The organism is Cellulomonas sp. zg-ZUI22 (assembly GCF_017353535.1).
GTDB lineage: Bacteria > Actinomycetota > Actinomycetes > Actinomycetales > Cellulomonadaceae > Cellulomonas > Cellulomonas wangleii.
In genome coordinates, this window is sequence record NZ_JAFMUZ010000008.1 from 57,672 (window position 1) to 253,977 (window position 196,306).

163 protein-coding genes, 1 tRNA gene and 2 pseudogenes (1 of these 166 running past the window's edge) are annotated in these 196,306 nt (G+C 75.0%); 62 read left to right on the forward strand and 104 right to left on the reverse strand.

Features of this window, described 5'->3' with window-relative positions:
- The 4 genes from adhE to J1G43_RS16360 form a co-directional block, all read left to right on the forward strand.
- Positions 1-2,693 carry the 3' portion of a bifunctional acetaldehyde-CoA/alcohol dehydrogenase gene (adhE, locus tag J1G43_RS16345; RefSeq protein WP_207341651.1) on the forward strand. It extends 67 nt beyond the left edge of the window, so only the last 2,693 of its 2,760 coding nucleotides appear in the window; its start codon lies beyond the left edge, outside the window; the stop codon is at positions 2,691-2,693.
- Positions 2,694-2,908: 215 nt separating this feature from the next.
- Positions 2,909-3,463, forward strand: coding sequence for a hypothetical protein (locus J1G43_RS16350; protein ID WP_207371273.1), 555 nt, complete (start codon positions 2,909-2,911; stop codon positions 3,461-3,463).
- A gap of 139 nt (positions 3,464-3,602) precedes the next feature.
- Positions 3,603-3,728, forward strand: coding sequence for a molybdopterin oxidoreductase (locus tag J1G43_RS16355; RefSeq protein ID WP_207341649.1), 126 nt, complete (start codon positions 3,603-3,605; stop codon positions 3,726-3,728).
- 67 nt (positions 3,729-3,795) lie between these two features.
- The gene (locus tag J1G43_RS16360) at positions 3,796-5,004 is read left to right on the forward strand and encodes a pyridoxal phosphate-dependent aminotransferase (RefSeq protein WP_207378846.1); all 1,209 of its coding nucleotides are present in this window, start codon (positions 3,796-3,798) and stop codon (positions 5,002-5,004) included.
- Between the two features lie 46 nt (positions 5,005-5,050).
- Here the strand turns inward: J1G43_RS16360 and J1G43_RS16365 are convergent, their stop codons facing one another.
- Positions 5,051-6,385: a multidrug effflux MFS transporter gene (locus J1G43_RS16365; protein WP_207341647.1), complete on the reverse strand. Its 1,335-nt coding sequence runs from the start codon at positions 6,383-6,385 to the stop codon at positions 5,051-5,053.
- A 102-nt stretch (positions 6,386-6,487) separates the two neighbouring features.
- Between J1G43_RS16365 and J1G43_RS16370 the strand changes: the two genes are divergently transcribed.
- Positions 6,488-7,237 (forward strand): SOS response-associated peptidase, encoded by a 750-nt coding sequence (locus tag J1G43_RS16370; protein WP_207341646.1) that lies wholly within the window; start codon positions 6,488-6,490, stop codon positions 7,235-7,237.
- An 8-nt stretch (positions 7,238-7,245) separates the two neighbouring features.
- Here the strand turns inward: J1G43_RS16370 and J1G43_RS16375 are convergent, their stop codons facing one another.
- Together J1G43_RS16375 and J1G43_RS16380 are read right to left on the reverse strand one after the other, a co-directional pair.
- Entirely contained in the window at positions 7,246-8,361 is a 1,116-nt protein-coding gene (locus tag J1G43_RS16375) for an adenylate/guanylate cyclase domain-containing protein (protein WP_207341645.1), read from the reverse strand.
- Positions 8,362-8,376: 15 nt separating this feature from the next.
- On the reverse strand, positions 8,377-9,246 hold the full coding sequence (locus J1G43_RS16380) for a biotin--[acetyl-CoA-carboxylase] ligase (RefSeq protein ID WP_207378847.1): 870 nt from the start codon (positions 9,244-9,246) through the stop codon (positions 8,377-8,379).
- Between the two features lie 171 nt (positions 9,247-9,417).
- On the opposite strand from J1G43_RS16380, the gene J1G43_RS16385 reads away from it, so the two are divergent.
- The 4 genes from J1G43_RS16385 to J1G43_RS16400 all read left to right on the forward strand — a co-directional run bounded on the left by J1G43_RS16385 (position 9,418) and on the right by J1G43_RS16400 (position 13,625).
- Positions 9,418-11,037 (forward strand): acyl-CoA carboxylase subunit beta, encoded by a 1,620-nt coding sequence (locus tag J1G43_RS16385; protein ID WP_207341716.1) that lies wholly within the window; start codon positions 9,418-9,420, stop codon positions 11,035-11,037.
- Positions 11,038-11,047: 10 nt separating this feature from the next.
- Positions 11,048-11,599, forward strand: a complete 552-nt coding sequence (locus J1G43_RS16390) for a hypothetical protein (RefSeq protein ID WP_207341643.1) — start codon at positions 11,048-11,050, stop codon at positions 11,597-11,599.
- The gene (locus tag J1G43_RS16395; RefSeq protein WP_207341642.1) at positions 11,596-11,853 is read left to right on the forward strand and encodes an acyl-CoA carboxylase epsilon subunit; all 258 of its coding nucleotides are present in this window, start codon (positions 11,596-11,598) and stop codon (positions 11,851-11,853) included. Before J1G43_RS16390 ends, J1G43_RS16395 begins: the two co-directional genes overlap by 4 nt.
- Positions 11,854-11,924: 71 nt before the next feature.
- Positions 11,925-13,625: a DUF885 domain-containing protein gene (locus J1G43_RS16400; RefSeq protein ID WP_207371271.1), complete on the forward strand. Its 1,701-nt coding sequence runs from the start codon at positions 11,925-11,927 to the stop codon at positions 13,623-13,625.
- 42 nt (positions 13,626-13,667) lie between these two features.
- On the opposite strand, the gene J1G43_RS16405 is transcribed toward J1G43_RS16400, so the two are convergent.
- The gene (locus tag J1G43_RS16405) at positions 13,668-14,378 is read right to left on the reverse strand and encodes a vitamin K epoxide reductase family protein (protein WP_207341640.1); all 711 of its coding nucleotides are present in this window, start codon (positions 14,376-14,378) and stop codon (positions 13,668-13,670) included.
- A 146-nt stretch (positions 14,379-14,524) separates the two neighbouring features.
- Between J1G43_RS16405 and J1G43_RS16410 the strand changes: the two genes are divergently transcribed.
- The 3 genes from J1G43_RS16410 (at position 14,525) to J1G43_RS16420 (ending at position 17,648) form a co-directional block, all read left to right on the forward strand.
- Positions 14,525-15,187: a nucleoside triphosphate pyrophosphatase gene (locus J1G43_RS16410; protein WP_207371270.1), complete on the forward strand. Its 663-nt coding sequence runs from the start codon at positions 14,525-14,527 to the stop codon at positions 15,185-15,187.
- Positions 15,188-15,342: 155 nt separating this feature from the next.
- A complete protein-coding gene (locus J1G43_RS16415; RefSeq protein ID WP_207341638.1) occupies positions 15,343-17,157 on the forward strand; it encodes a biotin carboxylase N-terminal domain-containing protein in 1,815 nt (604 codons plus the stop codon).
- Between the two features lie 47 nt (positions 17,158-17,204).
- The gene (locus tag J1G43_RS16420; protein WP_307859636.1) at positions 17,205-17,648 is read left to right on the forward strand and encodes an NUDIX hydrolase; all 444 of its coding nucleotides are present in this window, start codon (positions 17,205-17,207) and stop codon (positions 17,646-17,648) included.
- Between the two features lie 27 nt (positions 17,649-17,675).
- Here J1G43_RS16420 and J1G43_RS16425 read toward each other — a convergent pair whose 3' ends face one another.
- Positions 17,676-19,211 (reverse strand): NAD(P)H-quinone dehydrogenase, encoded by a 1,536-nt coding sequence (locus tag J1G43_RS16425; RefSeq protein WP_207371268.1) that lies wholly within the window; start codon positions 19,209-19,211, stop codon positions 17,676-17,678.
- Between the two features lie 33 nt (positions 19,212-19,244).
- Here J1G43_RS16425 and J1G43_RS16430 point away from each other — a divergent pair, with 33 nt between their 5' ends.
- Both J1G43_RS16430 and J1G43_RS16435 read left to right on the forward strand, forming a co-directional pair.
- The gene (locus J1G43_RS16430; protein WP_207371267.1) at positions 19,245-20,120 is read left to right on the forward strand and encodes a purine-nucleoside phosphorylase; all 876 of its coding nucleotides are present in this window, start codon (positions 19,245-19,247) and stop codon (positions 20,118-20,120) included.
- A gap of 136 nt (positions 20,121-20,256) precedes the next feature.
- Positions 20,257-22,107 (forward strand): phospho-sugar mutase, encoded by a 1,851-nt coding sequence (locus J1G43_RS16435; RefSeq protein ID WP_307859645.1) that lies wholly within the window; start codon positions 20,257-20,259, stop codon positions 22,105-22,107.
- A 46-nt stretch (positions 22,108-22,153) separates the two neighbouring features.
- Here the strand turns inward: J1G43_RS16435 and J1G43_RS16440 are convergent, their stop codons facing one another.
- From J1G43_RS16440 to J1G43_RS16495, 12 genes are all read right to left on the reverse strand, one after another.
- The gene (locus J1G43_RS16440; RefSeq protein ID WP_207378848.1) at positions 22,154-24,526 is read right to left on the reverse strand and encodes a DUF6055 domain-containing protein; all 2,373 of its coding nucleotides are present in this window, start codon (positions 24,524-24,526) and stop codon (positions 22,154-22,156) included.
- A 228-nt stretch (positions 24,527-24,754) separates the two neighbouring features.
- A complete protein-coding gene (gene deoC / locus J1G43_RS16445) occupies positions 24,755-25,474 on the reverse strand; it encodes a deoxyribose-phosphate aldolase (RefSeq protein ID WP_207378849.1) in 720 nt (239 codons plus the stop codon).
- A complete protein-coding gene (locus tag J1G43_RS16450; protein WP_207341633.1) occupies positions 25,471-26,589 on the reverse strand; it encodes an adenosine deaminase in 1,119 nt (372 codons plus the stop codon). The genes deoC and J1G43_RS16450 overlap by 4 nt, the downstream gene beginning before the upstream one ends.
- Positions 26,586-26,813, reverse strand: a complete 228-nt coding sequence (locus J1G43_RS16455) for a hypothetical protein (protein ID WP_207341632.1) — start codon at positions 26,811-26,813, stop codon at positions 26,586-26,588. The genes J1G43_RS16450 and J1G43_RS16455 overlap by 4 nt, the downstream gene beginning before the upstream one ends.
- An 84-nt stretch (positions 26,814-26,897) precedes the next feature.
- The gene (locus J1G43_RS16460) at positions 26,898-28,193 is read right to left on the reverse strand and encodes a thymidine phosphorylase (protein ID WP_207378850.1); all 1,296 of its coding nucleotides are present in this window, start codon (positions 28,191-28,193) and stop codon (positions 26,898-26,900) included.
- A complete protein-coding gene (locus tag J1G43_RS16465; protein ID WP_207378851.1) occupies positions 28,190-28,624 on the reverse strand; it encodes a cytidine deaminase in 435 nt (144 codons plus the stop codon). The genes J1G43_RS16460 and J1G43_RS16465 overlap by 4 nt, the downstream gene beginning before the upstream one ends.
- 14 nt (positions 28,625-28,638) lie before the next feature.
- Positions 28,639-29,934, reverse strand: a complete 1,296-nt coding sequence (locus J1G43_RS16470; RefSeq protein WP_207371266.1) for an ABC transporter permease — start codon at positions 29,932-29,934, stop codon at positions 28,639-28,641.
- Positions 29,931-31,256 (reverse strand): ABC transporter permease, encoded by a 1,326-nt coding sequence (locus J1G43_RS16475; protein ID WP_207378852.1) that lies wholly within the window; start codon positions 31,254-31,256, stop codon positions 29,931-29,933. Before J1G43_RS16475 ends, J1G43_RS16470 begins: the two co-directional genes overlap by 4 nt.
- Entirely contained in the window at positions 31,253-32,770 is a 1,518-nt protein-coding gene (locus tag J1G43_RS16480) for an ABC transporter ATP-binding protein (RefSeq protein WP_207341627.1), read from the reverse strand. The genes J1G43_RS16475 and J1G43_RS16480 overlap by 4 nt, the downstream gene beginning before the upstream one ends.
- Positions 32,771-32,915: 145 nt before the next feature.
- The gene (locus J1G43_RS16485; RefSeq protein ID WP_207378853.1) at positions 32,916-34,013 is read right to left on the reverse strand and encodes a BMP family protein; all 1,098 of its coding nucleotides are present in this window, start codon (positions 34,011-34,013) and stop codon (positions 32,916-32,918) included.
- A gap of 226 nt (positions 34,014-34,239) precedes the next feature.
- Complete coding sequence (locus J1G43_RS16490; protein ID WP_207378854.1) at positions 34,240-35,526, reverse strand: amidohydrolase; 1,287 nt, start codon at positions 35,524-35,526, stop codon at positions 34,240-34,242.
- A gap of 37 nt (positions 35,527-35,563) precedes the next feature.
- Positions 35,564-36,676 (reverse strand): mannose-1-phosphate guanylyltransferase, encoded by a 1,113-nt coding sequence (locus J1G43_RS16495; RefSeq protein ID WP_207371263.1) that lies wholly within the window; start codon positions 36,674-36,676, stop codon positions 35,564-35,566.
- Between the two features lie 246 nt (positions 36,677-36,922).
- Between J1G43_RS16495 and sdhC the strand changes: the two genes are divergently transcribed.
- The 5 genes from sdhC to J1G43_RS16520 all read left to right on the forward strand — a co-directional run bounded on the left by sdhC (position 36,923) and on the right by J1G43_RS16520 (position 41,406).
- On the forward strand, positions 36,923-37,321 hold the full coding sequence (sdhC, locus tag J1G43_RS16500) for a succinate dehydrogenase, cytochrome b556 subunit (RefSeq protein WP_207341623.1): 399 nt from the start codon (positions 36,923-36,925) through the stop codon (positions 37,319-37,321).
- Complete coding sequence (locus J1G43_RS16505) at positions 37,321-37,779, forward strand: succinate dehydrogenase hydrophobic membrane anchor subunit (protein WP_207371262.1); 459 nt, start codon at positions 37,321-37,323, stop codon at positions 37,777-37,779. The genes sdhC and J1G43_RS16505 overlap by 1 nt, the downstream gene beginning before the upstream one ends.
- Before the next feature lie 38 nt (positions 37,780-37,817).
- Positions 37,818-39,656, forward strand: a complete 1,839-nt coding sequence (sdhA, locus tag J1G43_RS16510; RefSeq protein WP_207371261.1) for a succinate dehydrogenase flavoprotein subunit — start codon at positions 37,818-37,820, stop codon at positions 39,654-39,656.
- Complete coding sequence (locus tag J1G43_RS16515; protein ID WP_207371260.1) at positions 39,656-40,441, forward strand: succinate dehydrogenase iron-sulfur subunit; 786 nt, start codon at positions 39,656-39,658, stop codon at positions 40,439-40,441. The genes sdhA and J1G43_RS16515 overlap by 1 nt, the downstream gene beginning before the upstream one ends.
- 74 nt (positions 40,442-40,515) lie before the next feature.
- Complete coding sequence (locus J1G43_RS16520) at positions 40,516-41,406, forward strand: phosphotransferase (protein ID WP_307859637.1); 891 nt, start codon at positions 40,516-40,518, stop codon at positions 41,404-41,406.
- Here J1G43_RS16520 and J1G43_RS16525 read toward each other — a convergent pair.
- The 7 genes from J1G43_RS16525 to sigE all read right to left on the reverse strand — a co-directional run bounded on the left by J1G43_RS16525 (position 41,352) and on the right by sigE (position 47,749).
- Complete coding sequence (locus J1G43_RS16525; protein WP_207378855.1) at positions 41,352-42,410, reverse strand: YihY/virulence factor BrkB family protein; 1,059 nt, start codon at positions 42,408-42,410, stop codon at positions 41,352-41,354. The two genes, J1G43_RS16520 and J1G43_RS16525, sit on opposite strands and share 55 nt — an antisense overlap.
- A gap of 10 nt (positions 42,411-42,420) precedes the next feature.
- Complete coding sequence (locus J1G43_RS16530; RefSeq protein WP_207371258.1) at positions 42,421-42,996, reverse strand: 2'-5' RNA ligase family protein; 576 nt, start codon at positions 42,994-42,996, stop codon at positions 42,421-42,423.
- A complete protein-coding gene (trpS, locus tag J1G43_RS16535) occupies positions 42,993-44,054 on the reverse strand; it encodes a tryptophan--tRNA ligase (RefSeq protein ID WP_207371257.1) in 1,062 nt (353 codons plus the stop codon). The genes J1G43_RS16530 and trpS overlap by 4 nt, the downstream gene beginning before the upstream one ends.
- Positions 44,055-44,143: 89 nt before the next feature.
- Positions 44,144-44,539: a Sec-independent protein translocase TatB gene (locus J1G43_RS16540; protein WP_207371256.1), complete on the reverse strand. Its 396-nt coding sequence runs from the start codon at positions 44,537-44,539 to the stop codon at positions 44,144-44,146.
- Positions 44,540-44,577: 38 nt separating this feature from the next.
- Positions 44,578-46,251, reverse strand: a complete 1,674-nt coding sequence (locus J1G43_RS16545; protein WP_307859638.1) for a trypsin-like peptidase domain-containing protein — start codon at positions 46,249-46,251, stop codon at positions 44,578-44,580.
- Positions 46,248-47,159 carry a zf-HC2 domain-containing protein gene (locus tag J1G43_RS16550; protein WP_242635928.1) on the reverse strand — a complete coding sequence of 304 codons (912 nt, stop codon included), beginning with the start codon at positions 47,157-47,159 and terminating at the stop codon, positions 46,248-46,250. The genes J1G43_RS16545 and J1G43_RS16550 overlap by 4 nt, the downstream gene beginning before the upstream one ends.
- Positions 47,159-47,749: an RNA polymerase sigma factor SigE gene (sigE, locus tag J1G43_RS16555; protein ID WP_207378857.1), complete on the reverse strand. Its 591-nt coding sequence runs from the start codon at positions 47,747-47,749 to the stop codon at positions 47,159-47,161. Before sigE ends, J1G43_RS16550 begins: the two co-directional genes overlap by 1 nt.
- 201 nt (positions 47,750-47,950) lie before the next feature.
- Between sigE and J1G43_RS16560 the strand changes: the two genes are divergently transcribed.
- Positions 47,951-48,583: an O-methyltransferase gene (locus J1G43_RS16560; RefSeq protein WP_207341711.1), complete on the forward strand. Its 633-nt coding sequence runs from the start codon at positions 47,951-47,953 to the stop codon at positions 48,581-48,583.
- Positions 48,584-48,658: 75 nt separating this feature from the next.
- Here the strand turns inward: J1G43_RS16560 and J1G43_RS16565 are convergent, their stop codons facing one another.
- The 6 genes from J1G43_RS16565 to dapE all read right to left on the reverse strand — a co-directional run bounded on the left by J1G43_RS16565 (position 48,659) and on the right by dapE (position 54,903).
- On the reverse strand, positions 48,659-50,263 hold the full coding sequence (locus J1G43_RS16565) for a M17 family metallopeptidase (protein ID WP_207378858.1): 1,605 nt from the start codon (positions 50,261-50,263) through the stop codon (positions 48,659-48,661).
- Between the two features lie 10 nt (positions 50,264-50,273).
- The gene (locus J1G43_RS16570) at positions 50,274-50,441 is read right to left on the reverse strand and encodes a DUF3117 domain-containing protein (protein ID WP_013116243.1); all 168 of its coding nucleotides are present in this window, start codon (positions 50,439-50,441) and stop codon (positions 50,274-50,276) included.
- Positions 50,442-50,583: 142 nt separating this feature from the next.
- Complete coding sequence (locus J1G43_RS16575) at positions 50,584-51,888, reverse strand: hypothetical protein (RefSeq protein ID WP_207378859.1); 1,305 nt, start codon at positions 51,886-51,888, stop codon at positions 50,584-50,586.
- Between the two features lie 23 nt (positions 51,889-51,911).
- Positions 51,912-52,838, reverse strand: coding sequence for a dihydropteroate synthase (folP, locus tag J1G43_RS16580; protein WP_207378860.1), 927 nt, complete (start codon positions 52,836-52,838; stop codon positions 51,912-51,914).
- A complete protein-coding gene (locus J1G43_RS16585) occupies positions 52,835-53,734 on the reverse strand; it encodes a TIGR00730 family Rossman fold protein (protein WP_207341610.1) in 900 nt (299 codons plus the stop codon). The genes folP and J1G43_RS16585 overlap by 4 nt, the downstream gene beginning before the upstream one ends.
- 53 nt (positions 53,735-53,787) lie before the next feature.
- Positions 53,788-54,903 (reverse strand): succinyl-diaminopimelate desuccinylase, encoded by a 1,116-nt coding sequence (gene dapE / locus J1G43_RS16590; protein ID WP_207341609.1) that lies wholly within the window; start codon positions 54,901-54,903, stop codon positions 53,788-53,790.
- 55 nt (positions 54,904-54,958) lie between these two features.
- Here dapE and dapD point away from each other — a divergent pair, with 55 nt between their 5' ends.
- Both dapD and J1G43_RS16600 read left to right on the forward strand, forming a co-directional pair.
- Positions 54,959-55,954 (forward strand): 2,3,4,5-tetrahydropyridine-2,6-dicarboxylate N-succinyltransferase, encoded by a 996-nt coding sequence (dapD, locus tag J1G43_RS16595; RefSeq protein ID WP_207378861.1) that lies wholly within the window; start codon positions 54,959-54,961, stop codon positions 55,952-55,954.
- Positions 55,955-55,958: 4 nt separating this feature from the next.
- Complete coding sequence (locus J1G43_RS16600; protein ID WP_307859639.1) at positions 55,959-56,852, forward strand: hypothetical protein; 894 nt, start codon at positions 55,959-55,961, stop codon at positions 56,850-56,852.
- A 52-nt stretch (positions 56,853-56,904) separates the two neighbouring features.
- Here J1G43_RS16600 and J1G43_RS16605 read toward each other — a convergent pair whose 3' ends face one another.
- The 3 genes from J1G43_RS16605 to fdxA all read right to left on the reverse strand — a co-directional run bounded on the left by J1G43_RS16605 (position 56,905) and on the right by fdxA (position 59,962).
- Positions 56,905-58,215 carry a citrate synthase gene (locus tag J1G43_RS16605; RefSeq protein WP_207378862.1) on the reverse strand — a complete coding sequence of 437 codons (1,311 nt, stop codon included), beginning with the start codon at positions 58,213-58,215 and terminating at the stop codon, positions 56,905-56,907.
- Between the two features lie 243 nt (positions 58,216-58,458).
- Positions 58,459-59,607 carry a succinyldiaminopimelate transaminase gene (gene dapC, locus J1G43_RS16610; protein ID WP_207378863.1) on the reverse strand — a complete coding sequence of 383 codons (1,149 nt, stop codon included), beginning with the start codon at positions 59,605-59,607 and terminating at the stop codon, positions 58,459-58,461.
- A gap of 28 nt (positions 59,608-59,635) precedes the next feature.
- Positions 59,636-59,962: a ferredoxin gene (gene fdxA / locus J1G43_RS16615; protein WP_089803176.1), complete on the reverse strand. Its 327-nt coding sequence runs from the start codon at positions 59,960-59,962 to the stop codon at positions 59,636-59,638.
- Positions 59,963-60,056: 94 nt separating this feature from the next.
- Between fdxA and J1G43_RS16620 the strand changes: the two genes are divergently transcribed.
- Positions 60,057-60,338, forward strand: a complete 282-nt coding sequence (locus J1G43_RS16620) for a hypothetical protein (RefSeq protein ID WP_207378864.1) — start codon at positions 60,057-60,059, stop codon at positions 60,336-60,338.
- A gap of 2 nt (positions 60,339-60,340) precedes the next feature.
- On the opposite strand, the gene J1G43_RS16625 is transcribed toward J1G43_RS16620, so the two are convergent.
- The gene (locus tag J1G43_RS16625) at positions 60,341-63,511 is read right to left on the reverse strand and encodes a VanW family protein (RefSeq protein ID WP_207378865.1); all 3,171 of its coding nucleotides are present in this window, start codon (positions 63,509-63,511) and stop codon (positions 60,341-60,343) included.
- A gap of 239 nt (positions 63,512-63,750) precedes the next feature.
- On the opposite strand from J1G43_RS16625, the gene J1G43_RS19195 reads away from it, so the two are divergent.
- Entirely contained in the window at positions 63,751-64,464 is a 714-nt protein-coding gene (locus J1G43_RS19195; RefSeq protein ID WP_207378866.1) for a GNAT family N-acetyltransferase, read from the forward strand.
- A 375-nt stretch (positions 64,465-64,839) separates the two neighbouring features.
- Here J1G43_RS19195 and J1G43_RS16635 read toward each other — a convergent pair whose 3' ends face one another.
- The 13 genes from J1G43_RS16635 to J1G43_RS16695 form a co-directional block, all read right to left on the reverse strand.
- Complete coding sequence (locus J1G43_RS16635) at positions 64,840-65,337, reverse strand: flavin reductase family protein (protein WP_207341602.1); 498 nt, start codon at positions 65,335-65,337, stop codon at positions 64,840-64,842.
- Entirely contained in the window at positions 65,334-65,705 is a 372-nt protein-coding gene (locus J1G43_RS16640; RefSeq protein ID WP_207378867.1) for a hypothetical protein, read from the reverse strand. Before J1G43_RS16640 ends, J1G43_RS16635 begins: the two co-directional genes overlap by 4 nt.
- A gap of 4 nt (positions 65,706-65,709) precedes the next feature.
- Entirely contained in the window at positions 65,710-66,666 is a 957-nt protein-coding gene (locus J1G43_RS16645) for a PIG-L family deacetylase (protein ID WP_207341600.1), read from the reverse strand.
- 21 nt (positions 66,667-66,687) lie between these two features.
- Complete coding sequence (gene typA, locus J1G43_RS16650) at positions 66,688-68,625, reverse strand: translational GTPase TypA (protein ID WP_207378868.1); 1,938 nt, start codon at positions 68,623-68,625, stop codon at positions 66,688-66,690.
- 58 nt (positions 68,626-68,683) lie between these two features.
- Positions 68,684-70,723 (reverse strand): ABC transporter substrate-binding protein, encoded by a 2,040-nt coding sequence (locus J1G43_RS16655; protein WP_207378869.1) that lies wholly within the window; start codon positions 70,721-70,723, stop codon positions 68,684-68,686.
- A gap of 373 nt (positions 70,724-71,096) precedes the next feature.
- Positions 71,097-72,869 (reverse strand): ABC transporter ATP-binding protein, encoded by a 1,773-nt coding sequence (locus J1G43_RS16660; protein WP_207341597.1) that lies wholly within the window; start codon positions 72,867-72,869, stop codon positions 71,097-71,099.
- On the reverse strand, positions 72,869-73,897 hold the full coding sequence (locus J1G43_RS16665) for an ABC transporter permease (RefSeq protein ID WP_242635914.1): 1,029 nt from the start codon (positions 73,895-73,897) through the stop codon (positions 72,869-72,871). Before J1G43_RS16665 ends, J1G43_RS16660 begins: the two co-directional genes overlap by 1 nt.
- A gap of 51 nt (positions 73,898-73,948) precedes the next feature.
- Positions 73,949-75,466, reverse strand: a complete 1,518-nt coding sequence (locus J1G43_RS16670) for an ABC transporter permease (protein WP_207341596.1) — start codon at positions 75,464-75,466, stop codon at positions 73,949-73,951.
- 201 nt (positions 75,467-75,667) lie between these two features.
- Positions 75,668-77,464 carry an ABC transporter family substrate-binding protein gene (locus J1G43_RS16675; RefSeq protein ID WP_249670812.1) on the reverse strand — a complete coding sequence of 599 codons (1,797 nt, stop codon included), beginning with the start codon at positions 77,462-77,464 and terminating at the stop codon, positions 75,668-75,670.
- 508 nt (positions 77,465-77,972) lie between these two features.
- Positions 77,973-78,359, reverse strand: a complete 387-nt coding sequence (locus tag J1G43_RS16680; protein WP_207378870.1) for a VOC family protein — start codon at positions 78,357-78,359, stop codon at positions 77,973-77,975.
- Positions 78,360-78,514: 155 nt separating this feature from the next.
- Positions 78,515-79,591 (reverse strand): redox-regulated ATPase YchF, encoded by a 1,077-nt coding sequence (gene ychF / locus J1G43_RS16685; RefSeq protein ID WP_207341593.1) that lies wholly within the window; start codon positions 79,589-79,591, stop codon positions 78,515-78,517.
- Positions 79,592-79,675: 84 nt separating this feature from the next.
- Positions 79,676-81,232 carry a hypothetical protein gene (locus tag J1G43_RS16690; RefSeq protein WP_207378871.1) on the reverse strand — a complete coding sequence of 519 codons (1,557 nt, stop codon included), beginning with the start codon at positions 81,230-81,232 and terminating at the stop codon, positions 79,676-79,678.
- Positions 81,208-82,083, reverse strand: coding sequence for an ABC transporter ATP-binding protein (locus tag J1G43_RS16695; RefSeq protein WP_207378872.1), 876 nt, complete (start codon positions 82,081-82,083; stop codon positions 81,208-81,210). Before J1G43_RS16695 ends, J1G43_RS16690 begins: the two co-directional genes overlap by 25 nt.
- 174 nt (positions 82,084-82,257) lie before the next feature.
- Between J1G43_RS16695 and J1G43_RS16700 the strand changes: the two genes are divergently transcribed.
- On the forward strand, positions 82,258-83,649 hold the full coding sequence (locus J1G43_RS16700; protein WP_207378873.1) for a DNA recombination protein RmuC: 1,392 nt from the start codon (positions 82,258-82,260) through the stop codon (positions 83,647-83,649).
- 141 nt (positions 83,650-83,790) lie between these two features.
- Here J1G43_RS16700 and J1G43_RS16705 read toward each other — a convergent pair whose 3' ends face one another.
- Positions 83,791-84,846: a 4-hydroxy-3-methylbut-2-enyl diphosphate reductase gene (locus tag J1G43_RS16705; protein WP_249670811.1), complete on the reverse strand. Its 1,056-nt coding sequence runs from the start codon at positions 84,844-84,846 to the stop codon at positions 83,791-83,793.
- Positions 84,847-85,096: 250 nt separating this feature from the next.
- Here J1G43_RS16705 and xseA point away from each other — a divergent pair, with 250 nt between their 5' ends.
- The 4 genes from xseA to J1G43_RS16725 all read left to right on the forward strand — a co-directional run bounded on the left by xseA (position 85,097) and on the right by J1G43_RS16725 (position 88,338).
- Entirely contained in the window at positions 85,097-86,359 is a 1,263-nt protein-coding gene (gene xseA, locus J1G43_RS16710) for an exodeoxyribonuclease VII large subunit (protein WP_207378874.1), read from the forward strand.
- Positions 86,360-86,447: 88 nt separating this feature from the next.
- Entirely contained in the window at positions 86,448-86,717 is a 270-nt protein-coding gene (locus J1G43_RS16715; RefSeq protein ID WP_207341588.1) for an exodeoxyribonuclease VII small subunit, read from the forward strand.
- Positions 86,714-87,673 (forward strand): carbohydrate kinase, encoded by a 960-nt coding sequence (locus J1G43_RS16720; RefSeq protein ID WP_207378875.1) that lies wholly within the window; start codon positions 86,714-86,716, stop codon positions 87,671-87,673. The genes J1G43_RS16715 and J1G43_RS16720 overlap by 4 nt, the downstream gene beginning before the upstream one ends.
- On the forward strand, positions 87,670-88,338 hold the full coding sequence (locus tag J1G43_RS16725) for a carbonic anhydrase (RefSeq protein ID WP_207341586.1): 669 nt from the start codon (positions 87,670-87,672) through the stop codon (positions 88,336-88,338). Before J1G43_RS16720 ends, J1G43_RS16725 begins: the two co-directional genes overlap by 4 nt.
- A 55-nt stretch (positions 88,339-88,393) precedes the next feature.
- On the opposite strand, the gene J1G43_RS16730 is transcribed toward J1G43_RS16725, so the two are convergent.
- The 4 genes from J1G43_RS16730 to J1G43_RS16745 are packed head-to-tail and all read right to left on the reverse strand — an operon-like array spanning position 88,394 to position 92,761.
- Positions 88,394-89,662 carry an ABC transporter ATP-binding protein gene (locus tag J1G43_RS16730; protein ID WP_207378876.1) on the reverse strand — a complete coding sequence of 423 codons (1,269 nt, stop codon included), beginning with the start codon at positions 89,660-89,662 and terminating at the stop codon, positions 88,394-88,396.
- Between the two features lie 26 nt (positions 89,663-89,688).
- Positions 89,689-90,522, reverse strand: coding sequence for a carbohydrate ABC transporter permease (locus J1G43_RS16735; protein WP_207378877.1), 834 nt, complete (start codon positions 90,520-90,522; stop codon positions 89,689-89,691).
- Positions 90,519-91,481, reverse strand: a complete 963-nt coding sequence (locus J1G43_RS16740) for a carbohydrate ABC transporter permease (RefSeq protein WP_207341583.1) — start codon at positions 91,479-91,481, stop codon at positions 90,519-90,521. Before J1G43_RS16740 ends, J1G43_RS16735 begins: the two co-directional genes overlap by 4 nt.
- The gene (locus J1G43_RS16745) at positions 91,478-92,761 is read right to left on the reverse strand and encodes an extracellular solute-binding protein (RefSeq protein ID WP_207378878.1); all 1,284 of its coding nucleotides are present in this window, start codon (positions 92,759-92,761) and stop codon (positions 91,478-91,480) included. Before J1G43_RS16745 ends, J1G43_RS16740 begins: the two co-directional genes overlap by 4 nt.
- 126 nt (positions 92,762-92,887) lie before the next feature.
- Here J1G43_RS16745 and J1G43_RS16750 point away from each other — a divergent pair, with 126 nt between their 5' ends.
- From J1G43_RS16750 to J1G43_RS16780, 7 genes are all read left to right on the forward strand, one after another.
- Positions 92,888-94,321 carry an aspartate ammonia-lyase gene (locus J1G43_RS16750; protein WP_207341581.1) on the forward strand — a complete coding sequence of 478 codons (1,434 nt, stop codon included), beginning with the start codon at positions 92,888-92,890 and terminating at the stop codon, positions 94,319-94,321.
- A 187-nt stretch (positions 94,322-94,508) separates the two neighbouring features.
- A complete protein-coding gene (locus J1G43_RS16755) occupies positions 94,509-97,853 on the forward strand; it encodes an FtsX-like permease family protein (protein WP_242635939.1) in 3,345 nt (1,114 codons plus the stop codon).
- Positions 97,850-100,645 (forward strand): FtsX-like permease family protein, encoded by a 2,796-nt coding sequence (locus tag J1G43_RS16760; RefSeq protein ID WP_207378880.1) that lies wholly within the window; start codon positions 97,850-97,852, stop codon positions 100,643-100,645. The genes J1G43_RS16755 and J1G43_RS16760 overlap by 4 nt, the downstream gene beginning before the upstream one ends.
- Positions 100,646-100,650: 5 nt before the next feature.
- Positions 100,651-101,706 carry an ABC transporter ATP-binding protein gene (locus J1G43_RS16765; protein ID WP_242635940.1) on the forward strand — a complete coding sequence of 352 codons (1,056 nt, stop codon included), beginning with the start codon at positions 100,651-100,653 and terminating at the stop codon, positions 101,704-101,706.
- Positions 101,703-102,425 (forward strand): ABC transporter ATP-binding protein, encoded by a 723-nt coding sequence (locus J1G43_RS16770; protein WP_207341578.1) that lies wholly within the window; start codon positions 101,703-101,705, stop codon positions 102,423-102,425. Before J1G43_RS16765 ends, J1G43_RS16770 begins: the two co-directional genes overlap by 4 nt.
- A 23-nt stretch (positions 102,426-102,448) precedes the next feature.
- Entirely contained in the window at positions 102,449-105,778 is a 3,330-nt protein-coding gene (locus J1G43_RS16775; protein ID WP_207378881.1) for an FtsX-like permease family protein, read from the forward strand.
- Positions 105,775-108,552 carry an ABC transporter permease gene (locus J1G43_RS16780; RefSeq protein ID WP_207378882.1) on the forward strand — a complete coding sequence of 926 codons (2,778 nt, stop codon included), beginning with the start codon at positions 105,775-105,777 and terminating at the stop codon, positions 108,550-108,552. The genes J1G43_RS16775 and J1G43_RS16780 overlap by 4 nt, the downstream gene beginning before the upstream one ends.
- A gap of 95 nt (positions 108,553-108,647) precedes the next feature.
- On the opposite strand, the gene J1G43_RS16785 is transcribed toward J1G43_RS16780, so the two are convergent.
- The 4 genes from J1G43_RS16785 to J1G43_RS16800 all read right to left on the reverse strand — a co-directional run bounded on the left by J1G43_RS16785 (position 108,648) and on the right by J1G43_RS16800 (position 113,627).
- Positions 108,648-110,282 (reverse strand): DHA2 family efflux MFS transporter permease subunit, encoded by a 1,635-nt coding sequence (locus J1G43_RS16785; RefSeq protein WP_207341575.1) that lies wholly within the window; start codon positions 110,280-110,282, stop codon positions 108,648-108,650.
- Between the two features lie 104 nt (positions 110,283-110,386).
- On the reverse strand, positions 110,387-111,016 hold the full coding sequence (locus J1G43_RS16790; protein WP_207341574.1) for a PadR family transcriptional regulator: 630 nt from the start codon (positions 111,014-111,016) through the stop codon (positions 110,387-110,389).
- A 183-nt stretch (positions 111,017-111,199) separates the two neighbouring features.
- On the reverse strand, positions 111,200-112,543 hold the full coding sequence (locus J1G43_RS16795; RefSeq protein ID WP_207341707.1) for a PhoH family protein: 1,344 nt from the start codon (positions 112,541-112,543) through the stop codon (positions 111,200-111,202).
- 322 nt (positions 112,544-112,865) lie between these two features.
- Entirely contained in the window at positions 112,866-113,627 is a 762-nt protein-coding gene (locus J1G43_RS16800) for an isoprenyl transferase (protein WP_207341573.1), read from the reverse strand.
- A gap of 148 nt (positions 113,628-113,775) precedes the next feature.
- Here J1G43_RS16800 and J1G43_RS16805 point away from each other — a divergent pair, with 148 nt between their 5' ends.
- Positions 113,776-114,555 carry a hemolysin III family protein gene (locus tag J1G43_RS16805; protein WP_207341572.1) on the forward strand — a complete coding sequence of 260 codons (780 nt, stop codon included), beginning with the start codon at positions 113,776-113,778 and terminating at the stop codon, positions 114,553-114,555.
- Positions 114,556-114,592: 37 nt separating this feature from the next.
- On the opposite strand, the gene J1G43_RS16810 is transcribed toward J1G43_RS16805, so the two are convergent.
- The 3 genes from J1G43_RS16810 to mca are packed head-to-tail and all read right to left on the reverse strand — an operon-like array spanning position 114,593 to position 116,690.
- Positions 114,593-115,438, reverse strand: a complete 846-nt coding sequence (locus tag J1G43_RS16810) for a nitrilase-related carbon-nitrogen hydrolase (protein WP_207378883.1) — start codon at positions 115,436-115,438, stop codon at positions 114,593-114,595.
- Positions 115,435-115,806 (reverse strand): hypothetical protein, encoded by a 372-nt coding sequence (locus J1G43_RS16815; RefSeq protein ID WP_207341570.1) that lies wholly within the window; start codon positions 115,804-115,806, stop codon positions 115,435-115,437. The genes J1G43_RS16810 and J1G43_RS16815 overlap by 4 nt, the downstream gene beginning before the upstream one ends.
- The gene (gene mca, locus J1G43_RS16820) at positions 115,803-116,690 is read right to left on the reverse strand and encodes a mycothiol conjugate amidase Mca (protein ID WP_207378884.1); all 888 of its coding nucleotides are present in this window, start codon (positions 116,688-116,690) and stop codon (positions 115,803-115,805) included. Before mca ends, J1G43_RS16815 begins: the two co-directional genes overlap by 4 nt.
- A gap of 123 nt (positions 116,691-116,813) precedes the next feature.
- On the opposite strand from mca, the gene J1G43_RS16825 reads away from it, so the two are divergent.
- On the forward strand, positions 116,814-117,218 hold the full coding sequence (locus tag J1G43_RS16825; protein WP_207378885.1) for a DUF4307 domain-containing protein: 405 nt from the start codon (positions 116,814-116,816) through the stop codon (positions 117,216-117,218).
- 259 nt (positions 117,219-117,477) lie between these two features.
- Positions 117,478-117,963, forward strand: coding sequence for a transcription elongation factor GreA (gene greA / locus J1G43_RS16830; RefSeq protein WP_089800908.1), 486 nt, complete (start codon positions 117,478-117,480; stop codon positions 117,961-117,963).
- 87 nt (positions 117,964-118,050) lie between these two features.
- Here the strand turns inward: greA and ilvA are convergent, their stop codons facing one another.
- The 3 genes from ilvA to J1G43_RS16845 are packed head-to-tail and all read right to left on the reverse strand — an operon-like array spanning position 118,051 to position 121,783.
- A complete protein-coding gene (gene ilvA / locus J1G43_RS16835) occupies positions 118,051-119,262 on the reverse strand; it encodes a threonine ammonia-lyase (RefSeq protein ID WP_207378886.1) in 1,212 nt (403 codons plus the stop codon).
- On the reverse strand, positions 119,259-120,551 hold the full coding sequence (locus J1G43_RS16840; RefSeq protein WP_374191814.1) for an AI-2E family transporter: 1,293 nt from the start codon (positions 120,549-120,551) through the stop codon (positions 119,259-119,261). Before J1G43_RS16840 ends, ilvA begins: the two co-directional genes overlap by 4 nt.
- A complete protein-coding gene (locus tag J1G43_RS16845) occupies positions 120,548-121,783 on the reverse strand; it encodes a cystathionine gamma-synthase (protein WP_207341567.1) in 1,236 nt (411 codons plus the stop codon). The genes J1G43_RS16840 and J1G43_RS16845 overlap by 4 nt, the downstream gene beginning before the upstream one ends.
- 138 nt (positions 121,784-121,921) lie before the next feature.
- Between J1G43_RS16845 and msrA the strand changes: the two genes are divergently transcribed.
- The 9 genes and pseudogenes from msrA (at position 121,922) to J1G43_RS16890 (ending at position 129,717) form a co-directional block, all read left to right on the forward strand.
- Positions 121,922-122,599, forward strand: a complete 678-nt coding sequence (msrA, locus tag J1G43_RS16850; protein ID WP_207341566.1) for a peptide-methionine (S)-S-oxide reductase MsrA — start codon at positions 121,922-121,924, stop codon at positions 122,597-122,599.
- Between the two features lie 133 nt (positions 122,600-122,732).
- Positions 122,733-124,295, forward strand: a complete 1,563-nt coding sequence (locus J1G43_RS16855) for an ATP-dependent DNA ligase (protein ID WP_207378887.1) — start codon at positions 122,733-122,735, stop codon at positions 124,293-124,295.
- 22 nt (positions 124,296-124,317) lie between these two features.
- On the forward strand, positions 124,318-124,617 hold the full coding sequence (locus J1G43_RS16860) for a hypothetical protein (RefSeq protein WP_207341564.1): 300 nt from the start codon (positions 124,318-124,320) through the stop codon (positions 124,615-124,617).
- Positions 124,618-124,643: 26 nt separating this feature from the next.
- A pseudogene (locus J1G43_RS16865) lies at positions 124,644-124,907 on the forward strand (ATP-dependent DNA ligase); the annotation flags it as partial.
- 100 nt (positions 124,908-125,007) lie between these two features.
- Entirely contained in the window at positions 125,008-125,556 is a 549-nt protein-coding gene (locus tag J1G43_RS16870) for a hypothetical protein (RefSeq protein ID WP_207341563.1), read from the forward strand.
- A 72-nt stretch (positions 125,557-125,628) separates the two neighbouring features.
- Positions 125,629-126,675, forward strand: a complete 1,047-nt coding sequence (locus tag J1G43_RS16875; protein WP_207341562.1) for a DUF2776 family protein — start codon at positions 125,629-125,631, stop codon at positions 126,673-126,675.
- A gap of 71 nt (positions 126,676-126,746) precedes the next feature.
- Positions 126,747-127,607: a type II CAAX prenyl endopeptidase Rce1 family protein gene (locus J1G43_RS16880; RefSeq protein ID WP_372434915.1), complete on the forward strand. Its 861-nt coding sequence runs from the start codon at positions 126,747-126,749 to the stop codon at positions 127,605-127,607.
- 21 nt (positions 127,608-127,628) lie between these two features.
- Positions 127,629-128,897 (forward strand): FAD-binding protein, encoded by a 1,269-nt coding sequence (locus J1G43_RS16885; protein WP_207378888.1) that lies wholly within the window; start codon positions 127,629-127,631, stop codon positions 128,895-128,897.
- Positions 128,898-129,000: 103 nt separating this feature from the next.
- Complete coding sequence (locus J1G43_RS16890) at positions 129,001-129,717, forward strand: aspartate/glutamate racemase family protein (RefSeq protein WP_207378889.1); 717 nt, start codon at positions 129,001-129,003, stop codon at positions 129,715-129,717.
- Positions 129,718-129,721: 4 nt separating this feature from the next.
- On the opposite strand, the gene J1G43_RS16895 is transcribed toward J1G43_RS16890, so the two are convergent.
- The 5 genes from J1G43_RS16895 to J1G43_RS16915 all read right to left on the reverse strand — a co-directional run bounded on the left by J1G43_RS16895 (position 129,722) and on the right by J1G43_RS16915 (position 134,685).
- Positions 129,722-130,654 carry a transglutaminase-like domain-containing protein gene (locus J1G43_RS16895; RefSeq protein WP_207378890.1) on the reverse strand — a complete coding sequence of 311 codons (933 nt, stop codon included), beginning with the start codon at positions 130,652-130,654 and terminating at the stop codon, positions 129,722-129,724.
- Positions 130,655-130,753: 99 nt separating this feature from the next.
- Positions 130,754-131,158, reverse strand: coding sequence for an FKBP-type peptidyl-prolyl cis-trans isomerase (locus J1G43_RS16900; protein ID WP_089800891.1), 405 nt, complete (start codon positions 131,156-131,158; stop codon positions 130,754-130,756).
- Positions 131,159-131,253: 95 nt separating this feature from the next.
- Entirely contained in the window at positions 131,254-132,252 is a 999-nt protein-coding gene (locus tag J1G43_RS16905) for an acetylxylan esterase (RefSeq protein WP_207341558.1), read from the reverse strand.
- A 99-nt stretch (positions 132,253-132,351) separates the two neighbouring features.
- Positions 132,352-133,761: a cystathionine beta-synthase gene (locus J1G43_RS16910; protein ID WP_207378891.1), complete on the reverse strand. Its 1,410-nt coding sequence runs from the start codon at positions 133,759-133,761 to the stop codon at positions 132,352-132,354.
- A 90-nt stretch (positions 133,762-133,851) separates the two neighbouring features.
- Positions 133,852-134,685: a Bax inhibitor-1/YccA family protein gene (locus J1G43_RS16915; RefSeq protein ID WP_207341556.1), complete on the reverse strand. Its 834-nt coding sequence runs from the start codon at positions 134,683-134,685 to the stop codon at positions 133,852-133,854.
- A 233-nt stretch (positions 134,686-134,918) separates the two neighbouring features.
- Here J1G43_RS16915 and J1G43_RS16920 point away from each other — a divergent pair, with 233 nt between their 5' ends.
- Both J1G43_RS16920 and J1G43_RS16925 read left to right on the forward strand, forming a co-directional pair.
- Positions 134,919-135,890 carry an ABC transporter ATP-binding protein gene (locus J1G43_RS16920; RefSeq protein WP_207378892.1) on the forward strand — a complete coding sequence of 324 codons (972 nt, stop codon included), beginning with the start codon at positions 134,919-134,921 and terminating at the stop codon, positions 135,888-135,890.
- Positions 135,887-136,750, forward strand: coding sequence for an ABC transporter permease (locus J1G43_RS16925; protein ID WP_207378893.1), 864 nt, complete (start codon positions 135,887-135,889; stop codon positions 136,748-136,750). The genes J1G43_RS16920 and J1G43_RS16925 overlap by 4 nt, the downstream gene beginning before the upstream one ends.
- An 81-nt stretch (positions 136,751-136,831) precedes the next feature.
- Here J1G43_RS16925 and J1G43_RS16930 read toward each other — a convergent pair whose 3' ends face one another.
- Entirely contained in the window at positions 136,832-139,981 is a 3,150-nt protein-coding gene (locus J1G43_RS16930; RefSeq protein ID WP_207378894.1) for an efflux RND transporter permease subunit, read from the reverse strand.
- A 209-nt stretch (positions 139,982-140,190) separates the two neighbouring features.
- On the opposite strand from J1G43_RS16930, the gene J1G43_RS16935 reads away from it, so the two are divergent.
- The 3 genes from J1G43_RS16935 (at position 140,191) to J1G43_RS16945 (ending at position 142,126) form a co-directional block, all read left to right on the forward strand.
- On the forward strand, positions 140,191-141,075 hold the full coding sequence (locus tag J1G43_RS16935) for a siderophore-interacting protein (protein WP_207341552.1): 885 nt from the start codon (positions 140,191-140,193) through the stop codon (positions 141,073-141,075).
- Positions 141,076-141,164: 89 nt separating this feature from the next.
- Positions 141,165-141,605, forward strand: coding sequence for a YciI family protein (locus J1G43_RS16940; RefSeq protein ID WP_207378895.1), 441 nt, complete (start codon positions 141,165-141,167; stop codon positions 141,603-141,605).
- Positions 141,606-141,730: 125 nt separating this feature from the next.
- Entirely contained in the window at positions 141,731-142,126 is a 396-nt protein-coding gene (locus tag J1G43_RS16945; protein ID WP_207341550.1) for a PLD nuclease N-terminal domain-containing protein, read from the forward strand.
- 66 nt (positions 142,127-142,192) lie between these two features.
- Here the strand turns inward: J1G43_RS16945 and J1G43_RS16950 are convergent, their stop codons facing one another.
- The 13 genes from J1G43_RS16950 to eno all read right to left on the reverse strand — a co-directional run bounded on the left by J1G43_RS16950 (position 142,193) and on the right by eno (position 153,756).
- Complete coding sequence (locus tag J1G43_RS16950; RefSeq protein ID WP_207341549.1) at positions 142,193-143,071, reverse strand: M23 family metallopeptidase; 879 nt, start codon at positions 143,069-143,071, stop codon at positions 142,193-142,195.
- Entirely contained in the window at positions 143,068-143,625 is a 558-nt protein-coding gene (locus J1G43_RS16955; protein WP_207378896.1) for a helix-turn-helix transcriptional regulator, read from the reverse strand. Before J1G43_RS16955 ends, J1G43_RS16950 begins: the two co-directional genes overlap by 4 nt.
- A 59-nt stretch (positions 143,626-143,684) precedes the next feature.
- Positions 143,685-143,758, reverse strand: a tRNA-Leu gene (locus J1G43_RS16960).
- A gap of 100 nt (positions 143,759-143,858) precedes the next feature.
- Positions 143,859-145,361 (reverse strand): FAD-dependent oxidoreductase, encoded by a 1,503-nt coding sequence (locus J1G43_RS16965; protein WP_207378897.1) that lies wholly within the window; start codon positions 145,359-145,361, stop codon positions 143,859-143,861.
- A gap of 93 nt (positions 145,362-145,454) precedes the next feature.
- Complete coding sequence (locus J1G43_RS16970) at positions 145,455-146,861, reverse strand: hemolysin family protein (RefSeq protein ID WP_207378898.1); 1,407 nt, start codon at positions 146,859-146,861, stop codon at positions 145,455-145,457.
- Positions 146,862-146,987: 126 nt separating this feature from the next.
- Positions 146,988-148,202 carry a hypothetical protein gene (locus tag J1G43_RS16975; protein ID WP_207378899.1) on the reverse strand — a complete coding sequence of 405 codons (1,215 nt, stop codon included), beginning with the start codon at positions 148,200-148,202 and terminating at the stop codon, positions 146,988-146,990.
- Positions 148,199-148,528, reverse strand: coding sequence for a PadR family transcriptional regulator (locus tag J1G43_RS16980; protein ID WP_207341545.1), 330 nt, complete (start codon positions 148,526-148,528; stop codon positions 148,199-148,201). The genes J1G43_RS16975 and J1G43_RS16980 overlap by 4 nt, the downstream gene beginning before the upstream one ends.
- A gap of 219 nt (positions 148,529-148,747) precedes the next feature.
- Positions 148,748-149,701 (reverse strand): Ppx/GppA phosphatase family protein, encoded by a 954-nt coding sequence (locus J1G43_RS16985; protein WP_307859640.1) that lies wholly within the window; start codon positions 149,699-149,701, stop codon positions 148,748-148,750.
- Between the two features lie 87 nt (positions 149,702-149,788).
- Entirely contained in the window at positions 149,789-150,310 is a 522-nt protein-coding gene (locus J1G43_RS16990; protein ID WP_242635953.1) for a DUF501 domain-containing protein, read from the reverse strand.
- 107 nt (positions 150,311-150,417) lie between these two features.
- A complete protein-coding gene (locus J1G43_RS16995) occupies positions 150,418-150,882 on the reverse strand; it encodes a septum formation initiator family protein (protein ID WP_207341702.1) in 465 nt (154 codons plus the stop codon).
- A gap of 441 nt (positions 150,883-151,323) precedes the next feature.
- The gene (locus J1G43_RS17000; protein ID WP_207341542.1) at positions 151,324-151,734 is read right to left on the reverse strand and encodes a hypothetical protein; all 411 of its coding nucleotides are present in this window, start codon (positions 151,732-151,734) and stop codon (positions 151,324-151,326) included.
- Positions 151,731-151,955: a hypothetical protein gene (locus tag J1G43_RS17005; RefSeq protein WP_207378900.1), complete on the reverse strand. Its 225-nt coding sequence runs from the start codon at positions 151,953-151,955 to the stop codon at positions 151,731-151,733. Before J1G43_RS17005 ends, J1G43_RS17000 begins: the two co-directional genes overlap by 4 nt.
- A 520-nt stretch (positions 151,956-152,475) precedes the next feature.
- Positions 152,476-153,756 (reverse strand): phosphopyruvate hydratase, encoded by a 1,281-nt coding sequence (eno, locus tag J1G43_RS17010; protein WP_207341540.1) that lies wholly within the window; start codon positions 153,754-153,756, stop codon positions 152,476-152,478.
- 161 nt (positions 153,757-153,917) lie between these two features.
- Between eno and J1G43_RS17015 the strand changes: the two genes are divergently transcribed.
- Complete coding sequence (locus J1G43_RS17015; protein WP_372437928.1) at positions 153,918-154,880, forward strand: putative protein N(5)-glutamine methyltransferase; 963 nt, start codon at positions 153,918-153,920, stop codon at positions 154,878-154,880.
- Between the two features lie 131 nt (positions 154,881-155,011).
- On the opposite strand, the gene J1G43_RS17020 is transcribed toward J1G43_RS17015, so the two are convergent.
- The 6 genes from J1G43_RS17020 to mfd all read right to left on the reverse strand — a co-directional run bounded on the left by J1G43_RS17020 (position 155,012) and on the right by mfd (position 165,768).
- Entirely contained in the window at positions 155,012-157,081 is a 2,070-nt protein-coding gene (locus J1G43_RS17020; RefSeq protein WP_207378901.1) for an endo-1,4-beta-xylanase, read from the reverse strand.
- A gap of 216 nt (positions 157,082-157,297) precedes the next feature.
- Positions 157,298-158,689 carry a Re/Si-specific NAD(P)(+) transhydrogenase subunit beta gene (pntB, locus tag J1G43_RS17025; RefSeq protein WP_207341538.1) on the reverse strand — a complete coding sequence of 464 codons (1,392 nt, stop codon included), beginning with the start codon at positions 158,687-158,689 and terminating at the stop codon, positions 157,298-157,300.
- Between the two features lie 5 nt (positions 158,690-158,694).
- A complete protein-coding gene (locus J1G43_RS17030) occupies positions 158,695-160,251 on the reverse strand; it encodes a Re/Si-specific NAD(P)(+) transhydrogenase subunit alpha (RefSeq protein WP_207341537.1) in 1,557 nt (518 codons plus the stop codon).
- A gap of 304 nt (positions 160,252-160,555) precedes the next feature.
- Positions 160,556-161,401: a MazG family protein gene (locus tag J1G43_RS17035; protein ID WP_207378902.1), complete on the reverse strand. Its 846-nt coding sequence runs from the start codon at positions 161,399-161,401 to the stop codon at positions 160,556-160,558.
- A gap of 20 nt (positions 161,402-161,421) precedes the next feature.
- Positions 161,422-162,018 (reverse strand): hypothetical protein, encoded by a 597-nt coding sequence (locus tag J1G43_RS17040; RefSeq protein WP_207378903.1) that lies wholly within the window; start codon positions 162,016-162,018, stop codon positions 161,422-161,424.
- 105 nt (positions 162,019-162,123) lie between these two features.
- Positions 162,124-165,768, reverse strand: coding sequence for a transcription-repair coupling factor (gene mfd, locus J1G43_RS17045; RefSeq protein ID WP_207378904.1), 3,645 nt, complete (start codon positions 165,766-165,768; stop codon positions 162,124-162,126).
- A gap of 205 nt (positions 165,769-165,973) precedes the next feature.
- Here mfd and J1G43_RS17050 point away from each other — a divergent pair, with 205 nt between their 5' ends.
- Genes J1G43_RS17050 through J1G43_RS17060 form a run of 3 tightly spaced genes read left to right on the forward strand, consistent with a single transcriptional unit; the run spans position 165,974 to position 169,247 of the window.
- On the forward strand, positions 165,974-167,077 hold the full coding sequence (locus J1G43_RS17050) for an acyltransferase (protein WP_207378905.1): 1,104 nt from the start codon (positions 165,974-165,976) through the stop codon (positions 167,075-167,077).
- Positions 167,074-168,321: a glycosyltransferase family 39 protein gene (locus J1G43_RS17055; protein ID WP_207378906.1), complete on the forward strand. Its 1,248-nt coding sequence runs from the start codon at positions 167,074-167,076 to the stop codon at positions 168,319-168,321. Before J1G43_RS17050 ends, J1G43_RS17055 begins: the two co-directional genes overlap by 4 nt.
- Positions 168,318-169,247 (forward strand): hypothetical protein, encoded by a 930-nt coding sequence (locus J1G43_RS17060; protein WP_207378907.1) that lies wholly within the window; start codon positions 168,318-168,320, stop codon positions 169,245-169,247. The genes J1G43_RS17055 and J1G43_RS17060 overlap by 4 nt, the downstream gene beginning before the upstream one ends.
- Before the next feature lie 16 nt (positions 169,248-169,263).
- On the opposite strand, the gene J1G43_RS17065 is transcribed toward J1G43_RS17060, so the two are convergent.
- From J1G43_RS17065 to gmd, 14 genes are all read right to left on the reverse strand, one after another.
- On the reverse strand, positions 169,264-170,607 hold the full coding sequence (locus J1G43_RS17065) for a polysaccharide biosynthesis protein (RefSeq protein WP_307859641.1): 1,344 nt from the start codon (positions 170,605-170,607) through the stop codon (positions 169,264-169,266).
- Complete coding sequence (locus J1G43_RS17070; protein WP_207378908.1) at positions 170,604-171,836, reverse strand: hypothetical protein; 1,233 nt, start codon at positions 171,834-171,836, stop codon at positions 170,604-170,606. Before J1G43_RS17070 ends, J1G43_RS17065 begins: the two co-directional genes overlap by 4 nt.
- Before the next feature lie 110 nt (positions 171,837-171,946).
- Positions 171,947-172,630, reverse strand: a complete 684-nt coding sequence (locus J1G43_RS17075) for a hypothetical protein (RefSeq protein WP_207378909.1) — start codon at positions 172,628-172,630, stop codon at positions 171,947-171,949.
- Positions 172,627-174,105: a polysaccharide biosynthesis tyrosine autokinase gene (locus tag J1G43_RS17080; protein WP_207378910.1), complete on the reverse strand. Its 1,479-nt coding sequence runs from the start codon at positions 174,103-174,105 to the stop codon at positions 172,627-172,629. The genes J1G43_RS17075 and J1G43_RS17080 overlap by 4 nt, the downstream gene beginning before the upstream one ends.
- A gap of 55 nt (positions 174,106-174,160) precedes the next feature.
- Positions 174,161-176,191 (reverse strand): fibronectin type III domain-containing protein, encoded by a 2,031-nt coding sequence (locus J1G43_RS17085; protein ID WP_207378911.1) that lies wholly within the window; start codon positions 176,189-176,191, stop codon positions 174,161-174,163.
- A gap of 158 nt (positions 176,192-176,349) precedes the next feature.
- Entirely contained in the window at positions 176,350-177,471 is a 1,122-nt protein-coding gene (locus J1G43_RS17090; protein WP_207341526.1) for a glycosyltransferase family 1 protein, read from the reverse strand.
- A complete protein-coding gene (locus tag J1G43_RS17095; RefSeq protein WP_207378912.1) occupies positions 177,468-178,484 on the reverse strand; it encodes a DUF6492 family protein in 1,017 nt (338 codons plus the stop codon). The genes J1G43_RS17090 and J1G43_RS17095 overlap by 4 nt, the downstream gene beginning before the upstream one ends.
- A complete protein-coding gene (locus J1G43_RS17100; protein WP_207341524.1) occupies positions 178,481-179,404 on the reverse strand; it encodes a glycosyltransferase family 2 protein in 924 nt (307 codons plus the stop codon). The genes J1G43_RS17095 and J1G43_RS17100 overlap by 4 nt, the downstream gene beginning before the upstream one ends.
- Before the next feature lie 17 nt (positions 179,405-179,421).
- Positions 179,422-181,356: a glycosyltransferase gene (locus J1G43_RS19200; RefSeq protein ID WP_307859642.1), complete on the reverse strand. Its 1,935-nt coding sequence runs from the start codon at positions 181,354-181,356 to the stop codon at positions 179,422-179,424.
- Between the two features lie 3 nt (positions 181,357-181,359).
- A complete protein-coding gene (locus J1G43_RS17115) occupies positions 181,360-182,139 on the reverse strand; it encodes a CDP-alcohol phosphatidyltransferase family protein (RefSeq protein WP_307859643.1) in 780 nt (259 codons plus the stop codon).
- Positions 182,136-183,329, reverse strand: a complete 1,194-nt coding sequence (locus J1G43_RS17120) for a DUF1972 domain-containing protein (protein ID WP_207378925.1) — start codon at positions 183,327-183,329, stop codon at positions 182,136-182,138. Before J1G43_RS17120 ends, J1G43_RS17115 begins: the two co-directional genes overlap by 4 nt.
- A gap of 347 nt (positions 183,330-183,676) precedes the next feature.
- On the reverse strand, positions 183,677-184,126 hold the full coding sequence (locus tag J1G43_RS17125) for an adenylyltransferase/cytidyltransferase family protein (protein WP_207341696.1): 450 nt from the start codon (positions 184,124-184,126) through the stop codon (positions 183,677-183,679).
- Positions 184,127-184,140: 14 nt separating this feature from the next.
- A complete protein-coding gene (locus tag J1G43_RS17130; protein ID WP_207341523.1) occupies positions 184,141-185,421 on the reverse strand; it encodes a glycosyltransferase family 4 protein in 1,281 nt (426 codons plus the stop codon).
- Position 185,422: 1 nt separating this feature from the next.
- Positions 185,423-186,406 carry a GDP-mannose 4,6-dehydratase gene (gene gmd, locus J1G43_RS17135; protein ID WP_207341522.1) on the reverse strand — a complete coding sequence of 328 codons (984 nt, stop codon included), beginning with the start codon at positions 186,404-186,406 and terminating at the stop codon, positions 185,423-185,425.
- A 148-nt stretch (positions 186,407-186,554) separates the two neighbouring features.
- On the opposite strand from gmd, the gene J1G43_RS17140 reads away from it, so the two are divergent.
- Genes J1G43_RS17140 through J1G43_RS19705 form a run of 3 tightly spaced genes read left to right on the forward strand, consistent with a single transcriptional unit; the run spans position 186,555 to position 189,217 of the window.
- Complete coding sequence (locus tag J1G43_RS17140) at positions 186,555-187,523, forward strand: GDP-L-fucose synthase (protein ID WP_207341521.1); 969 nt, start codon at positions 186,555-186,557, stop codon at positions 187,521-187,523.
- Positions 187,520-188,077, forward strand: coding sequence for a putative colanic acid biosynthesis acetyltransferase (locus J1G43_RS17145; RefSeq protein WP_249670805.1), 558 nt, complete (start codon positions 187,520-187,522; stop codon positions 188,075-188,077). Before J1G43_RS17140 ends, J1G43_RS17145 begins: the two co-directional genes overlap by 4 nt.
- Positions 188,078-188,080: 3 nt before the next feature.
- Positions 188,081-189,217 carry a glycosyltransferase gene (locus J1G43_RS19705; RefSeq protein ID WP_207341520.1) on the forward strand — a complete coding sequence of 379 codons (1,137 nt, stop codon included), beginning with the start codon at positions 188,081-188,083 and terminating at the stop codon, positions 189,215-189,217.
- Here J1G43_RS19705 and J1G43_RS17155 read toward each other — a convergent pair.
- Positions 189,172-190,761 (reverse strand): hypothetical protein, encoded by a 1,590-nt coding sequence (locus J1G43_RS17155; protein WP_207378913.1) that lies wholly within the window; start codon positions 190,759-190,761, stop codon positions 189,172-189,174. The genes J1G43_RS19705 and J1G43_RS17155 overlap by 46 nt on opposite strands.
- Positions 190,762-190,978: 217 nt before the next feature.
- On the opposite strand from J1G43_RS17155, the gene J1G43_RS17160 reads away from it, so the two are divergent.
- Positions 190,979-192,763, forward strand: a complete 1,785-nt coding sequence (locus J1G43_RS17160) for a polysaccharide biosynthesis tyrosine autokinase (RefSeq protein ID WP_207378914.1) — start codon at positions 190,979-190,981, stop codon at positions 192,761-192,763.
- 4 nt (positions 192,764-192,767) lie between these two features.
- Positions 192,768-194,945, forward strand: coding sequence for an acyltransferase family protein (locus tag J1G43_RS17165; protein WP_207341517.1), 2,178 nt, complete (start codon positions 192,768-192,770; stop codon positions 194,943-194,945).
- Between the two features lie 160 nt (positions 194,946-195,105).
- On the opposite strand, the gene J1G43_RS17170 is transcribed toward J1G43_RS17165, so the two are convergent.
- Positions 195,106-195,753, reverse strand: coding sequence for a hypothetical protein (locus J1G43_RS17170; protein WP_207378915.1), 648 nt, complete (start codon positions 195,751-195,753; stop codon positions 195,106-195,108).
- Positions 195,754-195,839: 86 nt separating this feature from the next.
- Positions 195,840-196,306 (reverse strand): annotated as a pseudogene (locus J1G43_RS17175) (hypothetical protein); the annotation flags it as partial.

Consider the following 196,306-nt stretch of genomic DNA (forward strand, 5'->3'; position numbering starts at 1 on the left):
CCACCGCCGCCCAGCCCGCAGGCAGCGCCCTCGGCGTCGCCGAGGTCGACGAGGTCGCGCAGGCCGTCGACCGGCTCGTCGCCAACGCCACCAAGGCGCTCGCCGAGTTCTCGTCGATGACCCAGGAGGACGTGGACCGCTTCGTCAAGAAGGGCGCGGTCGCGGCACTCGACCAGCACGGCAACCTCGCCAAGCTCGCCGTCGACGAGACCGGGCGCGGCGTCTTCGAGGACAAGGCCGTCAAGAACATCTTCGCGTGCGAGCACGTCACCAACTCGATGGCGAACCTCAAGACCGTCGGCGTCATCAACGTCGACGACCTCAACGGCATCACCGAGATCGCCGAGCCCGTCGGGGTCATCGCCGGGATCACCCCGGTGACCAACCCGACGTCCACCGCGATCTTCAAGTCGCTCATCTCGCTGAAGACCCGCAACCCGATCATCTTCGCGTTCCACCCCAACGCGCAGCGCTCCTCGCTCGAGGCCGCACGCGTCGTGCGTGACGCGGCCGTCGCCGCCGGTGCCCCCGAGCACTGCATCCAGTGGGTCGAGACCCCGTCGCTGGCCGCGACCGGTGCGCTCATGAACCACCCGGGCGTCGCCACGATCCTCGCGACCGGTGGCAACGCGATGGTCAAGGCCGCGTACTCGTGCGGCAAGCCGGCCCTCGGCGTCGGCGCCGGCAACGTCCCGGCGTACGTCGAGAAGTCCGCGAAGCTCGCCCGCGCGATCAACGACATCGTCCTGAGCAAGGCCTTCGACAACGGCGTCATCTGCGCCTCGGAGCAGGCCGCGATCCTCGACGACGAGATCTACGACGCCGCGATGGCCGAGTTCGCCAAGCTGCACGCCTACCGGGCCACCCCGGCGGAGAAGGCGAAGCTCGAGCGCTTCATCTTCGGCGTCGAGGCCGGCGGCGAGAACTGCGGCGGCGCCAAGCTCAACCCCGCGGTCGTCGGCAAGTCGCCGGTGTGGATCGCCGAGCAGGCCGGGTTCACGGTCCCGGCGGACACGTCGATCATCCTCGCCGAGGTCACCGGCGTCGGCCCGCACGAGCCCCTGACCCGCGAGAAGCTCTGCCCCGTGCTGGCCGTGCTGCGCGCGACCTCCACCGAGGAGGGCTTCGCACTGGCCGAGCAGATGGTGGAGTTCGACGGCCTGGGCCACTCCGCCGCGATCCACACGCGCGACGAGGCCCTGACGGTCGAGTTCGGCAAGCGCGTCAAGGCGATCCGCGTCATCTGCAACGCCCCGTCGTCCCTCGGCGGCATCGGCGACATCTACAACGCGTTCATCCCGTCGCTGACGCTGGGCTGCGGCTCCTACGGCCACAACTCGGTGTCGAACAACGTGTCGGCGGTGAACCTCATCAACGTCAAGCGCGTGGGCCGGAGGAACAACAACTTGCAGTGGTTCAAGGTCCCCGCCAAGACGTACTTCGAGCCGAACGCCATCCGCTACCTCGCGGACATGGCGGACGTCGAGCGCGTCACCATCGTCACCGACGCGACCATGACGACCCTCGGGTTCGTCGACAAGGTCCTCGACGTCCTGCGGCGCCGCGGCAACAACGTGGCCGTGCAGATCATCGACCAGGTCGAGCCGGAGCCGTCCGTCAAGACGGTCCAGGCGGGCGCGGCGCAGATGCGGCACTTCCGCCCCGACACGATCATCGCGCTCGGTGGTGGCTCGCCCATGGACGCGGCGAAGGTCATGTGGCTGCTGTACGAGCACCCGGAGATCGTCTTCTCCGACCTCAAGCAGAAGTTCTTCGACGTCCGCAAGCGCGCGTTCAAGTTCCCGGTCCTGGGCGACCTGGCCAAGCTCGTGTGCATCCCGACCACGTCGGGCACGGGCGCCGAGGTCACGCCGTTCGCGGTCATCTCCGACCCCGACGCCGGCAAGAAGTACCCGCTGGCGGACTACGCGCTGACCCCCACGGTCGCGATCATCGACCCGGTGCTGACCTCGAAGATGCCGCGCTCGCTGGCGGCGGACTCGGGCTTCGACGCCCTGACGCACGCCACCGAGGCGTTCGTGTCGGTCTACGCCAACGACTTCACCGACGGCATGGCGCTGCAGGCGATCCGCCTGATCTTCGACAACCTCGCGCAGTCGGTGAACGGCGACCCGGCCGACCCGGCCACGCAGGACGCCCGCGAGAAGATGCACAACGCGGGGACGATCGCCGGCATGGCCTTCGGCAACGCGTTCCTCGGGATCGTGCACGCGATGGCGCACGTGATCGGCTCGACGTACCACCTGGTGCACGGCCGCACGAACGCCACGCTGCTGCCGCACGTGATCCGCTACAACGGGACCGTCCCGACCAAGCTCACGAGCTGGCCGAAGTACGAGTCCTACGTGGCGCCCGAGCGGTTCCAGCAGATCGCCGCGATGCTCGGCCTGCCGGCCTCCACGCCCGAGGAGGGTGTCGAGTCCTACGCGCTGGCCGTCGAGGCGCTGCGCGCCAAGGTCGGCATCCCGTCGTCCTTCCAGGCGCAGGGCGTCGACGAGCAGGAGTTCATCAACCGCCTCGACGAGGTCGCCATGGGCGCCTACGAGGACCAGTGCGCTCCCGCGAACCCGCGCATGCCGATGATCGGCGACATGAAGGACATCATGACCGCGGCCTACTACGGCACGTCGCTGGAGGACGTCCGTGGACGCCGCGAGCGGACGGGGGCCTGACCGACCTCCCCGACGGTCCAGCGCCCCACCCCACGGGGCGGCGCCCCCGTCACCGCTCCGACGCCCCCGCCGGCACCGCCGGCGGGGGCGTCGTCGTCCCGGCACGTGGCCGGGACGGCACCCTCGCCGAGCGCGACGGACGATGTCGGGGCAAACTGGACGCCCGGTCGACTCGGCCGGTCCCCGACGAAGGAGGCGTCCCCGTGGCTGCGCCCATGACATCCGTCCGCCGTCAGCCGACCACCACCGCGGCCCCCGGCAGGTGCGCGCGCCTGCTCACGGCGCTCGCGACCGGCGGTGCACTGACGCTCGGGCTCGCCGCCTGCAGCGACGCCACCGTGCAGGAGGCGGGCGACGACATCGCGAGCGCCGCCCAGGGTGCCGCGGACGAGATCACGGCAGCCGGGGACAAGCTCGAGGAGGTCCTGGCGACCGCCCGGACCCACGCCGACGAGGCGCGGGCGGAGGTCGACCAGGCCCGCAGCTCGCTCAGCGGGCTCGACGACGAGGCGCGAGGCAAGGCCGACCAGGCCGTGACCAACGCGCAGGGCGCGGTCGACGAGGCCCAGGCCGCGCTGGACAAGGCGCAGGCCGAGGGCGCGCAGGCGTCCGCGCAGGCGCTCGCCGATGCCCGCGCCAAGGTCGACGCCGCACGCGCGGACCTCGACGCCGCGGCCGCGGGCGCCGGCGACGAGGCCGGTGGTGCGCTGCAGACGCTCGGCGCCCACCTCGACGCCCTCGGCCAGGACCTGAGGTCCGCGACCGAGTGACCCGGGCGACGGCCCGGCACTGCCGGGTCGTCGCTCCCCTGTCGTCGGTGGCCCACGGGTTGCCCCGGGGAGCGGGTGAAATCCACGACCCGCCCTCCGGGACGTCGTCCGAGGCCCCCCATCTGCCGATCGTGGAGACATGACCGTTCGCACGCACACCCGGGAGGTCCGCCGCCACCGTGCCGAGTGGTGGGTCGTGACCGCGTGGCTCTCGCTCGCGCTCCTCGTCGTGGTCGGCCTGCTCTCGGCCGCCGGCACGTTCTGAGCCGACCCGCCGACCCGGCCGGCCGGGCGGGCCGTCGGTCCCGCACGCGCACGCCTATGCTCGCGCCGTGACGACGCGGTGGCAGCAGGTGGCGGCGGCGGCGGGCCTGCTGGACCCCGACGGGACCGCGCGGGCGACGGTCTTCGCGGAGATGTCCGCGCTCGCCGACCGGACGGGTGCGCTCAACCTCGGGCAGGGGTTCCCCGACGTCGACGGCCCGCGGCCGGTCGCGCGGGTGGCCGCCGACGCGATCCTGGCCGGCGTCAACCAGTACCCGCCCGGCCCCGGCACCGCCCCGCTGCGCGCGGCCGTCGCCACGCACCAGCGCGTGCGCTACGGCCTGGAGGTCGATCCCGCGACGCAGGTCCTCGTCACCACCGGGGCGACGGAGGCGCTCGCCGCGGCGGTCCTGGCGCTGGCGTCCCCGGGTGACGAGGTGCTCACGCTGGAGCCGTACTACGACTCCTACGCCGCGGTCGTGGCCATGGCCGGCGCGACGCACACCACCGCACCCCTGCGCCCGACCGCCGACGGCTTCCGGCTGGACGTCGCGGCCCTGGAACGCGCGATCACGCCGCGCACGCGGCTGCTGCTGCTCAACTCCCCGCACAACCCGACCGGGGCCGTGCTGCGCGCCGACGAGCTGGCGGCGGTGGCGCGCCTCGCCGTGGCGCACGACCTGCTCGTGGTGACCGACGAGGTCTACGAGCACCTGGTGTTCGGCGTCCGGCACGTGCCCGTGGCCACGCTGCCGGGCATGGCGGAGCGCACCCTGACGGTCTCGTCGAGCGGCAAGACGTTCTCGTTCACGGGGTGGAAGATCGGCTGGGTGACCGGACCGGCCGCGCTCGTCGCGGCGGTCCGGACGGTCAAGCAGTTCCTCACGTACGTGTCCGGTGCGCCGTTCCAGCCCGCCGTGGCGCACGCGCTGACGGATCCGGCGGCCCTCGCGTGGGTCGAGGACCTGGTGGCGTCGCTCGCGGAGCGGCGTGACCTGCTCAGCGACGGGCTGCGCGACGCGGGCTTCGACGTGGTCCGGCCCGACGGCACCTACTTCGTGCTGGCCGACGCCGCCGGGCTGGGCGCCACGGACGGCGCGGCGTTCTGCCGCGCGCTGCCGGAGCGCGCCGGGGTGGTCGCCGTGCCCGTCAGCGCGTTCACCCGCGCCGGGTCACCGACGCACGACGCGCTGCGGACCTGGGTGCGCTTCACGTTCGTCAAGCGCCGGGACGTCCTGGAGGACGCCGTCGCCCGCCTGGGCCGCGCGTTCGGCTGACGACCGGGCCGGCGCCCGGCCGGGCCCGGCTCAGGTGAGCTGCTGCTCAGGTGAGCTGCTGCCAGGCACCGCCGCGGCGGAACGCCGGGGTGGCCAGCGCCAGCACCGCGAGCGCCACGGTGGCCGACGCCAGCATGACCACGGCCATCGCGACGGGTCCGCCGCCCAGCACGCCGGAGAGGTTGGCGACGACGCCACCGGTGCCCGCCTGCAGCGCGCCGATGAAGGCGGCCGCAGTGCCGGCCATCGTGCCGTGCCGGCCCAGGGCGATCGCCGTGGCGTTGGGCGGCGCGAAGTTGACCAGCGCGAGCACCAGCCACAGCACGACCACGAGCGACCACAGCCCACCGAACCCGGTGAGCGCGACCGCCAGCAGCGCCGCGGTGAGCAGCACGGTGAGCACGACCGCGACCCGCAGGATCCGGATGGGGGCCACGCGGCGCACCAGGGCGGCGTTGACCTGCGCCCCCAGCACCAGGCCGACGCCGTTGACGGCGAACAGCAGGGCGAACTGGTGCTCGGTGAGGCCGTACCCGACCCGCAGCACGAACGGCGACGCGACGACGTAGGTCATGAGCACGGCCATGGTCAGACCGGGCAGCACGGCCAGCGCGACGAAGTGCCGGTCCCGCAGCAGGTGCGCGTAGCCGGACAACGCGGCCCGCACGCCGCTGGGCCGGCGCCGTTCGACGGGCAGCGTCTCGGGCATGCGGCGCGCGACCACGAGCCACAGCCCCACACCGAGCACCGCCAGCACGACGAACACGGCCCGCCAGCCCCACTGCCCGGCGATGACCCCGCCCAGGGACGGTGCGAACAGCGGGGCGACGCCGATCACCAGCATGAGCCGGGACATCAGCCGCGACGCGTCCGACCCGACGAACCGGTCCCGGATGAGGGCCATGGCCACGACCGTCGCGGACGCGTTGAAGAACCCCTGCGCGACGCGCAGCGCGATGAGCGGGACGATCGCGGGCGCGACCGCGCAGAGCAGGGACACCACGACGTGCAGCGCGACGCCGACGAGCACGGGGGTGCGCCGCCCGAGGCGGTCGGACAGCGGACCGATGACGAGCTGGCCCACCGCGCCGCCGATCAGCATGCCCGTCATGGTCAGCTGCGCGGCGGCGGCCGAGGTGCCCAGGTCGCGCGCCACGTCCGGCAGGGAGGGCAGGTAGATGTCGGTGGAGATCGCGGGCAGCGCGCACATCGCGCCCAGGAGCAGGACGTGGCGCGCGTCGGGGCGCTGGTGGGGCGCGTCGTCCGTGGGCGTCGCGCCGGCGCCTCCCGGGGCGACGGGGACGGCGGCCGCGGGGTCGGCCGGTGCGGGGTTCACCGGTGCGTGGCCGGCGGGTGCGGTGCGGTGGTCTGACTGGTGCATCGCCCTCTATCGTCGCACCGACCGCGACAGTTCACGAATCGATTCGACACGCGGGTGCGCCTCGTGGTGCGGGTGTCGGTGGCCGGTGGCACGCTGACCGGCATGTGCGGCAGGTACGCGTCCTTCCGGGAGGACCAGGCGATCGCCGACGAGTTCGCGGTGGCGACCGTCGCGGACGACGCGCGGCTGCTGCCGCCCTCGTGGAACGTCGCGCCGACGGACGGCGTCCGGATGGTCGTCGAGCGCGCCGACCGGGCGACGGGTGAGATCACCCGGCAGCTGCGGGTGGCCCGGTGGGGCCTGGTGCCCTCCTGGGCCAAGGACCCGTCCGTCGGCAACCGCATGATCAACGCCCGCGTCGAGACGCTGGCGGACAAGCCCGCCTTCGCCAGGCCGTTCGCCGCCCGGCGGGCGCTGCTGCCGGCGGACGGCTACTACGAGTGGCAGGCCGGCCCGCAGCCGCCGGCCGGGGCACCGCGCCGCCGCGCGCCCAAGCAGCCGTTCTGGATCCACCCGGCCGACGGTGACGTCGCCGCGCTGGCCGGGCTGTACGAGTTCTGGCGGGACCCCGCCCGGGCGGACGACGACCCGGCGCGCTGGCTCGTGTCCGTGACCGTGGTGACCCGCCCGGCCACGCCGGCCCTGGCCGCGATCCACGACCGGCAGCCGCTGATCCTGCCGCCCGACGCGTGGTCCGCCTGGCTCGACCCCGCGGTCGGGGCCGACGACGCGCGCGCGCTGCTGACCGTCGACCCGCCCCCGCTGCGGGCGACCCCCGTGTCCACCCGTGTCAACGCGGTGGCCAACGACGGTCCCGACCTCCTCACCCCCGAGGGGCCCGACATCGGCTGAGCGCGCGGTCAGCGCCCGGCGGACTCCAGCCGGTACGGCACGACCTCGCCCACCCCCGGCAGCTCCCGGGCGGGCTGCTCGGTGAGACGGAACCGCGGGTCGCCGCCGAGCACCTGCGCCGTGACCGCGTCGACCAGCACCGAGCTGGGGTCCGCGACGTCCGTGAGGCGGGCCGCGAGGTTCACGCTGGGGCCGAAGACGTCACCGAACCGGGACAGCACACGGCCCCAGACCAGCCCGACGCGCACCGGGGTGACCCCCCGCGCACCCTCCGCCAGCCCACCGGCGCCGCGTGCGGCCTCGACGTCCAGCGACGTCCCGAAGGCGTCGGCGAGGCCCAGGGCGACCGCCGCCCCCACCCCGGGGGTGTCGGCGATGAAGAGCACCGCGTCCCCGATCGTCTTGACGACCCGCCCGCCGGCACCGACGACCACGTCGCGCGCGGCGGTCTCGAAGCGCTGGACGAAGTGCGACAGGTCCGTGGAGCCCAGGCCGGCGGTGCGGCGGGTGAACGAGACCATGTCCGCGAACCCGACCGCGCGGGCCAGCGGCAGCAGGTTGCCGTCGATCGCGACGTCCCGCAGGTGACCGAACTCGGCCGCGTAGCGGTCGGCCACGGCGGCGAGCTGGCGGCGGTAGGAGTGCAGCAGCTGCTGCTCGAGCAGCGGGGCGAGGTCCCGCAGCCGGTCGAGCACCAGCAGGCGCGCGGACGTGTCGTCCAGGCCGAAGCGCGACTCCATGTCCTCGACGAGCGCCTCGACCTGCCACAGCGCGAGCCGGTCGGAGGTGTGCCCCAACGAGCGGATCACCGTCACCACCGTGGCCGGCTCGAGCCCGTGCTCCTCGATGAGCGCCCGTGCGCGGGCCAGCGCCTGCGCGTCGCGCTCGGTGAACATGACCTCGTCGTCGCCGCTGCTCGGCAGCCCGAGGGTGCGCCAGAAGATCCGCACCGTCTCGAGCTCGACCCCGGTGCGACGTGCCAGGTCGCGCGCGCTCAGCGTGCGAGGACCGCCCAGGAGCAGCTCGTCGAGGGCGTCGGTGGTCCCGGTGGGCGGGGCAGGACGCGGCTCCTCACCGGGCGCACCGGCCCCGGGTCGCCCGCTGTCCCGCACACCTCCCGGCACGGGTCGCAGCCTAGTTCACGACCCTGTGTCCCCCGTCACCCGCACGTGCGCGACGTCCCCGGCGAGCACCCGCTGCTCGACGCCCTGCGCGTCGCGGACCAGCAGCGCGCCGTCGTCGGCCAGGCCGGTGGCGGTGCCGGTGAGCGCGACGCCGCCGGGCAGCTCCACCCGCACGGGCCGTCCCAGGGTGGAGCACACCGAGGCGACCTCGTCCACGAGGCCCGCCGCGACGGCGTCGCCGTCGTGCTCGACCCACCGGTGCGCGACCTGGTCCAGCGCCTCGACCAGCGCGACCAGCAGGCTCGCCCGGTCCACGGACCCGGCACCGGCCAGGACGAGGGACGTCGCCCACGGCACCGGCAGCTCGTCGCGGCGCTGGTCGACGTTGAGCCCGATCCCGACCGCGACGCCCGGCACCTGCGGCACCGCCTGGGCCAGCACCCCGGCGACCTTGCGGGCGGTGCCCCAGCCGTCGAGGGGCTCGACCTGCTCACCGAGCTCGACCAGCACGTCGTTGGGCCACTTGAGAACCGCCCGCACGCCGGCCGTCGCCCGCAGCGCCCGGACCGCACCGAGCCCGGCCAGCAGCGGCAGCCACGCGTAGGTCGCGGGGCCCGAGCGAGGGCGGGCGACGAAGGTGCAGGTCAGCGCGGCCCTCGCGGGGGACGTCCAGGTGCGTCCCGCGCGCCCGTGCCCGGCCACCTGGTGCTCGGTGACCAGCAGGCTCGCGTGCGGCCAGGCGTCGGGGTCGTCGCGCAGGCCGGCCACCACGTCGTCGTTGGTGGACCCCGTCTCGGGCACCACGTCCAGGCGGGCCAGCGGTCCGGCGGGGGCCAGCAGCAGCTCACGCAGCGCGGCGACCTGCAGGGGCGGGCGCTCGGTCATCGCGCCATCATCGCGCAGCCACGTGCCCGCGCGCCGCACGAGGCACCGGTGCGGCGCGCGCGCCCGTTGTCGGGTCCCCACAGCGGTCCGCCGGCAACACGGTCGGCGGGGTGCACGGTGCTGGTGGACGTCCACAACTAGCCTCGTCGGGTGACCCAGGACGACCTCACCGTGCGACCCGGCCCGACGGACCCGGCCCCGACGGACCCCGCCGCGCCGGCCCGCACCACCGCCGGGCTCCTCGACGACCTGCGCGCGCGCCGCGCGGCCGCCGTCGACGTCGCCGAGCAGAAGGCCGCGGCCAAGCAGCACGCCCGCGGACGCAAGACCGCCCGCGAGCGCGTCGAGGCGCTCCTGGACCCCGGCTCGTTCGTCGAGCTCGACGCGTTCGTCCGGCACCGCTCCACCAACTTCGGCCTGGGCGACCGCCGCGTCGCGGGCGACGGCGTCGTGGTCGGCCACGGCACGGTCGAGGGCCGGCCGGTCTGCGTGTACTCGCAGGACTTCACCGTCTTCGGCGGCTCGCTGGGCGAGGTGCACGGGCAGAAGATCACCAAGGTGATGGACCTCGCTCTGCGCACCGGGGTGCCGCTGGTGGGCATCAGCGACGGTGGCGGCGCACGCATCCAGGAGGGCGTCGCCGGCCTGACCCAGTTCGCCGAGATCTTCCGTCGCAACGTCGCGGCCTCGGGCGTGATCCCGCAGATCAGCCTCATCCTCGGACCGTCGGCCGGCGGCGCGGTGTACTCCCCCGCGCTGACCGACTTCATCGTCATGGCGGACGGCACCTCCAACATGTTCATCACCGGCCCGGACGTGATCCGCGCGGTCACGGGCGAGGACGTGGGCTTCGAGGAGCTGGGCGGCGCGACGACGCACTCGACCCGTTCCGGCGTCGCGCACTACATGGCCTCGGACGAGGACGACGCGATCGACTGGGTGCGCACGCTGCTGGCGTACCTGCCGACCAACAACCTGGCCGACCCGCCGGCCTACGCGCACGAGGCCGACCTGGAGCCGTCGGACGAGGACCTCGCGCTGGACACGCTCGTCCCGGACTCGGACAGCCGGCCGTACGACATGCACACGGTCATCGAGACCGTGCTCGACGACGACAGCTTCCTCGAGGTGCAGTCGCTGTACGCCCAGAACGTCGTGGTCGGGTTCGGCCACGTCGAGGGCCAGCCGGTGGGCGTCGTGGCGAACCAGCCGATGCACATGGCGGGCACGCTGGACATCAACGCGGCGGAGAAGGCCGCGCGGTTCGTGCGCACGTGCGACGCCTTCGGGATCCCCGTCCTGACGTTCGTCGACGTCCCCGGCTTCCTGCCCGGCACCGACCAGGAGTGGAACGGCATCATCCGGCGCGGCGCGAAGCTGATCTTCGCGTACGCGGAGGCGACGGTCCCGCTGGTCACGGTCATCACGCGCAAGGCCTACGGCGGCGCGTACATCGTCATGGGCTCCAAGCAGCTGGGCGCCGACGTGAACCTCGCCTGGCCGACCGCGCAGATCGCCGTCATGGGCGCCGGTGGTGCGGTCAACATCCTGCAGCGCGGCGCGCTGCAGACCGTGGCGCAGGCCGGCGGCGACGTCGAGGCGGAGCGGCGCCGGCTGACCGCCGCGTACGAGGACGCCATCGTCAACCCCTGGGACGCGGCCGACCGCGGCTACGTGGACGACGTCATCGAACCGTCGGCGACCCGCGCCCAGGTGGTGCGGTCCCTGCGGCTGCTGCGCACCAAGCGTGCGAGCCTGCCGCCCAAGAAGCACGGCAACATCCCGCTGTGAGGAGCCCGGCATGAGCGAGCACGAGCACGACCACCCCGACGAGCACGACCCGGCGTCGCACGGGCGCGAGCCGCTGGCGGGGGTGGACGCCCGCGAGCTGCACACCACGGTGGACGAGCTCGCCGAGGCGCTGCACGCGTACGTCGAGACGGCGGTGGGCGTCCGGGCCGAGTTCGGCGCGCGAGAGGCCGACGAGGACCCCCGCGTGCTGGCGCTCGAGGGGCGGGTGGGCACGCTCAACGCCCGGCTGTACGACCTGCTGCACGCACGGCTCGGGCTGCACGCCGACCTGACCGGCATGACCTGGGACGACGCCGACCCCGACGCGGACGCCCCGGTCGAGCCGGGCGACCACGACACGTTCCACCTGGGGTTCGTCGTCGAGCTGCCGTCGACCGTCAGCGACCTGACGCTCGACGCCGTCATCGACCTCGTCGACGACGGCGGTGCGCAGATCGCGCACACCCTCACCGAGCGCGGCTACGTCGTCGGCGAGTGGGGCGCCGGGCGCGGCGCCCCCGTGCTGCTGGACGACGAGGACGACGACGAGGACGACCTGTGACCACCGGGCAGGGGCGCGCCACGGCCGAGCCGGTGGACCCGCACGTGCAGGTGGTGCGCGGCACGCCCGACGACATGGAGCTGGCGGCCCTCGTGGCCGGCCTGGTCGCCGCGGGCGCGCACCACGACGCGGCGACGCCGGACACCGACGGTGCCGCACGGTCGGCCCGTGCGCGCTGGACCGCTCTCCGGCCGCGTGCCGGTGCGCTGCCGGGCCGCGGGCACGACGCGTGGCGCTGGAGCCTGCACCCCTGACGTCGCGGCGGGCACCACCCCGTCCACCGACCCCCTGGGAGCGTGTGGCGCCCCGCCGTAGGGTGGCCCGGGTGACGACACCAGCGCCCGCGCCCCGTCCCACCAGCCCCGTCGACGCCGTCGCCGACGCCTACGTGGCCGCGCTCGCCCGGCTCGACCCCATCAGCGCCACGCAGCTGGGCGTCCTGGGTCACGACCGCGAGCTCACCGACTTCTCGCCCGAGGCGTCCGCTGAGCGCGCCGACCGCGCCCGGTCGACGCTGCTCGCCCTCGAGGGCCTGTCCCCCGCGGACGCCGTCGACGAGGTCACGGTCGCGGCCATGCACTGGTCGCTGCGCACCGGCATCGACCTGCAGGACGCCGGCGAGAACGACCGCATGCTCAACAACCTGTCCTCGCCGTCGCAGCAGGTGGCCGAGGTGTTCGACCTCATGCCGACCGACAGCGAGCAGGCGTGGGACGACGTCGCCGCGCGGCTCGCCCGGGTCCCGGCCTCGCTGGGGTCGTACGTGACGGCCCTGCGGAGCGCGGCGGCACGGGGCGACGTCGCCGCCGTCCGTCAGGTCGAGGCCGTGATCGGTCAGGCCCGGGAGGCGGCGCACCCGGAGTCGTCGCCGTTCACGCGGCTGGTCCGGGGTGCGGACGCACGCCGCGTGCTGGGTGACGACCACCCGCTGCACGCCGACCTGGAGCGCGGGGCGGCCGCGGCCCGTGCGGCGTACGGGGACCTGGCGCAGGTGCTCGCGGACGAGCTGGCGCCCGTCGCCCCGGAGGCCGACGCCGTGGGTCGCGAGCGCTACGCGCTGTGGTCGCGCCACCACCTGGGTGCCGACGTCGACCTGGACGAGACGTACGCCTGGGGGCTGGAGGAGCTGGCCCGCGTGCAGGCCGAGCAGGCCGAGGTCGCGGCGCAGGTCGCCGGTCCCGGTGCGACCGTCGAGCAGGCCGCGGCGCTGCTCGACGCGGACCCCGAGCGGCAGCTCGCGGGCACCGACGCGCTGCGCGGCTGGATGCAGGCGACGTCCGACGCGGCGATCGAGGCCCTCGACGGCACCCACTTCGACATCCCCGCGCCGGTCCGCACGCTGGAGTGCCGCATCGCGCCCTCGAGCACGGGGGCGATCTACTACACGGGACCCAGCGACGACTTCGCCCGCCCGGGTCGGATGTGGTGGTCGGTGCCGCCGGACGTCACGTCGTTCTCGACGTGGCGCGAGCGCACCACCGTGTACCACGAGGGCGTTCCCGGGCACCACCTGCAGATCGCGCAGGCCGTGTTCGAGCGCGCCACGCTCAACTCGTGGCGCCGGCTCGTCGCCTGGACGTCGGGCCACGGGGAGGGGTGGGCGCTGTACGCCGAGCGCCTCATGGCCGACCTCGGGTTCCTCGACGACCCGGGCGACCGGCTCGGCATGCTCGACGGCCAGCGGCTGCGCGCGGCCCGCGTCGTGTTCGACCTGGGGATGCACCTGGGCCTGCCGGCCCCGGCCGAGGTGGGGACGTGGACCCCGCAGACCGGCTGGGACTTCCTGCTCGCGAACGTGCAGATGCCCGAGTCGTTCGTGCGGTTCGAGTACACCCGCTACCTGGGCTGGCCCGGCCAGGCGCCGTCGTACAAGGTCGGGCAGCGGCTGTGGGAGCAGTACCGCGACGCGGCGCGCGCCGACGCCGCCGCGCGCGGCCGGGTGTTCGACCTGCGGGACTTCCACGCCCGCGCGCTCGCGCTCGGGTCGGTGCCGCTGGCGGTCCTGCCGACCGCGCTCACGTCCTGAGGCCTGCGGTGGGGGCGGCCGCGCCGACCCCCACCGCACGGCTCAGAGCAGCGTCCAGCCGTACTTGGCGAAGACGACCGCGACGAACAGCACCAGCACGGCCACGGTGACGAACCAGTCGTTGCCGGACGCGACGAACCGCCGGCCCCACGGCCCGGCCCGGCCCGGCAGGTTCAGGTGCCCGTCGCGCACGTTGACGCGGGTGAGGCCCGCCCACACCAGCGTCGTGGTGGCGGTGATCAGCAGGCACCAGGGGCACAGGGCGCCGATGACGAAGAACGACTGCTGGAACAGCCACCACGCGAACACCAGACCGGCCGTGTAGACCGCCTGCGCGCTGAGCATGAACCACCGCGGGAAGACGACGCCGCCGATCATCGCCACCGCGACCGTGATGACGATCGCCTCGGCCGCGATGCCCAGGAACGCGTTGGGGAAGCCGAAGAGCTCCGCCTGCCAGCTGGCCCCGACCTTGCCGCACGAGATGACCGAGTTGAGGTCGCAGCTCAGCGTCGCCGTCGTGCTCGTGGCCTTCGCCACCGCGATGGGGATCGCCTCGTACGACAGCACGAACGACGTGTACAGGCCGATGAGCCCCGAGACGAGCATCTCGATCGCCGTCCGCCGCCGCCACGCGGGGGGCGCGGGCTCGAGCAGGTCCGGGTCCTCGGGCAGGCCGAGCTCGTCGTCGAGCACGTCGTCGTGCTCCGGGTCCACGACGTCGCCGTCGTGCACGCTCCTGGTGGCGTCCATCACCGTGGCCTCCTCGCCCTGCGGTCCGGTGCGCCATTCTGCCCTGCACACCTGGGTGCGACGCAGGCCCCACGTCCCGCGCACACCCCGGGCCGCCGGACGCGGGCGGCGCGGCCGGCGCCGGAGCGGGCCGTTAGGGTCGGGCCGTGACCCGCCTGCTGCTCGCCTCCGCCTCCCCCGCCCGCCGCGCGACCCTCGCCGCCGCCGGCCTGGCTCCGCTGGTCGCCGTGTCCGGCGTCGACGAGGACGCCGTCCTCGCCGCGGCCCGCGAGCGCTTCGGCGACCTGGAGCCGGCGGACGCGGTGCTCGTGCTCGCGCAGGCCAAGGCCGAGGACGTGGCGCGGCGCCTCGACGACCTCGACGTCGAGGGGTGGCAGGACGAGGACGTCGTCGTGCTGGGCTGCGACTCGATGCTCGAGATCGACGGCGAGGTGCTGGGCAAGCCGGTCGACGCGCAGGACGCGGTGGCCCGCTGGCAGACCATGCGCGGGCGCAGCGGCGTGCTGCACACGGGCCACTGGCTGGTGGACGAGCGCGACCCGGCCGACGGCGGCACGGGTGCGACGCTCGGCGCGACCGCCTCCACGGTGGTGCACTTCGCGGACCTCTCGGACGACGAGATCACGGCGTACGTCGCGACCCGTGAGCCGCTGACCGTGGCCGGCGCCTTCACGATCGACGGGCTGGGCGGACCGTTCGTGGAGCGCATCGAGGGCGACCACCACACCGTGGTCGGGGTGAGCCTGCCCCTGCTGCGGCACCTGCTGGCGGACATCGACCTCACCGTCCCCGCCCTCTGGCAGGCCTGACCGCACCGCACGCGGGCCACGTCCGCCCACCGCCCGCGGCGCGGCGTGGTGGGTTCCTACAAGGCGCCCGCGCGGGCCTTGGGGGTTGCCCCAGTCTTGCGACGCGGGCCCGCGACGCAGCCGGGACCTGCGTCTCTGGCGCGCTACCGTGAGCCGTGCCCCTCATCACCAAGGTCCTCGTCGCGAACCGCGGGGAGATCGCCGTCCGCATCGCCCGTGCCTGCCGCGACGCCGGTGTCGCCTCCGTCGCGGTCTACTCGGACACCGATCGTGACGCGCTGCACGTGCACGTCGCGGACGAGGCGTACGCCCTCGACGGCGCCCGCGCGGCCGAGACCTACCTCGACATCGCCAAGCTGCTCGACGTGGCCCGGCGCTCGGGCGCCGACGCGGTCCACCCCGGCTACGGCTTCCTGTCGGAGAACGCGCAGTTCGCGCAGGCCGTGACCGACGCCGGCCTGGTGTGGGTGGGCCCACCGCCCGCGGCGATCGAGGCGCTCGGCGACAAGGTCAGCGCGCGCCACATCGCCCACCGCGCAGGCGCACCGCTGGTCGCGGGCACGCCGGAGCCGGTGCGCGACGTCGCGGAGATCCACGCGTTCGCGGCGGAGCACGGGCTGCCCGTGGCCATCAAGGCCGCGTTCGGCGGCGGCGGCCGGGGCCTGAAGGTCGCGCGCGAGGCCGACGAGATCGACGAGATGTACGAGTCCGCGGTCCGGGAGGCCGTCGCGGCGTTCGGACGCGGTGAGTGCTTCGTGGAGCGCTACCTGGACCGGCCGCGGCACGTCGAGACGCAGTGCCTCGCCGACGCGCACGGCACGGTCGTCGTCGTCTCGACGCGTGACTGCTCGCTGCAGCGCCGCCACCAGAAGCTCGTGGAGGAGGCGCCCGCGCCGTTCCTCACCGACGAGCAGCACGCCACGCTCGTCGCCGCGTCGCAGGCGATCCTGCGGGAGGCCGGGTACGTGGGCGCCGGCACCTGCGAGTTCCTCGTGGGCGCCGACGGCACGGTGTCGTTCCTCGAGGTGAACACCCGCCTGCAGGTCGAGCACCCCGTCACCGAGGAGATCAGCGGCATCGACCTGGTGCGCGAGCAGCTGCGCATCGCCGCCGGCGAGCCGCTCGGCTACACCGAGGTCGTCACCCGCGGGCACTCGATCGAGTTCCGCATCAACGGCGAGGACCCGGCCGCCGGGTTCCTGCCGGCGCCCGGTCGCATCTCCCGGCTGCGCCTCCCCTCCGGCCCGGGGGTGCGCGTGGACTCCGGTGTCGTCGAGGGCGACACCGTGTCCGGCCTGTTCGACTCGATGATCGCCAAGCTGGTCGTCACGGGCGCGACGCGCCGCCAGGCCGTCGAGCGGGCGCGCCGCGCGCTCGCCGAGCTCGAGGTGGTCGGCATCCCGACCGTCGTGCCCTTCCACCGCGCGGTCCTTCAGTCGCAGGCGTTCGTCCCGGCGGACGACACCACCCCGTTCACCGTGCACACCCGGTGGATCGAGACCGAGTTCGCGCAGACCGTCGCAGGGCTGGGCCGCCCCGCCCCGGCGCCGGAGGAGGCGCAGCTGCCCGACGGCGCGCTGGAGCGCGTGGTCGTCGAGGTCGGCGGCAAGCGGCTCGAGGTCGTGCTGCCGGCCGCCCTGGGGCTCGGACGCACCTCCGGGACCGGTCCGGGTCGCGGCGGGGCCGGGACACGCCCCGGCGCCGGTCCGCGACGCACGTCACGCCCGCGGTCCGGGCGCAGCGGCGGGTCGAACGGCACGACGCTCGCCTCGCCCATGCAGGGCACGATCGTCAAGGTCGCGGTGGCCGAGGGCGCCCAGGTCGCGGAGGGCGACCTGGTGGTGGTCCTCGAGGCCATGAAGATGGAGCAGCCCCTGGTCGCCCACCGCGCCGGCACGGTCCAGTCGCTCGTCGCCGGCGTCGGCTCCAGCGTGAGCGCCGGCGGCGCGATCTGCGAGATCGTCGGCTGAGCGCGTCGCGCACGGGTCCGCACCCCCGTCGCCCCGGCGACGGGTGGGTGGAGTGCGCCTGCGGGCGGCGCCACTGGGGCCTGCACGGTGCCGCCGGGCTGCTGCTGGTGCGGCGTGACGGCACCGGACGCGCCACCGACGTCGTGCTGCAGCACCGCGCGCCCTGGAGCGACCAGGGCGGCACGTGGGGCCTGCCAGGGGGCGCACGCGAGCCCGACGAGACCGCGGCGCAGGCCGCGCTGCGCGAGGCGCAGGAGGAGGCGGGCGTCGACCCCGCGGCGGTGGCGGTGCGCGGCGAGCACGTGCTGCGTCACCCCGACTGGGCGTACACGACCGTGCTCGGCGACGCGCGCGGCCCGGTCGAGCCCGCCGTGACGGACGCCGAGAGCATCACGGTCGCCTGGGTCCCGGTCGACGAGGTCGTCGACCGGGACCTGCTGCCGGCGTTCGCCGACGCCTGGCCGCTGCTGCGGGCGCGCCTCGACGGCTGACGCCCGCCCCGCGGCCCGGGCGCCGCCTCAGTCGATCGCCCGCTGGTGGAGCATGCGCGCCACCTCGGCGATCGTCCCCGACATCGACGGGTACACCGTGGAGGCCTCCGCGACCTGGTCGGCCGTGAGCCGGTGCGTGACGGCCAGGGTGAGCGGGAAGATCGACTCGCTCGCCCGCGGGCCCACCACCACGGCGCCCAGGATCGTGCCGGTGCCCGCGTGGGCGAAGATCTTCACGAACCCGTCGCGCACGCCCAGCATCTTGGCGCGCGGGTTGCGCGACAGCGGGAGCGTGCTGGTGCGGTAGTGCGTCCCCGTCTCGCGCAGCCGTGCCTCCGAGAGCCCCACCGTCGCGATCTCGGGCGCCGTGAAGATGTTGGCCGAGATGCCCCGCAGCGACAGCGGTCGGACCGCGTCGCCCAGCGCGTGGGACATGGCGATGCGCCCCTGCGTGGCCGCGACGGACGCCAGCGGCAGCACGCCGGTGCAGTCGCCGGCCGCGTACACGCCGCGCACGTTGGTGCGCGAGACCTTGTCGACCTCGACGTGCCCGGACGGCGTCACGCGCACGCCGGCCTCCTCGAGCCCGAGCCCGCGCGTGGTGGGCACCGAGCCCACCGCGAAGAGCACGTGCGAGCCCTCCACCGTGCGGCCGTCCTCCAGGGTCACGACGACGCCGTCGGCCGTCCGGCGCGCGGCCGACGCGCGCGAGCGCGACATCACGGTCATGCCGCGCTGGGTGAAGATCCGCTCGATGAGCTCCGCGGCGTCGGCGTCCTCGCCCGGCAGCACCCGGTCGCGGCTCGACACCAGGACGACGTCCGCGCCGAGCGACGTGTACGCACCGGCGAACTCCGCCCCCGTCACACCGGACCCGACGACGACCAGCCGCTCCGGCAGCTCGTCGAGGTCGTACATCTGCGTCCACGTGAGGATCCGCTCGCCGTCCGGGCGCGCGTCGGGCAGCACCCGCGGCGTGGCACCGGTCGCCAGCAGCACCACGTCGGCCGCGAGCTCGTGCTCCCGGCCGTCCTCACCGGTCACGGCCACGCGTCCCGGGTCGAGCAGTCGACCGGTGCCGGTGACGACGTCGACGCCCTCGCGCGCCAGGCGCGCCCGGATGTCGTCGGACTGCGCGCTCGCCAGCGCCTTGACCCGGGCGTTGACCGCCCGCAGGTCGATGCTGTGGCGCAGCGCGGTCCCGGGGCCGGCGCCGGACGCACCGGCACCGACGGCCGCGAGCGCGTCCAGCCGGATGCCCAGCTCGGGTGCGCGGTCGGCGATCGTCATCCACTCGGCCGTCGCGATGAGCGTCTTGGACGGCACGACGTCGGTGAGGACGGCCGCGCCGCCGAGGCCCGCGCGCTCGACCACGGTCACGCGCGCGCCGAGGCGTCGAGCGACGAGCGCCGCCTCGTAGCCGCCCGGTCCGCCGCCCACGATCACGACGTGCCCGGAGGGCGGGTCGTCCGGTGCGTCGCGCACGGTCGAGGCGGCGGTGACGGCCGGCACCTGCGGCTGGTCGGGGGCTGCGGAGGTCTGCTCGCTGGTCACGGGCCCCATCCTGCCCGGCCGGCACGTGGTTAGCCTGTTCCCATGACCGACGTCTCCCCCGCCCGCGACCTCACCGGTGGCGCGCTGCCCAGCCTCGACGACCCGACGACCGACCCCTTCGACGTGGCACGACTCGCGGCGGAGGTGATCGCGCAGCGCACCGGCGTCGCGCGGCACGACGTCGCACTCGTGCTGGGCTCCGGGTGGGGCGGTGCGGCGGACCTGCTCGGCGAGACCGTCGCCGAGATCCCGAGCCACGAGGTCCCCGGGTTCACGCGGGCCGCGGTGGCGGGCCACGTCGGCATGCTGCGCTCGGTGCGGATCGCGGGTGACGGCACCCGGCCCGACCGGTACGCGCTGGTGCTGGGCTCGCGCACCCACCTGTACGAGGGGCGCGGCGTGCGTCGCGTCGTGCACGGCGTGCGGACCGCCGCGGCCACGGGTGCGTCGACGGTGGTGCTCACCAACGGCTGCGGCGGCCTGAACCTGGCGTGGGGGCCGGGCACGCCCGTGCTGATCCGCGACCACATCAACCTCACGGCGACGTCGCCGCTCGAGGGCGCGACCTTCGTGGACCTCACCGACCTGTACTCGTCCCGGCTGCGTGCCGTGGCGCGGGAGGTCGACGCGTCGCTCGACGAGGGCGTGTACGTGCAGTTCCCCGGCCCGCACTACGAGACGCCCGCGGAGGTCGCCATGGCCGGCCGCCTCGGGGGCGACCTCGTCGGCATGTCCACCACCCTGGAGGCCATCGCCGCCCGCCACGCGGGTCTCGAGGTGCTCGGCATCTCGCTGGTGACCAACCTGGCCGCGGGCATCAGCCCGGAGCCGCTCGACCACGCCGAGGTCCTCGAGGCCGGACGCGCCGCCGGGCCGCGCATCAGCGCGCTGCTCGCGGAGGTCGTGCGGCGGTTGTGAGGCGCACGCGGTGACGGTGCCGGGCCGTGGCCCCGCCAGTAGGTTGGTGTCCGTGAGCGCCACGGACAACGACGACGTGCTGCGCGGGGACGCCCCGGCGCCGGCCGCGACCGACCGGAACCCCGCCGCCGACCCGGTGGAGGACGACGCCTGGGACGACCTGGTGCGCCGGGTCGGGGCCTGGGTGGCCGACGACCCGGACCCGCGGACGGCCGACGAGCTGACGTCGCTGCTGCAGACCGCGCGGGACACGCCCGAGCCCGGTGGCGACGGACCGGTGGCCGACCTGGCACGCCAGGAGGCGCAGGCCGCCCGCGCCGACCTCGAGGACCGGTTCAGCGGGCTCCTGCAGTTCGGCACCGCGGGTCTGCGCGGTGAGCTGGGCGGCGGACCGCACCGCATGAACCGCGCCGTCGTGATCCGCGCCGCGGCGGGGCTGGCGGACTTCCTCACCGGTGAGCTCGAGGGTGCGACCCCGCCGCCCCGCGTGGTCGTCGGTTACGACGCGCGCCACAACTCGCACACGTTCGCGCTCGACACCGCGGCGGTCATGACGGCGGTCGGGATCGACGTGCTGCTGCTGCCGCGGCCGCTGCCGACCCCGGTGCTCGCCTCGGCCGTCCGGCGGTTCGGGGCCGACGCCGGCGTCATGGTGACCGCATCGCACAACCCGCCGCAGGACAACGGGTACAAGGTGTACCTCGGCGGGCGCGTCGTCACCGGCGCCGGGCAGGGCGCCCAGATCGTGCCGCCCGCGGACACCGCCATCGCGGCGGCGATCGCCCGCGTGCCGTCGGTCGCGTCCGTGCCGCGCGCCGCGTCCGGCTGGACCGTCCTCGGCGAGGACGTGGTCGAGGCGTACGCCGCCGACGCCGCCGCCGTCGCCCCGGGCGGCGACCCGGACCACCGCGCCCGGCTGAAGGTCGTCGTGACCCCGCTGCACGGCGTGGGCGGCGCCCTGACGCGCGACGTCCTGACGCGTGCGGGCTTCACCGACGTCACCCTGGTGCCCGAGCAGGCGGAGCCGGACCCCGACTTCCCCACGGTCGCCTTCCCCAACCCCGAGGAGCCGGGCGCGACCGACCTCGCGCTGGCGCTGGCCGCCGCGATGCGGGCCGACCTCGTCGTGGCGGTCGACCCCGACGCCGACCGGTGCGCCGTCGCCCTGATCGACCCCCGCGCGCACGTGCCCGCCCGCGGGCCGGAGACCCCGCAGGCCGACGGCTGGCGCATGCTCACCGGCGACGAGGTCGGTGCCCTGCTGGGCGCCGACGCGGCCGCCCGGGTGCGCGCGGACGACCGCCCCGACGGCGCGGCACCGACGCTCGCGTGCTCGATCGTGTCGTCGCGGCTGCTGGCGGCGATCGCCGCCGACGCCGGGCTGCGGTTCGCCTCGACGCTCACCGGCTTCAAGTGGATCTCCCGCGTCGACGGTCTGGTCTTCGGGTACGAGGAGGCGCTGGGGTACTGCGTCGACCCCGCGCACGTGCGTGACAAGGACGGCATGTCGGCCGCCGTGCGGGTGTGCGACCTGGCCGCCCGCCTGGCGGCGGAGGGCCGCACTCTCGTCGACGCGTTGGACGACCTGGCCCGCGCCCACGGCCTGCACGCGACCGGGCAGGTCAGCGCGCGGTTCGCCGACCTCAGCCGCATCGGCGCGACGATGTCCGCGCTGCGGGAGCGGCCGCCGGCGCAGCTGGCCGGCTCGCCCGTGGTCGAGGTCGTGGACCTGGCCGCCGGCACCGACGACGACCGCGGCGGGCTGCCCCCGACCGACGGGCTGCGGCTCCTCACGGCCGACGGCACGCGGGTGGTGGTGCGCCCGTCGGGCACCGAGCCCAAGGTCAAGGCCTACCTCGAGGTCGTCGTCCCCGTCGCCGCCGACGCGGACCGTGGCGCCCTCGACACCGCGCACCGCACGGCACGCGAGCGCCTGGACCACCTGGCGGCCGACGTGCGGACCGCGCTGGGCCTGGACGGGAGCTGACCGGTCGAGCGGCGGCGTCCGCCGCTCGAGCGGGTGCGTGGGGGCCTCAGCCGGTACGCGTGCAGCGCACCTGCGGGACGGACCGGGCGGTGTCGCTCGCGGCCGTGCCGTTGAAACCGAACGTCACGCTGCCCCCGTCCTCGATGATGCCGTTCCACGGCATGTTCTCCGCCGTCACCGTGCTCCCGCTGCGGGTGATCTCCGCGGCCCACTGCTCGGTGATCTCCAGCCCGTCGGGCTGCGTCCAGGTGAGCACCCAGCCGCGGACCCCCGACGTCGTGGCGGTCACGGTGACCTGGGCCTGCATGCCGCCCGGCCACGAGGTCACCACCTCGTAGGTGGCGGTGCAGGCGCCCGCGGGCACGGCCGCCGGCGGCGCCGCCACGCCCGGCTGCGCCCCGTCCGAGGGTGGTGCAGCGGCGGGCGGCGTCGCCGCCGCCGGACGCGACGGGGACGTGACGGACGGCTCCGGGCCGGCCTCGGGCGTCGGCCCGCTCGACGGCGTCACCGTGGGCAGTCCGTCGCTGAGGGTCGTCTCCCCCGGGGCGAAGGGCGGCACGACGGGGTTCACGTCGGTGTCCACCGCGGACGGGTCGCAGACCGCGCCCGGGCGGTAGGCGGTGTAGGCGCCGGCGTCGCACGTGAACCCGACGACGGCGTCACCTCCCAGCACGACCTCGCCCGACAGCCGCGCCGATCCCAGCACCCGTGCGACGTCGCGCACGACCACGTCGCCCGTGAGCTCGGCGCCGCCCTCCACCCACGCGCGCCCCTCGAGACGCACTCCCGGGCCGACGACGGCGTCGCCCCGCACCACGGCACCCGTCGCGACGTACGCGGCAGGGTCGACGCGCGCCGTGTCGTCGACCCAGCCGCCCCCGTGCGGGTGCCGGTGGCCGCCCTCGGCGGCGAGGGCGGCGACGGGGTCGGACACCGTCGCGCCCGCGACCCGGAACTCGTAGGGGTAGCGGGCGGTCCGGGGGAACGTCTCCAGCCCCGAGGCGACCACCTCGGTCGGCGTAGCCGCGACCACGAGGTACACCTCGTCCTCGCCGGCGCGCAGCGCGAGGCGCAGCTCACCGTCGGTGGCCTCCGTGACGGGGCTGTACCGCGGGCCGCCCGGCCCGACCGCGACGAGCCCGAAGCTCCAGCCGGGGTGCTCCCCCGCCCCGCTGCCGACGTGCCCGCGCACGCGCACCCGCACGTCGGTGCCGGACCCGTCGGGCACGAGCCGCACCACGGTGTAGCCGTACGCACCCGGCGCGAACGTACCGGTCACCCGGTGGTGCGAAGGGTCGTCCGCCACGGCCTCCACGGGCGTGGTGCGGTGCGCGACGAGGACGGGGTCCACGCCCTGGTGCAGCCCGCCCGGCGTGAGGTCGTCGACGGCCACGCGCATGGCGTACTGCGTCACCCGGCGGTTGAGCGCCGCGGCGTTGGAGGACGTGAGCCGAACGTACGCGCCGAGCAGGTGCTCGGTGTCGGAGGAGCCGGTCCACAGGTCGCCCACGAGCCGCGGCGACGAACGGTCGGCGAGGTGCTGCAGCAGCAGCCACCCCGCCGCACCCTGGCGTGCGCTGCCCCAGGCGAGGTGCGGGGCGAGCAGGTGGTCCGAGACGTCGGCATGGTCCCCTGGCACCGCGAGCGTCGCCAGGTACGCGGACGCCGCCGTGCGCAGGGTCGCCGCCGACTCGGGTGTGAGGCCGTGCCCGGGGTGCGCCGCCGCGGTGAGGTGCTGCAGGGCCTCCGCGACACCACGGGCGAGCTCCCACGGCGTACCGGCCGGCACCGGCACCCCCGCGGACCGCGCCGCACCGTCGGTCGGGGCGGGACCCGCGGCCGACGGCGTCGCGGCGGCGGAGGCCGACGCCGTCGCACCGGCGACGGCGGCCGCGGCGACCTCCGGCTCGAGGGAGGACGCCAGCACGGCGGGCTGCACCCGCAGGAGCGCGATCCCGTCGACGACCGCCCCCCGGGTCGGCGGCACCGGGTCGCCGGACGGCTCGTCGGCGGTCACGGGCGGGTCCACGGGCGTGGCGGCGCCCGGACCCTGCGCCCACGTCCCGTCGACCACGACGAGGAGCTTGTGCTCCGCCAGCGGCCCCTCGTCCGCACCCAGACCGGCCTCGTCGACGTCGAGCGCGTGCAGCGCCTCGAGCTGGGCGACGACGACGTCCGGGTCGAACCGCAGGGCGTCCGGCGCGGCGGTCGGGTCGGGCCCGGCGCGCCCGCCCCACGCGAGCGCCACCCGGTCGCCCTCGAGCACGTGCGCCTCCGACCACGCGGCACGCCACGGCTCGGGGACGGCGAGCCGGAGCCGCTCGGCCCCGTGGTCCCCGAGGGCGCTCGCCAGGGCCGCGCCCAGCACGAAGGCCGCGACGAGCGCCACGACGACCGTGCCGCGCCTGATCGGGCCCATGCCGCGTGCGTCTCCTCCCGGCGGTGCGCGCCGTCGGGGTCCGGGTGGACCGGGCGGACCTGCTCCTGACCTGCGTGGTCGGCGTCGAGCGAGCGCTATCCGGACGACCGTCCACCATGGTCTGCCCTCCGCGGACCAGTCAACGCCCGAATCGTCCGGATCAGCGGGTATTCACCCGACCGAGCGGCAGATTCTCACGCCTCTCTCATCGCGCCGGAGCCCGAGAGGTCAGTAGTCGCCGTCCGCCGTCAGGCCCGCGAGCACGGATGCGGTGCCCGACAGCCCCAGCCGGGTGGCCCCGGCCTCGATCATCGCGAGCGCGTCCGCCGCCGTCCGGATCCCGCCCGACGCCTTGACGCCCAGCCGGCCGCCGACCGTCCGCGACATCAGGCGCACGGCGTGCACCGTGGCGCCGCCCGCCGGGTGGAAGCCCGTCGACGTCTTGACGAAGTCCGCACCCGCGGCCTCCGCGGCCTCGCAGACGTGCACGATCTCGTCGTCCGTCAGCGCGGCGGACTCGATGATGACCTTCAGGACGGTCGGGGCGGGCACGGCCGCGCGCACGGCGGCGATGTCGCGGCCGACGTCGGCGAAGCGACGCTCCTTGGCGGCACCCACGTCGATGACCATGTCGACCTCCGCGGCGCCGTCCGCCACCGCGCGCGCCGCCTCGGCCGCCTTGACGTCGCTGTGGTGCTTGCCCGACGGGAACCCGCAGACCGTCGCGACCAGCAGGTCCGGCGCACCGTCCAGACCGACGGGGATCTCCAGCGGCAGGAACGAGGGCGACACGCACACGGAGTACACCCCGAGCTCGACGCCCTCGGCCACCAGCGCCTCCACGTCGGCCCGCGTGGCCTCCGGCTTGAGCAGCGTGTGGTCGACGAAGCGTGCGAGGCCGACGGCGTCGAGGGGGACGTGCGTGGTCGGGGTGTCGTCGGTGGTCATGCGCGGTGCCTCCCGGGGCGTGCTGCGCCCGGCGGGACCGCCGGGCCGGTGATGCGGTCGACGAGCGCGTGGCGCTCGTCCTGGTGCAGGAACGTGTGCCGGGCGGCGGTCACGGTCACGTCGACCACGTCGTCGAGCGTCCACCCCGCCTCCCGCACCAGCAGACCCAGCTCGCGCGACAGCGACGTGCCGGACTGCAGGCGGTTGTCCGTGTTGACGGTGACCTCGAACCCGGCGCGACGCAGCAGGGTCACGGGGTGGGCCGCCACCGAGGCGGCCGCGCCCGTCTGCAGGTTGGACGACGGGCACACCTCCAGCGGGACGCGCCGGTCGCGCACCCAGTGCGCCAGCAGCCCCAGCCGCCACGACCCGTCGGGCCCCTCGTGGACGTCGTCGGCCAGCCGGACGCCGTGGCCCAGCCGGACGGCGCCCGCGACGTGCAGCGCCTCCGCCATCGAGTCGAGCCCCGCGTCCTCACCCGCGTGCACGGTGGCCGGGAAGCTCGCGTCGCGCACGACGCGGAACGCGGCCGCGTGCCGCGACGGCGGGAACCCCTCCTCCGGTCCGGCGATGTCGAAGCCCACGACGCCCGCGTCCCGGTTCGCCAGCGCGAGCGCGGCGATCTCGTCGGACCGGTCCGCCTGCCGCATCGCGGACAGGACCTGCACCACCCGGATCTCGTGACCGGCGGACCGCGCCTCGGCCTCACCCTGCGCGAAGCCCTCACGCACCGCGTCGACGACCTGCTGCAGCGTCAGGCCGCGCTCCAGGTGCTGCTCGGGCGCGTACCGCTCCTCGGCGTGCACGACGCCGTCCGCAGCGAGGTCGAGCACGGCCTCCCGGGCCACACGGCGCAGCCCCTCGGCGGTCTGCATGACCGCCAGGGTGTGCGTGAACGTCTCGAGGTACCGCGGCAGCGAGCCCGAGCCGGCCGCCTCGACGAACCAGCGCCCGAGGGCCTGCGGGTCCGTCGTCGGCAGCTCGTGGCCGATCGCGGCGGACAGCTCGATCATCGTCTCCGGGCGCAGCCCGCCGTCGAGGTGGTCGTGCAGCAGGACCTTCGGCAGCGCGCGCAGCGTCTCGTCGAGGTCCTGCCCGTCAGGGGTCGGTGTCACGCGTCGGCGCCCTCGTCGTCGTCCAGGTGCACCTCGGCGGACTGCTCGACCACGTCGGCCTCCTCGGCGCGGCCCTCACGGTCCGGCCGGGGGAAACCGGGGACGTGGTCCTCCGGCTCGTCGTCGGCGGTCTCGTCGGCGTCCGTCAGCGTCAGCGGCTGCTCCGTGTCGACGGGCGCCAGGCCGGCGTCGCGCCAGGACTGTGCTCCGGGGACGGTGCTCATGGCTCCTCCGTGGTGGTGCGGCGGCAGGGGACGTTCCTCATCGTGACCCGGGCGCGCAGGTGCCGCGACCGGGCCGTGCGGACGTCAGTCCGCCGCGACGCGGTCGAGCACGAGCGGGCGGGTCGCACCGGGCGTGCCCTGCGGGTCGACGACCACGCCACCGGCCAGCGCCTCGTGCGCGCGGGCGAAGCGCTCCGGGGTGTCGGTGTGCAGCGTGAGCAGCGGCTGGCCGCGGCGGACGGTGTCCCCCGGGCGGGCGTGGATCTCGATGCCCGCACCGGCCTGCACCGGGTCCTCCTTGCGGGCCCGGCCCGCGCCGAGGCGCCACGCGGCGACGCCCACGGCGTACGCGTCGAGCGTCGTCAGGACACCGTCGGCCTCGGCGAGCACCTGCTCCTGCTCCCGTGCGACGGGCAGCTCGGCGTCGGGGTCGCCGCCCTGCGCAGCGATCATCCGGCGCCACACGTCCATCGCGCGGCCGTCGGCCAGCGCCGCGGCCGGGTCCGCGTCCGGCTGCCCCGCTGCGGCGAGCATCTCGCGCGCCAGCGCGACGGTCAGCTCGACGACGTCCGCCGGGCCGCCGCCGGCCAGGACCTCGACCGACTCGCGGACCTCGAGCGCGTTGCCCGCCGTCAGGCCCAGGGGCGTCGACATGTCGGTGAGCAGCGCGACCGTGCGCACCCCGGCGTCGGTGCCGAGCGCGACCATCGTGCGGGCCAGCTCGCCCGCGCGCTCCGCGTCCTTCATGAACGCGCCGGAGCCGACCTTCACGTCGAGCACGAGCGAGCCGGTGCCCTCGGCGATCTTCTTGCTCATGATCGAGCTCGCGATCAGCGGGATCGCCTCGACCGTGCCGGTGACGTCGCGCAGCGCGTAGAGCTTGCGGTCCGCCGGTGCCAGGCCCGACCCGGCGGCGCAGATGACGGCGCCGACGTCCTCGAGCTGGCGCATCATCTCGTCGTTGCTCAGCGCGGCGCGCCAGCCCGGGATCGCCTCGAGCTTGTCGAGAGTGCCCCCGGTGTGGCCGAGCCCGCGGCCGGACAGCTGCGGCACGGCCACGCCGAACACGGCGACGAGCGGCGCCAGCGGCAGCGTGATCTTGTCGCCCACGCCCCCGGTGGAGTGCTTGTCCGCCGTGGGCCGCGACAGGCCGGAGAAGTCCATGCGCTCGCCGCTGGCGATCATCGCCGCCGTCCAGCGCGCGATCTCGGCGCGGTCCATGCCGTTGAGCAGGATCGCCATGGCGAGGGCCGACATCTGCTCGTCCGCGACGACCCCGCGGGTGTACGCGTCGACCACCCAGTCGATCTGGCCGTCGGTCAGCCGGCGCCCGTCCCGCTTGGCGACGATGACGTCGACGGCGTCGAACTGCTCGCTCATCCCTGCTCCTTGTCCTGACCCCCACCGCGCACGGTGAGGTCCGTCGGCCCGAAGGCGTCGGGCAGCACCTCGCTCATGGGCCGTACGCCGCTGACCGTCTCGAGCAGCAGGTCGGGCCCGCCGTGCTCGAACAGCAGCTGCCGGCAGCGTCCGCACGGCATGAGGACGTCGCCGTGCCCGTCGACGCAGACGAACGCGACCAGCCGGCCGCCCCCGGTCACGTGCAGCATCGACACCAGGCTGCACTCGGCGCACAGGCCGACGCCGTACGACGCGTTCTCGACGTTGCAGCCGGCGACCACCCGCCCGTCGTCGACCAGCGCCGCCGCGCCGACCGGGAACCGCGAGTACGGGGCGTAGGCCCGGGTCATGACGTCGCGTGCGGCGGCCCGCAGGCCGTCCCAGTCGACGGTCCGCGTGCTGCTGGGCATGTCTCCCTCTCCGCTCATTCCTTGACGTAGGCCTCGCCGGACGCCGCCGGGCCGCGCGAGCGGCCGACCAGGCCCGCCACGGCGAGCAGCGTCACGACGTACGGCAGCATGAGCATGAACTGGCTCGGCACCGGGGCGCCGACGATGCTCAGGGCACCCTCGAGGTTCGACGCGAACCCGAACAGCAGCGCGGCCAGCGCGGCGCGCACCGGGTCCCACTTGCCGAAGATGACGGCGGCCAGGGCGATGAACCCGGCACCGGCGGTCATCTCCTTGCCGAAGGCCGACACCGACACGACGGTGTAGAACGCGCCACCGACACCGGCGATCGCGCCCGCCACGAGCAGCGCCCGGTACCGCGTGCGCTCGACCTTGATGCCGACGGTGTCGGCGGCCTTGGGGTGCTCCCCCACGGCACGCAGGCGCAGGCCCCAGCGCGTGCGGTACAGCGCGAACCACACACCGGGCACCACCAGGTACATGAGGTAGACGACGACCGTCTGGTTGAACAGCGACGGGCCGATCACGGGGATGTGCGAGAGCCCGGGGATCGCGATGTTCGAGAACCGCGTGGTGCTGTTGAGCTGGGGGTTGGGCACCAGCACCTGCGAGTACAGGAAGCTGGTCACGCCGATCACCAGCACGTTGAGCACGACACCCACGATGACCTGGTTGACGCGGTACGTGATCGTGAACACCCCGAGCACGGCGGCGACCAGGACACCCGCGAGCACCGCGGCCAGCAGGCCGACCCACGGGCTGTTCGTCACCGAGGCCGCGACCGCGGCGCAGAACGCCCCGGCGAGCAGCTGGCCCTCGATGGCGATGTTGACGACGCCGGCACGCTCGCCGATCACGCCGCCCAGCGCACCGAAGACGATGGGCACCGCGAGCAGCACGGCACCACCGATGAGGCGGACCGCGGGGATGTCGCTCGGGCTGCCGGCCGCGGCCCAGGCGAGGAACCCGACGAGGAAGACCGCCGCGAACAGCGCCGAGACCCACACCGGGACCTTGTGCCGGCGCATGACGCGCCAGGCGGCGAGCAGCGACAGCAGCGCCATGACCGCGACGCAGACCCACCCGGTCGCGGTGCCGGGCACGGCCAGGCTCGGCAGGCTCACGAGGTCCCCGGAGCTGGCGAGGCGGAACCTCGCGTCACCCTCACGGGGCCGCACCATCAGCAGCAGCGCGAACAGCACCGTCACCACGCCGAGCACCACGGGCCCCTTGCGGGACACCACGGTCACCGTGCGGTGCTCGACGGCACCGCCGGACGCCTCGGTGGGCTCCACCGTCGTCGTGCTCATCGCTGCACCTCCTCACGGCGCGAGGCGCCGGACCGGCGGGTCCCCGCCGGTGCCCGACGGCCCGGCTGCGGAAGCCGGAACACCGCCCGCACCAGCGGCGGCGCCGCGATGAACAGGACGATCAGGGACTGCACGACCAGGACGATCTCGATCGGGATCCCCTCGGATGCCTGCATGACCGAGCCCCCGGCCTTGAAGCCACCGAACAGCAGCCCCGCGAACAGCACCCCGACCGGGTTCGACGACCCGAGCAGCGCCACGGTGATCGCGTCGAACCCGATGCCCGCGTCGATGTCGTAGCTGAAGCCCGTGGTGATGAGCCCGAGCACCTGCGTGCTGCCCGCGAGGCCCACCAGCGCACCGCTGAGGAGCATCGCCATCACGGTCGCGCGGGGCACGTGGATGCCGGCGACGCGCGCGGCGCGGGCGTTCTCGCCCACCGCCCGCAGCGAGAAGCCGAGGCTCGAGCGCTCCAGCAGCCACCACGTCAGCACCACCGCGCCGAGCGCGAGGAGGAAGCCGAGGTGCAGGCGGAACTCCGGGCCCAGCAGCCGCGGCAGGAGCGCGGTGTCCGCCATGGGCGGCGACTTGGGGTTGGCCGACCCGGGCGCCTGCAGCAGGCCCGGCGTTGCCAGCAGGTAGGACAGCAGGTAGAACGCGATGTAGTTGAGCATGATCGTGACGATCACCTCGTGCGCCCCCGTCGCGGCCTTGAGCAGGCCCGCGAGACCGCCCCACAGCGCACCGGCCGCGACACCGACGACGAGCGCCACCAGCAGGTGCAGCCCGCCCGGCAGTTCCCAGGCGAACCCGACCCAGCCGGCACCCGCCGCGGCCATGAGCATCTGCCCCTGCCCGCCGATGTTGAACAGGCCGGAGCGGAACGCCAGCGCCAGCCCGAGACCGGCGGCGATCAGCGGCGTCGCGTAGGTCATCGACTGCGTGAGCGGCCGGATCCCCTGCGCGAACGAGTCCGCCGTGTAGTTGTAGACCGCACCGCGGAAGAGCGCCGCGTACGCGCCGCCGACGGCCTGGCCGATGGCGGCGAACGTGTCACCGGGGCGCGAGAAGAAGTACGAGGCGGCCGACTGCACGCCCTCGTCCGTGAAGGCGATCATCACCGACCCGGCCAGCACCGCGAGCACCACGGCACCGAGCGAGACCGCCCAGCCGCCGGACGCCACGCGCTGCAGCGCGTCGTTCCACCGGGTGTCACGGACGGGCGTGGGCCCGGCGTCGTCACCGCCCACGTCGGTCACCACCGTGTCGGGCACGACCACGTCGGCGACGCCCTGGTCGCCGGGCTCCTTGGGCTCGCTCACGCGGCCTCTCCCTCGTTCGGCGCGATGCCGGCCATCATGAGGCCGAGGACGTCGCGCGGGGTGTCGGACGGGACGATGCCGACCACACGGCCGCGGTACATGACGAGGATCCGGTCGCCCAGGGCGACCGCCTCGTCCAGCTCGGTGGCGACGACGACCACCGGGACGCCCTCGTCCCGCGTCTCGACGATGCGCTTGTGGATGAACTCGATCGAGCCGACGTCGACGCCGCGCGTCGGCTGGGCCGCCACGAGCAGGCGCAGGTCGCGCGAGAGCTCACGGGCGACGACGACCTTCTGCTGGTTGCCCCCGGACAGCCGCCCCACCGGCGAGTCGATGCCCTGGGTGCGGATGTCGTACTGCTCGACCATGTCGCGGGCGAACCGGTCGCGCGCCCGCAGCTGCAGCGCCCCGGCCCGCACGAACGGCGGCCCGTCGGTGCGGTCGAGCACGAGGTTCTCGGCGACGGTGAACTCGGCGACGAGCCCGTCCAGCGTGCGGTCCTCGGGCACGTAGCCGACGCCGGCGTCCAGCACCCGGCGCACCGAGCGCCCGACGAGCTCGGTGGACCCGAGGCGGATGCTGCCGGTGACGAACCCCTGCAGCCCTGCCAGCGCCTCCGCCAGCTCGGTCTGCCCGTTGCCCTGCACGCCCGCGACGACCAGGATCTCGCCACGGGGTACCTCGAACGACACGTCGTCGACGAGCACCGTGCCGCGTGCGTCGGTGACCTGCAGGTGCTCGACCCTCAGCCCGTCGCCCTGGGGCCGCGCCGGCTCCCGGTGCACGACCAGCTCGACGGGGCGGCCGACCATGAGGGAGGCGAGCTCGGCGTCCGTCGCGGTGGGCGAGGCCTCCCCGACCACGGCGCCGCGGCGCACGACCGTGATGCGGTCGGCGACCTCGCGGACCTCGCGGAGCTTGTGGGTGATGAAGACGATCGCGGTGCCGCCGGCCTTCAGCCGACGCATCATGTCCATGAGCTCGTCGGTCTCCTGCGGCGTCAGCACCGCGGTCGGCTCGTCGAACACCAGGACGCGCGCGTCGCGCGACAGGGCCTTGATGATCTCGACCCGCTGCTGGACGCCGACGGGCAGGTCCTCGACCACCGCGTCGGGGTCGACGTGGAACCCGAAGCGGTCGGCGATCTCGCGCACCCGGCTGCGCGCCGCGTCGAGGTCGAGCCGGCCGCCGGTCGTCGTCTGCTCGTGCCCGAGCATGACGTTCTCCGCGACCGTGAAGACGGGGACGAGCATGAAGTGCTGGTGCACCATGCCGATGCCGGCGGCCATGGCGTCGCCCGGGCCGGCGAAGTGCTGGACCTCGTCGTCCAGGAGGATCTCGCCCTCGTCGGCCTGGTAGAGGCCGTACAGGACGTTCATCAGGGTGGACTTGCCCGCACCGTTCTCCCCGAGCAGGCAGTGGATCTCTCCCGGCTCGACCGTGAGGTCGATGTGGTCGTTGGCGACCAGGGCGCCGAAGCGCTTGGTGATGCCGCGCAGCTCGAGCTTCATGGGGACGGTCCTCGGGACGGGTCGGGACGGTGCGGTGCGGATGGTCCGGTCGGGTCGCCGGCCGACCCTGCGATCGTCGCACGTGACCACCCGGGCGGGCCGTGGCCGACCCGCCCGGGTGTGCGTCACACGTGCGCTGCCGCGGTCACTCGGAGAGGTACGAGGTGACCGTGATGTCGCCGTCGATGATCTGCTGCTTGAGCTCCTCGACCTCGGTGACCAGCTCCGGGGACACCTTGGACTCGAAGTTGTGCAGCGGGGCGATGCCCACACCGTCGTTCGCCAGCGTGCCGACGTACGCCTCGGGGTCGAACTCGCCCTCGCCCGCGGCCAGGACGGCCTCGTAGGTCGACAGCTTCATGTTCTTGAGGATCGACGTGAGGACCAGGTCCTGCGTGGCCGGGTCCGTCTCGAAGACGTCGGCGTCGGCGCCGATGAGCGCGACCTCGCGGCCCGAGTCGGCGATGGCGTCCATCGCGGACTGGTAGATCGGGCCACCCACGGGCAGGATCACGTCGACGCCCTGGTCGATGATGCCGGCCGCGACCTGCTTGGCCGTGTCGTTGGCCTCGAAGCCGCCGGTGAAGGAGCCCTGGTCGCCGCCCTGGTAGCCGACGAGCTGGACGTCCGCGCCCTTGACCTCGTTGTAGTACTCGACGCCCTGCTTGAAGCCGTCCATGAAGATCGTGACGGTCGGGTAGGGCTGGCCGCCGAACGTGCCGACCTTCGACACGCCGTTGTCGGCCGAGTAGCCGGCGGCCAGGTAGCCGGCGAGGAACGCGGCCTGCGCCGTGTCGTACAGCAGCGGCTTGATGTTCTCCGCGTCCTTGGTGCCGTCGAAGTCGTTGTCCGCGGCGTCGTCGACCAGGATGTAGTCGATCTCGGAGTTGGCCTCGGCCGACTCGACCGTCGCGGCCGACAGCGCGAAGCCGACGGACACGATCGCGTTGCAGTTCTCGGCCACGAGGCTCTCGAGGTTCGTCGCGAAGTCCGCCTCGGAGTCCGACTGGACCTCGGCGAAGCCGGCGCCGAGCTCCTCGGTCGCCTCCTTCGTGCCCTCGTAGCTGAGCTGGTTGAAGCTCTTGTCGTCGAAGCCACCGGCGTCGGAGACGACGCAGGCCTTGAAGTCCGAGGCCTCGTCACCACCGGCGGACGGCTCCGCGGCGTCGGGTGCACTGCCACACGCCGCGAGCGTGAGGGCGAGCGCCCCACCGAGTGCGGCCACTCGAACGATCTTCTTCACGACAGGTCTCCCACTTCTCGTCGTCCCGCCGCACAGGTGCCCGGGACGGACGGACGGCGCAGCGTTGCACCGCCGACGTGCCCGACCAGTCGGCTTGATCACTGTGGACCCTAGGCACCTGCAGGTCACCGAACTGTTACCGGCGGGTATCCCTGCAGGTTCTGTGATGAATTCGCAACCTGTTCCCGCCCTTCGGTCGTGCTGTCCGCACATCGATACGGACGGATCAGACGCGGCCGCGTCGGCCCGCCAGCTGGGCGGCCCGCGCGAGGAGCAGCGCACCCGCCTCCACGGCACGCTCGTCCACCCGCAGGTCGCCCTGGTGGATGTCGTACGTCCGACCCCCGGGGGTGCGGGTGCCGAGCCGTGCCAGGGCGCCGGGCACCTTCGTGAGGTACCACGCGAAGTCCTCGCCGCCGAGCGACTGCTCGGTCAGCCGCACGGCTTCCGGTCCCAGCATGTCGTGGGCGGCCGCCTCCAGCACGCCGGTGCTCTCGGCGCGGTTCTCCACGGGCGGCACGCCGCGCTGGTGCTTCACCTCGACCTCGACCCCCAGCGGGCGCACGACGTCGGCCACGGCCTGCTCGAACACGGCCGACGCCCGCTCCCAGGCGCGCACGTCGAGGCACCGCAGCGTGCCCATCACGGTGCCCGTCCCCGGGATCGCGTTGGGGACGGTCCCCGCGCGCACGGCGCCCCACGTGAGGTTCACGCCGGAGCGCGGGTCCAGCCGCCGGCCCAGCACCGCGGGCACCTGCGTGATGACCTGGCCCAGCGCGAACACGACGTCACCCGTGAGGTGCGGGCGCGACGTGTGGCCGCCCTCACCCGTCACCGTGACGGTGACCTCGTCGGACGCCGACGTGATCGGGCCGATGCGCGTGCCGACCATGCCGACGTCCAGCTTCGGGTCGCAGTGCACCGAGAAGATCTCGCCGACCCCGTCCAGCCCGCCCTCGTTGATGACGTCGATGGAGCCACCGGGCTGCACCTCCTCGGCGGGCTGGAAGACGAGCCGCACGCCGACGTCGAGCCCGCCGTCGGCCGCGAGGCGCGCCAGCGCCAGGCCGGCACCGAGGACCGCGGCCGTGTGCACGTCGTGCCCGCAGGCGTGCGCGACGCCGCGGTGCTCCGCCGCCCACGGCAGGCCGCACGTGTCCGGCACGGGCAGCCCGTCGAGGTCGGCGCGCAGCGCGACCCGGCGCGCGCCCGACCCGGAGACCGTGGGGCCGATGTCGCACCACAGGCCGGACCCGGGCAGCAGGTGCGGGGTCAGACCCGCGGCCGCCAGCCGCTCGGCGACGACGCGCGTGGTCCGCTCCTCGGTGCGCCCGAGCTCGGGGTGCGCGTGCAGGTCGCGCCGGATCGCGACGAGCTCGGCCCGCATCCCGTCCAGGACGGCGGCCAGGTCACGGGCGCCCGGGTCGGTCGGCTCCGGGCAGAGCGTGCGCAGCGCGGGCACGTCCTGGGCGCTGGGGGGTGCGGCGAGCTGGTCGACGGGCGTGGCGGGCATTGGACGAGGGTATCGCCGCAGCCCGCCGACGCCGCGGTCAGAGCAGGTCGTCGCGGCCCCGGGCACGCCACCCGTCGACGGCCGCCTTGACCTGCTGGGCGTGGGCGCGCGTGGTCACGAGCAGGGCGTCGGCGGTGTCGACCACCACGGCGTCGGGCACGCCGACGACCGTGACCGTGCGCCCGCCGGTGGCGACCACCGAGCCGTCCGCGTCGATGCGCAGCACGTCGTCCGGCGTGCCGAGCGTCGGGCCGCCGTCGCCGGTCCCGAGCAGCGCGCCCAGCGAGGCGAAGTCGCCGACGTCGTCCCAGCCGAAGGTGCCGGGCACCACCGCGACGCCGCCCGCGGCGGCCACGGGCTCGGCGATGGCGTGGTCGATCGCGATCCTCGTCAGTCCTGGCCACGTGTCGGCGAGTCGGGCGTCGCGCTCGTCGGTGTCCCACGCGGCCGCGATCCGCAGCAGGCCGTCGTGCAGCGCGGGCAGCTGCGCGGCCAGGTGCTCCAGCAGGACGCCGGCGCGCACGACGAACATGCCGGCGTTCCAGCTGTACCCGCCCGCGGCCAGGTACGCGGCCGCGGTCTGCGCGTCGGGCTTCTCGGTGAAGCCGAGGGCGCGCCGGGCGCTGGGTGCGCCGGGGGCGCCCAGCGGCTCGCCCGCCTGCACGTACCCGAACGCGGTGGACGGCTCGGTGGCCGGGATGCCGATCGTGACGACCGCGCCGGTGCGCGCGGCGGCCACGGCCTGCCGGATCGTCGCCTCGAACCCGGGCAGACCGGTGATGACGTGGTCCGCCGCGAAGGACCCGAGCACCACGTCCGGCCCGTGCCGCCGCGCCAGCACGGCGGCCGCCAGGCCGATCGCCGCCATGGAGTCGCGCGGGCTCGGCTCGGCCAGCACGTGCTCGGCACCCAGCTCCGGCAGCTGGTCGGCGACCGCGGCGGCGTGCCGCGCGCCGGTCACCACGAGCACGTGGCCCGGGCCGGTGAGCGGGAGCAGACGGTCCACCGTGGCCTGCAGCAGGGTCCGGCCGGTGCCCGTGAGGTCGAGCAGGAACTTGGGGTGGCCCGCGCGCGAGAGCGGCCACAGGCGGGTCCCGGCGCCCCCGGCGGGGACGACGGCATGGAAGTCGATGATGGGTGCGTCCGGCATGCCGACAACGTAGCGGCCGGGCGCCGGTACCGCGGGCACCGCCGTGGACCGGCCTCGGCAGGACGGCGCGGGCCACGGACCGAGGTCCCGGACGGAGCGGGCGCCGTGTGGGCTTGGTCACAATCGGCCGCCGTGCCGCGCCGTCACCGCTCGGGGCGAGGTCCGGACGTGGCGCAGGTCATTACAGTGAGAGGACTTCAGGACATCGACGTCCTCTCGCGAACTCGCCACAGGAGGCCCCCCACCGTGTCCTCAGCGCCCACCGCGCCAGCGCGGCCGGCCGGAACGCTCTACCGCGGGCGCGAAGGCATGTGGTCCTGGGTCGCGCACCGCATCACCGGTTTCGCGATCTTCTTCTTCCTGCTCGTGCACGTGCTCGACACCGCGCTCGTCCGGGTCTCCCCCGAGGCGTACAACGACGTGATCGGGACGTACAAGAACCCGATCATGGGTCTGGGCGAGGCCGGCCTCGTCGCGGCCATCGTGTTCCACGCGTTCAACGGCATCCGCCTGATCCTCGTGGACTTCTGGGCCAAGGGCCCGAAGTACCAGCGGGTCATGCTGTGGGTCGTCCTGGGCCTGCTCGTCGTGACGATGGCGGGCTTCCTGCCGCGTCACCTGATGAACGTCTTCGGGGGCCACTGATGAGCACGATCGCCGATCCCAAGGCTCCCCGCGCGTCGCGCCCCGGCCCGTCGCGCCGCACCACCCGCGGCAACTTCGAGCTGTACGGCTGGGTGTTCATGCGCGCGTCGGGCGTCCTGCTCGTCGTCCTGATCTTCGGCCACCTGTTCGTGAACCTGATCCAGGGCGAGGGCATCAGCGCCATCGACTTCGGCTTCGTCGCGGGCAAGTGGGCATCGCCGTTCTGGCAGGTCTGGGACCTGCTGATGCTGTGGCTCGCCATGCTGCACGGCACCAACGGCGTGCGGACGATCATCAACGACTACGCGGAGAAGGACGGCACCCGCCTGGTGCTGAAGCTCGCGCTGTACGCCGCGACCGTCGTCGTCATCGTCCTCGGCACGCTCGTGATCTTCACGTTCGACCCGTGCCCCCCGAACAGCCCGGCCGATCTGCTGCCGTCGTTCTGCGCGCGCTGATCCCCGGTCGCCCCCCAGCAAGGAAGGCCTCACAGCCGATGCAGACCCACCAGTACGACGTCGTCATCGTCGGCGCGGGCGGCGCCGGGATGCGTGCCGCGCTCGAGTCCTCGACGCGCGTGCGCACGGCCGTCATCTCCAAGCTCTTCCCCACCCGCTCCCACACCGGCGCGGCGCAGGGCGGCATGTGCGCCGCGCTCGCCAACGTCGAGGAGGACAACTGGGAGTGGCACACGTTCGACACCGTCAAGGGCGGTGACTACCTGGTCGACCAGGACGCCGCCGAGGTGATGGCCAAGGAGGCCATCGACGCGGTGCTCGACCTGGAGAAGATGGGCCTGCCGTTCAACCGCACGCCCGAGGGCCGCATCGACCAGCGCCGGTTCGGCGGGCACACCCGCAACCACGGCGAGGCCGCCGTGCGCCGCTCCTGCTACGCCGCGGACCGCACGGGCCACATGATCCTGCAGACGCTCTACCAGCAGTGCGTGAAGAACGACGTCGAGTTCTTCAACGAGTTCTACGTCCTCGACCTGCTGGTCGACCACGACCTGGCCACGGGCGACGTGCCCGACGGCGAGGAGGTCAACGCCACCGGCGTGGTGGCCTACGAGCTGGCGACGGGCGAGATCCACGTCTTCCAGGCCAAGGCCGTCGTGTTCGCCACCGGCGGCGCGGGCAAGATCTACAAGACGACGTCGAACGCCCACACCCTCACCGGTGACGGCATGGCGCTGGCGTACCGCCGCGGCATCCCGCTGGAGGACATGGAGTTCTTCCAGTTCCACCCGACCGGCCTGGCGGGCCTGGGCATCCTGCTGTCCGAGGCCGCCCGCGGCGAGGGCGGGATCCTGCGCAACGCCGACGGCGAGCGGTTCATGGAGCGCTACGCCCCGACCATCAAGGACCTCGCGCCGCGCGACATCGTCGCCCGGTCGATGGCCAACGAGGTGCGCGAGGGCCGCGGCGCGGGCCCGAACAAGGACTACGTCCTGCTCGACCTCACGCACCTGGAGCCGGCGCACATCGACGCCAAGCTCCCGGACATCACGGAGTTCGCGCGGACCTACCTCGGCATCGAGCCGTACACCGAGCCCGTGCCGGTCTACCCCACGGCGCACTACGCCATGGGCGGCATCCCCACGAACATCGCGGGCGAGGTGCTGCGCAACCCGACCGACGTCATCAAGGGGCTGTACGCCGCCGGCGAGGTCGCCTGCGTCTCGGTGCACGGGTCGAACCGCCTGGGCACCAACTCGCTGCTGGACATCAACGTCTTCGGCAAGCGCGCCGGCCAGTCGGCCGCCGCCTACGCCGCCACCGCACCGTTCGTGGAGCTGCCCCCGAACCCGGCGACACGCGTCGAGGCCGAGCTGGAGACGATCCGCACGCGGCCCGACGGCGAGCGAGTGGCGGACATCCGGCGCGCGCTGCAGGAGACGATGGACGCGAACGCCCAGGTGTTCCGCACCTCGGAGTCCCTGACCCAGGCGCTGGCCGACATCAAGGCGCTGCGCAAGCGGTACGAGGCCGTGTCGGTGCAGGACAAGACGCGCACGTTCAACACGGACCTGCTCGAGGCCGTCGAGCTGGGCTTCCTGCTCGACATCGCCGAGACGGTCGTCGTCGGGGCGCTCAACCGGGAGGAGTCGCGCGGCGGGCACTTCCGCGAGGACTTCCCCGACCGCGACGACACGCGGTTCATGCAGCACACGATGGCCTACCGGCGACCGGTCGCGGCCGGCGCCGCGGACGCCACCGTCACGGGGTCCGACGCGTCGTTCCGCCGGGCCGAGACCTTCGACGGCTACCAGGTGGTCCTCGGGGCCAAGCCCGTCACCGTCACCCGCTACCAGCCGATGGAGCGCAAGTACTGATGACCGCCACCGTGGAAGCCCCCGCGCCCGAGGCCGGCGCCGTCCCGTCGTTCCAGGTCACGCTGCGGATCCGCCGGTTCCTGCCGGCGGACGACGCCATCCCGGCGTTCGGCGAGCCGTTCGAGGCCGAGCCCCGCTGGGACGAGTTCACGGTCGACGTGCACGGCACCGACCGCGTCCTGGACGCGCTGCACAAGATCAAGTGGGAGCAGGACGGTTCGCTGACGTTCCGCCGGTCGTGCGCGCACGGCATCTGCGGCTCGGACGCGATGCGCATCAACGGCCGCAACCGCCTGGCGTGCAAGACGCTGCTCAAGGACCTGGACCCGGGCAAGCCGATCGTCGTCGAGCCCATCAAGGGCCTGCCGGTGGTCAAGGACCTCGTGGTCGACATGGAGCCGTTCTTCGCGTCCTACCGCGAGATCATGCCGTTCCTCGTCACCACGGGCACCGAGCCCACCAAGGAGAGGCTGCAGTCCCCCGAGCAGCGCGAACGGTACGACGACACCACCAAGTGCATCCTGTGCGCCGCGTGCACGTCCTCCTGCCCCGTGTTCTGGACCGACGGGCAGTACTTCGGGCCCGCGGCCATCGTCAACGCGCACCGCTTCATCTTCGACAGCCGCGACGAGGGCGGGACGCAGCGCCTGGAGATCCTCAACGACAAGGAGGGCGTGTGGCGGTGCCGCACGACCTTCAACTGCACCGAGGCGTGCCCCCGCGGCATCGAGGTCACCAAGGCGATCCAGGAGGTCAAGCGCGCGATGATCACCCGCGCCTTCTGACGGACCCCAGCACCGCACGCCCGACGGGCGTCCTGCGCAGCACGCGCGGGGCGCCCGTCGTGGCATGCTGACGCGTGCCCACCGACGAGCGCCCCGCCGGTCCGCCCACAGGGCCGGCCCCGGACCCGCTGGACCCGCTGGACGCGTTGCCGCGCTACGTCGAGCCCGACCCCGGCGCACCCGAGGTCACGCTGCCGGGCGGCAACGTCGGCGGCGCCGTGCGCGTGGGTCCCACCGTGCGCCGCCCGGCCGGACCCTGGACGCCGACCGTGCACACGCTCCTCGCCCACGTGCGCTCCCGCGGGCTGGACGGGGTTCCCGCCCCGCTGGGGATCGACGCGCAGGGCCGCGAGGTGCTCGAGCACCTCCCCGGTGAGGTGGTCGACCTCGCCGAGGTGACCGACGCCCGCCTCGCGTCCGGCGCGGCCTGGCTGGCGCGGTACCACGACGCGGTGGCGGACCTGCGGCCGGTCGAGGCGCGCTGGCGCCTGGTGGACCGGGACCTCGCCCCCGGCGAGATCGTGTGCCACCACGACGCGACGATGTACAACATGCTCGTCGCCGGGCCCGGCGCCGACGACGTCGTGGGCGTCGTGGACTGGGACGTCGCCGGCCCGGGCGTGCCGCTGGACGACCTGGTGATGTTCGCCTGGAGCGGTGTGCCGTTCTACGCCGAACCCGGCGCGCAGGAGGGCGCGCGCCGCCTGCGCCTGCTCACCCGGGCGTACGGGGAGCAGGCGGCCGCGCTCGGGCGCCCGGCGCCGGCCGCGCAGGACGTCGCGCGGCACGTGGTCCCGCGCATGACCGCGTCGGCCGACCGCATCGCCGCCGGTCAGGAGGCCGGCGACCCGGGCATGCTGAACCTGCTGCGCGTCGGTGAGCCCGCGCGCACCCGCGCCGGGGTGGCCGCCTACGCCGCGCGGCTCACCGCGCTCCTGGCCGCGCTCGCGTCGTCGCCCTCCTGATCCGCCGGTGACGGCGCCGGCGGGTTCGCGGTCCACGCCGCCGCGAGCAGCACGATGCGGGCGATGAGCTTCATCCACACCAGCAGCACCACGATCACCGCGAAGGACGCGAGCACCGGGTTGCTGCGCACCGAGCCTGCCACCACGGCCGTGCCGAGGACCCGCACGATCCCGAGCCCCGCCGCGGCGATGGCGGCTCCCCCCAGCAGGTCGCGCCGCGCGGGCGCCTGACCGGCGAGGACGCGCACGATCATGACGAACAGCCCCGCGTCGACCACGAACGCGACGAGGATGCCCGCGACCCGCACCACCAGCCCGGACGTGTCCGACCAGCCCACGAGCCCCAGCAGCCAGTCGGCCGCCGTCGTCACCGCGATGCCGAGGACCGCCGAGAGCAGCACCGCCAGTGCGATGCCGACGAACGCGCCCAGCTCGCGCAGCTTGCCCAGGACCACGTTGCCGGCGGTGCGCGCACCGAACATCGCGCGGACCGCCGTGCGCAGCGCCGCCGTGGCGGAGATCGCGGTGAAGAGCAGGACGCCGAACGCGACGACACCGGCGATGCCGAGCCCTGTGCTCAGCTCGAGCTGGTCCGGCTTCAGCAGCCCCTCGCCGTCGCCGGTGTCGATCAGCCCGGGCAGCGACTGCCCGATCGTCCGCAGCACCGTCGCACGCAGCTCCGCGTTCCCGCCGAGGACCGCCATGAACGCCGTGTAGCCGATCGTGAGCCCGGCGAACACCGAGAACAACGTCGTGTACGCGATCCCGCCCGTGAGCAGCCCGCCGCCGGCCGCACCGAAACGCGCGTTGGCGCGGGCCACCCGCGTCCGCTGCCACCACGCGAGCAGAGCCTGCACGCGCTGCACGACCCCGGGGAACCCCGCCGCCCACCGCGGCCCGGCCACCGGGTCCGGCGCCTCCTCGGTGGCGTGCCGGTGCGCCGCTCCGGCGCCCGCGGGCGGTGCTGCGACGGTCCGCTCGTGCCGGGTGGTGCGCCGATCCATGGCGACGAATCTAGGGGTGCGCCGCCCCCGGGGCATCCGGGGCGCCGGTCACGGCGCCCAGGGCGAACCGGCGGACCGGGCACCAGCCGGTCCCGTCGTGCACGAACCGGTGGATACCGGTGACGTCGAACGCGGCGTCGTAGTCGACCATCGCGGCCTGCGCCGCGTCGAGCGCCGCGTCGTCCAGGTCGTGCGCCACCGTGACGTGCGGGTGGTACGGGAACTGCGTGGCGACCTGCAGGCTCCCGACGCGCAGCGCCGACTCCAGCCCCGCGCACTGCGAGGCACCCTCGACCAGAGCGACGAACACCACCGGGGACACCGGCCGGAACGTCTGCGTCCCGTGCAGCCGGATCCGGAACGGGTGGTGCCGGGCCGCCGTCGCCGCGAGGTGCTCGTCCAGCGCCGCCAGGCGGTCGTCCGGCACCGGGGTGGGCCCGACGAGCGTCACGTGGGGCACGATGTTGCGCGCCTCGGGGTCGCCGAACCGCACGCGGGCGTCGTGCAGCTGCGTGCGGAACGGCTCGGGCACCGCGATCGCGACGCCGACGACCGTCTCGCCCGCGGCGGCCCGGGGAAGCCTCACGCGTGCGTCCGACGCCGCGGCAGCAGACCCGAGCGGTCGTACACCCGCTCGAGCGTCGGCGTGGCGAGCTCGCGGGCCCGCGCCGCACCGTCGGCCAGGACGTCGTCGAGCGCCGACGGGTCCGACATGTAGTGGCGCACCCGCTCCTGGAACGGGGTGAGGAAGTCGACCACGACCTCCGCGAGGTCCTTCTTCAGGTCCCCGTAGCCCTTGCCGACGTAGTCCGCCTCCAGCGACGGGATCGCCCGCCCGGACAGGGCCGAGAGGATGGTCAGGAGGTTGGACACCCCCGGCTTGGTCGCCGGGTCGTACCGGATCTCCCGCTCGGCGTCCGTCACGGCCGACCGGATGCGCTTGGCGACGACCTTGGGGTCGTCCAGCAGCTCGATGAGCCCGTTGGGGCTCTCGGCCGACTTGCTCATCTTGGCGGTCGGGTCCTGCAGGTCGTAGATCTTGGCCGTGGCCGACACGATGTACGGCTCGGGGACGACGACCGTGCCCTTGCCGAAGCGGGAGTTCAGCCGCTGCGCCAGGTCGCGCGTCAGCTCGAGGTGCTGGCGCTGGTCCTCACCCACGGGCACGAGCGCCGTGTCGTACAGCAGGATGTCCGCGGCCATCAGCACCGGGTACGTGAACAGCCCGACGGTGGTGCCGTCCGAGCCGTGCCGGGCCGACTTGTCCTTGAACTGCGTCATCCGCCCCGCCTCGCCGAACCCCGTGTGGCACGACAGGATCCAGGCGAGCTCGGCGTGCTCGGGCACGTGCGACTGCACGAACAGGATGGACCGCTGCGGGTCCACCCCGGCCGCCAGGTACTGCGCGGCCGTGCGCCGGGTCCGCTCGCGCAGCACCTTCGGGTCCGGCCCGACCGTGAGCGCGTGCAGGTCGACGACGCAGTAGATGGCGTCGTGCGTGTCCTGCAGCGCGACCCACTGGGTCAGCGCGCCGAGGTAGTTGCCGAGCTGGAGGGAGTCCGACGTCGGCTGCATGCCCGAGAAGATCCGTCGGCCTGCGGCGGACGGCGTGGCCGGCTGCGACGAGGACAGCACCTGGGTCATGCGGGGTCCTCCTGGGGGTCGTCGGCCGGGGCCGGTGCGGTGCGGGTGGAGCATGGTGCGGCTGGGCTGAGGTGCCGGACGTGGGGCGGTCAGGTCGCCTCGTCGTCGAACGGCGCGGGACCACCCGGTGGCGCAGCCGCGCGGGCGAACGCCGCCGTCGGTGCGGCGGCGGCCGCCGCCGTCGCGCGCACCCGCCCGGGGCGCGGCGCGGCAGGCCGGGACGGCTCGTGGGCGGACGGTTCGTCGAGCAGCGCGTCCCGCACGATGCGGCGCGGGTCGTACCGCCGGGGGTCGAGCGCCGCCCAGTCGACGTCGTCGGCACCGAGCTCCGCGTCGACGCGGTCCTTGGTGTCGCGGGCCACGTCGCGCAGGCGCCGCACCCACCCCGCCAGCTGCTCGGCGTAGGCCGGCAGCCGCTCGGGTCCGACCACCAGGGCGGCGACGAGCAGCAGGACGAGCAGCTCGCCGCCGTTGATCCCGAACACCTGCTCAGGTTACCGCGACGGGCACGGCGGCCGGGCTCTCAGTCCGACGGCCCCTCGACCAGCCGCACCCGCACGTCGCGCTCGTCGTCGCCGGTGCGCACGCGCAGCACCACCGTGTCGCCCGGTGTGCGCGCGCGGATGGAGACGATGAGCTCCTCCGACGCGGTCACCGGTCGGCCGTCGATGGCGAGGATGACGTCGCCGCGGCGGATCCCCGCGACGTCGGCCGGACCGTCCGGCGTGACCGCACGCGTGTCGGGCGGGTCCTGCTCGAAGACGCGCACGCCCTCGCCTGAGTACTCCGGGTCCAGCAGCACACCGATCACCGGGTACGTGGCGCGGCCGGTCTCGATGAGCTGCTCGGCCGTGCGGCGTGCCTGGTTGGACGGGATCGCGAAGCCCAGGCCGATGCTGCCGACACCGGTGAGCCGGCCGGGCAGCTGGGCGATGGCCGAGTTGATGCCGACGACCTCGCCCCGGGCGTTGACGAGCGGGCCGCCCGAGTTGCCGGGGTTGATCGCCGCGTCCGTCTGGATCGCGTTGATGAACGCCGTGTCACCCGGGTCGCCGGCGACGACCGGACGGTTGAGCGCGCTGACGATGCCCGTGGTCACCGTGCCCACCAGCCCGAGGGGCGCACCGATCGCCACGACCGGGTCTCCCACGGCGATCGCGTCCGAGTCGCCGAGCGCCAGCGGGGTCAGGCCCGTCGCCTCGACCTTGACCACGGCGAGGTCGTAGTCGCCGGTCGCACCGACGACCGTGCCCGCCATCTCCGTGCCGTCGGAGAACTGGACGACGAGCGCACCGTCGGACGCGCCCGCGACCACGTGGTTGTTCGTCAGCACGTACCCGTCCTGGCGCAGCACGAACCCGGAGCCGGAGCCCGAGCCGTCGGCGGTGGTCACCTCGATCGAGACGACGCTGGGCAGCACACCGGCCGCGATCGCCGCGATCGAGCCCGGCTCGCGGTCCACGGGGACGCCCGGCTCGAGGACGACCGGCAGGCCGGCGTCGACGCGGCGGCCGTCGCCCGGCAGCGCGCGGGCACCGAGGAGGCCACCGGCGAACCCGGCGGCGAGGGACAGCGCGACGAGCGGGGCCACCCACGCCACCGAGAGCGCCCGGCGCCGGCGGCGACGCCGCGGGGCGTCGGGCAGAGGGGCGTCGGACAGGGGGGCGTCGGGCAGCGGGGCACCCGGTGGACCGCCGTGCCCGGGCGCACCGGGGTACCCGGGCACACCGGGGTGACCGGGGACCGCCGGGGCGGCGCCCGGCGCGGCGGCGACGCCCGGGTGGTCGCCGTACCCGCGCACCTGCCCCGTGCCCGGGACCGAGCCTGCGCCCGGGGCGATCGCGACGTCGGTCCGGCGGTACGCCGATGGCGCCGCGAACAGCGGGGCGGGGGCCGCGGACGGGGCGACCGGGCTGCCCGCCTGCGCGGCGGGGGGCGGCACGGCGCCGGCACCCGGGTCGACGGGCTCAGCGGGTGCGGGGACGGGCAAGGGTGCGGGGACCGGCTCGACGGGTGCGGGAACGGGAGCGACGGGTGCGGGAACGGGAGCGACGGGTGCGGGAACGGGCTCGGCGGCGTCGCCGGGAGGTGCCGGCTCGGCCGCGTCGCCGGGAGGTGCCGGCTCGGCCGCGGGGTCCGCGGGGTCCGCGGGGTCCGCGGGGTCCGCGGCGCCGTACGGCGGCGGGCCGGCGGTCACGGGCGCTCCCACACGGCCGAGACGGTCTGCCAGCCGCGGCTGATCCGCCCGGTCACCGTGTCGTCGTAGCCACCGGACGGGAACGCGGCGACCAGGGCGTCGACGTCGCCGTCGTCCTGCGCCGCGACCACCTGCACGACCGTGGCCTCGGACTGCCACGCGACGTGCCACGGCTCGACGGACAGCACGTGCACCTGTCGTCCGCCGACCTCGCGCACGGGGGCCCCGGCCAGTGCGGCCGTGTCCAGGCGGCCCTGCTGCTCGGTGACGACGAACGTCCCCGCGGGGCACTCCACCTCGACCGAGAGCACCTGCGGGCTGCCGGACGACCACGTGACGGCGCCGACGCGCCACCCCTCGGGCAGGGTCCCGGGGAAGGTCCACCCGTGCCTGCGCAGCCAGGCGACGGTGTCGTCGTCGGCCGGGGAGGTCCCCGCGGCGGGGCCGTCCGAGGCGTGCGCCAGCAGGCCCAGCACCGCGGCGGGGTGCGACGTCGGCGTGACGACCGGCCGCTCCCCCAGCACGAACAGCGCGGCGGCGACCGCACCCAGGCCCGCGACGGACCCGACCACGAGGCGCACCGGGGTGCGGCGCGTGACGACGTCGCCGCGCAGGGCGTGCGTCGCGGCGTACGGGAGTGCCGCACCGCCGGCGACGGCGAACGGGTCGCGCGGCCCGGGCGCCGGCGGTACCGCCTGGGCCGACAGCGAGAGCAGCCGGGCGGTGAGGTCCGCCGTCGGCACCACGGGGTCCTCGGCGGCTGCGGCGAGCGCACGGCGCGCGTCCCGCGCCGCGGCGAGCTCCCGGGAGCACTGCCCGCACGTCGCGACGTGCGCGAGGGCACGCTCCGTGGCGGCCGCGTCGAGCTGCCCGTCGACCAGTGCGCTGATGCGCGACCCGAGGTGCATCACCGGACCACCTCCGCGGGGTCCGGCAGCACTGCCGTGGCGTCGGTGTGCCCGGCGACCTCGGCCCGGCGGTGCGCCAGCGCCACCCGCAGGCGCGCCCGCGCGCGGTGGATCCGTGAGCGCACGGTGCCGAGCTTGATGCCGAGGGTCACCGCGATCTCCTCGTACGACAGGCCCTCGATGTCGCACAGCACCACCGCGGCGCGGTACTCGGGGGGCAGGTCGTCGAGCGCGCGCTGGACGTCGTGGTCCAGGTTGCCGGCCTCGAAGGCGCGCTCGGGCGTCGACAGCCGGTCCGGCGACGTCCAGCGCTCGGTGTCGTCGCCGATGGGCTCGATGCGCACGCGCTGACGGCGCCGCGCCTGGTCGAGGAAGAGGTTGGTGGTGATGCGGTGCAGCCAGCCCTCGAACGTGCCGGGGCTGTACGTGTGCAGGGACCGGAACACGCGCACGAACGTCTCCTGCGTGAGGTCCTCGGCGTCGTGCCGGTTGCCCGTCAGCCGGTAGGCGAGCCGGTACACGCGGCCGGAGTGCTCGCGGACGATCTCCTCCCACGACGGGGCCTGCCACTCGGGGGGCTGGGCACTCATCTACGGGCACTCTCCTCGGTCCGGCGCTGGGCCTCAGTCTCCCAGGTCACGGCGGCGTCCTCGACCCGTGTTCGTCGTCGGCGGAACCCCCTCCGGGACGAGGCTGCGCCACGCGCACCGCGTCCGGCCACCGCCGACGCCGCGGGACTACGCTGACCGGCAAGGACGAGCCCGCTCGGGGCCCGCGACGAGGAGGCCGTCATCTCCACCGACAAGGCGCAGAGCTGGGTGTACTGCGAGGAGTTCCTCGACGAGGACGACGTCCTGCTGCGGGCCCGGGAGCGTGCGTCCCACCTCGGCTGCACCCCCGTCCTGCCGGGTGCGGGCGCGGCGCTGCGCGTGCTGGCCGCGGCGGCGCAGGCCAGGGCGGTCGTCGAGGTCGGCACGGGCGCCGGCGTCGGGTCGCTGTACCTGCTGCGCGGCATGCCGGCCGACGGCGTCCTGACGACGATCGACCTCGAGCTCGAGCACCAGCGCGCCGCGAAGGAGGCGTTCGCCGAGGAAGGTGTGCGCAGCACCCGCACGCGGGCCATCTCCGGTCGCGCGCTGGACGTGCTGCCGCGGCTCACGGACGGCGGCTACGACATGGTCGTCGTCGACGCGGACGTCGAGAACTACCCCGGCTACGTCGAGCAGGCCGTCCGGCTCCTGCGTCCCGGCGGCGTCCTGGCGGTGGACGACGCGCTGTGGCACGACCGCGTCGCCGACCCCGCCCGGCGCGACGAGGCCACGACGACCGTGCGTGACGTCGGGCGCCAGGTCCGCGCCGACGACCGGCTGCTGCCGGCGCTGCTGCCCACGGGCGACGGCCTGCTGGTGGCCGTGCGCCGCTGAGGCCGGCCGCGCGGCGCCGACCACGACCGGCCGACAGCGCCGCCACCGGGGCGGCACCGCCGGGAGCCGGGCGGCTCAGTCGAGCGAGCCGAGGTACTCCAGCAGGAGCCGCGCGCCGTACCCCGTGGCGCCCTCGGTGACCTCGTGCTTGTCGGAGGTCGAGCGCGCCGGACCTGCGATGTCGAGGTGCGCCCACCGGCGCTGCCCGACGAACCGGCGCAGGAACAGCGCGGCGGTGATGGACCCGCCACCGATCCGACGGTCCTCGGGGACGTGGCGCAGGTCGGCGACCGACGAGCGCACGGCCTCCTCGTACTCCGCGACGAGCGGCATGTGCCACACGAGCTCACCGGTGCGCTCCCCCGCTGCCGAGAGCCCGGCGACGAGCGCGTCGTCCGTGCCGTAGAGCGCCGCGTGCTGACGGCCCAGACCCAGCGTCGCGGCACCCGTGAGCGTCGCGACGTCGATGAGCACGTCCGGGTCGAGGGTCGCGTCGGCCCAGGCCAGCGCGTCCGCGAGGACGAGTCGACCCTCCGCGTCGGTGTTCGCGATCTCGACGGTCGTGCCGCCGTGGATCGTCACCACGTCACCCGGCCGGTACGACGCCGCGCCCACGTGGTTCTCCGCCAGCGGGAGCACGGCCGTGACGCGGTGCGGCACCTGCGCCTGCGCCGCGGCGAGCACGGTGGCGAGGGCGACGGCCGACCCCGCCATGTCGGTCTTCATGGGCACCATGGCCTCGCGGGGCTTGATCGACAGGCCCCCCGTGTCGTAGGTGATGCCCTTGCCGACCACGACGACGTGACGGCCGTCGCCGTCGACAGGCGTGTACGAGACGCGGACGAGCCGGGGCGTGGAGGCGGACCCGCCGCCGACGGCCAGGATGCCGCCGAACCCGCCGGCGGCGAGCTCGCGCGGCCCCAGGACCTCGACGTCCAGGCCGGCCTTCGAGCCGAGGTGACGGGCACGGTCCGCCATCCAGGCGGGGTTCTTGACGTTCGACGGCGTGTTCGCCAGGTCCCGGACCAGCCACGTGGCGGCGGCACCGGTCGCGGCGGTCGTGACCGCCTCCCGCACCGCGGGGCCGTCGCGGCCCAGCAGCACCAGGTCGGCGGGCGCCTGCGCGGGGGACGCGGGCTCCGCGGCCATGCGCGGCAGCGTGTAGGCCGCCAGCAGGTAGCCCTCGGCCACGGCGCGCGCGGCACGGGCGGCGGCGTCGTCGTCGTCGTGGGTCTGCGCGCCGACGGTCGCGGCGACGCGCCGCAGGCCGCGGGTCGCCCGGGCCAGCGCGGCACCGGCACGGCGCAGCGCGGTAGGGCTCTCGTCCCCCACGCCGACGAGGACGATGCGCGGCGGCAGCCCTGCCCAGGGCAGCACCACGGACGAGCCGACGGGCAGCGGCAGGTGGACGGTGAACGCCTCACCGGCCGCACCGGTGAGGCCGGCACGCTCGGCCAGCTCCGCCAGGTCGACGCCGTACCGGGCCGCGGCCTGGGGCGTGCCGGAGCGCGGCTGCAGGGCGTCGTCGCCCGGACGCCGCGGGGCCACCTGCACCGCGACCGCGTCGACCGACCCGTCCGTGAGGAGCGGGGAGTCGACGACGGTCGCCGCGTGCAGGTCGACGGTCGGTGGGGTGCGCGGCGCGGTCCGCTTGGCCACGCCGGTGGTGCGAGGGCTCATCCGCAGGTCGTCAGCCGACGACGGAGGTGAGCGCCTCACCCAGCTCGGCGGCCTCGGTCGCGTTGAGCTCGACCACCAGCCGTCCGCCGCCCTCGAGCGGGACGCGCATGACGATGCCGCGACCCTCCTTGGTCACCTCGAGCGGTCCGTCGCCGGTCCTCGGCTTCATCGCGGCCATCCGGGCCTCTCCTTCGCCTCGTACGTTGCCGGCCCGGCGCGCTGCCGGGTCGCCCCGACAACCGCCTGATCTGCCGGTTGTCCACCGGACATCCTAGTTCACCGTGCGAGGACGCCGCCCGGGTGCGGGCGGCACGAACGGGTCACGGTGGCCAGTCGCCGGCGGGGTTGGACTCCCACATCTGCCGGATCCAGAGGGCCTGCAGCGCCAGCATGACGACGAGCACCGCCACGAACCAGGCACGCCGCGCCCACGGCGGGCGCCGGACCGCCCCGGCGGTCACCGCTCCCAGCGGGAACGCGAGCAGCAGGAACCGGGCCAGGCTCGACCCGGGCTCGATGACCGCGACGATGTAGAGCACGTACGCCGCCGACCACGCGTGGAGCTCGGGGCCCAGCCGCCAGGCGGCCGGCACGAGCAGGACCGCGGCCATGAGGCCGAACCCGGCGACCAGGGCCGGCACGGCCCACTCCCCGAGCCAGAACTGCGGGACGTACGTCCACCCGAGGAAGGGCGTGACCTCCCGCACGCCGCGCCAGGCCTCCTGCGTCTGCAGGTACCCGTCCGGCACACCGGTCACCCAGCCGCAGATCGCGGGCCAGGCCACACCGGACACCCCCGCCGCCAGCGCCAGGCCGAGCAGACCCGCGGCGTCGCGGCGCCCGAGGTCGTCCTCACCGCGTCGGGCACGCCACCAGCGGGCCGCCGCGTGCACCACGACCACCGCGACCATGGGCAGGGCCACGGCACGGGCGAACCCGAGCGCCAGGACGGCGACCGCCGCCCAGCCGTACCGGCGCCGCACGATCAGCAGCAGCGACGTGGCCACCAGCAGCAGCGCGGTGGACTCGGTGTACGCCACCTGCAGGACGGCCGCGGACGGGAACGCGCAGACCAGCGCGACGGTCGCCAGCGGGAGCCCCGGGCGTGCGGCGACCGCGCGCGGTGCACCGACCCGGACGGCCTCGTGCACGACGAGCACCGCCGCGGCCCCGAGCACGAGCGCCACCGTCGGGGCGACCGCCACCCACGAGCCGCCCGTGAGCGTCATGACGGTCCGCACGAGCATCGGGTACAGCGGGAAGAAGGCCCACGGGTTCTGCTGCACCAGGCCCTGGTCGTCCCGGGGCAGCTCGGCCGGGTACCCGGTGTCGGCGATCTGCTGGTACCACCCGGCGTCGAACGGCACCGCGACGAAGAGCTGGTACGGCGGGTCGCCCGCGGTCCACGACGTCGGCTTCTGGACGGTGGCCGTCACGAGGAACGCGACCGCCGCGAGCAGGCGCGACGCACCCCAGACGAGCAGCACGTGCACCCACCAGGGCCACGCCCGCACACGCGCCACGAGGCGGTGGACCGGCCCCTCGGCGCGGCGGGGGTCGGCGCCCTGCGCGTCCGCCGCGTCCCCGGCGTCCCGCGGGGACGGCGGGGCCGCGGTGGCAGGCACCCCCCGGGCGGGGGTCCCGGCGCTCACAGCAGCCCTCGCAGCGCCCGCAGGGGTGCCCGCTCGCCGCGGATCGCGGCGACCATGTCGAGCGCCCGCCGGGTCGCGGCCACGTCGTGCACCCGGAACACGCGGGCGCCGAGCCAGGCCGCCACGGCCGTCGCCGCCAACGTGCCCTCGAGCCTGTCCTCGGGCGGGAGGTCCAGCGTCTCGCCCACCACGTCCTTGCGTGAGATCGCCACGAGCACAGGGTGCCCGATGTGGACGAGTTTCGGGGTGTTTCTGAGCAGGTGCAACGAGTGCCACGTCGTCTTGCCGAAGTCGAGCGTCGCGTCGACGAGCACGGAGGCGGGGTCCACGCCCAGCGCCACGGCCCGGGCGGCCGACGCCGTCAGCGTCCGCTCGACGTCCGCGACGACGCCGTCGAGGGGGTCGACGCCGTCCGGCGCGGGGTAGGTGACACGGAAGGGGTCGCTGCGCGGGGTGGCACCGCCGGTGTGCGAGCAGACGACGCCCAGCCCGCGCTCGGCGGCCACCTCGACCAGTGCCGGGTCGTGCCCGGCCCACGTGTCGTTGAGCAGGTCGGCGCCGGCGTCCGCCGCGGCCCGCGCGACGCCCGCACGCCAGGTGTCGACGCTCACCAGCAGGTCCGGGTACCGGGCACGGACGCGCTCGACGACCGGCAGCACGCGGGCGATCTCCTCGGCCTCGTCGACGACGGGCCCGCGACCGGCCCGCACACCGCCCACGTCGAGGACGTCGGCCCCCTCGGCCACGGCGCGGTCGACCGCGGCGTCGACCGCGTCGGCGCCGTGACGCGCCGCGGCGTAGAAGGAGTCCGGGGTGCGGTTGACCACCGCCATGACCACGGGGTGGTCGGCGCCGAACGTGCGACCGCGCAGCCGCAGCGGCGCTGCGCCGGCCGGGACGCCGGGCAGGGGTGGCTCGGTCACCACCCGCCGTCCGTGAGCGGGCCGTCCGTCCCGGTCGCGCCCGCGTCCCGTGCCCGCCGGCCGTCGCGCGCACGCGCCTCGCCGGCCGCGGCCGCCGCGCGCTGGTCGCGCGCGGCCGCGCGCACCGCCGCCTCCTCCTCGGCGCGCAGCTCGGCACCGCGCCGCACGACGATCTCGACGGCCTCCTCGGCGTCGGCCGCGACCTGCAGCAGGTCGACGTCGACCTCCGCGATCATGCCCTGCGGGTGCACGGTGTCGCGCAGCCAGCTCAGCAGGCCCGTCCAGTAGTCGCCCCCGAGCAGGACGATCGGGAACCCGGTCACCTTGTGGGTCTGCACCAGCGTGAGCGCCTCGAACAGCTCGTCGAACGTGCCGAACCCTCCGGGCAGCACGACGAAGCCCTGCGAGTACTTGACGAACATCGTCTTGCGGGCGAAGAAGTAGCGGAAGTTGACGCCCAGGTCGACCCACTCGTTCATGCCCTGCTCGAACGGCAGCTCGATGCCGAGCCCGACGGACAGGCCGCTCGCCTCGGTCGCCCCCCGGTTGGCCGCCTCCATGATCCCCGGCCCACCGCCGGTGATCACGGCGTACCCGGCCTCGACCAGACCGCGCGCCACGTCCTGCGCCATCGCGTAGTAGGGGTCGCCCGGCTTCACCCGGGCGGAGCCGAACACGCTGACGGCGGGTCCGACCTCGGCGAGCGCGCCGAAGCCCTCCACGAACTCGCTCTGGATCCGCATGACCCGCCAGGGGTCGGAGTGCAGCCACCCGGCCCCCTCGGGGCCGGACAGCAGGCGCTGGTCGGACGTGGTGGCGGGGATCTGGTCGCGGCGCAGCAGGACGGGGCCGCGGCGGTACTCGGGGGCGGGTGCCCGCGTGTCGTCGGGGGTCATCCCCCGAGCCTAGGCGAGGCCGGTCGGGCGGGGTCAGACGTGGGACGAGGACGTCAGGCGGTGCCCAGCGGCAGGTCCTCGGGCTGCGCACCCGTCAGCCACGCCCGCAGCGCGCGGTGGCACAGCTCGATCTGGGCGACCGGCACCCGCTCGTCGTCCTTGTGCGCCAGCAGCGGGTCCCCGGGTCCGAAGTTGACGGCCGGCACCCCCAGCGCGCTGAACCGGGCGACGTCCGTCCACCCGTACTTGGGCGCCGGGCGGCCGCCCGTGACGGCCAGGACGGCGGCCGCGAAGTCCTGCGCGGCCGGGGCGTCGAGTCCGGGCCGCGCACCCGCCGCCGCGTCCGTGACGACGACGTCGTACCCCGCGAACAGCTCGCGCACGTGCGCGACCGCCTCGTCGACGCTGCGCGACGGCGCGAACCGGTAGTTGACGGTGACCACGCAGGCGTCGGGGATCACGTTGGTGGCGACGCCGCCGGTGATGCGCACCGCGTTGAGGCTCTCGCGGTACGCCAGCCCGTCGACCTCGACCGTCGCGGGCTCGTACGCCGCGAGCCGACGCAGCACCTCGCCCGCGGCGTGCACGGCGTTGACCCCCACCCACGCGCGGGCCGAGTGGGCCGCGACGCCGGTGAGGCGCACCTCGACGCGCAGCGTCCCGTTGCACCCGCCCTCCAGGCCGCCGTCGCTCGGCTCGCCGAGCACCGCGAAGTCCGCCGCGAGCCAGTCCGGGTGGTGCGCCACGAGCCGCCCGAGCCCGTTGAGGTCGGCGTCGACCTCCTCGTGGTCGTAGAACACCCACGTCACGTCGTGCACCGGCTCCGTCAGCGCCGCCGCGAGCGACAGCGCCACCGCGACGCCCGCCTTCATGTCGACGGTGCCCCGGCCCCACAGCACGTCCCCGTCGAGCCGGGTGGGCAGGTTGTCCGCGACGGGCACGGTGTCCAGGTGCCCCGCGACGACCACGCGCCGCCCACGGCCCAGCGACGTGCGCGCCACGACGGCGTCACCGTCGCGCAGCACCTCCAGGTGCGGGTACGCCCGCAGCGCGGCCTCGACGGCGTCCGCCAGGACGGTCTCCGCCCCGCTGACGGAAGGGACGTCGCACACCTGACGCGTCAGCGTCACGACGTCGGCGGACAGGTCCAGGAGGTCGTCGGCAGCCACGTCCCGACCCTACGCGCGCAGGGCTGGGTGCGGCGCGCGCCGTAGGCTGCTGGCCATGACCGACCGCACCGCCTGGGGCCTCGGCCTCGCCACCGTCACCGACACCGGGACCACGCTCGACGTCTGGTACCCGGCGCCCGAGCTCGGCGAGCCGCCCGCGGGCCTGGACGCCGGCGACGCCGCGTCCGTGCGCGAGCACGCCCCCGCCGACCTCGCCGCGTGCAAGCGCGAGGACCCCGCCCGGCGCGTCCGGGCCGTGCTGGTGGCCACGGTCGTGGACCTGGACGCGCCCCCCGCCGGGACGGCGGACGCCTACCTGCGGCTGCACCTGCTGTCGCACCGCCTGGTGCGCCCCCACGGGGTCAACCTGGACGGCCTGTTCGGCGCCCTGCCCAACGTCGTGTGGACCGACCGCGGCCCGTGCGCGGTCGAGGACTTCGAGGCGACCCGGCTGCGGCTGCGCGCCACCACGGGCACCCCGGTGACCGTGTACGGGGTCGACAAGTTCCCCCGGATGGTGGACTACGTGCTGCCGTCGGGCGTGCGCGTCGCCGACGCCGACCGGGTACGGCTCGGCGCGCACCTCGCCCCGGGCACCACCGTCATGCACGAGGGGTTCGTCAACTTCAACGCCGGGACGCTGGGCACGTCCATGGTCGAGGGGCGGATCTCCGCCGGTGTCGTGGTGGGCGACGGCTCGGACGTGGGCGGCGGCGCCTCGATCATGGGCACGCTGTCCGGCGGCGGGCGCGAGGTCGTCTCGATCGGGCAGCGGTCGCTGCTCGGTGCGAACTCCGGGCTGGGCATCCCGCTGGGCGACGACTGCGTCGTCGAGGCCGGCCTGTACGTGACGGCCGGTACCAAGGTGCGGCTCGTCGGCTTCGACGTCGACGGGGCCGCGGACGACGACGGCGCCCGGGTCGTCAAGGCGCGCGTGCTCGCGGGGGCGGACAACGTCCTGTTCCGCCGCAACTCGCGCACCGGTGAGGTCGAGGCCGTCGCACGCTCCGGTGCCGGCGTGCACCTGAACTCCGCCCTGCACGCCAACTGACGACGTGACGAGACGTCGCCGCGGCGGGTGCGTGCCCGCGCTCGCCACCGCGGTGGCCGCCGTGGTCCTCGTGGCGCTCGGCGTGGCGGCGGTCGTCGCGCTGCTCGACCGTGCCCGGCCGCGCCCACCGGCCGCCGAGCGCTGCGTGGCGCAGCTGGACGGCACGGACTGGAGCCTGACCCCCGACCAGGCGCAGCACGCCGCGCTGGCGTCGGCCGTCGCCACCCGGCGGGGCCTGCCCGCCCGTGCCGTCACCATCGGCATCGCCACGGCGCTGCAGGAGTCGCGCCTCGAGAACATCGACTACGGCGACCGCGACTCCGTCGGGCTGTACCAGCAGCGCCCGTCGCAGGGGTGGGGCACGGTCGAGCAGATCATGGACCCCGTCTACGCGACCACCAAGTTCTTCGAGGGCCTGGAGAAGGTCCCCGGCTACCAGGACATGGCGGTCACGGAGGCCGCCCAGGCGGTGCAGCGCAGCGGGTTCCCGGACGCGTACGCCCAGCACGAGGTCCGGGCGCGGGCGTGGGCGTCGGCACTCACGGGCCACTCCCCCGCGGCACTGCGGTGCACCCTGCACCCCGTCGAGGACGCGGGGGGTGTCGACCCCGTGCTCGCCCGCATCGCGCGCGACCTCGGCGACACCCCGGCCACCGTGACACCTGCCGAGGGCGACCGGCCGGCGACCGTCGACCTCACGGCGGGCTCGCTCCCGCTCGACGAGCCCGGCCGGGCCGGCTGGTTCCTCGGCCAGTGGGCCGTGGCGGTCGCGTGGGCCGTCGACCTGGAGGCGGTCGCCGTGGGCGACGTCGTGTGGACGCGGACGACGCCGACCTGGGAGCCCACGGGGACGGACCCGCTGCCGCCCGGTCAGGTCCGCCTCACCGTCGCCGGCTGAACGACGTCGACCCCCGGCCGCGCAGGGCGGCCGGGGGTCGACGGGGCGTGGGTCAGCGGCGGTCGCCGGGCACGTAGTCGCGCTCGGTGGCGCCGGTGTAGACCTGGCGCGGGCGGCCGATCTTCGTCTGCGGGTCGTTCATCATCTCGCGCCACTGCGCGATCCAGCCGGGCATGCGGCCCAGCGCGAACAGCGGCGTGAACATCTGCTCCGAGAAGCCCATGGCCTTGTAGATCAGCCCGGTGTAGAAGTCCACGTTCGGGTACAGCTTGCGCGAGACGAAGTAGTCGTCGGACAGGGCGATCTCCTCGAGCCCCAGCGCGATGTCGAGCAGCTCGTCCTCACCGCCGAGCGCCTGCAGCACCTCGTGCGCGCTCTGCTTGACGATGGCCGCGCGCGGGTCGTAGTTCTTGTAGACCCGGTGGCCGAAGCCCATGAGGCGGACGCCGTCCTCCTTGTTCTTCACGCGTCGCATGAAGTCGGTGGCGTCGCCGCCGTTCTCCTTGATCTGGCCCAGCATCTTCAGCACGGCCTCGTTGGCGCCGCCGTGCAGCGGGCCGGAGAGCGCGTTGATGCCGGCCGCGACCGAGGCGTAGATGTTGGCGTGGCTCGACCCGACGACGCGGACCGTGGAGGTCGAGCAGTTCTGCTCGTGGTCCGCGTGCAGGATGAGCAGCTTGTCCAGCGCGTTGACCACGGTCGGGTCCGGGTCCCACTGCTGGTACGGCACCGCGAACGTCATGCGCAGGAAGTCCTCGACGTACCCGCGCGAGTAGTCCGGGTACAGCAGCGGCTCGCCCTTGGAGGCGCGGTGCACGTAGGACGTGATGGTCCGCGTCTTGGCGAGGATGAGGACCGTCGCCAGCTCGACCGTGTCGGAGTCGAACGGGTCGAGGGACTCCGGGTAGAACGTGGACAGCGCGTTGAGCGCCGACGCCATGACCGCCATGGGGTGCGCGTTGCGCGGGAACGTCCCCATGAAGGTGCGGAAGTCCTCGTGCACCAGGGTGTGCCGGTTGACGCGGTCCTCGAACGCCGAGAGCGCCTGCGGGGTCGGCAGCTCGCCGTGGATGAGCAGGTACGCGACCTCGAGGAACGAGGAGTGCTCGGCGAGCTGGTCGATCGGGTAGCCGCGGTACCGCAGGATGCCCGCGTCACCGTCGATGTAGGTGATCTGCGACTCGCACGACGCGGTGTTCATGAACCCCGGGTCGACGGTCACCAGACCGGTGTCGCGCAGCAGGGAGGAGACGACGATGCCGTCGTTGCCCTCCGCGGCGGGCACCACGGGCAGGTCGCGTGCCTGCCCGTCGACCACGAGCTGGACAGGTGCCTGCACCGGTGCGGTGACGACGTCCGACATGGGTGTTCCTTCCTGCGCCGACGAGCGTGTCCGACCTGCCCCGGCGGATCGCCGCGCTGACCGGTGGGACGACCGACGCACGGTGGTGACCCCCGTCGGCCCGCAGCGACGGTACCTGCGAGAACGCCGTCTTGACCAACGTGCGGGCGGGGCTTGGACCCGATGTGATGTTCCTCACAGCGGGTGCCGCCCAATCTATACGCGCGCCAGGGCGAGCGGGAGCCGTGCGGCGGACCGGGTGGCTCAGGCGCCGGTGAGCCGTGCGGCCGCCTCGGCGATCCGCTCGTCCGGGGCGGTGAGCGCCACCCGTACGTGCCCCGCCGCAGCCGACCCGTAGAACGCGCCGGGCGCCACCAGCAGGCCCAGCGACGCCAGGTCGGCCACCGTCGACCAGGCGTCCTGCGGCGGTCCGTCCGGCCGCACCCACAGGTACAGGCCGGCGTGCGAGCGGTCCACCACGTACCCGGCGGCCTCGAACCCGCGCCGCAGGACGGACCGGCGGCGGCGGTAGCGCTCGCGCTGCTCGGCCACGTGGGCGTCGTCCTGCAGGGCCGCCGTCATCGCCGCCTGCACCGGACCCGGGACGATCATCCCGGCGTGCTTGCGCGTCTCCAGCAGCCCGGCGACCAGCGCCGGGTCACCCGCCACGAACGCGGCCCGGTACCCGGCCAGGTTCGACTGCTTCGACAGCGAGTACACCGACAGGAGCCCGGTGAGGTCGCCGCCCGTCACGCGCGGGTCGAGCACGCTCGGCACGCCGCTGCTCGCCCACGGCTCGTCCCACGCCAGCTCGGCGTAGCACTCGTCCGACGCGACGACGACGGGACGACCCGTTCGTCCCGCGGCGGCACGCGCCGCGTCCACGACGGCGGCGAGCTCCTGGACGCCCAGCACCGAGCCGTCGGGGTTGCCCGGGGAGTTCAGCCACACCAGGCGCACGTCGTCGCGCGACGCGAGCAGGCGCACGGGGTCGTCCGTGGGCACCGGCACCGCACCGGCGAGGCGCGCGCCGACGTCGTACGTCGGGTACGCGGTCGCCGGGTGCAGCACGGCGTCACCGGCACCGAGGCCCAGCAGCGACGGCAGGAACGCCACCAGCTCCTTGGACCCGACGGTCGGCAGCACCGCGTCGGGGTCCAGGCCGGGCACGCCGCGACAGCGGGCGAACCACGCCACGACGGCCTCGCGCAGCGCCGGCGTGCCGTGCGTGGTCGGGTAGCCGGGCGAGTCCGCGGCGGCGGCGAGCGCCTCGCGCACCACCTCCGGGGTCGGGTCGACCGGCGTCCCCACGGACAGGTCCACCAGACCACCGGGGTGCGCGCGCGCCCGCTCGCGCACGGGCACCAGGGAGTCCCAGGGGAAGTCCGGCAGCGCGGCGGTCAGCAGGCCCACGGGTCCCCCACCCGGGTGCGCGCGGCGGTCACTCGCCGTGCACGCGCAGCGGGACGGTGGCGATGATCGGGTGGTCGTGCTCGATCTGCCCCATCTTCGCGGCACCGCCCGGCGAGCCGATCTCGTCGAAGAAGTGCACGTTCGCCTCGTAGTACGACGACCACTGCTCCGGCACGTCGTCCTCGTAGTAGATCGCCTCGACCGGGCACACCGGCTCGCAGGCACCGCAGTCCACGCACTCGTCCGGGTGGATGTACAAGGAGCGCTTGCCCTCGTAGATGCAGTCGACCGGACACTCCTCGATGCACGCCTTGTCCTTGACGTCCACGCAGGGTTCGGCGATCACATACGTCACGGCGGGTCCTCCACGGGTGCAGCGGTCGACCTAGTATCCCCCACGTGCGACCTGCCACGACCCGACGTCCAACCTCCGACACGGGAGGACCGGCGTGAGCCCGGACGTCTGGCGCACCTGGACGCCCGGGACGCGGGTCGTCGTGCGCCGACGACGCGACGACCTGCCCCCGGGGACGGTGCCCGGGAAGCTGCGCGGCGGCGAGCCGCCGTTCACCGACGTGCTCGGCGAGGTCGTGGCCGTCGACGACGCCGGGGTCACCGTCCGCACGCGTCGGGGCGTCGTGCACGTGCCGGCGCAGGACGTCGTCCGGGCGAAGACGGTGCCCCCGCCCCCGGCGCCGCGGGCGCGGCGGGGGGACGGGGGCACCGGCTGACGTCAGGGCGCCGGCGTCGCGGCGGGCGGCGACCCGCACACCACCTTGTTCTGCGGCTTGTAGCGCCACGTCCTCGACTGCGTGTCCACGAGCTCCTCACCGAGGTAGACGCGCCGCGTGTTGGTCACCGTGAACCCGGGGTTGCCCGCGCTCTGCGGCTCGCACGTCGGGGACTGGGAGTACACCGTGGTGGGGGCCACCACGCCGGAGCGCCCGCTGGTGGACGTCTCGACGGTGAAGTGCTTGGTGCTCCAGATGCGCACGTGCGCCCGCCCGTCCGCGACGAAACCCTGCACGAGCGCCCCGTAGGGAGTGTTGTTCTTCCACTTCATGTCGATGGTGCCCGTGAAGATCGTGGCCTCCTGCCCCTCGGGGTACCGGGAGAACCACTCGCTGTGCGGGGTGTGCTCGACGTCCTCGTAGCCTGCGAGGAACGCGGCGTTGAACGTCGTCGTCGACACCTGTGACAGGCCGCCGCCCCACGCGTCCTTGTGCTCGCCGTTGACGATCGCACCGGCCTGCACGAACCCGTGAGCGCCGTCGACCGGACCCAGCGCCTCGGTGAGGCTGAACGTCTCGCCCGGCCGCACGAGCTTGCCCGTGATGTTCTTCAGGCCCTGGGCGATGTTCGCCGTGCGGCGCGGCTCGCTCGTCAGGGGCGTGGAGAACTGCGAGACGATCTCCTTGACGCCGAGCGCCTCGAGGGCCTGGGTGGTCTGCGCCGGGTCGGACTGGACCAGCTCGACCGGTGCGACACGGTCGGTGCCCGCCGTCGCCGCCTGCGCGACGGACGTCGCCAGGGCGGCCGGGTCGAGCGTCGTGCCGGGCGTGCCGGGGACGATGACCGGTGCACCGTCCTGGAACTCGAACCGCGCGTCCGCCGCCGTGGTCAGCAGGTCGGGCAGCTGCGCCAGCACGGCCTCGCCGAGAGCGGGGCCGTCGAGCTGCAGCTGCAGCGTGCCGTCCACGGGCACGAGCGCCGCCCCGGCGGTGAGCGTCGGGACGTCGAGGGTGGCCTGCCGGTCGGCGACCTGCACGGTCACCGGCGCCGCGGCCAGGGGCTGGGCGATCTCCCGCAGCGCGCGCTGCGTCTCCTCCTCCGACACGGCCGGTGGCAGCACCTCGGTCGGCAGCTCGAGCGGACGCGTCCCGGTGAGCCAGGAGTCCTGCAGCACCACCGCGGCGCCGTCCTCGTCGAGCTCCCACCCGTCGACCGCCTCGGTCGCGTGGGCGGCGCCGTCGGCGAACACCACCGTGCCGTCGACCGGGGCGAGGGTCAGCGAACCCGTGAGCTGCGTCAGGGCGGCGTCCATCGCGTCGTCGTCGACCTGCGTGACGGGCGGCTGCTCGCCGACGCCGACGAGGTGACGCCACAGCCGCACGGGCTCGGTCAGGTCGACGCCGGTCAACCGCGCGACCGTCGCGTCCACGTCGAGCGTCAGCCCTGCGGCCACGGGGTCGATCTCGGACTGCACCTCCTGCGCGACCACGGGGACGGGCGTCGTCGTGCGCTCCGCCAGTCCGGCGGTCAGCGCCTGCTCCGCCTCCTCGGACGACATCGAGCCGATCTCGATGCCGGCGACCGTGGCGCCGCGCGGGACACGGTCGGCGAGCGCGTACGACGACCCGACGTACAGCCCCCCGAGCAGGACGACCGCACCGCCGACGACGGCCAGCCTGCGCGGCCAGCGCCTGCGACCGTCCTCGGCGTCGAACCCGTCGAGCGGCGAGGTCGCACGGCCGTCGCCGGGCGCGTCCACCGGTCCGTCGCCGTCACCGCTGCCGTCGCCCGCGGTGCGCGGCCACGACGTGGCGGGCGCCGCGGGTGCGGACCGGGGCACCGCGGTGATCAGCGCCGTGGCCTGCGGGTCCGCCTCCGGGCGGTCGGTCGGTCGCGCGTCGTCCGACGGCGCCGGGGGTGCCGTGGAGTCGGCGTCGGCACCCGCGGCGGTGGCCGCAGCGGCCGTGGCGCCGGGGGTGGCGTCGTCACGGTCGCCGCCCACCGAGGGCTGCGGCTCCTCGTCGTCAGCGGTCGGGGCGGTCGGGCCCGTGCCGTCCGCCGGGGCGGGCGCGTCGTCCGACGGCGGTCCGCCGGGCACGCCGTCCGGGCCCGCCCCATCCCGCGCGACGGCGTCGGTCGGCCCGTCCGTCGTCGCGTCCGCGCCCTGCGAGGGGGTCACGGTCGCCGCAGGCCCGTCGGCAGGGGTCTCACTGCCGGCCGCGGAGCCGTCGTCCGTCGGTGCGGCGGCGTCGGTCGGTGCTGCGGCGTCGGTCGGTGCGGCGCCGGCACGGTTCTGCGCGAGCGCGTGGGCCGGCACACCCACGGAGGCGGCGTTGAGCGCGGTGAAGGCGAGTGCGGAGAAGCCGCCGAGATCGAGCACCGGCCGGGGCTGCGGGTCCGGCTCCTCGTCGCGCGGCGAGTCGCCGTCGGGGTCCCGCCCGTCATCGGCCGGGTCGGCCGCGGCCGAGACCTCCGTGTCACGCTCGGGCTCCTCGGCGACACCCTGCTCGGCGGCACCGGTCGCGTCATGCCCGGCATCGCCCGCACCGGGCGTGGCGTCGGCCCGGGGGACCTCGGCGGTCGGCGGGACGTCGTCGGTGTCCGCAGCCGGGGCGGGCGCGGGTGCGGTCACCGCCACGTCCTCCCACGACGGCCACGCGGCGAGCGGCTCGGCCTGCGGGGGCGCGAGCGGACGGGCGGCGCGGGTCGCGGCCACGCCGCCCGCGGCGCCCCGGCCCGTGCCGGGCGTGTCGCCGCGGGCCACGTCCGTGGTCCCCTCGTCCGCGGCCCTCGTGCCCGCGGCATGCTCGGCAGTGTCGCCGGCAGCACCGCGCTCGGCAGCGGCACCCTCGGCAGCGTCGTCGACAGCGGCACCCTCGGCAGCGTCGTCGACAGCGGCACCCTCGGCAGCGTCGTCGACAGCGGCACCCTCGGCAGCGTCGTCGACAGCGGCACCCTCGGCAGCGTCGTCGACAGCGCCGTCGGCGTGGGCGAGCTCGTCGCCGTCGGCCGCCTCGTCCGTGCCGGTCGTGCCGGTCGCCGCCGCGGCCCCGGACTCCTCGATGCCCACACCGGTCCCACCGGCGGGCGCCGCAGGCGCGGCGGGCCCGTCGCCGACAGGTCGCTCCGCGGCGTCGTCGGTCGGCGTGTCGCGGTCGGTCCCGTGCGTCATCGATCCCCCGTGCTGGTCCCACGCGCGCACGACGCGCGCGTGGCGATTCTAGGGGCGCGACCTGCACGCCACGGCGTCCCGACGCGTTCCGTGACCGATCATCACCCGCGGTCCGCAGGACCCTCCCGGGACGCGCACACCCCGAGCGACCTCGGGCGTGTCCGGCCACGGCGAGCACGAGAAGGCTGATCCCGGCGATCGGCTGGCAGACTCGCTCGGTGGCGAGTGGTCTTGAGTCCGTGACCGAGACGGTTGTGCACCGCGTCTGGGCCGAGCGGCTGGGAGTGGCGCCGGCCGTCTTCCGGGAGTCCCAGCCGGTCTTCGTCGACAGGTCGGACCTGACGGCGGCGGTGGTGGTCCGGCTCGGCCGGACCGTTGCGGTTGCGGCGCCCGAGCGCGCGCTGTCCCGGCTGAGGTCCCTCGGACCGGGGCACCTGCTCCACGTCGGCTCGCTGCTCGGGGCGTTGGAGCCGTGGGCGCCGCGCTTGTTCGGGGTGGCGTCGCTGGCGTTCGCCGATCACACGACACTCGCCCCGGTCGGGGCCGACGCCGCCCGGACTGCCTCGGAGGCTGAGGTGGAGGCCGTCCTGTCGAGGTGCTCCGTCGAGGAGCGCGACGAGAGCGGGCTGCTCGACATGGACCCACGATGGGTCGCCCTCGGCGAGGACGGCGAGCCGGCGGGTGCAGCCGGGTACGAGGTCTGGGGTGGCGGGCTCGCCCACGTCGGTGTGGCTGTCGCCGCAGCATCACGGGGCAAGGGCCTCGGAGCCCGCGCCGCCATGGCAGCCGCTGTGCACGCGATCGGCGTCGGCCTGGTGCCGCAGTGGCGCTGCCGAGAGGACAACGTCGCCTCGTTGCGTGTGGGCGAGCGCCTCGGGTTCGTCCGGACCGGCGAGCAGGTCGCGATCGACCTCGCGCCGGACGAACGGGATCTCACACACGCAGCCAGGTGATGGCGGCGGCGCGGACGACGGCGCCGCGGGAGGCGACGGCGTGCTCGTCGTCGCACGTGGTGAGGCCGCGCTGCCGCGTACGCCACCACCGCGATCTGATGCGCCCGCGCGCGACCCTTCGCGGCCGAGTCGTTGGACGTGACGCTCGAGACGGCGGTCGTCGCGCGCTCGGCAGTCACGCGGTGCGGAACTCGACGCGGATGGCGGACGGCTCAGCGGCCAGGCGGGCCGAGTCCTCGGCCGGGTGCGTGAAGGCGTCCAGCCCGAGCTCGGAGACGTCGACGGCGTTGCGGACGTCGATGGTCTGCGTGCCCGCCGAGGCCCTGGTCGCCTGTCCCGCCCGGCGCGCACCACCACCTGCCGAGGCGACGGCACCTACCGGAGGCCGCGCAGCCGGCCCCGCAGGTGGACCAGACCACCGGCGTCCGGGGCACCCTGGGCGGCGGCGAGCACGCGGCCGACGACGACGTCGTGGTCCCCCGCCCGGTGCACGGCCTCGGTGCGGCAGTCCAACCAGGCGGCGGCACCGTCGACCCAGGCCGCGCCCGACACCGGCCCGGGTCGGTGCGGCACCCGCGTGAGCTGGCCGACCGCGGGTCGGCCCGGCGACGCGAGCCAGTCCGCCACCTCGCCCTGGTCGTCCGCCAGGACCGACACCGCCCAGGTGTCGACGTCGTCCAGGACGTCACGCAACCGGGCGTCGACGTGCACGCAGAACAGCACCAGGGGCGGCTCGAGCGACACCGAGGTCAGCGAGCTGACCGTCGCCGCGTGCTCCACCCCCAGCCGACGGGCGGCCACCACGGCGACCCCCGCCGCCAGCCGGGCCGCGACGACCCGCAGGGCGTCCGCCGTGACGTCGGCGTCGGTCACGGCGCGGTCGGCCCGTCGTCCGTGACCCAGCGCCGGGGGACGAGCCCGACGACGATCACGGCGAGCAGGGCGCCGCCCACCCAGCCCCACCCCCACAGGTCGCCGGCCGGGACGAGCACGTCCCCGCCGGGTCCGCCCGTGGCCAGCACCTGGATCGCGAGGAGGGCGCCGCCCGCGCTCGCCCCGTAGCCGAACCACCCGCACCAGGCCCGGGCGATCAGCACGATGACGAGGACGAGGAGCACGCACAGCACGAGCCCCCAGGGGCGGACGGCACGGTGCATGACGGTGCCGATCGTCCCCGCGACCAGCCCGAGGCCGAACGAGGCGGCGGCGCGCCAGAGGGTCGCGGCGGTGGGCAGCTGCACGGCGTCAGGTTACCGGCCGCACACCGGCCGGCCAGGTCAGCCCGGCCTCCTCGGCGCGCAGGCTGCCGGTCGCGTAACGGTAGGCCTCCTCGGCGGGCACGGCCGCCAGCACGGCGTTGCTCAGCGCGTAGCAGCCGACCAGCGCGTCCTCACCGGCCACCGGGCGCACGGCCTGCACCTGCGTCGCGTGCGCGCGCAGGGCTGCGAGGACGCGGTCCCGGACGGGCGCGACGTCGACGAGCAGGTCGACCTCGTCGTCCGGGACGGCCATCGAGGGCGGCTCGGCGGACGGGTCCGGCAGCGTGAGCGACTCGATCGTCGCGCCGAGGGCCGCCAGCACGGCGTCACCGGCGAGTGCGACCTGCGCGCGCCGCAGGGCGACGCGGCCGGCCACGGACCACAGGACCACCGGGACGACGTGGGCGGGCGAGTACGTGTCGTCCTCGCGAGCAGCGAGCTGCAGCGCCAGCGTCGTGACCTCGTGCGCACGGACGTGGTCGGGGTGCCCGTAGCCGCCGCCGGGCTCGTAGGTCACCACGACGGCCGGCCGACGGGAGCGCAGCAGGCGCGCCAGCGCGTCCGCGGCCTCCTCGAGGGAGGCGAACGCGAAGGCGTCGACGGGGACGTCGTCCGGCGCCGCGGCGCGACCGACCCCCACCCACGCCATGCCCGAGTCCTCGTAGTGGACCTCCGCGGCCACGGCCTCGTCGAGGAACCCGTGGTCGCGCACGCCCAGGGCACTCAGCGCGGCGGCCAGCTCGTCCTCGCGGTGCGCGGCAAGCGCCGGGCCGTCACCCTCGAGGTGGGCCCAGCGCCTGCCGATGACCTCGCCGCGCTCCCCGCGCGTCGCCGTCACGACGGTGACGGGACGCCCCGCGGCGGCCCACGTCGCCAGCAGCGCCCCGGTCGCGAGCGTCTCGTCGTCGGGGTGCGCGTGGACCGCCAGGAGTCCGCCGGTCATGCTCGTGCCACCGTCCGCGGGTCAGGCGCGCTTGTTGCGCGCGGTCTGGCGGGCCCGCTCGGTCTGGTCGAGCACGACCTTGCGGATCCGCACGACCTCGGGCGTCACCTCGACGCACTCGTCCTCGCGGGCGAACTCGAGGGACTCCTCGAGCGTGAGCTTGCGCGGCGGCACCAGGTTCTCGAAGGACTCCGACGTCGAGGAGCGGATGTTGTTGAGCTTCTTCTCCTTGGTGATGTTGACGTCCATGTCCTCGTTGCGCGCGTTCTCGCCGACGACCATGCCCTCGTACACCTCGGAGGTCGGCTCGACGAAGAACGTGCCGCGGTCCTGGAGGTTGAGCATCGCGAACGGCGTCGCGACACCCGACCGGTCGGCCACGAGCGAGCCGTTGACACGGGTCTCGATCGGGCCGGCCCACGGCTCGAAGCCCTCGGCGATGGACGACGCGATGCCGGTGCCGCGCGTGTCGGTGAGGAACCGGGTGCGGAAGCCGATGAGGCCGCGCGCCGGGACGACGAACTCCATGCGCACCCAGCCGGTGCCGTGGTTGCTCATCGTCTCCATGCGGCCCTTGCGCTGCGCGAGCAGCTGCGTGACGGCACCGAGGTACTCCTCGGGGACGTCGATCGTCATGCGCTCGGTCGGCTCCATGACCTGGCCGTCGACCTTCTTCGTGACGACCTGCGGCTTGCCGACGGTGAGCTCGAAGCCCTCACGGCGCATCTGCTCGACGAGGATCGCCAGCGCGAGCTCGCCACGGCCCTGCACCTCCCACGCGTCGGGGCGCTCGGTGGGCAGCACGCGCAGCGAGACGTTGCCGACGAGCTCGCGGTCGAGGCGGTCCTTGACCTGGCGGGCGGTGACCTTGTGGCCCTTGCCGCCCTTGCCGGCCAGCGGGGAGGTGTTGATGCCGACGGTCATCGAGATCGCGGGGTCGTCGACCGTGATGAGCGGCAGCGGCCGCGGGTCGTCGGGGTCCGTGAGGGTCTCACCGATGGTGATGTCCTCGATGCCGGCGACGGCCACGATCTCGCCCGGGCCGGCCTGGTCGGTCGGGACACGGTCGAGCGCCTTGGTCTCCAGCAGCTCGGTGACGCGCACGTTCTGCATCGTGCCGTCGTGGCGCGCCCACGCGACCGTCTGCCCCTTGCGCAGCGTGCCGTTGTGGATGCGCAGCAGCGCGAGGCGCCCGAGGAACGGGGAGGCGTCGAGGTTGGTGACGTGCGCCTGCAGCGGCGCCTCGGGGTCGTACGACGGCGCGGGGATCTTCTCGAGGATGGTCGCGAAGAGCGGCTCGAGGTCCGGGCTGTCCGGCAGACCGCCGTCGGCGGGCTGCTCGAGCGACGCCTTGCCGACCTTGGCGGCCGCGTAGACGACCGGCACGTCGAGGATGGCGTCGAGGTCGAGGTCCGGGACCTCCTCCTGGAGGTCGGACGCCAGGCCGAGCAGCAGGTCGGTCGCCTCGTGGACGACCTCGTCGATGCGCGCGTCGGGGCGGTCGACCTTGTTGACGAGCAGGATCACGGGCAGCTTGGCGGCGAGCGCCTTGCGCAGGACGAAGCGGGTCTGCGGGAGCGGGCCCTCGGACGCGTCCACGAGCAGGACGACGCCGTCGACCATCGACAGGCCGCGCTCGACCTCGCCACCGAAGTCGGCGTGGCCGGGGGTGTCGATGACGTTGATGGTCACACCGTCGGGCTGGCCGATCTTCGCGGCGGCGGGTCCGGAGTACCGGATCGCCGTGTTCTTCGCGAGGATCGTGATGCCCTTCTCCCGCTCCAGGTCACCGGAGTCCATCGCGCGCTCGTCCACGTGGTCGTGCGCACCGAACGCGCCGGACTGCCAGAGCATCGCGTCGACGAGGGTCGTCTTGCCGTGGTCGACGTGCGCGACGATGGCGACGTTGCGCAGGTCGGAGCGCACGGCGGCGCCGGTGGCCTGGTCGGTTGCGGGCATGCGGGTACTCATCTCAGTGGGCTGGGGGGTGCGCCGGGCGTCGGCGCAGCGTCCCACCTTACCGCCGTGTCCAGTCCCACCACCATGTGAGGTCCGCCGCAGCGGGCGTCAGGGGCGGCACGTCGGCCACGACGGGCAGCCCCCGGGCGTCCTGGGGGTCGCGCACGGCGGCGACGGTGAGCACGGGCGTGCGCACGACGGGCAGCACCGCGCCGGAGTCCAGCAGCGTCTGCGAGGCGGCGCGGACCGCGTCGGCCGCAGCCTCCGCGTCCGGCTGCCCCGCCAGCGCGTCCAGGGCCGTGTCCAGCGCGGGGTCGGCGTGCCCGCCGACGTTCGTGGCGCCGCCGGTGCGCCACCGGGAGACGAAGCCCGCGACCGGCAGCTCCTCCTGCGCGACGGGGACGAGCGCCGCGTCCCAGTCCTCGGCCCGCGTGCGCAGTGCGCGCGCCGGGTCGTCGGCCGCCACCGCCACGACGCGGTAGCCCGCCTCGGCCGCGGCGTCGGACAGCAGCTCGAACGCCGCCGCCCGGACCGGGTCGGACCGGTTCGTCAGCACCCGGACCGTCGGGGGGTCCTGCGCACCGTCCGACGTCGCACCGCCCGCCGTCGCCCCGTCCGCCGGCACGTCCGGCACCCGGACCGTCGGCGCCGTGGGGCCCACCTGGGCGGCGACCACGTCCGAGGGCTCCGTCCGCGCCCACAGGGGCCGGACCGCGACGTCGGCGACGTCCGCGCGCGGCACGCTCCCGACGAAGCCGCGGCGCAGCGCGGCCGCGGTGGCCGCCGGGTCGGGGTCCGCGGCGTGCGCCGCGGGGTCGAACACACCGCCGCCCGCCTCCTGCAGCACCACCTGCAGCACGGCGTCGCCGCCCGTGCGCAGCGCGACGTCCTCCAGCGCCTCCGCGCCGGCGAGCACGTCCGCCGTGCTGACCGGTGCGACGACGTCGACGTCGTCCGACGCGAGCGCCTCGACCTGCGCCAGCGGGTCGAGGTCCGTGCGGACGCGGACCCGGTCGAAGGCCGCCGGTGCGGCGCCCGTGTACGCCGCGCTGCGCGCCACCTCCACACCGTCCGCGTCGACGCGTGTCAGCACGTAGGGGCCCGTGGTGGTGGTGAGTGTCGGGTCGGCCCCGACGTCACCGGCGCGCCCGGCTGCCCGCCACACACGGGAGATCGCCGTCAGCGCGGCCCGGTCCTGCTGCTGCACGGCGGTCGCGACGGCCTGCGCCCAGGTGTCGGGCACCTCTCCCCCGCCCTCGCCCGTGGTGGCGTCCGGCGTCGGGGTGCCCGGCGTCGGGGTGCCCGGCGTCGGGGTGCCCGGCGTCGGGGTGCCCTGCGCAGGAGTGCTCGCCGCCGACGCGGACGGTGCGGGCTGCGACGTGGTTCCCTCCCCCGTCGGTGCGGCGCCGTCGGACGGCGTCGGGGTCGGCGCCGGGGCCGGGGCCGGGAACGCGGGCGCCGTGGGGTCGAGCGCGAGGCGGCCCACGACGTGCGCGGGCAGGTTCACGTCGAGCGCGACCTGCCAGTCCGCCACCGGCACGTCGTACACGACGGTGAGCGTGGCACCGTCCACCACGGGCACCGCCGACGCCCGCACCAGGGCGGCCGACGTCGCCCCGAACAGGACGACGTCGTCCGCGGGCTCGACCGGCTCGCCGTCACCACCGAGCTCCGGCACGACCTCGTCGAGCTGCCCGCTGCGGGCGGCCCACTCCAGCAGCAGGTCGGCCGGGGTGACGGGGACGCCGTCGGACCAGGTGGCCGTGGGCGCGACCGTGTACCGCACGGTCAGCGGGGAGTCGGCGACCTTCTCCACCGTGCCGAACGTCGGGTCGGGAGTGACGGAGCCGTCCGGGCCGAGGGTCGTGAACCCGGACTGCACCAGGCCGCGCACCAGGACGCTGCCCGGGGAGCGGCCCGCAGGCGTGCCCCCGTTGAGCGAGGCGAAGGGCAGGTCCGTGGTGACGACCACCGTCCCGGCCCGCTCGGGGTCCACCGGGTCGGCACTGCACGCCGCCGTCGTGGCCCCCAGCAGCAGCACCACGGCTGCCGCCGTCCGTCGCGATGCCGCCGGCACCCTCGTCCACCTGCTCGTCACCGTGCTCCTCCTGCACCGTCCGCGGCGCTCCCGCCGCCCGGACGGGACCCTGCCACGCACACCGGGACATCGGCGACCGAACGCGCGGACTTGACCCCACAAGAGCCCCGAATCCGTCCGGACCGGTGGGAACGGACGAGACCAGGAGGGACACCGACGAGACGGGCGCCAGCGGACGACGCACGACAGACCGGAGCGAGCCCCGCCCGCTGACGTGCGGCGTCCGGGTCGAGGCGCGTGCGCACCACGAGCGCTGCCAGGACGACGCCGCCGGCGCCCGTCACGTCTCCGCGAGCAGCGTGAGCACGCCCGCGCCCGCGCGTGCGCCCGCCCGGAGCAGGCCGGACGGACGCACCCCCTACCGCGGGCCCGACTACTCGCGGGTGCTGTCGTCGAGCGGTCCGTGCTCGCGCGCCGGGTCGACCTGCAGCGCGGTGACCTCGTCACCGAGGCTCTCCAGCAGGCGGTGCCGCTCCTCGCGCCGCCGACGCTGCTCGCCCGGCTCGGGCACGGGCGCGGCGGCGAGCAGCCGCTGCGTGTACTCCTCGCGCGGGTGCTGGAGCACCTGCTCGCGGTCGCCCTGCTCGACGATCTTCCCGTCGCGCAGCACCACGACCCGGTGCGCCAGCAGGTCCACGACCGCGAGGTCGTGCGAGACGAAGAGGCACGCGAACTTGTACCGCTCCTGCAGCTCGGTGAACATCGCCAGCACGCTGGCCTGCACCGACACGTCCAGTGCGGACGTAGGCTCGTCGGCGACGAGGAGCTCCGGCTCGAGCGTGAGCGCGCGGGCCACGGAGACCCGCTGGCGCTGACCGCCGGAGAGCTCGTGCGGGTACCGGTTGAAGACGCTGCGCGGCAGGTGCACGGCGTCGAGCAGCTCGTACACCGTCTTCTGGCGCGACCGACGGTCGCCGACACCGTGCACGATCATCGGCTCGCTGATGACGTCACCGATCGGCAGGCGCGGGTTCAGCGACGCGGCCGGGTCCTGGAAGATGACGCCGATCCGCCGGCGCAGCCGCTTGGAGGCCTTGGCGTTCATCCCCGTGAAGCGGTCGCCGAACAGCGAGATCTCGCCGGCGGCGGGCTCGATGAGTCCCAGCGCGGCCCGGCCGAGGGTCGACTTGCCCGAGCCGGACTCCCCCACGAGGCCGACGACCTCACCCTGCCGGACGTCGAACGACACGTCGTCGACGGCACGGAACGGCGGCTTGCCGGTGCGCTGGTACTCGATGACGACGTTCTTGACCTCGAGCGCGGGCGCGCTGGTCGTGTCGACGGACTCCGCGGCGTGCCGCGACGTCCCGAACTGGCCGGGGCCGCGCCCCAGGTGCGGCACGGCCTCGAGGAGCCGTCGGGTGTACGGGTGCTGCGGGCGGTTGAGCACCTCGTCGACGGTCCCCCGCTCGACGATCTCGCCCTTGAACATGACCGCCACCCGGTCGGCCATGTCCGCCACCACACCCATGTTGTGGGTGATCAGCAGGATGCCGGTGTCGAGCTGGTCCTTCAGGGACCGCAGCAGGTCGAGGATGTCGGCCTGGACGGTGACGTCGAGGGCCGTGGTCGGCTCGTCGGCGATGATCACCCGCGGGTTGCAGCTGATCGCGAGCGCGATGACCACGCGCTGCCGCTGACCGCCCGACAGCTCGTGCGGGTACTGCTTGATCCGTCGCTCCGGCTCCGGGATGCCCACCATCCGCAGCAGCTCGACCGCGCGGTCGAGTGCGGCGCGGCCGTAGGCGATCCCGTGCAGCTCGAGCGCCTCGCTCATCTGCAGGCCGATCGTCAGCACCGGGTTCAGTGCCGTCATCGGCTCCTGGAAGACCATCGCCACGTCGTTGCCGCGCAGCCGCCGCAGGCCACGGCTGTCGAGCGAGCCGACCGACTTGCCCGCGACCTCGACGTTCCCGCCGACGCGGGCGTTCTTCGGCAGGAGGCCCAGTGCGGTCATCGACGTGACCGACTTGCCGGAGCCCGACTCGCCGACGAGCGCGACGACCTCGCCCGGGCGCACGTCGAGCGAGATGCCCTTGACGGCGTGGACGGAGCCGAACTCGGTGCTGAACCGGACGTCGAGGCCCTCGAAGCTCAGGACACGGTCGTCGCTCGGCGTGGTGCCGGCATCGGTGGTGACCGTCATCAGTCCTTCTTCCTGTTCTGGCGCGGGTCGAACGCGTCGCGCAGGCCGTCACCGATGAAGTTGACGGCGAGGGCGATGCCGAGGATGAAGATGCCGGGCCACCAGAACAGCCACGGACGCGACGTGAACGCGTTCTGGTAGTCGGAGATCAGGAGACCCAGCGAGGTGTCCGGCGGCTTGACGCCGAAGCCCAGGTAGGACAGCGAAGTCTCCAGCAGGATCGCCGACGCGATCGACAGCGTCGCCGCCACGATGATCGTGCCCAGCGTGTTCGGCAGGATGTGCTTGACGATGATGCGCGCCGGCGACGTGCCGACCGCGCGGGCCGCCGAGACGAACTCGCGCTCGCGCAGCGACAGGATCTCGCCGCGCACGAGGCGCGCCAGACCGGTCCAGGTCACGAGCCCGAGCACCATCGCCAGGACGAAGATGTTGCGGCCGCCCGAGATCTGGCCGAGCGCCGCGGCCAGCGCGAGCAGCGGGATCACGATGAGCAGGTCCGTCATGCGCATGAGCAGGGCCTCGACCCACCCGCGGTAGTAGCCCGCGAGTGCGCCGACGGCCGTACCGACGAGCGTCGAGACGATGCCGACCACGAACGCGATGATGAGCGAGCGCTGCGTGCCGCGCATGACCATGGCGAACCAGTCGCGCCCGATCGTGTCCTGGCCGAAGGGGTGCTCCCCGATCCGGAAGGGCCACAGCGAGAGCGTGGGGCGACCGCCGTTGATCACCTCGACCGGCTGCAGGTAGTTGTACTTCCACCACCCCGGGATCGGGCCCACGCCGATGGACGTGAACGCGAGCACCGTGACGAACACGAGGACCGCGAGGGAGATCATCGCCGCGCGGTGCCGCAGGAACCGGCGCAGCACGAGCTGCCCCTGCGAGTAGGACCGGTCGGTCGTGGCGCCCTCGAGGTCGTCCTCGACCCGGGTCACGGGCTGCAGGCTGCCGGGGTCGGCCCCCTGGCCGCCCGGCATGGGGACGATGGCCTCGTGGGCCTCGTGCGAGTTCGGGTCAGTCATGGTGCGCTCCGGTCGCGGTGGGGACGGGGTGGGCCGCGCTGCTCACGGGGCTCACCGCCGGATCCGCGGGTCGAGGAAGGCGTAGCTGATGTCGGCCAGCATGTTCATGACCACGGCAGCGACGCCTGTGACGAGGAAGAACGCCATCACGGGACCGGGGTCCACCTGCGTGAGGCCGGTCCGGAAGAGCTCGCCCATGCCCTTCCAGCCGAAGACGGCCTCGGTGATGACCGCGCCGCCGATCAGGCCGGCGAAGTCGAACGCGACGATCGTGGTGAGCGGGATCAGCGCGTTGCGGAACGCGTGACGGCTGATGACCTCACGCTCGCTCAGGCCCTTGGCCCGCGCGGTGCGCACGTAGTCCTGCTCCAGCACCTCGAGCATCGACGCGCGGGTGTACCGCGTGTACGACGCGAGGGAGATCAGCGTGAGGACGACCGTCGGCAGGATGAGCTGCGTCCCCTTGTCGAGGAAGTCCTGCCAGAACGTGCCGTCGAAGTTCGGCGTCTGCGAGCCGATCGTGGAGATGGGCCGCGGCTGCAGCTGCAGGTAGCCGGCCCAGGCGCCGAGCGCCTTGTCCATGACGACCGTGCCCGCCATGACGCTGGCGGTGACGAACGAGGCCCACATCGCCGTGCGCCGCGAGAAGCCCCCGAGGAACCAGCCGCACGCGAGGGCGATCACGACCGCGACTGCGTACAGGCCGAAGAGGATGGGCCAGGTCGGGTCCGCGAGGACGCCGCCGAACGCGAGGTAGGACACGAGCCCGAGCCCGACGGTCGCGCCCACGGCCCGCACGACGCGGCGGTTACCGAACCCGCTCGTCAGGGCCACCATGAGCGCGCCGGCGCCGATGCTGACGAGCGCGACGACCGGCAGGCCGAGGGCGGGTCGTCGCCACCAGTCGACGGCGTCGAAGTAGGTGATGGCGACGACGACGAAGAGGGCGGTCCCGCCGCCCGTCATGAGCCGACGCCGCAGGTCCCCGCCGAGCGCGGCCTGGACGACGAAGCCCAGGACCAACCCGATGAGGATGGTGGTCAACGTGCTCACCGAGGGGTCCGCGATCCAGTCGTTGAACCGGATGGCGCCGTACTCCTTGAGCAGCACGGCGGCCCAGAAGACGGGGAGCGAGAAGAAGAGGAAGGCGAAGAAGGTGACGACGTAGTCGAAGCCGGAGTACTGCCGGATCGCCGTCAGGATGCCGAAGAAGACACCGGCGACGATGGCGAGCAGCGTCGCCCCCACCACCAGGCGCAGCGTCGAGCTGGCGGCGTTCTCGAGCATGCTGCTGACCTCGACGCCGGCGCGGTTGGTGCCGAGGTCGCAACGACCGACGAGGCATCCCGCGGCTCCGGTCAGCCACTGCCAGTACCGCTGGTACCACGGGAGGTCGAGGCCCATGGTCGTGATCCGCTGGGCGATGAGGTTGTCGCGGTTGGGATCGTTCGACTCACGCAGGTCCTGCAGGGGGTCGCCCGAGTTGATCGTGAGGACGAACATGAGCACCGAGCCGCCGAGCAGCACCAGGGCGGAGATACCCAGGCGGCGCAGTATGAATCTGGTCAACGCTTCGAACCCTTCTATCGCCCGGTTCGGGGGGTCGTCCGGCCGACGCCTGATGGCGTCCGGCGGACCCGGGCCCACGGATCACGGTGCCGAATCGTACGCGCTCACGCGCGCACGGTGGGACAGGGGGTAACCCCTGCCCCACCGTGCGTGCTGCGTGCGCCGGCCGGGGCCGGCGGCGTCGTCAGCGGCCGTTCAGGCTCACTTGGCCCGCTGCCACTGGTCGGCGTTCCACAGAGCGCCGTTCTGGGTCGCGGTGAACCGGACGTTGTCGATGTCCGACGTGTGAGCAATCACACCCGGGTGAGCGAAGACCGGGATGCCGTAGAGCGTGTCCCACAGCTCCTTCTCGATCACCTTCGTCTGCTCGAGGTGGACCTCCGGGTCCAGCGAGGCGGCCAGCGCGGACCACGCCTCGTCGACCTTCGTGTTGGAGTAGCCGCCGTAGTTCTGCGGGTAGTCCGTCGAGTAGATGTTCTGACCCGAGGCGATCTGGCCCGACCCGGCCCACGCGAAGAGCGCGACCTCGTAGTCACCGTTCACCAGAGCGTTGGAGAAGAAGTCGGACGAGCCGACGTCCTGGACGTCGAAGCCGGCCTGGTCGCAGCTGGCCTTGATCAGGGCGACCTCTTCGGTACGACGCGGGTTGGGCGCCGAGTAGCCGATGCGGACCGTGACGGGCTCCGTCACGCCGGCCTCGGCGAGCTTCTTCTTGGCGGCGTCGAGGTCGACGTCGTCGTAACGGCCGTCGTAGGACGCCTCGACGACCTCGTCGTAGTCGTCCTGGAACGGGAAGACCTCACGCGTGTTCATGACGACCGCGCCCTCGTCGACGGGCTTGATCAGCGTGTCGACGATCTGCTGCCGCGGGACGCAGTAGGCGAATGCCTCGCGAGCGGCCAGGCCGCCCTCGGCGTCGGAGAACACGCCGTTGTTGAAGTTGTAGTCGAGGTGCTCCCACGTCAGGTTCTGGCCCGTCTGGACCTTGACCTGGTCGCCGAGGCCCTCGAGCTGGCTGACGGTGTCGACCGTCGCCTGCGGCTCGATGACGTTGAGGTCACCGTTGGCGAGCGCCTGCAGGTGCGCGTCGGCCGCGAGGAAGCGGATCGTGAGGCGGTCGGTCGCCGCGGGCGTGCCCCAGTAGTTCGGGTTCGCCTCGAGCGTGATCGACTGGCCGGCCGTCCAGCCACCCTCCATGAGCTGGTAGGGGCCGCCCGAGGGCGCGATGGCGGGGTCGGGGAGCTGACCCGGCGTCGGCGAGAGCCAGTTGTTCCAGAACTCGGCCGCCTTGGTGACGGTCTCGACGTCCTCGTTCTTGATCGCGGCGACGAGGTCGTCCTCGGTGATGCCGATCTGCTCCGCGACGACGTGCGCGGGGAGCAGGTAGGCGCCCGTGACGAGCTTCCAGTCCGGGTACTTCTCGGCGTACTCGACCGTGAAGGTCATGTCGCCGGCCTCACCCTGCGGGCCGGTCGGGACGTTGGTCTGCGTGTAGTCCGTGCCCGAGACGTGGTTGAAGACCGGGGCCTTCGGGTCCGGGGACAGCCACGCCGGGTTCTGCGCCACCCACTCGAAGAGGAAGTCGGCGTAGTCGATCGCGTTGCCGTCCGACCACTTGACGTCGTCGTTCACCGTGTACTCGATGACGAGCGGCTCGTCGCCCTCGAGGCCGGAGACGACCTCGGCGGAGCCGAACTCCTCGTTCGGGTAGATGGTGCCGTCGGTGCCGAAGTAGAAGAAGCCACCGGGGTTGATGCGGTCGCTCACGGCCGAGTTGTACGTGGAGTAGGTGTCCGCGGTGAACGCGTTGTACCCGGTCCACTCGTCCTGGCCGACCGAGTAGAAGATCTCACCGTCGGCGGTCTCGGTGATCCCGAGGTCCTCCTTGGCGGTGGTGCTCGCCTCCTCGGTCGCGTCAGCCGACGGGCTGGCGGCCGGCTCGCTCGCCTCGGGGCTCGTGCACGCCGCGAGCACGAGTGCCGTCGTGGCGAGCGCCACGACCGCCGTTGACCTGCGTGTCGTCCTCAATGTTCCTCCTGAAAGGCATGGCATCCGGCGCTGCCATCGAGGCACACCTGACCGGACATCCACGGTGGATGCGAGCGACAGTACAACGCGAAATCCCGGCATCTGGGACGCAGCCCGGGGCTGGAATCGATCGTTACGGATTCGATACTGGGCAGTACGTCTCAGAAACTGAGACGCAACACCTCGGTAACCAGGACCCTCGGCTCCCGGTCGGGCGGTGCGGTCAGCGCCCCACGACGGCTCACGCGGTGTCACTGCAGGTCGTCGGCGCGCGCGGCCGCCCACGCCCGCGATCGCGGGCTCGCGGCACCAGGATGTCGGGGTGCACGACCGGCACGTCACCCCGGGCCCAGGCGACGACGGCTGCAGGACGAGCGGGAACGCTCGGAGCTCAAGCAGGTCCGCCGCCCGCCGCGCGCGGACTGACGATCCCGCAGCCCGGCTCGCACGCCCGACGGTCCGCTGGGCACCGCTCGCTTCACGACGTCGGGGTCATCACCTCGACACGGTTCCCGAAACCGTCGCGGGCATGGAAGCGGATGTACCCCTCGAACGTGTCCCGCTCCGCCCACGAGAGCTCGTAGCCTCCGCGACGGATGCGATCGGCCGTGGCGTCCAGCTCGGCCGGCGAGGCGCAGACGAGACCGGGGTGGGCCTTCGCGGCAGGGACGAACGGGTCCTCGACCCCGAGGTGGATCTCGGCGACGACGACCTCGCCGTCGTGCGCACGGAACCAGCACCCGCCGCGTCCGGCCAGGGACGGCGGTTTCTGGACCTCCTCCAGCCCCAGAGCCTCACCGTAGAAGCGACGCGCCTCGGCCTCCTCGCCGCGAGGCATGGCGACCTGGACGTGGTGGAGCCTCATACCGCACCTCCGAAGTATCTCGATGTCGAGATAAACGCTAGCAGCGGAGCCGACGGACGGGCCGGACCCGGTGATCAGGGCCGGCGACCCGCCGTGGTCCCTCGCCGATCGCTGCGCCGGAGCCTGCCGAACCCCCGGGCGGTCCCGGTCCTGCCTCAGACGTTGAAGCGGAACTCCACGACGTCGCCGTCGTGCATGACGTAGTCCTTGCCCTCGATGCGGGCCTTGCCGGCGGCGCGCGCGGCGGCGACCGAACCGGCCTCGACGAGGTCGTCGAACGAGATGACCTCGGCCTTGATGAAGCCCTTCTGGAAGTCCGTGTGGATCACGCCGGCCGCCTGCGGGGCGGTCCAGCCCTGGCGGATCGTCCAGGCGCGCGACTCCTTGGGACCGGCCGTGAGGTACGTCTGCAGGCCGAGGGTGTGGAAGCCGACGCGGGCGAGCTGGTCCAGACCGGACTCCTCCTGGCCGTTGGCCTCGAGCATCTCGCGCGCCTCGTCCTCGTCGAGCTCCACCAGCTCCGACTCGAACTTCGCGTCGAGGAAGATCGCGTCGGCGGGCGCGACCAGGGCGCGCAGCCGCTCCTGCATCGCGGTGTCGGCCAGGCCGGCGTCGTCGGTGTTGAAGACGTAGATGAACGGCTTGGCCGTCATGAGCTGCAGCGCGCGCACGTGCTCGTCGTCTGCCAGACCGGCGGCGAACAGGGTCTGCCCGGTCTCCAGCACCGCGTACGCGCGCTTCGCCGCGTCGAGCACCTCGGGGGCCGTCTTCTTGCCGCGGACCTCCTTCTCGAGGCGCGGGATCGCGTTCTCGAGGGTCTGCAGGTCGGCCAGGACCAGCTCGGTCGCGATGATCTCGATGTCGCCCTCGGGGTCCACCCTGCCGCTGACGTGCACGACGTCCGGGTCGGCGAACGCGCGCGTCACCTGGCAGATCGCGTCGGCCTCCCGGATGTTGGCCAGGAACTTGTTGCCCAGGCCCTCGCCCTCGCTCGCACCCTTGACGATGCCGGCGATGTCGACGAACGACACCGTCGCCGGCAGGATCCGCTCGGAGCCGAAGATCTTGGCGAGCGTCTCCAGGCGCGGGTCCGGCAGCGGGACGACGCCCACGTTCGGCTCGATCGTCGCGAACGGGTAGTTCGCCGCGAGGACCTGCGCGCGGGTGAGCGCGTTGAAGAGGGTGGACTTGCCGACGTTGGGCAGGCCGACGATGCCGATCGTGAGAGCCACGGGCGTCGAGTCTACGCAGCGTCGGAGGGTCCTCCTGCCGCGGGGTCGCCGCCGCGGCGCCGGGCTGCCCCGGCGCCGCGTGCGTCAGGCGAACGCCCGCATGCGCTGCAGCAGGTCCGGCCCCCGTCGGTCGAGCATCGAGCCGCCGAGCCGCACGCCGACCAGGAGCACGACCACCCCCAGGACGACCCCCACGCCGAGCGCGGCCCAGCCGAACGGCGCCGACCCGCGCCCCACGCCGAGCCCGGCGAGGATCAGGGTCGGCGAGGCCAGCAGGCCGACCGCCAGGGACCCCACCATCTGCGACGTGAAGGCGGCCGAGCCCGCACCCTGCTTGCTGGCGAACGGGTTCTCCCCCGGCAGCTGCACCGGGTACACGAAGGCGGCCGACACCACGCTGGCACCGCCGAGGGCCGTCAGCAGCAGGCCGAGACCCGCGCCCAGCAGCGCGGGCACCGCGTCCCAGCGGTCGGCGTACCAGGCGGTGGAGACCACCAGCACGACCGTCGCGAACAGCCCGACGGCGCCCGCCACGACCACCCGCCCCCACCGGTCGGCCACCCCGCGCAGCGGCGCCGCCAGGTGGGTCCAGAAGGCCGTGCCGTCGTACGCGACGTCCGCCGAGATGCTCCAGCCGATCAAGAACGCCGCCACGGGGCCGGCGATGAGCACGAGCTCGCCGCCGGGCGCCGCGAACGCCAGCAACACGGGCAGCACCGGCACGACCGCCACGGCCATCGAGTACCGCGGGTCGCGCATCCAGTACGTGACGGCGCGCGCGGCCACGGCCCCGGTCGGGGTGGCGGGCACCCGGCCGAACCACCCCAGCCCGCGGGCGCGCGCGTCACCGCCCGCGCTGACCGGCTCGGTCAGCGTGCGGTCCAGCGCCCACGACCACACGCGGAGCGCGAGCGCGACGGTCGCCACCGCGATGACCAGCCGGGCCAGCGCACCCGCCCAGTCGCCGACGGCCACGGCCGGTGCGAGCGCCCACGGAGCACCCAGCGGCGTCCACGACAGGACGCGTGCCACGGACCCCAGCCCGTCGACGGCCGAGGCCTGGTCGGCGACGGTGTTGAGGATCGGGCCGATGAACATCACGGGGAGGATCGCGAGCGCCGCGACGACCTCCCGGACCCGGCGTCGGCCGATGAGCGGCGCCAGCGCCGTCGTCGTGGCGCGGGCACCGATGGTGCACGCCAGCACCGCGAGCACGCCGCCGACGAGGGCGGCGAGCGCCGCGGCCGGCTCGCGCCACCACGACAGCGGCATGGCCAGCGCGCTGACCGTGGTGACGATCCCGGGGATGCCGATCAGGCCCGCGAGCGTGAGCCCGACGAGCAGGTCGCGGCGCGGGACGCCGAAGGTGACGAAGCGCCGGGGGTCGAGGGTGGAGTCGACGCCGAACGCCAGGAGCGGCACGACCCACCAGCCCAGGACGACCACGGACCCGACGGCGACGAGGACGTCCGAGCGGACCGCGACGTCGACGAAGCCGAGGGCCACGAGCCCCACGACGGCCGCCAGCAGCACGGACAGCCCGTACAGCGCGCCCACGACGACGCCCACGACCTGCCAGGCGCTGCGGCGCAGGGCGTTGCGCAGCAGCGTCAGCTTCAGTCGGACGAGGTGCGCAACCACGCGAGCCCCTCCCCGGTGATCCGGCCGCCCACGAGCTCGACGAACCGCTCCTCGAGCGAACGACCGGCGCGCACCTCGTCGACGGTGCCGGCGGCGAGCACGTGGCCCTCGGCGATGACGGCGACGTGGTCGCACATGCGCTGCACGAGGTCCATGACGTGCGACGACACGACCACGGTCCCGCCGCCCGCGACGTACTGGTGCAGGATCTCGCGGATGTTCGCGGCCGACACGGGGTCGACCGCCTCGAACGGCTCGTCGAGCACGAGGACGCGGGGCGCGTGCACCAGGGCGCAGGCGAGCGCGACCTTCTTCGTCATGCCCGCGGAGTAGTCGACGACGAGGGTGTCGCGGTCGTCCGACAGGCCGACGGCGGCGAGCAGGTCGTCGGTGCGGGCCGCGACCGTCGCGCGCTCCAGGCCTTGCAGCAGCCCCGCGTACGTGACGAGCTGCGCACCCGTCAGGCGGTCGAAGAGGCGCACCCCGTCGGGCAGCACCCCGAGCATCCGCTTGACCTCGACCGGGTTCGCCCAGAGGTCCACGCCGTGCACGAGGACGGTGCCCGCGTCGGGCCGCAGCAGACCGGTGGCCATGGACAGGCTGGTCGTCTTGCCCGCCCCGTTGGGGCCGACCAGGCCGTAGAACGAGCCCGACGGGATGGTCAGGTCGATGCCGGCGACGGCGACCTTGTCACCGAAGCGCCGCCACATGCCCTGCAGGGCGAGGGCGGGCGCGCCGGGTCGGGGGGACGGGGCACCGGGGGCGGCCGTCGTCGGCGCGACCCCGGGCGCACCGGACGGGCCCGGGACGGGGCCCGGAGCGGGTGGTGGGACGGCGTCTGGTGTGGTCACGCGATCGACACTAGGGCGCGGGCACGGGCGGGCGGATCGGTCGCGCGACGGAACCGGGCCTCCGTCCCGGGACTGGGCACGGCAGGGGCACAGCAAGGGCACGGCTGGGGCACAGCAGGGGCACGGCGGCAGGACGACGGGGCCCTGTCGGTCCCCTCTGGCACGCTGCGCACCATGGATCCCGTGCTCGGTACCGCAGCCCTCCCGCTGCTCCTGTCCGCCCTGCTGGTCGGTGCCGCCCTGGGCGCCGTCGTGGCGTGGGTGGTGGGGTCATCGCGCGCGACCCGCGCCGCCGAGGAGCGGGTGCGGTCGGCGGAGGTCGAGGCCGCCCGTGCCCTGGCACGGCTCGAGGCGGAGCGCGCCGGCGCCGGCGACCGGTTCCGGGCGCTGGCGGACGAGGCGCTGGCGGCGACCAGCGAGCAGTTCCTCGCCCTGGCCCACCAGCGGCTCGCGGCCGAGCACCAGACGCAGGTGGGTGAGCTCGCGCAGCGCGAGCAGGCGGTCCGCGCGATGGTCGAGCCCCTCGCCCGCACGCTCGACCACGTCCGCACCGAGCTCGTCGAGGCCGAGCGTGCCCGCGTCGAGGGCAACGCGGCGCTGGGCGAGCAGGTGCGCGCGATGCGGGCGGCGTCCGAGCAGCTGCGGGGCGAGACGTCGCAGCTCGTCACGGCGCTGCGCTCGTCGCAGGTGCGCGGCCGGTGGGGCGAGGTGCAGCTGCGGCGCGTGGTCGAGGCCGCGGGGATGCTCGCGCACGTCGACTTCGTCGAGCAGGAGCAGGTGCGCACGGACGACGGGCTGCAGCGCCCGGACATGGTGGTGCGCCTCGCGGGGGGCAAGCAGGTCGTCGTCGACGCGAAGGTCGCGTTCCTGGGGTTCCTCGACGCCGCGCAGACGGACGACGAGACGGTGCGCGCCCAGCGGCTCGCGGCGCACGCCCGGCACGTGCGCAAGCACGTCGACGACCTCGCCTCCAAGCGCTACTGGGACCAGTTCGCCCCCGCGCCGGAGTTCGTCGTGATGTTCGTGCCGGCCGAGTCGTTCCTGCACGCGGCGGCCGACCAGGACCCGACGCTCATCGAGTACGCGTTCGAGCGCAACGTCGTCATCGCGACACCCGTCACGCTGCTCACGCTGCTGCGGACCGTGGCGTACGCGTGGCGGCAGGACGCGCTGGCGGCCAACGCGCAGCAGGTGCTCACGCTCGGCAAGGAGCTGCACGGACGGCTCGCGACGATGGGCACGCACCTGGCGCGGCTCGGCCGCTCGATCGACGCGGCCGCCGGTGCGTACAACCAGGCGGTCGGGTCGTTGGAGTCCCGCGTGCTGGTCAGTGCCCGCCGGTTCGCCGACCTCCACGTCGTCGACGGTGACCTGCCGACGCCCGGGCCGGCGAACCCACGGCTGACCGCCCTGAGCGCGCCGGAGCTCGTCGCGTCGGCGGCGGAGCAGGTCGTGGCGCTGGACGACCTCGTGCTGGGCGACCCGGCCGGGCGCCGTGACGACCGGGCGCTGCAGGACGAGGTCGCACGGCGGCGCGCGGCCGACGGGGACGCGTCGACCGCCTGATCACCACGGCAGCCGGCACCGCCGCGTGCGGGATGCCGCCCGCCGCGGCGTCACATGAGCACCGGCGACGTCCGCGTGCCGGGGGCCGCGCGGCGCCGGCGAGCGGTGCGCGGTACGTCGCGCGCGGTGCGCGGTCGGACGTCAGACGGGCTGGACGTCCAGCCGGCGGCGACCGTCGGGCCGCGGGCGCCCCGCCGGCTCCCCGGCCTTCTTGAGGTCGGCGCGCAGCTCGCGCGGCAGGGAGAACATGAGGTCCTCCGTCGCGGTGCGGACCTCCTCGACGTCGGCGAAGCCGTGCACGGCCAGGAACGCCAGGACGTCCGCCACGAGGATCTCGGGCACCGAGGCGCCCGACGTCACGCCGACGGTGGTCGCGCCCTCGAGCCAGGCGGGGTCGATCTCGGCGGCCTTGTCGACGCGGTACGACGAGCGGGCACCCGCGTCGAGCGCGACCTCGACGAGGCGCACCGAGTTCGACGAGTTGGCCGAGCCGACGGTGATGACGACGTCGCACGCGGGCGCGAGCTTCTTCACGGCGACCTGGCGGTTCTGCGTGGCGTAGCAGATGTCGTCGCTCGGCGGGTCCTGCAGGTGCGGGAACCGCTCGCGCAGGCGGCGGACCGTCTCCATGGTCTCGTCCACCGACAGCGTCGTCTGCGAGATCCACATGACCCGCTCCGGGTCGCGAACCTCGACGTGGTCCGCGTCGGCCGGGGAGTTCACGACCTGGATGTGCTCGGGCGCGTGACCCTGCGTGCCCTCGACCTCCTCGTGGCCGTCGTGGCCGATGAGCAGGATGTCGAAGTCGTCCGCGGCGAACCGCACGGCCTCCTTGTGCACCTTGGTCACTAGGGGGCACGTCGCGTCGATCGTCTGCAGGTTGCGCGCCGCCGCGGAGGCCTTGACCGCCGGCGAGACGCCGTGCGCCGAGAAGACGACGCGCGCGCCCTCGGGCACCTGGTCCGTCTCGTCGACGAACACCGCCCCGCGCGCGGCGAGCGTCTCGACGACGTGCCGGTTGTGCACGATCTCCTTGCGGACGTACACCGGGGCGCCGTAGTGCTCGAGCGCCTTCTCGACGGCGACGACCGCGCGGTCGACGCCCGCGCAGTACCCGCGGGGTGCCGCGAGCAGCACGCGCTTGCGCGCCGGCGGAACGTCGGCGCGGAGATCAGGGCCGGGGGCGGTCGAGGTCACCGGTCCAGTCTAGGCCGGGCGTCCCGGACGACCCGGGTGACGGCGGCCACCGTCACCCGACCTCCACGACTCCACCCCGCTCCCCCTCGCCTCCCGCCACCGCGTGAGACGCGTGCCCCGCGAGAGCGGGCCCAGGTCGCCCGTGGCACCGCGTGAGCGAGGTGCGCCCGGTCTCGCGAGGTCCGTGTCCCACGCACCGGGACGCGCACCCGTGGTCGGCGGTGTCGGGGGCGTGCGGCAGGCTGGGGGCGTGCAGGACGAGACGAGCGCACCCGCCCCACCGCCCGCGGCCCCCCTGCCGCTCCCGCTCAAGGCCGCGGACACGACACCCGAGCGCCCGTGGCCCGTGCGGCACCTCGCGCCCAAGGTCGCGGACTACGTGGCGCGCATGCCGCCCGTCTGGGTCGAGGGCCAGGTGCTCAACGTCCGGCGCTGGAACTCCCTGCTGTTCCTCACGCTGCGCGACACCGACCTCGACATGTCGCTGTCGGTGACGCTGCCGGCCGTCGCCGCGATGAGCCTCGGCGAGCGGTTCACGGACGGCGCGCACGTGGTGGTGCACGCCCGCCCCCAGTACCAGGTGAAGAAGGGCTCGCTGGGGTTCGCGGCCGACCGGGTGCGGCTGGTCGGCCTGGGCGAGCTGCTGGCCCGCATCGAGCACCTGAAGGGCGTGCTCGCGGCGGAGGGCCTGTTCGACGAGTCCCGCAAGCGTCCGCTGCCCTTCCTGCCCGCCGTCGTCGGGCTGGTGTGCGCGCAGCAGGGCGACGCCGAGCACGACGTCGTGTCCAACGCGCGCGCCCGCTGGCCCGCCGTGCAGTTCGAGATCCGCCGCGTCACCGTGCAGGGCCCCAGCGCGGTGCCGGAGGTGAGCGCGGCCGTCGCGGAGCTCGACGCCGACCCCCGCGTCGAGGTCATCGTCGTCGCGCGCGGCGGTGGCTCGTTCGAGGACCTGCTGCCGTTCAGCAACGAGACGCTCGTGCGTGCGGCCGCCGCGTGCCGCACGCCGCTGGTCAGCGCGATCGGGCACCACATGGACGCCCCCCTGCTGGACCTCGTCGCCGACCTGCGCGCCTCGACGCCGACGGACGCCGCCAAGCGCGTCGTGCCCGACGTCACCGAGGAGCGCGCGCGCATCGTGCAGGCACGGTCGCGGACCCGCGCGGCCGTCACCCACCGGCTCGCCCGCGAGGAGGCCGGGCTCGCGAACCTGCGCAGCCGCCCGGTGCTGGCCCGGCCCGGGACGCTCGTCGACCCCCACGAGGACACGCTGCACCGGCTCACCGGGCGCGGCCGCACGGTGCTCGACGCCGCGCTGGCGCAGGCCGCGACGGCCACGGCGCGTCTCGCCGGGCAGGTGCGGGCCCTGTCCCCCGCCGCGACGCTCGAGCGCGGGTACGCGGTCGTGCAGCGCGCCGACGGCGCGGTCGTGCGCAGCCCCGACGACGTCGCCCCGGGTGACCGGCTGCGGGTGCGCGTCGCGGCGGGCGAGCTCGCGGCCGACGTCGCACCGTGACGGCCCGCCGGCCGGGACGGTGCGCGGCGCACGGGCGACGACGCGGGACGGCGCGGCAGGTGCGCTGGTCGGCTGGTTGACTGTGCGCGTGGCACGACCCGACACGGCCGGCGCAGCCGGCGACGAGAACCCAGCCCCCACCCTCCCGGACCCGGCGGACCTCGGCTACGAGCAGGCGCGCGACGAGCTCGTCGCGATCGTCGCCCGGCTCGAGTCCGGCGCCGGGACGCTCGAGGAGTCGCTCGCGCTGTGGGAGCGCGGTGAGGCACTGGCCGCGCGCTGCCAGGAGTGGCTCGACGGCGCGCGCGCACGGCTGACGGCCGCCCGCGGCAGCGGCGGCACGGAGGACGACGAGTGACCGGCGAGGCACGTGCCCTGGTGGTCGGCGAGGCCCTGGTCGACGCCGTGCGGCGCACGGACGGGACGCGTGACGAGCACCCGGGCGGGAGCCCCGCGAACGTCGCGCTCGGCCTGGCACGCCTCGGGAGGCGCGCCGACCTGCTGACGTGGCTCGGCGACGACGCGGACGGTGACCTGGTGCGCCGCCACCTGCAGCGCTCGGGCGTCCACGTGCTGCGCGGCGACCGCGCCGCGGTCCGCACCCCGGTGGCCACCGCCCACCTGGACGCCGAGGGCGTCGCGACGTACGAGTTCGACCTCGAGTGGGACCTGCCCTCGTCGTGGGACGAGGACGACGACGCGCCCCTGGTCGTGCACACGGGCTCGATCGCGACCGTGCTCGCACCCGGTGCCGCGAAGGTCGCCGCGCTCCTCGCGAGCCGCCGCGCCACGTCCACCCTCACGTACGACCCGAACCTGCGCCCGGCGCTGATGGGCGACCCGGCCGCCGTCCGGCCGGTCGTCGAGCGCCTGGTGGCCCTCGCGGACGTCGTCAAGGTCAGCGACGAGGACCTGGCGTGGCTGCGGCCCGGCGTCGCGCCGGCCGAGATCGCCGAGGCGTGGAGCCGGTCCGGCCCCGCCCTGGTCGTGGTCACGCACGGTGGCGAGGGCGCGTTCGCCGTCACGTCGGCCGGCGCACGCCTGTCCGTCGCGGCGCCCCGGGTGACGGTGGCCGACACGGTCGGCGCCGGCGACTCGTTCATGGGTGGCCTGGTCGACGGCCTGTGGGAGGCCGGCCTGCTCGGCGCCGACCGGCGCGCCGCGCTGCACGACGTCGACGCCGCGACGGTGCAGGCCGTCCTGGAGCGCTGCGCCCGGATCGCGGCGATCACGGTGTCCCGCCCGGGTGCGAACCCGCCCCGACGCGACGAGCTCGAGGAACCGACCGACACGACGGAGGGCACCGACGCATGACGGCTGCGACCACGACACCGACGACGCCCGCCGAGGCGTGGGCCGAGCTGCGCGCCGGCAACCTGCGGTTCGTCGAGGACCGGATGCTGCACCCCTCGCAGGGGATCGACCGTCGCACCGAGGTCAGCAGCGAGCAGCACCCCTTCGCCGTGGTGTTCGGCTGCTCCGACAGCCGGGTCGCCGCCGAGATCATCTTCGACCAGGGCCTGGGCGACCTCTTCGTGGTCCGCACGGCCGGGCACGTGCTCGACACGACCGTCATCGGGTCGATCGAGTACGGCGTCAACGTGCTGGGCGCCCCGCTCGTGGTCGTCCTCGCGCACGACTCGTGCGGTGCGGTCGCGGCCACCGTCGACGCGATGACCAGCGGGAACGTCCCGCCCGGCTTCGTGCAGGCCGTGGTGGACCGCGTGATCCCGTCGATCGTCGGCCTCACGGCCTCGGGGCGGCCGCTGGACTCGTTCGACGCGGCCACGCTCGGCCACGAGCACGTCCTGCACACCGCGCGCCAGCTGCACGGGTACTCCGTGTCGCTCGCGGACGAGATCGCGGCCGGCCGGTGCGCGATCGTCGCGCTGGAGTACGCCCTGGCCGACGGCCGCGCGCGCGTCGCGCGCGTCGTCGGCGACATCGGCGCCGGACCGGGCGTGGTCCCGCAGGACTGACCGTCGTGCCGCGTCGCGCCGCCCCGGGCCTGCCGGGACGGCGCGACGCCGGGGCTCAGGCGGCCGGCTCGCGGGCGCGCTCGGCGCGGCGGTGCGCACGCTCCGTCGTCCGGCGACGCTCCTCGACGCTCTCCTCGTCGGACCGGCGGGCCGACTCCGCGTCGTACGTGAGGTTCTCGCCGGTCTCGGGGTCGAAGATCAGCAGCCGTGCCGGGTCGAACCAGAGCTCGGCGGTGTCACCGTCGCGGACCCGCGCCTCGGAGCCGAGCGCCGCGACCAGCTGGGTCCGCATGCCCTCGCCGTCCAGGTCGCGGTCGAGCTCCTCGAGGGTCTTCTCCACCGAGGCGTGCGTCTCGAACGGCACGTACGCGTAGAGCTCCGCGCCCAGCCACTCGACGACGTCCACGTCGGCCCCGAACGTCACACCGCCCGCGCGGGTGTCGTCGTCGAGCATGTCCGCGTCCTCCAGGTGCTCCGGGCGCAGACCGACGATGACGACCCGGCGGTCGCCGATGCGGGCGCGCAGCTCGTCGGTCAGGGGGACCTCGGTCAGCGGCAGCCGCAGCACGTCACCGTCGACCTCTCCCGGCAGGAAGTTCATGGGCGGCGACCCGATGAACCCGGCCACGAAGAGGTTGACGGGCTGCTCGTACAGCGCCCGCGGGCTGGCGACCTGCTGCAGCACGCCCTTCTTCAACACGGCCACCCGGTCGCCGAGCGTCATCGCCTCGGTCTGGTCGTGCGTGACGTAGAGGGTCGTGGTGCCGAGCCGGCGCTGCATCCGGGAGATCTCGGTGCGCATCTGGCCGCGCAGCTTGGCGTCGAGGTTGGACAGCGGCTCGTCGAAGAGGAACGCGCGCGCCTCGCGGACGATGGCCCGCCCCATCGCGACCCGCTGCCGCTGCCCGCCGGACAGGTTGGCGGGCTTGCGGTCGAGGTGCTCACGCAGCTCCAGGGTGTCGGCGGCGCGCTCGACGCGCTCACGCACCTCCGCCTCCGAGAACTTGCCCTTGTCGAGCCGCAGCGGGAACGCGATGTTCTCGAACACGCTCAGGTGCGGGTACAGCGCGTAGTTCTGGAACACCATCGCCAGCTTGCGGTCCCGCGGCGCCTTGTCGTTGACCACGTCGCCGTCGATCGAGATCTCGCCGCCCGTGATGTCCTCGAGACCGACGACCATGCGCAGCAGGGTCGACTTCCCGCACCCCGACGGCCCGACGAGGATGACGAACTCGCCGTCGTCGATGTCCAGGCTCACGTCGTTCACGGCCGGGTACCCGTCGCCGTACTCCTTGACGACGTGGCTCAGCGTGATCGCTGCCATGACGCTCCTCCTCCTGCGACGGCCCGTCAGCCCTTGACGGCACCCTGGGTGAGCCCGGCGACGATCTGGCGCTGGAACAGCAGGACCAGCACGACGACGGGGATGGTGACGATGACCGCGGCGGCCGAGATGGCCCCCGTCGGCTCCTCGAACTGCGAGGCGCCGGTGAAGAACGCGAGCGCCGCCGGCACGGGCCGGGCGCGCTCGGTGGACGTCAGCGAGATGCCGTAGACGAAGTCGTTCCACGCGAGGAAGAAGGCGATGATCGCCGTGGTCGCCACGCCCGGTCCGGCGAGCGGCACGATGACCTTGCGGAAGGCCTGCGCCGTGGTCGCGCCGTCGACCTGCGCCGCCTGCTCCATCTCCCACGGGATCTCGCGGAAGAACGCGGTGAGCGTCCAGATCGACAGCGGCAGCGTGATCGACAGGTAGGGGATGATCAGGCCGGGCCACGTGTCGAACAGCCCGATCGCACGCCAGATGTTGAACAGCGGCGTGACGATCGAGATGACGGGGAACATCGACACCCCGAGCGCGAGCCCCAGCACCAGCGCCTTGCCGGGGAAGTCGAGGCGGGCGACCGCGTACGCGCACAGCGCCGCCAGCACGACCGCGATCCCGGTGGCGATGAGGCAGATGCCCACGGAGTTGCGCAGCGCCGGCAGGAACAGCTCGGACGCGCCGCCGGTGAGGATCAGCTGGTAGTTCTGCCACGACACCGACGTGGGCAGGAACGACCCGTCGTCGAGGTCGGCCGGCGCCTTGAGCGACAGCGACACGATCCACGCCACCGGGAACAGGCAGTACAGGACGATCAGGATCCCGCCGACCCACCACCACGCCTTCGTCCGCCCGCTCATCGTCCCGCCCTCGTCGACGCCGCCAGGTTGACCTTGAAGCCCTTGACGAACAGCAGCGCGATGAGCGCGACGCAGATCGTCAGCAGCACGGACACCGCCGAGCCGATGCCGATCTCCAGGCGCTGGATGGTCTGCCGGTAGGCCAGGAACGACACCGACTCGGTGCCGGCCGCGCCGTTCGTCATGATGAAGATGTTGTCGAAGATGCGGAACGCGTCGAGGGCCCGGAACAGCAGCGCGACCATGATCGCGGCCTTCATGTTCGGGATCGTCACGCGGCGCATCCGCTGCCACCACGTGGCGCCGTCGACCTTCGCCGCCTCCTGCAGCTCGCCCGGGACCTGTGCGAGCCCCGACAGCAGCAGCAGCGAGATGAACGGCGTCGTCTTCCAGATCTCCGAGATGCAGATGACCGTGATCGCGGTGCCGAACGACGCGAACCAGTCCACGTCGTCGGGCACGAACGGCAGCCAGCTGTTCATGAACCCGCTGGTCAGGTCGAACATGAACCGGAACGCGAACGCCGAGACGACCGTGATGATCGCGTACGGGATGAGGATCGCCGTGCGCAGCGCGGGACGCAGGGTGCTCAGCGCGTTGTTCATCACCAGCGCCAGGGCGAACCCGAGGACGAGCTCGACGACCACGGTGACGACCGTGATGAGCACGGTCACCCACAGCGCCTGCCACCAGATCGGGTCGGACAGGATCAGCGCGTAGTTCTCCAGGCCGACGAAGCGCCGCGCGTCGGGGTTGGTGAGCTTGTAGCTGTACAGCGAGTCCCAGACGGCCTGCAGGATCGGGTACCCCACGACGGCGACGAGGACGAGGATCGCGGGCGCGCACAGCAGCAGCCCGAGCCGGGCCTCCTGGCGCGCCCGGTCCGACCGGCGCGGCTTGCGGGGACCGCCGGTGGCCGCGTCAGCCGCGGCCGGGACGGTGGTGGTCGCGGCGCTCACAGCAGTGCCCTCCCCTGCAGGACGTCGGTGATGAGCGTGTCGCCCGAGGCCGGGGTGGAGTCCGGGGAGACGCTGCGGGGCGAGTGCCACGTGCGCTGCAGGCTCGTCGACACCTCGTTGTAGAACGGCGTCTGCGGCCGTGGTGCGGCGTTCTGCAGCGACTCGCGGATGAGGTCGGCCATCGGGAAGGCCTCCTGCACCTCGGGGTCGTCGAACGCCACGAGGGACCCGGGCGGGTTGCCGTCCGACAGGTAGTACTCCGCCTGCTTCTCGGGCTGGACGATGCACTGCGCGGCCTCGAACGCCAGGTCGGGGTTCTCGCTGAACGCGCTGACACCGAGCGTGACGCCCCCGATCGGCGGGCGGGACTCCTCGCCCTCGACCGCCTGCGGGTACAGCGCCCAGCCGTAGTCGTCGACGACCGACCGGTCGAGGCTGCCGGACTCGACGCCCGCGTTGGCGCGCTGCCAGACGAACGGCCAGTTGACCATGAAGCCCGCGGAGTCGCCCTCGAACATCGAGGCGTTGATGTCCTCGTCGGCGTTGGAGAGCTGCGGCCCCCCGACACCCGAGGCGGCGAGGTCCGAGATGATCTGCGCAGCGGTGCGGCCCGCGTCGCTGTCGAGGCTCGGGGTGACGGCCTGCGGGTCCTCCTCGTCGGGGTTCTCGAGGATGTGCCCGCCGGCGGACTCGACCAGCGCGTTGACCCACACGGTGAGCGACTCGGCGCGCGTGCCCTGGACCGCGACCGTGACGTCCTGCTGCTCGGCCGCGTCGATGATCTGGTCCCACGTGACCGGCTGCGACATGTCCAGGCCTGCGGCCTCGGCCACGGACTTGCGGTACCAGAGCAGCTGCGTGTTGGCCCAGAACGGCACGACGACGAGCTCGTCGCCGTACGTGGCGGCCGCGACGGCCCCCTCGGCCACGTCCTGCGTCACGGTCTGCGCCACGTCGTCCGGGATCTCGGCCAGGAAGCCCGCGTTGGAGAACTCCGGGACGAACGGCGGGTCGATGCTCATGAGGTCGATCGACGTGTCGTTGGCCGCGAGCCGCCGGACGAGCTGCTCGCGCTGCCCCGGGGCGTCGCGCGGCAGCAGGGCCACCTCGAGGCGGTACGCGCCGTCGGACTCGTCGCTGCACTCGGCGGCGATGCGCGCCTGCCCCCCGGAGTCGGGGTTGATGTACCACGTCAGCGTGGGAGGCCCGGCCTCGGCCGACGCGCAGGCGGCCAGCGGGGCCACCAGCGCCAGGGCGAGGAGAGCTGCGCGTCGTCGCACCGGGGGTACCTGACCTCTCGCGTCGTCGGAAGGGTCGAACGGTGCTTCACATACGACTACGACCTGCACCGTTCCGCCACCGGAAGCCTGCGCGACCCGACGCGGCGGCGGTGGAAGGATGTGCGCATGACTGACACGAACGGTCCCGACGTCGCGGCCGACGCCCAGCCCGCGTACCGCATCGAGCACGACACGATGGGTGAGGTCCGCGTGCCCGCCCACGCGCTGTACCGCGCGCAGACCCAGCGCGCGGTGGAGAACTTCCCGATCTCCGGGAGCACCCTGGAGCGCGGCCACATCGAGGCGCTCGCGCGCGTGAAGAAGGCGGCCGCCCGCGCCAACGCCGAGCTGGGTGTGCTCCCCCAGGACGTCGCCGACGCGATCGCCACCGCCGCGGACGAGGTCGCGTCGGGGGTCCACGACGCCCACTTCCCGGTCGACGTCTACCAGACCGGCTCGGGCACCAGCTCGAACATGAACACCAACGAGGTCCTCGCCACGCTCGCGACGCGCCTGCTGGGCCGCGACGTGCACCCGAACGACCACGTCAACGCGTCGCAGTCGTCGAACGACGTCTTCCCGACGTCGGTGCACGTGGCAGCCACCGCGGGCGTCGTGCGCGACCTCGTCCCCGCGCTCGAGCACCTCGCCGGCGCGCTGGAGGAGAAGGCGACCGCCTGGGCGCAGGTCGTGAAGTCGGGCCGCACGCACCTCATGGACGCGACCCCGGTGACGCTGGGCCAGGAGTTCGGCGGGTACGCCGCGGCGGTGCGCTACGGCGTCGAGCGCCTGCAGGCCGCGCTGCCGCGCGCCGCGGAGGTCCCGCTGGGCGGCACCGCGGTCGGCACCGGCATCAACACGCCCGCGGGCTTCCCGCAGCGCGTGATCGCGCTGCTGGTCGAGGACACGGGCCTGCCGCTGACGGAGGCGCGCGACCACTTCGAGGCGCAGTCCTCCCGCGACGGCCTCGTGGAGCTGTCCGGCGCGCTGCGCACCATCGCCGTGAGCCTGACCAAGATCTGCAACGACCTGCGCTGGATGGGCTCGGGCCCCAACACCGGCCTGGCGGAGATCGCCCTGCCCGACCTGCAGCCCGGGTCGTCGATCATGCCCGGCAAGGTCAACCCCGTGGTGCCCGAGGCCGTGCTCATGGTCTGCTCCCGGGTCGTCGGCAACGACGCGACGGTCGCGTGGGCCGGTGCCAGCGGCACCTTCGAGCTCAACGTGCAGATCCCCGTGATCGCCTCGGCGGTGCTCGAGTCGATCCGCCTGCTGTCGAACGCGTCGCGCGTGCTGGCCGACCGCACGGTGGCCGGCACGACACCGAACGTCGAGCGCGCACGTGAGCTGGCGGAGTCGTCCCCGTCGATCGTGACGCCGCTGAACCGCACCATCGGCTACGAGAACGCCGCGAAGATCGCCAAGCACGCCGTGAAGGCGGGGGTGACGATCCGCCAGGCGACCCTCGACCTGGGCTTCGTCGAGCGCGGCGACCTCACGCTCGAGCAGCTCGACGCGGCGCTGGACGTCCTCGCGATGACCCGGCCGCCGCAGGCCTGACCAGCGCGTGCGGGGTGTCCCGGGAGGACCCGGGGCACCCCGTACGCCACGGAATTGACCCGCCCGCCGACCCAACCTTTCCTATCACCCGAACGAGTGTCAGAGCACCCCCCACCTGCGCTTTCATCTCGCCTAGCATCGCCGTGCGGTCGCGCGACGACGACGGCGCGGACGAGAGGTGGCGCAGATGGGCTGGCGGGCGCAGGTGCTCCTGGGACGCCTGCGCGACCAGGCCGCCGTCCTGGCGACCGTCACCCTGGTCACCTTCGTGGCCACCACGCTGCTCGGGACCTTCGCGTTCCTGCTGCACGCGACGGGCGACGGCGCGGTGGACGCCGCCCTCGCCCGCGTGCCGGACTCCGAGCTGACGCTCGAGACGAAGATCCGCCTGTCGAACCGCGACGTCCAGGCCGCCGTCGACGCCGCCTCGACCGTGATCGGCGACACCCTGGGCGACGTCCCGACCGAGCAGACGACCTGGCTCACGGGCCGCCTGTGGATGCTGCCCCGCGACCCGAGCGGCGGCACCGCGCCGATGGCGTACCCCGCGAGCACACCGGCCGTGCCCGAGCACGCGGAGCTGCTGTCCGGGGCCTGGCCGGAGCGCGCCCGGGACGACGCGGGCCGCACCCAGGTCAACGTGCCCGACGTCGCCGCGAAGCGTTACGGCTGGTCGACGGGCACCGAGATCCCGGTGCGCACGCTGGGGGGCCAGACCACCGACACCTGGGTCGTCGTGGGGACCCACGTGCTCACGGGCGGCAGCCTGCAGTGGTCGCGCGACCTGCTGGGCGGCACGGGGCACGACGCCGCGTTCCCCGTCCCCGGGAGCGGGGGACGGCTGACGGCCGACGTCTGGGGCCCGGTGGTCGTGACGCCCGAGACCCTGCTCGGCGCGGGCACCACGGAGACCGCGAACGTCCTGTTCACCCCGACCATCACCGACCTCACCCCCGGTGCCCTGACCGACGTGCGGACGGCGCTGGACACCACCCAGGCGCGCCTGTCGGCCGCACTGAAGGCCGCCGGGGTGAGCGGCATCGTGCGCACGGACCTCGGCACCACCATCGACGCCGCCGCGCGGGAGCTGGCCGTGACCCGCATCGGCGTCATCGTCGTCGGGCTCCTGCTGGTCGTGCTCGCGACCACGGTGATGCTGCTCACCGCACGGCTGCTCAGCGAGCGCCGCGCCGGTGAGGGCGCGCTGCTGGCGGCACGGGGCGGGGCGCCGCACCAGCTGCGCTCGCTCGCGGTGGCCGAGGCCGCCCTGATCGCGGTCCTCACCGCGGCCGTGTCCCCGCTGGCGGCACGCGCCGTGTTCGACGTCCTCGCCGACCGCAGCGGGCTCGGGGCGGCCGGCCTGCGGACACCACCCGGTGTCCCGACCTCCGTCTGGATCGCGTGCGGCGCCGTCGCGGTCGTGCTGGCCGTCGCGCTCGTCGTGCCCGCGTGGCACGTCAGCGGCTCGTCGAGCGCCGCGCCGCACGCCGCGCTGGTGCGGACGGGTGCCGACCTCGGTCTGGTCGCGGTCGCCGGGGTCGTCCTGTGGCAGCTCGTCGACTACGGCGCCCCGCTGACCCAGGGGACGTCCGGCGTGCGGCTGGACCCGGTGCTCGTGGCCGGACCCGCGCTGGTCGCCCTCGCCGCCGCCGTGCTCGCGCTGCGGCTGGTGGGGCCCGTGGCCAACGGGGCGGACGTGCTCGCGCGCCGCAGCCGGTCGCTGGTCGCGCCGCTCGCGGCGTGGCAGGTGTCGCGCCGGACGGCCGCCGCCACGGGCACCACGCTCGTGGTCGTCCTCGCCGTCGGCGCCGCGACCTTCTCCCAGGCCTTCCAGGCGACCTGGCGCGAGTCCCAGCTGGAGCAGGTCGACCTGGCACTGGGCACCGACGCCCGCATCGACGGGCAGCCGTCCGAGCGGCTGACAGGGTCGGCGGACGTGCGCGCCGGGCTGGCGGACGCGCCCCCGGGCACCCGGCTGCAGCCGGTGGTCGACCGGACGGCGAACCTCGGGCGCAACCTCGGACCGGACCGAGGCACCGCGTCGATCGAGGCCCGCCTCGTCGCGGCCGACACCACCGACCCCGGTGCGCTGCGCGGCCGGTCGGACCCGTCGTGGGCGACGCTCGTCGACGGGCTGGGCGGGACCACGGGGCAGGACGCACCCGGCGTGCCGCTGCCGGGCGAGCCCCAGTGGATCGTCGCGACCGTGACGCCCGGCACGCAGCCGTACGCCGAGGGCCGCGTCGACCTCCAGCTCGCCATCGAGGACGAGGTCGGGGTCCGCTCCTGGCTGAGCGCACCGGAGCTGTCGCTCGGCTCGCCGTCGCTGCTGGTGCTCGAGGTCCCGCGGTCGCGCGGACCGCTGCGACTGGTCGCGCTGCGGGGCGTCGTCGGGCTGCAGGCGGTACCGGCGGAGGTGCCGGACGGGGCGCAGGGACACGACCGGCTGGGCCGGATCGGGGTGGCGCTGCACGACCTGCGCGTGGTCGACCGCACGGTCGGTGCGGGGTCGGACAGCGAGGCGCTCACGGCCTCCGAGACCGACGGCACCGCCGTGGAGACGACCGCGTCGGGATGGCAGGGGTCGGCGACCACCGACGGGACCCGCCGGGAGGTCGGGACCGGGGAGGCCGCCGCCGTGCCCACCGCCTCGTCCCACCCGGTGAACGCGCTCGTGGTCGACGGCGCGTTCGACATGGTGAGCCTGGTCAACGGCAACGGTGTGCTCGTGGCCCACGCGTGGCCCTCCTCCCCGACGCTGCCCGTCGTCGTCACCTCGTCGTTGGCCGAGCGCGCCGCCTCCGGCAAGGGTGCCGTGCTCGTCCTGCGCGCCGGTGGTGCGCAGATCAGCGCCAAGATCCAGGAGGTCACGCCCCACCTGCCGGGGACACCCCGGGGACCCGCCCTGCTGGCCGACCGCACAGCGCTCGCCCGTGCGGTCACCGAGGCCGGCGGGACGGACCCGCTCGTGGACGCCTGGTGGCTCACGGCGCCCGACGAGGCCGCGCCCGTCCTCGCCGCGGAGATCGCCCGCTCGACCGGGGCGACCGCCACGGTCCGCGTCACCGAGCGGGAGGCGGCGGTCGCCGGGCCCCTGCGTGTCGCCGTGCCCGCCGCGCTCTCACTGGTCACCGGCGCCACCCTCGTGCTCGTGCTCGTGGGCCTCGGCGCGAGCACCGCCGCGGCCGTGCGGTCGCGGCGCCTGGAGCTCGCGAGGCTGCAGGCTCTCGGCGCAGGACGGCGCTCGCTCGTGGCCGGGCTCGTCGGCGAGCACGCGCTGCTGGTCGCGCTCGGTGCCGTCGCCGGCGCGGCCATCGGGTACGGCCTGGCCCGCGTCGTCGCCCCCATCCTCACGGTGTCCACCGACGGCCGCCGACCGGTGCCGGCCCCGGTGCTCGTGTGGGACCCGGGGGCGTCGCTCGCCCTGACGACCGGGCTGGCTGCCGCCGCCTGCGCGGTCGTCGCCGTGCTCGCCGCGGCGCTGGTCCGACGCGCCTCGGGGGCGCTCCTGCGGCTGGGGGACGACCGATGAGCACGACCACCGCCACACGCGCCCTGGCCCGGGCCACCACCGGCGACGCCCTGCTGGTCGCGCGGCGGCGAGCCGCGCAGGACAAGGGCCTGCTGATCGGCAGCGCGGTCCTGCTGCTCGCCTCCCTCATCCTGACGTCGGCGGTCCCCCGCCTGCTGGAGCGCACGGCGGACCGAGCGGTGCAGGAGAGCATCCTCGCGGCCGGCGACGACGCCGACCTGCTGGCGCGCGCCATGCCCGACCCGTACGGGGAGGGACCGAGGGACCCGGTGACCCTCAGCTACGAGTCGGCGGGGTGGCTGCTCTACCAGTTCGGGGACGTCACGCACCCCCCGGTGGTGACGATCTCCTCCGCGTACACCGTCATGCGGACGCCCGAGGGTGCGTTCGCCGCGGACCTCGTGCACGTCGCCACCCCGGGGGCCGACACGGAGCCGGTGCGCTGGGTGGTCGGCACCGCCCCCGCGGACCTCCCCGACCAGCCGGACGAGGCCGAGGACCCGAGCGGCGCGGAGGCGGCGAACCCGCTCACCGTGCAGGTCGGCCTCAGCACGGCGGCCGCCGCCGCGCTGGGGATCACGCTGGCCGACGGTCCGATGACGATGCGCCGTGACGAGCCCGGCGGCTACGACCACGTCGTGGTGACGGGCCTCTACGAGCCCGTCGACCCGACGTCCCCGATCTGGGAGGACCACCCCGGGCTCCTCGGGGCCCTGACCTCGGCGCCCGGGGCGCCCGTCGAGATGCGGGTCTCGGCGTACGTGCCGTTCGCCGCGGTCCCCGACATGGTCGGGGTGGTGGGCGAGCGCGCTGTCCGCAGCTCGGCACGTGCCGCCGTGCGCACCGACGGGATGACGGTCAGCGACGCGCACGCGCTGGTCACCGACGTCATGCGGACCTCGGCCACCACCGGACGCCTCCAGACCGGCCTGCCGGGGGTCGTCGAGGCGTTCGACGCCGGCATGGCCGCAGCGCGGGCGCTGGTGTCCCTGGTGCTCGCGGGCGTGGCCACCACCGCTGCCCTGTGCCTCGTGCTCACCGCCTCGCTCCTCACGGAGCGCCGCCGCACGTACTTCGCGGCCGAGCGCGCCCGCGGCGCGTCGATCGCGTCCGTCGCGTTCCGCGCGCTCGTCGAGTCGGTCCCCGTCGTCCTGCTCGCCGCCGTGCTCGCCGCCGGCGCGGTCCTCCTCTGGCTGCCCGACCAGCAGGGCTCGGCCCTGCTCACGGTGGCCGTCGCCCTCGTGGCCGCCGGCGCACCGGCCGTGCTCGCGGCACGCACCGCCGCGCAGGCCGCGAACGGTCGCCGCGTCCCGGCGGACCGTCGGGACCGTGCCGCGCAGCAGGCGCGCCGCGGTGCTCGCCGGCTCGTCGTCGAGGGCGTGGTCGTGACCCTCGCGGTGGCAGCCCTGATCGCCGTGACCGGGCGCGGCGTGGTCCCGCTCGAGTCCGGCGAGATCGACCCGCTGCTCGCCGCCGCACCGGTGCTCCTGGCATCCGCCGCGGCCCTGGTGGTCGTCCGGGTCTCCCCCGCCGTGGTCCGCGCGGCGGCCCGCTGGGCGGGGCGGTCCCGTGGCCTCGCGGCGCCGCTCGCCGTCGCCCGCGCGCACGGCGCCACCAGCGCGGTCGTCCCCCTGCTCACCGTCACGGTCGCCGTGGCCCTGGTCGTCCTGTCGGGCACCGTCGTGCAGACGGTGCGGACCGGGCAGCGGCTGGCGGCGGACGAGCTCGTCGGCGCACCCGTCCGGATCGACGGTGCGATCGCCGCCGCCGGCGGCGCGGAGCTGCTCGACCGGCTGCGGGGGGCGCCCGGCGTCACGACCGTCGCGACGGGATCGCAGGTGGGCAAGCGCGCGTTCGGTGAGCGGACCGGCCTGAAGGCGACGCTCGTGGTCGTCGACGCCGCCGAGCTCGACGCCGTGCGCCGCGCCCAGGGCCTGCCCGAGGTGGCCGGCCTGGCGGCGCTGGCGGAGCCGGGACCCGCCGGCACCGTCCCCGCGCTGGTGGGCGGGGACCTGCTGGCGAAGGCCGGCACGGAGGGCACCGAGCAGGTCATGACGGCGCTCAACGCCACGATCCGGCTGGACGTGCGGGGGGCCACCGACCTGACCGCCGACGCCGGGGCGCCGCCGCTGGACACGCGCGCGGCCATCCGCTTCGGCCGACCGGACGACGGGATCGTCGTCGTCGACCGCCAGGTGCTCGCCGACGTCACGGCGCAGGAGGCGAGCGTCGACCGCGTGTGGCTCGCCGGCCCGGGCGCCGTGGCCGCGGTGGCGGCCGAGAAGATCGCCCCGCCCGCCACGTCGGGCCTGGTCGTGACGACCCGCGACGGCTGGTACCAGGCCTGGTCGCAGTCGACGCTGCCCTCGGCGCTGACGGCCACGTTCCTGGCGGCGACGGGCCTGCTGGCCGCGCTGGCTGTCCTCGCACTGGTGCTGGTGGTGGTCGCGACCGCGCGGGAGCGGGGACGGACCCTGTCCGCCCTGCGCACCCTCGGGCTGGACGGGCGGACGGCCCGGTGGGCGACGCTCGGGGAGCTGGCCCCGCTAGTGCTCGGCGGCCTGCTGGGCGGCTGCGTGATCGGGCTGGGGCTGCCGGCGCTGATCGGCGGGTCCCTCGGCCTGCGCCGGCTGACGGGTGAGCCGCGCGGGACCACGATCGACGTCACGTGGTGGCCGATCAGCGTGGCGGTCGCCGCGCTGCTGGTCGCGCTCGTGGTGGCCGTCGCCGTCGAGCGGGCCGTCCGCCGCCGGGACCGGCTCGGGGAAGTGCTGCGGGTGGGTGAACGATGACCAGGATGGAGCAGGCCATGGACCACGGGACGACGGTGCAGCAGGACGCACCCCGGACGAGCCTGGCGACGCTGGAGGAACGTGCGCGGGCACGCCCGGAGGCGTTCGGGCGCACGTCGCTCATCGTGTGCGAGTCGCTCGTGCGCATCTACCAGGCCGAGGGCATCGAGGTGCAGGCCCTGCAAGGGCTGGACCTGCTCGTCGACGAGGGCGAGATGATCGCCGTCGTCGGCGCGTCCGGCTCCGGCAAGTCGACGCTGCTGTCGGTGCTGTCCGGGCTCGACGTGCCGACCGCCGGCAACGTGCGCGTCGGCGAGTGGGACCTCATGACGATGACCGCCCGCGAGCGCGTGGAGTACCGCCGCTCCACGGTCGGGTTCGTGTGGCAGCAGACCGCACGCAACCTCGTGCCGTACCTGACGGCGGCGGAGAACGTGGCCCTGCCCATGGCGCTGGCGGGCAGGCCGCGCAAGCAGCGCCGCACCGAGGCCGACGCCCTGCTGGACGTGCTCGGCGTGGCGTACTGCGCGGACCGCCGCCCGGGGCAGATGTCCGGCGGTGAGCAGCAGCGCGTCGCGATCGCCGTCGGCCTGGCCAACGCCCCGCGCGTCCTGTTCGCCGACGAGCCCACCGGTGAGCTCGACACCGCGACCTCCGCGGACGTGCTGGAGGCGATGCGGGCCGTCAACCGCGACCTGGGCACCACCGTCGTGGTCGTGACGCACGACCCGGGGGTCAGCGACCACGTGCAGCGCACGGTCGCGATCCGCGACGGCCGCACGAGCTCGGAGGTGCTGCGCCGCACCGCGACCCGCGACGACGGCACCGAGCACGAGGTGGCCGAGGAGTTCGCCGTGCTGGACCGCGCCGGGCGCGTGCAGCTGCCGCAGGAGTACCGCGAGACGCTCGAGCTGGTCGGCCGGGTGCGGCTCACGCTCGAGCAGTCGCACGTCGCGGTCCGCCGCGGGCACGACACCCCCGCCGCGGCAGCCCCGACGACCACCCCGGCGACGGCGCAGCAGGGCGAGGACCACCCCGGACACGGACGGAGAGCCCGATGACCGCCACCACCACCGCCGCGGCGGGGACCACCCCGGGCGCGCAGGCACCGCTCGTGCGCGTCGAGCACGTGGACCGCACCTTCGGCAGCGGCCACGCCGCCGTGCACGCGCTGCGCGACGTGTCCCTCGAGGTCGCCCCGGGTGAGCTCGTCGCGCTCGTCGGGCGCTCGGGGTCGGGCAAGACGACGCTGCTCAACACCATCGGCGGTCTGGACCGCCCCGACGCCGGGCGCATCGAGGTCGCGGGCCGGGAGGTGTCGTCGCTCGACGAGCGCGGCCTGGTCTCCCTGCGGCGTGACGTCGTCGCGTTCGTGTTCCAGACGTTCGGCCTGGTGCCCGTGCTGACGGCGGCCGAGAACGTCGGGGTGCCGCTGCGGATGCGACGCACCCCGGTCGACGAGCGCGAGGCGAGGGTCCAGCTGCTGCTGGACCTGGTCGGGCTCGGGCCGCACGCCAAGCAGCGCCCCGGGCAGCTGTCCGGCGGGCAGCAGCAGCGCGTCGCCATCGCGCGCGCCCTGGCCAACTCCCCGCGCCTGCTCATCGCCGACGAGCCGACCGGGCAGCTCGACTCCGAGACGGGCCGGGCGGTCATGGCGCTGATCCGTGCGGTCGTCGAGGCCGAGGGCATGACCGCGATCGTCTCGACCCACGACCCGGTGATGGTCGCCCTGGCGGACCGGGTCGTGCACCTGGCCGACGGCCGGCTCGTCGACGGCTGACCGGGACACGACCGGTGCGTCACGTGGTGCGGCCAGGAGGGCCGGGCGGTGCGGGCTGGCGGGCGCGCGTCGTGGGCGGGCGGCTGCGGGACCAGTCCCTGGTGGTCCTGATGGTGACGGCCGTGGCCGTGGCGGCGACCACCGTGGTCGGCCTGCTCGCGGGTCTGCTGCACCTCGCGCAGACCGATGCCGTCCGCTCCGCGCTGGGTGACCTCGACCCCGACGACGTGCGGATCGAGGCCACGGTCTGGGTCGACGGCGAGGACACGGAGACGGTCCTCGCCAAGGCCGGCGACGGGTTGGCGGCGATCACGGGGGACGTCCCGACGGACGTCGCGACCTGGCTCATCGGCCCGTGGTACGCAGTTCCGCGCCCGGACGGTGTGTCCGCGCACATGGCCTACCTCGCCACGCTGCCACGCACGGAGGGCACCGCACGGCTGGTCGACGGCCGGTGGCCGCAGGCGACGACCGCACCGGACGGCGCGCTCGAGGTCGCCGTCCCGGTGATCGCGGCGACGTCGAACGGGTGGGGGGTCGGCGCACGGATCGACGCCAAGGTCTGGGAGACCCGGCAGGACGCGACCTGGACCGTCGTCGGCACGTACGAGGCGATCGGACCGAGCGCGGGGTGGGCACGCGACCGGCTGCGCGGCGCCGGCATGGATCCCGCCCGGAACGTGCCGGGCAGTGCGGGGATGCGGACGACCGTGGCCTGGGGACCGTTCCTGGTCGACCCGTCGGTCCTCAGCGGTGCGGGGACCGTCGACACGGCCTACCTGCTCGCCGAGCCGCGGCTGGGCGAGGCGTCGCCCGACGCGGTCGCGGGGCTGCGCGAGCGGGTCGTCGACGGGCCCGTCCTCCTCGCCGAGGCGATCCGGCCGGAGGTACGCGGCCGGCTGACCACCTCGCTGGACGACACGGTCGACGCCATCGGGTGGCAGGTCGCCGTCGCGCGCGCCGGCGTGGTGACGACGGGCCTGCTGCTGGCGACGCTCGCGACGACGGTCATGCTCCTGGCGGCACGGCTGCTGGCCGAGCGCCGGACCGCCGAGAACGAGCTGCTCGCGGCGCGCGGCGCCTCGCCGGGCCAGCTGCGCTCGGCCGTCGTGCTGGAGGCGCTGGGGCTGGCCGCGCTCACCTGGCTGGCGGCGCCGTGGGCCGCCCAGGCAGCTCTGGGCGCCCTCGTGCGGTCGGGCGACCTGACGGCGGCCGGCTACCAGGTGGGACCCGGCGTCCCGGCCCCCGTCCTGCTCGCGTGCGCCGCGATGGCCGGTGTCCTCGCGGTGGCGCTGTGCGTCCCCGCCTGGCACACCGCCGGGTCCAGCACGGGGACCGCGCACGCGGGTCTGCTGCGCGCGGGGGCCGACGTGATGCTGCTCGGGATCGCCGCCGTCGCACTGGCCCAGCTGGTGACGTACGGCTCCCCCGTGGTCCGCGGCACCGGCGGCCCGTACGTCGACGTCGTCCTGGTCGCCGGTCCCGCGCTCGTCGTCCTCGCGGTCGCCACGGTCGCGCTGCGCCTCGTGGCACCCGTCGGACGGGGGGCCGACGCCCTCGCCGCGGGCGCGCGCTCGTTCGTCGCGCCGTACGCGGCCTGGCAGGTCGCCCGGCGTCCCGCCGTCGCGTCGGGGACCGTCCTGCTGGTGGTCGTCGCGGTGGCCGCCGGGTCGTTCTCGGCCGCGTTCGGTGCGACGTGGCGGACCTCCCAGCTCGAGCAGGTCGACCTCGCCCTCGGGACGGACCTGCGCGTCGGAGGCTTCCCCGACGCCCCGCTGACGGCGTCCGTGGCGGTGGCCGGGGCCACCGCGGACCACCCGACGGTCCACGCCCAGCCGGTGGTCGACCGCCACGTCGACGTGGGTCCCCGGAACGGCACCGCCGGTGTCTCGGCGCGGTTGCTGGCGGTCGACGCCTCACGGCCGCAGGACGTCCGCGGACGCACCGGCACCGAGCCCGCCGACCTGCTCGCGGGCCTCGGCACCCTGCCCCCGCCGACCGGTACCGCCGCCGACGTGCCCCCGGACACGCAGTGGCTCGTCGCCGACGTCACGGTCACGACGGACCCGGTCACCGGGGGCGGCTCGGGCCTGGTGCACCTGACGGTGGAGGACGACCGCGGCGTCGTGGTCCAGCTCGCCCCGCGCACCGTCCGGCTGGGTGAGCGCGTCCAGGTCGCCACGCAGGTGCCGCGGTCGGACCACCTGCGGCTCGTCGCCGTCGGGGCGTTCGTCGCGCCCGAGGCGCTGCCGGACCTCGACGCCGCCGCACCGATCCGCGGCAGCGTCCGTCAGCTGGATGTCCGGCTGACGCTGCACGGCCTGCACGGCGTCCCCCGGTCGGCCGGTGTCACCCACTACGCCGCAGCCGCCGAGGCACCCGGGCCGGCGATGACGGTCACCGGCGACGGCTGGTCCGGGACCGTCCACCAGGCGCCCCGGACGTCGGCGCTCGACGTCGCGGGCGGTCTGACCCCGGGCGATCCCGACCGCGCGCTCGAGATCACGGGCTCCGTGCTCGGCGACGGCCGTGCGATGACCCAGGCGAGTCTCGTCGCGAGCGTCGGGAGGCCGACGACGCCGGTGCCCGCCGTCGTCAGCCGGGCCCTGGTGCAGGAGATCGACGTCCGGGAGGGCGACCTCCTGTCGCTGAGCGTGACGGGCACGCCGGTCGACGTCGTGGTGCAGCGCGTCGTCGACGACGTGCCGGGGGCACCGGGCCGCCCGGCCCTGCTCGTGGACCACCGCGTCCTGGCGTGGAGCGTGCTGGACACCGGCGGGCAACCAGGCCTCGCGGACGTCTTCTGGGTGGCCGGGCCGCAGCCCGCCGTCGCGGCCGTGGCGGCGGAGCTCACGGGGACGGACGCGGAGCTGACGTCGCGCGCCGGACGACGCGCCACCGCGGTCGCCGGACCCGTCTCGGCCGCGGTGCCCGCAGCGCTGTCCCTGCTCACGATCGCCGCCGTGGTGCTGGTGCTGGTCGGAGTCGGGACGGTGGCGGCGGCGGCGCTGCGGGCGCGACGGCTCGAGCTGGCCCGCCTCCAGGCCCTCGGTGCGTCACGGCAGGGTCTCGTGGGCGGGCTGGTGGTGGAGACCACGCTGCTCGTCGTGCTCGCCGCCGCCGTCGGTCTGCTCGCCGGCTACGGCCTGTCGGCGGTGGTCGCGCCGCTGCTGACCCTGTCGCCCGACGGCCGTCCACCCTCCCCCGATCCCCGCCTGGTGTGGGGCTGGGGGCGCCAGGCGGTCCGGACCACGGGCCTCGTCGTCGCGGCGTGCGCCGTCGTCACGGCGGTCGTCGGCCTGGGCCTGCGTCGCGCGTCCGGCGCCGCGCTGCGGATGGGGGACGCGCAGTGACCGGCACCACCGCCACCCGTCTGCGGGCGACGACCGGGGACGCGGTGCTCGTCACCCGGCGCCGTGCCCGCCAGGACGCGGGCCTGGTCATCGGCACCGCGGTCCTGCTGACCGCGACGCTGCTGGCGCTGCTGGCCGTGCCGCGCCTGCTGGCCCGCACGGCCGACGACGCCCTGCGCGAGGCCGTCACCCACGCGGGCGCCGAGGCGGACGTCGTCGCACCGGTCGCCGTGGCGGAGTTCGTGTACCCCCCGCCGGAGGACCCGTTCGCCTTCCCCGTCGAGGCGGCCGTGATGCTCGACGAGACCTTCGAGGACCTGCGTCCCGCGACCGCGGTGTCGACGTCGCCGCCCTTCGTCGCCCTGCTCGACGCGCAGCGGTTCCCCGCCCGTCTCCTCACGATCGAGACGCCGTCCGACCCGGCGCCGCCGGTGCGGTGGATCGCCGGACGCGAGCCGGCGACCCTGGTGCCCGACCCGGAGACCGTCTCCCCCGACGACGTGCTGCCGGCCGCGACGCAGACGGACCTGGGGCCCCGTGCCATCGAGGTCGGGCTGAGCGTGGCGTCCGCGGACGAGCTCGGCGTGGACCCCACCGACGGGCCGGTCACCGTCCGCCTGGTGAAGCGCGGCGAGACCGTGGAGGCGCGGGTCACCGGGCTCTACGAGGCCGTGGACCCTGCCGACGTCCGCTGGTCGACCGTCCCCGAGCTGCTCGCGGTGCCGGCCGACGAGAGGGACCCCGTCGGCCTGTACGTGCCGCCCACGGTGCGGTGGGACATGGTCGCCGTCGTCGGGGGGACGCAGCTCGGCGGCTCGGCCGTCGCCCCGGTGGACACCGACGCCCTCACGGTCGACGACGCGCACCGGCTGCGCCGCTCGATCCAGACGGTGGCGGCCCGGGAGGCGATCGTGACGAGCGGTCTGCCCCAGGTGGTCGACGCGTTCGACGCCCACCTCGCCGCCGTCCTCGCGCAGGCCACGCTCGTGGTGACGGGGGTCGGCACGACGGCCGCGTGCTGCCTCGTGCTCGCGGCCGGTCTGCTGGTGGAGCGTCGGCGCACGCACCTGGCCGCGGACCGCGCGCGCGGCGCGTCGCTCGCGTCCGTCGCCACCCGCAGCCTCCTGGAGTCCCTGCCCACGGCCCTGCTGGCGGCCCTGGTCGCCGGTGGTGCCGTCGCGTGGTGGCTGCCCGGCACCGCGGGCCCGACCTGGACCGCGACGGCGGTGGCCCTGGTCGCCGTGGTGGCGCCCGCGGTCCTGGCCGTCCGGGCCGCCCGCGGCGCCTGGACGGGGCGCCGCACACCGGCGGACCGCCGCGAGCGGGCACGCCTCGCCGGTCTGCGTCGCGCCCGGCGGCTGGTCGTCGAGGTGGGTGTGACCGTGGTGGCCGTGGCCGCCGTCCTCGCCCTGCGCGGCCGCGGGATCGTCCCGCAGGCGTCCACGCAGGCGGACCCGCTGCTCGCTGCCGCGCCCGTGCTCCTCGCTGCCGCCGCGGCGCTGCTCGTCGCGCGGGCGGCACCCGCGGCGGTGCAGGCGGCGGCGGGGTGGGCGATGAGGTCGCGCGGGCTGGCCGCACCGCTCGCCGTGAGCCGGGCGCACCGTGCCGCGACGGCCCTGCTGCCGCTGCTGACCGTCACGGTCGCCGTGGCGCTCGTCGTCCTGAGCGGGGTGCTGGTGCAGAGCGTGCGCGACGGCCAGCGGGCCGCCGCGGACCAGCTCGTGGCCGCGGACGTGCGGATCGACGGCGTCATGGACTCCGACGCCGCCCGCGCCGCGATCGCTCGGCTCGGCACCGCCGACGGCGTGACCGCGGTCGCCACGGGCGCCCAGATCGGCGGACGCGCGTTCGGCCCCGGGTCGGACCCGAGGGCCACGGTCGTCGTCGTCGACACCGCCGCCCTCGCCGAGGTGCGCGCGGCCCGTGGCCTGCCCGTCGACGCGGGCCTGGCGACGCTGGGCGAGGCCTCCGACGGTCGCCTGCCCGCGCTCGCGGACGCCGCGCTGCTGGACCGGGTGGACGTCACCGGGGGCACCGAGCTGCAGGTCATCTCCGGGCGGGTCGACGTCGACGTGCGCGGCGCGACGACGGTCCTGGCCGACAACGGCCCCCCACCCGTCGACGCGCGTGCCGCCCACGCCACGCGCACCGGCGACGACGGCGTCGTCGTGATCGACTCCGGCGCGCTGGCCACCGTGTCGGACCGGCTGCCCGCGACGACGCGGGTCTGGGTCGCGGGGCCCGGGGCCGAGCAGGCCGTCGCCGACCTGGGGTTCGCCCAGCTGCCCGGCGTGACGGTGACCACGGCGGACGGGTGGTGGCGCGACTGGTCGCGGGCCCCGCTCCCGTCGGCCCTCATGACGCTGCTGGTCGTCGCGGTCGCCGCGCTGTCCGGTCTCGCCGTGGTGGCGCTCGCCCTCGTGGTGGTCGCGACGTCGGGGGAACGCGGGCGGACGCTGTCGACGCTGCGCACGCTGGGCCTGGACGCGCGGACCGCCCGGTGGGCGACGCTCGGCGAGCTGGCACCGCTCGTGCTCGGCGGGTTCGTCGGCGGCACGGTCATCGGGCTGGCGCTGCCGCCGCTGATCGCCCGGACGCTCGGGCTGTCGTGGGTGACCGGCAGCCCCGGCGACGTCCCGGTGAGCCTCGTGGCGTGGCCGGTGCTGCTCGCCGCGGTCGCGCTCGGGGCCGCCCTCGCCGTCGCCGTGGCCGTGGAGCAGGCCGTGCGGCGCCGGGAGCGGCTCGGCGAGGTGCTGCGCGTCGGGGCCCGCTGACCGGGCGCGCCGACCGGGGCGCGCCGACCGGGGCGCGCTGACCGGGTCCCGCTGACCCCCGCGCCACGGGCGGTCGTCCGGCCGCGCCCGGCCCGTCAGCCGACGGCGGCGCTGACGTCCCTGTCCGGTGCCGGTGCCGCGTGCTGCGGACGGCCGCCGCGCATCGCGAACGCGCAGGCGGCACCCAGCAGCAGCACGAGGACGGTGAACCCCAGCGTCTGGCCGGCGGCCGCGGCGAACCCGGCTCCGGCGGCGGACTGCGCCGCCGCACGCAGCTGCTCGGCCACCTCGGCCGGGACACCCGCCGGCAGGTCGAAGCCGCCCCCGGCCGATCCCAGGCCGGCTGCCGCCGCCTGCCGGAAGCCGTCGACGAAGGGCGTGCGCAGCTCGGCCGGCAGGCCCGCGGCCGCGTCGCGTGCCGCCGCAGGCATCGTGACCGCGAGCCGCGACGTCAGCAGCGCCACGACGACCGCGGACCCGATGACCCCGCCCACCTGGCGGTTCGTGTTGAACGCACCGGCTCCGGCCCCTGCCGTGCGCTGGTCCAGGCCGGTCGTCGCGAGGTTGCCCAGCGGGGAGAACACCAGCCCGGTCCCGACACCGAAGCCGAGCATCGGCACCACGAGGCGCCAGACCTCGACGTCGGGCTGCACCTGCGTCGCGAGGATCCCGATGGACACGGCCAGCACGGAGAACCCGGTGGCCACCACCCACTTGCCCGCGACACGGTCGGACAGGCGGCCCGCGAACGGGGCGACCACGCCGGAGATCAGCGACCCGGGCAGACCCACGAGCGCGGCGTGCAGGGGCGAGAGTCCGAGCACCTGCTGCAGGTACAGCGTGAACGGGAAGAAGATGCCCGTCATGGCGAACGACACCGCGGCTCCCGCCACGTTGGCCAGCGAGAAGTTGCGGTGCGCGAAGAGCCGCAGGGGCAGCAGCGCGTCGTCGCCGCGGTGGCGCTGCCAGAGCAGGAACGCGGCCGACACCAGGGCACCGGCGCCGACGACCAGGGGCACGGTCACCGGGCCGACGATCGTGCCCCACCCGTAGCTCGGCCCCTCCTGCAGGCCGAACACGAGGAGGCTCAGGCCCACGACGGACAGCACGACACCGGGCACGTCGAACGTGCGCGCGTGCGTCGGCAGGGCGGGCAGCCGCGTCAGGGACAGCCACAGCGCGACGACGCCGACCGGGATGTTGACGTAGAAGATCCACTCCCACCCGATCGTCTCGACGATCACGCCGCCGAGCACGGGTCCGGTGATGGTGGCGACACCGGCCACCGAGCCCCACACGCCCAGGGCAGCACCGCGCTTCTGCGGCGGGAACACCCGCGTGATCATCGCCATCGTCTGCGGCGTCATGAGCGCACCGCCGACGCCCTGCACGGCGCGGGCGGCGATGAGCACCTCGACGGACCCCGCCAGGCCGCAGGCCAGCGACGCGGCCGTGAACACCACGAGCCCGGCGACGAACACCGGCCGGGGACCGAACCGGTCGCCCAGCCGGCCGGTGACCAGCAGCAGCACGGCGAAGGTCAGCAGGTACGCGCTGTTGACCCACCCGACCGTGACGAGGTCGGCGTCGAACACGTCCTGCAGGGTGGGGACGGCGATGTTCACGATGGTCGTGTCGACCATGATCATGAAGAAGCCGAGGCACAGCGGGGGCAGGACGCTCCACGGGCTGCGCCCGTGCAGGTCGACACCGGGTGCGGACGAGGTCATGGCGTGCTCCGGTCTGGGGGCGCCGGTCGGCGCGGGTACGAGTGGTGCGGTGCGGCGGTCGCCCGGGGCGACGTCGGCGTGGGGCGGGTGCGGGCGGCGCGGGCTCAGCCCGGGTGCGCGTCGACCCGCGCCTGACGGCGCTCGCGCGCGGCCAGGAAGTCGTCGGGCGGAGGGCCGCCCCAGGTGAGGGTGCCGTCGGCGAGGTCGCGCAGCACCTCGTCCAGCCAGGCGACCTCGCGCTCGAGCAGCGCGAGCTCGCGCTCCCCGTCGAGGACGAACCGGCGGGGCAGGCCCAGGGCGAGCGCCTCGTCGAGGCGGTCCCGCAGGTCGGCGAGCCGCGCCGCCTCCCGGTCACGGCGCGTGGTCAGCGCGGCGGCCACCTCGTCGGCGGGCAGACCGGGTGCGTGGGCCAGCCCGACCGGGAAGTCCGCGTAGGCGGGGCGGTGGTCGGCGAGGTAGGCCGTGACGGCGCGTCCGAGGGTGGCCCGCCCGGCGGGCGTGACGGAGTAGGTGGTGCGCTCGGGTCGGTTGCCGCACCGTTCGGTGCCGACCGCCTCGACGAGGCCGTCGCGCTCGAGCCGCTGCACCGCGTGGTAGACGGCGCCGGGGTTGACCCGCACGAGCCGGGCGTCGCCCCGCTCGACCAGGGTCGTGAAGACGTCGTAGGGGTGGCGGGGCCGCTCGTCGAGCAGACCGAGGACGAGCACCGCGACCGCGCTCGGCTCGCCCGCCATCGTCCATCCCCGTCGACCCGTGACCTTCGTCCTACTCCGCACGGAACATTACGCCCGGATCAAACGGCGGTCCATCGGAGCACCCGACCGCGCGCACCGGCCGTGCGCACGGGACGGTGCACCGCCGGAACGCACCGCGGGCCGGGCCCACGGGGGACCCGGCCCGCGACGGGCGTCGGACGCTCAGGCCTCGATGCCCTCGAAGAGCTCGGTGACCAGTGCCGCCACCGGTGACCGCTCGGACCGCGTGAGCGTCACGTGCGCGAACAGCGGGTGACCCTTGAGCGCCTCGATCACGGCGGCGACGCCGTCGTGCCGTCCCACCCGCAGGTTGTCGCGCTGGGCGACGTCGTGCGTCAGCACCACCCGCGACGACTGCCCGATGCGCGAGAGCACCGTCAGCAGGACGTTGCGCTCGAGGGACTGCGCCTCGTCGACGATCACGAACGCGTCGTGCAGCGACCGGCCGCGGATGTGCGTCAGCGGCAGCACCTCCAGCAGGTCGCGGTCGAGCACCTCCTCGACCACCTCCTTGCTGACCAGCGCGCCGAGCGTGTCGAACACGGCCTGCGCCCAGGGGTTCATCTTCTCGGCCTCGGAGCCGGGCAGGTACCCCAGGTCCTGGCCGCCCACCGCGTACAGCGGGCGGAAGACCATCACCTTGCGGTGCTGACGCCGCTCGAGCACGGCCTCCAGGCCGGCGCACAGGGCCAGCGCCGACTTGCCGGTGCCGGCGCGACCGCCCAGCGACACGATGCCGATCTCCTCGTCGAGCAGCAGGTCGATCGCGATGCGCTGCTCGGCCGACCGGCCGTGCACCCCGAACACGTCCTGGTCGCCGCGCACCAGCTGCACGTGCTTGTCGGCCGTGACGCGCCCGAGCGCCGACCCGCGCGGGGAGTGCAGCACCAGGCCCGTGTGGCACGGCAGGTCGCTCGCACCGCCCGCGAGCGCCGAGGGGCCCGTGACGACGTCGGCCAGCGCGATCGACTCGTGCTCCCACAGGTCGGCCATCTGCTGCTCGGACACGTCGAGCGCGTCCATGCCCGTCCACCCGGAGTCCACGGCCAGCTCGGCGCGGTACTCCTCGGCCGGCAGCCCCACGGCGGACGCCTTGACGCGCATCGGCAGGTCCTTGGACACGACGACCACGTGCTGCCCCTCGGCGGCCAGGTTGGCGGCGACCGCGAGGATCCGCGTGTCGTTGTCCCCCAGCCGGAAGCCCGCGGGCAGCACGGCCGGGTCCACGTGGTTGAGCTCGACGCGCAGGGTGCCGCCCTGGTCGGTCACCGGGACGGCGGCGTCCAGCCGACCGTGCTCGACGCGCAGGTCGTCGAGCAGGCGCAGCGCGCTGCGGGCGAAGTACCCGAGCTCCGGGTGGTGCCGCTTGGCCTCGAGCTCGGTGATGACCACGACCGGCAGGACGACGTCCTGCTCGGCGAACCGCCGGATCGCGTGGGGGTCGGAGAGCAGGACCGACGTGTCCAGGACGTACGTCAGGCGGGGGCCGGCGGGGCCGCCCGTCACAGGTGCGGTGCCCTCGTCGTGCTGCTGCTGCGAGATGTGGTCCACGGCAGGCTCCCCTCGGCGCGTCAGTGCCGGTCTGGGCGCCGTCCGGCGACTCGGGGCGCGGACGCGCACGCGGGTCGGCAGTCGGCGGCGGGACGGGGTCGGTCGGCCGAGGGCCGGGACCGGCCCTCCTCCCGGAGCGCATGCTCCATGGGCTGACCTCCCGGGACGACGGGTGTCGTCCGTTGCCCCGACCGTAACCCGCATCACATCCGCGACGGCACGAATCGGGTCACGACACGCGAATCGTCACACGCCGTTCACCTGGACGACGGAGGCCTCAGCGACCCATCCGGCGTTCCCGCTGGCTGTAGGCGCGCACGGCGCGCAGGAAGTCGACGCGCCGGAAGTCCGGCCAGTACGCCTCGCAGAAGTAGAACTCGGAGTGGGCGCTCTGCCACAGCAGGAACCCGCCGAGGCGCTGCTCGCCGGACGTGCGGATGACGAGGTCCGGGTCCGGCTGGCCCTTCGTGTACAGGTGCTGGGCGATGTGCTCGACGTCGAACGCCTCGGCCAGCTCGTCCAGGCTGGAGCCGGCGTCGGCGTGCATGCGCAGGAACGAGCGCACGGCGTCGGCGATCTCGCGCCGCCCGCCGTAGCCGACCGCCACGTTGACGTGCAGGCCCTCGACGTCGGCCGTCGCGTCCTGCGCCGCCTTGAGCGCGGCCGCGGTGCGGTCCGGCAGCATGTCGAGCGCCCCGACCGCCTGGATGCGCCAGCGCCGCTCGGCCGCCAGCTCCCCCACGACGTCCTCGATGACACGCAGCAGCTCCTCGAGCTCCGCGGGGTCGCGCGCGAGGTTGTCCGTCGACAGCATCCACAGCGTCACGACCTCGACGCCGACGTCCTCGCTCCACTCCAGGAGGTCGCTGATCTTGTCCGCGCCGCGGCGGTGGCCCGTCGCGGACGGCAGCCCGCTGCCGCGCGCCCAGCGGCGGTTGCCGTCGAGGATGACGCCGACGTGCCGGGGCACCTGCTCCGGGTCGAGCGATGCGGCGAGCCGTCGCTCGTACAGGCCGTACAGCGGGTGCGGCAGGCGCACGCGGAGCCTCCCCCGGGGGTGGGACGTCGGACCCGACAACGGTACTCGCCGCCGCGGCACCCCGGCGGCGGGTGGTCCCGGGGCACCCCGTTCGGGCGTAACCTACGGTGTCGTAACTTCCGGCGGACGAAAGCGGTCACAGCCTCCGATGAGCACTCACCCGGCGCCCGGTCAGCCCACTTCCCGGTCTGCCCCCGCGACCCCCGGCGCCCCCGCCGACGACACGCACGAGGCCGGGCCCGTCGCCCGTGCGGCGGACGCCGTCGGTGACGCCGTCGAGGCCGCGGTCGAGGCCGTCAAGCCCCGCCTGCGAGGCATGATCCACGCCGGCGTGGCCCCGATCGCCCTCGTCGCGTCCATCGCCCTGGTGGCCCTGTCCCCCACCTCCGCGGCCCGCTGGTCGACGGCCGTCTTCGGGGTCACCGCCGTGCTGCTCTTCGGCACCAGCGCGGTGTACCACCGCGGCACCTGGTCCCCGCGGACGGCGGCGCTGCTGCGGCGCCTGGACCACACCAACATCTTCCTCATCATCGCCGGCACCTACACGCCGCTCGCGGTGCTGCTGCTGCCCCCGGCGACCGCCCGCAGCCTGCTGCTCATCGTGTGGTCCGGTGCGGTCGTGGGCATGCTCGCGCGGATCTTCTGGCTCGGCGCGCCCCGGTGGGTCTACGTGCCGATCTACCTCGCGCTCGGCTGGGTCGCGGTGGGGTACTTCCCGCAGTTCTGGCAGACCGGCGGCGCGACGGTCGTCGGGTTCATCGCCGTCGGCGGCCTGGCGTACACCGTCGGCGCGATCATCTACGGCATGAAGCGCCCCAACCCCAGCCCGCGCTGGTTCGGGTTCCACGAGATCTTCCACGCGCTGACCGTGGTCGGCTACGGGTGCCACTTCGTGGCCGTCGCGATCGCGGTGTCCCGCCTGGCCTGACAGGACACGCCTGGCCTGACCGGGCACCGGCCCGTCGTCAGGCCCGGGGGACCACCGCGTACCGCCGGTTGGCCAGCGAGGGGTCGCGCTCGCGCACGGCCCGCAGCGCGGCCGCGTCCAGGTCGACGGTCCGCACCTGCGGCGTCCCGTCCAGCTCCAGCCCCACGACGCCGTCCGGCCCGACGACCAGCGAGCGCCCCACGACACCCGTGCCGGCCTGCCCGACAGCGACGACGGCGGCGGTGTTCTCGATGGCGCGGGCGACCGCGAGGGTCCGCCAGTGCAGGGCCTTCAGGTCGCCGGCGACCCACGCCGCCGGCACCACGAGCACGTCCGCGCCGGCGTCGACGACGCGCCGCGCGGACTCCGGGAAGCGCAGGTCGTAGCAGGTCAGCACGCCGAACCGCAGGCCGGCCACGTCGAGCACGAGCGGCGGGGCGTCCGCGGGGCCCGGGGCGAGGCGGTCCGACTCCCGGTGCCCGAACGCGTCGTAGAGGTGCACCTTGCGGTACACGCCCGCGACGTCGCCCGTGGCGTCCACGGCGACCACCGCGTTGACGGCACGCGGCCGCCCGTCGGCGCCGGGGGCGCCGTCGGGGAGCGTCGTCCCGGCCACCACGGCGAGCCCGTGCCGCGCGGCGACCTGACGCAGCGCCCCGACGAAGGGGCCGTCCAGCGGCTCGGCGAGGTCCACGCCCACCCCGCGGGGATCGTAGGCGGAGGCGTACTCCGGCAGCACCACGACGTCGGCACGCGCCCGCGCCGCCGTGCGCAGCGCGTCCTGCGCAGCCAGCAGGTTCGCGGTCCGGTCCGGGCCGACCTGCAGCTGGGCCACGGTCACCCGCACCGCGGGGCGCTGGGGCGGCGCGGGTCGGTCGCTCATCGCCCGGGTGCGGGCGGCGCGGCCGGCGGGTCCTCGACGTCGCCGGACGCCGTCACGGCACCCGCGGACGACGCGGCGGTCCCGGCACCCTCGGCGCCGGCACCCTCACCACCGGCACGCTCGCCGACCGTGCCGTCACCGACCGTGCCCTCGCCGGCGGACCCACGCAGCCGCTCGCGGTGCGTCGCGCGCCGCATGCGCCGCGAGAAGGACACCGCGAGAAGGATGACCGCGAGCGCCAGCACGAACGTCGCGATGAACCCCGCGAGCCCCGGGGACCCCTCCTCGGGGCTCTCGATCGTCGGCCCCGGCAGTCGCTGGGACCAGCGGACCCCGGCGACCAGTGCGGTCGCCACCAGCGTGTTCATCGTGCGTGCTCCGTCCCGCGGATCCCCGCGAACAGGTCGGTCTCGGGCAGGGTGGTCTCGACGCGGGACTGCGCGAGCTCGTACTCCTCGTCCCGCCAGCTGGCGAGCTCGACGTCGCGCGGGACGGCGAAGAACCAGCCCTCGGGGTCGATCTGCGTCGCGTGGGCGCGCAGCGCGGCGTCGCGCCGGTCGAAGTACTCGGCGCACTCGATGCGCGTCGTCACCTCGCGCTCGGGCACCTCGCGCGCCTGGCGGGAGTCGATCCAGTCGCTGAACGGCGACTCGCCCCCGGCCGCGACGATCGCGTCGTGCACCGCCCGCATCCGCGCGAGCGAGAAGCCGTGGTTGTAGTACAGCTTCAGGGGCGTCCACGGCGCACCGCGCCCGCGGTAGCGCTCCGCGTCGCCGGCGGCGTCGAACGCCTCCACGGCCACGCGGTGGCACATGATGTGGTCGGGGTGCGGGTACCCGCCCGTCGGGTCGTACGTGGTGACCACGTGCGGGCGGAACTCCCGGACCACCTCGACCAGCGGGGCCGACGCCTCCTCGAGCGGGAGCGTGCCGAACGACCCCTCCGGCAGCGGCGGCAGCGGGTCGCCCTCCGGGAGCCCGGAGTCGACGAACCCCAGCCAGTGCTGACGCACCCCCAGCGCCGCCGCGGCGGCGGCCATCTCCTCGCGGCGCACGGCCCGCATCGCCTCCAGCCCATCGGGGGCGGGCCCGTAGTGCGGGTTGAGCACGTCGCCGCGCTCGCCGCCCGTGCAGGTCACGACCAGCACGTCGACGCCCTCGGCGGCGTACCGTGCGGTGGTCGCGGCACCCTTGCTGGACTCGTCGTCCGGGTGCGCGTGCACCGCCATCAGCCGTAACCGCTCCGAGGTCACCGGGGATCCTTCCGTGGCAGGTCGTGGGACGGGAGACAATGATCCCTCACCCCACCCACAGGTACCGCACGGACGTCCACGAGACACCGCTCGGCGGACCGCAACGCAGCAGGAGGCACCACCGTGGTCGCACCGGCCCCCCGCCCGCCCGTCGGGCGCTACGGACCGGAGCCCACCGACGCCACGCGCCGCCTGCAGCGCGTCGTGCTGGCGGCGCTGGTGGTGGGCGCCATGCTGCTGCTCGGCTGGATCGGCAGCGGCGTCCTGCGGGACCCCGTCCAGTGGCAGGACGTCGGCTACCGCGTGGACGGGCCGGGCTCCACCGAGATCACGTTCGACGTCACCACGGCCGTGGGGACCGGCGCCACCTGCCGGGTGCAGGCGCTGGCCGCGTCGTACGCGCAGGTCGGGGTCCTCGACGTGGACGTCCCGCCGGCCGAGACCCGCACGCGCCGGGTCACCGTGACCGTCCCCACGGTCGAGCTCGCGGTCACCGGCGTCGTGCAGGGCTGCGAACCCGTCGACTGAGCCCGCCGCGCGGGCCGACCGGGCCGCGCCAGGCCCGCGACCTGCGGCGACGTGCCCGCTCACCCGTCCGGCCCACCCGGTCCTGGACGGTGGGTAGACTGTACGTTTACGCCGCCCCCGGTCCGGCGTCGTACGTCAGGTCGACGCGACCGCGGTGGCACGCCCCCCACACCACCCCGCGCCGTCCGGACGTCGGCGACGACCGCGGGCACCGTGCCGCCGGACGGGCGGCCACCCCCAGGCAAGGAAGGGAGCGACCGTGACCGACACGACTGCGGCCACGTGGCTGACGCAGGAGGCCTACGACCGCCTCACGGAGGAGCTCACGCACCTCCAGACCGACGGGCGCAAGGAGATCGCGGACCGCATCGCCGCGGCGCGTGACGAGGGCGACCTCAAGGAGAACGGCGGCTACCACGCCGCGCGCGAGGAGCAGGCGAAGCAGGAGGCGCGCATCCGCGAGCTCCAGGCCAAGCTGCGCAACGTGCAGATCGGCACGCCGCCGGACGACGGCGTCGTCGAGCCGGGGATGGTCGTCACGGCGCTCGTCGCCGGCGACGAGATGACGTTCCTGCTCGGCTCCCGCGAGATCGCCGGGACCGCCGACATCGACGTCTTCTCCCCCACCTCGCCCCTCGGTGCCGCGATCCACGGGCACAAGGTGGGCGACGCCACGTCGTACGTGGCGCCCAACGGCCGCGAGATCCCGGTCGAGATCACGGCGGCCAGCCCCTTCCAGGGCTGACGCGACCCGCCCGACGCGGGGGCACCCCCGAGCCCGAGCCCTGCTCGCCGCTCGACGGGGCGCCCCCGCGCGGTCGTTCCGGAGGGCTCAGGCGTCGCCGAGGCGGTACCCGGCCCGGCGCAGCCCGGCCAGCACCGCCGCGCAGTGCTCCGGGCCCTTCGTCTCGATCTGCAGGTCGACCGCGACCTCGCTGAAGCCCAGGTCGTCGCCCGTGCGCAGGTGGCTGACGTGCATGACGTTGCCGCCCAGGCCGGCGACGTCCCGCAGCAGGTCCGCGAGCGCCCCGGGGGTGTCCTCGACCACCACGTGCAGCTGCAGGTACCGGCCCGCCGACGCCAGGCCGTGCCGCACCACCCGCAGCAGCACCAGCGGGTCGATGTTGCCGCCCGACAGCACGCACACCACCGGGCGTCCGTCGTCGGTGCCCAGCCCGTGCGGGTCGGCCATCAGGGCCGCCACGGCGGCGGCACCGGACGGCTCGACGACGAGCTTGGCGCGCTCCGCCACCAGCAGCAGCGCGCGTGACAGGTCCTCCTCCGAGACGGTCCGCACCGGGACCCGGTGGGCCGCGAGGAGCTCGAACGGCACCGCACCGGGCGTCCCCACGGCGATGCCGTCAGCCATGGTCCGCAGCTCCGGCGCCGGGACGGGCCGGCCGGCTGCGAGCGAGGCGGGGTAGGCGGCGGCGCGCGCCGCCTGGACACCGACGACCCGCACGTCGGGCCGGTCGGCCAGCGCCGCGGCGATCCCCGCGGCCAGGCCACCGCCACCGACGGGCACGACGATCGTGCCCACGTCGGGGACCTGCTCGAGCACCTCGAGCGCGACCGTGCCCTGGCCCGCGTCGATGTCCGGGTGGTCGAACGGGTGGATGAGCACCGCGCCCGTGCGGTCGGCGTGCTCGCGGGCCGCCACGAGCGCCTCGTCGACGGACGTGCCCACCAGCTCCACGTGCGCGCCGTAGCCGCGGGTCGCGGCGATCTTGGGCAGTGCGGCGTCCACGGGCATGAAGATCACCGCGTCGAGTCCCAGCAGACCGGCGGCCAGCGCCACGCCCTGCGCGTGGTTGCCGGCGCTCGCGGCGACGACACCGCGCGCCTGCTCGTCGGGGGTCAGCCGCGCCATCCGCGTGTACGCGCCACGGATCTTGAACGACCCGGCGCGCTGCAGGTTCTCGCACTTGAGCCACACGTCCGCACCGGCCAGCCGCGACAGCGCACGGCTGCGCTGCACCGGCGTGCGCTCGGCGACGCCCTGCAGCAGCTCCGCCGCCGCGCGGACGTCCGCGGGGCCGATCACGACGTCACGGGCGAGCCGCCCGGGGTCGCGTCGGGTGCGTCCGCCTGCTCCTCACGGGTCGCCTGCGCCTCGGACTCCGCCTCCGCGGCCGCCGCGACGGCGCGGTCGAGGACGGGGTGCCCCTTGGCGCGGATGGGGACGTGGTCCCCGGTGCCGAGCTGCGGGAACTTGTCGTGCCCGTGCAGGTACAGCACGACCGTGTTGAGCACGGCTGCGATCGGCACGGCGAACAGCGCGCCGACGATGCCGGCGACCAGGGAGCCGGTGGTCACCACCAGCAGCACCGCCACCGGGTGCAGCGACACCGCGTGCCCCATGAGGAACGGCTGCAGGACGTGACCCTCGAACTGCTGCACCACCAGCACGATGGCCAGCATGATCAGCGCCGAGCCCCAGCCCTGCGTGACGAGCGCGACGAGCACCGCGACGGACCCGGTGACGATGGCCCCGACGAACGGGATGAACGAGCCGAAGAACACCAGCACCGCGAGCGGGACGACCAGCGGCAGCTGGAGGAACGCGGCACCGATGCCGATGCCGACGGCGTCCACGCCGGCGACGAGGATCTGCGTGCGCGTGTACGCCCCGAGGGTCACCCAGCCGCGGCGGCCCGCCTGGTGGACGCGCTCGCGCGACCCGCGAGGCAGCAGCCCGACCACCCACGCCCAGATGTTCCGGCCGTCGATGAGGAAGAACAGCGTGCAGAACAGCGCGATGAGCGCCCCGGCGACGACGTGCCCGACCGTCACGCCGACGGACAGCGCGCCCGACGCGATCTGCTGCCCGCTGGACGCGACCGCGTCCTGCAGCTGCGACACGTAGTCGTCGAGCTGGGCCGTGCTGAGCTTCAGCGGCCCTTCAGCGAGCCAGTCGGTGAGCTGGGCGAAGCCCTCGCGCGCCTGCTCGCCGAGCTCCGCGATGCCGTTGACGATCGAGCGTCCGGCGAGCGTGAGCAGGCCGATCACCAGCGCGAGCGTCAGCACGAGCGCCGTGCCCGCCGCGGCCGCCCGCGGCAGGCCGGCGTGCCGGTGCAGGCCCCGCACCAGCGGCGACAGCAGCACCGTGAGCAGCAGCGCGACGGCCACGGGGACGACGATGACCTTGACCACGGACAGCAGCCAGAGCCCGACCGCGAGCGCGGCGAGGATCACCAGCGCCCGCCACGACCAGCCCGCCCAGGCGCGCACCGACGCCGGCACGGGGTCCGGCCGGGGGGTGACGGCGGGCGGCGTCGGCAGCGCCGGCTCCCCGGCGGGCGTCACCGCCCCGGACGTGCCCGGCGCGCTCACCGAGCGAGCCCCGCCGCGGCGAGCGCCTGCTCGAGGTCGGCGAGCTGGTCCTCGACGTCCTCGATGCCCACCGACAGGCGCACCAGGTCGTCGGGGACCTCCAGCGCGGTGCCGGCCACCGAGCCGTGCGTCATACGGCCCGGGTGCTCGATCAGCGACTCGACGCCGCCGAGGGACTCGGCGAGCGTGAAGACCCGGGTCGCCGCGCACACCGCGACGGCGGACTCCGCCGATCCCGTGCGGAACGCCACCATGCCGCCGAACCCCCGCATCTGCCGGGCCGCGACCTCGTGCCCCGGGTGCTCGGGCAGCCCGGGCCACAGCACCTCGCGCACCCCGGGGTGCGCGACGAGGAACCGCGCGACGGCCTCGGCGTTGGCCACGTGCCGGTCCATGCGGACCGCGAGCGTCTTCAGGCCGCGCAGCGTGAGCCACGCGTCGAACGGCCCGGCGACGGCACCGGACGCGTTCTGCAGGAACCCGACCGCGTCGCGCAGCTCGGTGGTGCCCGTCGGGCCCTGCATGCCGGCGGGGAGCTGGGCGCCGTCCGCGACGACGACCGCACCCCCGACCACGTCGGAGTGCCCACCGACGTACTTGGTGGTCGAGTGCACGACGGCGTCCGCCCCGAGGGCGAGCGGCTGCTGCAGGTAGGGCGTCGCGAAGGTGTTGTCGACGACGAGCACGACGCCGTTGGAGCGCGCGTGCGTCGCGATCGCCGCGATGTCGGCGATGCCGAGCAGCGGGTTGGTGGGCGTCTCGACCCAGATGGCCTTGGTGCGGCCCGGCTGGATCGCGGCGAGCACCGCGTCCGGGTCGGACAGGTCGACGGGCGTGTGGTCGATCCCCCACGGCCCGAGGACCCGCGCCACCAGGCGGTACGTGCCGCCGTACGCGTCGTCGGGGACGACCAGGTGGTCGCCGGGGCGCAGGATCGAGCGCAGCAGCGTGTCCTCCGCCGCGAGCCCGGACGCGAACGCGAACGCGGCGGCGCCGCCCTCGACGGCGGCGAGCGCGGTCTGCAGCGCGTCGCGCGTCGGGTTGCCGGAGCGGGAGTACTCGTAGCCGCCGCGCAGGCCGCCGACACCGTCCTGCTTGTACGTCGAGACCTGGTGGATCGGCGTGACCACCGCACCGGTGGCGGCGTCGGGGTCCTGACCTGCGTGGATGGCGCGGGTCGAGAAGCCGGAGTCGGTCCAGTCGTGGGGCTGCGCGAGCGGGTCGTGGGTCACGGACCCAGGCTAGGCGGTGGGCGCGGCGCCAGCGCGTGACGGCACGCACGGCACGACGGTGCGGTCCGGGCGGGGCCCGCGGAACAGCGTCCGCACCGCGCCTGTTGCACGTGCTGGACCCGACGGAAGGAGACGGTCATGGCCTCGTTGTTCGAGACGCTGCTGGGCACGTCGCTGCGCACGACCATGGTGGACGCCGAGCACGCGCTCAAGGGCCGGGACGCGTACGCGTACCCGGTGCCGACGACGCACGCCGTGCTGGGCACGCCGCTGCAGGGCCCGTGGCCCGAGGGCACCCGCGTGCTGTACCTGGCGTCGGGCTGCTTCTGGGGTGCGGAGAAGGAGGCCTGGCAGCTGCCGGGCGTCGTCACCACGGCCGTCGGCTACATGGGCGGCTTCACGCGCTACCCGACGTACGAGGAGACGTGCACCGGGCGCACCGGCCACACCGAGACGGTGATGGTCGCGTACGACCCGACCGTGCTGTCGGACGTCGACCTGATGCGGCACTTCTGGGAGGAGCACGACCCCACCCAGGGCTTCCGCCAGGGCAACGACGTGGGCACGCAGTACCGCTCCGCGGTGTTCTTCACGACGCCGGAGCAGGAGGCCGCGGCGCGGCAGACGCGCGACGCGTACGCCCCGGTGCTCAAGGCCCGCGGCTACGGCGACGTGACCACCGAGATCCGCTCCGTCGAGGACGCCGGCACGTTCTACTACGCCGAGGACTACCACCAGCAGTACCTGCTGAAGAACCCGGGCGGGTACTGCCCGGTGAACTCGACGGGCGTCGCCTGCCCGGTGCCGTCGGCGTGACACGTGCCCCCGGCCTGACAGTGCCCTCGGCCTGACCGGCCCGGATCGACCTCTCGCCCACGGGTTCCCTAGGTCGCGAGAGGTCGGTCCGGCACGTCAGGCGGGTGTGGGTGGGGCGGGCCAGGATGGGCGCATGCTGCTCGACGACGTCGCCGACGCGTCCGCCCGGGTCGCGGCCACGCGGTCGCGGCTGGCCAAGCGGGCGGTCCTGGTCGACGTGCTTCGCCGGGCTGCGGCCGACGGCCCGGACGACGTGGCGATCGTGTCGCGGTACCTGGGCGGTGAGCTGCGGCAGCGCCGGACCGGGCTGGGGTGGCGGTCGCTGACGGGCATGCCGTTGCCGGCCGACGCACCGTCCTTGACGGTCGGGGAGGTCGACGCCGCGTTCGCCCACATGGCCGGCCTGTCCGGGTCGGGCTCCTCGACCGCCCGCCTCGAGGCGGCGCGTGCGCTCTTCGCGGCCGCGACCGAGCGCGAGCAGCACCTGCTGCGCGGGCTCGTCAGCGGTGAGCTGCGGCAGGGCGCCCTCGACGCGCTGCTGCTCGACGCGGTCGCCGAGGCCGCGGGCGTGCCGGCCGACGTCGTGCGACGGGCCGCGATGCTGGCCGGCGAGACCGAGGCCGTCGCCGTCGCGGCCCTGGGTGCGTCCTCCCCCTCCGCGGCCCGCACCGCGCTGGACGCGTTCACGCTGACCGTCGGCCGGCCGGTGCGCCCGATGCTGGCCCAGTCCGCCCCCGACGTCCCGACGGCCGTCGGCCAGCTCACCGGCACCGCGGACGGCCCGGCCGCGCCGGTGGTCGTCGACACCAAGCTCGACGGCATCCGCATCCAGGTGCACCGCGACGGTGACGAGGTGCGGGTCTACACGCGCAGCCTCGACGACGTGACGGCTCGCGTCCCCGAGATCGTGGCGGCGGTCCGCGCCCTGCCGGCCCACACCCTCGTCCTCGACGGCGAGGCCCTCGCCCTCGACGCCGAGGGCCGTCCCCGCCCCTTCCAGGAGACGGCCTCGCGCAGCGCGACCCGCGACGCCGACCTCGCCGCGCCGGCGACCCTCACCCCCTTCTTCTTCGACGTGCTGCACGTCGACGGGCACGACCTGCTCGACGCGCCGCTGCGCGAGCGGCTCGCCGTGCTGGACGAGGTGGCCGCGCCGCACGTCGTCCAGCGCGTGGTCACGTCCGACCCGGCCGTGGCGGCCGGGCACTTCCGCAGCGTCGTCGCCGCGGGGCAGGAGGGCGTGGTCGTCAAGGCCGCCGACGCCCCGTACGAGGCGGGGCGGCGCGGCGCGGCGTGGGTCAAGGTCAAGCCGCGGCACACCCTCGACCTGGTCGTGCTGGCGGTCGAGCGGGGCTCCGGACGCCGCGCGGGCACGCTGTCGAACATCCACCTGGGCGCGCGGGACCCGGCCGGCGGGTTCGTCATGCTCGGCAAGACCTTCAAGGGCATGACGGACGAGATGCTCGCGTGGCAGACCCGGCGCTTCCGCGAGCTCGAGGTCGCCGACGACGGGTGGACCGTCACGCTGCGCCCCGAGCAGGTCGTCGAGATCGCGTTCGACGGGCTGCAGCGCTCGACGCGCTACCCGGGAGGGCTGGCGCTCCGGTTCGCGCGCGTCCTGCGGTACCGCGACGACAAGTCCGCCGCCGAGGCGGACACGATCGACACCGTCCGCGCGTTGGTGGCCCCGACGTGACGACGTCTGCCAGGCTCGGCGCATGTCGGACGACGTCCTCCGCGTCGCGGACCTCCGCGCCGCGCTCGCACTCGCCCTGGACGCCTTCGAGGCAGAGGTCGGGCCCGAGGTGCCGCTCGACCACGACCACTACTGGCACCTGCCGGTCGACGCCTCGTTCGACCTCTCGCGAGAGCCGCAGGAGCACACGGTCGGCCAGATCATCGACGACCTCCACGAAGCCCAAGGCCTGGCCGCGGACGGCGATGCGTTCCCGGCGTGGCACGCGCTGAACCATGCCATCGGGCTGCTCCGCGTCCTGGAGCACGCAGCGCGTCGTTGAGGCTCGTCCGTCATCGCGTTGCCCGCAAGACGTTCAAGGGCATGACCGACGAGATGCTCGCGTGGCAGACGCAGCGCTTCCGCGAGCTCGAGATCGCCGACGACGGGTGGACCGTCACGCTGCGGCCCGAGCAGGTCGTGGAGATCGCCTTCGACGGGCTGCAGCGCTCGACGCGCTACCCCGGCGGCCTGGCCCTGCGCTTCGCCCGGGTGCTGCGGTACCGCGACGACAGGTCCGCCGCCGAGGCGGACACCATCGACGCCGTCCGGTCGCTCGCCGCTCCGACCTGAGGACCGTCACGAGCTGCTCGTCCCTGGCCCCGCACGCGCCCGCCCGCATCCGACCACCGGAACCGGCCCGCACGGCGGCAGGCCGCGGCAGGATCGAGCCGTGGGCCGAGCCAGCCGCGCCAAGCGCCGCCGCCGCGACGCGGAGGAGCGCCGTCTCGCCCTCTCCAAGGCTCCGGACCCGGACGACGCCGCCACCTGGACGCTCGCGGGCGTCGTCGCGCTCGTGGCCGTCGCCGTCGTGACCGGGTGGTGGTCGGACACCCGGGTCGGCCCGGGTGGTACGCAGCTGGGCGCGCTCGTCGGCAGGCGCAACCCCGAGCTGCTCACGCTCGACGTGCCCGACGGTCGCCTCGCCCTCGTGGCGGCCGCGCTGACGCTGCCCGCCGTGGTGCTCGCCCTGCTCGGCCGCCGGGCCACCCGACGCGCGACCACGACGTCCCGGCTGACCGGCATCGCCGCCGTCGTCGCCGTGGTGGTGGCACCCGCCGTCGTCTCCTCGTACGTCGCGGCCGCCCTGGGCGCCGCCGCCGACGGCTGGTGGATGGTCGTCACCCACGTGTGGCCCGTCCCGGCCGCGTTCGTCGCGACGTTCTGCGTCTGGGTCGCCGCCGACGGGATCCGGCCCCGGCGCGGGCCCGCCCGCACCTGAAGACCCGCTCGACGCGCCGAGTCCGGCGCGACTCCCTAGCCTGGCGACAACGGATCTGCCCAGGGGGAGCGCATGAACCGGTCCATCAGCATCCTGTTCCGCGCGATCCCGCTCGTCATGGGGGTCGTCTGTCTCGCGTTCGGGCTCGACATCCTGTCCGGCAGCGACAACGCCGGGCACTTCGTCGCGGGCCACGTGAACATCGCGCTCACCGCGATCTGCATCGCCCTGTTCACGACGGCGGCGACGATCATCCGGCAGCTCATCCACCGCTACGGCGAGGTGTGGGAGGTCGCGCTGCCCGTGCTCGGGTACCTCGTCGCGTTCGGCACGATGGTCTGGGGCGTGACGGTGTTCACGCGCGGCGACGAGCCCAAGCTGGTCGTCGCGGGCCACGTGATGCTGGGCATCGGGCTCATCGCCGCCTGCGTCAGCACCGTGGCGACCGCGTCGACGAAGTTCGTCCTGATCCAGCAGGCCGCGGCCCGCGCACCGGGCAGCGGCCCGCCGGACGGCGCGTACTCGCGCACCGCGGGCGCGGTCCTCGTCGCGGTCCCGGTGGTGCTCGCGGCCGTGGGCCTGGTGATCTCCGCGACCCTGTACGCGCACGGCGGGACGCCGCAGCTGGTCGCCGCGCACGTCCTGACCGGGCTGTCGTTGATCTGCGCCGCCCTCATCGCTCTGGTCGCCAGCATCGTGCGGCAGGTGCGCAACGAGTTCGGCGACGCCGAGCGCTACCGGTGGACGTGGTGGGTGGTGGCGATGGGGACGATCAACGTCGTCCTCGGCATCGGTGTCCTGCTGGCGTCGGACGACCCGAACCGCCTCGCACCCGGCGTCGTGCTCATCGGCCTGGGGCTGGTGTGCTTCAGCATCCTGTCCAAGGTGCTGCTGCTCGCGCTGGTGTGGCGTCAGGTCTTCGCGCTGGCCAACCGCATCCCGCTGATCCCGGTGGGGACCGCGCTCGCCTGCCTGTTCACCGCGGCGTTCCTCTTCGAGGGCACCGAGCGGCAGGCGGGCCTCTTCGTGCCCGCCCACGTCATGGTCGGTCTGGGTGCCGTGTGCTTCACGCTCTTCTCGATCGTCTCGATCCTCGAGGCGGGCACCTCGAAGGACTGAGGGGCGGTGCGGCGACACGACGCGCACGCCCGTGGGCTGCGCGGACGCACACCGTGAGGCAGGGTGTGCGGGTGGACGAGACAGCGGGGACCCTGCCGGCAGCGGCCGACGACGCACCCCCGCGGGCCCTGGCGCACCCCGCCTGGCGGTACCTGGCCGCCGCGCTCGTGTGCGGGTCGGCCGTGCTGATGTTCGCGATCCACGTCCGCCCGCTGGCGTACCTGCCGCTCGTCGTCGGGATCGCCCTGGGCTGGGCCGTCGACCGCGTGCTGGGGCGGGACCTGCTGATCATCGGCGCCGGCATGGGCATCGTCAGCACGATCCCGCTCGGCGCGGACCTGTCCGACGCCAGCATGCTGCGCTTCACGCTCGCGCTCGGTCTGGCGGTGGTGGTCCCGTACGTGCTGTCCCGGCACGTCCTGGGCGACGACGTCATCCGGTTCCCGTGGCGCACCGGCCGGCGGTGGACCCGCACGCAGTGGGCGTACCTCATCGGCGTGCAGTCCGCCGGGTACCTGCTGCTGCCCTTCTACTTCCTGTCGTCCGGCGCGTACCGCAACTGGCCGACGGTGATCGAGGGGCAGGAGATCGCGCGCCTCTTCGTCGGCGTCAACGCCGTGGGCACCTGGGACGAGCTGTTCTTCATCTGCACCGTGTTCGCCCTGCTGCGTCGGCACTTCCCGCTGTGGGCGGCGAACCTGCTGCAGGCCACGGTCTTCGTGTCCTTCCTGTGGGAGCTGGGCTACCGCGAGTGGGGCCCGCTGCTGACGATCCCGTTCGCGCTGATCCAGGGCTTCACGTTCTCCCTGACCAAGTCCCTGACGTACGTGCTGGTCGTGCACCTGCTCTTCGACGCCGTGGTCTTCATGGTGCTCGTGCACGCCCACACCCCCGAGCTGTTCGACATCTTCATCACCGCACCCGGGCGCTGACGCCCGCACGAGAGGACCCCCATGACGGACGCCCTGACCACCTGGGCCGGCAGCCACACGTTCCGCGGCGGGCCCGTGGTGCGCCCGACGAGCGTCGACGAGGTCGCCGAGATCGTGGCCGGCGCCCGGCATGTGCGGGCCCTGGGTTCGCGGCACTCGTTCCACGACCTGGCGGACTCCCCCGGCACGCTCGTCGTGCTGGACCGGCTCGAGGCGCCGACGGTCGTCGACCCCGAGGCGGCCACCGTGACCGTGGGCGCTGGTGTGCGCTACGGCGAGCTCGCCGACGACCTGCACGCGGCCGGCTGGGCCCTGCACACCATGGCGTCGCTGCCGCACATCGCGGTCGCCGGCACGGTCGCCACCGCGACGCACGGCTCGGGCGTCACGGCGCCCAACCTGTCGGCCGCGGTGCGCGGGCTGGAGATCGTCGGCGCGGGCGGTGAGGTCCGCACGCTCGGGCCGGACGACCCCGAGCTCGCCGGGTCGGTCGTCGCGCTCGGCGGCCTGGGCGTCGTGACGCGCGTGACGCTCGCGGTGCAGCCGACGTACGACGTCGCGCAGGAGGTGTGGCTCGACCTGCCGTGGGCCACGGCGCTCGACCGGTTCGACGACCTCATGGCCTCGGCGTACTCCGTGAGCCTGTTCACCGACTGGACCGGGGACGACGTCGCCCAGGTGTGGCGCAAGCACCGCGTCGACGCGGACGCGTGGACCCTGCCGGGGCCCGGCGACGTCCTGGCGGGCGCGCGCCCCGCCCCGGGCCCCGTGCACCCCGTGCCGGGCCCGGACCCCGTGGCCTGCACGCAGCAGGGGGGTGTGCCCGGGCCGTGGCACGAGCGGCTCCCCCACTTCCGGCTCGACTTCACGCCGTCGGCGGGTGCCGAGCTGCAGTCCGAGTGGCTCGTGCCCCGCGAGCACGCGGTCGCGGCGATCGAGGCGCTGCGCGGCATCGGCCACCTGACGTCCCCGCTGCTGCTCATCAGTGAGATCCGGACCATCGCCGGCGACGACCTGTGGCTGTCCACCGCCCACGGGGGCGACCGCGTCGCGCTGCACTTCACGTGGCAGCCGCGGCGGGCCGAGGTGGAGGCGGTGCTGCCGGTGATCGAGGAGGCCCTCGCCCCGTTCGGGGCTCGCCCGCACTGGGGCAAGCTCTTCGCGGACGAGCAGCGCACGCTGCGCGAGCTCTACCCGCGGTGGGACGACCAGGTCGCCCTGCTGACCCGCCGCGACCCCGAGGGGGTCTTCGCGAACGACTTCCTCACCCGGTACGGCCTGCGGGGCTGACGGCCCGGCACGCTCCGGGTCACCCGCGCCGACCGGTCGGAGAAGGGCTGGACGCTTCCGGTGCCGCGGGGGTTCCATGGGGTGTACCCCTCGGGAGGTCCACGTGCGCACCCTCGGCGTCATCGGCGGCATGAGCTGGTACTCGACCGTGGAGTACTACCGGATCGTCAACTCCCTGGTCCAGGAGCGGCTGGGCGGGCACCACAGCGCTCACCTGCTGCTGGAGTCGCTGGACTTCGCGCAGGTGCGCGAGCTGCAGCTCGCCGACGACTGGGACGCGGCCGGTGCGCTGCTCGCGGACGCGGGTCGACGCCTCGAGGCCGCCGGTGCGGACGCCGTGCTCATCGCGACCAACCTCATGCACAAGGTGGCACCCGCCGTGGAGGCCGCCCTCGACGTGCCGCTGCTGCACATCGCCGACGCGGTGGCCGAGGTCGCCACCGCCGCGGGGCACCGCACCCTGGGCGTCCTGGGGACGCGCTGGGTGATGGCCGAGCCGTTCTACGCCGACCGGCTGGCCCGGCACGGCATCGCGACCCTCGTGCCGGACGCCCCCGCGCAGGAGGAGGTCGACCGGATCATCTTCGACGAGCTCACGCAGGGCCACGCGCCGGAGCGCTCCCGTGCGCGGCTGCAGGAGGTCGTCACGGACCTGAGCGCGGCGGGCGCAGATGCGGTGGTCCTGGCGTGCACCGAGCTGGAGCTCGCCCTCCCGCCGGACGGCGGTCCCGTGCCGCTCATCGCGTCGGCCCGCGTGCACGCGGAGGCCGCAGCGGCCTACGCCCTGGCCGGGGCGCAGGTGCCCACCGGGGGCCGCTGACGGCTCAGTCGCCCCACGCGGTCGTCCGCGCCACCAGGTCGGTCCAGCCGCGGCGGCCCAGAGGGGAGTCCGTGAGCACGCGCCGGCCGACGTGCAGCCGCGGGTCGTCGGTGTAGCGCCGGGCGAGCTCGTCCTCGGCGCCGACGTCCCCTGCGTCGGCGCGGACCAGCAGGTCGGCGAGGACGTCGGCGAGGGCGTCCCCCTCGGCACCCGTCGTGCCGTCGAGCGCGGCGCCCCACACGTCCCACAGCAGCACCTCGTCACGACGGCGGTGCGCCACCTCGAGGAGGACGTAGCCGCGGACGAAGTCGGGGCCGGCGAGCTCGGGGACGCCCGCGACGCCGTAGCGCGTGAGGTCCAGGCCGTCGCGGCGGTGCGCGGTCCACAGCTCCGCGGCGGTGGCGAACGGGCTGTCCGGCCCCGTGGGCATGTCGAACGGGTCGAACGGCTCCCCTGCCGGGGGTGCCGCCCCGAACGCGGCGTCGAGCTCGGGGTCGCTGCGCACCCACCGCTCACCGTCCCAGCGCTCGACGACGACGTGGTCCACGCCGTCGCCCGGGAAGAAGTACCGCGCGAAGCCGATGCGGGAGCGCGCCGGGATGCCGTGCTCCCGCAGCAGCCCCACGCCCAGCAGGGTGTGGTCGCGGCAGCAGCCCGCGATGCGGTCGGCGTGCGGGCGGCCGGGCAGCGGGGCGGACGAGACGTCGAGGCCCGCCTCGAGGATCCGGTCGAGCCAGCGCAGGTCGATCGTCGGCAGACGTGCGGGGTCCAGCGTCGCGGCCTCGGCGCGGTAGTGCGCGATCAGTCCCGTCGCGGCCGCGTGCACGTCCTGCGGCGCGGTGCCGAGCGCGCGCAGCACCGCGGAGTGCGGACCGGGGTCGGAGTACGGCGAGTGCGCCGCCCACTCCTGGGGGTCACGGGTGCGTGCCACGCTCACGGGTCCTGCCTCCCGGACGCCGCGCCGTGCGGTCCTCGCGACCGCACCACCGGCGCCCGCGAGGGTCGACCGGTGGTGCGGCGCGGACTCATCGGGTCGTCAGCTGACGCCGACGATGTCCACGACGAACACGAGGGTGTCGCCGCCCTTGATGCCGGCCTGCGGCACGCCGCGGTCGCCGTACGCCAGGTGCGACGGGATCGACAGCAGCACGCGGGAGCCGACCTGCTGGCCCACGAGGCCCTCGTCCCAGCCGGCGATGACGGCGCCGACGCCGATGGGGAAGCTGATCGACGAGCCGCGGTCGAACGAGTTGTCGAAGACGCCCCCCTGCCACGACTGGCCGAGGTAGTGCACCTCGATGTCCTGGCCCGCCTCGACGAGCGCGCCGTCGCCGCGGCTCAGCACCACGACCTCGAGCTCCTCGGACGGCGCCGCGTCCGGGAACGTCAGCGTGGGCTTCGTGCCGGGTGCGCCCGAGACCTCGGGCAGCGCTGCGGCCATGGCGATTCTCCTTCGGTGGATGACAGTGCCGGACCATCCTGCACCGTCGAGCACGTCGTCGCCGACCGGAGCGGCGACGCGCACGACGGCCCGGCTCAGCGCCCGAGCGTCGCCGCGAGCCAGCGCAGCTGCGCCTCGACCTGGAAGGCGCCGCCGCCCTCGTGCCCGTTGAACTCGTACACCTCGATGGCCCGCTCCGGACGCGTCGCGGCGAGCGCGCCGTAGTGGTTGTACGCCGCGTACACGGTCGACGGCGGGCAGATCGGGTCGCGCAGCGCGACCGAGAACAGCGTGGGGGCGGTCGCGCGGCGGGCCAGGTGCACGCCGTCGAGGTACGACAGCGTCCGCATGGCCGCGTCCTTGTGCTCACGGTGCACGGACAGGTACGTGACGACCTCGTGGTACGGGTCCGAGTCGATGAGCGAGATCGCCCGCGGGATGTGGCACATGAACGGGACGTCCGGCATGACGCCGGCGAGGTCGTCGACGAGCCCCGCGACGGCCAGCGTCATGCCGCCGCCCTGGCTGCCGCCGGTGACGACGACACGCGCCGGGTCGACGCCGGGCAGGGCGCGCACGGCCTCGACCGCACGCACGCCGTCGGTGTACACCCGGCGGTAGTAGTGCTCGGCGGGGTCGAGGATGCCGCGCGTCATGAACCCGGGGGTGTGCGGGCCCGAGCCGACGGGGTCGGGCGTGCCGCCGCCGCTCCCCCACCGGGAGCCCTGGCCGCGGGTGTCCATGAGCAGGTGCACGTACCCGGCGGCTGCCCACGCGAGCCGCTCCACCGGGCGGCCGCGCCCGCCCCCGTAGCCGATGAACTCCACGACCGCCGGCAGCGACGACCCGTCGGTGGCCGACCCCGCCGGGCGGGTGACCCACGCCTTGACCGGGTGCCCCCCGAACCCCGCGAACGTCACGTCCTCGACGTCGAGCAGCCGCAGCCCGGCGTCGTACGGCTCGCGACGCAGGGCGAGGTCGAACCCGCGGGTCTCGCTGAGGGTCTTCGCCCAGAACGCGTCGAGGTCAGCGGGCTCGTCGAGGTCCGGCAGGTACCGCTCGAGCTCGGGAAGGGGAAGGTCGTACAGCGCCATCGCGGAAGGTCCTTCGCAGGTCAGGCCCATCAGGTCGGGCCGATGCTAACCCGGTCCCGCCCGGGACCTGCGGACCGCGTCCCGCGGTCCGCACCGCCGTCACCCGGTCGCCAGGAACCCCAGGAGGTCATGGCGCGTGAGGACGCCCACGGGCCGCCCGTCGTCGACGACCATGAGGGCGTCGGCCTTCTCGAGCGCCGTACGGGCGGACCCCACCGGCTCCCCCGAGCCGATGAGCGGCAGCGCGGGCGCCATGTGCTTGTCGACGCGGTCGGCCAGCGACGCAGCGCCGGAGAAGACGGCGTCGAGCAGGTCGCGCTCGCTCACCGCGCCCGCGACCTCCCCGATCATCACGGGCGGCTCGGCACCGACCACCGGCATCTGGGAGACGCCGTACTCACGCAGGATCTCGATGGCGTCGCGCACCGTCTCGTTGGGGTGCGTGTGCACGAGGGCGGGCAGGTCGCCGTCCTTGGTGCGCAGCACGTCGGCCACGGTGGCGCCCTCGCCGCCGGCGAGGAACCCGTACGACCGCATCCACGAGTCGTTGAAGATCTTCGACAGGTAGCCGCGCCCGCCGTCCGGGAGGATCACGACGTACACGGCCCGCGCGGCCGCCTCCGGGTCCGCGTCCTGCAGGGCGCGCGCGTGGCGCAGCGTCGCCTCGACGGCCATGCCGCACGAGCCGCCGACGAGCAGGCCCTCCTCGCGGGCGAGGCGCCGCGTCATGGCGAACGAGTCCGCGTCGGACACCGCGATGATCTCGTCGGGGACCGTCGGGTCGTAGGCGGTCGGCCAGAAGTCCTCGCCGACGCCCTCGACGAGGTAAGGGCGCCCGTCGCCGCCGGAGTAGACGGACCCGGCCGGGTCGGCGCCGACGACCACGACGCGCCCGCCGTCCGCCGCCGGGCGGTCCGCCGAGACGTCGTGCAGGTACCGGCCCGTGCCGGTGATGGTGCCGCCGGTGCCCACACCCGTGACGAGGTGCGTGATGCGCCCCTCGGTGTCGGCCCAGATCTCCGGGCCGGTGCTCGCGTAGTGGCTGGCCGGGCCGTTCGCGTTGGCGTACTGGTTCGGCTTCCACGCCCCGGGCGTCTCGCGCGTGATCCGGTCGGACACCGAGTAGTACGAGTCCGGGTGGTCCGGCGGCACGGCGGTGGGCGTCACGACGACCTCGGCGCCGTACGCGCGCAGCACGTCACGCTTGTCCTGGCTGACCTTGTCCGGGCACACGAAGACGCAGCGGTACCCCTTGCGCTGCGCGACGAGCGCGAGCCCGACGCCGGTGTTGCCGGAGGTCGGCTCGACGATCGTCCCGCCCGGCTGCAGCTCCCCCGAGGCCTCGGCCGCCTCGATCATGCGCAGCGCGATCCGGTCCTTCACCGACCCGCCGGGGTTGAGGTACTCGACCTTGGCCAGGATCGTGGCGCTCAGGCCCGCGGTCACGGACGTCAGCCGCACCAGCGGGGTGCCGCCGACGAGCTCGGAGATGTGCTGGGCGTACTTCACGCCGTCGATCCTCTCATCGGGGCTGCGCAGGAGGGACGACGACGCCCCGCCGGCCGGTGGGCCGACGGGGCGTCGCGGTGAGCGGTGGGGTCAGTTGTCCCCGCGCAGGATCGCCAGCAGGCGCAGCAGCTCGAGGTACAGCCACACCAGGGTGACGATGAGGCCGAACGCGGCCGACCACGCGAACTTGGCCGGGACGCCCTGCTCGACGCCGCGCTTGATGGAGTCGAAGTCCATGATCAGGCTCGCGGCGGCCAGGCCGACGGCGACGAGGCCCACGATGATCCCGAGGAGACCCGAGCGCAGCGGGCCGTACGTGCCACCGCCGACGCCGAACATCATCAGGACGATGTTCAGGAGCGAGTACACGAGGTACCCGACCATGCCGATGAGCACGGCGCGCTGGAACTTCGGGGTGACGCGGACCTTGCCGGAGCGGAACAGCACGAGCGCCACGGCGAACACCGACAGGGTGGCCATGACCGCCTGCCCGACGATGCCGTCGTAGAACGACTCGTACATCGCGCTGATGCCACCGAGGAACATGCCCTGCGCGACCGTGTACAGCGTGATGAGCACCGGGCTCGGGTTCTTCTTGAACGCGTTGACCAGGCCGAGGACGAGGCCGACGACGGCCCCCACGATCCACAGGCCCGGCGCGAGCGTCCACGTCGCCGCGGCGACGACGACGAGCAGCGCGAGCAGCCCGCCGGTCTTCACGATGACGTCGTCGTAGGTGAGGCGTCCGGTCTCGCGCGTGGTGGCCGGCGGCGCGTCGTACATCTGCTCGAGGGTCGCGGCGTCGGCGGCCTGCGCACCCGGCGTGCCCCATGCGGGACCCTGCACGACGGTCTGCTGCCCGCCGCGACGCTGCTGGCGCGGGTCACCGAAGACGGCACTGTTGTTGAAGACGGGGTTGCTCATGCGGGGGACTCCTGGTCGTGGCCGGCCGGGGATGGTTCTCTCGACGAGGTGTTCAACGTAACGGGTGCCCCGGACGTTCCCCATCAGTGACGCCCCGGAGCCGTGCAGCGCGCGGTCTCGTCCTCTCGGATGAGACGCCCCGTCCAGGATCCGTCGCGGGAGGGTGCCGCGCGCACCTCGCCCGGCCGTAGCGTCGACGACGTGAGCACAGCGACACGACACCTGGGGGCCTGATGATCGAGGCGCACGGACTGACCAAGCGGTACGGCAGCAAGACGGCGGTCGACGGCGTCGACTTCACGGTGCACCCCGGCCGCGTGACCGGCTTCCTCGGGCCCAACGGCGCGGGCAAGTCCACGACGATGCGCATGATCGTCGGCCTGGACCACCCGACGGCCGGCACGGTGACCGTGCAGGGCCGCCCGTACGCCCGCCTGCGCTCACCGTTGACCGAGGTGGGCGCGCTGCTGGAGGCGAAGGCGGTCCACCCCGGGCGCTCGGCGCGCCAGCACCTGCGCGCGCTCGCAGCGACGCACGGCATCGGCGACAAGCGGGTCGACCAGGTCATCGAGATGGCCGGCCTGGGCCCCGTGGCCGGGAAGCGCGTCAAGGGGTTCTCCCTCGGCATGGGTCAGCGCCTCGGCATCGCCGCCGCGCTGCTGGGCGACCCGCACACGCTGATCCTCGACGAGCCGGTCAACGGCCTGGACCCCGAGGGCGTGGCGTGGGTGCGCGGCCTCGCCAAGCACCTCGCGGCGGAGGGCCGCACCGTCTTCCTGTCCTCGCACCTCATGAGCGAGGTCGCCGTGACGGCGGACGACCTGCTGGTCATCGGGCGTGGCCGCATCGTCGCCCAGGGCCCCGTCGCCGACGTCGTGGCACGCGCCACCAGCACCACGGTCCGGGTCTGCAGCCCGCAGGCGACCGAGCTCGCCGCGGCCCTGTCCGGGCCCCGCGCCACGGTCGAGGCGATCGAGCCGGGCCTGCTGGAGGTCCACGGCCCGACCGCCGCGGAGATCGGCGAGCTGGCGGCGGCCTCGCGGTTCGTGCTGCACGAGCTCACGTCCGTCAGCGGCTCGCTCGAGCAGGCGTACCTGTCGCTGACCGCCGACGCCGTCGAGTACCACTCCGCCACCGAGGGCACCGACCCCTCGCCCGCAGCCGCCGGTGCCGCCGGCACGACCAGCCCGGAGGCGCAGCGATGAGCACCGCGACCACCCCCCGCACCGAGCACGCCCACCACGCCGCACCCGCACCCGCCGTGCGCCTGACGCCGTGGCACGTGCTGCGCTCCGAGTGGATCAAGATCTGGACGCTGCGCTCGACCCTGTGGACCATCGGCCTGACCGTCGCGGTCCTCGTCCTGCTGGCCTGGGCCATGGCGGCGTCGGCCGGCGTGGCACCGGAGCAGTTCGAGGGCGGTGCGGGCAGCGCCACGATGGTCTACCTGGTGCTGGCGCCCGGGCAGATCTTCGGTTCGCTGGTGCTCGTCGTCCTGGCGGCGCTCAGCATCACGGGTGAGTACGGCACGGGGCAGGTCCGCTCGACGTTCGCGGCCGTGCCGACACGCCTGCCCGTCCTGTGGGCGAAGGGTGCGGTGGTGGCCGTCGTGACGTTCGCGACCGCGGCCGTCGGCACGGCGCTGTCGCTGCTGCTGGCCGGCGCGATCGAGCCGAGCATGCAGCCCGACTGGTCGGACCCGGAGATGCTGCGCATCGTGGTCGGCACGCCGCTGTACATCGCCACGGTCGCGCTGCTCGGGTTCGCGCTCGGCGCCCTCATGCGCAACACGGCGGCGACCATCGCCACGGTCATCGGCTTCGTGCTCGTCGTCGAGAGCGTCCTGACCCTCATCGCCTGGAAGCCGCTGGAGTACGTGCGGCCGTTCCTGCCCTCGTCGGCCGGGGCCCGCGTGGCCACGCCCGAGGAGTACCTGGACATGACGAACCAGATGTCGACGCAGGCCGTCGAGCTGTCCCCCTGGGGCGGGTACGCGGTGCTGGTCGCCTGGGTCGTCGTGATCCTCGGTGCCGGCGCCCTGCGCCTGCGCACGCGCGACGTCTGAGACGTCGCCACGACCGACGCGGCCCACCGCCGTCCTGGAGGGGGACGGTGGCGGGCCGCGTCTCGTCGTTCCCGGCGGGGATCAGGCCGCGGGGGTGGCGCCCGCCGCCGCGACGCCGGACCGTGCCGAGCGGCGCCCCGCCCGGCGCAGCCGCGCCCGCTCGACGAGGGTGTAGAGGACGGGCACCAGCACCAGCGTGAGCAGCGTGGACGTGAACAGCCCGCCGATCACGACGATCGCCAGCGGCTGCGAGATGAACACGCCGCCGCCCGTCAGGCCGAAGGCCATCGGCACCAGCGCGAAGATCGTCGCGGCCGCCGTCATGAGGATGGGCCGCAGCCGCTTGCGCGACCCCTCCGTCACGGCGTCGTCGAGGTCCCGCCCGCGGTCGCGGTACTGGTTGACCAGGTCGACCAGCACGATCGCGTTGGTCACGACGACGCCGATGAGCATGAGCACGCCGATCAGCGCGGGCACGCCCAGCGGGGTGCCCGTCAGCAGCAGGCCCAGCAGCGCGCCGGTCGCCGCGAACGGCACCGACACCATGAGGATCAGCGGCTGCAGCAGCGACCGGAACGTCGCCACCATGACCACGTAGACGATCACGAGCGCGACGAGCAGCGCGAGCCCGAGGTCCGCGAACGCGTCCTCCTGGTCCGCCGCGACGCCGCCGATCTCGACGCTCGCCCCGGCGGGCACGTCGACGTCCTCGAGCGCCGTGCGCATCCGCTCCGTGAGGCCACCCAGGTCCTGGTCGGCCGGCGTCGCCGAGATCGTCGCCGCACGCTTGCCGTCGATGCGGGTGGTCGAGACGGGCACCTCCACCTGCTCGACGTCGGCCACCGACGTCAGCGGGACGAGGCCCGTCGCCGTCGGCAGCACGAGCTGCTCGACCTCCGCCACGCTCGCGGGCGCGGGGACCGTCACCACGGTGACGTCGACAGGACCGGCACCGAGGTCCACCGTGCCGACGGGCTGCGGGCTCATCAGCCCGGCGACCGTGCCGACCACCGCGGTCTCGGTGAGGCCGGCGGCCGCCGCCTTCTCGCGGTCGACCGTGACGCGCACGGTCGGCTGGTCCGCGGCGAGGTCGTTCGTGACGTCCGTGGTGCCCTCGACGTCGGCGACGACGTCGCGCACCTGCGCCGCGAGCCGCTCCAGCTCGTCGGAGTCGTCGGCCTGCACCACCACGTCGACGGTCGACGACCCGAACGCGGCGTCGGCGCCGGCCACCACGACGTCGCCGTGCCCGTCGCCGCCCGACAGGTCGGCGACGGCCGCACGCACGTCGTCGGCGACCGCGGTGTTGTCGGAGTCGTCGGTGAGGGTCAGCGCGAACGACGCACGCGGGGCGCCGCCACCGCCGAGCACCGCCTCGATGCCGCCGGCGGAGCCGACCGTGGTCTGCACGGTCTGCACGCCCTCGACGCCGAGCAGGACCTCCTCGATCTCCTGCGCCGCCGCGTCCTGCGCCTCGAGCGAGGTCGCGGGCGGGAACGTCTCGGTGACCGTGAGGGTGTTCTGGCCCGCGTCGCCCAGGAAGTTGGTCTCGAGGCGCGTGGCCAGGCCGATCGTCCCCGCGAAGACGACGACGGCGGCCAGCAGCGTGACGACCGGGTGCGCGAGGGCGCCGCGCAGCGTGGCGAGGTACGACCGCTGCATCCAGGACCGGCGCTCCTTGGCCTCGGCGGCGGCGCGCTGGGCCTCCGCGTCGTCCCCGGCGGCCGAGGCGTCGGCCTTGACGAACCAGTACGCCAGGACGGGCACGATCGTCAGCGAGACGAGCAGGGAGGCGACCAGGGCGATCGCGGTGGTGAAGGCGAACGGCCGGAACAGCTCGCCGACCATGCCGCCGACCAGGCCGATCGGCACGAACACCGCCGCGGTGGCGATGGTCGAGGCGGTGATCGCGCCCGCCACCTCGCGCACCGCGGTGACGATCGCGTCGCGCTTGCCCTCGCCGTACGACAGGTGGCGCTTGATGTTCTCGATGACGACGATCGAGTCGTCGACGACGCGCCCGATGGCGATGGTCATGGCGCCGAGCGTGAGGATGTTGAGCGAGTACCCGGCGACCTGCAGGCCGATGAACGTCACCAGCAGGGACAGCGGGATCGAGATGGCCGAGACCAGGGTCGAGCGGATCGAGCCCAGGAACAGCAGGATGACGACGACCGCGAACAGCAGGCCGAGGCCGCCCTCGGTGGCCAGCCCCTCGATGGACTCCTCGATGAACGGCGCCTGGTCGAACACCACGGCGATGTCGACGTCGCCGCCGAGCTGCTCGCGCAGCCCGTCGACCGCGTCCTGGGCGCCGTGCGACACGTCGACCGTGTTGCCGGCCGGCGTCTTGGTCAGGGAGACGGCCAGGGCGGGCTGCCCGTCGAGGCGCGACAGGCTCGACGCGGGCACCGGCGCGAGGACGACCTCGGCGACGTCACCGAGCGTGACGGCCTGCCCGGTGGCGGAGCCCAGCAGGGGCAGCGCGCGCAGGTCGTCGACCGACGAGATCGGTGAGCCCGCCTGGACCGAGAGGGTGAGGTCGCCGTCGTCGACCGTGCCCGTGGGCAGCACGACCCCGTTGTCCTGCAGGATCGTCTGCACCGCCGCGGGCGACAGGCCGGCGGCGGTGAGCGCCTGCAGGTCCAGCGTGATCGTCACGGCCTGCTCGGCGACGCCCGTGACGGCGACCTCGCGCACGCCGTCGACCTGCTCGAGGCGGGGCACCACGACGTCCTCGACGACGCGGGCCAGCGCGGCCTGCGGGTCCTCCCCCTCGCGCACGTCGTCCGGGGTGCCGGCGACCGCGAGCTGCACGACCGGCAGGTCGTCGATCGAGCCGGTGATGACCATCGGGTCGACGCCCTCGGGCAGCGCCGAGCGGATGCGGTCGACCGCCTGCTGGATGTCCTGGGCCCGCGCGTCGACGTCGACGCCGTAGGTCAGCTCGACGGTCGTCGTCGAGACCGACGTGGCGGACGTGGACGTCACGGACTCGACGTCCGCGACCCCGGAGACGGCCTGCTCGATGGGCTCGGTGAGCTGCTGCTCGACCAGCTCCGGCGACGAGCCCGGGTCGACCGCGACGACCACGGCGGTCGGGATCTGCAGCGACGGGATGAGCTCCTGCTTGAGGGAGCCGAGGCTGAACCAGCCGAAGACCGCGATCGCGATCGTCACGAGCGCGACGACGGAGCGGTTGGCCAGCGAGAGCCGGGCGAGGCGGGACACGGGTTCCTCCGAGGGGGCCGGGCGAGCGGTCGTGAGGGGGTGGGGCGGTGACCGCGGCGTGCGCGACAGGGCGACAGTACGTGCGGGGTGCGGGAGCCGGCACCCTGCCGGGGCCAACGGTTGCCCGGGGCACGGGGTTTCCCGCGGCGGACGTGGGTCCGGTCACAGCCGACCACGTCCGGTGCGGCACGCGAGGTTAGGCTCACCTGATGAGCGCCACCCGACCGACCGCCCTGCCGCTCGTGGCGCCGCGCCGCCCCGCCCCCGTCCTGGCCCGGGTCGTGCGCACGCAGCGCCTCACGCCGCACCTCGCGCGGGTCGTGCTCGGCGGCCCGGACCTGCGGCCGCTCGCAGACCCCGTCTGCGCGGACTCGTACGTCAAGCTCGGGTTCCTGCCCGACGGCGCCCTCGACGACTGCCCGCTGGGCGACGACGGCCGCGTCGACCTCGCCGCGCTGCGCGCCTCCCTCCCGGACGGCGTCCAGGTGCGCCAGCGTGCGTACACGATCCGCGCGTGGGACCCCGGCACCCGCGAGATGACCCTCGACTTCGTCGTGCACGGCGACGAGGGCCTCGCCGGGCCGTGGGCGGCGGCCGCGTCGCCCGGTGACCGCGTGCTGGTGCACGGGCCCGGCGGCGCGTGGGACCCGCGGCCCGACGTCGACGTGCACCTGCTCGTCGGGGACGCCAGCGCCCTGCCCGCGGTCGCGGTCGGTCTGGAGCGGCTGCCCCGCGACGCCGTCGGCGCCGCGTTCGTCGAGGTGCACGGCCCCGACGACGAGATCGCGCTCGACGCCCCCGCGGGCGTCACGGTGACCTGGCTGCACCACGGCGACGCCCCCGCGGGGTCCACGCTCCCCGAGGCGGTCCGTGCCTGGCCGACCCCCGCGGGACGCATCGGGGCCTTCGTCCACGGCGAGGCCGGCGCGGTCAAGGAGCTGCGGGCGCACCTGCGCACCCACGGGGTCGCGCGCGCCGACCTGTCCATCTCCGGGTACTGGCGCCTCGGCGCCGACGACGAGAGCTGGCGCGCGAGCAAGAAGGCGTGGAACGCGCAGATCGAGGCCGCGGAGGCGGCCGCGGGGCTGGACTGAGAGAGTCACCCGGGAACGTCGAGAACCTGCTCGCCCACCCGTCATCCAGGTACCGGCGCCACCCCGGCGCCCCGAGGACGGAGACCGCCATGCCCCGGTACCTGCTGATCGTCGACTTCCGGTCCGGCCCGGACCCCACACCCATGGAGGAGTGGGACGACGCGGACGTGCAGGCGCACCTCGACCACTACGCCCGGCTGAACGACGAGCTGCGGGCGAGCGGCGAGCTCGTCGGCGGCATCGCCCTCGAGGGTCCCGACGTCGCACGGGTGGTGCGGTCCGACGGGCGGTCGGGCACCACCGTGACCGAGGGCCCGTTCACCGAGTTCTCGGAGTGGCTCGCGGGGTTCCAGGTGGTCGACGTCGTCGACGACGCACGCGCGGTCGAGATCGCTGCCCGCGTGTCCGCCGTCCCGGGCCGTGGTGGTGCGCCCTGCGAGCAGCCGGTGCAGGTCAGGCGGGTCGTCGACGGCGCGATCGCGGACGCGGCCACGATGCGTGACTGGCTCGGCACGGCCGACGGGCGCTGAACCGGCCGTCCGGGCGCGAGCCTGCCCGGACGGCGCACACCCCAACGGGTGAGTCCCGACGAAAACGGCACGAGGCTCCTCGCCCCCCGCTAGCGTTCCGGTGCCCACGACGCGAGGGGGACCTGGTGCTGCGCTTCCTGCCGGTGATCGTCGAGATCGCCCTGCTGGTGTTCTGCCTGATCGACTGCATCCAGTCCGACTCCGACCGCGTGCGCAACCTGTCGAAGGGCTGGTGGCTCGTCCTCATCGTCGTGCTGCCCCTCGCCGGCGGCATCGCGTGGCTCACGGTGGGCCGGCCGCAGACCCCGCGCACGCACGTGCCCTGGCGCAGCACGCAGACCGCGGGCTTCCCGGAGTACGAGCACCCGCGCCGCTTCGGCGACGACGACGTCGCCGCCGCGCGCCGCCGCGCCGAGGAGCGGCGCTCGGACGACCTGCACGAGCAGATGCTGCGCGACTGGGAGGCGCAGCTGCGGGCACGCGAGCAGGGGACGCCCGAGGACGGCGCCCCGCGCGCGTGACGCCACGCGACGCCGTCGCCCTGCGGTCGACGAGCCGGGTCCGCCGGCCGGGACCGTGACCGTGCCCTAGGCCTCGAAGACCTGCCCGGCCGCGGGCAGTCCCGGCGTCACCTCGGTCCGCACGGTCGTGGCGCGGGAGGTGTCCTGCACGTCGTCGAGGATCCGCGCGTCCCGCCAGCGGAACGGGATCCCGGCCGCACGCAGCGGCTGCGGGCGGTCCATGAGCTGCACGTGCAGGTGGGGCTCGGAGGTGTTCCCCGAGTTGCCGACCTCCCCCAGCACGTCACCGGCGGCGACCCGCTGACCAGGGGTGACGCGCGCGCTCCCCCGCCGCAGGTGCGCGACGAGCGAGAACACCCCGTCGCCGTGGTCGACGACGACGTGGTTGCCGACCACGGCGCCCGGTCCCCCGAGGTCGCGCAGCGACTCGACGGTCATGAGGTACGCCAGCGCGGGCCACGACGTGCGGGCGCGGTGGTCGCGGCGGCCGTCGACGACGCGCACGACGGTGCCGTCGGCCACCGCGTGCACGGGGAGCCCGAACGACCCGAACGTCTCAGGTCGTGCGAAGCCGCCGGTCCACGGCACCACGGGCGGCGTGCCCGGCGGGCTCGGGAGCAGCACGTCGACCGCGTACGTCTGCCCGTACGCCCGCACGCCGTGGCTCGGCACCTGGTCGGCCGGGCTGTTGAGGGCCGTCCAGCGCCCGCGCACGGGCGAGGCGACCTCGACCGGGTCGTGCGCGACCCGGGGCGGCCGGACGAACGCCATGCCGGCGAGCAGCAGCGACACCGCGACCGACACCACCCGCGGCGGGTCGATCACGAACCCCGCGGCGAGCCACGCGGCGATCCCCCAGAACCACAGCGGCATGAGGCCCGCCACGCCGCGTCGCACACGGTCGCGGCGGCGCTCGGGGGCACGGACGGTCGCGGTGGTGGTCATCGCAGGCCTCCCAGGACGGTGGTGAGCAACGGGACGAGCCGCTCGGCCGGCACGACGTGCTCGCCGCCCGCCGCGGTGCGCAGCCAGCCGGCCGCCTGGAGCTGGCGCAGGTGGTGGTACACCTGCCCGGTCGAGCCGACGTCGACCGCCGCCGCCAGGTCGCGCGCCGTCCGGGTGCCGTCGAGCACGGCCCGCAGCAGGGCGAGCCGTACCGGGTGGCCCAGGGCCGCGAGGACCGGTGCGACGTCCGCCCAGTCGGCGGCGAGCACGTCGTCGGTGGTCAGGGCGTACTGCCACCGGGCCGTGTCGCCGGCCGGGGTGGTGACGTCGCCGACGACCATGACGGCGCCGGTCGAGCCCGGGCCGCCGGCGCGCCGGGTCAGGCCGTCGAGCGCCCAGAAGGCGTCGCCGTCGGGGGTGGCCGCGTGGGGGGCGTCGACGGCGGCGTCGGGAGCGGCATCCGGAGCGGCGTGGGGAGCGGCGGCGGACGCCCGCTCGAGCGCGGCCACCCGGTCCTCGAGCGCACGGAGCTGCGCGGCGGTCTCGTCGTCCATGCGCCCAACGTACCGTAATTCTGGAATTCCGTAACCGCGACGAGCGCCGGGGTGCCGGGTGCCCCCGCCGGGGTTCGAACCCGGACTGGACCGGGTTTAAGCCGGTTGCCTCTGCCGGTTGGGCTACGGGGGCGCGTGCGTCATCCTGCCAGCCGCGCACGGCCCGACGTGCCGGGCGCCGGGCGCACGACGGCCCCCCGACCGGTCAGGTCGAGGGGCCGTCGGGGCAGGTCTCAGGCCGGGCGGGCGTCACCCTTCGCGGCCGGGGAGTCCTTCTCGGCCTTCTGCGGCGGCAGCGCGGCGTCGCCGGACGCCGGGGCGGCCGGCGCGGCCTTGGGCGCCGCCGGCACGGACGCGGCGCGGAACTCCGCACGCGGGTCGTGCAGCGAGCCCAGGGCGACGACCTCGCGGCGCAGCAGCACCGAGCCTGTCCAGCCGGCGGCGATGCGCAGCTTGCGGTTGAAGGTCGGCATCGCGAACACGTGGTACGAGCGGTGCAGCACCCACGCGAGGAACCCGCGCACCTTGATCCTGCCGAACATCTGCGCGACGCCCTTGTACATGCCGAGCGAGGCGACGGCACCGACGTTGCGGTGCTTGTACTCCGTGGGCTGCGCCGAGCGCAGGACGAGGGCGAGGTTGTCGCCGATGTGGTTGCCCTCGCGCAGCGCGTGCTGGGCGTTCGGCGGGCAGAACTGGCCCGGGTTGTACAGGTCGGGCACGGCGGCGCAGTCACCGGCGGCCCACGCGTCCGCGACGACGGCGCCGTCCGCGTCCGTCACCTGCAGCCTCGCGTTGCAGATGACCCGGCCCAGCTTGTCGAGCGGCAGGTCGGAGTCCTGCAGCACGGGGTTCGCCTTGACGCCGGCGGTCCACACGACCGTCTCGGCGTCGAACTCGGTGCCGTCCGACAGCACGATGTGCCCGTCGACGCACGAGTTGAGGAACGTCGACAGGAAGATCTCGATGTCGCGCTTGCGCAGCTGCTCGAGCGTGTACCCGCCGAGCTCCTCGTTCACCTCGGGCAGGATGCGGCGGCTGCCCTCGACGAGCACGAAGCGCAGCTCGGACTGCTCGATCTGCTTGTACTTGCGCACCGCGTAGCGGGCCATGTCCTCGACCTCGGCAAGCGCCTCGATGCCGGCGAACCCGCCGCCCACGAAGACGAAGGTCAGCATCTTGCGACGCAGCTCGGGGTCCCACGTGGACGCCGCGACGTCGATGCGGCCCAGCACGTGGTTGCGCAGCGCGATGGCCTCCTCGACGTTCTTGAAGCCGATGCCCTGCTCCGCCAGCCCCGGGATGGGCAGCGTGCGGGCCACGGACCCGAGGCCGACGACGAGGTGGTCGTACGTCACCCAGTACGGCTCTCCCTCGATGGGCGTGATCTGCACGCGACGGCTCGCGTGCTCGATCTGCGTGACGTGGCCCTGCAGCACGTCGACGCCCTTGAGGGCGCGGCGGTGCGGGGCGACGACGTTGCGGGGGTCGATCGAGCCGGCTGCCGCCTCCGGGAGGAACGGGGCGTACGTCATGTACGGGCGGGGGTCGACGACGACGATGGCCGCATCGCGCTTGCCGAGCCGGCGGCGCAGCCGCAGCGCGGAGTACAGCCCGACGGTGCCGCCGCCCAGCACCAGGACGCGGGGCACCTTGCGGGGCTTGCCGACGGGCGCCGACATGAGCGCACCCGCGGGGCGGGCAGCGTCGACGGGGGCAGCGGACGACTGAGGCATACCTCATACGGTAGACGCGCGCACCCGCACCGAGCCCCTCCGGAGCCGGTGACGCCGCGCACACCCGGGGACCAGGGCCCGTCCCCGGTCGCGTCAGGCCCCGGGCTGCGACCCCGGCGCGTCGTCCTGCGCGGCGACCGGCACCCGCTCGACGCGCACGCCGGTGATCCGACGCCGGTCGACCCGCCGCACGCGCAGGACGGTCCGCGTCCCGGCGTCGTCGTCCTGGTCGCGGTCCACGTCGACGACGTCCCCGGGCTGCGCGATGCGACCCAGCCGCGCGAGGACGTAGCCGGCGACGGTCTCGTACGGCCCCTCCGCGAGCACGACGCCCGTGCGGTCCGCGAAGTCCTCGAGCGAGAGCCCGGCGTCCACGTCGGTGGCGCCGGCCACCCGCACGGGAACGGGGTCGTACTCGTCGACGATGTCCCCCACGAGCTCCTCGAGCAGGTCCTCGAGCGTGACGATGCCGTCGGTGCCGCCGTACTCGTCGACCACGACGGCGATGTGCGCCCCCGTGCGCCGCATGGTCGACAGCGTCGGGAGCACGGCGTTGGTGCCGGGCAGCGACACGATCGGACGGGTGACGTCCCCGACCGTGGTGGCCGCGACCTCGATGATCGCCTCGACGACGCCGGCGCGCCCGTGCGTGTCCGGGTCGAGGTCCGCCTCGCGCACGGCGCGCGCCACCGGCGCGAGCAGGTCCCGGACGTGCACGAACCCGACGATGTCGTCGAAGTCCTCACCGGTGACGGGGTAGCGCGAGTACGGCAGCGTCCCGACGACCCGGGCGGCCTGCGCGATCGGGGCGTCGGCCGCGAGGAACGCGACGTCGGCGCGCGGCCGCATCACCTCGACCAGCGACCGGTCGCCCGCGTCGAAGACGTCGTCGATGAGCCGGCGCTCGTCCTCGGGGAGGTCGGGGTGGGTGCGGACCAGGTCCCGCAGCTCCTGGTCGCTCATCTGGTCGCTCGTGGCCGCGGGGTCGAACCCCAGCAGGCGCACCACGCCGTTCGTGGACTTCGACAGCAGCCAGATCACCGGCGTCATCAGGGCGGCGAAGCGGTCCAGCGGCGGGCCCACCCAGAGCGACACCCGCGAGGCCTGCTGCATGGCGATCCGCTTGGGCACCAGCTCGCCCAGCACGAGCGACAGGTACGCGATCACCAGCGTGAGGACGACCAGCGCGACCCCCTCGGCGGTGCCGCGCGCCATGCCCAGGGACACGAAGACGGGCGCGAGCGACGACGCGAGCGTGGACGCCCCGAACGCCGCCGAGAAGAACCCGGCGACCGTGACGCCGATCTGCACGGCCGCGAGGAACCGGTTGGGGTTGCGCGCCACGGCGGCGACCCGGGCGCCGCGCGCCCCCTGCTTCTCGATCTGCCCGAGCTGCGACTCGCGCAGCGAGACCAGGGCGAGCTCGGTGCCGGCGAACACGCCGCCGATGACGATGAACAGCAGGACGAGGCCGATGTCGGCCCAGGTGTCGGCGGTCACGGGCGTCGGGTCTCAGGTGTCACGTGGCGGGTCCAGGGACGAGCGGTGGGGACGTGGCCAGCGTAGGGCCACGTCCCCGCCGCACCCATCCGGGGTACCCGGTCACGGCGCACCCGGGACCGCGAGTCAGGGCGTGCCGGGCGCCGCCCGGGTCGCCGTGACCGTGGTCGGGGAGGTCGGTGCCACGTCGTCCGTCGTCCCGTCGGCCGGCTCGCCCGCGCCGTGCGTCGCGTCGTCCGTCGCCTCGTCCGACACGGCGCCGTCCGCCCCGTCACCCGGCACCGCGAGCGTCGGCGCCTTGGCGAACGGGTACGGCGGGGTGAGCGCCTGCACACCGGTCCGCGCCCGCCACTCCCCCGTCTCCGCGTCGTTCTCGAAGGCGGACTCCGGCCAACCGCGCAGCGGGTACACGTTCCACCGCGTCCGCCCGTCCTGCGTCGCCGCCGGGGCGAAGTACCACGCCTCGTCGCTGTCCGGACGCGACCACGGGCTCTGGCCGTCGTCGTAGGTCGTGCGGACCTGCCGGCCGCGGTCGTCGTAGATCTGCACGTCGGTCAGCGGGTTGCCCGCCGCGTCGTACACGAACAGGTTGCTCACGGGCATGCCGCCCACGACGACGCCGTCGACGGGGACCTCCTGCACCTGCACGTGCGACGGCCCGGCGTCCGCGTGGCGGTAGGCCCACGCCTCGGCCCGCAGCCAGCCGTCGTGGCCGGCCACCGTGGCCCCGACCGGCACCAGCGCGACGGCGGCCAGGACCGAGACGAGCTGCATCCGCTCGCGCGCACGCGGCGAGGCGAACCACTCGCCGCGACCGATCTGGGCGCTCACCAGGACGAGGCCGCCGAGCAGCAGCGCCCCGGCGAGGTGCCGCGGGAGCCACGCCGACTCCACGCCGAGCATGTGCACGACGACCTGGTAGACGACCCAGCCGCGCAGCACCCACCACACCGGCCGCAGGTCCGTGGCGAGATCCTCGACCGGGGGCCACCACGGCTCACGGCGCAGACGGGCGAGGACCCGGGAGGCCGCCTCCCGCACCCGGCGGTCCGGTGCGCGCAGCAGACGGCCCACACGACCGACGCGACCCGGCACCGGCTCGGCGGGGGCCAGGCCGGCCGCGGACCGCAGCTCGGCCGCGTAGGTCGCGGGTGTCCCGAACTCGTCCACCAGGGACCCGCGGTGCGCCCGACGCTCGTCCGCGAGCGCGTCGGTGAGGTTGGCCTCGAGCCCGTCGGTCAGGTCGTCGACCTGCTCCCGGTCGAGGTCGGCGAGAGCCTCGCGGACCTGCGCGGCGTACGTCCGGACGTCCTGCGCGATCGCGTCGTCCACGATGCTCATGCCACCTCCTCCGTCCCGAGCAGGCGCTGCATCGTGCCTGCGAACTCGTACCAGTCCTTGCGCTGCGCGCTGAGCACGGCCCGCCCCTCCGCGTTGATGCCGTAGTACTTGCGGTGCGGCCCCTCGTCGCTGGGCACGACGTACGACGTCAGCGCCCCGGAGGAGTACAGGCGCCGCAGCGTCCCGTAGACGGAGGCGTCCCCGACCTCCTCGATGCCCGCGGCACGCAGCCGCCGCACCACGTCGTACCCGTAGCCGTCCTCGTCCGCCACGACGGCGAGCACGGCCAGGTCGAGCACCCCCTTGAGCAGCTGCGTGGTGTCCATGCGGCCTCCCGCGGTCGTCCGGCCCGCCACACCGGCCCCGGGGTTGCATCGGGGCCGGTGTGCGGCACGTGGTGCGGGCACCCCTCCAGCGCCCGCAGCATGCACAGTACTGCGCAGTCCGCACTACTGTCTACGACGAGACACACGATGTCCCGACTTCACCCGTCCGCGCAGCCCGCACCCGTCGGCCGCCGGGCGGCCCGCTCGGTCCGGGACCGGTCAGCGCTCGGCGATGCTCCAGGCGATGCCGTCGAGGATGTCGTGCTCGGAGGTCACGACCTGCGTCAGCTCACCACCGGCGGCGGCGACGTCGGCCCGCACCCGCCGCACCACGTCACGCCACACGAGCGCCCCGGCACCGATGACGTCGACACGCCCCGGGTGCAGGTACGGCAGCGCCGCGCGCTGCTCACGCGTGCGGGCCAGCATGTCCTCGCACGCCGCGAGCACGTCGTCGACACCGAGGACGGCACCGTCGATCCGGTCCCGGTCGTAGTGGTCCAGGCCCAGCGCGTGCGCCGTGAGCGTCGTCACCGACCCGGCCAGCCCGACGAGGGTCACCGTGCGTCCCAGCGGGACCACGGCCGCCGCGGCATCGAGCGCCGCGTGCACGTCGGCGTCGGCCGCCGCGACCTGCGCCGCGGTCGGCGGGTCGTCGTGCAGGTGCCGCTCGGTCAGCCGGACCGAGCCGACGTCCATGGACACCGCGGCCTCGGGTGCGCCCGTGCCCAGCACCAGCTCGGTCGAGCCGCCGCCCAGGTCCACCACCAGGAACGGCCCGTCGAACCGGGTCGCGAGCACGCCGGTCGCGCCACGGAACGACAGCCGCGCCTCCTCGTCGCCGGCGACGACCTCGGGGTCCACGCCCAGCGCGTCCCGCACGCCCGCGACGAACTCGTCACGGTTGCGCGCGTCCCGCGTGGCCGAGGTCGCGACGAACCGCACCCGCTCCACGCCGAGCCGCTCGCAGACCTCGTGGTACCGGCGGGTGGCGTCGAGGGTGCGCGAGAGCGCCTCGGGCGCCAGCAGGCCGGTGCGGTCGACGCCCTGGCCCAGCCGCACCACCTCGTTGCTGCGCTCCAGGTCGACGAGGGTCCCCGCCGCCGGGTCGACGTCCGCGACGAGCAGACGGATGGAGTTGGTCCCGCAGTCGATGGCAGCCACGCGTGTCACCGGCACATCGTGCCACCGCGGACCGACACGTCGGACCGGAGGACGACCCGCGGACGACCCGCGGGCCGACGTACCGGGGTCCGCGGTTCAGCAGGTGCAGCGGTCGGGGCGCCAGCGCTCGGCGATCATCTCCAGCGCCAGGTCCCCCACCGGGTTGACCCCGGGTCCGGCGGCCAGCGCGTGCGCGACCAGGACGTGCAGGCACTTGACGCGGTGCGGCATGCCCCCGGCGGAGACGCCCGCGATCTCGGGTACGTGACCGAGCGCCTCGCGGTCCGCGAGGTAGGCCTCGTGGGCGCGCCGGTGCCCCGCCGCGAGCTCCTCGTCCTCGACCAGCCGCGCGGTCAGCTCCTTCATCACACCGGTCGCCTCGACGGCGCTGACGGCGGCCACCGCCTGCGGCGACGTCAGGTAGTACGTCGTGGGGAAGGGCGTGCCGTCGTCGAGCCGCGGGGCCGTGCGGACCACCAGCGGGCGCCCGCACACGCAGCGCGCCGCCACACCGACGACGCCGCGCGGCGGGCGACCGAGCTGCTCCCGCAGCACCTCGACGTCGCGCGGGCTGACAGCGTCCGTCCCGGGGGTGACGGGGGTGGGCGCGTCGGGCAGCGCGGAGGGTCCGGGGACGTCGCGGTGCGCGGTGGGGTCGGGTCGTGCGGGCACGTCGGTCCGTTCGGTCGGCGGGGGCGGTCCGTCCATTGTCCCCCACCGGCACGTCAGTCCGTGGGGACCGTGGGCTCCGCCGGCAGGGGCGGGTCGTCGGCGGGCGCCACCGGGTCGGCCGGCGGCTCGCCGTCGACGTCCAGCGCACCGGCGACCTGCACGGACTCCCAGACCGTCGCGTACCAGGGCTGCGTCGAGCCGTCGACGGGCGAGGCCGCCGGACCGTCAGCCGCCACCGGGGCGTCGGGCACGACCTCCGGGTCGACGACGCGGAACGCGGTCTCCCCCGGCATCACGAACGACAGCCGCTCGCGGGCCTGGGCGATGACGTACGCGTCGTCGTCCCACCGCCGCAGCTCGGCCTCGAGGTCGGCGTTCTCGGCGCGGGCCGCCTCGGTGGCGGCCCGCAGCTGCTCGACCTCGGCCCGCGACTGCAGGTACGAGCCCAGGGTCGGGTACACCAGCACGAACGCCACGAGCAGCACCAACGAGAACACCATCGCCCGCACCGTGAACATGCGGGGCACGGGCAGGCGGGTGGCCGCGGACGGCGTACCGCGGGGCGGGGTGCCCGCCCGGCCCGGGCCCGGACGCCCGGCGCCGCGCCCCGCACCGGATCGCGACGCACCGGCCTTCGACACCGGCCCCGAGCGCGGCGACGCGCTGCGTACGCCTCGCGGCGACGTCGACGGCTTCGCCGGCCTGGCCGCCGACCCGCGTCCCGCGCGTGGCACCGACCCCGACGACGGCTCGTCCCGACCCGAACGGCCGCCGGAGCGGGGCGTGGGAGGACGACGGGGGGACGGCATGGCCTTGATTCTGCCTGTCGCACGGCAGATCGGCCGCACGTGGCGGTGTGCGTCGCGTGGAGGCTCGACCTGGCCGTGTCATGACCGGAGATCGCGGGGCGTGGGGCCGCAGGGCAGACCGCCGGCCTCGCCGGAGGGGCGGCCGCGCCCTCACGGCCGGGGGTCGGGCCGGTCCGCGCTCGGCGCGGACGGCGCGCGGAGGGGCTGCCCGCCCGGCGACCTGAGGAGGAGGCCCGACAGCCCCACCAGCACGTACACGGCGCCGTACCACCAGGGGATGAGCGGGTTCCGGGCGAACACCCCGGTCAGGGTCACGAGGACGCCCGCCACGACCACGGCCCAGCACGCCACGACCGACCACGCGTAGACGCCCACGGCGAGCCCCACGGCGACGACGAGGAGGACGACGGACGCCGCGAGCGAGAGGTCGACCGGAGCGCCCGCGCCAGCGACGTGCCACTCACCGCTGATGGCCGCACCGAGCGCAGGCATCGCCGGGGCTCCCACCAGCGCGCAGCCGAGGACCCGCCACACGCTCACCCCGCCCGAGGGGCCCGTCACCTCCCCGGCACCGCTGCGGGCCGGTACAGCCGCGCGACGACGTGCTCGCCGCGCGCCGGCCGGAGCTTGTCGGCGACGTGCCGGGAGCTCTCCTCCGAGAGGGCACGACCGGCCCGGACCAGGCCGGCGTACGCCTCCACCTCGGGCGACAGCGGCTCGAGATGGCCGTACACGTCGTCGTCGAAGGGCGCCTGGAGGTCAGAGGTGGCGAGCGTGTCCACTGGTGCGACTCCTCGATCGAGGCTGGCTCGGCGGCTAGACATGGTGCCGCCTGGAGACGAACAGCACCCTCGGCTCCGCGACTCGTCGAAGCCGAGGGTGCAGCGCGATCACGAGCTGGAAGGCGACGACGTCGGATCCACCGTCCTCGCGTCAGGTGCGGTGGGGTCGCCAGTGCCACCGATGCACATCGCTGCGACAGCAGTCAAATTAGGGACGACCGGACAAGTGGGTCAACCGCTGCGGCGGATCATCTCACCACCCGGATCGGTCGCGAGGATGTCCGACAGCGCATCGTCTGCCGGTGAGCAACCACTCGAGGCTCGAGGGTCGGGAGCCGGGACACCAGCCGGCTCCCACCCGCAGCGGCGACGCCGCGGACGGTGTCACGCAGCACCGGTGACGGGTCAGGATCGGGCCGCTCGCGGTCCGACGCCGCGTCGGGGGTCGACCCCTGGCGCCAGGCACGACGACGCCCGGCCCACCGTGACGGTGGACCGGGCGTCGTCGGTCAGGCCGGGATCAGCCCTGGAAGCGCGGGAAGGCGCTCGCACCGGCGTAGACGCCGGCGTCGTCGAGCTCCTCCTCGATGCGCAGGAGCTGGTTGTACTTGTTGATGCGCTCGCCACGGGCGGGGGCACCGGTCTTGATCTGGCCGGCGTTCGTCGCGACCGACAGGTCGGCGATCGTCGTGTCCTCGGTCTCGCCGGAGCGGTGCGAGGTCATCGTCGTGAAGCCGTTGCGCTGCGCGAGGGAGACCGCGTCGAGCGTCTCGGTGAGCGAGCCGATCTGGTTGAGCTTGACCAGCAGCGAGTTGGCCGCCTTGAGCTGGATGCCCTTGGCGAGGCGCTCGGGGTTGGTGACGAACAGGTCGTCGCCGACGATCTGGACCTTGTCGCCGATGCGCGCCATGAGCGCGACCCAGGCCTCCCAGTCGTCCTCGGCCAGCGGGTCCTCGATGGAGACCAGCGGGTAGTCCGCGACGAGTGCCTCGTAGTACTCGATCATCGCGGCCGACTGCAGCTTCTGGCCCTCGAACGCGTACTTGTCGTCGGCGAAGAACTCCGTCGCCGCGACGTCGAGCGCGAGCGCGACGTCCTTGCCGGGCACGAAGCCGGCCTTCTCGATCGCGGTGATGATGAGGTCGAGCGCGGCACGGTTGCTCGGCAGGTTGGGGGCGAAGCCGCCCTCGTCGCCGAGACCCGTCGACAGGCCGTTGCTCTTCAGCACGGACTTCAGGGAGTGGTAGACCTCGGTGCCGGTGCGCAGCGCCTCACGGAACGTGGGGGCGCCGATCGGGGCGACCATGAACTCCTGGACGTCGACGTTGGAGTCGGCGTGCGACCCACCGTTGAGGATGTTCATCATCGGCACGGGCAGGACGTGCGCGTTGGGGCCGCCGACGTAGCGGAACAGCGGCAGGTCGGCCGAGTCGGCCGCGGCCTTGGCGACCGCGAGCGAGACGCCGAGGATCGCGTTGGCGCCGAGCTTGCCCTTGTTGGGCGTGCCGTCGAGCTCGATGAGCGCGGCGTCGACGAGACGCTGCTCGCTCGCCTCGAAGCCGATGAGCTCCGGGCCGATCTCGTCGATCACGGCGTTGACCGCGCCCTGGACGCCCTTGCCGCCGTAGCGGGGGTCGTCGCTGTCGCGGCGCTCGACGGCCTCGAACGCGCCCGTGGACGCACCCGAGGGGACGGCCGCGCGGGCGATGGTGCCGTCGTCGAGGGCGACCTCGACCTCGACAGTGGGGTTGCCGCGCGAGTCAAGAATCTCGCGGGCGCCGACGGCCTCAATGCTGGCCATGGCTGCTCCTTCGACAGACGGTGGGTTTGCCTCCCCAGCCTAGTGCCGCCGGTGACCACGTGCCGGGGGACCTTCGGCTGCTGGACACGACCCCCTGACCAGGGACGATGCGAGGCCGTCGGTCCGCTCCCCCCGGGGCGCCGGACGTGCGAGCATGCGACGTGACCTCCGGACCGCCCCCCGCGACACCCGTCGGGCCCGGCGCCGGGGTGCCCGCGGAACCCCCGGCCGCGCTCGTCGCGCGGCTGCGCGCGGCGGGCTGCGTGTTCGCGGAGGACGAGGCCGTGCTGCTGCTCGCCGCGGCGGCGGAGCGCCGGCGGACCGGCGGGCACGGCGGGCACGGCGCGGCTGCGCAGGCGCCCGAGGGGTCGCCCGGCTCGTCGCCCGACGACGAGGAGCCGCCCGGCGACGAGCCGGGCCCGGCCGAGGACGCGGTGCTCGCCGCGCTCGTGGCACGCCGCCTCGCGGGCGAGCCCTTGGAGACCGTGCTCGGCTGGGTCGCGTTCGCGGGGCTGCGGTTGCAGGTCGGGCCGGGCGTGTTCGTGCCGCGGCGCCGCACGGAGCTGCTGGCGCGCACGGCGGTAGGGCTGGCCCGCGGCGCGGGGTCGACGCGTGCGACGGGGCCGGCGGTCGTCGTCGAGGCGTGCTGCGGCGTGGCACCCGTCGCCGCGGTCGTCGCGCGGGACGTGCCCGGGGCGGACGTGCACGCGGCCGACCTGGACCCCGTGGCCGTGACGTGGGCGGCCCGCAACCTCGCCGGCACGGGCCGCGCCTGGGCGGGCGACCTGCTCGACCCGCTGCCCGCGGACCTGCGCGGGCGGGTCGACGTGCTCGTGGCGAACGCCCCCTACGTCCCGCACGACGCGATCGCGACCATGCCGCCCGAGGCGCGCGAGCACGAGCCGCACCTCGCGCTCGACGGCGGCCCGGACGGTCTCACGGTGCAGCGTCGGTTGCTGGCCGCCGCGCCCGCGTGGGTCGCGCCCGGCGGGCACGTGCTCGTCGAGACCAGCGTCGGCCAGGCCGCGGCGACGCGGGCGGCGTGCCCGGCGGGCTGGGCGACCGAGGTGCTCCACGACGACGACGTCGACGGCACGGTCGTCGTCGCGCGCCGCCCCGGCTGACGCCCCGAGCACTCCCCCGGGCGCCCACGGACCGGGACAGGACCGACGCGAGACCGGGCTCAGAGCGCGGACCGGCCCCGATCAGCGATCGCGGTCTCGCGAGCGGTCCGCCCGTTCAGTGGATGCGTCACTCACCCGACCGCGCACGGGACGCCGCCGAGCGCGAACGACGTCGGACGCGGGTTGCTGCCCGTGTGCGAGCCGTTGAAGCCGATGTCGACCGACCCGCCCGGCGCGAGCGACCCGTTCCACGCGGCGTTGGTGGCCGTGACGCGGGCTCCGGACTGCGTCCAGGACGCCGACCAGCCCTGCGTCACCCGCTGCCCACCGTCGAGGCTGAACGTCAGCGTCCACCCCGACAGCGCCGAGGTCCCGGTGTTGGTGACGCGGACACCCGCCGTGAAGCCGGTGTTCCAGTCGTTCGTCGTGTACGCGACCCGGCACGCTCGCGGGTCGGCGGGAGTCGGCGTGACGCTGGGCGTCGCCGTGACGGTCGGCGTGACGCTCGGCGTGGGCGTGACCGTCGGCGTGACGCTCGGCGTGGGCGTGACCGTCGGCGTGACCCTGGGCGTCGCGGTCACCGAGGGCGTCGGCGTGGGCGTCGCACCGATGCGGGACGGGTCCACGATCCCCCAGTACGCGGGCTTGGCCTGCAGCGCGCCGTCGAACAGGAGCGGCGCCGCACCGGACCGCAGCCACGTCCGCGAGTCCTCCAGGCCCCAGATCGTGATCGACTCGAACGACGAGGCGTGACGCTCGAGCATCGCGAGCATGTCGCGGTAGTAGTACCCCTGCTCGAGCAGGCGGTCGGCGGGCGGCTGCGTCCACGTCTCGCCGGAGTCGCGGTACGCGGAGACGTCGAGCTCGGTGACCGCCTGGGTCACGTCGAGGGCCTCGAACGCCTCGATCGTGTCCTCGACCATCGGGATCGAGCGACCGACCTCGACGTGCAGCTGGTGGCCCACGCCGTCGACGGGCACACCCTGGGCGAGCAGGTCGGTGACGAGCCGCAGGTACGGCGCGCGCTTGTCGGGGTACTCGGTGTTGTAGTCGTTGATGAACAGCAGCACCTCGGGGCCGAACGCGGCGCGGGCGTAGCGGAAGGCGTCGGCGATGTACGACGGTCCGAGGACCCGGTACCACTCGCTGCGGCGCAGGCCGTCGGGCTGGCTCTCGTCGATGACCTCGTTGACCACGTCGAACGCGAAGATCGGGTTGCCGGGCGTGCCGTACTCGCCGTACGTCTCGCGGTAGTGGTCGGCGACCGCCTCGATGTGGGTGCGCAGCCGCTCGCGCAGCAGCGCCTGGTCGGCCGCCGACGTGGTCAGCGCCGCACCGTCGCGCTGGAAGAACCAGTCCGGCGTCTGCTGGTGCCACAGCAGCGTGTGCCCGTAGACGCGCATGTCGTGCTCGATCGCCCAGTCGACCAGGCCGTCGGCCGCCGCGAACGTGAAGGTGCCCTCGGTCGGCTGGATCGCGTCGGGCTTCATCTGGTTGCCGGGCGTGATCTGCTCCGCGTGGTGCGCGAGCAGCTCGCCCCGGCCGCCGAGCAGGTCCTGCGGCTCCACCGCGATGCCGAACGGCACGGACACCGCGTCCGAGACGGGCGTCAGCGAGAGGTCGGGGGTGTAGCGGACGCCCGACACCAGGACGTCGTCGACCATGACGTCGGCGGGCGAGGAGACGGACTCGACGTAGAGCGACGCGGTGTCGAACAGGCCGGGGGTGTAGGTCGCCGTCACCTGCCGCCACTGGCTGGAGACGCCCTCGACGGTGGTGAGCGTCTCGTACGACGGCTGCCCGTCGAGGTCACGCTGCACCGAGACCCGCAGGTCGGCGGTGCCGGCGCCGTCGGGCAGCCGCAGCCACAGGCCGATCGTGTAGGTCGTGCCCGGCTCGAAGATCTCGGTGACAGGGATCAGCGCGCCGTCCCACGGGTCGACGCGGTCCTGCACCAGCAGGCTCCCGGCGCCCCGGGCACCGGTCGCCGTGGTGCTCACGCTCGCGGCGCCGCGCGCCTGCCAGCCGTCGAGGCCGGACTCGAAGTCGCTCGTCAGCACCACGGCCGGCGACAGCGCGCCGGCGGGGGTGGCGAGCGACGACACCAGGGCGCCGGCGGCGACCAGGGCGAGGGCGACCAGGGCCGCCGCAGCGGCGACGACGGGCCGGAGGGCCGACGGGACGGGACGGGCGGACGGCATGACGGGCTCCTCGCGCTGGGGTGGATCGTCACAGCACGACCCCGCGCGAGGCTAGGTCCGCACGTGCGGCGCGGTCAGCCCACGAACCGTTTCAGCACCGCAGGCGCGACGGGGCGGCGACGCAGGACGGGGCCACGACGCGGGACCGGGCCACGACGCGGGACAGGGCGGCGACGCCACGCGTCACCGCCCTGCCCCGGCCTCGGTCCGCCTGCGTCAGCCGACCGTCAGCGGTGCGACGATCTGCTCCACCTGGTCCTTGGCGTCGCCGAACAGCATCGCGGTGTTCTCACGGAAGAACAGCGGGTTCTGCACGCCCGCGTACCCGGTGGCCATCGACCGCTTGAACACGATCACCTGCTTGGCCTTCCAGACCTCGAGCACGGGCATGCCCGCGATCGGCGACGACGGGTCGTCCAGCGCGGAGGGGTTCACGGTGTCGTTGGCGCCGATGACCAGCACGACGTCGGTGTCCGCGAAGTCGTCGTTGATCTCGTCCATCTCCAGGACGATGTCGTACGGCACCTTCGCCTCGGCCAGCAGCACGTTCATGTGCCCGGGCAGGCGGCCGGCGACCGGGTGCACGGCGAACCGCACGTCGACGCCCTGGCCGCGGAGCTTCGACACCAGGTCGGCCACGGGGTACTGCGCCTTGGCGACGGCCATGCCGTAGCCGGGGGCGATGACGACGCGCTGCGCGTCGCGCAGCATGTCGGCGACCTCGACCGCCGTGACCTCGCGGTGCTCGCCGTAGTCCGTGTCGCCCGCCGCGACCTTGCCGCCCTCGGCCCCGAACCCACCGAGGATCACCGAGACGAACGACCGGTTCATCGCCTTGCACATGATGAACGAGAGGATCGCGCCGGAGGACCCGACGAGCGCGCCGACGATGATGAGCAGGTCGTTGCTCAGCATGAACCCGGCCGCCGCCGCGGCCCACCCGGAGTACGAGTTGAGCATCGACACGACGACGGGCATGTCGCCGCCGCCGATCGACGCCACCAGGTGCCAGCCGAGCGCGAGGGCGACCACCGTCATCAGCGCGAGCGGCAGCAGGGAGTGGTCCGCCAGGAACCAGGCCATGAGCCCGCCCGACGCGACGAGCGCACCGAGGTTCAGCCAGTTGCGACCCGGCAGCATGAGCGGCGCGCTCTTGATCCGCGCCGACAGCTTGAGGAAGGCGACGATCGACCCGGTGAAGGTGACGGCACCGATGAGCACGCCGAGGAACACCTCGACCAGGTGCACCGCGTCGGGCTCCTCGGTGAGGAACGAGTTGAAGCCGACGAGCACGGCCGCCAGGCCGACGAACGAGTGCAGCACCGCGATCATCTCGGGCATCTGCGTCATCTCGACGCTGCGGGCGCGCCAGATGCCGATGCCCGCACCGAGCGCGAGCGCCATGGCGATGAGGAACAGCGTCACGGGCACGGCCCGCTGGGAGACGTCGGCGGCGAGCGCGACCGTGGCGAGCAGCGCGAGGGCCATGCCCGCCATGCCGTAGAGGTTGCCGCGACGGGCGGTCTCCTGCTTGCTGAGCCCTGCCAGGGACAGCACGAAGAGGATCGCCGCGATCAGGTAGACGGCCTGGGCCAGTGACGTGAGCACGCCCGTCACGCCTCCTTCCGGAACATGTGGATCATGCGGAACGCGACGAGGAACCCGCCGAAGATGTTGATCGCGGCGACCGTGGCGGCCACGAACGCGAGGGTGCTGACCACCCAGCTCGAGTGCCCGATCTGCAGCAGCGCGCCGACCAGGATGATGCCGCTGATGGCGTTGGTGGTGGCCATGAGCGGGGTGTGCAGCGAGTGGCTGACGTTCGAGATGACGTAGTAGCCGACGACCACCGCGAGCGCGAACACGGTCGCGTGCCCGAGGAACGAGGCGGGCGCGGCCGTCAGCGCGAGCACCGTGAGCACGGCACCCAGCCCCGCGAGCACGGCGTTGCGACGCCCACGGCGCTGCGCGGCGGCGACCGCAGCGGCCTTCTTCGCGGCGGCCTCCTCCGGCGTCTCGACGGGAGCGGGCGCGACGGCGGCCGGCGCGGCGGAGACGGCGACGGGCGGCGGGGGCCACGTGACGTCGCCCCCCGTGGTCACGGTCATGCCGCGCTGCACCGGGTCGTCGAGGTCGAGGACGAGCTCGCCGTCCTTGCCCGGCGTGAGCAGTGCCAGCAGGTGCACGACGTTGGTGCCGAAGAGCTGCGAGGTGTGCTGCGGCATGCGGCTGGGCAGGTCGGTGTAGCCGAGGATGATCACGCCGTTGTCCGACACGACGCGCTCGCCGGGGACCGTCAGCTCGCAGTTGCCGCCGCCGGAGGCCGCCAGGTCGACGATCACCGAGCCCGGCCGCATCGCGGCGACCATCTCCTTGGTGATGGTCCGCGGCGCCTGCCCGCGCACGAGCGCGGTGGTGACGACGACGTTCGCCCACGCGGTCTGCTCGGCGTACATCTGCGCGGTGAGGCGCTCCTGCTCGGCCGTGAGCTCGCGGGCGTAGCCGTCCGTCGAGACCTCCTGGCTGGCGCCCTCGGCCTGCACGAACGTCGCGCCCATGGACTCGATCTGCTCGCCCACCTCGGGCCGCACGTCGAACGCGCGGACCTGGGCGCCCAGGCTGCTGGCGGTGCCCAGGGCGGCGAGCCCGGCGACGCCGGCGCCGATGACGAAGACGTTGGCGGGCGGGGTCTTGCCCGCGGCGGTCATCTGGCCGGTGAACATGCCGCCGAACTCCTCGGCGGCCTCGATCACGGCGCGGTACCCCGCGACGTTCGACAGCGTCGACAGCACGTCGAGCGCCTGCGCGCGGGAGATGCGCGGCACGGCGTCGAGGGCCAGGGCGGTGATGCCGAGGGCCGCCAGACGCTCGGCGAGCCCTGGGTCCGCGAACGGCGCCATCGTGGCGACGAGCGTGGCACCGCGGCGCATCGTGCCGACGTCGGCCGGCAGGTGCACGGCGGTGACGACGTCGCTCGCCATGACCTCGGCGCGCTCGGTCACCGTCGCGCCGGCCGCCCGGTACGCGTCGTCGGTGAACGTCGCGGCCGCGCCGGCGTCGTGCTCGACGAGCACGTCGTACCCGAGGCCGCTGAGCTTCGCGACGGTCGCGGGCGTGGCGGCGACGAGCCGCTCTCCCGGGCGCTGCTCGCGCGGGACGCCGATCCTCATGCGTGCTCTCCTTCGACGGTGACGGGGGGCGGGCCGGGCCCGCTCGCAGGCTCATCTTCGCGGTCCCGGACCGGTGACGGGTCGGACCTTGGACCCGGTAAGCGTATTCCGAGCCCGCTTCGGGCGGACGAGTCCTTGGTCACCCTCTCGTCGTCTCACCTCCCGAGACGCACGCCTCGACGCCGTCGCCCACCGTTGGACGACCCCCGACGCCCTGCGGGACCACGCTCCGCCGAACCCGCCACCGGGTGCCCCCGCCCGCGCGCCGGACGACCCCGGGCCACCTCGGGGTGGCGTCGACCGGTCAGTGCTCGACCGGTCGGTGCTCGACCGGGAGGTGCTCGGCCGGTCGGTGCTCGGCCGGTCGGTGCTCGGCTGCTCGGTGCTCGACGTCGCGGGCGACGGACTCCCACCTGGCCGTCGCCGCGCGCAGCGCCGCCTCCGCGTCGACTCCCCCGGCGTGGGCGGCGACGACGAGGGCCAGGAGCGCGTCGCCGACGGCCTCCGGGGTGGCCGGCGGTGCGACCGGGGCCGTCGTGCCGTCGGGGTCGCGGCGGCCGCCCGGCGCGGTCGACGCGACGGGCGCAGCAGCACGGTCGAGCAGACCGCCACGGTCCCCGCGGACGACGAGCCGCTGGGCCCGCGCGAGCGCGCCGAGCGACGCGGGGACGCCGTCGAGGACGGACGTGCGCCCGGGCTTCTCGGCGCGCTTGAGCCCCTCCCACCGGGCGTCGACCGCGCGCGCGTCGAGCTCCTCGGCATCCCCCGACGCCGTGAAGACGTGCGGGTTGCGCCGCACCAGCTTGGCCGCGAGCGCGTCCGCGACGTCGCCGACGTCGAACGGCTCGTCGGGGTCCTCGGAGGCCAGGCGGGCGTGGACCAGCACCTGCAGCAGCAGGTCCCCGAGCTCCTCGCGCATCCCGGCGCGGTCGCCGGCCTCGACGGCCTCGACCAGCTCGTGCGCCTCCTCGACCGCGTACGGCAGCAGCGACGCGTGCGTCTGCTCCGCGTACCAGGGGCAGCCGCCGGGCGAGCGCAGCCGGTCCATCACCTCGACGACGCGCGCGAGCGCTGCGGCCCTCCGCCCGACATCGGCCGACGTCGCGGGGTCCTGCGGCGCCGGCGGACCCTGCGGCGCCGGACCGGTCATGGGCGCGCCAGGACCCGAGGTCAGGGCGTCGGGACCGGCTCGAGCGCCGGCTCGTCGACGGGAGCGGCCTCGAGGCCGCCCGCCGGGACGATCCACGACGGCTGCTCGGGCGGCACGACGCCGAGGTCGATCGTGAACTCACCGAACCGGGGGTTCACCTCGATGTCCGCGTCGAGGACCCGTGCCTGGTACTCGGCGACGGCGGCGGCCGGGTCGGGCGCGTCCTGCAGCGCCGCCAAGGCCAGGGAGTAGCGGGCGATGGCCACGGCACCCGGGCCGAACTCCATCCCGGCGGCCTCCTCCGGACCGACGGCGCGCTCCGCCACCGTGCGCAGCAGGTCGAGTGCCTGCTGGTCGCTCACGCCGGCGCCCTGCTCGGCGGCGAGCTCGGTCGCGAACGGCTCGGTGATGAGGATGCCCAGGACGTTCTGCGGCGCGACTCCCTGGAGAATCGGGGCCATCTCCTCGAACGCCGTCGCGAGCTCGGCCGTCGTGATCGCACGACCGTCGACCAGGGCCGCGTCGCCCGGGTGCGTCGAGCACCCCGCGAGCAGCCCGCCCGTCACGACCGCAGCCGCCACCAGGACGCGCCCTCGCGTCCGTCGTCCCACCGCCACCAGGGCCTCCTGCTCACGTTCCGTCGGGGTCGCGAGCCATCGTAGGCCCTGGTGGTGTGCCCCTCGTCACGGGGCCCGGCGCGCACGCCGCCGGGACGCACCGCCTCAGCGCGCCGCCGTGCCCGCGGCCGCCGCGGCCGAGACGTCCCCGCGGACCACCGCGTCGATGAACTGCCGCGCCCACGTGAGCACCTCGCGCCCGTGCAGCGGCTTGCCGCCGATGCGCGCGGTGGTCGGGAACGGCACGAGCACCGTGCGCACCGCCGGCTTGAGCACCGACCCCGGGTACAGCCGCTTGAGCCGCAGCTGCGCGGACTCCGGCAGCTCGACCGGCGCGAACCGCACGAACCGGCCCTGCGCGGTGACGTCCGCGATGCCGGCGGCCCGCACGTGCAGCCGGAACTGCGCGACCTCGAAGAGGTTGTCGACGGCGGCGGGCACCGGCCCGTACCGGTCGACGAGCTCGGCGTGCACCTCGCGCAGCGTCGCCTCGTCGGTCGCTGCGGCGATCTTGCGGTACGCCTCCAGACGCAGCCGCTCGTGGGCGATGTAGTCGTGCGGCACGTGCGCGTCGACGGGCAGCTCGATCGTGACGTCGGGCAGCTCCTCGGCCGCCTCACCCTTGAACGACGCGACCGCCTCGCCCACCATGCGCACGTACAGGTCGAACCCGACGCCCTCGATGTGCCCGGACTGCTCCCCGCCCAGCAGGTTGCCCGCACCGCGGATCTCGAGGTCCTTCATGGCCACGGCCATGCCGGCGCCGAGGTCGGTGTGCGCGGCGATGGTCTGCAGGCGGTCGTGCGCGGTCTCGGTGAGCGGCACCTCCGGCGGGTACAGGAAGTACGCGTACGCCCGCTCGCGCCCGCGGCCCACGCGCCCGCGCAGCTGGTGCAGCTGCGAGAGCCCGAGCCGGTCGGCCCGCTCGAGGATGAGGGTGTTCGCGTTCGAGATGTCCAGGCCGGTCTCGACGATCGTCGTGCAGACCAGCACGTCGAACTTCTTCTCCCAGAAGTCGACGATGACCTGCTCGAGCCGGTGCTCACCCATCTTGCCGTGGGCGACCGCGATGCGGGCCTCGGGCACGAGCTCGTTGAGCCGCGACGCCACACGCTCGATCGACTCGACCTTGTTGTGCACGAAGAAGACCTGACCCTCGCGCAGCAGCTCACGCCGGATCGCGGCCGAGATCTGCTTCTCCTCGTACGGCCCGACGAACGTCAGCACCGGGTGGCGCTCCTCCGGCGGCGTGGCCAGCGTCGACATCTCGCGGATGCCCGTGACGGCCATCTCGAGCGTGCGCGGGATCGGCGTCGCGCTCATCGCGAGCACGTCGACGTTGGTGCGCAGCGCCTTGAGCGTCTCCTTGTGCTCGACGCCGAAGCGCTGCTCCTCGTCGATGATGACGAGCCCCAGGTCCTTGAACCGCACGCTGCCGGTGATGAGCCGGTGCGTGCCGATGACGACGTCGACGGACCCGTCCGCCAGCCCGTCGATGACCTCGGTCGACTCCTTGGCGCTCTGGAACCGCGACAGCGCCTTCACGTTCACCGGGTACGGCGCGTACCGCTCGGTGAACGTGTCGAGGTGCTGCTGCACCAGCAGCGTCGTCGGCACCAGCACGGCGACCTGCTTGCCGTCCTGCACGGCCTTGAACGCCGCGCGCACCGCGATCTCCGTCTTGCCGTAGCCGACGTCGCCGCAGACCAGGCGGTCCATGGGGACCGTCTTCTCCATGTCGGCCTTGACCTCGTCGATCGTGGCCAGCTGGTCCGGCGTCTCGACGTACGCGAACGCGTCCTCGAGCTCGCGCTGCCAGGGCGTGTCGGGGCCGAACGCGTGGCCCGGCGTCGCCATGCGCGCCGAGTACAGCCGGATCAGCTCGGCCGCGATCTCCTTGACGGCCTTGCGCGCGCGGCCCTTGGTCTTCTGCCAGTCCGAGCCGCCCATGCGGTTGAGCGTCGGGGACTCGCCGCCGACGTACTTCGTGACCTGGTCCAGCTGGTCGGTGGGCACGTACAGCCGGTCCCCCGGCTGGCCGCGCTTGCTCGACGCGTACTCGACGACCAGGTACTCGCGGGTCGCCGCCGACGCGCCCGAGCCGATGGTGCGCTGCACCAGCTCGACGAACCGCCCGACACCGTGCTGCTCGTGCACCACGAAGTCGCCGGGGCGCAGCTGCAGCGGGTCGACGACGTTGCGCCGCCGGCTCGGCATGCGGCGCATGTCGCGGGTGCTCGACCCGGCCCGCCCCGTGAGGTCGGCCTCGCTGAACACCGCGAGGTGCAGGCCCTCGTGCACGAACCCGGGGCCGACCGGCGCGGGCGTGACCAGCACGACCCCGCCCTCGGGCTCGTCCGGGACGGTGGCGACCAGGCGTGCCGGGACGTCGGCCGCCCGGAGCTGCTCGACCATGCGCTGCGCCGGGCCGTGGCCGTCGGTCGCGAGCACCAGCCGCCACCCGTCGTGCTGCAGGCGGCGGACGTCGTCGACGGCCCGCGCGACGTCACCGCGGTACCGCTCGACCTCGCGCGCCCCGACGACGAGGGTGCGGACGTCGCCCTCCGCGCCCGGCCCGTCCGACGCCCCGCCGTCGCCGGTCACCGCGTCCGCGTCGAGCGTGAAGCCCGACAGCGTCCACCAGCCCAGCGCGCGCACCGCGGCCAGCCCGCGCACCTCGGCGAACGACGCGAAGGACGCCGCCGACAGGTCCAGCGGCGTGGCCGCACCCGCCGCGGCCGACGTCCACGCGGCCTCGAGGAACTCCCGGGTCGTGGCCACCAGGTCGTGCGCCCGGCGACGCACGCGCTCGGGGTCGACGACGACCAGCAGCGACTCCTCGGGCACCAGGTCGAGCACGGGCACCATCCGGTCGACCAGCACCGGGGCGAGGGACTCCATGCCCTCGACGGCGATCCCCTCGGCCAGCCTGTCGAGCATGTCCAGCGCCCCGGGCAGCTGCTCGCGCAGCGACGCGGCACGGGCGCGGACCGCGTCCGTCAGCAGGATCTCCCGGCACGGCGGGGCCCACAGGCCGTGGTCGGCCACCTCGAGGCTGCGCTGGTCGGCCACGGAGAACCAGCGGATCTCCTCGACGTCCTCGCCCCACAGCTCGATGCGCAGCGGATGGTCCTCGGTGGGCGGGAACACGTCGAGGATGCCGCCGCGCACGGCGAACTCCCCGCGTCGCTCGACCATGTCCACGCGCGTGTACGCGGCGTCGACGAGCCGCTGGGCGAGGTCGTCGAGGTCGACCGTGTCACCCGTGTGCACCTCGACCGGAACCAGCTCGCCCAGCCCCTCGACCACCGGCTGCAGCAGCGCCCGCACCGGCATGACCAGCACCCGCACGGGACCGGACGGCCCGGGCTCGGGGTCCGGGTGCGCCAGGCGGCGGAACACCGCGAGGCGGCGCGCCACCGTGTCCGACCGGGGGCTCAGCCGCTCGTGCGGCAGCGTCTCCCAGCTCGGGAGGACGGCGACGTCGTCGTCGGGGAGGTAGCAGCGCAGCGCGCCCGCCAGCTCGTCCGCGTCGCGACCCGTGGCGGTGACCACGACGAGCGGCCGGCCCGCGGCGCCCTGCGTGCCGGCACCCGCGGTCGGGTGGGCACCGGCCAGCGCCGCGAGCAGCGGGGGCCGGATGCCGGCGGGCCCGACGACGTCGAGCTCACCGCGCGCGCGCACGGAGGCGACCGCCTCGGCGGCGGCGGGGTCGGCGAGGAGAGCGGGCAGGAGGCCGGTGAGATCCATGGGGTCCTTGGGCAGCATCGATCACCCGACACCCGGGGGGCGGCGGGGGTGGCAAGGCGTCGGTCCCAGTCTACGGAGGTCGACGTGGCGGGCAGCCCGGCGGGCGACGCCGGGTTTCACCCGGGGGGCGTGTGGGCGCGACGGCGGCCGGGTGCCAGTCTGGAACGGCCGATGTGCCCGTTTCGTCCGGATCGAGGTGGCACGCATGCGGTTCGAGGGTGTGCAGGCCCTGCGGTTCGTCGCGGCGTTCCTCGTCCTGGTCACGCACGCGTCGTTCTACGCCTCGGACCGGCTCGACCCGTCCGTGGGCACCTGGTGGTTCGGCGCGGTCGGGGTGGACGTCTTCTTCGTCATCTCGGGCTTCGTCATGATGGTGAGCACCCCCGGACTGTCGCGCGACGGCGACGGCGCCCTGCGGTTCGGCTACCGCCGGGTGATCCGGATCGCACCGATGTACTGGATCGCCACGACCGTGAAGATCCTCACCGTCATGGCGGTCCCGGCGGTCGCGCTGCACCCGGACCTGTCCCCCGGCCGCGTCCTGGCGTCCTACTTCTTCCTGCCGACGCGCGGGCCCACGGGCGAGACCGGCGTCATCCTCGGTGTCGGGTGGACGCTCGTGTTCGAGATGCTGTTCTACCTGCTCTTCACGCTGGGCCTCGCGCTCCGGCTGGATCCGATGCTGTTCTCCGGCGGCGCGCTGATGCTGGTCGCCGCCGGCTCGTTCCTGCGCCCCGAGACCGGGTGGCCGGTGTGGTCGTACCACTTCAGCTTCATCGTCGTGTACTTCGTCATCGGCATGGCGCTGGGCCGGCTGGTGCTCTCCGAGCGGCTGCGCCCGCACACGCCGCGCGTCGCGGCCGGGGCGGTCGCCGCGACGCTCGTCATCGCGCTGCTGCCCGGCGGCGTGGCCTGGGAGAACAGCTCACCGCTGCGCGTCGTGGCGGTCACGGCGTTCGTCACGTGCGTCGTGGCCGCCGAGCCGCTGCTGCGCGGCCGCCTGCCACGGCCCGCGCTGTTCCTCGGCGACGCCTCGTACTCGCTCTACCTGTTCCACCCGCTCGTCGGACCGGTCGTGCCCGTGGTGCTGGCGCGCGCGGGGCTCATCGACCACACGGTCGCGACCGTCCTCACCATCGTGCTGGCGGTCGCGGCCGGGGCGTTCCTGTTCCGGTTCGTCGAGCGTCCCGTGACCGGCCGGCTGCGGGGCCTGGAGCCCCGGGTGGCGCGCGTCGTCCTGCGACGTCGGCAGCCCGCGCCGGCCGCTGTGCCGGCGGACGCCACGGCCCGGCCGGACACGGCGACGTGAGCGCGGACGGCACGCTCGGCGCCCCCGCGGGTGTCGAGCGGGAGACGGCCACGGCGGCCGGCACCCGGGCCCCGGCGGGCACAGGCACGTCGGCAGGCACAGGCACGTCGGCAGGCACAGGCACGTCGGCAGGCACAGGGACGTGGGCCGACCGGGTGTCGTTCGCCCGCAGCAGCACGGTGCTCGTCGCGGTGTACCTGGCGTCGCGCGTGCTCGTGCTCGGGGCGGTCGACCTGGCGCGCCGGCAGCAGGACCTCGGGTGGACCCGGGCGCTGGCGCCCTGGGACGGGCCGTTCTACCTGTCGATCGCCGCGCACGGCTACCCCGACGTCGTCCCGGCGGCGGACCAGCCGGACCTGGCGACCGCGGCGTTCTTCCCCCTGTTCCCGCTGCTGGTGCGCGGGGTCGCGGAGGTGACCGGCGCCCCGCTGGTCGCGGCGGGGATCGCGCTGAACCTGCTGCTGGGGGTCGCGGCCGTCGTCGCGGTGCACGCGGCCGGCCGCACCGTGCTGTCGGCGGGGACGGCGTTCCTCGCGGCGCTCGTGGTCGTGGCCATGCCGGGCGCGGCGACGTTCTCGCTGCTCATGGCGGACCCGCTGTTCGTGGCCCTGGCCGCGTGGTGCCTGGTGCTGCTCGCGCGCCACCGCTGGCTCGGCGCCGGCCTGGTGGCCGTGGCGGGCACCGCGACGCGGCCCAACGCGGTCGGGCTGGTCGCGGCCGCGGCCGTCGCGTCGTACCTCGCGCTGCGCCGGGACCGGGACGTCACGAGCCTGATCGCCCCGGCCCTGGCCCCGCTCGGCACGCTCGGGTACTGGGCCTACCTGTGGTGGCGCACGGGACAGCCGGACGCCTGGTTCGTGGTGCAGGAGCGCTTCTGGCACCAGCAGCTCGACTTCGGGGTCCAGTTCGCGTACCTCGTCACGGGCTTCTCCGAGCTGGTCCACGACCACACCTACCTGGTGATGTGGTCCGGCTTCCTCTGGCTGGCGCTGGTCGCGTGGGCCGTGTGGCGCGGGGCGCGCATCCCCGCGGTCCCCACCGCGTACACCGCGGTCCTGCTGGGCCAGATGCTCGCCTACAGCGGCCTGGGACCGCGCCCCCGGTTCCTGCTGGCGGCGTTCCCGCTGGTCTGGCTGGTCGTGCAGCGCCTGGGCCGGCGGCTCGTGCTGCTGCTGTGCGGGGTGCTGCTGACCGCCCAGGTGCTGCTCGCGTGGGCCTACACCTCGCAGTACGTGATCCCGTGAGCGCCGCGCGCGGCACCGTCGTGTCGGTGATGCCCCGCCACGCCGGCCTGGGCAACCGCATGCGGGCCCTGCTGGGGGCGCGGTCGCTCGCGCGGCGCGAGGCGCGGGGGTTCGCGTACGTGTGGCCCACGGGGCGGTCCTTCGGCGCGCAGCTCAGGGACCTGTGGGACGACGACGCACGGGACGACGCTGCACGGGACCCCGCACGCGACGACGCCCTGCGCCGGCTGCCGGGCGTCGCGCACCGGGCGCTGCGCCTGCGGTACCCCCACCGCGACTGGTCGCTGCACTGGCTGGACGACGCGCGGGACGAGCGGGTGTGGCTGGTCCGCACCGGGCACGCGCTCGTGCTGCCCGACGACGCCCAGCCGTGGCCCCACCTGCTGCGCGAGCTGCGGCCGGCCCCCGCGGTCGCCGACCGGGTGGTCCGGCTCGCGCGGCGCCTGGCGGGCGAGCCGTACGTCGGCGTGATGGTGCGGGCCCACCACGCGTCGCACCCCGAGACGCTGCGGTGGTCGCCGGTCGGGTGGTTCGTCGAGCGCATGCGCCGGATCGAGCAGGAGCAGCCGGGGGTCCGGTTCCTCCTCTCGTGCGACGTCCCGCGGGTGCAGCACGAGCTCCTCGCGGCGTTCCCCGGTGCCGTGGCGCAGGACGACAAGGGCGCGTACAACTCGCGCCACGGGCTCGTCGCGGCCGTCGCGGACCTGTACCTGCTGGCCGGGGCCAGCCACCTGCTGGGACCGCACTACTCGAGCTTCCCCGAGCTGGCGGTGCACCTCGCCGGACCGCCGCTGGTGCTCGAGACGTCGCGGACGCCGACGCGCGACGGTCCGCCGCTCGTCACGGTGCCGGACCCGCTGCGCCCGCACGTGGGGCGCAGGGACGTCGCCGCCGGGTCGACCGCGCGCGACCAGCACACGGACTGACCGCCGCCCGCCCCTCCTACCGGCGGTCCGCCGCGGGCACGGACGACACCCCCGAGGGGCCCTGCGACGCGCGGCGCGCCAGGTCGCGCCGGACGTACCGCACCCCCGGGACCAGCTGGCAGACCAGCACCGCGAGCGCCGACGCGAGCACGGGCCCGGCGGCACCGAGGCGCCCCACCAGCCACCACGTGAGCAGCACGTTGCTCACGCACATGCTCAGCACCGGCACGACCTGGAAGCGCAGCCCCGCCTCGTCCGTCATGTACATGCCGACGGGGTACAGGACCGCCTGCACCAGCACGAACCCGCACCACCCGAGGACGACCCCGGCGCCGAGGTGCAGCGCACCGTCGGTCACCAGCGCCTCGAGCGCGGGCAGCGCGAGCACCAGGACGCCCAGCGCGAGCACCGCCGCGACCCCGAACGCCACGCTGAGGCGGAACGGCGCCACCACGTCGTCCTGCGCCCGGGCACGGGCGAAGTGGGGCCACAGGCTCAGCCCGGCGGACAGCACGACCTGCATGACCAGGCCGAACATCTGCCCGGCGAAGACGTACTGCGCGAGCGCGTCCGTGCTCGCCAGGTGCGAGAGGAACAGCCGGTCGGTCTGCATCGCCACGGGCATCGCGACGGACTGCACGAGCATCGGCACGGCCGTCGCCGCGACGGCCACCCCCGGCACGGCACGGACCCGCGGCACGTCGCGCAGCGCCCGGCCCACCTGGGGGGCGACGACCCGCGCGGCGACGGCGAGGACGACCGCCGAGACCACCGACGCGGCCGCGTACGAGACGAGTGCCACCCAGTCACCGGCCGCCCGGCCCAGGAGCGTGAGCGCCAGGACACCGGCGAGGAACAGCGGCGAGACCAGACCCTGCAGCACCGTCTGCGCCGCCGTCCGCCGCAGCCCGACCAGGATCCTGCTGCCCACACCCAGCGGCAGCGACAGCCCGAACAGCGCGAGGCAGAGCGTCGCGACCACGTCACCGCCGGGCGTCAGGCCGTCCCCCAGCAGCAGCGGCCACCACCCGCCCACCTGCACCACGACGCACAGCGCGGCGACGACCAGCCCGGACACCGTCAGCAGCCGGAAGGCCGTGGTCAGCACCCGGTGGACGCTGCGCGCCCGCGCCGGGTCGTCGGCGTGCGCGACGGCGTTCAGGACGACCGCGCCGATCCCCAGGTCGGCGAACGGCAGCAGGTTGCGCAGGCCGTTGAGCAGGCCGTACTGGGCGTAGGCGGCCACCCCGAAGTGCTCGATGACGACGCGGGTGCTGACGACCCCGAGCAGCCCGCCGAGCGCGACGACGCCCGCGCGGGCCCCGGCGGTGCGCACCAGGTCCGCCCACACCGCCCTCACGGGGGCGCCCGCCCGACGGTCCGCGAGTCCGTGACGGCGAGCGCCACGGCGAGGACCATCACCGCGATCGACGTCGAGAAGAACGGGCTGAACAGCAGGTCCCACGCCACCAGCGAGGTCACCAGCACGCGCAGCGCGGAGGCCTGCCGGCGGGCGAGCGCCCGCACGAGACCGGCGGCCGCCAGCCCGGTGACCGTCACGGCGAGCACGGCACCGGGCGGACCGAGGCGGATCCACAGGTCGCCGAGGACGGAGTGGACCTCGAACCCCGACCCGAACAGGTACCGCTCGACGTAGCCGTTGTCCGGGTCGTACCGCAGCTGCGCCATCCCGGCCTTGGCCGTGAGCACGTCCCCGTGGTCGGGCAGGAGCCCGGAGCCGTACCCCCACGGCTGCGCGCCGAGCAGCGCCGCGGTGGCGCCCATCTCCGGCCGGGCGCCGGCCAGCACGAACCCGCTCGTGTCGATCTGGGCCTGCGTGCGGGCGCGGGCGCTCTCCCCGAAGACGCCCTCGACGAGCATCGCCTGGATCGAGAAGACGGCGATGACGCCCAGCAGCGCGAGCTGCACGACCGTGCGCGTCACGGTCGAGCGGGGCGCCAGGGCGCCGGCCGCGCGCTGCCACACGAGCACGGCGGCCGTCACCACCAGCAGCGAGGCGCCGGAGCGCGCGTCGTTGGCGGCCGAGACGGCGGCGAGCGCCAGCACGGCGACCACCTGCACGAGCACCGAGGACACGGTCAGGCAGGCGCCGAGCACGAGCACCGTGACGGGCACGGAGAGCTCGTACTTCCACGGGTCGGTGCTGCCCGCCGCACGGGGCAGCGCCGACGCGAGCATGCCCGCGCCGTACAGCACGACCACCGTGCGGGGCGCCAGCACGCGGTGCGCCCAGACCAGCACGCCCGCCGACGTCACCACGACCGCGACCCCGGACGCCGTCAGGCGTGCGCCGTAGGGGTCGGGCGCGCGGGTGCCGGCGCCGGCCAGGGTCAGGTACGCGCCGCACAGGACCGCCGCGACGGCGAGCCCGAGCAGCAGGCGTCCGGCGCGGTACCGCCACCAGACGGGCAGCCACACGGGCGTGAGCAGCACCGCGACCAGCAGCCCGAGTGTGAGGCCGACCGCGAGCTGGGTCCAGAACCCCACGCACACGCACGCGACGACGGCCGTCGCACGGTCCAGCGCACGGCCCGGCGCACGGTCCCCCGGGACCGTGGCCAGGGGCACGCGTCCTGCGGGGGTGGGCGGTGCCGCGGGGTCCGGGACCGTCGAGGGCGCCGTGACCGCCGCGGACCCGGGCCGCTGCGGCACGGGCGCCGCGCCCGGCGCGGCCGCACTCACCCGAGCACGCCCGCGAACACCGCGGCCGGCTCACCGGGCAGGACGTCGACCACGAGCGTCACGTCCGCCGCGGCGCCGTCCGCGAGCCGGAACAGGAAGACGCCGGTGCCGGACGCGCCCGGGGCGAGCGACCCGGCGAGGGGCCGTCCGCCGGGCTCGACCAGGGCGACCAGCGGCACCCCGGCGGTGGACGCGTTGACTGCGACGAGCGCCAGGTCGACGGGGGTGTCACCCTCGTTGGTCACCTCGACCGTGCACCGCACCGCGGGGCCGGCGATCTCGCCCGGGCTGGTCGCGACCCCGTCGACGCGCTCCACCGCGGCCAGGCGCACCGCGGCGCCGGCCGTGCGCGCCGCCTCCCGCGGCCCGACGGCGGGCAGCTCCAGGGGGGCCACCGGTGGAGCGCCGGCCGCGGCCGCGTCCGGTGGCGCGACCGGGTCCGCCGTCTCCCCGCCGGGCGACGCGGCCGCGTCGGCCGGGGCCCGGGCACCGTCCGGTGCGTCGCCCCCGGCGGTGGTCGGTGCCACCGCCGTCGGCCCGCTCGCACGCGCCGGCGCCGCGCCGGCGCCGTCGGCGGCCGCGTTCAGCAAGCCCGACACGACCGCGGCCAGGACGCCGGCACCGAGCGCTCCTGCGACGACGACCCGGCGGCGGCCGGTGCGCGGCGGCCCCGACGTCACGCCGCACCCTCGTCACCACCGGCGCGGGCCGCCGGGGTGGGTGACGGCTCACCGACGCCACGCGCCGCACCGGCCGGGACGGGGACGGGGACGGGCTCGGCCGGCCCGGGCACCGCGGCCGGTCGCCGCGGCGAGGGCGGGCGCAGCCGCTCGGCGTACCGCGCGCGCGTCCGCAGCGGCGCGCCACCGAGCACGAGGCCGAGGACGTGCCCGCCGGCCAGGCGCAGCCGCGCGACCGTCCGTCGCAGCCGGCGCCCGCGCGTCGTCCCCGGCCGGACCACGACCAGCACGCCGTCGGCCCGGGACGCGAGCCACAGGGCGTCGCTCAGCGCGAGGGCCGGCGGGCTGTCGAGCACCACGTGGTCGTACGCCGCGCGGGCGTCGCGCAGCACCGCGGCGAGCGCGTCGGACGCGAGCAGCGGCCCCGGGTCGGACGGCAGCGGGCCGCTGGTCAGCACCGTGAGCCGGTCCGGGCCCCAGGGACGCCCCACCGCGGCCGACGCGTCCCCCGCCAGGACGTCGGTCAGGCCCGGCGCGGGCGGCAGCCCGGTGGCCCGGGCGACGGTCGGGTGCCGCAGGTCGGCGTCGACGAGCAGGACGCGGCGCCCCAGGCCGGCCAGCGCGACCGCGAGCCCGAGCGCGACGGCGCTGCGACCCTCCTCGGCGTCACCCGACGCGACGAGCAGCACCTGCCGCGGCTGCGCGGCGTCCCCCGGCCGCAGCGCCGCGAGCAGGGAGCGGAACGCCTCCGCCTGGGCACCCGCCGGGTCCGCGGTCATCTCGGCCGCCGGGCCGACGCCGGGTGGCGTGGCCGGCAGCTCCGCGAGCACGGGGGCGTCCGCCGCGCGGGCCGCCTCCTCGGCGCTCGCCGGCCGGGTGTCGAGCACCCGCCGCAGGACGGCGTAGGCGCACCCGAGGAGCGCGCCCAGCAGCAGCCCGCTCGCCACGAGGAACCGGGTGTTGGGCGCGACCGGCGCCTGCGCCGCGGTGGCCGGTGCGATGACGGTCACCCGCACGGCGGAGGCCTCCTGCGCGCCGCGCGGCGACACCTGCGGGACCGCGTCCGCCAGGCTCGCCGCCACCGCGTCCGCGACGGCCCGGGCCTCCTGCGGCGACGGCTGCGCCACCGAGATCTCGATGACCGACGTGTCGAGCGGCGAGTCCACGCGCACCTGGCGGGCCAGGTCGCTCGGGGTCGTCGCGAGCCCCAGGTCCTCGATGGCGTGCTCCAGCACCAGCGGCGAGGACGCCAGCACCGTGTAGGACGCCATGAGGTTCTGGACGTAGGTGGCGCCCTGCAGCAGGTCGACCGGCGACTCGCCCTGCTGCGCGGCGAGCATCACGGACGCGGTCGACCGGTACTGCGCGGGCTGCGAGGCCGCGTAGAGGTAGCCGACCACGCCGCCCGCGAGCGCCGTCAGCACGATCACCACCCAGTGGCGGGCCAGCGCGCCGGTGTACTCCTGGACCGTCATGCGCAGCTCCCACCGGCCGGGCGCCCGCGGCGGGCGGACCGGGTGCTCACCTGGCTCATCCCTCACCTCCGGGCGGTGCGTCGGGCGCGAGGGCGTCCGGTGCGACGGCGTCCGGTGCCGCCGGCGCCTGCGGTGCCGTGACCTCCGGGGCCGTGACGTCGGGCGCCGTGGTGCCGGGCGCGGTGGTGCCGGGCGCTGTGACGTCGGGTGACGTCGCGCCCGGTGCCGTCGGCGACGTCGCCGCCGGGGGCACCGCCGTCCGCGCCTGCGCCCCGGCGGGGGTGGCGACGGTCGTCCAGTCGGTCCACGTCCAGGCACCCCAGCGGTCCGTGGCGCGCACCCGGTAGCGGTACGTCGTCCCGGGCACGACCGACGTGTCCACGAAGGACATGGCCGGGCGCGACCAGAACGTCGACGCGGCCTCGACCGTCTGCAGCGGGGTCGACCCGCGGTCCTGGCGCAGCACCTCGTAGCGCAGCACCTCGTCGTCCTGGTCGTGGTTGGCGGTCCAGGCGAGCCGCACGCCCGACGACGTCACGGTGGGCGTCAGCGCCCACGCGCCGCCCTGGACCTGCGGACCGAGCCGGTTGGGCGCCCGGTCCCGCGTGGTGAACCGCACGAGGCCCTGCTGGGCGACGCCCGCGACCCGCGGGAACTCCCCGCCGAAGGCGACGTACGCAGCGGTACCGGTGATGCTGAACGCGGCCTGCGACATGCCCGTGTACGACCCCGTCCACCACTGGGGGTACCAGGTGACCCGGCTGGTCGCGGGCCGTTGCACGCCCTTGAAGGAGACGGTCCGCCCGGAGGGCTCCTTGGTCCAGACGAGCCCGTGCCGGTAGATCCGGGGGCTCATCTCCGGGAAGCTGCCCATCGCGCTGCAGTTGTGGGAGTGGCTCGCGGTGTACACGTGCCCGCCGAGCGCCGCGATCGCGTACGTGTCGCCGCGGCACGTCTCGATCCAGCGCAGCTGCCCGGTCCACGACGCACGGAAGGCGCCCTCGAACCCGTCCTGGCTGGTCCCGCCGAAGTCGTACCCGGTGCCGTAGACGCTGTCCCCGTCGCTCGACAGGGAGTACACCGCCGCATTCTGCCCGCCGTTGCGGATGACGGAGTTGACCGGCCACGGCAGGCTCGCCCCGGTCACCGGGTCGAGCGCCGCCATGCCCCGGCCCGGGTTGGTCGAGCCGTTGACGCTCTCGAAGGAGCCGGCCAGCACGACGCGCGCGCCGTCGGGCGACACCACCACGGCCCGCCCTCCCCAGCCGCCGGCCAGGGTCGGGGCGAACGGCAGCAGCTGCCCCGTGCTCGCGCTCACCGCCGCGACGCGGGTGCGCGGCACGTTGTCCACGCCCGTGAACTCCCCCGTGAGGTACACCGTGCCCTGGGTCGCCGCGATGCCCTGGACCTTGCCGTTGACCTGCGGACGGAACGACGTGACGAGCGCACCCGTGGCCGTGTCGAAGGCCGCCACACGGTAGCGGGCCTGACCCGCCACCGACGTGAACGCGCCGCCGACGTACAGCCGCGTGCCGTCCGGCGACAGGGCGAGCGCGAGCACCTGGCCGTTCGCCCCCGGGTTCCACGCGGTCATGACCCCGGTCGTGAGGTCGTACGCCATGAGGTTGGCCCGCGGTGAGAGCGACGTCCCCGGTGCGGCACCGGCGGGCCGGGCGTTGGCGAACCCGCCGCCCACGTACACGACGTCGCCCTGCACCACCTGCGCCCACGCGACGCCGTCGATCTGGGCAGTCGGCAGCGGGTCGGCGGAGACCAGCGCCTCGGGCACGCTCGGTGCCAGTGCGGTGGCCGCCGCGTCCGCGGCCGTGGTCGTCGCCGCGTCCGCGGCCGTGGTCGTCGCCGCGTCCGCGGCCGTGGTCGTCGCCGCGTCCGCGGCCGCGTCACCGACCGGCTGCTCGGCACCGGGCGCACCGGCGCGCACCGCCGGCGCGGCCCCGGACAGGACCACCACGAGCGCCGACGCGGCGACGACCGCAGCGAGCCGGCCGACACCGGGTGGCCACCGGAGGGCGGCGGTGGGGCGGTCCCCCACGGGACCGGCGCGTCGTGACCTGGCTGCACCCATGGAGCACCTCACCCCCCGGACCTCCTGGCGCTGCCCCGCGCCGGTCGGTCGTCCTGCGCGGCCACGTGGGCGGGGCAGACCATGACAACCCCAGCATTCCACCGCATACCCGACATCAGGAGGGCCGGGCACGCTTTCACCCCGCCCAGGGCGCGCATTCACCCGCCCCGCCGCGCGGCGGCGCTGCCGGCCCCGGCGGCAGTCCGGCGGACCGCCTCGCGCACCTCCCGCGCGGGTCCGTCCCACCCCGGCGGCACCCACGGCGCCGGGTGCCCCGGCGGCTGCCAGGCCCGCAGGGCGGCCGCGACGGCCCCGACGTCGTCGGGAGGGACGCGCAGCGCCCGGCCCCCGAGGGTCTCCCGGAAGACGGCCAGGTCGCTGACGACGACCGGGCACCCCAGGGCCAGCGCCTCGACCGGGGGCAGCCCGTACCCCTCGGCCAGCGAGAGGAAGACGAACAGCTCCGCGTGGCGGTAGAGCCACGCGAGCTCGTCCGTGGCCACACCGCCGAGCAGCACGACCGCGCCGGCCCGCACGGCCGCCCCGACCTCGTCCGGCAGGCCGGGGCCGCGCCCGTCGCTCTCGCCCACCACGACCAGCGGGCGCCGCGGTGCCACCCGGCCGGACCGCAGCGCGCCCACGACCGTGGTCGCGAGGTTCTTGCGGACGTTCAGCCTGCCGACCGACAGCCAGAACCCCTCGACCGCGGGCAGCGCGGCCGGGCGGCGCGGCGCGGCGGTCAGCAGCGCGGGGTCGGGTGCGAGCCCGATCGGCGTCACGCCGGGGACCCGGGGGTTGAGCCGCCGCACGTGCGCCGCCTCGTGCGTCGACGACGTGACGACCGCCCCGGCGCGGACGAGGCCGGGCCCGACGAGCGAGAGGTAGCACCGCTCGGCCCGGGTGAACCACTCGGGGTGGTCCTGGAAGAGGACGTCGTGGCAGAACACGGTGGTGCGCGGCGCGGCGCCGCCCCGGGGTGCGAAGTTGTGGGTGAGCAGCGCGTCGGCGCCCGCGCGCCGGGCGAGCCGCCCGTACTCGAGCTCGACGGCGACCGCGTGCGGGCGCCCCCGTGCGGGCAGGGCGCCCGCCAGCTCGGGGTCCGCCCCGGCCCGCGCGAGCGCCGCGGCGGGCACGACGGGCACGAGCACGTCCTGCGGGTGGGCGGCGCGCCAGGCCCGCACGAGCTCGCGCTGCACCATCCGGTTGGACGGCGGCCCCTCGAACCACCAGTACGCGTCGACGAGCACGCGCATCCCGTCCGGCGCGGGTGTGCCGCTCACGCCGGCACCGCCCCCGCGGCGGTCGCGCGGTCCGCCAGGCGTGCCCGCACCCGCTGCGGGGCCTCCCGGCAGCGCCGCACCCATACCCGCCGGCGGTAGGTGCGGCGGAACCCGGCGACGAAGCGTGCGGCGTCGCCGCGTGCCGCGAACAGCCCGTGCGCGACCCACAGGTCGGTCAGCGCGTCGGTCGCGTCCGCGGGCATGCGGACGAGCGCGGTGCGGTGCACAGAGAGCACCGGCGCACCCGTGCCGTCCAGCTCCTCCCCCGCGGCGCGCACGGCCCGCAGCGAGGGATCACCCGGCCAGACCACCGGGCACCCCGGCTGCCCGTCGGCGTACCAGCGGTCCCGGCCGCCGGCGCGCGCCTCCAGCCACGCGGCGTACAGGAAGAACTCGGTCAGCCGGTGGTCCACGAACTCCTGCGCGAACGGCCGCCCGGCCCGGTCCCCCACGTCCTCGACCATGGCCCGCACCAACGACGTGACCAGGACGAACGGCGTCACCGTGGCCGGGAACCGGTCGAGCACGGCGCCCGGGTCCAGCCCGAGGTAGCGGACGGTGCGCTCGAGCGCCGGGCGCAGCGGGTGGCCGGCGTAACCGTGGACGCCCAGCCGCGCGCGGCCGTCGGGCACCCCGAACCAGGCGGGGTCCGGGGCCCGCACCAGGTGGTTCTTGGCATCGAGGGCGAGGTAGCGCCCGGTGGTGACGCGCGGGGCGACGAGCAGCTTCAGCGCCTGCTGCCGCTGCCACCCGGGCGCGGCCGGGACCCCGCCCAGGTCGTCCGGGCGCAGCAGCGTGACGCGGTCCGCGTGCGGGCCGTACGCCGCGAGCAGCTCCGCGGCGCCGCGGGCGGGCAGCCCGCGGGCCGTGTTGTCGATGACCAGCACCTCGGCCACGGCGCCCACGGGCACGTGCCGCGCGAACGACCGGGCCTGCAGCAGGAGCAGCGGCACCTCGAGCTCGAACACCACGGTGACGACCGTGCCCGCGCCGAGCACGTCCCCGGTGCTCACACCCCCACCCCCTGGGGCGCGAGCCGGTGCCGGTGCGCGTACTCCTCCTGCCGGTGGCCGACCAGACCCGCGAGGTGCCCCGCGCCGCGGGCGGCCATGCGGGCGGCCCGCGCGGACCGGCCGGGGCTGCGTCGCAGGTGCGCGACCACGTGCAGGCCCGTCCCCACCAGCATGCGCGCCACCCCGCCGGCGGCCAGCAGGACCCCGCGCCCGCCGCGTGCCGGCAGGGTCGGCGCCGTCCGCAGCGCGACCACGGCCTCCGTGACGCCGGAGCGGAACGCCCGCCGCAGGATCCACCGGCGATCCAGCCGCGCCGGTCCCACCGACTCCACGACGCGGGCGCCGGCGCACCACCGGATCGTCCCCCCGGCGCGCACGAGGTCGGACGTGAACTGCGTGTCCTCGCCGCCGGTGAGGCCCAGGGCGGGGTCGAACCGCACGCCCGCGGCCCGCACGGCCGCCAGGTCCAGCAGCAGGTTGTTGGTCGCCGCCGCGGCCATGCGCTGCCCGCCCACGCGGGCGGGTCGCACGTAGCTCGCCCGCACCCAGTCGTCGGCGCCGGGCGGCAGCAGGGTGCGCACGGGTCCGGCGACCGCCGCGGCACCCGTCGCCCGGTGGGTGTCCAGCAGCGCGACCAGCCAGCCCGGCTCGGGCACCTCGTCGTCGTCGAGGAACACCAGCAGGTCGTGCGCGGCCGCCTCGTCCAGCGCGCGGTTGCGCACCGCCGACAGCCCCGGCACCGGCTCGGTGACGTGCCGCGCCCCGTGCGCCCGGGCGACCGTGCCCGCGGACCCGGCGGGGTCGTTGTCGACGACGAGCAGGTCCACGTCCACCCCACGGTCGGCGGCGCAGCGGACCGCCTCGGCCCGCACGGCGCGCAGCGCCGCGTCCAGCGTCACCGGGCGGTGCAGGGTCGGCACCGCCACCACCACACGCGTCACGTCCGCCCCCGCCCCAGGGCCGCGCGGTACACGGCCAGGTGGGCGCGGCCGGCCTCCTGCCAGCCCCGCCGTGACAGGTCGGGACGGGCACCCGGTGCCCGGTCGCGGGTGGCCGCGACGGCCTTGAGCAGGTCACCGCCCGTGAGCTCGTCGTCGTACGTGAGCACCCACCCGGGCCCGACCTCGTGGGCCAGCGCGCGGTTGACGGCGGTGTCGGGCACCAGCACGGGCCGGTCCAGGGACAGGGCCGCCAGCACCGCGCCCGAGTTGTGCATGTGCCGGTAGGGCAGGACCACGACCTGCGCCGACGTCACCGCCTGGACCAGCGCCGCGTCGTCGAGGAAGCCCAGCCGCGCGCGGACGCGCGGGTCACGGGCCGCTGCGCCACGGACCGCGTCGGCCAGCGCCTCGGACGACGGCCTGCCCGCGATCGTCAGGGTGAGGTCCGGGCCCTCGCGGGCGGTCTCCGTGAACGCGGCCAGCAGCCCCTCGACGCCCTTGTACCGACGCACCAACCCGACGAACGCGATCCTCCCGGGGCGCGCGTCGTCCCGGGGGTGCGGCGCGTACCAGTCCCGGTAGTGCCCGTGCAGCACGCACGCCGTCGGCACCCGGGTGCGCACCTGCGCGTCGACGTCGTTGAGGACGACGCGAGCCGTGGTGAGGCGGTCCACCGCCCGCAGGCCGAGCGACTCCAGACGGCTCACGTCGCGCGGGTGCTCGACGTTGTGGACCGTGCGCACCACGGGGGTGCGCAGCACCGCCAGGCGGACCGTCCAGGCCAGGAACGCCCAGCGCTTGAGCGTGCGCCGCGTACCTGACCGGGCGGCGAACAACGACTCGGGCCAGTGCAGGTGCACCACGTCGTACCGACCCGCCAGCGCGGTGCGCCAGGTGAACCGCCGCAGGTCGACGCCGTCCTGCGCGTCGAGCGCGGCGGCGAGCATGACGATGTAGGGGTTGGTGGTCGGCCGCGGCACGCCGAACGACGGCAGCACGCGCACCGGCCGCCCGCGCTCCTCACCCCGTCCCGCGCGCGGGTCCCCCGTGCGGCCCCGCGCACCGTCGAGCAGGCCCCGGGCCGCCGCGACCCACGGGGCGGGCCGCAGCAGCTGACGTCGCCCGCCCTGCAGCACGACCGCCCTCGCGGCGGGCAGCGCCAGGAGGTGCCAGCGCAGCCGGTCTTCCCGGGGCAGCCACGCGCGGGCGAACACCATGCGGTTGCGGACGTTGTAGTAGTAGTACGTCGCCGACTTCGCCCGCCCCGCGACACGGTCCGGGTGGGTCGAGCCCTCGTCGTGCACCGCGAGCGCCCGCGGCACCACGGCGACCGCACCGCCCACGGCCAGGACCCGCCGCGACAGGTCGACGTCCTCCCAGTAGAGGAAGTAGTCGTGGGCGAACCCGCCGGTGCGCTCCCACAGCTCCCGCGTGACGGCCAGGCACGCGCCGGACACCCACGGCACCGCCCACGGCGGCGCCGGGTCGGCACGACGCTCGGCCGCCGTGCGCATGCGGCCCGTGCGCAGGTCCAGCGCGAGCACCCCGGTCATCCACGGCGTGCCGTCGGGACGCTCCACCCGCGGTGCCGCGAGCAGCAGGGGCCGCTCCCGCACGGCGTCGACGAGGACCCGGCGGTCGGCCGGGGCGAGGCGCGCGTCGGGGTTGAGCAGGACGACGACGTCGGCACCCCACGCGAACGCCTCGGCGGCGCCGGCGTCCGCTCCCGCGCCGAACCCGAGGTTCCGGTCCGGCAGCACGGTGGCCCACCCCTCGCGGTCCGCCAGGTCGGTCACCCGCCGGCGCTCGTCGTCGTCCGTGCGGTTGTCGACCACGACGACGAGGTCCGCCCCCGGTGCCGACGGCACCAGGTGCTGCTCGAGCAGCGCCGCCGACCCGTAGCCGACGACCACCAGCGCCACCCCGGCCACGCGTCACCCCCGCCCGGGCACGTCGAGGGCACCCACGTCGCGGAACCACCGGGGCAGCGCGAGCGCGAGGAACCCCGCCGCACCCGCCGTGACCACGGCCAGCACGACGACGAACACGCCCGGCGCGCCGTACAGCAGGAAGCTCAGGCAGAGCACGCCGTAGTCGGTGGGCAGCACGAGCAGCGACCGCCACGGGCTGCGCCGCCCGTCCACCGCCGCGCTGGAGACCACGCCGTGCGCCCGGCGCAGCTGCTCGGTGAGCATCATCGCGAAGAACAGGACCGAGCCGACCACCGCGTTCGCGACGGGTACGAGCAGCCACGGGTCCGCGACGGCGCCCGACCGGTACAGCCCGACCAGCACCGCGAGCGGCAGCGCGACGACCTTCACGGCGTCCACCACGTGGTCGAGCCACTCCCCCGCACCGGACGCGGAACCGGTGAGCCGGGCGACCTGACCGTCGGCCGAGTCCAGGGCGTACCCCAGCACGAGCAGCAGGCACACCACGAGCCCCGTCGCCGCGGCCACGGGAGCGAGCGCGAGCACCGCGACCCCGGTGAACGTGCACACCGCGCTGAGGGCCGTCACCCGGCCCGGGCCGAGCCCGCGCCCGTACGCCCAGGCGGCGAGCACCCGCCCGAGGCGCCGGTTGACGTACCGGGAGTAGGCGGGGGCGCTGCGCGCGGCCGGCTTCTGCGCGAGGGCGAGCCGGGTGAGCGCGTCCCGCACGTCGCCGCGGCGGGCGGCAGCGCGCTCCCGCCGCACGCCGGTCGCGCCGCTCACGGCACGACCGCCAGCCCGGGCAGAGCCTCGGCCTCGGCGGACCACGCGTGCCGGCGCCGGGCGCCGAGGGCGGGCCCGGGGGTGCGGTGCGCGGCGAGCGCCGCCACGAGCCGCTCGTACCCCGCGGCGACCGCGTCCCAGTCGTACCGGGACGCCCGCGCACGCAGCCGCTCACCGCGGGCCGCGGTCGCGGCGGGCGCGGCCTCGGCGTCCGCGAACGCCTGCGCGACACCGACGGCGTCGCGCACGTACACGCCCTCGTCGCCGAGCACCTCGCGGTTGAACGAGACGTCGTACGCCAGGGTGGCGGTCCCGGCGCCCACCGCCCGCAGCAGTGACGGGTTGGTCCCGCCCACCGAGTGGCCGTGCGCGTACGTCAGCGCGTGGACGTACAGCTGGTCCAGCGCGCGCTGGTCCCAGACCGCGCCGATCAGGCGCACGCGCGGGTCGTCCCCCACCAGCGCCCGCACGCGCGCCGTGTAGTCGTGCGCGTACGGTGCCGCGCCCACCACCACCAGCGGCAGCCGGGCGGGCGAGCGGACGTAGCCGTCGACGAGCAGGTCGACGTTGTTCTCGGGCTCGAACCGCGCCACCACCAGGTGGTACCCCCCGGCGACGAGGCCGAGGGCCGTCACCGCGTCGTCCGCCTGGGGAGCCAGCACCGGGGCGCCGTAGGACAGCAGGGTCGTCGGGACGCCGAACTCGGTGCGGTAGTAGTCCGCGATGCCGACCGCGTCGGCGATGAGGGCGTCGGACCACCGCACCGCGGCGGCCTCGGCGGCGCGGTAGTAGCGCTGCCCCGCACCCGCCCACTTCGCGCGCTTCCACTCCAGCCCGTCGACGTGGGTGGCCAGGGGGATGCCCGCGGCCCGCAGCACGGGCAGGAGCGGGGCGTTGGCCGCGTTGAACACCAGCGCGACGTCCGTGCGGTGGGCGAGCAGGTGCGCCACCGACAGGCCGGTGTGGCTGAGGGTCTCCAGCGCGCGCCGACGCACCGCCGGGAGCGTCACCAGCTCCATGCCCCGGTACGTGCGCGCCCCCGCGGTGCCGGTGCCGCTCCCGGACGCCGTGCCGGAGCCGCGGCAGTACACCCGCACGCGGTGCCCCCGGTCGACCAGGCGTCGGCCGACCTCCTCGACGGCCGTCTCGAACCCGCCGTAGCACGCCGGCACCCCCCGGGTCCCGAGCATCGCCACGTGCAGCCCGCTCACGGCACGACCCGGTGGGCCACGGCCCCGGCGGGGCGCCACCCCGCCGCCGGCGCGGCGCGTGGCGGGCGACCCCCGGGGGTGCGGCCCCGGGGCAGGCAGCCCCGTGGGACGCCGCCGGGCACGCACGACGACAGGTGATCCGCTGCAGGTGTCATGGTCCCCCCGGTCCGACACGCGCCTCGCCACCGACGCTAGCGCGATCGACGGGCGGTTTGGGACCTTCTGCCCGGATTCACCCGTCCCGGGCCGGGTGAGACGCCGCGGGCACGCAGGCAGCAGCGGACCGCCGCCCGGCACCCGGGCGGCGGTCGGCAGGACTGCTCGGGTCAGGAGACCTCGGACGCCCGGGACCGGCCGGACGGCGCCTCGAGCTGGGCGAGGGCCGCGCGCAGGATCGTGCTCGACGTGTGGACCGTGTACGGGAAGTACACGACCTCGACGCCCACCTCGGCGAACCGGCGTTCCAGCTCGTCGCCCTTGGGGGTGCCGCGCCAGTCGTCGCCCTTGAAGAACACGTCGAACCGCAGCTCGCGCCAGGTGTCGAGCTTGTCGAGGAGCACCTCGTGGTGCACCTGGTCGACGTACGAGATGTGCGCGACGATCTCCGCGCGCTCCGCCAGCGGCACGACGGGACGCCGGCCCTTGGTGATCTCGAGGACCTCGTCGGCCACCACGCCGGCGATGAGGTGGTCGCAGTGCGACCTCGCGTGCCGCAGCACGTTGAGGTGCCCCACGTGGAAGAGGTCGAACGCCCCGGCCGCGTAGCCGATCCGCATGAGCCGCTCCTTCGTCACACCGCGACCGCGGTCGCGGCGGGTCGGGTCCGTACGGTGTCGAGCAGGTCGAGGTACCGCCGGGCGGCCGCCTCCTCGCCGTAGACGGCCTCGCCGTGCCGGCGGGCGGCGGCGGCGAGGCGGTCGCGCAGGGCCGGGTCGCCCCGCAGCTCGAGGATCGCGTCGAGCAGCCGCCCCGGGTCCCCCGGCGGGACGACGAGGGCGGCACCGGCGGCGCTGAGCGTGCGCCCCGAGATGCCCTCGGCCTCGACCCCGGCGAGCACCGGGCGGCGCGCCGCGGTGTAGCTCGTCAGCTTGCTGGGCAGGCACATCTCGCGCACCCCCGGCCGCTCGTGGAGCAGCAGCACGTCGGCGGCGGCGAGGACGAGCGGGTAGTGCACGTCGTCGACGGGGTCCAGCACCCGCACCGCCGCGACCCCACGGGCGCGGGCGACCAGGTCGTCGCGGCTGTTGCCCGCGCCGACGAGCACGATCTCGACCCCCGCGACCCCGCGGTCGGCCGCGACGCGCGCGGCGTCCACGACGTGCTCGAGCCCCTGCTTCATGCCCATGTTGCCGGTGTGGACGACCCGGAAGACGGCCGGGTCCCACCCGAGGGCCGCGCACGCCTCGTCGCGGGTCGCCGACGACGGGCGCACGTGCGTGAAGTTGCCGACGTCGAGCACGCGGTCCGCGGGGACGCCCGCCCCGGCGAGCGACTGGCGGAACTGCGGCGTGATCACGCCGATCGTCGCGCAGCGTCGCAGCAGGGCGACCTCGCCGGCGCCGATGAGGCCCGCGGCGAGGCCGCCGGCGGCACCGGACTCGCGCGCCCCCTGCCCGGTGAGGTCCTGCACGACGGCGGCGACGGGACGCCCGCGCGCACCGAGCACCGCCGCTGCCAGCCCCGACAGCGACGGCGTCACGGCGACGACGGCGCCGGCACGGCTGCGCCGGACCAGCGGCAGGGCACGCCGCAGGAACGAGGACTCCATGCGCGCCCGACCGGCGAGGTCGACGCGCGCCGGCACGTGGTGGCGCACGCGGTGCAGCCGCACGTCCCCGTCCCGCTCGCGCCAGGAGCTCCCCTCGAGGTACCGCGGGTCGTCCACCCGCCAGGCGGGGTAGTGCGGCACGCCCGTGACGACCTCGACGCGCACGCCCGCGGCCGCCCACGCGCGCGCCATGGCCGTGGTGTACGGCGCGATCCCGGTCGTCTCCGGGGCGTAGTTGATCCCGACGAGGCAGACGTCCGCCGCGGTGTCCGTCCCGGCCGCGGCCCCCGGGTCGGGTGCCACGTCAGTCGCCCGTCAGCCGACGGACCTCGGCCTCGGTCATGATCCGCGCGAGCTCGGGCGTGTGGACCTCGGCGGTCCACCCGAGCTCGGTGGCCGCCTTGGAGGCGTCGCCGATGAGGGCGTCGACCTCGGTGGGGCGCAGGTAGCGCGGGTCGAACTCCACGTGCTCCTGCCAGTCGAGCCCCACGTGCTCGAAGCAGAAGCCGAGGAAGTCGCGCACCGTGTACGGCGCACCGGTGGCGAGCACGTAGTCGGAGGGCTCGTCGGCCTGCAGCATCCGCCACATGCCCTCGACGTACTCCTTGGCGTAGCCCCAGTCGCGGACGGCGTCGAGGTTGCCGAGGTAGAGACGATCCTGCTTGCCGGCGGCGATCCGCGCGGCGGCGACCGAGATCTTGCGGGTCACGAACGTCTCGCCGCGGCGCGGCGACTCGTGGTTGAACAGGATCCCGTTGACGGCGAACATCCCGTACGCCTCGCGGTAGTTGCGCGTCATCCAGTACGCGTAGACCTTGGCCGCGCCGTACGGCGAGCGGGGCCAGAACGGCGTCGCCTCGCTCTGCGGCGGGGGCGTCGCCCCGAACATCTCCGAGCTCGACGCCTGGTAGTACCGCGTCTGCAGCCCGGTCGACCGGATCGCCTCGAGCAGGCGCGTGGAGCCCATGCCGGTGGTCTGGCCGGTGAACTCGGGCTCGTCGAAGCTGACGCGCACGTGCGACTGCGCCGCGAGGTTGTAGACCTCGTCCGGGCCGATCCGCTCCAGGAGGGTCGCCAGGCGGGACCCGTCCGTGAGGTCCGCGTAGTGCAGGAAGAGGCGGGCGCCGGGGTCGTGCGGGTCCTCGTAGAGGTGGTCGATCCGCTCGGTGTTGAAGGTCGACGCGCGGCGCACGAGCCCGTGCACCTCGTAGCCCTTCTCGAGCAGCAGCTCGGCGAGATACGACCCGTCCTGGCCCGTGATCCCGGTGATGAGCGCCTTCTTGGACATCCGAACCCCTCCCGACGAACTAGCAGCGGCGCACACGCTAGCGTCAAATGTCGGGATTGAGACGGTCCCATCCCCTTTATCACCCTCTCGGCCCCTTTCACCCGATCCGCCGTTCCCGCGCGGCCCGTGGCGTCCGTAGGGTGACGCCATGTCCGACTCGTCCCACGTGCCCCCGCTCGACCCGACCTCCCGCGTGTACGTCGCGGGCCACCGCGGGCTCGCCGGCTCCGCCGTCTGGCGCGAGCTCGAGCGGCGGGGCTTCACCGACCTCGTCGGGGTGCCGTCCGCCCGCCTGGACCTGCGCGACCGGCCGGCGGTCGACCGGTTCTTCGACGAGGTGCGCCCGGCCGTCGTCATCGACGCCGCGGCACGCGTCGGGGGGATCCTGGCCAACGCCACGCAGCCGGCGGACTTCCTGTCCGACAACGTGCGGATCCAGGTCAACCTGCTGGACGCGGCCGTGCGCACGGGGGTCCAGCGCTTCCTGTTCCTCGGGTCCACCTGCATCTACCCCCGGCTGGCACCGCAGCCCATCACCGAGGACGCGCTGCTCACGGGCCCGCTGGAGGAGACGAACGACGCGTACGCGATCGCCAAGATCGCGGGCGTCCTGCACGTGCAGGCCATCCGCCGGCAGTTCGGCCTGCCGTACGTCTCGGCGATGCCGACCAACCTCTACGGCCCGGGGGACAACTTCTCCCCCACCGGCTCGCACGTGCTGCCGGCGCTGCTGCGCCGGTTCCACGAGGCGGTCCGCGACGCCGTCCCCGAGGTGGTCTGCTGGGGCACCGGCGAGCCGCGCCGCGAGTTCCTGCACAGCGACGACTTCGCGTCGGCCGCGGTCTTCCTGCTCGAGCACTACGACGACGCGGCCCCGATCAACGTCGGCGTCGGCGAGGACCTGACGATCCGCGAGCTGGCCGAGACGGTCGCCGACGTGGTCGGGTTCCGCGGCTCGATCGTCTGGGACACCACCAAGCCGGACGGCACACCGCGCAAGCTGCTGTCGGTCGACCGTCTCACCGGCCTGGGCTGGAAGGCCTCGATCCCCCTGCGCGAGGGCATCGAGCAGACGTACCGGTGGTTCCTCGAGCACGAGGGCGAGGTGCGCTCGTGACCGCGGGCGCCGCGCTGACCCGACGCAGCCTGGCCGGGTTCACGGGCCGGGGCTACGACCGCGGCCGCCCGGTGGCGGTGCAGATCGCCTGGTTCGCCGTCAGCGGCCTGGTCGTCACGCGGTGGTGGTGCCCCGGCGGGGTACGGGTCGCGCTGCTCCGGGCCTTCGGCGCGCGGATCGGGACGGGCACGAACATCCGCCACGGGGTCCGCATCCACTGGCCCTGGAAGCTCACGGTCGGCGACCACAGCTGGATCGGCGAGGGTGCGCACCTGCTGAACCTCGAGCCCATCGTCATCGGCTCCGACGTGTGCGTCTCGCAGGACGTGCTGCTGTGCACCGGCAGCCACGACCGCCGCTCACCCACCTTCGAGTTCGACAACGCCCCCGTGGTCGTCGAGGACGGGGCCTGGGTCGCCGTGCGCGCCACCGTGCTGCGCGGCGTGACGATCGGGGCCGACGCGGTGGTCGGCGCCACCGCCCTGGTCACGCGCGACGTCCCGGCCCGCGCCGTCGTGCTCGCGCCGCAGCCGCACCCGCACGGCGGGGTGTGAGCCGTGCGCGTCCTCTCGGTGGTCACCCTCTTCACCCCCGACGGCGCCTACGGCGGACCCACCCGGGTCGCGCTGAACCAGGCGGCCGCGCTGCGGGCGGCCGGTCACGACGTGCGGCTCGCCGGCGGGGCGTCGGGCTACGACCCGCTGCCGGACCGGGTCGACGACGTCGCGGTCGACCTGTTCGGCGTGCGGCGGCTGCTGCCCGGGACGGGGTTCGCCGGCCTGACCAGCCCCGGTCTGCGCCGCTGGGCGCGCCGGCTGCTGCCCGGGGTGGACGTGGTGCACGTCCACCTGGCGCGGGACCTGGTCACGCTGCCCGTCGCCCTCGACGCCCGACGCGCGGGTGTCCCCTACGTCCTGCAGACGCACGGCATGATCGACCCGAGCGACCACCCGCTCGCCCGCCCGCTGGACGCGCTGGCCACGCGCCGCGTGCTGCGGGACGCGGCGGCGGTGACGCACCTGACGACGGACGAGGCGGAGCGCCTCACGGCGGTCGCCGGCCCCGGTCTGCGCCTCGTCGAGCTGGTGAACGGCGTGCCGGTGCAGCCGCCGCGGCCGACGCCGGGCACGCGGGAGGTCCTGTACCTGGCGCGCCTGGCACCCCGCAAGCGACCCGCCCTGTTCGTGTCCGCCGCGCAGCGCCTGGCCGCCACCCACCCCGACGTCCGCTTCACCCTGGTGGGGCCGGACGAGGGCGAGGGGGACGCCGTCCGCGCGCTGCTCGCGCGCGACGACGCGGACGGGCGCATCACGTGGGAGGGGCCGCTGCCGCTCGACCGGACGGCGGCACGGGTGGCACGGGCGGCGGTCTCGGTCCTGCCGAGCGTCGACGAGCCGTTCCCCATGTCCGTGATCGAGGCGATGTCGGCCGGGGTGCCCGTGGTCGTCACCGACACGTGCGGGCTCGCCGGACGCATCCGGCGTGCGGGCGCCGGCGAGGTCGCGGGACCGGACGAGCAGTCCCTGGTGGACGCCGTCGACCGGTTGCTGGGCGACGCCGACGCCGCGCGCGCCGCCGGCGAGGCCGGCCGCAGGCTGACCCGCGAGGAGCTGTCGATCGACGCCGTGCGGGACCGGCTGGAGTCCGTCTACGCCGACGCGGCGGCGCGCGGTGCGGCGCGCGCCCGGACGTAGAGCACGCAGGCCACCGCGACGACGAACGTGCCCGTGGCCTGCAGCAGCGATCCCCGCAGCAGGATCATCATGTAGATCGGGAAGATCCCGCCGACGACGGCCCACAGGTGCCCGCCCTCGAGCAGGGCCGCCGACACCCTGCCGTCGAGCCTGCCGAGCAGGGCGCCGAGCAGCACGAACCCGAGGACCAGCGCCACGAGCCCGCCGTTGACCAGCAGCTCGGCCCACAGCGGCGCGGACAGGTTCTCGAACGAGTACCCGCGGTACTGCGCCAGCAGCACGCCGGTGTCGATCGGCTTGTCCGGCCACAGGGGGCGGGGCACCCAGAACAGCAGGACGCCCGCGGCCTGGCGCAGCGGCTGGGCCAGGCCGCTGTCCGCGTACAGCGCCGCGTTGCCGATCTGCCAGAACGCGTCGTAGTCCGGGTTGGCGAGGTACTCCCCGAAGAACCCGTTCCGGCTGGTGTTGACGGCGTCCGAGCGGAACGCGTCCGCGACGGGGAACACGAACAGCAGCCCCACGACGACCGCCGCCATGAGCACCCGTCCCCGCGCCACCGTGGCGGCGGCGCCCGCCATCACCGCCAGCGCGAAGACGACGGTGCCGAAGTCGTACCGCGCGGCGCTGACGGGGTTGACGACCGTCAGCAGGACCACCACCGCCAGGGCCAGGAGCGGGGCGTACCGCGTCGAGAGCGCACCCAGGGCCCGGGTGGCCCGGATCCGCAGGAAGACCCCCGCGGCGACGAGCAGCGGGTAGGAGCCGGCGGCCGCCACGATCGAGCGCACCGCCACGTCCGGCATCCGCTCGCTGCGGATGTCGTACGCCGTGTACCGGCTCATGAAGAGCGTCGAGAACCCGATCCGGGTCACGAAGTAGGCGGCTGCGAGCACGCCCACCGCCGTGAGCACCACGGCCCGGCGTGGGACGACGTCGAGCACCGGGCGCTCGCCGTCCCGACCGCCGGCGGCCGCGTCGTCGACGGGAGGGGCGCCCCCGTCGGCGGCCGCGTCACCGGCCCGGCCACGCAGCGCCCCACCCCGCGACGACCCGTGGCGCGCCACCGCCCGCCCGATCTCGTAGCAGGCGAGGCCGACCAGGACGAGGGCGGCGATCCGCGCGTCGTCGAAGGGGTCGAGGCCCGGGGTGGTGGTCGACGGCTGGTCGGCGCGCATCTGCGCGGTGGGCGCCAGCCCCATGAAGATGTAGACGAACAGCCAGAAGACGAAGTCGAAGAGCGCCGGGCGACCCACGGCGATGCGGTGGGCCAGCCGCAGCCCCGCCCAGACCATCACGGCGAGGGTGAGCCGCCAGGCCCCGCTGCGCAGGTCGTCCGGCACCGCCTGGAGCAGCGCCAGCGGCACGACGCCGGCGAGGACGGCGGCCACCAGGACGAGGACGAGCCAGCGGACCGCCGCGGGACCGAGCCCCGCGAAGCCCTCGGCGGCCGCGCGGTCGGTGCCGGCCGGGGCGGTCACGGGCACCGCGGCGACGGCGCCGCCGGGACGGGCAGCGCCGGACGCTGCAGGGCCGGGCGTGGGCATGCAGCGAGGCTACGGACGGGTCAGGGGGTTGCCCACCCTCGGCACCCCGGCCGACGGGTGAAAAGCGCCGCAAAAGGGGACAGACGTGTGCTGATAGGGTGAAAACTGCCACTGTCGGGCCCGGCAGGCCCGGATGTCGGTTCTCATGAGAACTCCGGAGCGCCGTGCTCCGGACTGCTCCCCGACCCGGGGCGCGTCGACACAGAAGGAGATGCCGGTGCGCGACTACGTGGCGATGGCACGTGCTCACTGGCTCGGGCTGTCCGCGTTCGCCGTCGTCGGGGTGCTGCTCGCCGCGCTGGCCGCCTTGCTCACCACACCGCAGTACACCGCCCGCGCCGAGATGGTGGTCGTGGCGGACACCGGCAGCGCCACCGACCTGGTCCAGGGGTCGGAGTACACGCAGAAGCAGGTGCGCACGTTCAGCGCGCTGGCGACCCGCCAGGTCGTCGTGCAGCCGGCCATGGCGGAGCTCGGCCTCACCGGGAGCACCGCGGCGGTCGTGGAGCGGCTGTCCGCCACGAGCGTGCTCGGCACCAACGTGATCTCGGTGACGGCGACGGACCCCTCGCCCCAGGCCGCGGCGGACCTCGCCAACGCGGTGGCCAAGCACCTCACCGCGGCGGTCGGTGACATCGTGCCGTCGCTGCCCGACGGCTCCAAGAGCGTGCGGCTCGAGCCGATCACGACCGCGACACCCCCCGCGCAGCCCACGTCGCCCCGCGTCGTCCTCTGGATCCTGCTGGGAGCGATCGGCGGTCTCGCGCTCGGGGCGACGCTCATCACCCTGCGCCAGCTCGTCGACACGAAGGTCCGCGACGAGGCGAGCGCCGTCTCCCTCGTGGGGGCACCGCTGCTCGGCGCCGTCACCGTCCACCGGGGTCGTGCGCCGGTGCCGGCACCGGCGGGCTCCCCGCAGGCCGAGGAGTACCGCCAGCTGCGCACCAGCATCGCCGCCCTCGCGGCGGGCGGACGCCGGCTCGTGGCCGTCACGTCCTCCGTGCCGGGCGAGGGCACCACGGCCACGGCCGTGAACCTCGCGTCGGTGCTCGCGGCCGCGGGCGACCGCGTCTGCCTCGTCGAGGCGAACCTGCGCCGACCGCGGCTCGCGGGCCAGCTGGGGCTCGAGCAGCGGGACGGCCTCACCTCCGTGCTGACCGGGGGCGTCCCGCTCGAGGACGCGGTCGCGGCACAGGGACCGGGCCTGCCGGACGTCCTGACGTCCGGGCCGCTCACCGCCCACCCCAGCGAGCTGCTCGCCACGAGCCGGATGCGGGAGCTGCTCGCGGAGCTGACGGAGCGCTACGACCACGTCGTGCTCGACTGCCCGCCGGTGCTGCCCGTCACCGACGCCGTGGTCGTGGGGCGGCTGTGCCACGGCGTGGTGCTCGTCGTCGGGGCCGGGGCCGTCCGGCGCCACGAGGTCAGAGCCGCTGCCGCCACCCTGGCCGCCGGGGGTGTGCCGGTCGTCGGCCTCGTCGCCAACCGCGTGCCGCGGACCGCGTGGTCGCGGTACGGCGACGCGCTTCCGGCGGCGGAGACGCCCGCAGCGCCCGCTGCGGCGCCGGGCGGGCCCACGGGGGCAGAGCCCGTCGACGCTCCCGCCGGGGACGCGCCGGACAGCGCGGACGAGGCGCCCCGCACCCTCGGCGGTGCGGTCCGTGCCGCGGACGTGGCACGCCACCTCGAGCGGGCCCCGCGGCCCGCGGCCGCACCGGTGCCGCCGGACCACGACACCCCGGCAGCGCCGCCCGCGGCCCGCGCGCCCGCCGAGGACGATCCGGCGACCCCCGGACCCGCGGACGACGCCACGGTCGGCGACGGCGACACCGCACCCGACCCCGGCACGACGCGTGACCGGCAGGCCGGCGGCGGACCGGCCGGTGACGGGCACACCTCCGACGCGCCGCCTCCCGCGGCCCCCCTTCCGCACGCGTCCCCGGAGCAGAGCACGCCCCGCGAGGCGGTGCTGCGCGACGACTCGAGCTTCGTGAGGGGCTGAGGCGATGACCGCGGCCGCACCGACGGACCACCGCCTCGACATCGGTGGCCTGCGGGCGATCGCGGTCCTGCTCGTCCTGCTCGCCCACACCGTCGGCCTGCCGTCCGGCGGCTACCTGGGCGTCGACGTCTTCTTCGTGCTGTCGGGCTTCCTCATCACGGGGATCATGCTGCGGGAGCACGCCCGGACGGGGCGCATCAGCTTCGCCGAGTTCTACCGGCGCCGCGCACGGCGCATCCTGCCCGCGGCGGTGCTGGTCGTCGTGGCGACGGTCGGGGTCGCGCAGGTGCTCTTCCTGGCCAACCGCGCGCACGACGTCCGCGTCGATGCGCTGTGGTCGACGTTCTTCCTCGCGAACGTGCACCTCACCGCCCAGGGCACCGACTACTTCGACGCGACGGGGGCCGTCAGCCTGTTCCAGCACTACTGGTCGCTCGGCGTCGAGGAGCAGTTCTACGTGGTCTGGCCGCTGCTGGTCGTCGGGTGCCTCGCGCTCGGGCGACGCGCCCGGACCCGCCCGCTGCTGCCGCTCACCGTCATGGCCGTGCTCGTCACGGTCGGGTCGTTCGCCTGGGCCGCGCACCGCACGGCGACCGCGCCGACCGACGCGTACTTCTCCACCGCGACGAGGGCGTGGGAGCTCGGCGTCGGCACGCTGATCGCGGTGGGCGCCGGCTGGATCAGCAGGCGCCCCGGCGTGTGGTGGCGGCACGCGCTGGCCTGGGGCGGCCTGGCGGCGCTCGGGCTCGGCGCGTTCTGGTTGACGCCCGCGTCGCCCGTCCCCGCCCCGGGTGCCGCGCTGCCCGTCCTGGGCACCGCCGCCGTCGTCGTCGCGGGAACGGGCGCGCGGGCACCCCGGCTGCTCGGCATCCTGTCGAACCCCGTGGCCCAGTACATCGGTCTCGTGTCGTTCTCGCTGTACCTGTGGCACTGGCCGGTGGTGGTGTTCCTCGACGCGGTCATGGCGCCCGGCCGCACGGCCCAGCTCGTGGCGATCGTCGTCTCCGTCGCGCTGGCGGTGCTGTCGTACCACCTGGTCGAGGACCCGGTACGCCGGTCCACGTGGCTCGAGCCGCGAGTACGCCGCGCGGCGGCGGGTCCACGGCCGGCGCTCGTCGCCCGGCCGGCCGCCCTCGCCTGCGTGGCGAGCCTCACCGTCCTGGCCGGCGTCGCGTCGGGCTACGCCGTCCTGCGCACACCCGCACCCGCGGGACCGCCGCCGGGGGCGGTCGCCGCGGCGACCGTCGGTGCCGTGCCCGCGACCGGAGCCGAGCCCGCCGCGGCGGAGCCGACCGGCGCGGCGGCGGAGCTCGCCCAGCAGGTGACGGCTGCCGTCGGCGTCGGGCAGTGGCCCGACCTGTCACCGGCGATCGACGACCTCGGCGAGGACGACCTGGCCGCCCCCTGGGCGACCGACGAGTGCCTGGACGTGCGGGACGACGACGACGTCGAGCGCTGCCGGTACGGGGCGGCCGACGGCGCGCAGGTGGCCGTGGTGCTGGGCGACTCCGTCGCCACGAGCTACGTGCCCGGCATCGCCGACGCGCTGGGCGCGGCCGGCTTCGCGGTCCAGCCCCTGACGCTGCAGGCGTGCCCGGCGGCGGACGTCGCCGTGGACGACTTCCAGGGCGAGCCCTGGGCGCCGTGCGGACCGCACCGCGAGTGGATGACGGCGAAGATCGCCGAGCTCCGGCCGTCGCTCGTCGTGGTCGCCGCCGCGGAGGACTCCGTGAACCGGCTCAGCTCGGGGGCCACCGGTGCCGCCGCGTACGCCGAGTGGACCGCCGGCCTCACCCGCACGCTCACGACGCTCGAGGGCCTGGCTCCGGACGTCGTGGTGCTGGCACCGCCGCCCAGCGGCGAGCACCCCGCCACGTGCGCGACGGCGCGCTCCGGGCCCGGGGAGTGCCTCTCGCCGGTCCACGACACGTGGTGGCACGTGCGCACGGCCGACCAGGCCGCCGTCGAGGCCGCCGGCGGCGCGGCGGCGGGGATCCGCTACGTCGACAGCCTGCGCTGGTTCTGCACCGCGCAGGGGTACTGCCCGGTGTTCGTGGGCAGCACCCCGGTGCGGGTCGACCCGAACCACCTCACCGACGCCTACTCGCACGCCCTGGCCCCGGTGCTGCGCGACGCGCTCGTCCCGGCGGACGAGCGGACCGTGGTCGCCGGCGACGCCTGACACCGCGCCGAGCGCCGCACGGTCCGCGACGGCGCCGGGCCGCCGAGCCGCTCACGGACCCGCGGTCACGGCGCGCGACGACGCTCGGTCCGCCACGGGGGAAGCGCGGGGCGTTCAGGCACCGACGGGCCGAGCGCCGCAGCGCTCAGCCCAGCGGCGTTCAGCCCGCCACGGGGAGCCACAGGCCGCAGCCGGCGGAGTTCACGGCCGCGTCGGTGGCGCCGACGACGAGCGTGGCGACCTCCCCGGCCGTGGCGACGCCGCCCTGCGAGCTCGTGGCACCCGCACCGTCACGGACGCTCCACGTGCAGCCTGCCGCTGCCGTGACGCTGCGGTACTCACCCGGTGCCACCGCTCCGGGGTCCCCGGCGGCGACCGCCGACTCCCCCTCCCCGATGCCGCCGCGTGCCCGGGCGAGGGGCCCCAGCAGGTCGGGGCACAGCAGCGGCACCGCCGTGTCGGCGAGGGTGAGCGGACCGTCGAGCGCCGCCCGGAACTCGTCCTCGCTGACCTGCACGAGGTACGACACCCGCTCGCAGGTGTGCTGCCCGGCCTCGACCACCGACTCGGGGAAGACCTCGCCCGTGCTGTTCAGCGACACGTACAGGTCGACCGCACCCGTGCCCGGGCTCGGCGCCGCCAGCGGTGTCACGGTCGGGGCCGGCCCCAGCGGCGTCGCGCCCTCGGTCGCGCCGGCGACCGCCGGGGTCGCGCCGGCGGACCCGGCGCCCGACGAGCAGCCGGCGACGAGCCCGCCGACGAGCAGACCCACCAGGAGCGGTGCGAGGAGCAGCGGACGGGCGGGCATCAGGACTCCTCGGGACGTGCCGGTGGGGCGGCGGTGCGCCCGCGGGGCGGCGGACCTGCGGCGGGAGGCCGGTCTCACGGTCCTCCTCACGGCTCCGTCACCCCCGGCTCCGCTTCCGGGTCCGCCGCGGGCGGCGGCTCCGTCGTGGTGCCCGGCGTCGACTCGGGCTCCGTGACCGGCTCCGTCGGGACGGCGACCGGGCCCTGCTCGGGGCGCGGCGGGGCCGGCACCGGGACTGCCGGTGCCGCGTGCTCGCCCGGGACCGCGCCGCCCGTGCCCGACGGCGCGGTGGCACCCTCCTCGACCGCGGCCGTGTCCGCCTGCGGGACCGTTGCGGCTGCCGGAGGCACCTCCGCCGCAGGCGCCGCCTCGACGGGCGTGAACGTGAGGGTGAGGACCGGTACGTACGTGGCGTTGGTGGCCTCGCGCGACCAGAACCGCGCGTTGTCCGACCCGCCACCGGCCAGCCGCAGGGTGACACGGCCACCCAACGACGAGGCCAGCACCGCCGGGTCACCGACCAGCTCGTACGCCGTGTTGCGCACCGGCACCT

What these genes read in the sequence shown, in the direction of transcription:
- J1G43_RS16350 (WP_207371273.1), top strand. Translation starts at nt 2,909, where the DNA reads ATGACATCCGTCCGCCGTCAGCCGACCACCACCGCGGCCCCCGGCAGG.
- J1G43_RS16355 (WP_207341649.1), top strand. Translation starts at nt 3,603, where the DNA reads ATGACCGTTCGCACGCACACCCGGGAGGTCCGCCGCCACCGTGCCGAG.
- J1G43_RS16365 (WP_207341647.1), bottom strand. Translation starts at nt 6,385, where the DNA reads ATGCACCAGTCAGACCACCGCACCGCACCCGCCGGCCACGCACCGGTG.
- J1G43_RS16370 (WP_207341646.1), top strand. Translation starts at nt 6,488, where the DNA reads ATGTGCGGCAGGTACGCGTCCTTCCGGGAGGACCAGGCGATCGCCGAC.
- J1G43_RS16380 (WP_207378847.1), bottom strand. Translation starts at nt 9,246, where the DNA reads ATGACCGAGCGCCCGCCCCTGCAGGTCGCCGCGCTGCGTGAGCTGCTG.
- J1G43_RS16390 (WP_207341643.1), top strand. Translation starts at nt 11,048, where the DNA reads ATGAGCGAGCACGAGCACGACCACCCCGACGAGCACGACCCGGCGTCG.
- J1G43_RS16405 (WP_207341640.1), bottom strand. Translation starts at nt 14,378, where the DNA reads ATGGACGCCACCAGGAGCGTGCACGACGGCGACGTCGTGGACCCGGAG.
- J1G43_RS16425 (WP_207371268.1), bottom strand. Translation starts at nt 19,211, where the DNA reads ATGGGGCCCGTGACCAGCGAGCAGACCTCCGCAGCCCCCGACCAGCCG.
- J1G43_RS16430 (WP_207371267.1), top strand. Translation starts at nt 19,245, where the DNA reads ATGACCGACGTCTCCCCCGCCCGCGACCTCACCGGTGGCGCGCTGCCC.
- J1G43_RS16440 (WP_207378848.1), bottom strand. Translation starts at nt 24,526, where the DNA reads ATGGGCCCGATCAGGCGCGGCACGGTCGTCGTGGCGCTCGTCGCGGCC.
- deoC (WP_207378849.1), bottom strand. Translation starts at nt 25,474, where the DNA reads ATGACCACCGACGACACCCCGACCACGCACGTCCCCCTCGACGCCGTC.
- J1G43_RS16455 (WP_207341632.1), bottom strand. Translation starts at nt 26,813, where the DNA reads ATGAGCACCGTCCCCGGAGCACAGTCCTGGCGCGACGCCGGCCTGGCG.
- J1G43_RS16460 (WP_207378850.1), bottom strand. Translation starts at nt 28,193, where the DNA reads ATGAGCGAGCAGTTCGACGCCGTCGACGTCATCGTCGCCAAGCGGGAC.
- J1G43_RS16465 (WP_207378851.1), bottom strand. Translation starts at nt 28,624, where the DNA reads ATGCCCAGCAGCACGCGGACCGTCGACTGGGACGGCCTGCGGGCCGCC.
- J1G43_RS16470 (WP_207371266.1), bottom strand. Translation starts at nt 29,934, where the DNA reads ATGAGCACGACGACGGTGGAGCCCACCGAGGCGTCCGGCGGTGCCGTC.
- J1G43_RS16480 (WP_207341627.1), bottom strand. Translation starts at nt 32,770, where the DNA reads ATGAAGCTCGAGCTGCGCGGCATCACCAAGCGCTTCGGCGCCCTGGTC.
- J1G43_RS16490 (WP_207378854.1), bottom strand. Translation starts at nt 35,526, where the DNA reads ATGCCCGCCACGCCCGTCGACCAGCTCGCCGCACCCCCCAGCGCCCAG.
- J1G43_RS16495 (WP_207371263.1), bottom strand. Translation starts at nt 36,676, where the DNA reads ATGCCGGACGCACCCATCATCGACTTCCATGCCGTCGTCCCCGCCGGG.
- J1G43_RS16505 (WP_207371262.1), top strand. Translation starts at nt 37,321, where the DNA reads ATGAGCACGATCGCCGATCCCAAGGCTCCCCGCGCGTCGCGCCCCGGC.
- sdhA (WP_207371261.1), top strand. Translation starts at nt 37,818, where the DNA reads ATGCAGACCCACCAGTACGACGTCGTCATCGTCGGCGCGGGCGGCGCC.
- J1G43_RS16515 (WP_207371260.1), top strand. Translation starts at nt 39,656, where the DNA reads ATGACCGCCACCGTGGAAGCCCCCGCGCCCGAGGCCGGCGCCGTCCCG.
- J1G43_RS16525 (WP_207378855.1), bottom strand. Translation starts at nt 42,410, where the DNA reads ATGGATCGGCGCACCACCCGGCACGAGCGGACCGTCGCAGCACCGCCC.
- trpS (WP_207371257.1), bottom strand. Translation starts at nt 44,054, where the DNA reads ATGACCCAGGTGCTGTCCTCGTCGCAGCCGGCCACGCCGTCCGCCGCA.
- J1G43_RS16550 (WP_242635928.1), bottom strand. Translation starts at nt 47,159, where the DNA reads ATGCACCTCGGGTCGCGCATCAGCGCACTGGTCGACGGGCAGCTCGAC.
- sigE (WP_207378857.1), bottom strand. Translation starts at nt 47,749, where the DNA reads ATGAGTGCCCAGCCCCCCGAGTGGCAGGCCCCGTCGTGGGAGGAGATC.
- J1G43_RS16565 (WP_207378858.1), bottom strand. Translation starts at nt 50,263, where the DNA reads ATGAGCCCTCGCACCACCGGCGTGGCCAAGCGGACCGCGCCGCGCACC.
- J1G43_RS16570 (WP_013116243.1), bottom strand. Translation starts at nt 50,441, where the DNA reads ATGGCCGCGATGAAGCCGAGGACCGGCGACGGACCGCTCGAGGTGACC.
- J1G43_RS16585 (WP_207341610.1), bottom strand. Translation starts at nt 53,734, where the DNA reads ATGACCCCCGACGACACGCGGGCACCCGCCCCCGAGTACCGCCGCGGC.
- dapD (WP_207378861.1), top strand. Translation starts at nt 54,959, where the DNA reads ATGACCGACCGCACCGCCTGGGGCCTCGGCCTCGCCACCGTCACCGAC.
- J1G43_RS16605 (WP_207378862.1), bottom strand. Translation starts at nt 58,215, where the DNA reads ATGTCGGACGTCGTCACCGCACCGGTGCAGGCACCTGTCCAGCTCGTG.
- J1G43_RS16625 (WP_207378865.1), bottom strand. Translation starts at nt 63,511, where the DNA reads ATGACGCACGGGACCGACCGCGACACGCCGACCGACGACGCCGCGGAG.
- J1G43_RS16645 (WP_207341600.1), bottom strand. Translation starts at nt 66,666, where the DNA reads ATGACCGGCGGACTCCTGGCGGTCCACGCGCACCCCGACGACGAGACG.
- typA (WP_207378868.1), bottom strand. Translation starts at nt 68,625, where the DNA reads ATGCCCGCAACCGACCAGGCCACCGGCGCCGCCGTGCGCTCCGACCTG.
- J1G43_RS16660 (WP_207341597.1), bottom strand. Translation starts at nt 72,869, where the DNA reads ATGACGGTCACCACCGATGCCGGCACCACGCCGAGCGACGACCGTGTC.
- J1G43_RS16665 (WP_242635914.1), bottom strand. Translation starts at nt 73,897, where the DNA reads ATGACTGACCCGAACTCGCACGAGGCCCACGAGGCCATCGTCCCCATG.
- J1G43_RS16680 (WP_207378870.1), bottom strand. Translation starts at nt 78,359, where the DNA reads ATGAGGCTCCACCACGTCCAGGTCGCCATGCCTCGCGGCGAGGAGGCC.
- J1G43_RS16700 (WP_207378873.1), top strand. Translation starts at nt 82,258, where the DNA reads ATGGATCCCGTGCTCGGTACCGCAGCCCTCCCGCTGCTCCTGTCCGCC.
- J1G43_RS16725 (WP_207341586.1), top strand. Translation starts at nt 87,670, where the DNA reads ATGACGGCTGCGACCACGACACCGACGACGCCCGCCGAGGCGTGGGCC.
- J1G43_RS16730 (WP_207378876.1), bottom strand. Translation starts at nt 89,662, where the DNA reads ATGGCAGCGATCACGCTGAGCCACGTCGTCAAGGAGTACGGCGACGGG.
- J1G43_RS16735 (WP_207378877.1), bottom strand. Translation starts at nt 90,522, where the DNA reads ATGAGCGGGCGGACGAAGGCGTGGTGGTGGGTCGGCGGGATCCTGATC.
- J1G43_RS16750 (WP_207341581.1), top strand. Translation starts at nt 92,888, where the DNA reads ATGACTGACACGAACGGTCCCGACGTCGCGGCCGACGCCCAGCCCGCG.
- J1G43_RS16755 (WP_242635939.1), top strand. Translation starts at nt 94,509, where the DNA reads ATGGGCTGGCGGGCGCAGGTGCTCCTGGGACGCCTGCGCGACCAGGCC.
- J1G43_RS16760 (WP_207378880.1), top strand. Translation starts at nt 97,850, where the DNA reads ATGAGCACGACCACCGCCACACGCGCCCTGGCCCGGGCCACCACCGGC.
- J1G43_RS16765 (WP_242635940.1), top strand. Translation starts at nt 100,651, where the DNA reads ATGGAGCAGGCCATGGACCACGGGACGACGGTGCAGCAGGACGCACCC.
- J1G43_RS16770 (WP_207341578.1), top strand. Translation starts at nt 101,703, where the DNA reads ATGACCGCCACCACCACCGCCGCGGCGGGGACCACCCCGGGCGCGCAG.
- J1G43_RS16785 (WP_207341575.1), bottom strand. Translation starts at nt 110,282, where the DNA reads ATGACCTCGTCCGCACCCGGTGTCGACCTGCACGGGCGCAGCCCGTGG.
- J1G43_RS16790 (WP_207341574.1), bottom strand. Translation starts at nt 111,016, where the DNA reads ATGGCGGGCGAGCCGAGCGCGGTCGCGGTGCTCGTCCTCGGTCTGCTC.
- J1G43_RS16805 (WP_207341572.1), top strand. Translation starts at nt 113,776, where the DNA reads ATGAGCACTCACCCGGCGCCCGGTCAGCCCACTTCCCGGTCTGCCCCC.
- J1G43_RS16810 (WP_207378883.1), bottom strand. Translation starts at nt 115,438, where the DNA reads ATGAGCGACCGACCCGCGCCGCCCCAGCGCCCCGCGGTGCGGGTGACC.
- J1G43_RS16815 (WP_207341570.1), bottom strand. Translation starts at nt 115,806, where the DNA reads ATGAACACGCTGGTGGCGACCGCACTGGTCGCCGGGGTCCGCTGGTCC.
- msrA (WP_207341566.1), top strand. Translation starts at nt 121,922, where the DNA reads ATGGCCTCGTTGTTCGAGACGCTGCTGGGCACGTCGCTGCGCACGACC.
- J1G43_RS16855 (WP_207378887.1), top strand. Translation starts at nt 122,733, where the DNA reads ATGCTGCTCGACGACGTCGCCGACGCGTCCGCCCGGGTCGCGGCCACG.
- J1G43_RS16860 (WP_207341564.1), top strand. Translation starts at nt 124,318, where the DNA reads ATGTCGGACGACGTCCTCCGCGTCGCGGACCTCCGCGCCGCGCTCGCA.
- J1G43_RS16875 (WP_207341562.1), top strand. Translation starts at nt 125,629, where the DNA reads ATGAACCGGTCCATCAGCATCCTGTTCCGCGCGATCCCGCTCGTCATG.
- J1G43_RS16885 (WP_207378888.1), top strand. Translation starts at nt 127,629, where the DNA reads ATGACGGACGCCCTGACCACCTGGGCCGGCAGCCACACGTTCCGCGGC.
- J1G43_RS16900 (WP_089800891.1), bottom strand. Translation starts at nt 131,158, where the DNA reads ATGGCCGCAGCGCTGCCCGAGGTCTCGGGCGCACCCGGCACGAAGCCC.
- J1G43_RS16905 (WP_207341558.1), bottom strand. Translation starts at nt 132,252, where the DNA reads ATGGCGCTGTACGACCTTCCCCTTCCCGAGCTCGAGCGGTACCTGCCG.
- J1G43_RS16915 (WP_207341556.1), bottom strand. Translation starts at nt 134,685, where the DNA reads ATGAGCAACCCCGTCTTCAACAACAGTGCCGTCTTCGGTGACCCGCGC.
- J1G43_RS16920 (WP_207378892.1), top strand. Translation starts at nt 134,919, where the DNA reads ATGATCGAGGCGCACGGACTGACCAAGCGGTACGGCAGCAAGACGGCG.
- J1G43_RS16925 (WP_207378893.1), top strand. Translation starts at nt 135,887, where the DNA reads ATGAGCACCGCGACCACCCCCCGCACCGAGCACGCCCACCACGCCGCA.
- J1G43_RS16935 (WP_207341552.1), top strand. Translation starts at nt 140,191, where the DNA reads ATGAGCGCCACCCGACCGACCGCCCTGCCGCTCGTGGCGCCGCGCCGC.
- J1G43_RS16940 (WP_207378895.1), top strand. Translation starts at nt 141,165, where the DNA reads ATGCCCCGGTACCTGCTGATCGTCGACTTCCGGTCCGGCCCGGACCCC.
- J1G43_RS16950 (WP_207341549.1), bottom strand. Translation starts at nt 143,071, where the DNA reads ATGACCACCACCGCGACCGTCCGTGCCCCCGAGCGCCGCCGCGACCGT.
- J1G43_RS16955 (WP_207378896.1), bottom strand. Translation starts at nt 143,625, where the DNA reads ATGGACGACGAGACCGCCGCGCAGCTCCGTGCGCTCGAGGACCGGGTG.
- J1G43_RS16965 (WP_207378897.1), bottom strand. Translation starts at nt 145,361, where the DNA reads ATGCCTCAGTCGTCCGCTGCCCCCGTCGACGCTGCCCGCCCCGCGGGT.
- J1G43_RS16975 (WP_207378899.1), bottom strand. Translation starts at nt 148,202, where the DNA reads ATGAGCATCGTGGACGACGCGATCGCGCAGGACGTCCGGACGTACGCC.
- J1G43_RS16980 (WP_207341545.1), bottom strand. Translation starts at nt 148,528, where the DNA reads ATGGACACCACGCAGCTGCTCAAGGGGGTGCTCGACCTGGCCGTGCTC.
- J1G43_RS16995 (WP_207341702.1), bottom strand. Translation starts at nt 150,882, where the DNA reads ATGTTCACGGTGCGGGCGATGGTGTTCTCGTTGGTGCTGCTCGTGGCG.
- eno (WP_207341540.1), bottom strand. Translation starts at nt 153,756, where the DNA reads ATGGCCAGCATTGAGGCCGTCGGCGCCCGCGAGATTCTTGACTCGCGC.
- J1G43_RS17020 (WP_207378901.1), bottom strand. Translation starts at nt 157,081, where the DNA reads ATGCCGTCCGCCCGTCCCGTCCCGTCGGCCCTCCGGCCCGTCGTCGCC.
- J1G43_RS17030 (WP_207341537.1), bottom strand. Translation starts at nt 160,251, where the DNA reads ATGAGGATCGGCGTCCCGCGCGAGCAGCGCCCGGGAGAGCGGCTCGTC.
- J1G43_RS17035 (WP_207378902.1), bottom strand. Translation starts at nt 161,401, where the DNA reads ATGACCGGTCCGGCGCCGCAGGGTCCGCCGGCGCCGCAGGACCCCGCG.
- mfd (WP_207378904.1), bottom strand. Translation starts at nt 165,768, where the DNA reads ATGGATCTCACCGGCCTCCTGCCCGCTCTCCTCGCCGACCCCGCCGCC.
- J1G43_RS17050 (WP_207378905.1), top strand. Translation starts at nt 165,974, where the DNA reads ATGCGGTTCGAGGGTGTGCAGGCCCTGCGGTTCGTCGCGGCGTTCCTC.
- J1G43_RS17080 (WP_207378910.1), bottom strand. Translation starts at nt 174,105, where the DNA reads ATGACGGTCCAGGAGTACACCGGCGCGCTGGCCCGCCACTGGGTGGTG.
- J1G43_RS17085 (WP_207378911.1), bottom strand. Translation starts at nt 176,191, where the DNA reads ATGGGTGCAGCCAGGTCACGACGCGCCGGTCCCGTGGGGGACCGCCCC.
- J1G43_RS17120 (WP_207378925.1), bottom strand. Translation starts at nt 183,329, where the DNA reads ATGCTCGGGACCCGGGGGGTGCCGGCGTGCTACGGCGGGTTCGAGACG.
- J1G43_RS17125 (WP_207341696.1), bottom strand. Translation starts at nt 184,126, where the DNA reads ATGCGGATCGGCTACGCGGCCGGGGCGTTCGACCTCTTCCACGTGGGG.
- gmd (WP_207341522.1), bottom strand. Translation starts at nt 186,406, where the DNA reads ATGTCCAAGAAGGCGCTCATCACCGGGATCACGGGCCAGGACGGGTCG.
- J1G43_RS17140 (WP_207341521.1), top strand. Translation starts at nt 186,555, where the DNA reads ATGTCCGACTCGTCCCACGTGCCCCCGCTCGACCCGACCTCCCGCGTG.
- J1G43_RS17155 (WP_207378913.1), bottom strand. Translation starts at nt 190,761, where the DNA reads ATGCCCACGCCCGGCCCTGCAGCGTCCGGCGCTGCCCGTCCCGGCGGC.
- J1G43_RS17165 (WP_207341517.1), top strand. Translation starts at nt 192,768, where the DNA reads ATGACCGCGGCCGCACCGACGGACCACCGCCTCGACATCGGTGGCCTG.
- J1G43_RS17170 (WP_207378915.1), bottom strand. Translation starts at nt 195,753, where the DNA reads ATGCCCGCCCGTCCGCTGCTCCTCGCACCGCTCCTGGTGGGTCTGCTC.